Below are 230,686 nucleotides of genomic sequence, written 5' to 3'. Positions count from 1 at the left end.
CCAGCGGGATGTCCAGGTGCTCGCGCAGGGTCATCGCGGTGTGTGCGACGAGCCAGTCGTGGGCGTGGATGACGTCGTAGGAGCCGGCTTCGGTGGCGCGTAGCGCGGCGCGGGTGAGGGTGTGGTTGAACGCCATGGTCCAGGCCAGCAGGGAGGAGGTGGCCAGTGGGAAGGTGACCGGGTCTTCGGCGGCGCGGATGATGCGGACGCCGTCGGCGTACTCCTCCAGGGGTGCGCCGTCGGTGTGTCGGGTGACGACGGTGACCTCGTGCCCGGCGGCGGCCAGGGCCACCGACAGGGCGTGCACGTGCCGGCCGAGGCCGCCGACCAGGACCGGCGGGTACTCCCAGGAGAGCATGAGGATGCGGCGGGTCTGCGGGGGCGCGCCCGACCCGGCCTGCGTCGGGACGTGGGGCCGGGAGGTGAGGGTGGGCCGGTGGACCCGGCCCGGGTTGGTGGTGGGCTGCTCGTCGACCCGCAGGGTCGTCACATCAATCTCCGTCCATGCATGGTGGAACGCGCCGGCAGCGGTGGCGGCGAGACAGTGGTGGGGGTGGCCGAGGGGCCGAGGGGGAGACGCGCGTACGCGTCCCGCGAACAAGCAAAGGGCATCGAGCCCGATCCCGCATCTCGAAAAGGGCCAAGGTGACGGAGGACACCCGCAGGCCCAGTCCTTGTCGGTCGGGTGGATTCCGGGCAGCCGCCGAAGGGTGGACGGTCAGCCACCGAAGGGTGGACGGGGCTCCGAGCCGGTGCGGCGAGCGTTGCCGCGGGCGCCACCGACGACACCGGCCGCTGACCCCCGCACACGGGGGTCAGCGGCCGGTGTCGTCGGCCGGCTGGGTGCCGTCGTTGCACTCAGTGGTGGTTGTCCTCCTCGTGGGCGGTGTCCGGCAGGTTGCCGAGCACCTTGTTGATCACGTGGATCCGGGCGCCGGCGGCCCGGTAGTCCGCGCAGACCGTCTCGGCCCGGTCGCCCAGCCGGGCCCCCGGCTGGGCCGCAGTGACGGCGAGGGTGGTGCCCGCGAGGGTGGTGACGGAGCCGGCGGCCACCAGTTCGGCGGCCGAGCGCGCCCCGCCGGCCAGGTGCTCCTTCAGCAACCCGCGCAGCGTGTCGGTGTCCTTGAGCAGCAGGTGGTCCAGGTTGGCGGTGGAGAACTTGGCCCGGAAGGCGTCGTCGGTCGGGGCGAGGATGGTCAGCCCTCCGGCGGCGGACAGCTCCTCGGCCATCCCGGTGGCCCGGACCGCCGCCTCGAACGTGGTGAGCACGGGAATCCAGGTGAGGGCCTGGTCGGGGGACTGGCCCACCAGCGAGCCCGGACTACCCGGCTCGGCCCCCGAGGGCAGCACGTCGCACAGCGGTCCGGTGACGGCGACCGGTGTGGCGTCGCCGGTGCGGTCCGTCGCGCCGGGCCTCTCCTGCTGCGAGTTGGTGCATCCGGTCACCGCGACCAGGAGGGCCAGAGCCGCCCCGGCCACCGCCCGCCGGCGGCGGGCGACCCGGGACCGGGGTCCGGAGCATGGCCCCGGGGTGAGGGTGTCGGACACGGTCTTCTCCACTTCAGAACCGGTACGGGCGGTGCCGGCAGGTCGGCGGGAGGCCGACCTGCCGGCACCTCGTTCGGGCGGGGCTCAGCAGGTCACAGACGCGCGCACTGGCCGAAGTTCGGACCCCGTACGGAGTTGGCGACCTCCATGTTCATCGGCTCGGGGGAGTTGCCGGTGCAGGTCAGCGGACCGTTGACGGTGTTGCCGGCCACCAGCGGGGCCACGCCCTTGCTGCTGAGCACGCTGACCGGCCCGGTCACCTCGTTGCCGACCAGGACGACGGGGCCCTGGGTGCCGGTGGCGAGCACCGGACCCTTGACCGTGCTGTCGGTCATGATGACCCCGGCGGCGCCGGTGGCGTTCACCGGACCGTCGATCGAGCTGCCGGTGACGATCAGCGTGGCGCCGGGCTGCACCTGGATCGGGCCCCGGACGGTGGCCCCGTCCAGGCAGGCGACGCCGGAGACGACCAGCGGGCCCTTGCGGGTGCCGGTCAGGGTGGGGGCGACCCGCTCGCCGGCGACCAGGCCCTCGACGGCCCGCTCGTCCAGCAGCAGCGGGATCAGGCCCCGCTGCGGCTGGGACAGCGGAACCAGGTAGCCGTCGGCGACCTTGATCACCTTCCAGCCGTGGGCGGCGATGCGCTGGGCCGCCGTGGTGCGCTTGCCGTCGGGGCCGTCGGTACGCTCACCGTGGTACTGCTCCTCGGTCAGCCGGTACGCGCACGGCGGCTGCTCGAGGATCTGCTCCGGGGCGGGGGCGTCCACGGGCGGCGGGGCCTCACCCGGGTGCGGGGCGGGGTACGCCTCGATCTTCCGGGAGCCCCGGAACACGATCCGTCCCTCGTTGGCGGACTGGAACGTGATCGCCTCGGCGCGGGCCTTGGTGATGTCCTTGACGTTGGCGCCGTGGTACTTGAAGAACTCGGTGAACGTCCACAGCGCTGAGTACGTCTTGCGCCGGCGGTTGTTGGCGGTGTTGCTCTCGTCCGGCCGCGTCGGGCCACCGGAGCTGCGCAGCTCCAGCAGGGAGTTGACGACGTTCTTCAGGCCGAGCGTGTTGCGCAGGATGGTCTCCTCGCTCAGGCCCACCGTGGCGTTGGAGGTGCAGCCGTACGGGCAGGCCCACCAGCCGTCCTTGGCGCCCTGGCCGTACATGTGGCCTTCGATCATCTCCTGCGACTCGTCGAAGATCCCCTGCGCCACGTTCTGGTGCCGGGGCGGCAGCATCGGCAGGTCACCGGCGTTGGTGTTGCCGTACTCGTGGCCGTCATAGCCGGCGATCGGCCGGTAGTCGCGGACCATCTCGGCGAGGGAGCGGGTCTCCGGCTGGCGGATCAGCGAGTGGTCCCGGTTCAGGTCCTGACCGGTGGAGTTGCCCCGGGTGTTGGCTGCCCGCCCGTCGCCGTTGAGCGTCGGCACGATCAGCATGGTGGTCTTGGACAGCAGGTCGAGGGTCTTGCTGTCCTTGGTGAAGGCCAGCTGCCGGGCCATGATCAGGCAGGCCTCGCGGTCGCCCGGCTCGTTGCCGTGCACGTTGCAGTTGACCATCAGGGGGTTGGTCGCGGCCACGGCCTCCGGCGTCGCCGGCGGCTTGGGGTAGCCGATGACCAGCATGTTGATCGGCCGGTCCTGGACGGTGCGGCCGATCTCCACCACCCGGACGCGGTCGCTGGCCTGGTCGATCGCGGCGGTGTACGCATACTCGTTGACGTCGCTCGTGTACTGGGCGCCCAGGGTGTCCTCCCACTGGGTGCGAAGGCTCTCACCCGGGGTGGCCGGGTCGCCCCAGTGGGCCCTGGTGGTGCCGCTGACCGGCGCCGAGTAGGGCTGGGCCTCGGTGTCGAACCGGGCCCGGACCCGCCACTGGAAGCCGTTGCCCGGGGCGAAACCGGCGTCGGCGAAGGTCGGCTCGGTGTTGTTGACCTGGCGGTTCGGGCGCCAGACACCGACGATCACCGGCGTGCCGGGCGTGCCGTCCCTGGCCAGCGGGGTCCGCTCGATCTGGTAGTCGGTGGCCCCTTCTACCCGGGTCCACGCCAGCGTGGCGTACCCGTCACCCTGCACGACCGTGAGGCCCTGCACCTGGTTCGGCTCCGCCTGCTGCAGGGCCGCGCTCGGCTGCCCCTGCGCCTGCCCGGGCACCGCCGTCGCCACCAGGGTGGCGGCGAGCAGGGCGGAGAACACACCGGCCGTTGTCCGTCTGTATCTCAAAAGGGATCTCCAAACAGGAGGGATGGCTGGGGTGGGCCCAGCACACCCGCACTCGGCCCACCGTTGGCCCACAACCCGCGTTTCTTGAGGATCATCTGAGGTTTCCGACCTGGTCACCGGTGTCGGCGGCGGTCGTGGCCCTTCGTCGCTCACCGACCGTCGTCATCCCGCGCGCAGCCGGTAGCCGACGCCGCGGACCGTCTCGACCAGGCCGGCGTCATCGAGCTTGCCCCGCAGGGCCGCGACGTGGACGTCGAGGTTGTGCCGGGTCCCCCAGGTGGTCCGCCAGACGTCCAACTGCAACCGGTCCCGGGGCACCACCGCGCCGGCCTGCCGGGCCAGTGCCACCAGCAGGTCGAACTCCTTGCGGGCCAGGCTGACCTCCCGGTCGCCCACCCAGACCCGCCGGGCGTCGACGTCGATGCGCAGCGTGCCGACCCGCAACTGGCTCGTGGTCCGGGCGCTGCGGACGGTACGCCGCATCACCGCCTCGATGCGGGCCTGCAACTCCACCATCGAGAACGGCTTGATGACGTAGTCGTCGGCGCCGGCCCGCAGGCCGGCCACCCGGTCGTACTCCTCGGCGCGGGCGCTGACCGCGATGATGGCGACGCCCTCGTCGGTCTGACGAAGCCGCCGGCACACCTCCAGGCCGTCCCGGTCGGGCAGGTTGAGGTCCAGCAGGACCAGGTCGACCGGGTCGGCCCGGACCGCCTCGGCGGCCGTCAGCGCCGGCACCACCTCGTATCCCCGGCGGCGCAGGGCATTGGTGAGGGCAGACGCCACGCGTAGGTCGTCTTCTACCAGGAGTACCCGCACGCACATCCCCCTCGGACCTCGTCCCAGCCGGGTCCTGCGAGTCTGTCCGATGATCAACGCCCTGACCAGTGCGGATGCAAGATCGTAACCGCAGCGTGCGGCCCGTGCGGTGGTGTGCGCCGGCGCCTATCAGTCGGGTGGATTCCGGTCATCCGCCGATCGGGTGGACTCGCTCGGGCAGAAGCTGATCCAGTTCCCCATGCCCGGGGTGCCCGACACCTACCAGGGCACCGAGCTGTGGGAGAACTCCCTGGTCGACCCGGAAGACCGCCGGCCGGACGTGGCCGCCGACGGCGCGGCCAGGCTGCTGGTGGTCTCCCGCGCGCGGTGGCTGGCGCGACACGGTCCTGTCACTTCCCGGCAACGAGGTTGCCGACCTGTTCACCGGGCGGGTCTACAGTGGCGGTGCGGTGCTCCTCGCCGATCTGCTCGCCACCCTTCCCGTCGCACTGCTGGCTCCCGCCGAGTCCGTGGAGGCTTCATGACCGAGTTCGCGGTGTGGGCGCCCGGGGCCGCCCGGGTCCGGCTGCGCCTGCCCGCCGTCGGCGACCGGGAGATGCGCTCCGCCCCCGGCGGCTGGTGGCGGGCCGACGTGCCCGACGCCGGCCCCGGCACCGACTACGCGTTCGTGCTCGACTCCGACGACCGGGCGCTGCCCGACCCCCGCTCGGCCTGGCAGCCCGCCGGGGTGCACGGGCCGAGCCGGGTCTACGACCATGCCGCCCACTCCTGGGCCGACGCCGGATGGACCGGCCGGCAACTTCCCGGCAGCGTCCTGTACGAGCTGCACATCGGCACGTTCACCCCGCAGGGCACCTTCGACGCGGCGATCGGCCGCCTCGACCACCTGGTCGACCTGGGCGTCGACCTGGTGGAGCTGCTCCCCGTCAACGCCTTCAACGGCGAGCACAACTGGGGCTACGACGGGGTCTGCTGGTACGCCCCGCACGAGCCGTACGGCGGCCCGGACGGGCTGAAACGGTTCGTCGACGCCGCCCACGCCAGAGGGCTGGGGGTGATCCTCGACGTCGTCTACCACCATTTCGGGCCCTCCGGGGCCTACGCGCCGACGTTCGCGCCGTACCTGACCGAGCAGAGCAACACCTGGGGGCGGACCGTCAACCTGGACGGCCCACACTCCGACGAGGTGCGCCGCTACATCGTCGACAGCGTGCTGATGTGGCTGCGCGACTACCACGTCGACGGGCTGCGCCTGGACGCCGTGCACGCGATGCCGGACTCCCGCGCCACCCACCTGCTGGAGGAGATCGCGGTGGCGGTGGAGACGCTGTCGGCCCACCTGGGCCGGCCGCTGTCGCTGATCGCCGAGTCCGACCTCAACGACCCCCGGCTGATCACGCCCCGGGAGGCCGGCGGGTACGGCCTGCACGCCCAGTGGAACGACGATGCCCACCACGCCCTGCACACCCTGCTCACCGGGGAGCGGCAGGAACACTACGGCGACTTCGGCTTCCTGGAATGCCTCATCGACGTGCTCACCGGCGGCTTCTTCCACGTCGGCACCTGGTCCAGCTTCCGCAGCCGCCACCACGGGCGGCCCATGGACCGGCAGCGCACCCCCGGCCACCGGCTCGTCGCGTACCTCCAGAACCACGACCAGATCGGCAACCGGGCCACCGGCGACCGGCTCTCCGCCAGCCTCTCCCCGGGGCTGCTGCGGGTGGGGGCGACGCTGCTGTTCACCGCGCCGTTCACGCCGATGCTGTTCATGGGGGAGGAGTGGGCCGCCAGCACCCCGTGGCAGTTCTTCACCAGCCATCCGGAGCCGGAACTGGCCACCGCCGTGGCCACCGGCCGCAGGCGGGAGTTCGCGGCGCACGGCTGGCCCCCCGGTGACGTGCCGGACCCGCAGGACCCGCGGACCTTCGCCCGCTCCCGGCTCGACTGGGCGGAGCTGGACAAACCCGAACACCGCGAGATGTACGAGTTCCACCGCCGGCTGATCGCGCTGCGCAAGAGCCGCCCCGACCTGTCCGACCCGAGGCTGCACGCCATCGACGTACGGCACGGCGACCAGTTCCTGGTGATGCGCCGTGGCGAGTGCCTGGTGGCCGCCAACCTGGCCGCCAAGCCGCAGCGGATCACCCTGCCGGGGGTGGCGCGGCGGGTGCTGCTGGCCACGGGGGAGGGGGCGTCGGTGACCCGGGACCGGATCGAACTACCGGCGGAGACGGCGGCGGTGGTGGCGCTTCGAGGGGTCGCGGCATAGGCGTTCGCAGAAAGTTCGACAGCGTGGCGGCCGGGGCTTTCCTGATCAGTACTCCAGCAGGAGATCCGTTTTAGGGCTCTGTGAGTTTCTGTCGTTCGTAGTGGCTGGTCTTGGCGGCGGCTTGATGTCGCCGCCGGAAGATAGACCAGGCGATGACGTCGGCGATGCGTCGGGCGGGTTCGATGATCAGGGCGTGGAACAGTCGGCGTAGTTCGTTGACGGTGATCGTGATCAGGCCGCCTGGGCTGGGGGTGCTGGTCGCGGTCGCGGCGGCGAGGAACGCGTGGGCGGCGATGACCAGGGTGGTCCAGCGGTGCCACGCGTTCCAGCGGCGGTGTTGGTGCTGATCCAGGCCGAGGCCGGTCTTGGTGGCTTGGAAGGATTCCTCGATGCTCCACCGTCGTCCGGCCACGGTGACCAGGTGGTGCAGCGGGACGGGTTCGGGTGACCAGCATCGGTAGAAGGCCAGTTCACCGGTGGTGCGGTTGTGGCGTATCAGCAGCCAGTGATGACCTTGATGCTGGTCAGCGGCGTGGGGCAGGGTGATGAACGCCCAGTCGTAGTAGCGGTGCCCTTTCGCGGCTGCCCCGGCGGAGACGCGTTGCCACGCCTGCTTCGGTAGTCCGGCGGTGATCTGGGCGGTCCGCTGGATGCCGAGTCCGGTCGGACCCGGTGCGAGCGGGCGACCGCGAGGACGTAACCGAGCCGCTGCTGGCGTAGCGCCGTGGCCAGGTGTGGGTCACCGCCGTAGGCTTCGTCACCGGCGACCCACCGGCACGGCAGGCCGCCGGCCACAGCTGTCTCGATCAGGCGGCGTGCCAGCTGCGGTTTCGTGGCGAAGCCGATGGTGTCGGGCACTCCTGCTTCCGCCCGTCGTGCGGGGTCCTCGGTCCAGGATTTCGGCAGGTAGAAGGCGACGTCGAGCAGGGTGTGCCCGAGCGGTGAGGCATACGACAGGTGCACCGCGAGCTGGCAGTTCTCAATCTTCCCGGCGGTGCCGGAATACTGCCGTTGCACCCCGACCGTGTGCGTACCTTTCTTCAGATCACCGGTCTCATCGACCAGCAGCACCCCGTCCGGATGCCCCAGCCGAGCAGCAACGAAGCCACGCACGTCGGCACGCACCAACGCGTCATCCCAACTGGCCCGGCCGATCAAGTCCTGCATACCGCCCGGACCGGTGTCGCCCGCGTGTTCCGCGATCGTCCAGCAGTTCTTGACCGGCAACGGCGCCAGCAGCCCGGCCACGAAGTCCCGGACCCGGCGCCGTGGTTCCGGCCGGGCAAAGCGTGATCCGACCGTGTCCATCAGCCCGTCAAACAACGCGGCTCATCGCTGAACGTCTATGCCCTATCCGCTCATCACCACACCAGGCATGCCCGGTCAGGGCCGTTTAGTCAAGGTATTCCAGGGACTTGACGGGGGCCGTGGCTAGGCGGCCGCGTTGAGAAAGAACTTTTCGTGATCGCCACCCGGGGCGCCGAACTGGCAGTTGACTACCCCACCGCCACCGTTGGTGGAGGCCGTCACCCCGAAGCCGACCAGGCGCAGAAACGAATTCGGAAACAACGTCGACTCGAAGGAGAACGAGCCACCTGCCTGCGGGAGAAGCTTGAACGTCTCGTGGGTACCCACGTGGACCTGGCAGTTGACGGTCCCACCGCCCGGCCCCCCGGGGATCTGCGGCAATTCGGCGGCGTCCATGCGCAGATACACGTTCGAAAAGGTCGCCGACGCGAAGGCGAACGAGCCGTCGGCCTGCGGGAGAACCTTGAACTTCTCGTAGGGTCCCGCGCCAAATTGACAGTTGACGATCCCACTGCCAGACCCGTTCCAGGTTGTCACCCCGGTGCCGTCCATGCGCAGATACACGTTCGGAAAGGTCGTCGACAGGATCGTGATCGGTGTGTTTCCGGGCGCCGCGAGGTCCGCCACTGACAACGGCATGAGAGGTCCTCTCCTTCTTCGGGAATTCTCACTCACGATAGTCGGATCGTCACGGAGAGATAAACCCTGGCGTTTGACGAAGGGCGAACGTAACGACGATGGTGGACGGATGTGACAATACCGAAATGCAACACCATGCCGGGATTCTCCCGGGCGGCGAGGACTGGCGGTGCCGGTTGGCCAGAGCCGAGGGCGAGCGCGATCAGCGTCTCGTCTTTTCCACCAGTAGTTCTGGTCACGCCGAATCCGCCAACTAATTAGTGCGGTTGGCGCTGACGCTCGACCGCTGTTGACCTGTGGGCGAGTCGATGCCGAGCAATGATCGGCTGCAATAAATGGCAAACCCGCTCGGCCTGGGAACCGGACAGGGCTAATACTTCAGCAGGAGAACCGTTCTGACCTGCTGTGACGGTGTGGTTTTGTCCGTCGACAGTGAGCAGTCACCGTCGAGCCTGAGGTTGTGTGGACCAAACAGGATGCGGCGGTGGCTGCCGCCTACGGAGTAGACGTTCAGCGATGGGCCGCGTTGTTTGACGGGCTGATGGACACGGTCGGATCACGCTTTGCCCGGCCGGAACCACGGCGCCGGGTCCGGGACTTCGTGGCCGGGCTGCTGGTGCAGGCGTACCGGATCACGTCGTCGGTGCTGGTGAAGCTCGGCGAGGCCGATCTCGGCTGGCTGGCCGCCGACCGGGCGGCGGCCGTGGCCGGCGGTGATCCCGTACTGGCGGGGGCGGCGACCGTGTCGGTCGGTCAGGCGCTGCGGGCGCTGGGCAGCGACCGGTTGGCGCTGGTGGCGACGGTGGCCGCCGTACACCGCGTTGCGCCCGCGTCGGGGATGGTGCACGGAGCCCTGCTGCTCCAGGCCGCCCTCGCCGCCGCCGGCGGCGGCGACGCCCACCGGGCCGAGGAGTTGACCGACCGGGCCGCCGGCGTCGCCGCCCGGGTCGCCGGTGACGATCCGCACCGGACCGGCTTCGGGCCGGTCGCCGTCGAACTGGCCCGGGTGGTGGCGGCGGTCGAGCTGGGCGACGCCCGGGCCGCGGTGGGCAGGCACGAGCAGGCGGTACGGCGACAGGCGTGGCGGCGGCTGCCTGCCGAGTACCGGGCGGCGTACCTGGTGGACGCCGCGCGGGCGTACCTCCAGGCCGGTGACCTGGGTGGAGCCGGGCGCGCGCTGGTCGACGCGGACGGCGTCGCGCCGGCCGAGGTCCGGTGCCGGCCGGCGGCGCGTACGGTGATCGCCGAGATCGCCCGGGCGCACCCGGTGCCGGCCGGCGTGGCGCGACTGGCGACGGTGGTGGGCCTGACCCGCTGACCACGCCGGCACCGTCGCGCGGCGATGCGCCCTGGAAGATCGTCACGCGTCGGGATGCTGTCACCGCCGGCCGCTATCCTTCGCCGGTGCGTTGGGACCGGTCCTGGCGACGAACGCCGGTGGACGGGCTGCCGCACCGGGACTGGAGGGGCACGTGCCGGTCGGGGATGCAGGCGTCGAGGCGTTTCGGACCACCGTCCGGCAGGTGGCGGAGGCGACGGGCGAGCAGCGGGAGGCCGCCCTGCGGCGGCTGGCGGCGCTCGGCGCGGCCGACCCGGCGCTGCGCCAGGGCGCGGTCGACGCGATCTGCGCCTTCCTGCGGACACCCCCTGCCGAGCCTGCGGGCGCCAGCGCGGATGCCGGCGCGTGGCGGGAGGCCCTGCGGGCCCTCGGCGGGCTGCTACGCCCCTCCGCCTCCGCCTCCGCCTCCGCCTCCGCCTCCGCCTCCGGCGAGGGTGCGGGTGCGGGCGGGGCTGCGCCGGAGATCGTCGTGGACCTGTCCGGCGCGACCCTCGTGGATGCCGACTTCGGCGGCTGCGAGCTGGCCGAGGCCCGGTTCGCCGACGCCCGGTTCCTCGGGGCGGCGTCGTTCGCCGACGCCCGGTTCACCGGCGAGGCGGTCTTCGCCCGCGCGCTCTTCGCCGGCGAGGCCCGGTTCGACGGCGCCCGGTTCGCCTCCGACGCCGTGTTCGGGCGCGCCCGGTTCCGGGGCCCGGCCAGCTTCGAACGGGTCGGGTTCGACGGGATGGCCTGGTTCGGGCGGGGCGAGGAGGAGATCTGGGAGGACGACCCGACCTGGGAGATGGTCGAGGACGTCCACCCCGCCGCGTGGGACGAGCCGAACGAGGACGACCCGGACTGGCCCGTCGCGGTCCTGATGGGCGACTACCAGGGCTGGAGCGAGGGCGGGGACGGGGCCCGTTTCGTCGGTCCCGTGTCGTTCCGGCAGGCCCGCTTCGCCGGTCCCGCCTGGTTCTTCAAGGCGCGGTTCGGCGCGGACGCCGCGTTCACCGACGCCCGGTTCGGCGGGCCGGTGCACCTCGACCAGCCCGCCGTGGACCTCGCCGGCGCCCGGTGGGGCGGCGCGGCCGACGACGAGCCGGTGTGCTGGCCCCTCGGCTGGACGCCGGAGCCCGGGCCGGACGGCGCGGGCGCGCTCGTGCCGGACCGTTCCGTCGCGCCCTACGCGCGCCAGCTCGCCGATCCTGATCCCGACGTCCGCCGCGCGGGGCTGGCCATCCTCGGCGCTCTCGGTGACGCGAGACCGGAGCTGCGCCAGCGCGTGGTCGACACCGTGTGCGGGTACCTGCGCGGGCCGCTGCCGTTCCCGGTGACCGGCGACCTGAACCCCGGGCAGGCCGGGGAGGTGGAGCTGCGGCGCGGCGCGCAGCGGCTCCTCGCCGAGCGCCTGCGCCCGGTGGGCCCGACGCCGGACGGGGCGGAACCGGGCCTGCGGCACTGGGCGGGCATGAGTCTGTCGCTGTGCGGCGCCACCCTGATCGACTTCGACCTCAGCGGCTGCCACGTCGGCTACGCGGACTTCATGGCCGCCCAGTTCCACGGCGTCACCAGGTTCGACGCCAGCTCCTTCGAGGGCGCCGTGTTCGGGCTCGGTGGCCCGGATGGTCGGGCCTCGTTCCACGGCGACGTCACCTTTGCCGGGGCGCGACTCGACCGCTGGCGCGGGGCCCGGGACGTGCTCGGCGGCGTCGTGTTCCACGCTGGCGTCGTGCTCGACGACGCCGAAGCCGGCGACGGGACGCCGCCCGGGCAGGAGTGAACGACGCGGGCCGCGCGTCCGCCCAGCCACCCGGTCACGATCGGAATCCAGCCCCGCCACGGGCGGGAGCGGGATCTCGACAACCTGAACCGGGGCCGGGGCCGGTACGGTCACGCGGTGACCGACGAGATCCCCGACACCCGGCTGCTGGACCTCATCACCGACACCCCGTGGATCGCCGAGCTGCTGGCCCAGTTCGACTTCGACCTCGCCCGGGCGGCCAACGGTCCCGCGGAACCGGTGCGGCTGCCCGGCGGCGAGCCCCTGGAGATGATCGCCGGGGACGCCTCCGGTGGGGCGTTCATGCTGGTGGGAACCGGTGTCGAGCGTCCCGTGCTGTACGTCGGCTCGGAGGGCGAGGGCGGCCTGGTCGCCGCCGGCCTGCGCGACGCGCTCGCGCTCGTCGTCGGGATCTCCTGCATCCACGACGCGACGGCGGTGCCGTTCGGCGCCGACGGCGCACGGCTGCGGGACTGGCTGGCCCGCACCGACGAGGAGATCCGCGAGTACTGGCCGGAGCTGGACGCCGAGCGGCTGCGGCTGCGCCGGGCGCTCGACCTGCCGGAGGCGGACGGGCTGCTGGAGACGCTGCACCGACTGGCGGCCGACGAGGAGTACCGGCCGGTCAGCGACGCGGGCGACCGGTACGAGTCGATGGTCGCGCCCGGGGCGTGACGGGCACCCGTCAGATCATCCCGTAGCCGAGTTCCTCCGCGGCGACCGACCAGAAGGCGTTCTCGTCCGCGACCGCCACGGGGTCGATCTCGCGGAACCGGTCGGCGAGCCGCTCCCCGACGGCCTCGATCCCGTCGACGGCGAGCCGGGACAGCCCGGCGTCCTCGGCGAGGACGACCACCGCCGCCTCGGCGCGGGCGGCCGGGAGCCAGGAACCGGGATAGGGAGCTGCTCCCCGAGGGACCGGAGTCGGGTCAGGGCGGCGTCGATCGCCGCGCTGTCGGTCGGCACCGGCCCACCCTGGCCCGCTCCAGGCCCCAGGCGGTCAAGGGATCGGCCACTCGTGGACCGGGCGGTTGCTGTGCATCAGGTCCACGTAGTGCCGGACCACCTCGCGCAGCGCCGCCGGCCGGTCCAGGTGGTCCGCGGACTCCAGCCGGTGCAGGGTCTCCACCTGCCAGGTGGCCCCGTTGCGGCCGGTCAGGCAGCGCTGCTCGACGATCCCGAGCAGCCGGTCCCGCTCGACCGGGTCCAGCCCCCACCGGTCCAGCCCCTGATGGGCCATCGGCAGCAGCCGGCGCAGCACCAGCTCGGCGACCGGCAGGTAGCCCAGGCCGGGCCAGAACACCTGGGCGTCGATGCCGTGCCGGGCGCAACTGGTGAAGTTCTCCTCGGCGGCGCTGAACGACATCTGCGACCACAGCGGCCGGTCCGCCTCGGCGAGGGCCCGGACCAGTCCGAAGTAGAACGCGCCGTTGGCGACGGTGTCCAGCACCGTCGGGCCGGCGGGCAGCACCCGGTTCTCCACCCGCAGGTGCGGGCGGCCCTTGAACACGTCGTACACCGGGCGGTTCCAGCGGTAGACGGTGCCGTTGTGCAGCCGCAGTTCGGCGAGCTTCGGCACGTCGCCGCGGGCGAGGGCCTCGGCCGGGTCCTCGGGGTCGCAGACCGGCAGCAGCGCGGGGAAGTACCGGACGTTCTCCTCGAACAGGTCGAAGACCGAGGTGATCCAGCGCTCGCCGAACCACACCCGCGGGCGTACCCCCTGGGCCTTGATCTCCTCCGCCCGGGTGTCTGTGGCCTGCTGGAACAGTGGGATGCGGGTCTCGCGCCACAGCTCCCGGCCGAAGAACAGCGGCGAGTTCGCGCCGAGGGCCACCTGGATGCCGGCGATCGCCTGGGCGGCGTTCCAGTAGTCGGCGAACTGGGCCGGGCTGACCTGGAGGTGGAACTGGGTGCTGGTGCAGGCGGCCTCCGGGGTGATGGTGTCGGCGGTGACGGAGAGCCGCTCCACCCCGCTGATCGAGATCCGCAGGTCCTCGCCCCGGGCGGCGAAGATCTGCTCGTTGAGCAGCTCGTAGCGCGGGTTGGCCGACAGGCTCTCGGCGGTCAGGTGCTCGGGGCGCAGCGTCGGCAGGATGCCGATCATCACCATGTGCGCGCCGACGGCCCGGGCCTTCGTCTCGGCGGCGTTCAGGCTGGCCCGAACGTGCTCCTCGAACGCGGCGGTGCCCGCGTCGGCCAGCCGGCGCGGCGCCACGTTGATCTCGACGTTGAACTGCCCCAGCTCGGTCTGGAAGCTCGGGTCCGCGATGGCGGTCAGCACGTCGGCGTTGCGCATCGCCGGCATCGAGTCGTCGTCGACCAGGTTCAGCTCGATCTCCAGCCCGGTCATCGGCCGCTCGACGTCGAACCGGGACTCCCGGAGCATCTCGGCGAACACGTCCAGGCACCGCCGCACCTTCTCGCGATAGCGGGCCCGGTCCTCGCGGGTGAATGTCCGCACGCCGACGTCCTCGCCCATGGTCACCGCCCTGTCACCGTTGGTCCCCCAACCTTGCACGTGGCGGCCGGCCGGGGGAAGACCCGAAGGTCCCTATACGTACCCAGCAGGGGCCCGCGTGATCCCTGTCGCTCCGCCCGTCGCTGCGTGGATCGGCCGGCCGGACTGGTTAGCATGGCCGGCAACCGGTGGGGGAGTGACGATGCGTGAGAAGATCACCAAGCTGTTCGTGGCGGCGGCGATCGCCGAGGCCTGCTCCTGGCTGGCCCTGCTGGTCGGCATGGCCGTCAAGTACGGGCCGCCGGACAACGAGATCGGGGTGAAGATCTTCGGGCCGATCCACGGCGCGCTCTTCGTCGCGTACGGCCTGCTGGTCCTCGCCGTGGCCCGGCTGCACCGGTGGCGGCTGTGGCCCACCGTCGTGGCGCTGGCCTGCGCCGTCCCGCCGTTCGCGACCCTGTTCTTCGAGCGCTGGGCCGCCCGGCGGGGCATGCTGCGCACCGCGCCCGAGCCGGACCGCCCGCTGACCCCGGTCGGCTGACCGCCGCCGACGCCGGGACCACCAGCGAGGCCACCAATTCCGTGAATTGGCGCGACCTTGGCGCGGGGGTGTCAGGTCAGTACGGTGATGATGGCGATCGTGGCGATCAGCAGGGCCCCCAGCACGGCCTGGATCAGCAGCGGCGGGCCGAGGTGGCTCCACAGGGTGGCGGTGCGCGGCCGCAGTAGCTGCCCGGTGGTCAGGTTGACGATCCGCTCCACCCGGGGCGGCAGGTCCGGGTCCTGCGGCCGGAGGGTGATCTGCACCCAGTCGGCCGGGTGCAGGGCGCTCTGCGGCAGGTGCCCGTGCAGCTCCACCTCGCAGAGCTGGTCGGCGGAGTCGCGCAGCCGCAGCGGCGTGACCAGGAACTCCGGGCCCTTGCGCAGCTCCTTCCAGCTCCGCCGGCCCCCGCCGCCGCCGCTGGACAACAGCGAGCGCAACGCCAGCAGCAGCAGGCCCATCACGCTGGCCGCCGTCACCACCGCGACCAGCACCGGCTGGCCGATCCGCAGCTCGCGGGGATAACCGTCGAGCAGCCGGACGACCCGACCGGTGACGATCCGCTGCGTGGGGCGAGCGATCCGCCGGTATTCGAGGTCGCTGTCCATGTGCACCACCGTGAGTCGTTCACCACCGAGAGTCCGGTTCCCTGCACCGATCGTATCCGGTGGTCCGGCTGAACGACGTGAATGAACGCGAGTCACGTTCACGGTGGCCTCAGGTGACAAGGCGACCGACGCGGGTAAGCGGGGGGCCGAGCTGGAAAGGGGTCGAGCATGCAGCTGTCCTTCCTGCGCCCGCTCTACGACCGTCCCGGGCCCTGGTGCTCGGTCTATCTGGACGCCTCCCGGGACACCGAGGACGCCCGCCCGGCGCTCGACCTGCGCTGGCGGGCCCTCAAGGGTGAACTGATCGAGCAGGGCGCCGACGCGCCGACCGTGGACGCCGTCGAGCGGGTGGTCCGCGGCCACGACCCGATGCCGGGCGACTACGGCATCGCCGTGTTCGCCGCCCGGGGCCGGGCGGTGCTCACCGAGTACCTGTCCGCGCCGCCGCTGCGGGACCTCGCGGCGGTGTCGGAGCTGCCGCACGCCATGCCCCTGCTCGCCCAGCGCGGCGAGCAGGTCGCCTGGGTGCGGGTGCTTGCCGACCGGACCGGCGCGGACGCCGTGGCGGTCAGCGCCGGCGGAGTGCCCCGCCGCGCCCACGTCACCGGCCGGGAGGACTTCCAACTGCGCCGGGTCAACCCCGGCGGCTGGTCGCAGTCCCGGTACCAGCGGGCGGCCATGGAGGCCTGGCACCACAACGCCGGTGACGCGGCGGCGGCCACCGTGGAGCTGGCCGAGAAGGTCGGCGCGGAGGTGCTGGTGGTCGCCGGCGACGTGCGGGCCACCGGCATGATCGCCGCCCAGCTACCGGAGCGCTGGCAGGACCTGGTGGTCCGTACCGACGCCGGGTCGCGGCACGCCGGGGCGGACCCGGCGCTGATGGACGATCTCACCGTGCAGACCATCGCCGAGGTGGCCGACCAGCGGGTGACCGCCGCGCTGGACCGCTTCGGCATGCAGGAGGACGTCGGGGCGGGCCTCGACGCGGTGGTGTCGGCACTGCAACGCAAACAGGTCGACACCATGCTGATCGTGGACGACCCATCCTCCACGGAGGAGCTGTGGATCGGCCCGGAGCCGACCGACATCGCCACCGACGCGGGGCAGCTCGGCGCCATGTCGGTGCCCGACCCGCACCGGGCACGCGCCGACGCGGCCCTGGTCCGGGCGCTGGTCGGCACCGACGCGGAGCTGACCGTGCTGGCCCCGGACGAGGCGCCGGGACTGACCGACGGGGTGGGCGCGGTGCTGCGCTACGTCGACGCCGCCACCCCCGGGCGGGGCGATGGTTGATCGTACCGTCGCCGACCTGGTGGTGGAGCGGCTGCGGGCCTGGCGGGTGCCGCGCGCGTTCGGCTGTCCCGGCCCGGCCATCGCCCCGGTCGTCGCGGCCCTTGACCGTGCCGGCGGCGATCCGCAGTTCGTCCCCGCCCGGCACGAGGAGACCGCCTCCTTCATGGCCAGCGGGCACGCCAAGTTCACCGGCGAGCTCGGGGTCTGTTTGGCCACCCAGGGGCCCAGCGCGGTGCACCTGCTCAACGGCCTGTACGACGCCAAGCTGGACAGCAAGCCGGTGGTCGCCATCGTCGGCGAGGACATCACCGGCCCGCTCGGCGGCGCCCACGAGGAGATCGGGCTGAGCCGGCTCTTCGGCGACGTGTGCAACCAGTTCGTCCGCTACGGGCGCACGCCCGAGCAGGTGCCCGCCGTGCTGGACCAGGCGTTCCGGACCGCCGCCGCCACCCGCAGCCCCACCTGCGTGGTGCTGCCCCTGGCCGTGCAACTGGCGCTGGTGCCCGACCGGCTGCCGCAGGTCACCGGCGTGACGTCGGCGACCCCGGGGGAGCCGCTGGCCCGGGTGCTTCCGCACGACGCCGACCTGGCCGCCGCCGCGTCCCTGCTGGGCGCCGGCAACCGGGTGGCCATCCTGGTCGGCCAGGGCGGGCACGGTGCGGCGCGGGAGATCGTGGCGCTGGCCGACCGGCTCGGCGCCGGGGTGGCCACCAGCCTGCTCGGCAAGCCGGTGCTGGACGAGCGGCTGCCCTTCCACACCGGCGTGCTGGGCGAGGTGGGCACCAGCGCCGCCGCCCAGCTCATGGGCGGCTGCGACACCCTGCTGATGGTCGGCACCAACGACCCGTGGACCGACTACTACCCGGTACAGACCCGCACCATCCAGATCGACATCGACGGCCGCCGGATCGGCACCCGCTACCCGGTGGACGTGCCGTTGGTCGGCGACGCCGCCGAGACGCTGCGGGTGCTGCTCGACCGGGTGCCCGTCCGGCCCCGGCGGGACTGGCGCCGGACGGTGGAGAGGTCGGTGGACCGGTGGCGGGAGGAGGCGGCGGCCCGAACCGAGGAACCCGGCGAGCCGGTCAACCCGCAACTGGTGCTGCACCAGCTCTCCGTCCGGATGCCCCGCTCGGCAGCGGTCTCCGTCGACGTCGGCTCGGTCATCTACTGGTACGCCCGGCACCTGGAACTGCCGCCCGGGGTGACCGCCCAGCTCTGCGGCACCCTCGGCTCGACGGGCTGCGCCCTGCCGTACGCGGTGGCGGCGAAGCTGGCCCGCCCGGACCGGCCGGTGATCGCGCTGGCCGGGGACGGCGCGATGCAGCTCAACGGCCTGGCCGAGCTGATCACCGTCGCCCACCACTGGCGGGAGTGGGCCGACCCCCGGCTGGTGGTGCTGGTGCTCAACAACCGCGACCACTCGGGCACGGGCGGCGGCCAGGCACCCACCGGGGCGTCCGCCCGCCGGCCCGACGTGCCGTACGCCGGGTGGGCCCGGCTGCTCGGCCTGCACGGGGTGCGGGTGGACCGGCCCGAGTTGGTCGGCGCGGCGTGGGACGAGGCCCTCGCCGCGGACCGGCCCAGCGTGCTGGAGGCCGTGGTCGACCCCACCGTGCCGCTGCGCCCGCCGGAGCCGGCCCTGGCCGACCTGCGGGGCCTGGTCGCCGACGGCGACGCGGCCCGGCTGGTCCGGGAGCGGCTGCTCGCCAGGCGGGTGGCCGTCGAGGCCGACGGTCTCGGCTAGCCCGTCCGGCCACCAGGCTGCCGACCTCCGCCAGGCGCCGCTGCCGACCTCCGCCAGGGGTGGCGCCGTCCGCCGTCTCCCGTCGCCACCGCAGGGAGACCACCGGGCCCGTCGCCACGGTCCGGGCCTCTCCGAGCAGCCATGATCGACTTTAGGTCATTGACAAGGGGCCCTGCCGCGCCTTCGACACCGCGATGTCAACGATGTCGAGTTGACCATGTAGCCGGGTCACCCAGCCCCTGGCGCCCCAGTCCGGGCGCCCCAGCCCCGGCCGCCCCAGCCCGGGTCGGCCCAGTCCGGCCGGCCAACCCGGCCGGGGCGACCCATCCGGGGCGGCCCCGGACGCCACGCCCAGCCGGCACGGCGGGGACCGCAGGGGGCAAGCGCCCGTCCAACGGGGAATGCCCCCGCCGGGTGGCGGAGGCCCCGTTTAGACCCCATCGGGACGGGAAGCCGGGCCGCGTGGCGAACGAACGAAGCGGGCTGGGACCCGCGCATCCGGTGCGCGGGGGACTCACGGCGGACGGGGCCGGACTGGCCGGCGACCGGGTGGTGGCGGTGGGCAGCACCGGACGCGTCCTGGTCGCCGCCGCGGCCCGGGCCCTGCGCGGGGAGGACTGCGCCGACATGGGCCAGCCGGGCGTGTTGTCCCGGTTCACCGGCGCGCCCGAGCCGGTGCGCCGGGCAGCCGCCGCCCGGGCCGCCGGACGGGTCGCGCTCACCCCCGACCAGACCGCCGAGGTCGACGCCGCCCGGGTGGCGCGGTGGATCGTCGACCAGTACCCGCGCCGCCGCTACCCGGGCGTGGTGCTGGGCTCCCCGCACGGCGCGGCGGCGCACCTGGCGGTGGCCCTGGGCGTGCCCTGGCTGCCCGCCGCGTTCGAGACGACGGTGCACTGGACCCGAGGCGCGGTGGACAGCCCCGCAGCCGCCCTCGGCCACGGCGCGGCGCTCGCCGCCCGGCTGCTCGCCGGCAACCCCGACGTGCACGTGCGGCAGGTGCACTGCCCGGCCAGCCGGGGCGCGCTCGCCGGGGCGACGGTATCGCTCGGCGTGCGCTGGCAGCACCTGCCCGCGGCGTACGCCCGGTTCCTGACCGACCGGGTCGAGCCCGGAGCCCCGCTGCTGCTGCTGCGCGACGCCCGGACCTGGCCGGTGCACGACGTCGGGCTGGGGCACAGCTTCCAGGCCGGCTCCCCGGCCAGCGGGCTGGACCCGGTGGACTTCCACCCGGACTCGCACGCGCTGCGCCAGGTGCTCCGCTCCGCCGGTGGCGACGGTTCCCGCTGGGAGCCGCCGGAGGTCGGCGCCCCGCAGGGCTACGCCGAGCACGGCGTGGAGCCCGGTTTCGAGCTCGCCGTCCGGGCGTGGGCCGGGCGGCGCGGGCACCTGCTGCACCGGGTGCTGTTCCCCCGGGCGGAGTCGCTCAGCGCCGCGGTCGCCGACCTGTACCGGGCGTGGCTGCGGCGGGCCGGCAAGACCGGCGACCGGCTGGTCGTCGAGTGCGGGCGGCTGCTCGACCCGTGGCAGGTGCTGCGGGCCGGGCTGGTGCCGTACTGGTGCGAGAACGCCACCCGGCGGGCCGTCGACGCGGCGGAGTGGTGGCTGGCCGGCAGCGAGCCGTTCAGCTCGGTGGACGTGCTGCCGGAGTCGCCGGGGATGCGCTCGCCGGCCCTGGCCGGGCTGCCGCAGTGGCTGGCCGTGGCCGCCTTCGGCCGCCGCCGTCGGGCCCTGGACCGCACCGCGGCCCGGGGCTACCCGGTCACGGCGGTGCCGACCCGCCGCGCCACCGAGGTGCTGCGGGCCCAGCCGTACGACCTGCCGGTGCCGCCGCCGCTGCCCGTCGCGACCGCCGTCGAGGCCCTGCGCGACGGAGCCGGCGACCAGGGACTGGTGGTCTGCTGACCCGATCCGCCGCGCGCGGAGTGCCGCCCCGACCCGCCCGCCGCGCGCCGCGCCGAGGCCGGTCGCACCAGCCGGCCGAAACATCCTCGCGAACCCGGGCCGCCGTGATTGAGTACCTACGGAGCGGGAACACCGCTGGCTGCGACGGCCCGGCCACGCTGCGCAGCTCGCGGTCGACGCTCCTCGACGATTCACGTCAGGTGACCCACTTTCCGGCCCGGTGCGTGGCTCGACCACGCGCGCGACCGGCTTTCCCGATCAGGCGGGGACCTTCCTGAGGGAGGCGCGGATGTTCGGACAGACCACCACGACCACACCACCACCCACCGAACGGGGTCTGGAGGACCTTGACGCGGCGGCGCTGGCGTACGCGGCGCGGATCGAGGGCCTGCCCCCCGAGCGGCGGCAGGAGGCGCGTGACGACCTGGTCCGCTTCGCGCTGCCGTTCGCCGGCCGGCTCGCCCGCCGGTACCGGGGGCGGGGTGAGCCGTTGGAGGATCTGGAGCAGGTGGCCCGGCTCGGACTGGTCAACGCCGTCGACCGGTACGACCCGGAGCGGGGCTCGTTCACCGCGTACGCGGCGATCACCATCGTCGGCGAGATCAAGCGGCACTTCCGGGACCGGACCTGGGGCGTGCACGTGCCCCGCCGGCTGCGCGACCTGATCCTGGAGGTCGGGCAGGCGACCGCGGCGCTGACCAGCGAGCTGTCCCGGGCCCCGAGTGTGGCCGAACTCGCGCAGCGGCTGGAGACCCCGGAAGAGGAGATCCTCGCCGCCCTGGAGTCCGCCGCCGGGTACAGCCCGGCCTCGCTCAACGCGCCGGTCGGCGGGGAGAGCTCGGCCGAGTTCGGCGACCTGGTCGGCGAGAGCGACAACGCGCTGGAGTCGGTCGACGACCGGGTCACCGTCAGTGGGCTGCTGCACCGGCTGCCCTGGCGGGAGCGGCGCATCCTGGCGATGCGCTTCTACGGCAACCAGACCCAGGCCGAGATCGCCGCCCGGTTCGGCATCTCCCAGATGCACGTCTCCCGCCTGCTGTCGCGGGCGCTGACCTGGCTGCGGCAGGCGATGCTCGCCGACGCCCCGCCGCCGTGGCAGAACGGCGCGGCCGAGTCCGGGCCGGGCAAGGCGCGGATCTCGGTGCGGCACAACGGCGACCGGGTGGTCGTCGAGGTCGGCGGCGAGGTCGACCGGGACGGCGCGGACCGGCTGCGCAGGGCGATGCTGGCGGCGGTGACCGGGCAGCCCCGCGAGGTGGTGGTCGACCTGGTCGGCGCGGGCGGCTTCGACGCCGGCGGGATCGCCGCGCTGATGGCCGGCCGGGACGCCGCGGAGCGTACCGGGGTGCCGTTGCGGCTGACCCGGGTGCAGCCGGCGGTCCGCCGGTCGCTGACCGCCGCCGGCCTGCCTCCGCCCCGCGACTGAGCGGCGATCCGGCGCGCGGCGGGCGATCCGGCGCGCGACGAAAGGACCTCGGCGGGACGAAAGGACCCCGACGGGACGGACGGACCTCGACGGCGGTGGGACGGAGCTGTGCGGCGGGGCGGACGGGTTTACCCCGGTCCGCCCCGCCGCGCGTCACCCGCCGGGGTCAGCGCTCCGGGGTCTCGCCCCGGCCGTGCGGGTGGCGCCACCGCTCGTCCTCCGGCGGTCCCGGCTCCTCGCCCGGCGCGTCGGTGTGCTCGAAGCTGGGCCGACGGATCTCCTCCGGCTCCGGCACGTCCACCGGCCGCGCCCCCGACTGCGGCGCCGGCTGGTAGTCGGCGGCCCGGCGGGCGCCGTGCGCCCCCTCGGCCGCCGGCGACTCGGGCACGTGCCGCTCGTGGTGTAGCTCCTCGGCGAAGCTCTGCGGCGGCTTCGTGGCGCGCTGCGGCAGGTCCCGGCCGAGGTCGGCGACCAGGTGGCCGTACTTGAAGTCGAACGCCGGGCGCTCGGAACGGATTCGCGGCATCCGGTCGAAGTTGCGCAGCGGGGGCGGGCAGGTGGTCGCCCATTCGAGGGAGTTGCCGAAGCCCCAGGGGTCGTCCACCGTCACCATCGCCCCGTACCGCCAGGACTTCCACACGTTGTACATGAAGAACAGCGTGGACGCGCCGAGGACGAACGACCCCACCGTGGAGATCATGTTCAGCGTGGTGAAGCCGTCGCCGGGCAGGTAGTCGGCGTACCGGCGGGGCATGCCCTCGTTGCCCAGCCAGTGCTGCACCAGGAAGGTGGCGTGGAAGCCGAGGAACATGGTCCAGAAGTGGATCTTTCCGAGCCGCTCGTCGAGCAGCCGGCCGGTCATCTTCGGGAACCAGAAGTACACCCCGCCGAACGCGGCGAACACGATGGTGCCGAACAGCACGTAGTGGAAGTGCGCCACCACGAAGTAGGTGTCGGTGACGTGGAAGTCCGCCGGCGGGCTGGCCAGCAGCACCCCGGTGAGCCCGCCGAGCAGGAAGGTGACCAGGAAGCCGATGGCGAACAGCATCGGCGTCTCGAAGGTGAGCTGGCCCTTCCACATCGTGCCGATCCAGTTGAAGAACTTCACTCCGGTGGGCACCGCGATCAGGTAGCTGAGGATGCTGAAGAACGGCAGCAGCACCTGGCCGGTGCCGAACATGTGGTGCGCCCACACGGTCATCGACAGGACGGTGATCGCGATGGTGGCGAGCACGAGACCCGTGTAACCGAAGATCGGCTTGCGGGCGAACACCGGAATGATCTCGGTGATGATGCCGAAGAACGGCAGCGCCACGATGTAGACCTCGGGATGGCCGAAGAACCAGAACAGGTGCTGCCACAGCATCGGCCCGCTGGTGGCCGGGTCGAACACGTGCGCGTCGAGCAGCCGGTCGGCGGCGAGCGCGAGCAGCGCGGCGGCCAGCAGCGGGAAGACCAGGATCACCAGGACGCTGGTGAGCAGCAGGTTCCAGGTGAAGATCGGCATCCGGAACATGGTCATCCCGGGGGCGCGCAGGGTCAGCGTGGTGGTGATCAGGTTCACCGCGCCGAGGATCGTGCCCAGGCCGGAGAGGACCAGGCCGACGATCCACATGTTCCCGCCGACGCCGGGGCTGTGCTCCGCCCGGCTCAGCGGGGTGTACGCGGTCCACCCGAAGTCGGCGGCCCCGCCGGGGGTGGCGTAGCTGGCGACCACCAGCGTTCCACCGAACAGGTACAGCCAGTAGGCGAAGGCGTTGAGCCGGGGGAAGGCCACGTCCGGGGCACCGATCTGCAACGGCACGATGTAGTTGCCGAACGCGAACACCATCGGCGTCGCGAACAGCAGCAGCATGATCGTGCCGTGCATGGTGAACGCCTGGTTGTACTGCTCGGGGGACAGGAACTGCATCCTCGGCCGGGCCAGTTCGGCCCGGAGCAACAGCGCCAGCACCCCGCCGATGAGGAAGAAGCCGAACGAGGTGATCAGGTACAGCAGGCCGATCTGCTTGGCGTCGGTGGTGCCGAGCAGCTTGATCAGCTTGGCCCCGGGCAGCGCCGGCCGCAACGGACCGGGGTAGCCGCCGAAGCGGGCGGGCGCGAGGATCGCGGGGCCCCGATCTCGTCCGGGTTCCGTGGTTACCCGCTTGGGCATCGCTTCTCACCCCGTCGTCACGACAGAAAGGACGGGCGTGCCTACCCTGCCCTCCCACCATGTAACCAGGCGAGAGCGGTAATTTCGGTCAATTCGGGGTGAGAGGCCTCAGGTGGCGGGCATCATCGCCCAGACGACCTTGCCGTCCCCGACCGGCGAGCTGCCCCACCGTTGGGCCAGCTCGCGGACCAGCAGCAGCCCGCGCCGCCCTCGGCGCGCGGGTCCGTGCGCGCCGCCGGGCGCAGCGTCCGGTGGCTGCCGTCGGTAACGGCGACCTGTAGGTGCGACCGGCGCAGCGTGAGCGTCACCCGCATCGGAGTGCCGGCGTGCCGCACGACGTTGCCGACCAACTCGCTGAGCACCACCGAGGCGGGACCGACCAGCTCCGGCAGGTTCCACCGCCCGCAGGCGTCGGTGACCAGCTCCCGGGCCCGCCGGCAGGCCCCCGCGACCGGCTCCAGCCGGGCGCGCAGCCGGGGCGCGGTGGCGGCCCCGCCGCCCGGGTGGCCTCAACGCAGTCCCGCCGTTCGGTGCCGGGCGGAGACTCAGCCCTGCAGGATGTCGTACGTGATGCGCACGAGGCCGTCGGCCTCGACGTGCGAGCCGCGCACCACGAAGTCGGCGCGATCTCCGTCGCCGAAGAGCCGCTTGCCGCCGCCGATGACCGACGGGACGATCGAGACGGTCAGCTCGTCGAGCAGGCCCCGGCGCAGGAACTCCTGCACCGTGCGGCCGCCGTCGACGTAGACCTGCTCGGCCCCTTCGGCATCGAGCACCTCGATCGCCTCATCGGTCGATCGCACCACGCGCACGTTCGGCGCGTCCTCGGACAGGGTGGTGCTCAGCACGATCACGCGCTTGTCCGTGTACGGCCAGTCGCCGAAAGTCAGCACCTTATCGTAGGTCGCGCGCCCCATCAGCAGCGTGTCGATCTGCGGGTAGAAGGTCTCCCAGACGAGCGCCGGCACCGTGTCGGGTGTCGCAGCATGCTGCCCCTTGCCGGGTGCGGCCTCGAGGAACGAGAGGTCGTCGCCGGGACCGGCGATGTATCCGTCCAGGCTCATGCCGAGGAAGGCACGTCCGCGCCAGGTGCGTGCGTTGGTCATGTCCACAACTTCCAGAAGTAGTCGATGGTGTCATCAGGCGCGACGTCGGTACCGCTGGCGCCTGCCCCAAGGCGGAGCAAGCCGCCCTGCATCGTGTCGAGCAGGATGCGCGCGGCCCGCAGCGGGTCGCCCGCACGCTTCAGCTCGGCGTCTCGGATGAGCGCCGCGACGTAGCGCCCCTGCCGTTCGCCGCCGTCGCGCAGCAGCGCAGCCGAGGTCTCGTCGGCCAGGTCGGCGAACAGGTCGCCGAGACTCGCGAGTGCCGCGCTCCGGTGCTGCGCACCGAACGTCGCGCGAGCAAACTCGCGCAGCTCGTCCAGCGGCGGCAACGCACCGGAGGGTTCCTCGGGGATCGAATCCACCCAGTGCCGGCCGAGCGCGTGCAGCAGGCCCGAACGCGACCCGAACCGCTTCACCAACCCGGCTGGGCTGAGGCCTGCGGCAGGCGCGACCTCCGCGAGCGTCCACGTCGCGGTCGGCCAGTCGCGCTGCGCGAGATGCGCGGCGACGCGGTCGACGATCTCGTCGTCGGATGCGGTGCGGGGCCGGGCCACGCGGTTAGTGTACCGCCATTTACTAACTATCACGACAGTGGGATGGGATCGGCGACGGCGGCTCTGCGCGCGGCCTGCGGCGGCACCGGAGACGAGCTCCGCAGCTCCGTCAGGATCCGCTCGGTCACACCCCGACTGTTCAACCTCGTGAAGTGCGCGTACACGGTCTGCCAGGGCGGGAAGCCGATCGGCAGGTACCGCCACGCGCAGCCGGTACGCACCACGTACAAGATCGCGTCGATGACGGCCCGCCGGTCATGCTTCTCCGGTGATCCGGCTCGACATGCGCCGGTCCTCGCTTCCGTGTCCGGGTGGCCGCAGATACCCGGCACGGGGTGGGGCGAAACGGGGGCCGGATCCCGGCGCGGCCCCCGTCAGTGGCGGCTCGGGCGGCGGGTGGTGAGAACGCCCAGCGCGATCATCCCGACCCCGAGGAACAGGTGCAGCCAGTTGTCGGCGCCGTTGACGGGGATGAAGTTGGCCCCGCTGGAGTGGTCGACCACCAGGCCGTAGAGCCACAGCACGAGGTAGACGGCCCCGCCGCCGACGAGGAACGCGCGCGCCCCGGAGACCGTGCGCGACAGCGCCAGGCCCGCGACCCCGAACAGCAGGTGCACGATGTTGTGCAGGACCGACACCTGGAACAGCCCGAGCAGCTTCGCCTCGGAGTCGTGCCCGGCGAAGCGCAGGTCGCTGTAGTACGTGGTGATCCCCGGGATGAAGCCGAGCACCCCGACCACCAGGAACACCACGCCGACGGTGGCCGCGGCGCGGCGTACGGGGGCGCGGCCGTCGGCGGGGTTGCGTCGGGCCCGCGAGTGGGCCATCGGACCGGTCACCGCGATCTCCTCACCGTGTGCGGGAAGTCTCTCGCGGCGCGGCGTTCCCGCTGCCGCCCGTGACAAACCCGCCGCCCCGGTCAGGCGGGCAGCAGGTGGCGTGCGGTGGCGCCCTTGCGGACCCGCTCGTACAGCCCGACGTACCGCTGGGCCATCACCGCCGGGGTGAACCGCGTCGCGGCCTCCCGCCGGCACTCGTCCGGGTCCAGCACGCTCGCGGCCAGGACCAGGTCGGCCAGCTCCTCCTCGTCGGTGGTGAGCAGGCCGGTGCGGCCGTGCTCGATCAGCTCCGGCAGGCAGCCGCGGGCGGTCGCCACCACCGGCGTGCCCAGGGCCAGCGACTCCACCACCGCCGTGCCGCCGGGCTCCTCCCAGCGCAGCGGGAACAGCGAGGCGCGGGCGCCGGCCAGCAGGTCGTCGCGCTCCTGCCCGGCGACGGTGCCCACCCAGCGGACCAGGTCGCCGTCGACGTGCGGGGCCACCTCGTCGTAGAAGAACCGCACGTCCGGGTTCTGCCGGGCCTCGTCGCCCGCGGCGGCCAGGTCCTCCGGCCGGTGGTACGGCCCGACCGGGCCGGCCAGCACCAGCGGCACGCCCACCCGCTGGGCGAGCCGGGCGCCGAGGTCCTGGCCCTTGCCGGGGTTGATCCGGCCCAGGACGATCAGGTAGTCGCCCTTGTCCGGCCGGGGGCGCCGGCCCGCGTCGACCGCGAGCGGGGTGGACAGGTGCACGTGGCCGACCGAGTGCTCGCGCAGCGCCCGGGGGGCGCGGGCCAGCTGCGAGGCGGACACCCCGTTGACCCGGACCCGGTCGCCGCCGTCGAGGTTGCCGTAGAGGGCCGGGTGCTTGGCGAGGTCCCAGTGCAGGGTGTGCAGCACCGGCGGGGCGGCGGGGCCCATCGCGGCGAGCGTGGCCAGGCCGACCGCCTCCACGTGGTCGTGGACCAGGTCGATGTCGTCGCGGCTGCGCAGCGCCCGCGCCACCCCGCCGAGGTGCGCCTGGGAGATGCCGCAGACCTGGTTGTACGGCCGCTGGAGGGCGTGGAACTGGCCGTCGGGGAAGACGGAGATCTTCTCGTCCACCGGCAGGGTGCTGCTGTCGACGGAGGCGAGCACCACCCGCACACCGAGCCTGCGCAGCTCCGGCACCAGGGTGGCGATCACGTTCTCGATGCCGCCGTAGCCGGGCGGCGGCACGGACAGCCACGGCCCGGCGTTCATCAGGACGGTCAGGCTCATGTGGGGTTCCTTCCCTCGGCGACGGTCACGCCGCCACCCGGCGGCGCGGCAGCCGGTGACGCAGCTCCGCCAGTGGGGGACGCTCCTCGACCGAGACGTCGCTGACCACGATCTCGCGGTCCAGGTTGGGCAGCGCCTCGGAGCCGCCCCGCCGGAACTGGGTGAGCAGGGTCGCCGGCGCGGTGCCGGGACTGGCCCAGCCGCGCCGCTGCAACCGCGACCACGCGGTCAGCATGATCTGCGCCGACATCCGGCCCAGCGCCGCCGTGTCCTGGTGGCGGTGCTTGCGCTCACCGAGGTCCACCTGGGCCAGCGCGTCCAACCCGACCAGGTCCAGCAGGTCGATCAGCATCGCCGTCTCGACCCCGTACCCGGAGACGAACGGCACCCGCTCCAGCACGGCGCGCCGGCCGGCGTACTCGCCGGCGAGGGGCTGGACGAAGCCGGCCAGCTCCGGCCAGAACAGGTTCAGCAGCGGGCGGGCCATCAGCTCGGTGACCCGGCCCCCGCCGTCGGCCTCCACGCTGGTCGCGCCGACCAGCGGCCGGTGGTAGAAGCCCTTGACGAACTCCACCGACGGGTCGGTCAGCAGCGGGCCGAGCAGGCCCGTGACGAAGTGCGGGCGGAACTCGCGCAGGTCGGCGTCGACGAACGCGACCACGTCCCCCTCGGCCGCGGCCAGCCCCGCCCACAGCGCGTCGCCCTTCCCGGTCAGCGGGGGCAGCCCCCGGGTCATCTCGTCCTGGCCGACCACCTCCGCGCCCGCCGCCCGGGCCACCTGCGCGGTTCGGTCCGTGGACCGGGAGTCGACCACGATCAGCTCGTCGACCAGCGCCACCCGGTCCATCAGGTGCTCCCGGATGGTCGCCACGATCGCGCCGACCGTCGCCTCCTCGTTGCGCGCCGGCAGCACCACGCTGACCCGGCTGTCGCCCTTGGCGCGCACCAGCCGCCGCGGTGTCCAATCGGTCGCCGAGGTGGTCCGGTAGGTCGCCCACGCCTCCACCACGGGTGAGACGCTCGATTCGGTATCTCGCACAGACACACCCCCAGATCGCTGCGGAAACGCGGGGTGGTGTTTTCCCAGTACCGCCCACGCGTTAACCGAATCATCCCTAACAGCTTGATCACGGCCCGGGCACCGGGCCGTTCCTGCGAGGTGAACGTTTGATTGCGCCGTCCCGGGGGGAGTGCACTGCGCGGATACGTGAAACCGTGGCGAGAGGGTCTGTCGATGCGCGCGTGCCGGGTGGGACTGGTCGGGGCCGGCGGGGTGGCGCAGCGCCACGCCCGGGTGTTGGGCGGCTTCGAGGACGTGGAGATCCTCGGCGTGACCGACGTGACGCGCGGCGCGGCGGCCGTACTGGCCGACGCGCACGGGGCCGCGACGTTCGCCGACGTCGACGAGCTGCTCGCGGCGGGACCGGACGCGGTGTACGTCTGCGTGCCGCCGTTCGCGCACGGCCCGGTGGAGGAGGCGATCGTCGCCGCCGGGGTGCCGATGTTCGTGGAGAAGCCGGTCGCGGTGGACCTGGACACCGCCGAGCGGATCGCCGACCTGGTGGCCCGGCGTGGGCTGCTCACCGGGGTCGGCCACCACTGGCGGTACCTGCACGTGGTGGACGAGGCGCGCGAGCTGCTCGCCGGCCGGCCGGTGCGGATGGTCGGCGGGGCCTGGCTGGACAAGGTGCCCCCGGTGGCCTGGTGGGCCCGCCGGGACCACTCCGGCGGCCCGGTGGTCGAGCAGGCCGCGCACGTGCTGGACCTGATGCGCGCGCTGGTCGGCGAGGTGACCGAGGTGACCGCGTACGGCGACGGCGCCCCGCCGCCGGTCGAGGGCGCCGACATCGACTCGGTGACCACGGCCGCCCTGCGCTTCGCCGGCGGGGCGGTGGGCACCCTCGCCGCCGCCTGCGTGCTCGGCTGGAAGCACCGGGCCGGGCTGGAGATCCTCGCCGACGGGCTGGCGCTGTCGCTGGCCGAGGACGGGCTGACGATCCGCGACGCCGACGGCGAGCGGCACCTGCCCGCCGACCCCGACGGCGCGCGGACCGCCGTCGACCGGGCCTTCGTCGACGCGGTGCGTGGCGTCGGCGACGACGTCCGGGTCCCGTACGCCGAGGCGCTCGGCACCCAGCGGCTGGCCCTCGCGATCGCCGAGTCGGCGGCCACCGGCCGGCCGGTGGCGCTGCCCACCGGTCCGGCCGCGACGCCCCGGACCGCCGCCGCGGCGGCCCCGGCGGGGGTGGCCGTCGATGCGTGACCGGGTGGTGGTGGTCAGCGGCCCCGGCCGGGTCGAGCTGGTCGAGCAGGAGGCCGGCGAGCTGCGCGACGGCACGTTCCGGGTGGAGACGCTGTACAGCGGGGTGTCCGCCGGCACCGAGCTGAGCTTCGTCAAGGGCACCAACCCGTACCTCAACGTCCACTGGAACGCCGGCCTCGGGCTGTTCCAGCCGGGGGAGGCCAGCACCCCGTACCCGGTCACCCGGCTGGGCTACATGCAGGTGGGGCGGGTGGTGGCCAGCCGCACCCCGGCGGTCGCCGTGGGCGCCGTCGGCGCGATGACCTACGGCCACCGCAGCGGGTACGTCGCCGACCCGGTCGCCGAGCGGTTCGTCCCGCTGCCCGACGACCTCGACCCGCTGCTCGGCGTGTACGTCGCGCACATGGGCCCGATCTGCGCCAACGGGCTGCTGCACGCCGCCGCCGACCTGTGCGGCGCCGACGTCCGGTCGCTCGGCGACGGGGTGCGCGGGCGCCGGGTCGCGGTGGTCGGCGGCGGGGTGGTGGCCCTGCTCACCGCCCTGTTCGCCCGGCGGCACGGCGCGGCGTCGGTGGTGGTGCTCGACCCGACCCCGCAGCGCCGGGCGGTCGCCGGGGCGCTCGGCCTGGAGACCCTCGACCCGGACGCCGACGACCCGGCGGTGGTGCTCAAGACCCGGTGGAACCACGCCGCCGGGGACCGGGGCGCCGACGTGGTCTTCCAGTGCCGGGGGCAGGCGTGGGCGTTGCAGCTCGCGCTGCGCCTGCTGCGACCCCAGGGCACCGTGGTCGACCTGGCCTTCTACCAGGCCGGCGCCGACGCCGTCCGGTTCGGCGAGGAGTTCCACCACAACGGGCTGGCGCTGCGCTGCGCCCAGATCGGGCGGGTGCCGCGCGGGCTCGCCCCGACCTGGGACCGGGAGCGGCTCTCGGCCGAGACGATCGGGTTGCTGCGGACGTACGGCGACCAGATCCGCGAGCACCTGGTGTCGGCGGTGGTGCCGTTCGCGCAGGCCCCGGCGCTGCTCACCGACCTGGCACGAGGCCGTCGCCAGGAGCTCCAGGTGGTGCTGGCCGGCTGATCGAGGCGGGTCGTGGCGGACGCCTCGCCCCGTCGTGGCCCGACCGGGCCGCGAAAGTCGGCCCGGGTCGCGTACCGTTGCGGCTCATGGGTGTGTCGCAACGGTTGAAGAGCAGGTTCCGACGGTTCCTCCAGCGGCCCGGCAGCACGGTCGACCTGGGCCCGCTGGAGAAGCTGCTGCCGGCCATCGAGGCCCGCGAGGAGGAGCTGTCGGCGCTGACCGACGCCGAGCTCACCGAGGCCGCCGGCGCCGCCACCGGGTACGAGGAGATCTGCGCCGTCGGACGGGAGGCCGCCCGGCGCGGGCTGGACCAGCGGCCGTACGACGTGCAGCTGCTCGGCGCGATGGCCCTGCTGTCCGGCAAGGTCGCCGAGATGGCCACCGGTGAGGGCAAGACCCTGACCGCCACGATCGCCGCGTACGGGCACGTCCGGCTCGGTAACGGCCCGGTGCACGTGCTCACCGTCAACGACTACCTGGCCCGTCGCGACGCCCAGTGGATGGAGCCGGTCTACGCCCTGCTCGGGCTGACCGTCGGCTGGGTCAACGAGGCGTCCACCCCGCAGGAGCGGCGCGACGCGTACGCCTGCGACGTCACCTACGTCTCGGTCAGCGAGGCCGGCTTCGACTACCTGCGCGACCAGCTCGTCACCGACCTCGACGACCGGGTGCAGCCGCCGCTGGCCACGGCCATCGTCGACGAGGCCGACTCGATCCTGATCGACGAGGCCCGGGTGCCGATGGTCCTCGCCGGCGCGGTCGGCGGCGAGCAGGACCCGGTGCACGCCGCCGCGGCGCTGGTCCGGGGTCTGCGCAAGGGCAGGCACTACACGGTGGCCGAGGACGGCCGCAGCGTCGCCTTCACCTCCGCCGGCCTGGCCGCCGTCGAGGCCAAGCTGGGCGGCATCGACCTGTACGACGCCGAGCACGTCGGGCAGCTCTCCGCGGTCAACGTGGCGCTGCACGCGCACGCCCTGCTGCACCGCGACGTCGACTACATCGTCCGGGACGGCTCCGTGGAGCTGATCGACGAGATGCGGGGCCGGGTGGCCCAGCGCCGCCGCTGGCCCGACGGCCTCCAGGCGGCGGTCGAGGCCAAGGAGGGCCTCGACGCCACCGCCGAGGGCGAGGTGCTGGGCACCATCGCCGTGCAGGCGTACATCGCGCTCTACCCGAAGGTGTGCGGGATGACCGCGACGGCGGTGCTGGTCGGCGACCAGCTCCGCGAGTTCTTCGGCCTGGAGGTGGCGGTGGTCCCGCCGAACACCCCCTGCATCCGGGAGGACGAGCCGGACCGGATCTACGCCACCCGGGCCGAGAAGGAGGAGGCGCTGGTCGACGAGATCAAGCGCTGCCACGACAAGGGCCGGCCGGTGCTGGTCGGCACCCTCGACGTCAAGGAGTCCGAGCAGCTCGCCGCCGGGCTGAACGCCGCCGGGGTGCCCTGCGTGGTGCTCAACGCCAAGAACGACGACGAGGAGGCGGCGATCATCGCCGAGGCCGGCGCGTACGGCGCGGTCACCGTCTCCACCCAGATGGCCGGCCGGGGCGTCGACATCCGGCTCGGCGGCAGCGACCAGGCCGACCGGGACCGGGTGGCCGAGCTGGGCGGCCTCTACGTCATCGGCGGTGGCCGGCACGACAGCCGCCGCGTCGACGACCAGCTCCGCGGCCGGGCCGGCCGGCAGGGCGACCCGGGCGGGTCGGTGTTCTTCGTCAGCCTCGAAGACGACCTGGTGGTCCGGCACGCCGGCGACGCCGTTCCGCCGTCGCCCCGGATGAACGCCGACGGCCTGGTCACCGACCCGCAGGTCGACTACGCGGTGGAGCACGCCCAGCGGGTCGCCGAGGGCGTCAACCACGAGATCCACCGCAACACCTGGCGCTACAGCGTGGTGATCGAGCAGCAGCGCAAGGCGCTCGCCGAGCGGCGGGAGCGCCTGCTCACCAGCGACATCGCCGCGCTGATGCTGCTGGAGCGGGTGCCGGAGCAGGCCGAGGAGATGGACGAGGACCTGCTCGCCCGGGCGGCCCGGTCGATCGCCCTCTACCACCTCGACCGGTTGTGGGCCGAGCACCTGGCCGAGCTGTCGGAGGTGCGCGAGGGCGTGCACCTGCGCGCCCTGGGCCGGCTCGACCCGCTCGACGAGTTCCACCGGGCGGCGGTGCCGGCGTTCAACGCGCTGGTCCCGGAGATCGAGACCCGCACCATCGCCACCTTCACCGAGACCGAGTTCGACGACGACTGGGAGCCGGCCGAGTCGACTCTGGTCCGCCCCAGCGCCACCTGGACGTACCTCGTCCACGACAACCCGTTCGGCTCGGAGCTGGACCGGCTCATCGCCTCGGTCGGCCGGCGGCTCAGCGCCGCCCCGCGCTGACCGCCGTCGGGCGGTTCCCCGCGACGGGGGGAGCCGCCCGACTGCGGTGATCCGCCTCCATCTCCGGAGCCGACCAGGGGGATGAGGCCGCTTTTCAGCCGTTTCGACCCGGGTTGGCGAGGGTAGTAGCCCGGGTCGGATTGATCGGGAGAGAGCAGACCATGACACAGCCGAAGGTCGACGTGCGCCGCCGCCGGTCACCAGCCGTCCCCACGACGGGGGCGGGGCCACGGTGAACCTGGAGACGCAGGCGCCCGACACCGAGACCCTGAGCGTCCTGGAGACCGCGGCGCTGCTGCGGGAGCTGACCGCCGGCCTGATCGCCGTGACCGATTTCGACGAGGCGCTGACCCAGTTGGTCCGGATTGCCCGCGCCGCCGTCGCCGGGGTCACCTGGTGCGGCTTCACCGCCCTGCGGGCCGGCGAACCGGCGGGGGTGGCCGCCTCCGACCCGGCCCTGGCCGGCCTGGACGACCTCCGCCATGGCCCCGACTCGCCGGCGATGAGCGCCATCCACCGCCGCGAGATGATCCTCGCCGAGGACCTCACCCAGGAGTCCCGCTGGCCGGCCTGGACGACCCGGGCCCGCGACCTCGGGGTGCGCGGGGTGATCTCCGCGCCCGTCGACGTCGACGAGCAGGTCATCGGCGCGATCAACCTGTACGCCTCGGCGTCGGCGGCGCTGACCACCCGGCACCAGCTCACCGCGATGCTGCTCGCCGAGCACGCCGGGCTGCTGCTCGCGGCGGTGCGGGACCGCGAACGGCGGGCCGCCCAGGCCCACGAGCTGGACGCCGCGCAACTCGTCGACGGGGTGGTCGGGCAGGCGATCGGGGTGATCATGACCCAGCGGGGCTGCGCCGCCCCGGAGGCGCTCCAGGTGCTGCGCAGCGCCGCGCTGTCGCTGGACATCCCGGTGCGGGAGGTGGCCGAGCGCCTCGTGGTCACGGTCTCCCGCCCCCGGGAGAACTGACCCACCGCCGGTCCGCTCGACGGCGGCCAGCCGGCCCCGGCGGTGTCCGATGTGCGTCTCACGTCGGTCGGCCCGTCGTTTCCCTCCCGTCGTCCGGGGGTAGCACCCTGGACTGGTGAGCTGAGACGACCTGGGGAGGGCACGATGGAGAGCCGGCTGCGGGTGCACGGGCACCCGATCCAACCGATGTTGGTGACGTTCCCGTTCGGGCTCTTCGTCAGCGCCACGGTCTTCGACCTGGCCGACGTGGCGGGCGGCCCGGTGTTCCTCGGCGAGGTCGGCTACTGGACGGCGGTCGCCGCGCTGGTCGCCGCCGGGCTGTCCACCGTGGCCGGCCTGGTCGACCTGTGGGACGCCACCGGCGGCCGAACCCACCGCACCAAGATCACGTTCAATCTGGTCAACGTCGCGATGGCCGCGCTGTTCCTGCTGACCTGCCTGGTCCGGTCGCACTCGCCGCAGCGCGGTGCGACCGGCGCGATGTTCGCCACCGAGCTGGTCGCGCTGGGCGTGGGCGCGGTCGGCGTGTGGCTCGGCGCCCGGCTGATGCGTCAGTTCGAGTCCGCCCGCGTCGAGGCGGACACCCCGGACGCGCTGGGCGGCGTGGCCGGCTCGACCGTGGAGATCGTCCGTCCCCGCGCCTGAGCTCCCGCCGGCCGCCCGCGTCCCGGCGGCGTGATCGCGCGCCCCCGCCCGGGGAAAATCGCCTTGCCGACCGGTCGGCCAGCGGCCAGGCTGGCCGGATGAGCGGGAATCGGGCCTTCGAGGAGCTGCTGGCCGAGGGCGCGGCCGTGCCCGTGCGGGGCTGGGACTTCTCCTGGCTGCACGCCCGGGCCTCCGAGGAACGCCCACCCTGGGGCTACGCCCGGCTGGTCGCCGACCGGATGGCCCGGGCCGACACGGCGCTGGACGTGGACACCGGCGGCGGGGAGGTGCTCGCCGAGGTGCCAAACCCGCCCCGGGTGCTGCTGGCCACCGAGGCGTGGCCGCCCAACGTGCGGGTGGCCCGGCGCACGCTGCGCCCGCTCGGCGCGACCGTGCTGTGGGTGGCCGAGGGCGGCGACCTGCCGGTGCGGGACGCCACCCTGGACCTGGTGGTCAGTCGTCATCCCGTGAACACCCGCTGGGACGAGGTCGCCCGGGTGCTGCGGCCGGGCGGGACGTTCCTGTCCCAGCAGATCCGCGGCGGCACCGTACGGGAGCTGAGCGAGGCCCTGCTCGGCCCGCTGCCCCCGCCCGCGCGGCAGTTGCCCGAGCAGGCCGTGGCCGCCGCGGCGGCGGCCGGGCTGACGGTGGTCGACCTGCGCGAGGCGACCCTGCGCACCGAGTTCCACGACATCGCCGGGGTGGTCTACTTCCTGCGCAAGGTGGTCTGGACGGTGCCGGGGTTCACCGTCGAGCGGTACCGGCCGCAGCTCGCCCGCCTGCACGCCCGGATCGAGGCCCAGGGCGGCTTCGTGGCGCACGCCCGGCGGTTCCTGATCGAGGCCGTCCGGCCCGCCTGAATCATTCTCGCGATGGGCCCGAACCGGCGTCGTGGACCATCGAGCCAGCGTCGCGGCCCGTCCGGGTGGCCCGCGCCCGGTCCAGTTCAGCCGTGTGCCTCGGCGTGGTGCGCCGCGAGCACGTCCGCGCCGAAGTCGCTGGCCGGGCGGCGCAGCACGGTGTGCGCGTGGTTGCCGTCGTCGCTCGTGTTGTCGTACTCGATCAGCAGGTCGTCGCCCTGCACCCGGTAGTAGTGGCGCTGGCCGGGCCGGGTCGGGCCGGCCCAGGCGAAGTGCAGCGGGCCGCCGGCGAGCCGGCCGGCCTCCCGGACGGCGAGTTCCGGCGGCAGCCGGTCGAGGTACACGGCGACGAGCTGGTCGAGCATGGCCCGGCCGGTGGGGCCGAGCCGGTCGGCCGGCACCCCGAGCGGCGTGATCGACCCCGGTGCGTCCGGTCGGGTGGCGCTGATGATGTCGGCGGGCGCCTCGTCGGCGACGACCGTCGCCGCCCGCCCCGCCGGACCGATCGCGTCGAGCAGGGCGCGGGCCAGGTCCTCCTCGACACCGAGGGGTCGGGACACCGGATGCCCGGCGTGCCGGACGGTGGCCGGGTTCGCGCCGAGGAACACCGGGGCGGGGGAGACCTGGTCGTCGACCACGGTCATGCTCACCGACAGGTGGTGCCCCTCGAACCGCCACGCCCACCGGTCGTCGCGGGCCGGGTCGCCGAAGACCGCCACCCAGTAGTCGCCGCTGTGCCGCCCGCGTCGCCAGCCCTCGGCCCGGTCCAGCACCTCCTCCAGCGCGACGACGGCCATTGCCTGCGCGTACGCCGCCGGGCTGAGCGCGGTGGCCAGTAACCGGTGTGCGGCCTTGCGGCCGGCGCGGTCCAGGTCGGCCAGGCAGACCCCCGGTCGCGGTCGGGGCCGGTACTCCAGCCACCGCCGGGCGGCGTCGTCGAAGGGGCGGGCCGCGGCGGCCCGGGCCGCCGCGTCGAGCGCGCCGAGCAGCGCGGTGCCGGCCGTGCGCATCTGTTCGGGTACGGGATCCTCCACCGCCCCTGTATACCCCGGCCCGCTGCCGCCCGGGATCAGCGGGCGGTGAGCAGGTTGAGCATCTCCGGCAGGTCGAAGAAGCGTGCGGTGTCCAGCGCGGACGGGCCGCCGTGCTCGGGGTCGGCGCCGGCGGCCAGCAGCGCGCGGACCGTGTCGGGGTTCTTCCGGAACACCGCGGCGGCCAGCGCGGTCTGGCCCCGGTCGTTGACTCGGGCGTGGTCGGCGCCGCCGGCCAGCAGGGCGGCGACGGTTTCGGGGTGGTCGTGGTACGCGGCCAGGATCAGCAGCGTGTCGCCCTTGTCGTTGGTCATGTTGACCGGCAGCCCGGCGTCGACGGTCCCGCTCAGCTCCTCGGTGGCCCCACCGCGGGCGAGGTCGAACATGCGGTGGGCGAAGGCGAGGGTCTCCGCGTCCAGGTCGTCGCTCATCCGTCCAGGTTAGTCGGCGGGGGCGGCGGGCGGCCTGCTGGCCTGCCGAGCCGGTACCGCGCTGCTGGTGCCGGTCGGGGGCGGCCGGTTCCGGGTGGAGCCCGCCGGTCCGCCACTGACCGCCGCCGCGCGGACCTCGGCGGACCCGACGGGAAACCGGGTGTCCCAGCATGTGGTATTACCTACTAATCCTATAGGGTTTGCATTCTATGCTGTCGGGGCACGCGTCACCGATTCCCGTGAGGTCCCACCATGGTCACCAGCCGTCGTTCCGAGCCCGACCTGCTCGCCGTCGCCGCCCGGTACGCCGCCGACCCGGCCGGCTGGCCGGTCCCGCTGCGCTTCGACCCCGACGAGCGGTGGTACGCCCGGCTCGCCGTCGCCGCCGACCACGAGGTGTGGGCGCTGAGCTGGCTGCCCGGCCAGGGCACCGACCTGCACGACCACGGCGGCTCCTGCGGGGCGTTCCTGGTCGTCGAGGGCGTCCTCACCGAGGAGACGGTCGGTGGCGGCCGGCTGCGCCAGCACCGCCTCGCGGCCGGGTCCGGCCGCCGGTTCGGTGTCCGGCACGTGCACACGGTGACCAACCGCGACGACCGCCCGGCGGTCAGCGTGCACGTCTACCGGCCCGCGCTGACCCGGATGACCCGCTACCGGCTCGTCGACGGGCGGCTGCGGGTGGCGGAGGTCGCCGAGGCCGGCATCGCCTGGTGAGACCCTGAACGACTCCGACCGGGCGGACGACCGCCCGCCGTCCCTGGAAGGACCGAGAATGACGCACCACCACGCCCAGGACTGTCCCGCCCCCGTGCCGCCGCCGGGCTCCCGGGGCATCGACGACATCCTCGCCGAGGCCCGGTCCCGACTGCGCCGGCTCGACCCGGAGCAGGCCCACGTGGCGTACCGCGGGGGCGCGCTGCTGGTCGACATCCGGCCGGCCGCGCAGCGCGCCGCGCACGGCACCGTGCCCGGCTCCCTCGCGATCGAGCGCAACGTGCTGGAGTGGCGCTTCGACCCCCGCTGTCCGGCGCGGCTGCCCCAGGCCGTCGGCTACGACCTGCCGGTGGTGGTCCTCTGCCAGGAGGGCTACACCTCCTCGCTCGCCGCCGCCGCGCTCCAGGACATCGGGCTGCACCGCGCCACCGACGTGGTCGGCGGCTTCGCCGCCTGGCGGATCGCCGGTCTGCCCACCCTCGGCCCCACGCCCCCGCTCCGTTCCCCGTCCGTCGCGTCGCCGGTGACCGCCGGCCGAGCGCACCCCTGACCGCCGCGCCCCACCGGGCGCGGCGGACGGCACCGCCATCCCAGGAGGCACCATGTCCGTCGTCGCCATCTCCCCGCGTCCCCATCCGTCGGGGCGGGCCGACCGGGCCCCGCAGGGCCGTCCCGACCGCGCCCCGACGGGGCGCACCGACCGCCTTCCGCCGACCCACCTCCGGTCCACACCGACGCTGACCGTCACCGTCGAGCTGACCCCCGGGCAGTTGACACCCCGGCTCGCCCGGCTCGTCGAGCTGCTGCGCGAACTGGCCGAGTCGGGGGAGGGCACCCTGCTGGCCTGCCCGCCGGAGCACCGTAGGGCGGTGGCGGAGTCGTGGGCCCCGGCGGGGCGTGGCCACCCGGCGGAGGCCGGGCCGGCGCCCGCCGGCGGCCCCACCGCGGCGCGCCCCTTCGCCGTCCCCCCGCCGCCGGAGAACCCGGACGAGGTGCGCATCCTGGCCGCGTCCCGGGTGGTGCGGCAGGGCTCGCGGGTGATCCCGCTGACCCGCATCGAGTTCGACCTGCTGCACTTCCTGGCCGCGCACCCCCGCCGGGTCTTCACCCGCCTCCAGTTGCTCAGCAGCGTCTGGGGCTACGAGCACGCCGTGGCGCGCACCGTCGACGTGCACGTGCGCCGGCTGCGGGCCAAGCTCGGCGACGTCACGCCCCTGGTCACCACCGTCTACGGCGTCGGCTACCGGCTCGCCGACGAGGCCCGGGTCAGCGTCGACCCGCACCGCTGAGCCGGTCCGCCGCCCCGGTGGGCGCACGCGGCGTGCCCCGGCACGGGGTGCGCCGCGTCCGCGTGTCGGACGGCGGCGAGGTCCTGCCGGGCGTTCCCGCCGCCGAAGCCGCAGGGCAGACCCGGCGGGTACCCCCCGTATCCGGTCATGATGACGACTCTGCTGTAATCATCAAACCTCGTACTCAGAGCGAGCGTCCGGCTCCGATGTGTTCGCCAATTGTCACATTCATGCAACGTAGCTGCCCCTTGACCCTCACCCGGGCGCCGGGAAGCATCGATGCAGCGGCGTCCCGGGCCGTGGGGAGATACCCGGACCAGCCAAGGAGGACCATGTCGGTCAGCCCCGCCTCGTCGCGCGCCGGATGGCATACGTCCCAGCCCGCGGTCCCTGGTCGTCCCCCCGGTGGGCAGCGCCGCCCCGCGCACACCGCCGCGCCCGTGCTCACCGTGACCCTCAACATTCCGCTGGCCGCCGAGGAGTCGCTGACCCCGGCGGCCCGCCGCCTGCTCGACGCGGCCCGGGAGATGCTCGAACGGGGTGAGGCGGTCGTGTCCACCGGTCCCGCGCCGGAGCGCCGGCCCGACCAGGTGCCCGGCGGGCGGTCGCCGTCCCGCCCGCTGGCCTCGATCATCCCGGCGCTGCACATCCTGGCGTCGTCCCGGTCGGTGCTGCGCGACGGCGAGCCGCTGCCCCTGACCCGGCTGGAGTTCGACCTCCTGCTGCACCTGGTCGCCCACCCGCGCCGCGTGTTCACCCGGCTGCAACTGCTCAACGCCGTCTGGGGCTACGAGCATGCCGGGGTGCGTACCGTCGATGTGCACGTGCGCCGGCTGCGCGGCAAGGTCGGGGTCGACGTGCCGCTGGTCACCACCGTCTACGGCGTCGGGTACCGGCTCGCCGACGACGCCCGGGTCACCATCGACCGCAGCGCCTGACCCGCCCGCCCGGCCGCGCGCCACGCGACCGGGCACGATGGTCGGATGCGGGTACGACCCATCTCCCCCGAGCGCCTCGTCACCGAACTGACCGACCGGCTCGTCGCCGTCGAGGCGCCCGGCCGGCTCCGGGTCGCCGTGGACGGGGCCCCGGCGGCGGCCCCCGCCGCGTTGGCCGCCGCGCTGATCGACCCGCTACGCGCGCTCGGCCGGTCGGTGCTGCACGTGCGGGCCGAGGACTTCCTGCGGCCGGCGTCCGTCCGGCTGGAGTTCGGCCGGACCAACCCCGACGCGTACTACGAGGGCTGGGTCGACGAGCCCGGACTGCGCCGGGAGGTCCTCGACCCGGCCGGACCGGGCGGTTCCGGGCGGCTGCTGCCCACCCTCTGGGACGCCCACGCCGACCGGGCCAGCCGGGCCGGGTACGTCACGCTGCCGCCCGACGGGATCGTGTTGCTCAGCGGCGCGCTGCTGCTCGGCGGCGGGTTGCCCGTCGACCTCGCCGTGCACCTGGAACTCTCCCCGGCCGCCCTGGCCCGGCGCACCGAACCCGCGCTGCGCTGGACCCTGCCGGCCTTCGCCCGGTACGCCGAGGAGGTCGCCCCCGCCGGCTTCGCCGACGTGGTGGTCCGCGTCGACGACCCCCGTCACCCCGCCCTGGTGGAGCCCGCCCCGCCCGGCTGACGGCCGACCCGGGACCCGGGGGCCGCACACCGGCCGGCCCGGCCGGGGACAGGTACCCCCGGGGTCGGAGAAATCGCCGGTTTGCCGCGTCCGCCGACGGGGTAATCGCCCGGCTCACAGAGCGCGGGTGATCTCGCCCGCGCACGCACGCAAGCGGGGTCCGGGACACCCCCGGAGCACCAGGCCACACGAAAGGCAGGCAGCGATGCTCGTCCACGACACGGTAGCCACCGGCCGATCGCAGTCGGAAGCCGACCAGATCCGGGCGTCCCTGCGGGCGCGCTACGACGAGCTCTCCGCGGAGTACGAGCAGGCGGTGTTGCAGAGCCAGGTGCTGCGGCTGGTGGAGGTCGGCGACACCGCCGGCGACGACCAGGCCGACAGCGGCACCAAGACCGCCGAGCGGGACACCGCCCAGTCCCTGCTGCGCACCATCCTCGACCGCCGGGCCCAGTTCGAGCACGCGCTGAGCCGGCTCGACGAGGGCACGTACGGCTTCTGCGAGGGCTGCGCGGCGCCGATCCCGATGGAGCGGCTGGAGATCTTTCCGTCCGCCACCTCCTGCGTGGCGTGCAAGCAGAGCCGGGAGCGGCGGGCCGCCTGAGCGCGCCGCCTCCGGAAGCCGGTCGGATGTGGACGCGGTGAACCCCACCCGTGGGTAAGATCAAGGTGGGCACCGCGTCCTGGACCGACCGGACCCTGCTCGACTCCGGCTGGTACCCCCAGGCGGCGGACACCCCGCAGCGGCGGCTGTCGTACTACGCGCGGCAGTTCCCACTGGTCGAGGTGGACGCCACCTACTACTCGCCGCCGGCCGAGCGCACCGCCCGGCTGTGGGCCGAACGGACCCCGGCCGGCTTCACCTTCAACGTCAAGGCGTTCAGCCTGCTGACCGGCCACCCGACCCGGGTCTCCGCGCTCTACAAGGACCTGCGGCCGGACACCGACAAGTGCAACGTCTACCCCGACGACCTGCCCGGGCAGGCGTACGAGGAGGTCTGGACCCGGTTCCTGTCCGCGCTCGACCCGCTGGTCGAGGCGGGTCGGCTGGGCGCGCTGCTGTTCCAGTTCCCGCCCTGGTTCACCATCAAGCGGGACAACAAGCAGTACCTGCTGGAGGTGGCCCGCCGGTGCGCGCCGCTGCGACCCGTGTTCGAGTTCCGGCACGCGTCCTGGTTCGACGGGGCCAACCGGGAGGAGACCCTCGGCTTCCTGCGCGAGCACGCCATGGCGTACGTCTGCGTGGACATGCCGCAGGGGCACCGCTCGTCGGTACCGCCGGTGCTGGAGGCGACCGCCGACCTGGCGGTGGTCCGCTTCCACGGCCACAGTGACAAGTGGGCGAGCAAGGACATCCACGAGAAGTTCGGGTACGACTACTCCGACCGGGAGCTGAAGGACTGGGCCCCGAAGCTGCGCAAGCTTGCCGACCAGGCGGGCGAGACGCACGTGCTCATGAACAACTGCTACCGCGACAACGCCCAGCGCAACGGCCAGCGCCTCCAGTCCCTGCTGAACGCCTGACGGTGGGCTGCGTCAGTCCGCCTCGACGCCACCGGCGCGGAGGATCTGCCTGATCCGCTCGCGGGTGTAACCGGTGGCCCGGACGATGTCCACCTGACGCGTGCCGCTGCGGGCGGCTTCGACAATGGCCTCCGCCAGCCGGGACCGTGCGGTGGCGATTTCGTCCTTGGCCTCGGCCACGATGCGGTCCGCCTCAGCCTGCGCACCGGTCAGCGCTGCCCGCGCCTCTTCGTAGGCGCGGACCGCCGCCGTGAGATCGTCCGCCACGACGCAATCGTCCCACGATGGATCTTGGCCAAATTCGACCGCCGTAAAATAGGCCAAGCAAGTCTTGAGTTATTTGGCCAAATTGGGGAGGATGATTCCGCGGTGGCCTTGACGTCTGGCCACCCGTCCTCGGGAGGTCGTCCGTGATTGTTTTGCCGCTGTTACCCGGATGCGGGGAGCCGGCCACCGTCCGGATCGAGGTGTACGGGGGAGACAGCCTCGACGCCGCCGCGTACGCCTGCGCCGAGCACGTGACCGCGTTCGTCGCGACGATCGGGGCCGCCGGGTGGTCCGCCCATCCGGTGCCACGCGTGCCCGAACCGGGCCGACCCTGCGGGTACGTCTACCGGTACCCGACCGGAGGGTTGGCCGACCCGCCCGGCGACGCCCATCCCCGCTGGTGCGACCGGGACGGTTGCACCGCCCGGCGACGGCACCGCTCGGCGCGCCTCCCGCTGACCCCGCGGTCGCCCGAGTCGCCCGTCGGTCCGTTCGCCGGACAGGCCCGCGCCGACGTGGCGTTGGCACAGGCGCTCGTGTCCGGCGCGGAGCCGATGCTCGTGCTCGCCGTGGGTGGGGCCGAGCCCGGTGAGCTGATGCTCACCCTCAACCAGGGGCTGGTGCTGTCGTACCGGATTCGCCGCCTGCTCGGCCTCACCACCGCGACCCCCGCCCGCCGCCCCCACCCCGGCTCTCGCCCGCGCAACCGCCGCGGCTGCCCCTGACCGGGCGAGGTCAGCTCGTCTCGCCGGCCACGCTGAACGAGCGCAGCCGGTCGATCGCCAGCACGGTGAAGCCCACGCTGATCAGCGCGCTCATCACCGCCGCCACCGGAACCGAGACGTCGCCCTGCAACAGCCCTGTGGGGGCGAGCCGGTCGGCGAGGGCGATCACGTACTGCTGGATGGAGAGCACCTTCGTGCCGCTGACGACGCTGCCGAGCAGCCCCTCCCAGATCAGCACGTAGACCAGGCCGAGCAGCACCGGCCGGCGGGTGAGCAGACTGAGCGCCAGGAACAGCGCCGAGTACGCCAGCGCACCGACCGCCGACGCTGCGGCGAGCGACAGGCCGAGACGTACGGAGTCGGCCAGCACGCCCGCCACGAAGAGCGGCACGGCGACGGTGACCGCGGTGACGCCGGAGGCCACCGCCAGCTTGGGCAGCACGATCTGCCAGCGCGGCAGCGGCTTGGTCAGGATGTGCACGATGGTGCCGTCGTCGATCTCGGCGCCCAGCACGCCGGTGCCGACGATCAGGGCGACGACCGGGAGCACCACGGCCAGGCCGAGACCGACCAGCACCGGCGGGCCCCAGTCGCCCGGGTCCACCCCAAGCGACCGGGAGAGCGCCGCCAGCAGCACCAGCACCACGGGCAGCGGCAGCAGCAGGAGGAACCGGCGACGCCCCAACAGCCCGCGCAGGGTAATCCAGGAAACGGTAGACATGGGTTCAGGCCTCCACCAGGTAGGAGAAGACGCTCTCCAGGGACTCGTCCTGGGGCACCAGTTGTCGCACCCGGATGCCCTCCCTCAGAGCGATCTTCGGCAGGACGCGGGTGAACGCGCCGTAGTCGCCGGCGCGCACGGTCAACCCGGCGCGGTCCAGCTCGACACCCGTCACCGACGCCTCGGCCATCAGCGCCACGGCGAGCGCCCGGTCGTCGGTGGACTGCACGGTGAAGACGTGCGGCCGATTGGTCATCAGCCGGCGGATGGTGCGGAAGTCACCGGAGGCGGCCAGCCGGCCGGCGACCATCACCTGGACGGTGCCGGAAACCTGCTCGACCTCCTCCAGGATGTGTGAGCTGAACAGGATGGTGCGGCCGGCGTCGCCGAGGCGGTGCAGCAGCTCCATCATGTGCAGCCGCTGACGCGGGTCCATCCCGTTGAACGGCTCGTCGAGCAGCAGCACCTGCGGCTCGTGCACCAGCGCGGCGGCCACCCGGGCACGTTGCCGCATGCCCTTCGAATACGTGCCGATCCGGCGGTCCTGCGCGCCCGCCATCTCCACCTGGGCGATCGCCCGGCGGGCCGCCGCCGCCGGGTCCGGCAGCCGGTGCAGCTTCGCGCTGGCCAGCACGAACTCGTACGCGGTGAGGAAGGTGTGTACCGCCTCCCGCTCGCTGACCAGGCCGAGCTGGCGGTAGACCTCGGGGTTGCGCCAGGTGGGCCGGCCGTCCAGGGTCACCACCCCGCGCGACGGGGCCAGGAAGCCCGCCATCATGTGCAGCAGGGTGGTCTTGCCGGCGCCGTTCGGGCCGAGCAACCCGGTGACCCCGGGGCCGAGGCTCATACTGACGTCGTTGACCGCCACCACGTTGCCGTACCAGCGGGAGACGCCCGCGAGATCGAGGGTGCTGGTGACGGCGGTCGGTGTCCCCGCCGCCTGGTCGGCGCTGATCGTGGTCATCGCGCGGCCACCTTCCGGTATCGCAGCAGCAGCAGGGCGACGCAACCGGCCACGAGCAGCACGGCGGCGACCGCGTAGACGGGACCGAAGCCGCCGATCGGAACCGGGGCCTGGGGCCCCAGCAGGTCGCCGAGCGCCCACTCGCCCACGCCGCCCACCAGCGTCGACGGCGAGGCGAGGAAGGCCAGCTCGTTGACCGCCCGGGAGGGCATGATCGACAGGACGCCGACGATCGGCGTGGTCATCAGGAACACGGCCACGACGCCGCCGGCCGCGAACGCCCGCTTGCCGGTGGACGAGGCGACCAGCAGCCCGACCGAGGCGAAGACCGCCGCCCACAGCCCGGCGTAGAGCAGGCCCGGAAGCAGGTCGAGCAGCTCGTTCCAGACCCCGCGCATGCCTGCGCCGCTGGTGAAGGCGGCACCCAGGAACATCACGAGCTGCGGCCCGCCGAGCAGCAACCACAGCGCGGTCGCCAGCGCCAGCAGCTTGGCCAGCGGGTAGTCCGAGCGGGGCAGGGGCCGGGAGAAGTAGAGCGGCAGCACCCCGCTGCGCAAATCGCGGGAGACCAGCTCGGGCGCGACCACCGCGACGAAGAAGATGACCAGCCAGCTCATGTTGTCGGCGAACTGGGCGTACGTCATCACCACCTCGCCGATCTGGCTGCGCACCGCGGCAGCGGCGGCGGCGACCAGCGTGACGATGCCGACCACCAGCCAGGGGAAGATCTTGGCCTTCGCGCTGCGGCCCAGCCCGAACGCCGTCCGCAGGCCGTGCAGGTAGAGCGCGCCGAAAATGGCCCGGCGGCCCAGCCGGGGGCCGGTGTAACGCTGGTAGCCGATGTCGTGGATGACGCCGGTCGGCTCAGGCATGGCTGGGCTCCCTCGTGGCGAAGAGTTCGGCCACCCGGTGCCGGCGCTGGTCCAGCCGGTGCAGCGGCAGGTCCAGCTCGGCGACCGCGCCGAGGATCAGGTCGTAGGTGGCGTCGTCGACGAGCTCGACGAGCAGTAGCCGGCCGTCCCGGCGGACCGGCAGGTCGAGCACGGTCAGCCGCGCGGCCAACTCCTCCGTGCCCTCGCTGACCTCGACGGCGAGCACGTCGGTGGCGGAGGTCATGGCGGAGATGTGGTCGGCGCGCAGCAGCCGCCCGCCGTCGATGGCGACGAGGGTGTCGCAGATCCGTTCCACCTCGCCCAGCAGGTGCGAACAGACCAGCACGGAGATGCCGAACTCGGTGCCGATGCGGTGCACCAGCGCCAGCATGGCGTCCCGTCCGGCCGGGTCGAGGCCGTTGGTCGGCTCGTCGAGCAGCAGCAGGTCGGGGTCGTGCACGAGGGCCTGGGCGAGCTTGACCCGCTGCTTCATGCCCGTGGAGTAGCCGCCGACCGGGCGGTAGCGCTCCTCGTAGAGCCCGACGTGCCGCAGCGCCTCGGAGGCCCGCTCCCGGGCGACCGTACGCGGCAGGCCGCTGACCCGGCCGAGGTGGGTGACCAGCTCCGCGGCGGAGAGGTCCGGTGGCAGGGCGTCGTGCTCGGGCATGTAGCCGACCCGGGCGCGGACCTGGGCGGAGTCGGTGGTCGGGTCGAGGCCGAGCACCCGGGCCCGGCCGCTGGTCGGGGCGAGGAGGCCGAGCAGAATCTTGATCAGGGTCGACTTACCGGCGCCGTTCGCGCCGACCAGCCCGATGATCCCCGGCTCGACCGCGACGGTCAGGTCGGCCAACGCCGTGACCCCACCCCCGTACGTCTTGGTCAGCGACTCGGTCGCGATGAGTGTCACGTCGTACAGCGTAGGGAGCGGGGGTCACCCATGGGTGGCGACCCGCCCCCGGCAGGTCCCTGATCTTCCTGGCCGGGTTCCCCTAAGGTCCCGGGGCCGCGCCGGCCGTTGTCCACACCCGGATCGGCGCGCAGTTCGCAGACTGGGGCTCGATGCCGAGAGAACGTCCGCGGGGAAGTCACCCGGAGAGGGTGAGGCGGGGTCATCCTCGCCGGGCGCAGCATGGGCGTGTCCGTGTCCGTGTCCGGAGGGCGGGAGACGGGCGCGACGGCGCACACAGGTACGAAAGGTGCGGAGCATGACGGTTCGGGACACGGTGGATCGGCGGCGTGGCGGCGTGCTGCACGTGGTCGGGTCACCCGGTGGCCCCCGCCCCGTTGGGGCGTGGCCGGGCCGGGTGGGCCTCACCTCGCAGCGGCGGGGCCCGTCCGGGCCGCCGCGCCGCGACGACGACCGACGGTGGCATGACGACCTACGGGGGTGGGCAGATGGCTGAGCAGTTGATCTCCGCGTTCGAGAGTTCCCTGGACAAGACGAACCTGATCCTCAAGGACATCGAGGCGGCGTACGGCTGGCCGAAGGCGCAGCGCAACCAGTCGTACGCGGCGCTGCGCACAGTGCTGCACCTGCTGCGCGACCGGCTGCCGGTGCAGGAGAGCGCGGAGTTCGCCGCGCAGCTCCCGGTGCTGGTGCGGGGCATCTACTTCGACGGCTGGCGACCGGAGGACGTGCCGATCAAGCTGAACCGGGACGACTTCCTCTACGAGGTCCGCCAGGGCTTCCCGTACGACGTGGAGGGCGGCCCGGAACGGGTCGTCCAGGTGGTGCTGGACACCCTGCGCCGGCACGTGACCCAGGGGGAGTGGGAGGACGTCAAGTCCGCCATGCCCCGGGACCTGGGCCAGATGATTCCCTGACCGTCCGCGCCGGCCGGCCGACCCCTGGGTCGGCCGGCCCCGTCGTGCCTTGCGTGGATGTTCCCCGCTGCGAGGGTGCGTGGCGGTGGTGTCGGCCGGTTCGCTGGGGGTGCGTGCCGGGGTCGAGGCCGTGCAGCACCACGAGGGCGGCGAGCGGGAACAGCGCGGTGACGGCGAACCCCGGCCCGAAGCCCAGCGCCGCGACGGCCAGCCCGAACAGCGGTGGGGTCGCCGTGGCGGCCACGTTCTGCACCACGGTCTGGGTGCTCGTCGCCCGACCCGCCCAGCTCGGCGGTGCGGCGTCCGCGACGGCCGCGTACGCGACGCCGTGCCAACTCACGGTGGCCACCAGGGCGGCCAGCAGCAGCGGTGCGGCGGCGGGAGCCCGCAGGGACTCGGCGACCGCCAGGGCACCCAGCGCGGCGGCCGTGCCGACGGCGATGATCCGCAGCGGGCGGAGCCGGCTGGCGGACCGGTCGGACCAGCGGCCGGCGAGCACCCGGGCCGCCGCCGCGGCGAGCTGCGCCCCCGCGATCAACGGCCCGGCGGTACGCGCCGACCAGCCGCGCTCGGTGACGAGGAAGTCCAGGGCGAACGCGCCCACGACGAACTGCGCCACGACCAGCAGGGCGCTCGCGCCGTGCACCCGCCACAGCGTCGGCGACCGGTAGGGCGACGCCCGCACCGACCTGCCGCCACCCGGTCCACCCCCCGTCCCCGGCGACGCGGAGCCGGCGGCGGGCGGGGCGACCCGCGTGGTGGGGACGGCCGCCGATCGCCTGGCAGGGGTGCGGCCGGGGGCGTCGACCAGCAGCAGCGCGCCCAGGATCCCGGCCAGCGCGGAGACGCCGGCGGCGGTCAGCAGGGCCAGCCGGGGGCCGCCGGCCTGCGCCAGCACCGGCAGGAACGCCGACGCCGCCGCGACGCCGAGCGGCTGGGACGTCTGCCGGATGCCCATCGCCAGGCCGCGTTCGCCCGGCGGGAACCAGCCGGTCACCACCCGGCCGCTCGCGGCGTACACGGCTGATCCGGCCGCGCCGGCGAGGGTCAGCAGCACGAACAGCGCCGGCCCACCGGTGACGGCCGCGCCGGCCAGGAACGCCGCCCCGAGGGTCAGCCCCAGCCCGATGACGAGGCGCTCGCCCCGGCGGTCGGCCAGGCTGCCCCAGCCGATGAGGGCGAGCACCATGCCGAGGCTCGGGCAGGCGACCAGCAGGCCCAACTCCCACAGGTGCAGGCCGGTGGTCCGGCGCAGCGCGGGCAGCAGGAACGGCAGCCCGTACAGGTAGAGGGTGCCGGCGGTCTGCGCGGTGGTGCCGATGCCCAGCATGACCCACCGCCGGGAGACGGTCATGATCCCGAGGCTAGGTCGCGTCCCGCGATAAGAGACAACCTTCCTGGTATGTGGGAGAACGGTCGGGGCGTGGCGAGGGCGGGTGGCGGCCGGGTCGTCGCCCGTGCGAACCGGGCGAACCGGCCGTGTCGACGGGGCCCGGCGTCTACGGTGTGGTTAGAGAAGATCGCGCAGGGGTACCGGCTGTACGACGGACCCCGTCGCGCGGCGGGGCGGCACTTCCGAGGGAGCACCGAATGGCACTCAACGACGACGACATCCAGACGAGCGGCGGCGGCCTGGAGGGCCCGGCCGACGGCGGTGCCACCCCGGGGCAGCACGACGGTGGCGCGGACGGTGGCGCCGAGGGCCCGGCCGACGGTGGCGCGACCCCGGGGCAGCACGACGGTGGCGCGGACGGTGGCGCCGAGGGCCCGGCCGACGGCGGCGCCACCCCGGGGCAGCGGGACGGCGGCGCGGACGGTGGGGCGGAGGGGCCGGCCGACGGCGGCGCGACCCCGGGCAACCGGGACGGTGGCGCCGACGGCCGCGCGGCCTGACGGACCGTCGTGACGATCATCGACCCGCCGGGCGGCCACCGCCGCCCGGCGGTGTCGTCCGCCGCCGCCCGGGCGTTCGCCCGCTGCGCCGCCGTCGAGCCGGGCAAGTTCGCCGCCGCCCACTGGGGGCGCGCGCCGCTGCTCTCCCGCGCCGCCGAGCTGCCCAACCCCGACGGCTTCACCGACCTACTCAGCCCCGCCGACGCCGACGAGCTGCTCAGCCGGCGCGGCCTGCGTACCCCGTTCCTGCGGATCGCCAAGGACGGTCAGCTCGTGCCGGCGGCGCGCTACACCGGCGGCGGCGGCGCGGGCGCCGAGATCGGCGACCAGGTCCTCGACGAGCGGGTGCTGGAGCTGTACGCCTCCGGCGCCACCCTGGTGCTCCAGGGGCTGCACCGCACCTGGCCCGCCCTGGTCGACCTCGCCCGCGACCTCGGCGCCGCCCTCGCCCAGCCGTTGCAGGTCAACGCCTACCTGACCCCGGCCGGCAGCCAGGGCTTCGCCACCCACTACGACACCCATGACGTCTTCGTCCTCCAGGTCGACGGGCGCAAGCGCTGGCGGATTCACCCCCCGGTGCTGCCCGACCCGCTGGAGCGCCAGCCCTGGGGCGGCCGGGCCGACGAGGTCTCCGCCACCGCCGAGGGGCCCGCCGCGCTCGACGTGGTGCTCGAACCGGGCGACGCGCTCTACCTGCCACGCGGCTGGCTGCACAGTGCCCAGGCCCAGGAGTCCAGCTCCCTGCACCTGACCGTCGGCATCCGGGCGCTGACCCGGTACGCCATCGTCGAGGAACTGCTCGCCCTCGCCGCCACCGACGCCCGGCTGCGTGCCGGCCTGCCGTTCGGCACCGACGTGGCCGACCCGGACGCGATCGAGCCGGAGCTGACCGAGACCGTCGAGGCGCTGCGGGACTGGCTGCTGCGCGCCGACCCGGCCGCCGTCGCCGCGCGGCTGCGCGACCGGGCCTGGCCGGCGGCCCGGCCCGCGCCGATCCGGCCCCTGGCCCAGGCCGCCGCGCTGGCCGCCCTCGACACCGACACCCGGCTCGCCGTCCGCCCGGGGCTGCGCTGGCAGCTCGAACCGGCCGGGGACGACACGGTCGCGCTGCGGCTGTTCGACCGTACGCTCACCCTGCCCGACACCTGCGCGCCGGCGCTGCGCGCGTTGCTCACCGGCGCGGTGGACCGGGTCGGTGACCTGCCCGGCCTCGACGACGACGCCGACCGGGTGGTCCTCGCCCGACGCCTCCTGCGGGAGGCGGTGGCCATCCCCGCCGACCGGTAGGGGAAAGGCCACCTGCCCGGTGGTCCCGTTCAGCGGGTGAGCACCAGCAGCACGCCGGTGGTGACCAGGCCCGCCACCAGGACGACGGTGACCGGCCGGGGCGACAGGACCGCGTGCCGGCGGTCGGCGAGCCGCTTGGCCAGGGCCAGCCCGACCAGCGGGCCGAGCAGCGTCACCACCAGCGCCAACACCGGCAGCCCCACCGCCAGGTCGCCGCCGTTGCGGGCGCCGAGCGCGCGGGCGCCCGCGCCGAGGGCGAACATCAGCGCCGCCCCCAGCACGCCGCACAGCGCCAGCAGCGGGTTCGCCGACGCGGGCAGCTCACCGGGCTGCCGGGTCCGGTCCAGCAGGCCGCGCACCCCGTGCAGCAGCAGCAGCGGGTCGCCCGAGGCGTCCCGGGCCGGGCCGGGCGGGTCCCCGACCCGGCGGGCGCCGGAACCCAGCCTGGCCCGTAGCTGCTGCCACAGGTGGGCGGCCTCGGCGTCCACCCGCTCCACCAGCTCGCGCGCGGCGACCGCCTCCTGCTCGGCGTACCGGAGCTGCTCGGTGGCCTCGGCGACGGCCCGCTCGGCGGCGGCGCACTGCTGTTCGTGCCAGGTACGGGCCTCGGCGCGCTGGGTGCGCACCCGGTCGGTCAGCTCGGCCAGCCGACGCACCTGCGCCGCGTACGTCTCGCTGGTCACCGGTTCGTTCATGCCGACGGTCCGTAGGGGATGATGACCTGGCCGGTGCGGTGCGCCGCCCGGTCGAAGAAGAGCCCCCGCCACGGCCGGGGGTACCAGTCCGGCCCCCCGGTGCCCGGGTACAGCGACGAGCCCAGCTCGGCACCCTGCACGTCGAGGGCCACCCAGGCGCCGATCTGGTCGGTGCGGGCGGCCGGCCCGCCGAGGTCCACCCGCATCCGGGCCACGCCGCGCCACCAGGCCAGCACGTGGGTCCGCCGCTCCGGCCCGTCGTGCAGGATCCGGCGTAGCTGCTCCAGCCCGGTCCGCCCGCCGGCCCGCGCGGCCAGCCGGCCGGCCGCCGCGTCGACCGCGTACAGCAGCAGGTAGTGCGGATTGGCCGGGGTGCCCGGCCGGTCCAGGGCCGCGGCCGTCTCGGCCATCAGCTCCGGCACGGTCTCGTCGTCGTACCAGGCGGCGTCGTCGGCGAGGTCGGCGTACAGCTCCCGGGCGGCCGGGTCGGCGTCCGGGTCGAGGCAGGCGATGGAGAACCGGGCCGTGCCGGGACGGTGCTGGCGGGCCAGGGACCGGGCGGCGGCGTCCAGCACCGCGCACGCCTCGTCGACCCGGGTGCCCAGCACCGCCAGGTTGCGCCCGGGCGCCCGGGGCAGCCGCAGCACCGCCGAGCGGGCCTGCACGTCGATGATCTCCCCGAGCAGCGCGACCGGGCTGCGCGGCGGACCGTCGCCCTCGGGCGGGGTCAGCGCCCGGAAGTCCGGGGCGTCGCGCAGCCGGGGGATCGCGTCGCCGTCGAACAACCGGGCCGGCTTCGCGTCCTGCGGGCGCATCCGCCACAGCCGGTGCTGCAACTCGCTCCAGGCGTCCCAGTCACTGGCCGACGGGATGCGGGCCACCTCGTTGCCCTCCGCCAGCCCCGACTCGGCGTTGACCACGGCGTGGTGGCGGGGCAGCGACTGGGCGGCGTCGTTGCGCTCGGCCAGGATGCGCAGCGCCTTGGGCAGCGCGATACGCAGGGTGAACTGGGCGACCAGCGCCGGACGCCCCCACAGCGCCTCGATGCCCCGCACGTCCTGCGAGGCCAACACCAGGTGGATGCCCTGGGAGCGGCCCCGGCGGGCCAGGTCCTCCAGCAGGTCGGCGGCCTCCCGGGCCACCACGTCCCGGCCGGCCAGCAGCGCCTGGAACTCGTCGACCACGGCGACGATCCGGGGCCAGTGCCCGGTCGGGTCGACCGCCCGCAGCTCGGCGAGCTTGGTCACCTCGTGCTTCTTCGCCGCGTCGGCCCGCCGGCGCAGCTCCTCGGCGAGGAAGCGCAGCAGGGCCAGCCCGAACTCCCGGTCGGTGTTGACGTTGATCCCGACCAGCCGCATGTGCGGCAGCCAGCTCGGGTCCCGCCGGCCCTGGGCGAACCGGGCGAAGGACACCCCCTCCTTGAAGTCGAGCAGGTAGAACTCCAGCTCGGCGGGGGAGTACCGGGACGCCAGCGCGCCGATCCAGGCGAAGATCAGATTGGTCTTGCCGGTGCCCGAGGGGCCGCCGATCAGCGCGTGCGGCGGGTAGTCGCCGAGGTTGAGCAGCACCGGTCGGCCGTGCGGCCCCTCGCCGATCGGCGCGGTCAGCCCGGTGGACGAGTCCTCCCGCCACATCTGCTCGGGCGGCGGCAGCAGGTCGGTGAACGGGGCCGGCGGGGGACCGGCGTTGACCCGGGCGGCGACCTCCCGGCAGGTCTCGGTGACCAGCGTGGCCGGGGGCGGCGGGTCCAGGGTCACCGGCAGGCCGGGCGGCCCGCCGACCCGGGCGCCGTCCGGGCCCACCACGACCCGGGTGACCGTGGGGTCGGCGGGCACCGGCACGCCCCGCACCACCAGGTGCACCCCGCACGCCGCGCCGGTGCGGACCACCCGGTCGAGCTGGCCGCGCTCGTGCCGGGACAGCTCGTCGCCGCCGAGCAGCACCGCCACCCGCCACGGCTCCGGGCGGCGGCCGGTCGCGGCGGCCAGCTCGCGCACCGAGCGGTACTCGCCGGCCAGCACCGTCTCGTTGATCCGGCGGATCTGCTCCACCAGGTCGTCCAGCAGCCGGCCCAGCCCGCCGGGCCCGACGAAGGTGAGCAGCCCGGCGGTGCCCAGCGGGGCGAACCCGGCCAGCCCGCCGCCGAGGTGCTCCGGGTCGTACCCGAACAGCCGCACCGCGCCCGGGTCGGCCCGGCCCAGGCTGCGCAGCAGCAGCGCCGGCACCACGGCGGCCCCGCCGTCGGCCTCGGCCCCGGTCAGGTGCACGTGCCCGGCGTCGAGCAGCGGCACCAGCGCCGGCACCGGCTCCGCGCCGGGGATGCGGACGGCGCCGATCCGGACCGCGCCGGGCGGCTCGCCGCGCCCGGCCGGCGTGGCGGTCCACCGCGCCCAGTCGGCGGAGGCCGCGCCAGGGGCCTCCCGGTGGGCGGCGTCGACGGCCCGGCCGGCCAGCTCGGCGATCCGGGCGGCGTGCCGGGCGTCGATCTCGGCCAGCCGCCGGTCCCGCTGCGCCCCCACCCGTGCCGGCACCGCCGCGGCGGCGTGCTCGACCCGGGCCAGCCGGTCCCGGGCGGCGGCGAGTTCGGCATCGGCGGCGGCGAGCCGGCCCCGGGTGGCGCCCAGCGCCTCGGAGAGCATGCCGCGCACCCGGGTCACCAGCTGGGTGCGCCGGTCAGCCATCGGAGTCCCGGCGGGCGGCGCTCCCGGCGGGCGGCGCGGGCGGGCGGGCCCGGGCGGCCCGGTCCCGGGCGGCGCGCTCCTGCGCGGCGCGCTCCCGTGTCGCCTGGTCCCAGGCGTCCCGCTCGGTCTCGCGGCGCTTCTCCCGGGCGGGCTCGCCGGCCGGGTCAGGTTCGCGGTCGTCGCGGGGCAGATCCCTGCCGAGGCGGGCCAGCAGCACGGCGGTCGCCACGCCGGCGGTGACCGCCGGGTCGGCGGCGTGCGGCTGTTCCTCGCCGCTGCCGCGCTGCGGCGGGGGCATCCGGCAGATCCTGGTCAACAGCGTCTCCAACGCCGGCGGGGGCAGCCCGGGGAGCAGGTCGCGGACCCGGCCCTCCAGCTCCCGGCGCAGCCGGGTCAGGTCGTCGGCGCGGGGCGGATGGCCGAGCAGCTCGCCGGCCAGCTCGCGCAGCAGCGGCGGGGCGATCGCGGCCAGGCCGAGGCCGACGTCGGCGTGCACGCCGCGCAGCTCCCGGTGCAGCCGCTCCCGGTCGCCGGAACGGACCCCGTCGACCACCCGGCGCAGCAACTCACGGGAGTCGCCGACCTTCTCGTCCGGCGCGTCCGGCGCGCCCTCCCGGCCGCCGGTCAGCTCCGCCACCCGCACCGCCCACCAGCGGCGCAGCACCGGGTTGTCGTCCTGGGCGGGCGGCGGCTGCTCCCCGGCGGCGGGCGGCGCGCCGCGCGGCGCGTCGTGCACCTGCCGGTCGCCGGCCGGGCGGGCCGCGGGGGCGCCGTCGGGGGCCAGCCCGATCGCCGCCAGGTACGCCGACAACTGCTCCTGCGCCACCCGCAGCGCGTGCCCGGCCGACTCGGCGTGCTCGGTGGCGGCGGACAGCTCGGGCACCCCCATCGGGTTGGCCGACTCCTGCCGTACCCAGCGCAGCCGCTCGGTGGCCTGGCCGAACTTCTCCAGCGCCAGGGCGAGCTGCGCGATCGGGAGCTCCTCGGCGGCGGCCCGCACCTGCGCCCCGACGTCCTCGATGATGGACACGCCCGCCCCTACAGGGTCGAGACGTAGAGCTGCGCCTGCTCCACCGCGACGAGGGTCGCCGCGAGGCACTCCTCCAGCTCCTGGCTGGCCTGCGTCAGCGAGGCCTGCGCCGCCTCGACGGTCTCGTGCCCGCTGCCCTCCAGGGCCCCGGCCAGGGTCTGCTGCGCCTCGGCGAGCTTCTCGCCGGCCGCCTGCACGGCGCTCTGCCCGTCACCGATCTGTTGGAGGGCGACATCGATGGCTGCCTTCAGCTCGGCGACGCTCGCCACGTAGACCTCCTGGGGGCGGGGAGATCTCCATTACAACCCATCCCCGACAGGGAGAGAACATCCGCCCTGTCGGTGTTGCCGTATGCCTGTCCGCTCACCGTCCTGACGTGCGGGAAGTCCGCCCGGCGGCGCGGCGGTGGTCCCGTCCGTGGGTCGTTCGGTCCCGTCAATCGGACTGGCGGCGGGGCTGCCGCCGCAGTCGCGGCCCGCTAGGACCCGCCGCGCAGCCAGCGCGGGCCCCGCACCTCCGCCCCGAGGACGCCCACCCGGCCGCGCAGCTCCCGGTCGGCGGTGACCACCAGCCGTCGGCGGTTCGCGGTGGCGCCGACCAGCTCCACGATGGCGTCGTCGCCGGAGCCCGGCGCGGCCACCACCCGGACCCCGGGCACCGCCGGCACCCCCCGCGCCGCGCCCTCCACCACCAGCACCACCTCGGCGGGCCCGGGCAGCAGCGGCGGCAGCCCGCCGTCGGCCACCGGGGCCAGGGCGTCGCGCAGCCGGGCCGCGGCCCCGGCCCGGTCCCGCCACCAGCCGTCGGGGCGGGACCCCACGACGTTGGCGGCGTCCACGATCAGCAGCGGCCTCGCATCCATGGGTCCAGCCTGCCATCCGGGGGCGTTTGTCGCGCCGGTCGCCGGGTAGCCACCGCCGTCCGTGCCGGCGGAGACTGCACCGGCGAGCGTGCCCGACCGCGGGAGGCAAAGACATGATGGGACCCGGCGACTTCGGCTCCGACCCGTGGGACGAGTTCCTGGCCCGGTACTTCGGCCGGGGCGAGGGGGGACGCCGGCCGGCGCACCGGGTCGACATCACCCGGCTGATGACCGCCGACGCGCGGGAGATGCTCGCCGACGCGGCCCGCCGGGCGGCCCAGCGGCACAGCAACGACCTGGACACCGACCACCTGCTCTGGGCGGCGTTGCAGCGGGAGCCGCTGCGCGACCTGGTCCGGCGGGCCGGCGCCGACCCCGACGCCCTGGTCAACGCCCTGGGCGGGCGTGGCGACGGCGCACCCCGGGGCGAGGTGCCGCCGAACCTGTCGCTGACCCCGGCAGCCAAGCGGGCGCTGCTCGACGCCCACCAGCTCTCCCGCGCGATGGGCGCCAACTACATCGGCCCCGAGCACATCCTGATGGCGTTGCCGCTGAACCCGGAGTCGCCGGCCGGCCGGATGCTCGCCGCCGGCCGGATCCAGCCCGAGTCGCTCCAGGCGGCCAGCGCCGAGCGTGGCCCGATGACCGGTCCGAGACCCGACCGGGGCACCCCGACCCTCGACCAGTACGGCCAGGACCTCACCGAGCTGGCCCGCAACGACCAGATCGACCCGGTGATCGGGCGCTCCGACGAGATCGAACAGGCGGTGGAGATCCTTTCCCGGCGGACCAAGAACAACCCGGTGCTGATCGGCGAGGCGGGCGTCGGCAAGACCGCGATCGTGGAGGGGCTGGCCGAGCGGATCTGCGACGGCGACGTGCCGCAGACCCTGCTCGGCAAGCGGGTGGTGCAGCTCGACCTCGCCGGGCTGGTGGCCGGCACCCGATACCGCGGCGACTTCGAGGAGCGGCTGAAGAAGGTCATCGACGAGATCCGCGCCCACCGCGACGAGTTGATCATCTTCCTGGACGAGATCCACACCCTGGTCGGCGCCGGCGGGGCGGGCAGCGAGGGCGGCATGGACGCGTCCAACATGCTCAAGCCGGCGCTGGCCCGCGGCGAGCTGCGGGTGATCGGCGCGACCACGCTGGACGAGCACCGGCGCAGCATCGAGAAGGACGCCGCGCTGGCCCGCCGGTTCCAGCCCGTGCTGGTGCCCGAGCCCACCGTGGAGGACACCGTGGCCATCCTGCGCGGCCTGCGGGACCGCTACGAGGCCCACCACCAGGTCCGGTTCACCGACGAGGCGCTGGTCGCCGCCGCCGAGCTGTCCGACCGGTACGTCACCGACCGGTACCTGCCGGACAAGGCGATCGACCTGATCGACCAGGCCGGCGCCCGGGTCCGGCTGCGCACCCGGACCCCCGCCTCCGACGTGCGGGAGCTGGAGCAGCGGCTCGACGAGGTACGCCGGGACAAGGAGCAGGCGGTCGCCGACGAGCAGTACGAGCGGGCCTCCGCCCTGCGCGACCAGCTCGCCGACCTGGAGGCGCAGATCGGCCGGGCCAAGGGCGACGACGGCAGCGGCTCCCAGGTGCCGGCCGTCGGTCCGGAGGAGATCGCCGAGGTGGTCTCCCGGGCCACCGGCATCCCGATCGCCCAGCTCACCGAGGAGGAGCGGGACCGGCTGCTGCGGCTGGAGGGGCACCTGCACGAGAAGGTGGTCGGCCAGGACGACGCGGTCGGCGCGGTCGCCGAGGCGGTGCGCCGCTCGCGGACCGGGTTGGCCGACCCGAACCGGCCGATGGGCAGCTTCCTGTTCCTCGGCCCCACCGGCGTCGGCAAGACCGAGCTGGCCCGGGCCCTGGCCGAGGCGCTGTTCGGCGAGGCCGACCGGATGGTGCGGCTGGACATGAGCGAGTTCCAGGAGCGGCACACCGTCGCCCGGCTGGTCGGCGCGCCCCCCGGCTACGTCGGGTACGAGGAGGCCGGCCAGCTCACCGAGGCGGTGCGCCGCCGCCCGTACGCGGTGGTGCTGCTCGACGAGATCGAGAAGGCCCACCCCGACGTGTTCAACGTCCTGCTCCAGGTGCTCGACGACGGCCGGCTCACCGACAGCCAGGGCCGGACGGTCAACTTCAAGAACACCGTCCTGATCATGACCAGCAACCTGGGCTCGGAGCTGATCACCGGCAGCCAGCGCGCGGTCGGTTTCGGCGCCGGCGCTGCCGGCGCGGAGGGGGAGAACGAAGAACTGCGCGAGCGGCTGATGCGCCGGCTCCAGGAGAACTTCCGGCCGGAGTTCCTCAACCGGGTCGACGAGGTGATCATCTTCCGCCGGCTGGAGCAGCAGCAGCTACGCCAGATCACCGAGCTGCTGCTGGAGGATACCCGGCGCCGGCTGCACGCCCAGGACATCGGGGTGGACTTCACCGTCGCCGGGATCGACTGGATCGCCGAGCACGGCTACCAGCCGGAGTTCGGCGCCCGCCCGCTGCGGCGGGTGATCCAGCGCGAGGTGGACAACCGGCTGTCGCGGATGCTGCTGGAGCACGCGATCTCGCCGGGACAGCGGGTGACCGTGGACGTCCGCGACGACGCGCTCGCCTTCGAGGTGGCCGCCGGCGACCGGGACTACTCCGCGGCCACCACGTCCCACCCGCGGTGAGCCGGCGGGGTGCGGAGATGACCGAACCCGAGGAGAGCGGCGAGGAGAACCCACCCGACGCGGCCCGGACCGAACCGATCCTGGCCCCGCCGACGGCCAACCCCGCCCGGGTGCGGGTGCCGCCGGAGGGCCTGCATTCCCACACCGGCGAACCGGAACCGTCCGGGCCGCCGCCCGCAGAGGAGGCGTGATGGCACGCGAGGCGCGACTCGATCCCGAGGTCGAGGTGCTCTGGGAGGACTTCCACGCCGAGGTGAACGTCACCTCCGAGCAACTGCGTAGCTGGCTGCTGACCCGAGGCTCCGGCGAGGAGTCGTTCGGGCCGGACCCGGCCCTCGACCTGCCCGAGCCGGGCCGGCAGATCCTCGCCGTGCTGCGCAAGCGCAAGGTCGACCTGACCCCGGAGGACATCGAGGTGATGCGGGACGCCATCGACCGGATCCGGGCGCTGACGGCGGCCCGCCCGAAGGGCGGCAACAGCGACGACGAGTGGCGGCACTCGCTGCTCGACCTCGGCCACGACGTCCTCGTGGAACGCTGACGCCGCCGGCCGGGCCCGCGTCGGCCGCTCACCGACCTCCTGCGGCCCGCCCGCGCCGTTCGCCGGACCGGGCCCGTCGGTCAGCGGTCCCCGCGTGCGGGCCGCACCCGGGGACCGGGGTGGGCGACGGTCACTCCGACTCCATGCTGCCGATCTGCAACCCGGCGACGTCCGCGGCGGCCTGGCGCTCGCCGCGCGCCCGTTCCTCCCGGCTGAGCAGGGTGGCGTACTCGGTGATGTCGGCGGGGTCGGGGACCTGGGGCAGCCGGCGCAGGAACGCCTCCACGTCCCGGGAGGCGGCGGTGTGCGCGGCGGCGGCCTCCCGCAGCGTCTCCCGGTCGTCGGCGGTGGGGTAGAGATCGGTCATGCCGCCCAGTTACCCACCGTCAGGCGGTTCGCACCCCGGAACCCGTCCCGCCGGGCACCGGCCCGGCCGGGGCGGGTCGGCGCACCCCGAACTCCGGGTGCCGCAGCAGCCAGGCCAGGTAGTCCGGGTGCGCGGCGAGCGAGTCGGTGTACGCCGACACCGCCGCGTCCAGCACCTCGCCGGCGAAGCCCACCTCGGACGAGTCCGGGTGCCAGCCCAGCATGAGCCGCCAGCGCAGCGGCGTCCCGGCCAGCCGGCGGGTCACCAGCCCGGGAACGGCACGGAAGGTGGCCTGGCACAGCGCCACCGCCGCGCCGGTCTCCACCAGGTCGATGCAGCCGCGCACGTCGGCCTCGTACATCTTGCTGGGGGTGAAGCCGTCGCGGGCGCAGGCGGCGGCGAAGCAGTCGCCGAAGCAGCCGTCGCCGGGGGCCGCGACCCACTGCTCCCCGCGCAGGTCCACCAGGCGAACCTCGTCCCGCTCGGTTACCGGATGCCCCTCGGGCAGCAGCACCTGCACCGGCTCCATCGCCACCTCCCGCCAGGTCAGCCCGTTCCCGGCCGGCGGCAGCGAGTCGCCGCAGACCCCGACCAGGGCGTAGTCCAGCCGGCCACCGCCGACGAGCTGGGCCAGCTCGTCGGCGGACCAGGAGGCGTACGTGGTGATCTGGGCCTGGGGGTGCTCGGCGGCGAGCCGGTGCACCAGCCGGCCGAGGATCGGGCTGTTCACCCCGCCGAACCGGTACCGGGCGGGCGTCGGGCCGGCGCCGGCCAGCCGGGCCGCCTCGTCCTGTAGGCCCTGCATGGCCGGCAGCAGGACCCGGGCCCGGGACAGCACCAGCTCGCCGAGGGCGGTGGGCCGGGAGCCCCGCCGGTCCCGTTCGAACAGCGGGCCGCCGAGGGCCCGCTCGATGCGTTGGAGCTGGGCGGTGAGCGCCGGCTGGGCCAGGCCGAGCGTGGATGCCGCCTTGGTCACGCTCCCCGTCTCCGCGATGGCGCAGACCACCCGCAGGTGTCGCAGCTCCAGATTCATAGGGTGACGGTATGGCCACCCGGGGATCGACGGAAGGCCCTGGGTGCATCGGAGTTGACCGATATCCGGTCTGGCCCGCCCGGTAATCGGTCAGGCCGGCGGTCGCCGCGCCTCCGGCGCGGCCTCCGACCGGCCCGTCCCCGGCTCCAGATCCGCCGGGTACGTCGGCCTGCGGGTCACCGCGTCGCGGACCTTGTCCACCAGGCCCATCGCCGGTTCGACGATGCGGTTCCACGGCGGCGTCGCCGGGGTGCCCGGGTGCGGCCGGCTCGGCGCCGCCTCCTCGGCGATCTCCCACCGGTTGCCCAGTCGGATCAGCTCCGCGTCGGTGGCCACCTCGCGCAGCGGGGTGACCAGCTCGGTGACCCGGGCGGCGTGCCGGCGCACCCGCTCGGCCACGTCGGCCAGCGCGGGATCGGCCGAACCGGTCAGCGCCTTCAGGGCGGTCAGCAGCGCGCCGGCCGCCGCAAGCTCCCGGTCGACCTGCTCGCCGGCCTGCGGCAGGGCGGCCCGCACGGCGGGGAACAGGTACTGCTCCTCCGCCGACAGGTGCCGGGAGACCGCGGCGGTGAGCACCTGGACCAGGTCGCCGGGCGCCGAATCCGGGTCACCGACGCGGTCGGCCAGGTCCAGCAGCTGCCGGTGCTCCTGGTCGACGATGTCGACCAGGCTGCGTCCGCCGGGCCGGTATCCCTGCTGCTCGGGCACGGGCGGCAACGGGGGCAGGGGGACGGTCATGGTGCCCTCCTCGGTGGCGGGCGCGACCGCCGGCGGGGTGCGGCGGGCACGGCCCGGTGGGCGGTGCGGGACGCGACCGGCGGTACCCGGCGCGCGCCCGCGCGAAACGGGGTGCCGGCCGGGCGACCTGCCCGACGGTGGCGGCTGGTATGAAGAACCGATGACCAGCGACCCCGCTTCCGCCCGACCCGACCCCGCCGACGAGGTCGTCGGCCTCTGCCGCGACCTGCTGCGCATCGACACCACGAACACCGGGGACAACGCCACCAGCGTCGGGGAGCGCGCCGCGGCCGAGTACGTCGCGGAGAAGCTGGCCGAGGTCGGCGTCGACGCGGTGCTCCACGAGTCCGCCCCGGGCCGGGCCAACCTCGTCGCCCGCATCCCCGGCACCGACCCCGGCCGGGACGCGCTGCTCGTGCACGGCCACCTCGACGTCGTGCCCGCCGACCCCGACGAGTGGTCGGTGCACCCGTTCTCCGGGGAGGTCCGCGACGGCTACCTGTGGGGCCGGGGCGCGATCGACATGAAGGACTTCGACGCCATGGTGCTGACCGTGGTGCGGCACTGGCAGCGCACCGGCGTCCGGCCGGCCCGCGACATCGTGCTGGCGTTCACCGCCGACGAGGAGGCCGGCGGCGACTACGGCGCGCACTTCCTCACCCAGCACCACCGCGACCTCTTCGACGGCTGCACGGAGGCGATCGGCGAGGTCGGCGGCTTCTCGTACTCGGTCGACGAGTCCCAGCGGCTCTACCTGATCGAGACGGCCGAGAAGGGCATCGACTGGCTGCGGCTGCACGCCAAGGGCCGGCCCGGCCACGGCTCGATGGTGCACGACGACAACGCGGTCACCGCCCTCGCCGAGGCGGTGGCCCGCATCGGCCGGCACCGCTTCCCGGTGGTCGTCACCGACACCGTGCGGGCGTTCCTGGAGGAGGTCTCCGACCTGCTCGGCGTCGAGCTGGACCCGGAGGACCCGGAGGCCGCCATCGCCAAGCTCGGCCCGATCGCCAACATCATCGGCGCGACGATCCGCAACACCGCCAACCCGACCCGGCTCGCCGCCGGCTACAAGGACAACGTCATCCCCGGCCGGGCCACCGCCACCATCGACTGCCGCAGCCTGCCGGGCCAGTCCGAGCTGCTGGAGCAGCAGCTACGCGAGCTGGTCGGCCCGGACATCGCGATCGAGTACATCCAGCGCCAGCCCGCCCTGGAGACCACCTTCGACGGCGACCTGGTCGACGCCATGTCCGTGGCCCTGCGCGCGGAGGACCCGGGCGCCCGGCCGGTGCCGTACATGCTCTCCGGCGGCACCGACGCCAAGGCATTCTCCCAGCTCGGCATCCGCTGCTTCGGCTTCGCGCCGTTGCGGCTGCCCGCCGACCTCAACTTCTCCGCCCTGTTCCACGGCATCGACGAGCGGGTTCCGGTGGACGGACTACAGTTCGGCGTGCGGGTTCTCGACCGGTTCCTCCGGAGTTGCTGACCGTGTCCGTTGCCCTACCGTCCGGCGCGGAACATCCCCCATCGCGAAGGGAACGCACATGACCGACCAGCACGGTGAGCTGGACGCCGCCCTGGAGCGGGTGATCGACGCCGCCCGCGCGCACCTGGCCGCCGTCCGGTCCGCCCAGGGCCGCATCGACGACGACAACGTCTGGCAGGCGTACGTCGCGCTGAACAACGCCTCGTTCGCGTACGACGAGCAGTTGCTCGACGCGTTCGGCGAGGTCACCCCCTGGGACGTGGAGTCCATCGACCCCGACGAGGCCGACGAGCGTTTCGGTGCCGTCGAGGGGGTCGAGGCCACCGACCCGCACCCCCGGGTCATCTCGGTGCGCCAGCGCCGCGACTACCGGGTGCCCAGCGTCGCCGCGCTGATCCGGGTCGCCGAGGCGGCCCGCCGCGAGGGCACCCCCGAGGACGACGAGCCGGCACCCGTCGAGGGGGTCGGCGAGGCGGTGCTGGAGCTGCTCCAGAGCGGCGACGGCTCGCTCAGCGCGCTGGACGTCCCGGAACTGGAACCGCTCGACGGCGTGGTGATGGTCAGCGAGGTCGGCACCCCGGTCGACCTGGAGTCGTTCGACGACGACGACCCGGTGGGCCCGTTCCAGCCCGCCGCCGACGACCGTCTCGTGGGCCGCCTCGACGAGCACCCGTTCCTCGACCTCGACGACGAGGAGCACGACCACGCGGGGCACCGCCACTAGGCCGTGGCCGCCCCGGGGCCCGAGCTTCCGCTCGCGCCCCGGGGCGGCGCCGCCGCACCGTGTTTGCCCCAGGGCCCGAGCTTCCGCTCGCGCCCCGGGGCGGCGCCGCCGCACCGTGTTTGCCCCAGGGCCCGAGCACCCGCCCGCGCCCCGGGGCAGCGCCGCACCGCGGTCGCCCGGCGGCGACCCGGCGTTCAGTACGACAGGCCCGGCTGGGGCTGGTTGACCCGGCGGCGGCGCAGCACGACCTGCCGCGTGCCGTCCCGGTACAGCCGCACCCGGGCCAGCTCCCAGCCCGAGAACTCCGCCTGGATCGCCAGCTGCGCCGCGGCGGTCAACCGGTCGACGTTCGAGGGCAACCGTAGCGGCGCGTATTCGTAGTCCATGAGTACCATGCTGCCCAGCCCGCCGGCCGTTCGCCACCCTTCCCCAGGTGACCGCCGCCTCCGCCCCGACCTGCGCGGCGGTCGGGGTCAGCCGTCCCGCTCGGGGTAGCCCACCGGCACCGCCGACACGTCGTCGAGCGCGACCACGATCTCGTCGGGCAGGGCCATCCGCTCCACCTGGAGCGCGCCGAGGAGCTGCCCGACCGTCCGGGCGCCGAGGATCGGGGCCGTCACCCCGGGCCGGTCCCGGATCCAGGCCAGCGCCACCTCCAGCGGCGACACCCCCAGCCCGCCGGCCGCCGTGGCCACCGCCTCCACGATGCTGGAGCAGCGCGGCTCCAGGTAGGTCGCCACGAACGGCTCGAAGTGCGCCGACGCGGCCCGCGAGTCCGCCGGCCGGCCGTGCCGGTACTTGCCGGTGAGCACCCCCCGACCCAGCGGCGACCAGGGCAGCATCCCCAGGCCCAGCGCCGCGCAGGCCGGCAGCACCTCCCGCTCCACCCCCCGCTCCAGCAGCGAGTACTCCACCTGGGCGGCCACCACCGGGGCCCGCCCCGGCCAGGCCGCCTGCCACGCCGCCGCCCGCGCGGTCTGCCAACCGGAGAAGTTCGACACCCCGACGTAGCGGACCCGGCCGCTGGCCACCGCGTGGTCGAGTGCCGCCAGGGTCTCCTCCAGCGGGGTGTCCGGGTCGTACCCGTGCACCTGCCACAGGTCGACGTGGTCCGTGCCGAGCCGGCGCAGCGAGGCGTCCAGCGTGCGCAGCAGGTGGCCCCGGGAGTTGTCCCGGCGCCGGGCGCTGCCCGGCCGTAGCCCCGCCTTCGTCGCGATCAGCAGCTCGTCGCGGGGGACCAGGCCGCCCAGCAGCGACCCGATCACCGCCTCCGCGTCCCCGTCGCCGTACACGTCGGCGGTGTCCACCAGGTTGCCGCCCGCGTCGAGGAAGCTCTTCAGTTGGGCGGCCGCGTCGTCGGCGTCGGTGTCCCGGCCCCAGGTCATGGTGCCGAGCGCGAGCCGGGAAACCGCCAGCCCGCTTCGGCCGAGCGGTCGCTGTTGCATGGGTGAACCTTATTTCGAACCCGCCGCCACCGATATCCTCGCTCCCGTCAAGTTCCTGCCAGCCCCTTCGGTCGGCGGGATTCCCACCCCACCGGCCGGTTCGCCCCGGTTGAGACGTTCCGGGTGAGCCGGTGATCGGCTCCGCCGCCGGCATTGCGTAACCTGATGCGACCTGTGCTGCGGATGGGGGAGGACCAGTGCGACTCGGGCTCAGCCTCGGTTACCAGACGGCGTGGAGCACACCCGCCGACCACCTGGCGCTCGCCCAGGAGGCGGACCGGCTCGGCTACTCGGTGGTGTGGGCCGCAGAGGCATACGGCTCCGACTCGCCGAGCATGCTGGCCTGGATCGCCGGGCAGACGGAACGGATCGACGTGGGCAGCGCGGTGATGCAGATCCCCGCCCGCACCCCGGCGATGACCGCCATGACGGCGGCGACCATCGACGCGCTCTCCGGTGGCCGGTTCCGGCTCGGCCTGGGCGTCTCCGGGCCGCAGGTCTCCGAGGGCTGGCACGGCGTGCGCTTCGCCAAGCCCCTCGCCCGCACCCGGGAGTACGTCGACATCGTCAAGCTCGCCGTCGCCCGCAAGCCGGTCGCGTACGACGGCGAGTTCTACCCGCTGCCGCTGCCCGACGGCCCGGGCAAGGCGCTGCGGCTCGGCTTCCACCCGCCCCGCGAGCAGGTCCCGATCTACCTCGCCGCCGTCGGTCCGAAGAACCTGGAGCTGGCCGGCGAGATCGCCGACGGCTGGCTGGCCGTCTTCTACGCCCCCGAGTACGCCGAAGAGCAGCTCGCCGCCGTGCGGGCCGGCCGGGCGAAGGCCGGCAAGGAGCTGGCCGGCTTCGACGTCGTTCCCTCGGTCCCGGTGGTCATCGGCGACGACGTCGCCTCCTGCGCTGAGCTGGTCCGTTTCTACGCCGCCCTCTACGTCGGCGGCATGGGCAGCCGGCAGCAGAACTTCTACAACCAGCTCGCCACCCGGATGGGCTACGGCGACGCCGCCCGCGAGGTGCAGGACCTCTACCTGGCCAAGCGGCAGCGCGACGCCGCCGCCGCGGTGCCGACGGAGTTCATCGACCGCACCTCGCTGCTCGGGCCCAAGGAGCGCATCGCCGAGCGGCTGGGCGAGTACGCCGCCGCCGGCGTCACCACCCTGTCGGTGACCCTCTTCGTGGCCGACCGGGACAGCGGCGTGCAGACCCTGCGCACCGTCGCCGAGGCACTGGACCTTGCCGGAGTCGGCGAGTGACCTGGATCGAAGCCATCGTCCTGGGCGTCGTCCAGGGCCTGACCGAGTTCCTGCCGGTCAGCTCGTCGGGGCACCTGCGGATCACCTCGGCCATCTTCTTCGGCCGCGACGCCGGAGCCTCGTTCACCGCCGTCACCCAGCTCGGCACCGAGGCGGCCGTGCTGATCTACTTCGCCAAGGACATCTGGCGAATCACCCGGGTCTGGCTGGTCGGCATTGTCGACCGCTCGGTACGCAGCAGCCTCGACTACCGGATGGGCTGGTACGTGATCGTCGGCTCCGTCCCGATCGGGGCCTTCGGCTTCCTGTTCAAGGACCAGATCAAGACCGCCGGCCGGAACCTGTGGCTGGTCGCCACCACCCTGATCGTCTTCGCCTTCGTGCTCGCCTTCGCCGAGTACTGGGGCCGGCAGGCCCGCACCCTGGAGAACTTCCGGATGCGCGACGGCATCGTGATGGGCTTCGCCCAGGCGATGGCGCTGATCCCCGGGGTGTCCCGCTCCGGCGGCACGCTCACGGCCGGACTGCTGCTCAACCTCACCCGGGAGACGGCGGCGCGGTACTCGTTCCTGCTGGCCATCCCCGCCGTGGTGATGTCCGGGGTGTTCAGCCTCGGCGACGTGTTCGAACCGTCCGCGCCCGGCACCGCCGCGCCGAGCGGGGCGCAGTTGGTGGTCGCCACGCTGATCGCCTTCGCCATCGGTTACGCCGCCATCGCCTGGCTGTTGCGCTACGTCGCCCACCACACCCTGTACGTCTTCGTGCTGTACCGGGTCGCCCTGGGCACCCTGGTCCTCGCCCTCCTGATGACCGGCACCCTCTCCGCCACCTAGCACGTCCCCCCACCCCACCCCCGTCCTTTTGATCACCGCCGCCCGGGGGTGGGGCCGGTGGCCGTGGGGGAGCGCAACCTCGACATAGGCTGGGCGGTGTGGCGACTCTTCTCCTCCTGCGGCACGGCCGCACCACCGCCAACGCCGACGGCGGCCTCGCCGGCCGGCAGCCCGTCGAACTGGACGACACCGGACGGGCCCAGGCCACGGCGGTGGGCGAGCGGCTGCGCGGGCTGCCCCTCGCCGCGGTGGTGACCAGCCCGCTGATCCGCTGCCGGCAGACCCTGGAACTCGCGCTCCCGCAGGCCAGCCCGACCGTGGACGAGGGGCTGATCGAGTGCGGGTACGGCAGCTGGGAGGGGCAGCCGCTGAAGAAGCTGGCCAAGGAGCCGCTCTGGCCGGTGGTCCAGCAGCACCCGAGCGCCGCCATCTTCCCCGGGGGCGAGTCGATGGCCGCGATGGCGGCGCGGGCGGTCGCGGCGGTACGCACCTGGGACGCGCGGATCACCGCCGAGCACGGTCCCGAGGCGGTCTGGCTGGCATGCAGCCACGGCGATGTGATCAAGGCCATCGTGGCGGACGCGCTGGGCGTACACCTGGATCTCTTCCAGCGCATCGTCGCGGACCCGGCGTCGGTGACGGCGATCCGGTACACGCCGCTGCGGCCGTTCCTGGTGCGGCTCAACGACACCGGTGGTGACCTGGCCGCGCTGGTGCCGCCGCCGCGCAAGCGGCGGCGGGCGGCGAAGTCGACGGACTCCGACGCCGCCGTGGGCGGGGGAGCCGGGGCGGCGCGGTGAGGCGCCCGGCGGGCCCCGCCGGACCGGGGCGGACCTCACGGTACGCGCGCGGGTGCGCGCGGGCGCGTTTCACGGTCGGTGGGGTGCGCGACGCCGTGGCGGGCCGGATAGGGTCGTGGGTATGACCCACCAGGTGCACGCCTTCGAGCCGCCGGAGCGGTTCGTCGCCGGGACGGTCGGGGCGCCCGGGGAGCGCACGTTCTTCCTGCAGGCGCGCGGCGGTGGCCGGCTGGTCAGCGTCGCGCTGGAGAAGGTCCAGGTGTCGCTGCTCGCCGAGAAGCTGGAGGAGTTGCTGACCGAGGCGCAGCGCCGCTTCGGTGTGCAACTGCCCGAGCCGCCGGCCTCCGTGGGCGACAACGACCCGCTGGACACGCCGGTCGACGAGGAGTTCCGGGTCGGCACCCTCGGGCTGGCCTTCGACGTCGACACCGCCACCGTGGTGATCGAGGCGATCGCCGCCGGTGAGGGGGAGGCCGAGGTCGAGCTCGGCGGCCCCGAGGAAGACGACGAGGAGGAGGCCGACGACGAGGAGCCGGACGAGGACCTCGACCGGCTGCGCGTCCGGTTGACCCCGGAGGCGACCCGCGAGTTCATCGAGCGGGCCCGCCGGGTGGTCAACGCCGGTCGCCCGCCCTGTCCGCTCTGTGGGCAGCCGCTGGACCCCGCCGGGCACCTGTGCCCGCGGCACAACGGTTATCACCGGTGACGTCGTCCGAACTCCAACCCCGCCAGGACGGCGCGGCGACCCTGCGGTTGCTGCGAGACGGTGAACTGACCGTCGAGGGCCGGCTGGTCGACGCCTCGAACGCCACCCTGCTCGGCGCGCTCACCCTCGACGGGATGAGCGCGCGTTGCGTCTACAAGCCGGTGCGGGGCGAGCGGCCGTTGTGGGACTTCCCCGACGGCACCCTCGCCGGGCGGGAGGTCTCGGCGTACCTGGTCTCCCGGGCCACCGGCTGGGACCTGGTGCCGCCGACGGTGCTGCGGGACGGCCCGTTCGGCCCGGGCTCCTGTCAGCTGTGGATCGACGAGCCGTCCGACGCCGAGCCGCTGGTCGGGTTCGTGCCCGCCGGGACGGTGCCGCCGCGCTGGTTCCCGATCGCGGCGGCCCGGGACGACGACGGCACCCCGTACGCCCTGGCGCACGCCGACGACCCGCGCCTGGCCCGGCTGGCCGTGCTCGACGCGGTGATCAACAATGCCGACCGCAAGGGGGGCCACGTGCTGGTCGGCCCGGACGACCGGATCTACGGCGTCGACCACGGGGTGAGCTTCCACGTGGAGGAGAAGCTGCGCACCGTGCTGTGGGGCTGGGCCGGCCGGGGGCTGCCGCCGGACGCGCTGGAGATGCTCGCCGACCTCGCCGACCAGCTCGCCGGCGCCCTCGGCGAGGAACTCGGCGAGCACCTGACGATCCGCGAGATCGCGCAGGTCGCCGCCCGGGTGGGCCGGCTGCGCGACGCCGGCCACTTCCCGCAGCCGCCGGAGGACTGGCCGGCGATGCCCTGGCCACCCATGTGACGGTGGACCGGCGGCCGGGCCGAGGCGAGAGGCTGTCATGTTGATCACCCATGGGGCGGCTCCGGTGCGCCGGGTGGCTCGTTAGGCTGACGGTCATGGAGTCTTGGGTGGGGCATGAGGTGCCACGGCTGCCCGGCAGGGGCGGCCCCCTGATGTTGTTCGACTCGGCGCGGCGCGGTGTCCATCCCAGTCGACCCGACGGCACCGCCACCATGTACGTCTGCGGCATCACCCCGTACGACGCCACCCACCTGGGCCACGCCGCCACCATGATCACCTTCGATCTGGTGCAGCGGGTGTGGCGGGACTCCGGCCTGACGGTGCGGTACGTGCAGAACGTCACCGACATCGACGATCCGTTGCTGGAGCGGGCCGAGCGCGACGGCGAGGACTGGAAGGTCCTGGCGATGCGGGAGACCGCGTTGTTCCGGGAGGACATGGAGGCGCTGCGGATCATCCCGCCGGCGCACTACGTCGGCGCGGTGGAGTCGATCCCGGACATCGCCGACAAGGTCCTCCTCCTGCTCAAGGACGGCGCGGCGTACCGGCTCGACGACGGCACCGGCGACGTCTACTTCGACGTCACCGCCGTCCCGGCGTTCGGCTACGAGTCGAACCTGTCCCGGCCGGAGATGCTGGAGATCTTCCCCGAGCGCGGTGGCGATCCGGACCGGGCGGGCAAGCGGGACCCGCTGGACCCGCTGCTGTGGCGGGGGGCCCGCGAGGGCGAGCCGTCCTGGCCCGGCGGCGACCTCGGCCCGGGCCGCCCGGGCTGGCACATCGAGTGCGCGGTGATCGCGCTGAACCTGCTGGGCGAGACCATCGACGTGCAGGGCGGCGGGAACGACCTGATCTTCCCGCACCACGAGTGCTCCGCCGCGCACGCGGAGCGGCTGACCGGGCGGTCGCCGTTCGCCAACCACTACGTGCACGCCGGCATGATCGGCCTGGACGGCGAGAAGATGTCGAAGTCCAAGGGGAACCTGGTCTTCGTCTCCCGGCTGCGCGCCGACCGGGTGGACCCGGTGGCGGTCCGGCTCGGGCTGATGGCCGGGCACTACCGCGCCGACCGCACCTGGACCGACGAGCTGCTGGCCGCCGCGCACGAGCGCCTGGCCCGGTGGCGTCGGGCCGCCGCCGCCACCGCCGGCCCGTCCGGGGTCGAGCTGCTGGCCGCGGTACGCGCCCGGCTCGCCGACGACCTCGACACCCCCGGCGCGATCGCGGTCGCCGACGCCTGGGCCGAGCGGGCCCTCGCCGGCGAGGGCACGGACCGGGAGGCCCCGCCCCTGTTCGCCGCCACCCTGGACGCCCTCCTGGGCCTCCACCTCTAGCCCCACCCCCACCCCACCCGCCCACCCCACCCGCCGATCATGGAGGCGTGGTGCCCGGCGAAGGGCGCGAAGGGGGCGTTCCGGCCGCCACGGCTCCATGATCGACGGGGGCCGGCTCAGCCCAGGACGAGGCCGGGGTCCGGGTCGGGGTCCGGGGCCGGGGCGGGGACCTGGTACTCCTCGGTGAGCGTGGTCATCGGGCCTGGCCAGGTGGCCTGGGCCACCTCGATGGGCTTGCGCCGGTCGTCGTAGGCGACGTGCAGCAGGTGCAGCACCGGGGTGTCGGGGCGGATCTGGAGCGTCTCCGCCTCCTCCCGGCTGGGCTGGCGGGCGGTGATGGTGTCGGTGGCGGTGACGTACCGCCGGCCGGTGGCCTCCTCCGCCTCCTGGTAGAGGGGGCGGCCGAACGCCTCGCCCCGCTCCAGGGAGGTGCCGGCGGTGTCCGCCGGGAGGAACCAGGAGGCGCCCACCTCGACGGGGGAGTCCTCGGTGCGGACCAGGTGCCGGCGGCACAGCAACTCGGTGCCGTCGGCGACGCCGAACGCGTCGGCCACCTCGGGCGGGGCTGGGGCCCGGCCGACCGAGACGAGCTGCTGGCGGTATCGGGCGGCCAGGTCCGTGTGGTAGCCGCGGAAGCCGCCGTACCGGCCCCGGGCGAGGCGGTTGAGCCGGCGCCGGGTGCCCCGGACGTACGTACCGGAGCCGGGCTTGGTGATCAGGATGCCCTCGACCCGTAGCTGGTCGACGGCGCGCTGCGCGGTCTGCTTCGCGACGCCGAACATCTCGGCGATGGCCGGGATGGACGGCAGCCGCTCGCCGGGGCCCCAGTCGCCGCGGCGCACCTGGGCCTTGAGCTGCGCGGCGATCTGCCGGTGCGGGAACTCGGCCGCGCCGGGGTTGATCTGCATGCCCGCCTCCTCAAATGACAGCTAGGTTCCTAGGATGCCGTACGACGCGTGATCGCGCCACCCCGGACACGCGTGAGGCCCCGGATCGCGGCGATCCGGGGCCCTCGGCGAGCGGCGCGGGCGACTACCAGGAGCCGGCGGTGGGGCCGGCCGAGCCGCCGCGCCGGCGCAGGTACTTCTCGAACTCCTGGGCGATCTCGTCACCGGTCAGCGGGGTGATGCCCGCGTCGCCGACGCGTTCCTCCAGCTCGCGGACGTACTCGCCGAGTTCGGCGTCCTGCTCGGCGGCGCTGCGCACCCGCTGCTCCCACTCGGCGGCCTCCTCGGCCAGGTCGGCCATCGGCACCGGCAGGTCGAGCACCTCCTCGACCCGGTGTAGCAGGGCCAGGGTGGCCTTGGGGCAGGGCGGGTTGTTGGCGTAGTGCGGCACGTGCACCCAGAACGAGACCGCGTCGACCTCGGCCCGGGTGCAGGCGTCGTGCAGCACGCCGACGATCCCGGTCGGGCCGTCGTAGCGGGTGGGGGTGAGCTGGTAACGCCGGGCGGCCTCCGCGTCCGAGGCGCTGCCGCTGATCGGCAGCGGCCGGGTGTACGGCACGTCGGCCAGCAGCGCACCGAGCAGCACCACCCGTTCGACCTCCAGGCTGTGACAGATCTCCAGCACCTGCTCGCAGAACGTGCGCCAGCGCATGCTCGGCTCGATGCCCCGGATCAGCACCACGTCCCGTTCGGTGCCCTCGGGGCTGGCCACCATGAACCGGGTGGTGGGCCACTCGACCCGGCGGGTCTCGCCGTCGGCCATCGTGATCGTCGGCCGGCTGACCTGGAAGTCGTAGAAGTCCTCCGGGTCCAGTTCGGTGACCTGCCGCGCCTCCCAGACCTGCTCCAGGTGCTCGACCGCGGCGGTCGACGCGTCGGCGGCGTCGTTCCAGCCCTCGAAGGCGGCGATGGCCACGGGGGACCGCAGTACCGGCAGTCCGTCGAACTCGGTCATGCCGTCACCTCACCCTGTTCGTCGGGGGTGGCCGCGGGCGACGGCCCTGTCGCCCGCCCGCCGGGCACGGTGGCGTCCCTGTTGTCCTTCACGTCCGTCAGCCTACGTGTCGGCGCGTGATGCGGCCCGCCGGCCGCGCCGTCCGGCCCCGGCGTCGCGGCCGAGCCCGTCCGGCCCGTCCCCGCCGGAACGGCCGGACGGGACGAGGCGGTGCTCCCGGCCCCCGCCCAACGGGGTGATCCGGCCGACACAATGTGGGAGCGCGAGTGGGCGGTGACCCGGCCAGGGGTCCTCGCACTACCCTGAATCCGTGCGGACTTCGTTGCTGGATGTGTTGTCAGACCGGATCCTCGTCGCCGACGGCGCGATGGGGACGATGCTCCAGGCGGCCGACCTGACCCTGGACGACTTCGAGGGCCACGAGGGGTGCAACGAGATCCTCAACGTGACCCGCCCGGACGTGGTCCGGGGTGTGCACGAGGCGTACCTGGCCGCCGGGGCGGACTGCGTCGAGACGAACACCTTCGGCGCCAACCTGGCCAACCTGGGCGAGTACGACATCTCGCACCGGATCCGGGAGCTGGCGGAGGCCGGCGCGCGGATCGCCCGGGAGGCCGCCGACGCGTGGAGCACCCCGGACCGGCCCCGGTTCGTGCTCGGCTCGATCGGCCCCGGCACGAAGCTGCCCACCCTCGGGCACACCGCGTACGCGACGCTGCGCGACGCGTACCAGGAGAACGCGGCCGGCCTGATCGACGGCGGCGCGGACGCGCTGATCGTGGAGACCTGCCAGGATCTGCTCCAGGTGAAGGCGGCGGTGGTCGGGTCGCACCGGGCGATGGCGGCGGCGGGGCGGACGGTGCCGCTGATCTGCCACGTCACCGTGGAGACCACCGGCACGATGTTGCTCGGCAGCGAGATCGGCGCGGCGCTGACCGCACTGGAGCCGCTGGGCATCGACCTGATCGGGCTGAACTGCGCGACCGGGCCGGCGGAGATGAGCGAGCACCTGCGCTACTTGTCCCAGCACGCCCGGGTGCCGCTGTCGGTGATGCCGAACGCCGGCCTTCCGCAGCTCGCCGCCGACGGGGCGGTCTACCCGCTGACCCCGGTGGAGTTGGCCGACGCGCTGGAGCGGTTCGTCGTCGAGTACGGCGTCTCGCTGATCGGCGGCTGCTGCGGGACGACGCCGGAGCACATCCGGGTGGTCGCCGAGCGGCTGCACGGCGCGCGGCCGGGTCCGCGGCAGCCGCAGGCCGACGCCGGCGTCTCCTCGATCTACCACCACGTGCCGTTCGCGCAGGACGCGAGCGTGCTGATGGTGGGGGAGCGGACCAACGCCAACGGGTCGAAGGCGTTCCGGGAGGCGATGCTGGCCGGGGACTGGCAGGCGTGCGTGGAGATCGCCCGCAGCCAGGCCCGGGACGGTTCGCACCTGCTGGACCTGTGCGTGGACTACGTGGGCCGCGACGGCACGGTGGACATGCGGGAGCTGGCCGGCCGGTTCGCGACCGCGTCTACGCTGCCGATCATGCTCGACTCGACGGAGCCGCAGGTGGTCGAGGCCGGGCTGGAGATGCTCGGCGGCCGGTGCGTGGTCAACTCGGTCAACTTCGAGGACGGCGACGGGCCGGGCTCCCGCTACGCCCGGGTGATGCCGATCATCGCCGAGCACGGTGCGGCGGTGGTGGCGCTGCTCATCGACGAGGAGGGACAGGCCCGCACCGCCGAGTGGAAGGTGCGGGTCGCGCAGCGGCTGATCGAGGACCTGACCGGGCGGTGGGGGCTGCGCCGGGCCGACATCCTGATCGACGCGCTGACCTTCCCGATCGCCACCGGCCAGGAGGAGACCCGGCGCGACGGCATCGAGACCATCGAGGCGATCCGGGAGATCGCCCGCCGCTGGCCGGGGGTGAACTTCACCCTGGGCATCTCGAACGTGTCGTTCGGGCTGAATCCGGCGGCCCGGCAGGTGCTCAACTCGGTGTTCCTGCACGAGTGCGTGCAGGCCGGCCTGACCTCGGCGATCGTGCACGCCAGCAAGATCCTGCCGATGTCGAAGATTCCGGACGAGCAGCGCGAAATCGCGCTGGACCTGGTCTACGACCGGCGCCGTGAGGGCTTCGACCCGGTGCAGCGGTTCATCGAGGTCTTCGAGGGGGTGGACGCCTCCTCGGCGCGGGCCACCCGGGCGGAGGAGTTGGCGGCGCTGCCGCTGGAGGAGCGTCTCAAGCGGCGGATCATCGACGGCGAGCGCAACGGCCTGGAGGCCGACCTCGACACGGCGATGGCCGAGGGCCGGTCCGCGTTGTCGATCATCAACGACCTGCTGCTGGACGGGATGAAGGTGGTCGGCGAGCTGTTCGGCTCGGGCCAGATGCAGCTGCCGTTCGTGCTCCAGTCGGCCGAGGTGATGAAGACCGCGGTGGCGTACCTGGAGCCGCACATGGAGAAGGCCGACGACGGCGGCAAGGGTCGGATCGTGCTGGCCACGGTCAAGGGCGACGTGCACGACATCGGCAAGAACCTGGTCGACATCATCCTGTCCAACAACGGCTACGAGGTCGTCAACATCGGCATCAAGCAGCCGATCACCGCGATCCTCGACGCGGCGGAGCAGCACCGGGCCGACGCGATCGGGATGTCCGGGCTGCTGGTGAAGAGCACGGTGATCATGAAGGAGAACCTGGCCGAGATGGCCGAGCGCGGGGTGGCCGAGCGGTGGCCGGTGCTGCTCGGCGGGGCGGCGTTGACCCGGGCGTACGTGGAGGACGACCTGCGGGCGGTGTTCCCGGGCCAGGTGCACTACGCCCGGGACGCGTTCGAGGGGCTGTCCCTGATGGACCGGGTGATGACGGCGAAGCGGGGCGGGGCGCCGGTGGTGGACCCGGAGCGGGAGGCGGCCCTGGCGGCGCGTCGGGAGCGCCGGGAGCGGCAGCGGGCGATGGTGACCGAGGCGCTGCCGGAGCTGGACGACGCGTCGGTGCGTTCCGACGTGGCGCGCGACGTGGAGGTGCCGAGGCCGCCGTTCTTCGGCACCCGGGTGGTGAAGGGCCTGCCGCTGGCGGAGTACGCGGCGCTGCTGGACGAGCGGGCGACGTTCCTGGGGCAGTGGGGGCTGCGGGGCGCCCGGGGCGGCAAGGGCCCGTCGTACGAGGAGCTGGTGGAGACCGAGGGCCGGCCGCGGCTGCGGTACTGGCTGGACCGGCTGACCGCCGACAAGGTCCTCGAGGCGGCGGTGGTGTACGGGTACTTCCCGGCGTACTCGGAGGGCAACGACCTGGTGGTGCTGGACGAGAACGGGCATGCCGAGCGGGCCCGGTTCTCGTTCCCGAGGCAGCGCCAGGAGCGGCGGTTGTGCCTGGCGGACTTCTTCCGGCCCAAGGGCGACCAGCTCGACGTGGTGGCGTTGCAGTTGGTGACCGTGGGGCAGCCGATCAGCGAGTACACGGCGAAGATGTTCGCCGGCAACGAGTACCGCGACTACCTGGAGGTGCACGGCCTGTCGGTGCAGCTCACGGAGGCGCTGGCGGAGTACTGGCACCGGCGGGTCCGGGCCGAGCTGACGCTGCCGGGCGGTCGTACGGTGGCCGACGACGACCCGGGGGACCTGGCGGGCCTGCTGCGCACCGACTACCGGGGCTGCCGGTTCGCGTTCGGCTACCCGGCCTGTCCGGACCTGGAGGACCGGGCGAAGATCGTGGACCTGCTGGGCGCGGATCGGATCGGGGTGCAGCTCTCGGAGGAGTTCCAGCTGGTGCCGGAGCAGGCGACCGACGCGATCGTGGTGCACCACCCGGAGGCGAACTACTTCAACGCCAAGTGACGCCGTCACCCTGCCTGAGCTGCGCAAACGCTGCCCCGGCGGCTGTCTAGGCCGTCGCCAGGCCGTCGGGGTCGGTCAGGCCGTGCCCGAAGGCGGCGTCAATCGCCCGGCGGGTGCGGTCCTCACTGGTCGGCAGCAGGTGGGTGTAGACCCGCAGGGTGAAGCCCGGGTCCGCGTGGCCGAGGTACAGCGACAGGGCCTTGATGTTCTCGCCCGCGTCGAGCAGGACGGAGGCGTACGTGTGCCGAAGCACGTGCATGCCGTTCTGTCGGGTGTCCTCGACGCTGGCCGCCCGGATGGCCGGCTTCCAGACGTTGGCGTTGAACGACGGGCGGCTGAGCGGGTCGCCGTTGGCGGTGCTGAGGTAGACCGTGACCGTCCGGGGTTCGCCGGCGGGGGTGCCCCACGGCAGGGTGACCGGCACGGGGTCGATGTCCTTGGCGTGCTCGCGCAGGCGGGCCGCAACGGCGTCGGGTAGCGGGACCTCCCGCAGCTTGCCGCCCTTGGGCGGGGCGAACACCAGGTTTCCCCGCACGATCTTGATCTGGCGGACGACGTGGAGCAGTCGTCGAGAGGGGTCGACATCGTCCGGGCGGACGGCAGTCCGGGAGACCCGCGAGGAGACCGGCATCAGTGTCGAGGTGGCCGGGATGGTCGGCGTCTACTCCGACCCCGGTCACGTCATCGAGTACTCAGACGGCGAAATACGGCAACAGTTCTCGCTCTGCTTCCGCGCCGTACCGGTCAGCGGCATCCCGACCCCGAGCGACGAGTCACACGAGGTGCGGTGGGTTGCCCGCGACGAGCTGGCCGCGCTCGACATTCACCCGTCGACCCTGCTTCGCATCACCCACGGCTACGAGGAACGCCCCGAGCCCTACATCGGCTGACGAACACCGCCGGTGAGCTGTTCCTGAGTCCGCCGCACGGCAGCGACCATCTCCGGTTCCGCCCGACCGATGAACCGGGTCACCAGGTGCTCCGGCCCGTACCGCGACCGGATCTCCGCCAGCCGCTCTAACACCTCGAAGTCCTGGCCATCCGGCCCAGTCGTCATGTCCGAGAAGCAGAGCGCGTCAGTTACCGGCGTCTCTTCCCGAGGGAACTCGGCGGCCAGGACGTCACCGAGCCCACGTTCCTCCGCTTCCAGCCACGCGCAGGAGTGATGAGCCACCAGGGCCGCAATCCGCTCGTCGAACCGCTCACGGCGCAACCAACGCCCACCGTCGAGGGAGTGAAAGCCGGTGTCGACCAGATCGGGGCTGTAGCCCACATCACGCAGCCACGCCGAAGCCACGAGCACCGCCCGATCTCCGGCTGGGACCGCCGCGCTGATCCTGTCCGCCTTGGCGGCCACCGCCTGGACGTGACTCCATCGACGAGGCAACGGCGTCTCCAACAGATGTCGCGCAACTTCCCGAGCGGTATCGACGAGGTCGGCCATCCCGCCAGGGTACGGAGCGACCCGTCCCGCGCACCATCCCGTGTCCAGTCACCGACGACCGGGGCGGCCGGCTGCCGGCGATGTCGGGCTTTACTTGATGCGTGACGGATTGGTGTCAGATGTTGGGTGACACGTCCGGCTAGACGATTCAGCGGACGGCGATGCGAGTGTCGATGCGGATGCACTCATCGACTACGTGGGCAAGTTGCTTCACCCTCACGGTGAGGTGCTCCCGCCAGCCGTCGAACCTCGGCGAGTCGCAGGCGAAGGTCCCTGTCGACCATCGCCCGTGTATCTGCCGAAGACGCGTTGCGACGACGGGGTAGCTAGACGTGGGGTGGTCGCCATTGATGTAGTCCAGGTCGAAGAGCAGGCGCATCGGTGTCTCGACGGAGTCCCACGGTCGATAGCCGCCGAAGTCGTGCATCTGTGGCAGGTCGATGCCCTCCTCGGCGGCGAGGAAGTAGTGGAAGGCGGCGAGGGGACCCCAGCCGAACGCAGCCTCAGGGGCGGCGGTTTCGGACGGAACTCGGGGGGTGTACGTCCAAGCCACCGGAAGAACCTACATGGCATCCAGCGTATTGCTCGCCGAGTGTTACCCATCAAGTGAAGCCACCGTGTAGCGCATCAAGCGGAGTCGGGCAGCCGGCTGCCGGCGATGTGGTTCAAACTTTCTGTACGTCTTCAAGGCGGCCCTGACGGGCCGCACGCGCCGCCGCCTGGGCGCGCGTCCGTCGCTCCGCTGGCGCTCCGACTCCGGCCACGCAACACGCCCGGCGGCTGGCGCGGACAGCGGAAAGCCCGGAGGGGCCGCCGCAGACGGGGTAGCTCAGAGAGTGGTGGAGGCCCGTCGCCGGCAGCCGGCCGCGTCGCGCCCGAGCAGCGCGGCGCAGGAGGGGTGCGCGCCGGGTTCGCGCGGCAAGCCCCAAGCATGGGGGCGGTGGCCGCGCGAGGCGTGCCGGTCGTCCAGGAGCCGGCTCCGCAGCCGGTCAGGGTCAGGTCAACCGCTCACCTGGGAGGGGGAGGGGTGCCGCCGGTGGCCGGCTTCGAACCCGGGAGCCGGGTCCGTGCCGGGCGAGGTTGGGTCAACTGCGCCACTGTGGCGGTGTCCGCCGGGGGGCGCGGCCCGTGACACGAGAGCCGACACCGACTCAGGCTGTTCCGGCAGCGTCCGTCCGTGCGTCAAGGTCCGCTTGACGTGCCGGCCGGACGGATTCAGTTGAAGGGCAGGTCTGGCGAGAGGGATCGATACCAGAGGCAGGGAGCGCAGCACAGGAGAACAACGAGTGCCACGATGGCAACCAGCGCGATGCCGCTGAGGCTGCCGATCGCCAACAGGCTCTTGAACGCGTTCCGTGTGTCGCCCGCTTCATCTTTGGCTCTGGCCATGACACTCCCGTGATTGGCAGGACTGGTTGATCAATATTCTGCCGAAGGCGGCCTCGGCGGCGTGCGGGGGCCTAGCGCTCTGGCTTATCGAGCATCGCCGTGGGCGACCAACTGAGTGACTATCTGGGTGACGATCGCGACGGACGCCGGTGGACGAGGATGCACGGCGGGGGACCGCCACAGGAGATGGGAGCAAGTGAAGCAGCAGGTGGCGGGGCCGGGTTGGTTGCCTGGGGGTCAAGGAGTCAGGCCGTCGGCAGGCCGTGGAACGTCAACCAACGATGCCCAAAGGTGACGATCGATGCCTAGTGTTTGCGCAGCTCAGGCGGCCGATGGGCATCCTTTGCCCGGTTCGTCTGGCACCCGGTTACAGTTCAACGCCAAGTGACGCGGTGGTCGGCGGCGGTGGGGGCACGGTGGTGACGAACCTGCCGGCGGTGTCCGGGCGACGGTGGCTGGCCGGTTCGCCTCGCGGTGGGTCGGTGCTGACCGCGTCAGGGTGAGGGGAACGGGCCGTGCCGGAGGGCTGGGTCTGGGACGAGTCCCTGTTCGAGGGCGCCGCCGCGTACTACGAGCGGGGGCGGCTGCCGTACGCGGAGGGTTTCGCGGCGGTGCTGGCGGAGGCTCTTGACCTGGACGGGTCGGGCCGGTTGCTGGACGTGGGGTGCGGCCCGGGAACGGTGACGCTGCCGCTGGCCGGGTGGTTCGCGGAGGCGGTGGGGATCGACCCGGACCCCGGGATGCTGGCGTGGGCGCGGCGGCGGGCCGCCGCCGCGGGCGTGGGTGACGTCCGGTGGGTGCGGGCGCGGGCGGAGGATCTGCCGGCCGGGCTGGGTGTCTTCCGGGTGGCGGTGTTCGGGCAGTCCTTCCACTGGATGGAGCGGGACCGGGTCGCGGCGACGGTGCGCCGGATGTTGTTGCCGGGCGGGGCGTTCGTGCAGATCAGCGATGTCAAGGAGCGGTGTCGACGGCCGGGTTGCCCGCCCCGGCGCCCCCGTACGCGGCGGTGGCCGAACTGGTGCGCGGGTATCTGGGCCCGGTGCGGCGGGCCGGTCGGGGGTTCCTGCCGAACGGGACGCCGGGCGGCGAGGCCGCGGTGCTGGCCGCCGCGGGTTTTGTCGGCCCGCGGCGGCTGCGGGCGCCGTCCGGGGTGGTGCTGCGGCGCTCGGTCGACGACGTGGTGGCGTGGGTGCACTCGCGGTCGGACGCGGTGCCGCACCTGTTCGGGGCGCGGCTGGCGGAGTTCGACGACGACCTGCGGGGCCTGCTCGCCGTGGCGGCCCGGGACGGGTGGTTCGCCGAGCGGGTGCCGGACACGGAGCTGGTGGTCTGGCGGGTTCCCGGGGCCGGGTCGGGCGGCGGCGTCCCGCCGGTCGGGGAGGCGCGCTGACCGGGCCGAGGGTTCCTAGGATGAGCCGGTGGACAAGATGCAGTTGCGGCGGCTTCCGGTGACCTCCCCGCCCATCCCGCAGGGGGGCGGGCGGGTGCGGTCCGCGGCGGGCGAGCTGGCCAAGATCGTCGATGGTGGGAGCTACCGCTACCTGGCGTACCTGGAGTTCCTGCCGGAGGCGGGCAGGCCGCGGGGCAACCACTACCACGCGGCGCGGACGGAGACGCTCTATGTGATCTCGGGGCGGTTGCGGGGGGTCTTCCTGGATCTGGACTCGGGCGAGCGGGTCGAGGCGCTGCTGGAGGCGGGTGACCTGGTGACGCTGGCGCCCCGGTGTGCGCACGTCTTCCAGGCGCTGGAGCGGGCGCAGGCCGTCGAGTTGGCCGACCGGCCGTACGACCCGGCGGACACGTTTCCCTGTGCGGTGTCGGACGCCGCTTCCTGAGGCGGTCGCGCCGCCCGGGCGCGCGCCGGCCGGCAGTTCGCCGCCGCAGCCGAAGAGGTCGAGGCCGCAGGCGGCGAAGGTGGGGTGGCGGGCGTCCTGGAAGGACGGCAGGGCGCTGAACCGGCGGACGATCTCCTCGGGCACGTGGGTGCGGACCGCGGCCTCCAGGCCGGGGCGGGCGTGGACGGCCAGGTCCTCCTGGGAGTGGTAGCGCAGGCGCAGTCGTCCGGCGAACGCCGCGACGGTCTGCCGGGTGTCGTCGGTCGACCTGGGTCTTCCCGGTGCTCGGGCGGCACAACTTGGTAGCCGTCGGAAGGCCGGCATATCGCCGTGCGGGTTATTCATCTCTCTTTCCACAATGCGAGAAGCCGTGGGTTGCGGCGTCGCCGTGTGACGTCCCGGCATTGTCTGGCGTGATTGGGGGGTTCGCGATCGTCATCGCGGTCGGACCGGCTCCCACCTGCGCGGTTCCGTCGGGGCGCGGGATGCGGTTCAGGTGGGCGATGATCACGATTTCTGGCAGGGTTGACGGCATGCCCGCCCTCCTGCGTACCCGTGTCACCGACTGGACCGTCGTCGTCCCGCTGCTCGCCGTCGTGGTCCTGGCGGCGACCTGGGGCAGGGAACTGCCCCCGGTGGTCGTGGTGATCGTGGCGGTGTTCCTGGCCGGGGCGGTGCTGGCCGCCGTGCATCACGCGGAGGTGGTCGCCCACCGGGTGGGCGAGCCGTTCGGCTCGCTGGTGCTCGCCGTCGCGGTCACGGTCATCGAGGTGGCCCTCATCGTCACGCTGATGATCAGCGGCGGTGACAAGACGCAGGCGTTGGCCCGGGACACCGTCTTCGCCGCGGTCATGATCACTTGTAACGGCATACTCGGCCTGTCCCTGCTGCTCGGCGCGCTGCGCCGTCGGGTGGCGGTGTTCAACCCGGAGGGCACCGGTGGGGCATTGGCCACCGTGGCCACCCTGGCCACCCTGAGCCTGGTGGTGCCGACCTTCACCACGAGTCGTCCCGGCCCGGAGTTCTCCCCGGCCCAGCTCGCCTTCGCCGCCGTGGCCTCGCTGGCCCTGTACGGGCTGTTCGTGCTGGTGCAGACCGGCCGGCACCGCGACTACTTCCTGCCGGTGAGCGCCGACGGGACCGTGGTCGACGCCGACGGGGACGGGCACGCCGACCCGCCGTCGCCCCGGGCCGCTCTGGCCAGCCTCGCCCTGCTGGTGGTGGCGCTGATCGCCGTGGTGGGCCTGGCGAAGATGGTGTCACCGGCCATCGAGGCCGGGGTGTCCGCCGCCAACCTGCCGCAGGCGTTCGTCGGCGTGGTCATCGCGTTGCTGGTGCTGCTGCCGGAGACTCTGGCCGCGGCCCGCGCCGCCCGCCGCGACCGGGTGCAGATCAGCCTCAATCTGGCGCTCGGCTCGGCCATGGCCAGCATCGGCCTGACCATTCCGGCGATCGCCATCGCCTCGATCTGGCTCGACGGGCCGCTGCTGCTCGGGCTGGGCGGCACGCAGTTGGCGTTGCTGGCGTTGACCGTCGTCACGGGCGTGCTGACCGTGGTGCCGGGCCGGGCCACCCTGCTCCAGGGCGGCGTGCACCTGGTCCTGCTGGCCGCGTTCGTGTTCCTCGCCGCCAGCCCCTGACGGCTGCCCGGGCGCGCCTGTCCGGCCGGGACGTGGGCGACACCGGCCCTCGTCGGGCGGGCGGTGCCGACGCGGGCCGATCGGAGGGTCACCGGGAAGCCCCGCCGAGGGGCATGATCGAAGGGGAGCCCGGGTACCGCCCCGGTGAGGACGAACCGGGGAGGACGCTGTGACGGCACGCGCGGGACGTCGGCCGCGAGGGCCGCTGGCCGGTCTGCTGGCCGCGCTGGTGCTGGCCGGCGGCTGCATGGTCGGCGGGGTGGACGAGGGCGCGCCGCAGCAGCCCGGCCCGGAGCAGCCCCAACGGTCCGCGGCACCGGGTGCGGAGCGGACCCGGGCCGACGGCACCACCAGCGTCGCCGAGTTCAAGGAGGACTTCGCCGTCGCGGTGGACAAGGCCGAGGTGTACTGGGCCGCGCAGTTCCGGGAGTCGGGCCGGCGGTTCGAGCCGATCCGGCGGGTCGTGGCGTACCAGCGGGAGGGCGAGGTCTCCTGCGGCGGGCAGGCGCTGCCGCGCAACAACGCCGTGTACTGCTCGGCGGGCGACTTCATCGCCTACGACGTCAACTGGTCGGTGGCGGCGTTCCGGCAGGTCGGTGACGCGTTCCTGTACTACCTGCTCGGCCACGAGTACGCCCACGGCGTGCAGGTGCGCCTGGGCATCCGCTACGACTTCACCATCCAGCAGGAGTTGCAGGCCGACTGCATGGCCGGGGCGTACCTCGGCGGCTCGATCCAGGCCCAGCAGTTGGCGCTGGAGGACGGCGACCTGGAGGAGTTCCGGGAGGGGCTGCTCGCCGTCGGTGACGACCCCGACCAGCCGTGGTTCGCCGAGGGTGCGCACGGCACCGCCGAGCAGCGCACGGACTCCTTCTTCCGCGGCTACGAGTCCGGCCTGTCGGCCTGCGGCCTCGGCTGAGACGCGCACCGGGTCGCCGGCGCGGGAGGGTCGCCGAGGTCACCCCGGGCGGGTCCGGGCGGCGGCGGGCCCGGGCCGGCTGAGAGGATCGCGGCGACCGCGCGACCCTGGAGGACCCGCTGAGCAGCCACCATCCCGCCGCCGTGCTCTTCGACATGGACGGCACCCTGGTCGACAGTGAGAAGCTGTGGGACGTCGCCCTGCGCGAGCTGGCGGCCGAGTACGGGGGCACCCTGTCCGTCGCCGCCCGCCTGGCGATGATCGGCACCAGCATGGCCGACTCGATGCGCATCCTGCACGAGGACCTCGGACAGCCGCACCGCGACCCGCTGGTCAGCGGGGCGTGGATCGACGTGCGGATCCTGGAGCTGTTCCGCACCGGGCTGCGCTGGCGGCCCGGTGCGCTGGCGCTGCTGGGCGCGGTCCGCGCGGCGGGCGTCCCGACCGCCCTGGTCACCTCCAGCGTTCGGCCCCTGGTGGAGGTGGCGCTGGACACCCTGGGGCGGGACAGCTTCGACGCGGTGGTCTGCGGCGACGAGGTGGACGCGGCCAAGCCGCACCCGGAGCCGTACCTGACCGCCGCCCGGCTGCTCGGCGTGCCGATCGCCCGGTGCGTGGCGATCGAGGACTCCCCGACCGGGGTGGCCAGTGCCCTGGCCGCCGGCGCGGCGGTGCTGGCCGTGCCGGCGGAGGTGTCGATCGCGCCGGTCGACGGCGTACACCAGTTGGAGAGCCTGACCGGGGTGGACCTGGAGTTGCTCGCCGCCCTGCTCGGCGAGCGGCCGGCCTGACCTGCCGGCTGACCGGGGTCACCGGGCGACCGGGGCGTCAACCCACCGTCGACAAGGGCCCCCTGCCCCGTCGTAGGCGGTGGCAGGGGGCCCTTGCCCGCGACTCAGTCGTGGGCGATCGCGCCCAGGACGTTGATCCGGGCGGCCCGGATCGCTGGCAGTGCCGCCGCGACCACCCCGATCAGCGCGGCCAGGCCGAGGAAGATCCCGATCTGGGACCAGGGCAGCACCAGGTCGGTGATCCCCTCGTCCTTGAGCGCCCGGACCACCGCCGCGCCGAGGCCGGCGCCGACGACGACGCCGAGCAGCGCGCCGAAGACCGAGATCACCACGGCCTCCACGGTGATCATCCGCATGGTCTGGGCCCGGCGCAGCCCGATCGCCCGCAGCAGGCCCAGCTCCCGGGTCCGTTCCAGTACCGACAGGGCCAGGGTGTTGATGATGCCCAGCACGGCGATCACGATGGCCAGCGCCAGCAGGATCTGGATCATCGTGAGCAGCGTGTCGAAGCCGCTGGTCTGCTGCTCGATGAAGGTGGCCCGGTCGGCCACCGACACCTCTGGGCTGTCCGCCACCAGGGCCTCCAGCTGCGGCTGCACCTGCGACACCGTCGTGCCCGGGGTGAGCTGCACCAGCGCCGTGAACGGCTGCGGGCTGGTGAACTCCGCGCCCGCCTGTTTCGGCAGGATGATCGACCCGATGGCCCGGTCGTCGGGCAGCACCGCCGTCACCGTGTACGTGCGTGGGCCCTCGCCCCGGGCGAACTGGGCGGTCAACCGGTCACCCACCGACTTGCCCAGCTCCTTCGCGCCGGAGACGCTCAGCGCCACCTGGTCCGGCCGCAGCGTGGCGATCGTGCCCGACTGCGCGGTGGTGTGGTAGATCTGCCCCATCGCGGCCAGGTCGGTCAGCGCCACCACGTACGCCCGGTCGCCGTCGACGATCGCGTTGTCGTTGTAGACGCCCACCACCGCGTTCACCCCGGGCACCGCGGCGGCCCGGTCGACCACCGCCGGGTCGAACACCGGCGGCCGGGGCCCGGTCTGTGCCCCGGAGATCACCAGCTGCGCGTCGACGGTGCTCGCCGCCCTGCCGGCGATGCTGGACTTGGCCGAGTCGAGGATCACCGTAACCCCGGTGACCAGGGCGATGCCGACCATCAGGGCGGCGGCGGTGATGGCCGTGCGGCGCGGGTTGCGCCCCGAGTTGAGCCGGCCCAGCCGGCCCGGCACCGACCAGGCGAACAGCCCGCCGAGCAGGGACACCACCGGGCGGCTGAACAGCGGGGTCAACAGCGCCACCCCGATGAACGTGAACAGCACCCCGCCCAGGATCACCGACAGCGTGGCGTCGCCGGCGTTGCCGGTCAGCCCCACCGCCAGCAGCGCGCCACCGACGGCGGTGACCACCGCGCCGGCGACGGTGAGCCGGGTCAGCGGCCGGTCCGGGGTGGCCACGTCCTGCATCGCCGCGATCGGCGGGATGCGGGCGGCCCGCAGCGCCGGCAGCAGCGCCGCCACCACGGTGATCAGCATGCCGACCGCGAAGGCGCTGACCACGGCGGCCGGCGGCACGCCCAGCCCGGCCAGGGTCAGCCCGCCGGCGAACGTGCCGAACGCCCAGGCCAGCAGCGCGCCCACCCCGATGCCCGCGCCGAGGCCGAGGACCGAGGCGATCAGCCCGACCGCGAGGGCCTCCAGCACCACGGAGCCGATGATCTGCCGCCCGCTGGCCCCGATGGCCCGCATCAGGGCCAGCTCCCGGGTCCGCTGCGCCACGATGATCGAGAACGTGTTGAGGATCAGGAACGTGCCGACCAGCAGCGCCACCGCGGCGAAGCCGAGCAGCACCTTGTTGAAGAAGGCCAGGCCCTCCTTGAGGCCGGCCGCGGCGTCGGTGGAGAGCTGCTCGCCGGTCTTGACCTCGTAGCCGGGGCCGAGTGCCCGGGTCAGGTCGTCGCGCAGCGCCTCCGGGGTCACCCCGGCGGCGGCCCGCACCGTCACGCTGTTGAACGTGTCGGGCTTGCCGAGCATCAGCCGCTGTGCGGCCGGGGTGGTGAACGCGATCTCGTTCACCCCGCCGACGGAGTCCCGGCCGCCGCTGTAGCCGAAGGTGCCGACCAGGGTGAAGTCGCGGCGCTTGGACTCGAACGCGGTCAGCGCACCGACCCGGTCACCCACCTTGACCTTGGCGGCCGTCGCGAGGGCGGCGTTGACCACGATCTCGTCGTCGGCCTGCGGCGCGCGGCCCTCCCGCAGCTTCACCAGGTCGCTCTCGCCGGTCCAGTTCTCCCCGAGCTGGGGCGGGCCGAACGAGGTGACCACCTTGCCGTTGCTGCCGATCAACCGCGCGCCGTCGGCGTTGACCACGCCGGTGGCCTCGGCCACGCCGGGCACCGCCCGGACCCGGCCCACCACGTCGGCCGGGAACGCGGGGGCGACCTGCTCGCCCTCCGCCTCGTCCACGGCGATCTTCGGCTTCGCGGCGACGTTGACGTCGATGCCGGCGTACGCGTCGGCGAAGACCGCGTCGAAGGACCGGCCGAGGGTGTCGGTGAGCACGAACGCGCCGGAGACGAACATGACGCCGAGCACCACGGCCAGGCCGGAGAGGATCAGGCGCACCTTGCGCGCCAGCAGGCTCTTGAGGGTGGCCCGGAACATCAGTTCCCCACCTCGGTGATGACCGGGGTGTCGAGCTTCTTCATGGTGTCCAGCACCGTGTCGGCGGTCGGCTCGATCAGTTCCGAGACGATCTGCCCGTCGGCGAGGAACACCACCCGGTCGGCGTACGCGGCGGCGGTCGGGTCGTGGGTCACCATGACGATGGTCTGGCCGTGCTCGCGTACCGAGTTGCGCAGGAAGTTCAGCACCTCCGCGCCGGAGCGGGAGTCGAGGTTGCCGGTCGGCTCGTCGGCGAAGATCACCTCAGGGCGGGCGACCAGCGCCCGGGCGCACGCCACCCGCTGCTGCTGACCGCCGGAGAGCTGCGCCGGGCGGTGGTCGAGCCGGTCGCGCAGCCCGACCGTGTCGATCACGGTGTCGTACCAGGCCGGGTCCGGCCGGCGGCCGGCGATCGACATCGGCAGCAGGATGTTCTCCTTCGCCGTCAGCGTGGGCAGCAGGTTGAACTGCTGGAAGATGAAGCCCACCTTGTCCCGGCGCAGGTTCGTCAGCCCGGCGTCACCGAGCCCGGTCACCGTGGTCTCGCCGATCGACACCGTGCCCCGGGTGACCGAGTCCAGGCCGGCCAGGCAGTGCATCAGCGTCGACTTGCCCGACCCGGACGGGCCCATGATCGCGGTGAACTGGCCCCGCTCGAACTCGGCGCTCACCCCCCGCAGCGCGACGACCTGCGCCTCGCCGCTGCCGTACACCTTCCACACGTCGCTTGCGCGGGCCGCGGCCTGCGCGTGGCGGCCTATCGTCGCGGTCACGTCATCTACCTCTTCCGTCTGGGCTGCTCTGGCCGCACCGCCCCCGCTGGTCGGTGCGGCATGTCCTCATCCTCGGTGCCGGCCGGCACCGATCCGTCCGTCTTCGGAGGGAGCGATGGCGGATTTCCCGGTGCGGGTCGGCCCGGAGGCCGGCTCAGGGTTGCCCCTGACCGATTCCGACCACGGCGCGCCACGTCGCCCATCGCGCACGGTAGGACCTCGCGCCACGTCAGGGTCAAACCGCGACCACCCGCCTGTGGTCACGGTAGGTGACGACCACAACACTTTCGTCGCCCGGGTGGTGACCCCGCCGGTACGCGGGGCGGCGGGCCCGAGGCCGCCACGGCTACGCCCGGGGACGCACCAGGCCCGACTCGTACGCCAGCACCACGGCCTGCACCCGGTCGCGCAGCCCCAGCTTGGTCAGCACGTGCCCGACGTGGGTCTTGATGGTGGTCTCGCTGACCGACAGTGCCCGGGCGATCTCCGCGTTGGACAGCCCCCGGGCCACCTGCACGAGCACCTCCCGCTCGCGGTCGGTGAGCGTGTTGAGCGCCTTCGGCGGGGCGGCAGCCGGGTCGGGCAGCACGTCGGCGAAGCGGTCCAGCAGCCGCTTGAGGATCCGCGGGGCCACCACCGCCTCCCCGGCGGCGACCGTGCGGATCGCCGTGACCAGGTCCTCCGCCGGCACGTCCTTGGCCAGGAAGCCGCTGGCCCCGGCGCGCAGCGCCCCCACCACGTACTCGTCGAGGTCGAACGTGGTCAGGATCAGCACCCGCACCGGCAGCCGGGCGTCGACGATGGCCCGGGTCGCGGCGACCCCGTCCATCCGGGGCATCCGGATGTCCATCAGCACCACGTCGGGCAGCAGCCGGCGGGACAGCTCCACCGCCTCCAGGCCGTCGCCGGCCTCGGCCACGATGTCCAGGTCCTCCTCTGAGCCCAGCACCATCCGGAAGCCGGTGCGCAGCAGTGGCTGGTCGTCGGCGAGCAGGATCCGCACCGGCCGCGCCGTCGTCGCGCCGTCGCTCATCGCCTGTCCCCCCGTCGTGTCGGGCCCGCCGCGGGCCCCCTGGTCGTGGCGCGGTCCCCGGTCACGCCGGCACCGCCCCGAACTGCTCCACCGGAATCCTCGCGTACACCCGGTAGCCGCCGCCCGGGCGGGCCCCGGTGCGCAGCGTTCCGCCGTAGAGGCCGACCCGCTCCCGCATGCCCACCAGGCCGTGTCCGATCCGGTCCGGAACCGGCCCCGGACCCCGGCCGGTGTCGGTCACCTCGACGGCCAGGAACGCCGCGCCGAAGGTCAGCCGGACCACGGCGGTGGCGTCCCCGGCGTGCTTGAGCGCGTTGGTCAGCGCCTCCTGCACGATCCGGTAGACGGTCAGCGCGACCCCCTCCTCCAGCGGCCCGGGCGTGCCCTCGGTGCGCAGCGTGACCGGCAGGCCGGCCTCGCGCACCTGCTCCACCAGGATCTCGATGCCGGCCAGGCCGGGCTGCGGGGCCAGGTCGGCGGCCGGTTCGGCGTCGGTGCGCAGCACGTCGAGCAGCCGGCGCATCTCCCGCAGGGTGGCCCGGCTGGTGTCCTCGATCGTGGCGATCGCCTCGTCGGCGGCGTCCGGGTCCCGGCGCAGCACCCGCCGGGCGCCGGTGGCGAGGACCCCCATCACGCTCACGTGGTGGGCCACCACGTCGTGTAGCTCCCGGGCGATGCGGCGCCGCTCGTCGGCGACGGCCTGCTCGGCCAGGGACCGCTGGTTCTGCTCGGCGGAGCGGGCCCGCTCCCGCAGCGCCTCCGTGGAGGCGCGCCGGGCGTGCACCGCCCGCCCCACCGCGTACGCCACCACGGCGGTGAGCAGGTTGTTGAGCACCAGGTACGCCGGGCCGACCTCGAGCACCGCATCGTCGACGGGGGCGAGGACGTTGACCGCCGCCACCGGCAGCCACAGCACGACCGTGGCCGCCGCGGCGGTCCGCACCGGCCGGTGCGCCGCCATCGTGTAGGTGAGCACCACGAAGGTGAGGCTCTGCGTGGTGGGGGCGGGCCCGAGCAGCGCCGGCAGGGCGAGGGTGGCCACGGCGGCGGCCACCGCCGGCCACGGGGCGACCCGGCGCAGCGCCACCGGGGCGGCGCACAGCACGCTCCAGCCGACCGCGCCGGGCACCGGGCCGGGCTGGAACTCCTGCGGGGTGAGCAGGACGAGCACGGTGTCCAGCAGCACCAGGGCGACGGCGGACAGCGCGTCGGCGGCGAGCGGGTGGCGGCGCAGCAACGCCCTCGGCCCTGCGGTCATACCGGAACGCTAGCCGCCGCCACGCGCGATCGATCGTCGCCAGCGGTGAACCCGGTCTCCTCCTCAGGGAGGATGCCTACTCGTCCGCGCCGGGCGGCGCGGGCCGGGACCGGGCGTCGACCAGCGGGTCCGCGGCGCCGGCGGCCGGGAACGGCGGCGGGGTGCCGCCGAAGCTCGGGCACAGCGCCTGGTGGTTGCACCAGTCGCAGAGCCGGCTCGGGCGGGGCCGGAAGTCCTGCCGGGCGGTGGCCGTCTCGATCGCCTGCCACAGCGCCACCACCGTCCGCTCGAAGCGCAGCAGCTCGTCGGCGTCGGGGGCGTAGTCGCAGACCTCGGCGTCCTTGAGGTAGAGCAGCCGCAAAACCCGGGGCACCACGCCACGGGTGCGCCACAGCACCAGCGCGTAGAACTTAAGCTGGAACAGCGCCCGGGCCTCGAACGCCTCCCGGGGCGCACCGCCGGTCTTGTAGTCGACCACCCGCAGCGCCCCGTCCGGGGCCACGTCCAGCCGGTCGAGGTAGCCCCGGATCAGCAGCTCGTCGTCGACCACGGCGGAGATCAGCGTCTCCCGCTCGGCCGGCTCCAGCCGGCGCGGGTCCTCCACCGCGAAGTAGCCCTCCAGCAGCCCGGCCGCCGCGCGCAGGAACTCGGCCGTGCCGACCGGGTCGCCGGCGTCGAACAGGCCGGCCAGCTCCGGCTGCTCGGTGACCAGCCGGTCCCACTGCGGGCCCACCAGGTCGCCGGCCGCCTCCGGGGTGCGCCCGGCCGCCGGCAGGTCGAACAGCCGCTCCAACACCGCGTGCACCAGCGTGCCCCGGGCCTGCTCCACGCTGGGCCGCTCGGGCAGCCGGTCGATGCTGCGGAACCGGTAGAGCAGCGGGCAGGTCTTGAAGTCGGCCGCCCGCGACGGCGACAGCGACGCCCGGACCGTGGCCGGCACCTCCGCCGTGGCCCGCGCCTGCTGCTGGTCGATCACCGGTTCCGCCGTCATGCCCGGAAGGTTAGGCCACCGGTCCGACAACCCCGGCCCCGCCGCTCCGAGCGGTGGGTGCCGGCGGCGGGTACGTAGCATCGGGGCGATGGAGCAGCAGACGACCCGGCCGCCACGGCGGCCCCAGCGGTCCGCCGGAATCACCGTCGGCCGGGTGTTCGGGGTCCCCCTGCACCTCAACGGGTCGATGGTGCTGCTGACCCTGCTGGTCACCGTCCTGTACGCCGAGTTCGCCCGCCGCCAGCTCGACCTGTCCCAGCTCGGCGGTTACCTGATCGGCTTCGGGTTCGTGGTGTCGCTGCTCGGCTCGGTGCTGCTGCACGAGCTGGGCCACGCCCTGACCGCCCGCCGCTTCGGCATCGGTGTGCGGGGGATCACCCTGGAGCTGCTCGGCGGGTACACCGAGATGGACCGCGACGCCCCCAGCCCCCGGATCGACCTGCTGGTGTCGCTGGCCGGACCGGCGGTCTCCGCGGCGCTCGGCGCCGCCGCCGTGGTCGCCACCCTGGCCCTGCCCGACCGCACCCTGGTCAACCAGCTCGCCTTCCAGCTCGCGGTGAGCAACGTCATCGTCGCGGTGTTCAACCTGCTGCCCGGGCTGCCGCTGGACGGCGGCCGGGCGCTGCGTGCCGCCGTGTGGGCGCTGACCCGGGACCGGCACACCGGCACCGAGGTCGCCGGCTGGGTCGGCCGGGCCGTCGCCGTCGGCACCGCCGCGCTGGTCGTCGTGCTGACGGTCAACCGGCTGCTGGTGCCGCTGGCGCTGCCGCTGATGCTGCTGGTCGCGTTCACCCTGTGGCGCGGTGCCGGGCAGTCCGTGCGCCTGGCCCGGATCAGCCGCCGGTTCCCGCTGATCGACCTGCGCCGGCTGGCCCGCCCGGTCCTCCCGGTGCCCACCGGCACCCCGCTGGCCGAGGCGCAGCGCCGCCGCGCAGAGGGCCCCCGGCCCGACGCGGCCCTCGTCGTCACCGACGGCTCCGGCCGGCCGGTGGCCCTGCTCGACCCGGTCGCCGCCGCCGCGGTGCCGCCGCAACGGCGGGCGTGGATCGCCGTCGACGCGGTGTCCCGCTCCCTGGCCGCCCTGCCCGGCCTGCCGGTCGGCCTGGACGGCGAAGCGGTGATGGAGGCCGTGCAGACCCACCCGGGCGCGCAGTACGTCGTGACGGCAGGCGAAGATGTCGTCGGCGTTCTGCACATCGCGGATCTGGCGCAGCTCCTGGAACCCAAACGGAAGATGAACACGTGACCGCACATCCCTCCGCCCTGCCGGCCGACCCTGGCACACCGGTGCCTGCCGACACCCCGGCGCCGCCGCCCGTGCCGCCGCCTCCGGGTCCCGGCGCGGCGTCAGACGCGCCGGGCCGGAGCCATCGCAGGGGGCCGTTCCGCACCGGCGACCGGGTGCAGCTGACCGACCCGAAGGGTCGGATGCACACGGTCACCCTGGAGCCCGGCAAGGCGTTCCACACCCACCGGGGCATCCTGGAGCACGACGCGCTGATCGGGCTGCCCGACGGCAGCGTCGTGACCACCTCCGGCGGCGGGACCGCGTTCCTCGCGCTGCGTCCGCTGCTGTCGGACTACGTGCTGTCCATGCCCCGTGGCGCCCAGGTGATCTACCCGAAGGACTCGGCGCAGATCGTCGCCATGGGCGACATCTTCCCCGGCGCGAAGGTGCTGGAGGCCGGCGCCGGCTCCGGGGCGCTGAGCTGCTCGCTGCTGCGGGCCGTCGGCGCCACCGGCGAGCTGCACTCCTACGAGGTGCGCGACGACTTCGCCCAGATCGCCCGGCGCAACGTCGAGGCGTTCTTCGACGGCCCGCACCCGGCCTGGAACCTGCACGTCGGTGACGTGGCCGGGTGCGCCGAGACGGGCTTCGACCGGATCATCCTGGACATGCTGACGCCGTGGGAGACCCTCGACATGGTCGAACGGGCACTGCTGCCCGGCGGGGTGTTCATCGGGTACGTGGCCACCACCCCGCAACTGTCCGAGCTGGTGGAGGCGCTGCGTGAGCGCGGCGGTTGGACCGAGCCGCGCGCCTGGGAGTCGCTGGTGCGGGACTGGCACGCCGAGGGCCTGGCCGTGCGCCCCGACCACCGGATGATCGCGCACACCGCGTTCCTGGTCTCCGCCCGCAGGCTCGCCCCGGGGGTGACCGCGCCGCCGCGGCGGCGCAAACCCAGCAAGGGCGCCGAGGCGTACGCCGAGCGGCGGCAGGCGCTGCGGGAGGCCGAAGCGGCCCGGCAGGCCGTCGCGGCCACGGCCGCCGGGGCGCTGCCCGAGGCCACGGAGGAGCGGGACACGCCGTGACCAGCCAGCGGGACGGTCGGGCGTGAGCGGTCGGGCGACCGGGTCGGGCGGGACGCGGCCCGGCGGGCCGGCGGGAGGTGGCGTGGGCGAGCGGACGGCCCGGACCGGCGCAGCCCGGACCGGTGACGGCGGCGGGTGGGGGGCGGCATCGTGAGTCAGCCCGGCTTCGGCGGTCAGGACGTTCCGGCGGTCTTCCCCGACTGGTCGCCCTACACCGACCTGGAATCGGCGGCCCGGGCCTACCTGCGGGACCCGGACGTCGCCCTGGAGGCCCTCGGCGGGGTGCTGCGCGGCGCGTCCGTGCTCGGCTTCACCCTGGAACGCTTCGTCAACGAGGTCAACGGGGTGTGGCAGGAGGTGGTGGTCTGCGACGGCAGCCGCCTCGTGCTGTGGCACGGCGAGGACGTGCCGCCGGGGGAGGGGCCGCCCGGGTCGATGACCTCGTCGCTGCGGGTGGTGCCGGTGTCCAGCGTCACCGAGGTGGGCTGCCGGCGGCGGCTCACCCGGGGCGACGACGGCGGGATCCGGGTCGACAGCATCGACGTGTACCTGCTGCTCACCTCGCTGGACGAGGCGCCGCCGGGCGACGAGGCCGGCGGGGCGCCCCGGCACGACGCGCTGCGCTTCGGCAAGACCCTCGACGACGGCGGGGCGGGGCAGATCGGCCGGTTGGAGGAGTTCGCCCGGTTGGTCGCCTCGGTGGTCGGCCGTCCGGTGCTGTGAGACACCCTGGCCGCCCCGTCAGGGGCGGCCGGGGGCGGTCAGTCGTCCTCGGCCTCCGGGCCGGCGACCTCGACGCCGTCGCTGCCGCGCACCACGTGGATGCACTCGCCCGGGCACTCCTTGGCCGAGTCGATCACCTCCAGGCGCAGGTGGGCGGGCACGTCCACCCGGCTGCCCGGGGCGAGCCGGAGCTCGCCGTCGGGGCCCTTGACGTACGCCAGGCCGTCGACGTCGAACTCGAAGACCTCCGGCGCGTACTGCACGCACAGGCCGTCGCCCGTGCAGAGGTCCTGATCCACCCAGACCTGCAACGTGTCGGTCGCGACCTCGGCCATCGGCGCACCCCCCATGTTCTCCCGTCCCACGCCACGACGGTACCCGAACGCCCGGACCCGCCCCTGCGGCCACCCTTGGCGATCAAGGTTCGGTGACGAGGGCGTTGCGTGGGACCGAATCGGCCTCATAGCGGCTAGTGTTAGGGCAGAACGTTCAAGCCCCCCGGGGAGGTGGGACGTGGCACGCAGCGACGACGCGGACTCGCGCGCCGCACGGTGGGAGAAGGAGGCCCACGATCTCTCCACGCAGGTCGCGTTCCTTCAAGAGGAACTCGCTCTGGTGCGGCGCAAGTTGACCGAAAGCCCCCGACACGTCCGGCAGCTCGAAGAGCGGCTGGCGGCCACCCAGGCACAGTTGGCGCGGCTGACCGAGAACAACGAACGGCTCGTCGGCACTCTCAAGGAGGCCCGGGCGCAGATCGTGACGCTCAAGGAGGAGATCGACCGCCTCGCGCAACCGCCGAGTGGCTACGGTGTCTTCCTGGCGGCGCACGAGGACGGCACGGTGGACGTGTTCACCGGGGGGCGCAAGCTCCGGGTCGCCGTCTCACCCTCGCTGGACGTCGCGGAACTGCGGCGCGGCCAGGAGGTCCTGCTCAACGACGCGCTCAACATCGTCGACGCGTTCGGCTTCGAGCGGGTCGGCGAGGTGGTGATGCTCAAGGAGATCCTCGCGGGCCCCGACGGCGCACCGGGCGACCGGGCGCTGGTCGTGTCCCACTCCGACGAGGAGCGGATCGTGCACCTCGCCGAGACCCTGATCGGTTCGCCGATCCGGGCCGGTGACTCGCTCATGATCGAGCCCCGCTCGGCGTACGCGTACGAGCGGATCCCGAAGAGCGAGGTCGAGGAGCTGGTCCTGGAGGAGGTGCCCGACGTCGACTACACCGACATCGGCGGCCTCCAGTCGCAGATCGAGCAGATCCGCGACGCGGTGGAGCTGCCCTTCCTGCACGCCGACCTGTTCCGCGAGCACCAGCTCCGCCCGCCCAAGGGAATCCTGCTCTACGGGCCGCCCGGCTGCGGCAAGACGCTCATCGCCAAGGCGGTGGCGAACTCCCTGGCCAAGAAGATCGCCGAGCGGCTGGGCAAGGAGAGGCACACCAGCTTCTTCCTCAACATCAAGGGCCCGGAGCTGCTCAACAAGTACGTCGGCGAGACCGAGCGGCACATCCGGCTGATCTTCCAGCGGGCCCGGGAGAAGGCGGGCGAGGGCACCCCGGTCATCGTGTTCTTCGACGAGATGGACTCGATCTTCCGGACCCGTGGCTCCGGCGTCTCCTCGGACGTGGAGAACACCATCGTCCCCCAGCTGCTCAGCGAGATCGACGGCGTGGAGGGCCTGGAGAACGTCATCGTCATCGGCGCCTCCAACCGGGAGGACATGATCGACCCGGCCATCCTGCGACCCGGCCGGCTCGACGTGAAGATCAAGATCGAGCGGCCGGACGCCGAGGCCGCCAAGGACATCTTCTCGAAGTACATCCTCACGGGCCTGCCGCTGCACGGCGACGACCTGACCGAGCACGGCGGCGATCCCCAGGCCACCGTCGCGGCGATGATCGACGCGGTCGTGCTGCGGATGTACTCCGAGACCGAGGAGAACCGCTTCCTCGAGGTGACCTACGCCAACGGTGACAAGGAAGTCCTCTACTTCAAGGACTTCAACTCCGGCGCGATGATCCAGAACATCGTCGACCGGGGCAAGAAGATGGCCATCAAGGAGTTCCTCACCTCCGGTCGCAAGGGTCTGCGCCTGCAGCATCTCCTCGACGCCTGCGTCGACGAGTTCCGGGAGAACGAGGACCTGCCCAACACGACCAACCCGGACGACTGGGCCCGGATCTCCGGCAAGAAGGGCGAGCGGATCGTCTACATCCGTACGCTCGTCTCCGGCGGCAAGGGCACGGAGGCCGGCCGGTCGATCGAGACCGCCAGCAACACCGGTCAGTACCTGTAGACCGACAGCGCGCTGCGGGGCCCGCGACAGCACTGTCGCGGGCCCCGTCGCGTCCCGGCACCCGGGACCGTCCTCGGGCGACACCCGGCGCGGCCCGCCCGCCGCGCCCCCGCACGGCGCGGCGCGGACTACGCTCGACGTGACGGGGGACCGGGTCGGCGAGTGGAGCGGGTAGGTCGATGAGCGTAAGACGGATCATGGGCACCGAGGTCGAGTACGGCATCTCCGTGCCCGGCCAGGCGGGCGCCAACCCGATGGTCACCTCGTCCCAGGTGGTCAACGCCTACGGGGCGCGCCCCGAACTCAACCGGGGCGGCCGGGCCCGCTGGGACTACGAGGAGGAGTCGCCGCTGCGCGACGCCCGGGGCTTCACCTACTCCGGCGCCGCGTACGACCCCGCCGAGGCCCTCGCCGACGAGGATCTGGGACTGGCCAACGTCATACTCACCAACGGCGCCCGGCTCTACGTCGACCACGCCCACCCGGAGTACTCCACCCCGGAGGTGACCAACCCCCTGGACGTGGTGCGGTGGGACAAGGCCGGCGAACGGGTGATGGCCGAGGCGTCCCGCCGGGCGGCCACCATCCCGGGCACCCAGCCCATCCACCTGTACAAGAACAACACCGACAACAAGGGCGCCAGCTACGGTGCCCACGAGAACTACCTGATGCGCCGGCAGACGCCGTTCGCCGACATCGTGGCGTACCTGACGCCGTTCTTCGTGACCCGGCAGATCGTCTGCGGCGCGGGCCGGGTCGGCATCGGCCAGGACGGCGGCCAGAGCGGCTTCCAGATCTCCCAGCGTGCCGACTTCTTCGAGGTCGAGGTCGGGCTGGAGACCACCCTGAAGCGGCCGATCATCAACACCCGGGACGAGCCGCACGCCGACGCCGACAAGTACCGCCGGCTGCACGTCATCATCGGCGACGCGAACCTGTCGGAGATCTCCACGTACCTGAAGGTCGGCACCACGGCGCTGATCCTCACCATGATCGAGGAGAAGGCGCTCGGCTCCGACCTGGGCATCGCCGATCCGGTCTCGGAGCTGCGCGCGGTCAGCCACGACCCGTCGCTGAAGCACCTGATGCGGCTGCGTGACGGGCGTCGGCTGACCGCCCTGGACCTGCAGTGGGCGTACTTCGAGCGGGTGCGGTCCTTCGTGGACGACCGGTACGGCACGGACGCCGACGCGCAGACCAACGACGTGCTGGACCGCTGGGAGAGCGTGCTGGACCGGCTCGGCCGTGACGCGTTCCTGTGCGCCGACGAGCTGGACTGGGTGGCGAAGCTGCGGCTGCTGGAGGGCTACCGGGAGCGGGAGAAGCTCGGCTGGGGCTCGCACAAGCTCCAGTTGGTCGACCTGCAGTACTCCGACGTTCGGCCGGAGAAGGGGCTCTACCACCGGCTGGTGCAGCGCGGCTCGATGAAGACGCTGCTGACCGACGAGCAGACCCGCACCGCGATGACCGAGCCGCCGGAGGACACCCGGGCCTACTTCCGGGGCCGCTGCCTGGCCCAGTACGCCTCGGAGGTGGTGGCCGCGAGCTGGGACTCGGTCATCTTCGACGTGGGCCGGGAGTCGCTGGTGCGGGTGCCGATGATGGAGCCGGAGCGGGGCACCCGCAAGCACGTGGGGGCGCTGTTCGACCGGTGCGTCAGCGCCAAGGACCTGCTGGAGACGCTGACCGGCGGCTGACCGCCGGGGACGAAAGCCCGTCGCGCTCCGGAGAAGCCGGCGCGCGACGGGCTTTTCGTCATCTCCGCGAGGTAAGTTCATCGGAGACGATCGTGGAGGAGGCGGCAATGGCCACTCATGACAGCGGCGGGCAGTCGCAGTCGGGCAAGGCCCGGCAGGGCGAGGAGATCGAGGACGTCACCACCGAGGCCAACCCGGAGGTCGCCGAGCGGCACGCCGAGATCACCGAGGACGTCGACGACCTGCTCGACGAGATCGACTCCGTCCTGGAGGAGAACGCCGAGGAGTTCGTGAGGGGTTACGTCCAGAAGGGCGGAGAATAGGCGTAATGTCCGCTCTGCCTGAGGGTGGCTCACCTCGCGTGACGGCCGTGGGCGCCGACAGTTGACCGCGCGCCGGGCGTCCCGGCCGCGGTCGGCAGCGCCGCGCGCGGGTACCCACGCGAGCGGTCGATGACCGGCGGCGGCCGTGCCCCTGCGTGGCGATCCCGATACGGAACATCTGGACCACGATCATCGCGCGGGATCATCGCGCGGGATACTCTGCTTCAACTGCAACGGTGGTCTTGGCCAGTTCCGTGACAGTCCCACGAGGCTGGCCAGGGCGATCACGTACCTGAGAGGAACCACGTGGCAGCGGGCTTTGATCCATCCGGGCGTCTACCAGATGTGTTCACCAACGCGGGGACGTCCTCCTTCACCACATTCCTGAGCAGGGTCGCTCCCGAGATGCTGCCCGGCCGCCGGCCGCTGCCCCCGGGCATGGCCGCCGACCTGGCGCCGCACGCGACCACCATCGTGGCCATCTCGGCCGCCGGTGGCGTGGTGCTGGCCGGCGACCGCCGGGCCACCATGGGCAACCTGATCGCCCAGCGCGACATCGAGAAGGTGCACCCGGCCGACGCCTACTCGCTGGTCGGCATCGCGGGCACCGCGGGCATCGGCATCGAGCTGATGCGACTGTTCCAGGTGGAGCTGGAGCACTACGAGAAGATCGAGGGCGCGATGCTCTCGCTCGACGGCAAGGCCAACCGGCTCGCCTCGATGATCCGCGGCAACCTGGGCGCGGCCATGCAGGGCCTCGCGGTCATCCCGCTGTTCGCCGGCTTCGACCTGGCCGCCAGCGACCCGGCGCGGGCCGGCCGGATCTTCAGCTTCGACGTCACCGGCGGCCCCTACGAGGAGACCGGCTACGACGCGATCGGCTCCGGCTCGATCTTCGCCCGGTCCGCGCTGAAGAAGCGCTTCCGCGCCGGCCTGTCGATCGACGACGCGGTGCGGCTCGCGGTCGAGGCGCTCTACGACGCGGCCGACGACGACACGGCGACCGGCGGGCCGGACCTGACCCGTCGGATCTACCCGGTGGTGATGACCGCGACGGCGGAGGGCACCCACCGGCTCACCGACGCCGAGACGGCCGCCGTCGCCGAGGCCGTGGTCGCCGGCCGGATGGAGAACCCGGGCGGCTGAGCCAGCCCGCCTAGTCAGCAGTCGTCAGCACAGCGCCCAGAAGGAGAACCGCCGCCGTGGCCATGCAGTTCTACGCCTCGCCCGAGCAGATCATGCGCGACCGCTCCGAGCTGGCCCGAAAGGGCATCGCCCGGGGCCGCAGCGCGGTCGTGCTGAGCTACGAGGGCGGGGTGCTCTTCGTCGCGGAGAACCTCTCCAGCACCCTGCACAAGGTCAGCGAGATCTACGACCGGATCGGCTTCGCCGCCGTCGGCCGGTACAACGAGTTCGAGAACCTGCGCCGCGCCGGGGTCCGGATGGCCGACCTCAACGGCCTGAGCTACGACCGGCGGGACGTCACCGGCCTGGCGCTGGCCAACGCGTACGCGCAGACGCTCGGCGCCATCTTCACCGAGCAGTCCAAGCCGTTCGAGGTGGAGATCTGCGTGGCCGAGGTGGGCGCGACGCCGCAGGACGACGCGCTCTACCGGCTGACCTACGACGGTTCGGTCAACGACGAGCCGGGCCGGATGGCGATGGGCGGGCAGTCCGACGCGATCTCCGGCTCGCTCAAGTCGCAGCACCGTCCGGACATGTCGCTCGGCGAGGCGGTCCGGCTGGCCCTGTCTGCGCTGAGCAGCGTCGGCGGCGAGGGCGGCGCGGCCCGCACGATCGCGGCCAACCAGCTCGAGGTGGCGGTCCTGGACCGGCGCCGGGTGGGCCGGACGTTCCGGCGGATCACCGGGGCGGCCCTGACCGCCCTGCTGGACGCCGACGCGGACGCCGCGAACGGCTCGGCGCCGACCGAGGAGCGCCCGGAGCCCCCGACCACGCCGACCGAGGAGGCGAAGAAGCCGACCACCTCGGCCGGCTCCGCGGACCTGGAGGGGCAGCGGGCGGACGACACGCCCGAGGCATAACGCGGCCGTCCCGGCCGACGTGACCGTCGCGCGACCGGCCGCCACCACGAGGGGGCGGCCGGTCGCGTGTGTCCGGACGCCACCCAGCGGCCCGGACCCGTCGGCGAAGACCCGGCCGGCCCACCGGGCCCGGTGGGCGGGCCGCCCGGCGGGAGCGCGCCGGCCGGTCGTGGCATCGGGGCGGTCAGCCCTGCCCATTCGGGGCCGGAGGGGGCTAATGTCACATCATGGAGCGGCGAATCTTCGGCCTCGAGACCGAGTACGGCGTCACCTGTACCTACCGTGGGCAGCGGCGGCTGTCCCCTGACGAGGTCGCGCGATACCTGTTCCGTCGGGTGGTGTCGTGGGGCAGATCGAGCAACGTGTTCCTGCGCAACGGCGCCCGGCTCTACCTGGACGTCGGTTCCCACCCGGAGTACGCGACCCCGGAGTGCGACTCGGTGGTGGACCTGGTGGCCCACGACCGGGCGGGGGAGCGGATCCTGGAGGGGCTGCTCATCGACGCGGAGAAGCGGCTGCACGACGAGGGAATCGCCGGCGAGATCTACCTGTTCAAGAACAACACCGACTCGGCCGGGAACTCCTACGGCTGCCACGAGAACTACCTGGTCTCCCGGCACGGCGAGTTCGGCCGGCTGGCGGACGTGCTGATCCCGTTCCTGGTCACCCGGCAGTTGATCTGCGGCGCGGGCAAGGTGCTGCAGACGCCCCGCGGCGCGGTGTACTGCCTGTCCCAGCGCGCCGAGCACATCTGGGAGGGCGTGTCGTCGGCGACCACCCGGAGCCGGCCGATCATCAACACCCGCGACGAGCCGCACGCGGACGCGGAACGGTACCGGCGGCTGCACGTCATCGTCGGCGACTCGAACATGAACGAGGTCACCACGCTGCTGAAGGTCGGTTCCGCGGACATCGTGCTGCGGATGATCGAGGCGGGGGTGGTGATGCGGGACCTGACGCTGGAGAACCCGATCCGGGCGATCCGCGAGGTGTCGCACGACATCACCGGCCGGCGCAAGGTGCGGCTGGCCTCCGGCAAGGAGGTCAGCGCCCTGGAGATCCAGCAGGAGTACCTGGCGAAGGCGACCGAGTTCGTGGAGCGGCGCGGCGGGGACCAGACGGCCAAGCGGGTGGTGGAGCTGTGGGGCCGGGTGCTGCGGGCGGTGGAGACCGGTGACCTGGAGCCGGTGTCCCGGGAGATCGACTGGGTGTCGAAGCTGCGGCTGATCGAGCGGTACCAGCGCAAGCACGACCTGCCGCTGTCGCACCCCCGGGTGGCGCAGATGGACCTGGCGTACCACGACCTGCGGCGCGGGCGGGGCCTGTACGGGCTGCTGGAGCGGCGCGGGGAGGTGGACCGGGTGGCCACGGATCCGGAGATCTTCGAGGCCAAGGAGACGCCCCCGCAGACCACCCGGGCCCGGTTGCGGGGCGAGTTCATCCGGCACGCGCAGGAGAAGCGGCGGGACTTCACCGTCGACTGGGTGCACCTGAAGCTCAACGACCAGGCGCAGCGCACCGTGCTGTGCAAGGACCCGTTCCGGGCGTACGACGAGCGGGTGGAACGCCTGATCGCCAGCATGTGACCGGCCGGGTCCCCGTCCGCGGCGCTGGTCGCGGCGGGCGGGGACCCGCCGGGTAGGCTGGCCCTGCCATGACGACGTCTGAACCTCCCGAGCGCGACCGCGGCGCCGAGAAGCTGAACTGGGTCGAGCGCCGGCGCGAGAAGATCCGGGCCGAGGTCGAGCGCAACCGGCGCGGCGAGTACACGGTGCCGACCTGGGTGCTGGCGGTCGCGCTGGTGGTGATCGTCGGCGGCTGGCTGGCGTTGATCTTCCTGGCCTGACGGGCCGCCGCCCTACCGCCTACCGCACCGCCCTACCGCCTACCGCACCGCCCTACCGCCGCGAGCGTGGCGGCGTGCCGGCCGGCGGCGGCGGCGGCCAGGAAGTAGGCGTGGTCGGCGTCCAGGCCGCGCCCCATGGTGGACAGCGGCACGGCGCTGGCGCGCAGCGCGGCGTCGAGCCCGTCGGTGGGCACCCGGACGATCCGGTGCCGCCGGGCGAGCGGGGCCAGCGCGGCGTCCACGTCCCGGGCCAGGCCCGGGCCGAGGCCGTCGGGCACCACCAGGTCCGCCGGGGTGAGCGCCACCCGGCCGTACGCGGTGAGGCTGTGGTGGGACACCCCGCGGTGCCGGGGCCGGGGATCGGCGTCGGAGATCCGCAGCGAGCCGACCGGTCGCCCGCCGAGGGCGGCGATCGCGTTGACCGCCTCGCCGACGGCCACCCCCGAGTACCCCCACCGGGTGCCGGTGCCGAGGTTGCCGGGGCCCTGGGCGAGGACCACCACGTCGGCGGCGAGCACGTGCCGGGCGGCGAGCAGACCGCTGTGCACGGTGCTGGCCTCCAGGTCGCCGCCGAACGCCTGCCCCACGCTGACCGTGCCGACGAGCTGGTCGCGCAGCCCGTCGAGGGTGCGGGAGAACCATGCCGGCAGCGCCCCACCGTCGGTGAGCACATACGCCACCCGGGCGTCGGGGGCGTCGGCGTGGACCCCGGCGAGGATCGCCGGGAGGGCCGAGTGCAGGTCGGCGGTGACCACCGGCAGCCCGGCGACGTCCTCGGCGGCCTCCAGCGCCGCCCGGTGCGGGCTGGCCTCCTCGTCGACGCCGAGCAGGATCGGTTGCAGCGGGGTGTAGCGCGCCTTGACCAGGTGCCCGGCATCGCGGGTGTGGCCCGCCTCTGGCGGGTCCGCCGGCAGCCGGTCGGGCAGCGCCACGACCAGCGCGTACCCGCCGGTGCCGAGGCCCATCAGCAGCGCGCCGGCGTTGAGCAGCACCCGGTCGCCGGGTACGGGCCGACCGACCAGCTCCGGGTAGGCCAGGGCCCGCATGGTGGCGCCGTCGGTCAGCTCGACGTCCAGTTCCACCGCGCCGGTCCACTCCCGCCGCAGCGCCGTCACGGTCCCCGCCCGCCATCGCACCATGCCCGGCACGCTAGCGACCCCCGGGTGCGCGCCGCCACGGCGGGGTCAGCGGGGCGGGTCCTCCTGGGTGTGCCGGGCGCGGCGGTTGCGGGCCTCGGGGCGGGAGGGGGTGGGGTCGAGGAAGACGTAGCCGATCTCCGGGTAGCGGTCGATGAGGCGCCGCTCGGCCTCCTCGGCGGCGGCCTCGATGTCGGCGCCGGTGGCCTCGTCCCGGAAGTCGACCTTGGCGGCGACCAGCATGTCGTCCGGGCCGAGCTGCATGGTGAGCAGGGTGTCGATGCGCTCGACGGAGGGCAGCCCGTTGAGTTCCTGCTCGATCTCCAGGCGCAGCCGCTCGGGGATGGCCCGGCCGACCAGCAGGGAGGTGTTGGCCTTGGCGAGGGTGATGGCCACGACCAGCAGGAGCACGCCGATGGCGATGGAGGCGAGGCCGTCGTAGAGCTCGTCGCCGGTCCAGTGCGACAGGGTCACGCCGGCCGCGGCCAGCAGCAGGCCCACGAGGGCCGCGCTGTCCTCCAGGAAGACGGCCTTGACGGTGGTGTCGGCGGTGAGCCGCAGGAATCGCCGGGGGGTGGTGCGCCAGCGCCGCGACTCGCCGCGGATCTGCCGCGCCGCCCGGGCCAGGGAGACCGACTCGACGGCGAACGAGACCGCCAGCACGACGTACGAGACGAGGAAGTCGCCGGTGTGCTCGTGCACCAGGATGGTGGTGACGCCGTGGGTGATGGCGAAGCCGGCGCCGGCGACGAAGGTGAACAGCGCGGCGAGGAAGGCCCAGACGTAGCTCTCCTTGCCGTACCCGAAGGGGTGCCGGACGTCGGCGGGGCGCGCCCCCCGGCGCAGCGCCAGGTACAGCAGCGCCTCGGTGGTGGTGTCGGCCACCGAGTGGGCGGCCTCGGAGAGCATGGCCGCGGAGCCGGAGATCAGGCCGGCCACCAGCTTCGCCACGGCGATGGCGAGGTTCGCCGCGCCCGCCACCAGCACGGTGCCGACGCTCTCGGCCTTGACGTCAGCTTCCGACATGGGGTCACCATATGACCGTCCGCCGGGGGCCGCCCGGCGAGCGGCGGTGACCCGCGCCGCGGCGGTCGTCCGGGGCCGGCGGGCCGGGTCGCCGTCATCGCCTGGCGACGGAGAGTCACCGTCTGAGGTGTTGGTGCGACGCGCCCGCGTGGGTGCGCGGGCCCGCTGCGCGGGCTGCTAGCGTTCACACGTGTCGCGGACCCGCACCGAACGCCTGGTCAACCTGGTGATCTGCCTGTTGTCGACGCGACGGTTCCTGACCGCCGCGCAGATCGCCGCGACCGTGCCCGGCTACGAGCACGATCCGGACGACGTGAAGGATCACGAAGCGTTCCAGCGCAAGTTCGAGCGGGACAAGGCCGAGCTGCGGGAACTCGGGGTGCCGCTGGAGACCGGCACGGCGAGCGTCTTCGACGCCGAGCCCGGCTACCGGATCGCCCACCGGGAGTACGCGCTGCCGGACATTCCCCTGGAGCCCGACGAGGCCGCCGCGGTGGGCATCGCCGCGCGGCTGTGGCAGCACGCCGGGCTGGCCGCCGCGGCGTCGTCCGGGCTGGCGAAGCTGCGCGCCGCCGGGGTGGACGTGGACCCGCAGGCCACCCTGGGCCTGGAGCCGATGGTCACGGTCGACCCGGGGTTCGCGCCGCTGACCGCCGCCGCCCGGGACCGCCGCGAGGTGAGCTTCGACTACCGGGTGCCCGACCGGGACGCCCCTACCCGCCGCCGGGTGCAGCCGTGGGGGGTGGTCTGCTGGCGCGGCCGGTGGTACGTGGTGGGTCACGACCTGGACCGGGCGGCGACCCGCTGCTTCCGGCTCTCCCGGGTCGTCGGCGCCGTCCGGGTGACCGGCGCGCCGGGCGGCTACCAGCCGCCGACGGGGGTGGACCTGATCAGCCACGTGGCCCGCTGGTCGGGGCCGGTGGAGCGCACCGGACGGGCGACCGTGCTGGTCGCCCCGGGGCGCGCGGCCGGGCTGCGCCGCTGGGCGGTGGAGGCCGCGTCCGGGCCGACCGGCGATCGGCTGGTCCTGCCGTACGCCGACCCGGAGTCCCTGGCCGGCCAGCTGGTGGGATACGGCCCGGACGTGCGGGTGGTGGACCCGCCGGAGGTGCGCGAGGCGGTCATCCAGCGGCTCAAGGAGATCGCCACCCGACACGAGGAGCTGACCGCCACCGGAGGTGCCCGATGACCCGCCCGGCGACCCGTCCCGCCGCCCGCTCGTCCGCTGCGCGCCCGGCCGGCAACCGGGCCTCGGCGGACCGGCTGGCCCGGCTGCTGAACCTGGTGCCGTACCTGCTGGCCCGCCCGGGGATCGAGATCGCCGAGGCGGCCGGGGACCTGGGGGTCACGGAGCGGCAGTTGCGGGAGGACCTGGAGCTGCTGTGGGTGTGCGGGCTGCCCGGGTACGGCCCGGGCGACCTGATCGACATGGCCTTCGACGGCGACCGGGTGACCATCACCTACGACGCCGGGATCGACCGGCCGCTGCGGCTGACCCCGGACGAGGCCCTCGCGCTGGTGGTGGCGCTGCGGATGCTGGCGGAGACCCCGGGGGTGACCAACCGGGAGGCCGTGGAGCGGGCCCTCGCCAAGATCGAGGACGCCGCCGGTGACCTGGTCGCCGCCCCGGTCGAGGTGCGCATCCCCGTCGACAGCCGGCGGGTCGAGGAACTGCGCGCCGCGGTGGAACGGGGCCGGGCGCTGCGGATCACCTACTACGCGGCGGCCCGGGACGAGACCACCGAGCGGGTGATCGACCCGCTGCGCATGCTGATGGTGGGCGGCCGGGCGTACGCGGAGGCGTGGTGCCGCCGCGCGGAGGCGGTGCGGCTGTTCCGGGTCGACCGGATCGACGCGGTGACCGAGCTGGACGAGCCCGCGGCGGCGCCGCCGCAGGCCCGCCCGTACGACCTCTCCGAGGGGGCGTTCCGGCCCTCGCCGGACCTGCCGCTGATCACCCTGCGGATCGGCCGGGGCGAGCGGTGGATCACCGAGTACTACCCGTGCGAGCGGGTCGAGGCCGGCGACGGCGACCAGTGGCTGGTGTCGCTGCGGGTGACCGACCTCGGCTGGGCCCGGCGGTTCGTGCTGGGGTTGGGCCCGGACGTCGCGGTGGTGGCCCCGGGGGAGCTGGCCGAGCAGGTCCGCGCCCAGGCGGTCGCCGCCCTGGAGGCGTACGCCACCCCCGACGCCGCGCCGTCGGCCACCCCGGCGGGGTCCGTGCGGCCCCGGTAGGCTGGCGGCCGTGGTGAAGTGGATCGTGGTGGCGGTGGTGCTGTTCGCGCTCGTGGTGCTGGCGTTGGCCGTGCGGCCGGTGGTGGCACGGCTGCCCCGGCTGCGGCGGGCCGCGGTGGCGTTGCAGGATCGGCAGGCCGAGGCGGAGGCGCTGCGGGTCAGCGCGGAGGCGCTCCAGGAGCGCGCGGAGGCCCTCCAGGGGCACGTGACCGTCACCCAGCAGCGGCTTGAGGTGATCAAGGCCAAGCGCGGCCACTGATCGATGATGGTCGGTCCCGTGCGCGGTTGCTGCGCGCTCGGGCCCGAAAGCGCGCAGGAACGGCCCGCCGCCGATGGTTGACGGGACGCGCGGGGTTGGTCAAGACTTCACCGACCGGCCGTAACCACCAGCGGCCCGGCGGGTGGCAAAGGTCCCTCACGCACGTACGATGGGCTCCGGTACACCCCTCAAGACGACACAGAGCGACTGGAGCTTCCCATGGGTGCCCTCAAGCCGTGGCACATCGCCGTTCTCGTGGTCGTGCTGATCCTGCTGTTCGGCGCGAAGCGGCTCCCGGACGCGGCCCGCTCGCTGGGCCGCTCGCTGCGGATCATCAAGGCCGAGACGAAGAGCCTGCACGACGACGACCGCGATCTGGCGGAGAAGGCCGACGCCCAGGCCGGCTACCAGCCGCTGCCGCCGCAGGCCGCCGGGCAGCAGTCCCAGCAGCCGTACGCGCAGCAGCCCTACGTCCAGCAGCAGCCGTACGCCCCGCCGCAGGCTCCGCAGCAGCCGGTCATCGACCCGGTGCAGCGCGTCCGCGACAACTGACCGAAGGGCCCCCACCGTGGCCTTCGCTCTGCTCAAGCGCGGTCCGACCAACTTCGAACGGGCCTCCGACGGCTCGATGACGCTCATGGAGCACATCCGCGAGCTGCGCAACCGGCTGTTCCGGGCGTCCCTGGCGATCCTGGTCGGCTTCGGCTTCGGCATCTGGCTGGCGGAGCCGGTGCGGAAACTGCTGTCGAAGCCGTACTGCGACCTGCCGGCGTCGATCGACCCGGACACGGGCAAGTGCCTCTTCGTGCAGCTCGGCGTCGCCGACGTCTTCCTGCTCAACCTGAAGATCGGTCTCTGGGTCGGGTTGATCATCGCCGCCCCGGTCTGGCTCTACCAGCTGTGGGCGTTCATCGCCCCGGGCCTGCACCGGCACGAGCGGCGCTACGCGTATGTCTTCACGGCGCTGGCGGCGCCGCTGTTCGCCGCCGGCGCGGTGCTGGCCTTCTTCGTCACCACGAAGGGGCTGGAGTTCCTGCTCAACATCTCCGGCGACGACATCGCGACGACCCTTGAGGTCACCCGGTACATCTCGTTCGTCACCAACCTGATCCTGCTCTTCGGGGTGGCGTTCGAGTTCCCGCTCATCGTGCTGATGCTCAACTTCGTCGGGCTGGCCAGCGCGAAGCGGCTGCTCAGCTGGTGGCGGGTCGCGGTCTTCGTGTTCTTCGCCTTCTCCGCCGTGGTCACCCCCACGCCGGACCCGTTCGGCATGACGGCTCTGGCCATCTGCCTGTCCGCGCTGTACTTCGGCGCGGTCGGGGTCGCGTTCCTCAACGACCGGCGGCGCGGGCGGGGCAAGGAGGTCTACGCCGGGATCGACGACGACGAGGTGTCGCCGCTGGAGCTCGACGACGAACCGGTGGCCCCCGGCCAGCGGGTCGAGGCCGCCGACCCGATCGGCGCGCCGGAACCGGTCGCCGCCCCGACGCCGATCGAACGCCGCTACGACGACATGACCTGACGGGCGTACGCCCGCCCGGACCCACGACGACGGGTCGCCCCACCCGGGGCGGCCCGTCGTCGCGTCGGTCGGTCCGGTTAGGGTGCGATGCCATGAGGCCGATGACGATCCTGCCGCCGCCCGTCCGCTAGCGGGCGGCACCACCTGACGCACTCCACACCGGACGGCCCGCCCGCCCGGTCGATGGACGCCGCCCGCGTACCCGCGGACCTTCTCTTCCCGGCTTCCATTACGGAGTTGTCTTGACCACACGTTCCGTCGTGCCGTACCGGCGCGACCTCGTCCTCATCTCGTCCGCCGCCGTCGCCTGGGGCGCGGGCGGCGCCGCGGCGGCGGTGCTGTTCCGGACCACCGGGCTGGGCCCGCTGGCCGTGTCCTTCTGGCGGGTCACCGTCGCCGCGCTCGTGCTCGCGCTGGCCTGCGCCTGCCGCCCGGGCACACCCCGGTCCACCACACCCCGCCGCACGGCGGTGCTGCTCGGGATCGGCCTGGCCGGCTACCAGGGCGCCTACTTCGCCGCCGTGGACCACGCCGGGCTGGCGCTCGGCACTCTGGTCACGCTCGGGGCCGGGCCGGTGTTCGTCACCGTCGGTGCCCGGGTGCTGTTCGGCGAGCGGACCGGCCGGCGCGGCGTGCTCGTGCTCGTCGTCGCCCTCGCGGGGCTGGCCCTGCTTGTCGGTGGACCGGTGTCGGCCGGGCCGGGGCAGGCGTGGGGCATCGGCGCGGCGCTGCTGTCCGCGCTCGGCTACAGCGGGGTCACCCTGTACACCCGGGCCGTCGGCGGTGGGCAGGCCGACGCCGTCTCGTTCGCCGCCGGTCTGCTGGTCCTGCTGCCGCTGGCCCTGGCCGAGGGCGTCTGGCCGCGTACCGGCGCGGCGCTGCCGGTGCTCGGCTGGCTGGTGTTCCTCGGCGTGGTGCCCACCCTGCTGGCGTACCGGTGGTACTTCGCCGGCCTGGCCACCGTCCCGGCCGGGACCGCCGCGGTGGTCGTGCTGCTGGAGCCGCTGACCGCCGCCGTCCTGGCGGTCGCGCTGCTCGGTGAGCGGCTCACGGTGAACCTGGTCGTCGGCTCGGCCGTGCTGCTCACCGCCGTGGCGCTGCTGCCGCGCGAGAGCGGCCCGACGGGGGCGGCCGACCGCTGACCGTCGAGGGCGCCCGCGCCGGGCCCCGGCGCGGACGCCCGCCCGGCGCGTCCTGTTCGGAACCGGTCGGCGGGGGAGGTGACCGGGGCCACCATGCGCTGCTGAGCCTGCGTTCGGGACTCGCGATATGGTGACTGCGCCCCCTGATCGGCACCGACCGTCCCTTCGGCAGGAGAAGCCCTGATGGCAGAAACGCCCCTTACCGTTACCGTCACCGGCGCAGCCGGCCAGATCGGCTACGCGCTGCTGTTCCGGATCGCGTCCGGGCAACTGCTCGGTGGCGGGAGGCGGGTGAAGCTCCGGCTGCTGGAGATCCCGGCCGCGGTGCGCGCGGCCGAGGGCACCGCCCTGGAGTTGGACGACTGCGCGTTCCCGCTGCTGGCCGGTGTGGACGTCTTCGACGACCCGAAGCAGGCGTTCGAGGGCGCCAACGTGGCGCTGCTGGTCGGCGCGCGGCCCCGTACCAAGGGGATGGAGCGCGGGGACCTGCTGGAGGCCAACGGCGGCATCTTCAAGCCCCAGGGCCAGGCGATCAACGCCGGCGCCGCGCCGGACATCAAGGTGCTCGTGGTGGGCAACCCGGCCAACACCAACGCCCTCATCGCCCAGGCGCACGCCCCCGACGTGCCCGCGGACCGCTTCACCGCGATGACCCGGCTGGACCACAACCGGGCGATCGCGCAGCTCGCGCGCAAGCTCCAGGTCACCGTCGGGCAGGTGAAGAAGCTGACGATCTGGGGCAACCACTCGGCCACCCAGTACCCGGACGTCTTCCACGCCGAGGTCGACGGCCGCCCGGCGGCCGAGCTGATCGGCGACCGGTCCTGGCTGGCCGACGAGTTCATCCCCCGGGTCGCCAAGCGCGGCGCCGAGATCATCGAGGTACGGGGGGCGTCGTCGGCCGCGTCGGCCGCGTCCGCCGCGATCGACCACGTGCACGACTGGATCAACGGCACGCCGGAGGGCGACTGGACCTCGGCCGCGATCGTCTCCGACGGCTCCTACGGGGTGCCGGAGGGCCTGATCTCTTCGTTCCCGGTGGTCGCCCGGGACGGCCGGTTCGAGATCGTGCAGGGCCTGGCCGTCGACGAGTTCTCCCGGCAGCGCATCGACGCGTCCGTGGCCGAGCTCCAGGAGGAGCGCGCGGCCGTGCAGGGGCTCGGCCTGCTCTGACCCGGGCGGCACCGACCGTGACGGTGGCCCGCGGAGCGATCTGCTCCGCGGGCCGCTTCCGTCCCGCCCGGAGCCGGACGGATGACCCCGGGCCCGGTCAGGCCAGCACGCTGCGGTGGGCGCGGATCAGCTCGGCGTACCGGCGCCCGCTGGTCTTGACGGTCCGCCGCTGGGTGGCGTAGTCGACGTGGACCAGGCCGAACCGCTTGTCGTAGCCGTACGCCCACTCGAAGTTGTCCAGCAGCGACCAGGCGAAGTAGCCGGCCACGTCCACGCCCCGCCGGGCCGCCGCGGCACACGCCGCGAGGTGCTCCTCCAGGTACCGGGTGCGCTCCGGGTCGTCGACCGTGCCGTCCGGGGCCACCCGGTCCGACCAGGCGGAGCCGTTCTCCGTGACGTGCACCGGGCCGGCCCCGTACTCCTCGGCGACGCGCACCAGCAACTGTTCCAGGCCCGCCGCGTGGGTCTCCCAGCCCATCGCCGTCTCGACGGCCCCGGGCACCGGCACCTGGCGGGCGTACGGCGGGGGACCGTCCGGGTCGGCGACGACCCGCTGCCGGAAGTAGTAGTTGAGCCCGAAGAGGTCCAGCGGGGTGGCGATCGTCTCCAGGTCGCCGGGGCGGACCGGCGGTGCGGTGCGGTAGACCTCCAGCATGTCGGCGGGGTATCCGCGGCCGAAGATCGGGTCCAGCCACCACCGGTTGACGTGCCCGTCGGCGCGGGCGGCGGCGGCGACGTCCTCGGGGCGGTCGGTGGCCGGCTCGATCGGGCTGAGGTTGCACACCACGCCGACGGCGGCGGGCGCGGTGGCGTGGGCGCGGATCGCGGCGGTGGCCAGTCCGTGGCCGAGCAGCAGGTGGTGGGCGGCGGGGACGGCCAGCGCCAGGTCGGTGTCCCCGGGCGCCATCCGGCCCTCCAGGTGGCCGATCCAGGCCGAGCAGAGCGGCTCGTTGACCGTCGTCCAGTCGCGGACCCGGTCGCCGAGCGCGCCGGCGACCACGGCCGCGTAGTCGGCCAGGGCGTACGCGGTGTCCCGGGCCGGCCAGCCGCCCCGGTCCTGTAGGGCCTGCGGCAGGTCCCAGTGGTAGAGCGTGACGAACGGCCGGATGCCGGCCTCCAGCAGGGCGTCGACCAGCCGGTCGTAGAAGGCCAGCCCGGCGGGGTTGACCCGGCCGGTGCCCTCGGGCAGCACCCGGGGCCAGGCCACCGAGAACCGGTACGTGTCGACGCCGAGCCCGCGCATGAGGGCGAGGTCCTCGGGCCAGCGCCGGTAGTGGTCGCAGGCGACGTCGCCGGTGTCGCCGTTGGCGATCGCGCCGGGCACCCGGCAGAAGGTGTCCCAGATGGAGGGTGCGCGGCCGTCGGCGTCGACGGCGCCCTCGATCTGGTACGCGGAGGTCGCCACGCCCCAGCGGAAGTGGGCGGGTAGGGCGGTCAGGTCGGCCACGGGCGTACTCCTTGGGTTCCGGTGGGGTGGCGCGGGACGGCAGGAGGTGGGTGGGACAGGGGTCACGGCGGCGCGCGCCGGCCGGGCTGCCGCGCCGGGGCGCCGGCCGGGCAGGGCCGGCGCCCCGGCCGGTCCGCAGCATACTTCAAAGCTTAGTTCATAGCATTAATTGTGGTGTTGATGCATGCTGGTGGGGGTGCCCGGTCGGCGGCGCCCCGGGGGAGGACGCGGACCGATGGACGCCAGACGCACCACCGTGCGGGACATGCGTCGCGCCAACCGCGCGGTGCTGCTCACCCGGATCTGGCTGGACGGGCCGTTGAGCCGGCACGAGCTGGGGCAGGCCACCGCGCTGAGCCTGGCCAGCGTGAGCAACCTGGTCGGCGAGATGATCGACGAGGGGTTGGTCGAGGAGGCCGGCTCGGTCGAGTCCGACGGCGGCCGACCGAGGGTGCTGCTGCGGGTGGCCCCCGGCTACGGCTACCTGGTCGGCGCCGACGTCGGGGAGACCCGGATCCAGGTCGAGCTGTTCGACCTGACGATGACCGCCCTGGCCAAGGCGGAGTACCCGATCGCCGCCGCCGAGCCCGACCCCGGCGCGGTGGTGGCCCACCTGCTGCACGGGCTGACCGCCGTGACCGAGCAGGCCGGCGTCGACCCCGACGCGGTGCTCGGGCTCGGGGTGGCGGTCTCCGGGACGGTGGAGCGCACCGCCGACGCTGTCGTGCACGCCCAGACCCTCGGCTGGGAGGGGGTGCCGCTGGGCGCCATGCTCCGCGCCGGCACCGACATCCCGGTGCACGTCGACAACGGGGCGAAGACGCTCGGCCAGGCCGAGATGTGGTTCGGGGCCGGCCGGGGCGCCCGGCACGCCGTCGTCGCGCTGGTCGGCTCCGGAGTGGGCGCCGCCGTGATCACCGACGGGGTCAGCTACCGGGGCGCGCACAGCAGCGCCGGCGAGTGGGGGCACACCACCATCGCGTACGGCGGTCGCCAGTGCCGCTGCGGCAACCTGGGCTGCCTGGAGGCGTACGTCGGTGCGGAGGGCATCCTCGACCGGTACCGGCTGGCCAACCGGGGCCGGCCGGCGGCCGGCGGCGACGAGGAGAGCGCGCTGGGCGAGCTGCTGCGCTCCTCCACGGGGACGGCCGCCACGGTGCTGGACGACACGGTCGGCTACCTCGGGGCCGGGGTGGCGACCCTGATCAACCTGTTCAACCCCGAGCGGGTGGTGCTCGGCGGGTGGGCCGGGCTGGCCCTCGGCGAGCGGTTCCTGCCCCGGATCCGGGAGGCCACCGCCCGGCACGCACTGCGCCAGCCGTACGCCCAGGCCTCGATCGAGCTGTGCCAGCTCGGGCCCGACGCGGTCGCGATGGGCGCGGCCACGCTGCCGATGGTCCGGCTGCTGCGCGACGGCGGGGTGTCCCGCTCGGCCGGCGCCGCCCGCATCGAGGCGACGCCGCGCCCGGGCCGCCGCCCGCGCACCCGCTGATTCGGCACACCCTTACCCGGTGCCTGGTCAGCCACTGCGGCGATGGCGAAGAACTTGCCCAGCTCGGCCCGAGCCTGCTCGGTGGTCGGTCGCTCGATCACCGGCGTGGTGCTTGCTGCTCACGGCAGCCTCCTCCGCGTCCCACCGCATCGGGTATGCGCAGGCCAGGTCCAACGATCGCCGGGCCGAACGCCGGCAGGAGACCGACCGCGAGGCTCTGCTCCCCAAGCGTGTAGGCGCCGAAGGCGGCCCTGAGCAGCGCTTCGGTCCCCGACTCGGCCGCGTCCGGAAGCGCCCGCTAGCATCGGGTCCCCCGGCCCGCCTCGCGAAATCCCCACCGCGACGGACGCTCGGCCGACTTGCGAGGGGAGCCCGCGTGCCAACGATCGACCCCAGACGTCTCCTCGTTCTGCGTGCTTTCGTGCTGTCCGACTCGGTCACCGCGACTGCGGCGGCGCTGCACCTGACGCCGTCCGCGGTGTCGCAGCAGCTCGCGGCGCTTGAGCGCGAGGTCGGCCACGCGCTCGTCGTACGCACGGGGCGCAAGCTGGCGCTCACGCCGGCCGGGCGCATCCTCGCCGGGCACGCCGAGGAGATCAGCTCCCGGCTGAAGATCGCCGAGGCCGACCTGGCCGCGCACGCGGGCGGTGTCCTCGGGCAGCTCCGGATCGGCGCCTTTCCCACGGCGATCAGCTGGTTGGTGGCGCCCGCCATCGTCGAGCTGCGCCGTCAGGCGCCGGGCGTCGACGTCACGGTCGTCGACGCGGAGGCGCACATGAGCCACCGGATGCTGATGCGCGGCGACATCGACGTGACCGTCAGCCTGGAGTACGAGTCCGACCCCGAACGCGACTCCCCCGACATCGTGAAGTTCCCGCTCTACATCGAGCGGTTCAAGGCCGCCCTCCCCCACGGCCACCCGCTGGCCGGCGAGGAGGGCATCGGGCTCGCCCAGCTCACCGAGGAAGGCTGGATCATGCCCTCGCCCGGTAACCCGTGCCGCATGATGGTGCTACAGGCGTGCGCCGAGCTCGGCTTCCACCCGCCGATCACACACGTCTCGGACGACTACCGCGCCGCGCTGGCGCTGGTCGCCGCCGAGGCCGGGATCTGCCTGGTGCCGGAGTCCGCGCTCTCCGCGCGTGACGCCGACTGGGTTACGATCCTGCCGACGCGCGGCGTCGCACCGCTGCGCAAGGTGATCATGACGACGCGGCGCGACAACCAGGGCCACCCCGTCGTACGCGCGGGGCTGAAGGCGATGCGGGCCGCAGTCGCCGATCCGGGCTCGGAGATCTACGGCCCGCTCGCGCGGTCCGACACCTTCAGCGTCGAGTGACGGCTCCGGCCAACGGCGTTCTCGCGGAGGAAGGCGTCGACGTGCCGGTGGTACTCGTCCGGCTTGTCACGGCGCACGCAGTGGTGGCCGCCCTCAATCACGACGACGTCGAAGCCGGGCGCGACGGCCGTGAGGCGCTCACGGGAGTGCTTGTCGACGATGACGTCGCCGGTGCCGGTGACGAGCAGCGCCGGTACGGCGGTCGGGCCGACCGTAATCTGCCGCGCGGTCGGCGTCCAGATCCGGCGCTTCTCGTGGACCCGCTGCTTCATGTAGTCGATGTCGACGGCCTTCATCGCCTCGGCGAGCGGGCGCAGCTCCTGCTCCGCCCAGTGGGGCTTGAGTTCACGCTGCATGTCCATGAGCTCCTCGACCGACGCCGTGTCGGCGTAGTCGAAGGGATCGATGGTGGTCTGCTCGACGCTGAGCCACGGGTTGGGACCGGCCTCCGGCACCCACCACGGCGGGTCCTCGAGCACGACGCCGGCCACGAGGTGCGGGGCGTCGGCGGCGACGAAGGCGGCGATCCGCGCGCCCATGGAATGCCCGACGACGAGCGTCTTGCGCCCGGTCTCGTCGAGCATGTCCTTGAGGATGTCGATCGCGTCCTGCACCATCACGTCGGTGGACGGCACGCCCTCGTGCTCGGGCCGGCGGCTGGGCGACTCCCCATGGCCCCGGGCGTCCGGCGCCACGATGTGGTAGTCGCCGCACCAGCGGTCGACGGCGTCGCCGTAGCACGCGCCGGACTCCACAGCGCCATGCAGGATGAGGATGGCGGGCGCATCTGCTGCGTCCCGCCCGTACTTTCGGACGAACAGGTCGGTTCCCACGTGTCCTCTTTCAGTACTCTGTCGCGTCGGCCTCCGGCCGACTCACGCCGGGATGGTCGTTCGGTTAGTCATGGTCATGATCGTGGCAGGCCTGGTCGGCATCGCGCAGCGCTCCCGCAGGTCAGGCCGGCAGCTCCGCCTCCGGTGTCGCCTCGACCAGCGCGCGCGTGCAGGAGTGCTGCGGGGAGCGGAAGATCTCGTCGGACGGGCCGGTCTCGACGATGCGGCCGCGCTGCATGACGGCGACGCGGTCGCTGTAGAGCCGGATCACCGCCAGGTCGTGGCTGACGTGGAGGAACGAGATCCCCTGGTCGCGCTGCAGGTCGGCCAGCAGGTTGAGGATCTGGGCACGCACCGACACGTCGAGCGCCGAAGTCGGCTCGTCCGCGATGATCAGGTCCGGCTTGAGGGCGAGTGCGCGCGCCACGGCGACGCGCTGGAGCTGCCCGCCGGATGCCTCGTGCGGGTAGCGCCCCAGGTAGTCGGCGTCGAGGCCGACCGACTCCAGCAGCGCGACCAGCTCGGCGGTTGACGTCGCCTCGCCGTGCGCATGGAAGACGTTCGCCAGCGTCTGCCGCACGGTCTGCCGCGGGTTCAGCGACGCCAGCGGGTCCTGGAAGACCATGGCGACGTTGCGCCGCAGCCGCCGCAGTCCACGCCGACTGAGGCAGGCGACGTCCTGCCCGTCCGTACGGACGGTGCCGGACGTCGGCACCACCAGGCCGTTGGCCATCCGCGCCAGCGTGGACTTGCCCGAGCCGGACTCGCCGACCAGGCCGAGCGCTTCGCCCCGCCCGATGCGCAGCGAGACGCCGTCGACGGCGAGGAAGCCCTTGCGCCTGCGGCCGAAGCCACCGGCGGTGCGGTAGCGCTTGCTGACGTTGGTCATCTCCAGGATCGGCTCACTCACCGGGCGACCTCCTGAAGTGCGGGTAGACGATCGAGGTGGCAGGCCGCAAGATGCAGGCCGCCGTCCTCGTTGGTCGGCCGGACGGTGGGCAGCGGTACCTCGACGACACAACGCTCGCCGACCTGGTCCGCGAGGCCGCAGCGCGGCGCGAAGGCGCAACCCGGTCCGGCGTCGCGCAGCGACGTGGGCGCGCCGGGGATGGCGCGGAGCCGGGTCCGCTTCCCTCCAGAGTCGAGCCGAGCGTCCAGCCGCGGCGTGGCAGCACGAAGACCGGTGGTGTACGGGTGGGCGGGCTGCTCGAAGATGTCGCGGAGGCTGCCGTACTCGGCCTGGCGCCCGGCGTACAGCACGAGGACGTCGTCCGCCGCGCTCGCCACCACCCCGAAGTCGTGACTGATCAGCAGCATCGCCATGCCGTACTCCTGCTGGAGCTCGCGGAGCAGGGCCAGGATCTGCGCCTGCACCGTCACGTCGAGCGCGGTGGTCGGCTCGTCGGCGATGAGGAGCGCCGGCCGGTTCACCAGGGCCATCGCGATCACCGCGCGTTGCCGCATGCCGCCAGAGAACTCGTGCGGGAAGCGGCGTACGGCGTCCGCGGGCTCGGGGATGCCGACCCGGTCGAGCATCTCGACCGCACGGGCCCGCGCAGCGCGTCGGGTGACCGATGGGTCGTGCAGGCGGACCGCCTGGGCGATGTGCGCGCCGATGTCGAGGTACGGGCTGAGCGCGGACATCGAGTCCTGGAACACCATGGCCACGTCGGAGCCGCGGGCCCGGCGCAGCTCGCGCTCGTCGGCGGAGAGCATCTCCCTGCCAGCGGCGACGATCCGGCCCCGGGCGCTCGCCCCGCGCGGCAGCAGCCGCATGATCGCCCGGCCGGTGATCGTCTTACCCGACCCCGACTCGCCGACCACGGCGAGCGTGCGGCCGCCGTCCAGCCTCATGGACAGGTCCCGGACGACATCGGTGGTGACGCCGCCGCTGGTGAACGAGACAGACAGGTCCTCGACCTGGAGCACGGGGTCACGCACGGCGGATCCTCGGATCGAGAAGCGGCATCAGCAGGTCGACGATCAGGTTGCCGACGATGATGAGGAAGGCGGAGAAGAGCGTCACCCCGACGACGATGCTCAGGTCGGACTCGTTCACGCCGGACAGCAGCAGGTCGCCGAGCCCGTGCAGGCTGAACACCCTCTCCGCGATCACCGACCCGCCCAGGAGAGCGGTGACGTCGAGCGCGAACATCGCCACGACCGGCACCATCACACCGCGGACGGCGTGCCGGTTCACCTGCCGGGTCGACGCGCCGCGCGCGGTCATCGCGACAAGGTGGTCGGCCGAGAGCTCGTTGAGGAGTTGGGTGCGGGCGACCCGGATGTAGCTGGCGGCGAGGATGAACGACAGTACCATCCACGGGCCGATCAGGTGCCAGGCCCAGTCCGTCGGTGACTCCGAGAACGACACGAAGCCGGAGTACGGCAGCGCGTTGAGCATGAAGCCGAAGACCTGCACGACGAGTAGACCGACGAGGAAGGTCGGCACCGACAGCCCGAACATCGCGAAGCCGGTCGAGAACCGGTCGACGATCCCGCCCTTGCGTATCGCCGACAACGCCCCGAGGCCGATGCCCACGACGAGGCACAGGACGGCCGCACCGAACGCGAGCGACAACGTGACGGGCAGCCGCTCGGCGATGAGCGTCGTGACGTCGCTGCGGTTCGGGAAGGAGTAGCCGAAGCACGGTGCGTGGCAGTGCACCTGCCGGGCGCCCTCGCCGTAGGTACGGCCGACGAAGAGGCCCTTCACGAACTCGGTGTACTGCCACACCACGCTCTGGTCGGTCTGCATGTAGGCGCTGACCTTGGCCCGGGTCTCGGGCGGGCACGGCTTGCCGCACATGGCACGGGCCGGGTCCTTCGAGGCCCCGAAGAAGAGGGTGATCGTCACAAAGGCGATCGCGAGGAGCATGAACACTGCGGTGACCATGCGGCGGGCGATGTAGGCGATCATGCGGCATCCTCCGTGCGCACGTCGAGGACGTCGCGGAGCGCGTCTCCGGCGAGCGTGGCGCCGAATACGATCAGGAACACCACGGCGCCCGGGAAGAGCATGTACCAGACGTCCGCACCGCTGTAGATCCACGGCAGCGAGTCCGAGAGCAGCTTGCCGAGGTCGGGGACGTCGCCACGCAGGCCGACGCCGAGGAACGAGAGTCCTGCGACGACGCTGACGTTGGCGGGCAGCGACATCGCGAACAGGACGACGACCAGGCCGAAGAGGTGCGGCAGCATCTCGCGGCGGATGATCTGCCAGGGCGGAGCCCCGGTCGCGCGCGCCGCCTCGACGAAGGCGCGGGCGTTGATGGCGCCGGCCTGGGCGCCGATGATCCGGGCCGGGACGGTCCAGCCGAAGAAGGCCAGCACCAGCACGAGGACCAGGCCCCGCGGCATCTCCGGCGGCACGATCGCCATGATCGCGATGACGAACATCAGGCCCGGGAAGCCGAACATGAAGTCGATCACCCGCCCCGCAACGGCGTTGAGCCAGCCGCCGAAGTACCCAATCGCCGTACCGAGGACGGCGGCGAAGGCGATCGACAGGATGCTCGCCCCGAACGCGATGAACAGGGACGAGCGGATGCCGTAGACGATCTGGGCGAACAGGTCGACGCCCGTCACCGGGACGACGCCGAGCCAGTGGTCGGCGCTGACGCCACCGATGGCGCCCAGCGGACGGCCGCCGTCCGGGTCGAGCAGGTTCGTGTGCAAGGTGCTCGGGTCCTGTCCCTCGAGACGCGCGAGCAGCGGGGCGCAGAGCCCTGCGACGAGCGGCACGACCAGCATGACCAGGCCGGCGACGCCGGACGGCTTCCGAAGGAAGCGGCGGAGGAGCGGCGTACGCCGGCCCTCCGCCTGCTGGATCTCAATGATCGACACCGACGACCAGCTCGTTCGCGAACGGCGGGTAGGCGGGGATGAAGTAGTTCAGGATTTTCGAACCGGCCAGGGCCTGCGTGTGCTGCACGAGGATCGGCACCACGGGGGCGTCCTCCATGATCTGCTTGTCGATCGCGGCCCACATCTTCGCGGCCTTGTCGAGGTCCGGCTCCGAGATCGCGGCGTCGATCGCGGCGTCCACCTTGGGGTTGGAGTATTGCGAGGCGTTGCCGCCACCGTTGCCGATCTCGCTGGACGCGAACAGCGGCTGGATGGTGCTCGTGCCGCTCGGGAAGTCCGCTCCCCAGCCGTTCGTCGTCATGTCGTAGTTGCCGTCGGCGGACGAGACGAGCTCGTGCCAGGTGTCGCCATCGAGGCCCTTGAGCTCGACCTTGATGCCGACCCGCGCCAGCGAGTTCTTGATGCTCTGGGCTTCCTTCTCCTCGATCGCGCTCACGTCGGTCGGGTAGGTCAGCGTGAGCGTCAGGTTGGAGACGTCGGCGCCGGCGAGCAGTTCCTTCGCCTTGTCGACGTTGCCGGTGTCACCACCGTCGTACAGGTTGTACTCGGTGTAGCCGGGGATGCCAGGCGTCATGATGGTCGAGGTGATCTGGCCGCCGAACTTCGGGCCGCCGTACACGCTCTGCAGCTCGGCCTTGTTGATCGCGTAGTTGATCGCCTGCCGCACGCGGACATCGGAGAGGCCCGGGCGCTTGACGTTCATGGCGAGGTAACGGAAGTAGCCTGACGGGCTGTTGGCCATGCGGCGGGAGATCGACGGGTCGGACTCGATCCGCTGGAACTGCGACGGCGAGATGAGCGCGTTGCTGATCGCGGTCTGATCCTCGCCCTTGTCATCGATGAGGCGCTGCACGATCGTGTCGTTGTTCAGGCCCATGTCGAGGACGATCTTGTCCGGGCCGGCGAACCGTGCCTGGTCAGTGTCGGCCTTCCAGTTCGGGTTGCGTTCCAGCACCGCCTGCGAGCCCTTGCGGAAGCTCGTCACCTTGTACGGGCCGCTGGCGACCGGGTGCTCGCCGTACGTCTCCGGCTCGGTGTCGGCTGCGGCCGGCACCGGCGCGAAGGCCGGCATGCTGACGATCCACGGCCAGTTGCCGAATGGCCTCGTCAGGTGGAAGACGATCTTGTGGTCGTTGACGACCTCGATGGAGTCGAGCTCCTTGCCGTCGTAGGGGCCGTCGTAGTCGGTGCCGCCGACCAACAGCGTCTTGTGGTAGCCGAGGCCACCCTGGAACATCGGCGCGAACGACCGCTCGATGCCGTACTTCACGTCCTGCGCGGTGATCGGGCTGCCGTCGGAGAACTTCAGGCCCTCCTGCAGCGTGAAGGTCCACGTCTTGCCGCCGTCGTCCGTCGAACCGGTGTTGGTGGCGAGGTCCGGCACGAGGATCGTGTCCTTGTCCGGGAACGTCTGCCACGACGTCAGCCCGCGGTGCACCCACCGCAGCCGACTGGTCGGCACCATCTGCGCGTTGGCGGTCTCAAAGGACTCAGTCCTGCGCCGCGAGAGGTAGTGCAGGGTCCCGCCCTGGGGCACGGACTCGAGCGCCGTGTTCTTGTCCTTCGTCGGCTCGGTGGACTGCGAGTTCGCGTTGCAGCCCGCCATCACGAGGGCTAGGACGAGCGCGAGCCCTGCGGGCACCACTCTCCGGGATCGATTCGCCATAGATCGCGCTTCCTATGAGGCGGTCCCGATCGGTCCGGTCCGCAGCTTGGATCTCAGGAAGGCAGTCTGTTGGCGGGCGAGAGAGCGCGTCCATCGAGGAGTTCTGCAGGCGACCTTTCAGAAAATCTTAAAGGTCGCGTAGATCCTCGCGGAATCTGTCAAGATTTTTGCGGGCGAAGGCGGCGGCGAGGACCTCCGCGCGGCCTGCGGGGATCTTCTCGGTGGTTGCGAAGTGGCTGGATGCGGGGTGTGCAGACCGAGCCCGGAGTGGTAGCGCTCGTGGTGGTAGTAGTCGACGAACTGCTTGCAGAACGCGCGGGTGTGGGCGGGGAAGGCGGGATCTTGAACGCCACCTCGCTGTAGGGGTTGTCGTTGCTCACGTGGGGCCGGGAACGGCTGCGGACCACGTCCAGGTCGATGAGTAGTTGGGCGACGGATTTGCTGGTCATGGACGTGCCTCGAACGGTGTGCACCACCCGCGAATTGCCATAGGTCCGTATCATATCGTCGATGGACTCGGTGGCCAATTGAACGGTCTCGGTCTCGGTCTCGGCGGGCATCCATCCGACACCGTCGCCCCAGCCTCGCGAAGCGCACGGAACCGGCGCAACTCCACCGCTGCGGGTCGAGCACCATCCCGCCCAGGATGGTGCGACGGTCAAGATCTTCTACGAGGGGCGCACCACGAAGGCGGGTATCCGCGACGCCGACGACATCGACGAGTTCATCGACCTTTGGGCTCTTCACAATGCAAAGTGTCTTCGGTGACGCTGATGGCGTCTGCGATGCTGTGGGCGTGGAGTACGTGTCCAGAGCGCCGCGACCGCCGCTGGACGGGCTGATCGACGACCTTTACTACCTGGAGGGTGCGCCGCCGTACGCCCGGCTGACGCTGCCGCCGATGCCGTCGGCGTTGCTCATCGTCAACCTCGGGGCGCCGTTCCGCATCCGCGCCGGCACCGACATCGAGACGACCGAGTACGCCGACGGCTGCGTGGTCACCATGCCCACCCGCGCGTTGGAGTTCGGCTACCCACGCCGGACCCGGTCCGTCGGCGTGCACTTCAAGCCGTGGGGGCTGGCGCCGTTCCTGCCGATGCCTGCGGCCGAGCTGTGTGACCGGCCGGTGACGGTAGAGCAGGTTTGGGGCCGGCCCGCCATTGCTGAGCTGCGAGACCGGCTGGCCACGGCGGACGGACCGCACGAGATGCTGACGCTGCTCGAGGAGGAGCTGATGCGACGGCTGTGCGAGACCGCCGGCCTGGGGCTGGTCCGCCATACGAGCAGCGTCATCGCGGCGACCAGCGGGGCGGTGGCGATTGGCGACCTGAGCGTGGCAGCCGGTGTCAGCAGCACTCATCTGGCACAGCGGTTCAAGGAGCACATCGGCGTCACGCCGAAGCGGCTCGCCCGCACCTACCGCTTCGCCGCCACCGTGTTCGCGATCAACCCCGCCGGGCCGATCGACTGGGGCGACCTCGCCGGTGGCGCAGGCTACTTCGACCAGGCCCACTTCGGCCACGAGTTCCGGGCGTTCACCGGGCTCACGCCGACCCGGTACGTCGAAGTCCGGCGGCGGTTCCTGCGCGAACATCCCGGCCACGTGCTGGACAGTTGGCCGCTGCCGGCCGATTGATTTCTTACAAGAGCGACAGCTCACGACACGCTAATTTGGGGGCATCCCAAGGCAGAGGAGAGCCCCGTGGGCAAGGTGGTCATGTACAGCTCGGTGTCGGTGGATGGCTTCGTCGCGGACGAGAATGACCAGCCCGGACCTCTGTTCGACTGGTTGTCCAACGGTGACGTCCCGTTGGACGAGAGCGGCGAGGTGAAGGTGTCGCAGACGTCCTACGATTACACCCGGCCGTACTGGGACCAGATCGGGGTGACAGTCGTCGGCCGCCACGTCTTCGACCTGACGGACGGCTGGGACGGGAAGCCGCCGGGCGGGATCGACCACGTGGTCGTCGTGACGCACCGGCCGGAGCCCGAGGGCTGGGACCCCGAGGCGCCGTTTCACTTCGTCGACGGCGTCGAGGCAGCCGTGGCCAAGGCGCAGGAGCTTGCGGGTGACCGCATGGTCGAGGTCGCCGCTGGCGACGTCGGTGGCCAGGTGCTTGCCGCGGGTCTGGTCGACGAGGTGCGCATGGACGTCGTACCCGTGGTGTTCGGGTCCGGCAAGCGCTACTTCGGGTCGGTCCACGCGCAGCACCTGCTGGAGGATCCTGACGTGGTGATTCACGGCAACCGGGTGCTTCACCTGCGCTATCGGGTGCGCCGTTGACCGATCTGAGCGGGTACGCGAAGAAGTCCCCTGCGAACGGTGCCACAAGATCGGGCCTCCGGCTGCGTTTGCGCATCGCTGTCCCTGGTCGGGCAGCCGACGTCGATCCGCCCCGGCACCTCACCTGCGGCAAGTTCAACTCAAGATCACTGGTTGCCGGTTTCCGTCGTATCTTGACCGACCCCCAGGAAGAGCGGATCTTCACCAATGCAGGGTGTAGTCGGGTCTGAATCCGCCTGTCTCGAGTAGGATCGGGCAATGTAGTTGGTGAGGTTGCGGAAGCCGAGGGCGGAGCCGCACAGGTGCTTCAGGCGGCCGTTGATTGTAAGAGCCACGTGACGAGTGGATCAGCCTCGGGGTATTCGCCCAAGACCAATCTGCGTGGGCTCTAAGAGTCCGCTGGCCGACACCCGGAGTGGGTCGTGCCAGGGCTTCCCGTCCCGCGCTGCCCGGTGCGGCCGGCGGCATCCTGCCCCGGGTGCCGCCGGCCCTCGGCCGTCAGGCCGGCAGGGTCCACTTCTGGTTGGCGCCGCCGGTGCACGACCAGATCTGCGTCTTCGTGCCGTCGGCGGAGGCGTTGCCGATGACGTCGAGGCACTTGTTCGCCTGCGGGTTCACCAGGTCCCGCCCCGAGGTCCACGTCCACTGCTGGGCGGCGCTGCCGTTGCAGGTCCACAACTGCACCCTCGTGCCGTCGGCGGTGCCGCCGCCGGAGACGTCGAGGCACTTGCCGAGCGCCCGCAGCGTGCCGTCGGAGGCGCGGGTCCAGGTCTGGTTCGCGGCGCCGAAGCAGCTCCAGACCTGCGCCGCGGCGCCGTCGGTGCTGCTGTTGTCGGTGACGTCCAGGCACTTGCCGCCGAGGCCGGTGATCGGCCCGGTGGGCGTCCCGCCGCCACCGCCGGACTGGGTGCCCGACCAGGTGAAGGTGGCGGTGGTCCGGGCCGGCAGGGTGTAGGTGAACGACTGCCCGCCCCAGACCACCTTCACCGACTGGGCGGACGTGCCGCCGTTGTGGGCCAGCAGCGCCTTGGTGCCGTCGGAGTTGCGGTACGCGACGTTCTGCACCGTGCCGTTGGCGGTGGAGGCGATCCGCTGCGCCCCGGGGCGGACGAACTTGGTCAGGTGCCCGGTGGTGTAGTACTCGATCGTGTAGTCGACCTGGCCGGCGCGGGAGCCGCCCTCCTGCACGGTGATCAGGCCGGTGCAGGTGCCGCAGCCGCCGTTGTGCGGGCCCATGTTCTGGTTGAGCGCCAGGCTCCACTTGACGATGCTCCGGCTCCAGTTCCGGGCGTAGTTGACGATGTCGGCCATGTCCTCGTTGTGCTGGTTGGAGATCCAGGTGCCGCCGGAGTGCTCGGTGCTGAACTGCGGCACCGACGGGTACTGGCCCTGCACCTGGCTGCCGACCGCCGGGTCGCCGAAGTAGCCGTGCCAGGCGATCCCGCCGAAGAGCGGGTCGTTGCGCACCGCGGCGTCGCCGAGCACCCCGGAGCCCATGGTGGCGTAGTCGCCGTAGTTCCAGTCGTGCACCAGCACCTTGGTGGTGATGCCGGCGGCCCGGAACGCCGGGTAGACGAAGTTCTTGGTCAGCTCGGCCAGGCCGGAGGAGTTCCAGCTCATCCCGGGGTAGTCCATCGCCGTCGGGTTGCCCGACTGGCAGCAGTTCGGCTCGTTCTGCACCGAGAGGTAGTCCACCTTCACGCCGCGCGCCGCGTACGCCTGGATGGTCTTGACGAAGTACTGGGCGTAGGTGCCGTAGTACTGGGACTTCAGCCAGCCCATCTGGTCCATCCGGCCGTTGTCCTTCATCCAGCCGGGCGCGCTCCACGGCACGACCTTGACCCGCAGGGCGGGGTTGAGCTGCCGGGCCTGGGCGGTCAGCAGCTCGACGTTGGTGTCGTAGCCGTTGCTGCCGAAGTCGCCCAGGTCGCAGCAGGTGTCGTCGAGGGAGACGTGGCCCGGGCGGGACAGGTCGGAGGCCCCGATCGGGTTGCGGACGAAAGACAGCCCGATGCCGTCGGTGGGGCTGAACAGCTTGCGCATCACCTCGTCGCGGGTGGCCGCGCTGACCGGGCCGCCGCGCAGCAGGTACGCGGTGGTGTCCGTGATGGACGCGCCGGCGCCCTCGAACGGCTGGTAGCGGCTGTTCTCGTCGACGGTGATGGTGTGCGTGGCCCCGCCGCTGGATGCCGCGAAGCTCACCGCGGCTTGCTGTTGCAGCCCGCGGGTGACGGTGCGACCGCCGCCGTCGGAGGTGGTGGTGAGCCAGACGTTCACGCTCTCCCCGGCGGCCTGGGCGGCCGGGGGTGCGAGGGTCAGGACGCTGGCGGTCAGGCAGAGCGCGAGGGCGCCGGCCCGCGCCGCGCGGGCCGGTGAGCGGCGGGGGGTGGGTGGGGTGGGGGACACGAAGTGCTCCCTTCGGCGGGCGTGGTGCCCGGCGGTGCACCCGAGGGGGGCGTGGACGGTCCGCCGGCACCGGGGACGGGGCAAGCGGCGCGCGGCCAGCGGGCCGCGACCGTTGCCGGGGTTGCCGTCGCCCGGCCCTGCCCGGCAAGGAATCGACGGTTGTGACTGAGCAAACACTGTCGCAACACTTAAGTCAAGCAATGAAAAAAGACCTGGGGCGGATCGTGGCCGTGCGGGGGCGAGCCGGGGCCGGAGCGCACGCCGGCATCCCGGTGCGCCGGCGGCCCGATGCCGGCCCGTCGGCGGCTACCAGCGGTTGCGGGCCTCCTCGGCCCAGCCGACCAGGCCGTCGAGGTCGACCCGCTCGCCGTCGGCGGTGGCCGCCCAGCCGGTGAAGTGCCCGAAACACTGGTGCGTCTCGTTGGCCAGCACCGCGAGGTTGGTCCGGGCGACCCGCTCGTGGAACGGGTGGAACGCCACGTCGACCCGTTCGCCGGTGATCTGCCACGGCCGCAGCCAGTCGGACCGGTCGTAGTCCCAGCGCAGCTCGTCGCCGATCTTGTGCAGCCGACCGTCGACGAACAGGCCGTTCTCGGTGCTACCGGTGCCGTCGGTCCACTTCCCGCCGAGCTGGATCGACCGGCCGGGGCCGCTGCCCGCCGCCCAGTTCCAGGTGATCGAGTACGGCCACCGGCCGCGCCCGTGGTCGAGCACGGCGAACGAGTCCCCGGCCCGCACGTCGTGCCACGCGTCGCCGACCCGGAGCCGGCCGTGCACCGGCCGGCCGACGTCCTTGACGGTGTACTGGAAGCGGCGGGTGCCCCACGGCACGACCACGCCGAGGGACTCGTGGCCGGCGGGCAACGGCACGGTCAGGTCGACCTCGACGTCCCCGGCGGCGGCCCGCAGCGTGGTGCCGTCGGGGCCCTGGTCGATCGCGACGGTCAGCCCTCCGCCCCGGGCGGCGACCCGGCCCGCGCCGCTGCGCTCGGGCAGCACGGCGCCGCGGGCCAGCGGCACCACCGCCTCCGTGTCGTGTTCGACGCCGCTGGCGCGGTCGAGCACGTAGAGGCTGTGCACCCCGGCGTAGTCCAGCGACGACACGACGATCCCGACGATGTGGGCGGGGGTGACGACACCCCAGTACTCCCAGCGCTTGGTCCGGCCCCAGCCCCGCAGGTTCGCCCGGTGCAGGGGCCGGCGGGTCCAGCCGACGGCCGCCGGGTTGAGCCGACCGTCGGGCAGGCAGAGATCGACGGGGGAGGTGATCTCGCGCTCGTGCGTCATGGCGGGCAGGCTACCGGCCGGCGCAGGCGGCCCCTCGGGCCGGCCGCCCGGGCGCTCAGCCCCGCCCGCGCACCCGCCGGACGGTGTCGCGGAACCACAGCGCGCTGCGCTTCGGGACGCGTTCCTGGGTGTCGTAGTCGACCCGGACGATGCCGAACCGCTTGTCGTAGCCGTACGCCCACTCGAAGTTGTCGAGCAGCGACCAGGCGAAGTAGCCGCGCACGTCCGCGCCGGCCTGCCGGGCCCGGGCCACCGCGCGCAGGTGCTCGGCGAGGTAGTCCACCCGGTCGTCGTCGGCGACGAAGCCGCGCGCGTCCGGGCGGTCGTCGAACGCCGCGCCGTTCTCGGTGATGACCATCGGCAGCCCGGGGTAGTCGCGGCTGATCCGCAGCAGCAGGTCGGTGAAGCACTCCGGGACGATCTCCCAGTCCATCGCCGTGCGCGGCCGGCCCCGGGGGACCGCCCGGCGCACCGGCCGGCCGGCGGCGTCCCGGTCCCGGCCGGCGGCGTCCACCCCGGAGAAGAGCTGCCCGAAGTAGTAGTTGACCCCGAGCACGTCGAGCGGGGCGGCAATCACCGTCAGGTCGTCGTCGCGCACCGGAACCGTCACCCCGTCGGCCGCCAGGTCGGCCAGCACGTCGGCCGGGTACCGGCCGTGCACGAGCGGGTCCAGGTAGAGCCGCGCGCCCAGCCCGTCGGCGGCCCGGGCGGCGTCGTGGTCGGCGGCGCTGTCGGTCGCCGGGTCGGCGGTGCCCAGGTTCAGCGTGATGCCCACCTCGACCGGCCCAGTGGCCGCCGCCCGGATCCGCCGGGTCGCCAGCCCGTGGCCGAGCAGCAGGTGGTGCGCCGCCGCGATGGCGTCGCCGAGGTCGCGGCGGCCCGGGGCGTGCTCGCCGTACGCGTAGCCGAGCATCGCCGAGCACCACGGCTCGTTGAGCGTGGTCCACGTCCGCACCCGGTCGTTGAGGGCGTCGAAGACCAGCATCGCGTAGTCGGCGAACCGGTAGGCGGTGTCCCGCTCCGGCCAGCCGCCGGCGTCCTCCAGTTCCTGCGGCAGGTCCCAGTGGTAGAGCGTGACCCACGGGTCGACGCCCCGGCCGAGCAGTTCGTCGACCAGCCGGTCGTAGAAGGCCAGGCCCGCCGGGTTGGCCGGGCCGCGCCCGCCCGGCTGCACCCGGGGCCAGGCCACCGAGAACCGGTACGTGTCCACGCCGAGGTCCGCGATCAGGGCCACGTCCTGCGGCATCCGGTGGTAGTGGTCGCAGGCCACGTCGCCGTTGTCGCCGCCGGCCACCGCGCCGGGCACCCGGCAGAAGGTGTCCCAGATGGACGGGGTGCGGCCGTCCTCGGCGACCGCGCCCTCGATCTGGTACGACGAGGTGGCCACCCCCCAGCGGAACACCGGCGGGAGGGTGTCGATCGGGTCGGCCGTCGTCGATGGGCGGGCGGTGGGCTCCATGCTGCTCCTCGGGTGGGCGGGGTCGACGTGGCGGATGCCGCCGCGGTGCGGGGCGGTGCGGGCCGGCGGTGCGGGCCGGCGGTGCGGGCCGGCGGTGCGGGCCGGCGGTGCGGGCCGGCGGGTGGTCAGCGGGTCGCCGCCTCGGGCGCCGGGTGCAGCCAGCAGGCGACCGCCCGGTCGGGGGCGTCGGCCGGCGGGCCGAGCCGCGGCAGCCGGCTGTCGCAGGGGGCGAACGCCCGGGGGCAGCGCGGGTGGAACGCGCAGCCGTCGGGCATCGCGCGCAGGTCCGGCGGGGCGCCGGGAATGCCGGTCAGCTCCCGGCGCGGCCCGCGCAGGGCGGGGAAGGAGTGCAGCAGCCCGTCGGTGTACGGGTGCAGCGCCGCGCCGTACAACTGCGCGGCCGGGGCCTGCTCGACGATCCGGCCGCCGTACATGATGGCGATGCGGTCGGAGAACTCCACCAGCAGCGACAGGTCGTGGGTGATGAACAGCACCGCGAAGCCGAGCCGTTCGCGCAGCTCGGCGAGCTGGCTGAGGATCTGCCGCTGCATCACCACGTCCAGGGCGGTGGTCGGCTCGTCCATGATGACGACCTGCGGCTCCAGCGCCAGCGCCATACCGATCATCACCCGCTGCCGCATGCCGCCGGAGAGCTGGTGCGGGTAGCTGTCCAGCCGGTCGGCGGAGATGCCGACCAGCCGCAGCAGTTCCCGGGCCCGGGCCAGCCGGGCCGGGCGGCCCAGCCCCGGCTGGTGCGCCCTGATCACGTCCATGAGCTGCGTGGAGACCTTGTGCACCGGGTTGAGGGAGTTCATCGCGCCCTGGAACACGATCGACGTCTCCGCCCAGCGGAACGCCCGTAGCTGCGTGGGGGACAGGGTGAGCACGTCGACCGGCGGGCCGTCGACCGGGTGGTAGACCACCTCGCCGCCGCTGATCACCCCGGGCGGCGGGAGCAGCCGGGTCAGCCCGTACGCCAGGGTGGACTTGCCGCTGCCGCTCTCCCCGGCCAGGCCGAGCACCTCGCCCCGGTGCAGGGTGAGGTCGACGTCGCGGACGGCACGCACGGCCGAGTCGCCGAGGCCGTAGTCGACGCTGAGCCGACGGATCTCCAGCACCGGTTCGCTCATCGCCCGGCCTCCTCTCGCTGTCCGGACCCGGCCGGCGACGCCGGCCGGGGTGCCAGCACCGGGGTGAAGCCCACCCGCATCCGCACGGTGCGCCCGTCGGCGGTGCGGGCCCGGGACCGCCCGGCGCTGCGCAGGCGGGGGCTGACGAACTCGTCGATGCCGAAGTTGATCAGTGCCAGGGCGGTGCCGAGCAGCGCGATGGCCAGCCCGGCCGGCACGAACCACCACCAGGCGCCCTGCGCGAGGGCCTGCTGGCTCTGCGCCCAGAACAGGATGGTGCCCCAGTTCCACGACGAGACCGACGAGATGCCGATGAAGGCCAGGGTGATCTCCGACATGACCGCGAAGATCACCGTGCCGACGAAGCCGGAGGCGATGATCGCGGTGAGGTTCGGCAGGATCTCGAAGCCGATGATCCGCCAGGTGCGCTCGCCGGTGGCCCGCGCGGCCTCCACGTAGTCGCGCCGGCGCAGCGACAGCGTCTGGGCGCGTAGCACCCGGGCCCCCCAGGCCCACGACGTCAGCCCGATGACCAGGGCGACGACCAGGTCGCCGGCCCCCGCGACCGTGGACGTGACGATGATGATCAGCGGCAGCGCCGGGATCACCAGGAACACGTTGGACAGCGCGGACAGGCCGTCGTCGGCGAGCCCGCCGAGGTAGCCGGCGGTCACCCCGACCAGGACGGACAGCGCGGTGGCCACCACGCCCGCGGTCAGGCCGACCAGCATCACCCCGCGGGTGCCGACCAGGATCTGGCTGAACACGTCCTGGCCGAGATGGGTGGTGCCGAACCAGTGCGCCGCCGACGGCGGCTGGAGCAGGTCGGCGCTGCGGGCGTCCGGGTCGTACGGTGCGATCCACGGGCCGATCACCGCGAGCAGCACGTACCCGGCGACCACGGCCAGCCCGGTGGCGGCCTTGCCGCCGCTGACGAACCGCAACCGACGGCGGCGGCTCGGCCGGACGCTGGGCTGGGCCATCGCGCCCTGCTCCGGGATGACCTGCTCCACGCTGGAGGTGGGAATGCTCACGGCTCAGCCCTCCTTGCGGGTACGCGGGTCGAGGAACAGGTACGCCACGTCGGCGAGCAGGTTGGCCACCAGCACGGAGAGCGTGATGACCAGGAAGATGCCCTGCATCAGCGGGTAGTCCTTGGCGCTGACGGCCCGGAAGAGCAGGAACCCGAGCCCGGGGTAGGAGAAGACGATCTCCACGAGCAGGGTGCCGCCGACGATCAGCCCGAGCGACAGGGCGAATCCGGCGACGTTGGGCAGCAGCGCGTTGCGTGCCGCGTAGCTCACCGCGACCCGCCGCTCGGGCAGGCCCTTGGCGTGCGCCACCGTGATGTAGTCCTCGGCGGCGACGGTGACCATCATGTTGCGCATGCTGAGGATCCAGCCGCTCATCGAGGAGATCAGGATGGTGGCGGCGGGCAGCAGGCTGTGCTGCACCGCGCTGCCCAGGAAGATGGTGTCCAGGGCGGGGACCAGGCCCGGCTCGTAGCCGCCGGAGGACGGGAAGAAGCTGCCCGGGCCGGCCAGCACCGCGATGGCCACCAGGCCCAACCAGAAGTACGGCACCGAGGACAGGAACGTGGTGACCGGCAGCAGCCCGTCCACCCAGGAGCCGCGCCGCCAGCCGGCCAGCACCCCGAGGCCGGTGCCGAGGAGGAAGCTGACCGCGGTGGTGACGCCGACCAGGGCGAGGGTCCAGGGCAGCGCGTCGCCGATGACCTCCGACACCGGCGACGGGAACGCCGTGAACGACAGCCCCAGGTCGCCGTGCGCGAGTTGCCGCCAGTAGTCGACGTACTGGTCCCACAGGCTGTCGTCGGAGTCGAGGCCGAACAGCACGTACAGCGAGTGGAGGGCGTCGGTGCTGAGCTGCCCCTGGAAGCGGGAGATCAGCGACTTCACCGGATCGCCGGGGATCATCCGGGGGATGAAGAAGTTGATGGTCAGCGCCGCCCAGGCGGTGAACACGTAGAAGGCGAGACGCCGCAGCAGGAAGGTCACCGGCCGGCCTCCCCGCCCACCGGGGCAGCCGCCGCGCCGGCCCCGGTGACGTCGGGGTGGTAGAGCCAGCAGGCCGTCCAGTGCCCGTCGTGGTCGCCGACGGTCAGCCTCGGGGGCAGTTCCTCGGCGCAGCGCGGCATGGCCACCGGGCAGCGCGGGTGGAACCGGCAGCCGGCGGGCGGCCGGATCAGGCTGGGCGGCTCGCCGTCGCCGCGCTCGGCCACGTCCGTTCCGCCGTCGCCGGTGATCCGGTCCGGGTCGGGCGCCGAGCCGATCAGCAGCCGGGTGTACGGGTGCGCCGGGCGCTGGGTGACCGTCTCGCTGTCCCCGCCCTCGACCAGGCGGCCGGCGTACATCACCAGCGTCTCGTCGGCGAAGTAGCGGGCCGAGGCGATGTCGTGGGTGATGTAGAGGATCGCCAGGTCGAACCGCTCCTTGAGCTCGCGCAGCAGGTTGAGCACGCCGAGCCGGATCGACACGTCGAGCATGGACACCGGCTCGTCGGCGAGCAGCACCTCCGGGTCGGCGCCGAGCGCGCGGGCGATGGCTATCCGCTGCCGCTGCCCGCCGGACAACTCGTGCGGGAAGGCGTCCAGGTAGCGCTCGGCCGGGGTGAGCCGGACCCGTTCGAGCAGCCGCCGCAGCGCCGCGTCGAGGTCGGCGTCGGTGCGGCCGGCGTTGCCGTGCACGCGCAGTGCCCGGGTCAGGTGGTAGCGCACGGTGTGCACCGGGTTCAGCGACGCGAACGGGTCCTGGAAGATCAGCTGGACCCGCCGGGCGTACGCCCGGAACGGCCGCCCGCCGCGCACGGTGACCGGCTCGCCGTGCAGCGCGATGGTGCCCGCCGTACGCGGATAGAGCTGCGCGAGCAGCCGGGCGACGGTCGACTTGCCGGAGCCCGACTCGCCGACCAGGGCGGTGACCCGGCCACGGTGCAGGGTCAGCCGCACGTCGTCGACCGCGTGCACGGCCGTTCGGGTACGGGAGAACAGGCCGCGCAGCCGCCTGCGGACGGGGAAGTGCTTGGTCAGGCCGATCGCCTCCAGCACCTCCGCGCCGGCGGCCGGGGCCGACGGGGTGGGCGTCGTCATGCCGGGTTCCTGTCTGCTCAGGGGTGGTCGCGGCGTGGCCGCCGGTGGTCCGGGCGGGGGTGGACCGCCCGGACCACCGGCGCCCGGCTCAGGATCCGGCGGGCCGCAGGTGCTGCACGACGTCCGCCGCGTTGGGCTGGGTCGGCTGCCCCGCGCCGTAGGCGTTGGCGTCGTCCGGCCAGCCGGTCCAGTTCTTCGTGCTGTACGCGGCCCCGACGTTGTCCGCGCCGACCGGGATCATCGGGGCCTGCTCGACGAAGACCTTCTGGAGCGTGGCCAGGGCCGCGGTGCGGGCGGCGTCGTCGGTGGCGTTGGCGTACGCCGCGAGCGCGGCGGTGGCCTGCGGGTTGTCGAAGCGGCCGAAGTTGCCGGCGGGGGAGGCCTTGCCGACCGGCTTGAGCAGCCGGCCGTCCATCACCGTCTGGTAGATGTCGTACGGGGTCGCGCCGCCGTTGGTCCACCGGAAGGTCGCGTCGAACCGGCCCTCCTCGACGTTGCGGAACCAGGCGTCCTGGTTGGCCTTGTCCACCGTGGCGGTGATGCCGATGGTGGACAGGTTGTCCTTCACGATCTCCAGGCTCGTCTGGTAGTCCGACCAGCCGGATGGGTCGGTCAGGGTGAGGGTGACCGGCTTGCCGCTCGGGTCGACCAGCTTGTCGCCGGCGTACCGGAAGCCCGCCTCGGTGAGCACCTTCTTTGCGCCGTCGACGTCGACCCGCTGCTGCTGGCCCTTGAACTCCGGGGCGACGTAGGCGTCGCCGGCCGGGCTCGGCAGCCCGGTCACGCTGGTCACCACCGGGTGGAAGTACCCGGCCGAGGCCTGCTGGAAGATGTCCTCCCGGTTGACCACCATGTTCATCGCCCGGCGCAGGGCGGGGTTGTCGAACGGCTTGCGGGCGGTGTTGATGTACAGGCCGTGGATGCCGAGCACCGCCGGCGCCCACACCTTGTGGTTGGCCGGGTCCTTGCCGACGAACACCGTCTTGACGTTGGGGATGAAGACGAAGCTCCACTCCGACTCGCCGTTGGCCAGCGCGGTGGTCTGCGCGTTGTTGTCGGTGAACGAGGTGTAGCGCAGCTCCTTGACCTTAGGCAGCTCCTGCCAGTAGCCGCTGGTGCGCACGGCCAGGGTGGTGGTCTGCGGGGTGAACGACGTGAGGGTGTAGGCGCCGCTGCCCACCGGGTTCTTGTTGACGTTGGTGCCCGGGTCCTTGATCGCCGACCAGATGTGCTGCGGCACGATCGGCACCTGGGCGATGATCTTTTGCTGGTTGACGAACTGCGGCGAGGCGAAGCCGAGGGTCACCTGGTTGCCGGCGGTGGTGACCGAGGTGTACGGGGTGGCCGCGATGTTGAGCGCCTCGTTGGCCTTGAGCAGGTTGTAGGTGAACGCCACGTCGGCGGCGGTGACCGGCTTTCCGTCGGACCAGGTGGCGTTGTCCCGGACGGTGACGGTGACCGAGCGGTAGTCCGCCGTCCACTCGGCCTTCGTGGCCAGCCACGGCTTGAACGGCTCGGCGGGCTTGACCGGGTTCCACATCATCAGCGGCTCGTAGATCTGCCACCGGTAGCCCAGCGACGCCGCCGACGAGGTGGTCAGGAACGGGTTGTGGTTCTCCGTCTGCGGGCCGTTCGGCATGCCGACGTTGAGCACGGTCGCGCCGCTGCCGCCCTTGTCCCGGGCCCGGGTGTTCGCGGTCTCGCTGCACGCGGTGCCGGTGGCGGCGATCGCGCCGGCCAGCGCGACGGCGACGAACTGGCGTCTTCTCATGATGGTCTCCCTCGGTGCTCCCGGCGGGGAAGCGGGGTCGGTGGTGGGGACGGGTGTGCGCTGTCGCGCCCGGTCGGTTCGAAGCCCCGACAGGTGGCGTGGAGGGTGTTTTCTCTGGGGTTGCGGGTGGTGCGGCCGGCTCAGGTCCCGGTGGTCGAGCCGCGGACGGTGAACGTCGTGGGTATGACGGTCGGTGCGTCGGGCAGCGGGGTGCCGTCGAAGTGGGCGATGAGGGCGTGGGCGGCGGCCTCGCCCATCTGGCGCAACGGCTGGTGCACGGAGGTCAGTGGCGGGTGGGTGTGCGCCGCCAGGGGCAGGTCGTCGAAGCCGACGACCGCCACGTCCTCGGGAACGTGGCGGCCGGCGGCGCGCAGCGCCTGGAGTGCCCCGGCGGCGGACAGGTCGTTGTGGGCGAAGACGGCGTCGAAGGGCGTCCCGGCCGCCAGCAGCCGCTGCGCCGCCGCCCGCCCGCAGTCGAGGGTGAAGTCGCCCTCGACCACCAGTCGCGGGTCCAGCGGCAGGCCGGCCTGGGCGTAGCCCTCGGCGAAGCCGGCCAGTCGCTCGCTGGTGCAGCCGAACCGGTGCAGGCCGGTGACGACCAGGGGGCGGTGCCGGCCGAGGGCGAGCAGGTGCTCGGCCGCGGCCCGGGCGCCGGCCCGGTTCGTGGTCCGGACGGAGGGGAACTGCGGCTGGTGCCCCCGGTCGTCGATCAGGATCACCGGCAGCCCTCGGTCGTGCAGCGCGGTGATGTAGTCCAGGGTGCCCTCCGGCTCGACCACCAGCAGGCCGTCGAAGGACTTCGCGGAGACCTGGGAGGCGAACCGCCGCATCGACTCGTCCCCCCGGTTGCAGGTGAACAGCAGCAGGCCGTAGCCCTCGCTCTCCACCACGTCGACGGCACCCTGGAGCACCTCGCCCATCCACGGCCAGGTGAGCGAGGGGACCAGCATGCCGACCACCCGGGCCCGGCCCCGGGCCAGGCCGACGGCGCGGGCGCTGGGCACGTAGCCCATCTCCTTGATCACGGCGCGGACCCGGGCCGCCGTGGCCTGGCCGAGTTCGCCCTTGCCGTTGAGGACCCGGGAGACGGTCGTCTTGCTCACCCCCGCCCGGGTCGCGACGTCGGCGATGGTGATCGGCACGTGACGCTCCCGGGTCGCAGGGATTGAGGGAGTGTTGCGGAACCGGTTGCGGAAGCGGTTCCGGTCGAAGTCAACCGGAGTGACGCGGGCCACGTCAATAACGGCCAGGTAACGAAACATGGCTAATTTCAAGTGATTAAAGAAGCGTTCGGTCGATGTCCGCCCGCCCCTTCCGATCGGATGTCCCCGCTGTCGCCGGCGCCCGTCCCGGCCTACTTCCCGGGGCGGGCGCCCTGCGCTCGGGCCCCCGCCGCCGTCAAATGAGGTGGCGGACGCCGGGCACTGTCGTCACCCCTGGTCGCCGCCGGCTGCGTCGCCGGGACCGAGCTGCCCCTGTTCCCCGTGCTCCGGGGCCGCCAGCACCAGCCTGGCCAGCACCGCGTCGGCGACTGCCTCTGCCCGCTCCCGCTCCAGGCCCTGCCGCACGCCCACCTCGATCACCTGTTGGTGCACACTGGCGAGCTGCGCCTGGGTCAGCGCGGGGACGACCGCGGCCGGGGACCGGCGGCGGAACAGCCTGCGCCAGAGGGCACGCACGCCGGTGCCCGCCCGGTCCGCCACGGAGCCCGCCGCCTGCTGTGCGACCTGGTCCAGCACCAGCCACACCACCGCGGTCACCAGCGGCACGATCTCGCCCAGACCGAACCCCAGCGGCTCACGCCGCCGGGACCGCCGGCCCAGCCGCCGCACCACCACGGCGTCGTCGAAGGTCGCCAACCCCGCCACGACCGGCAACTCGGACGGGGCGACCTCCGTGACGACGTCGCGAACCACGTCCCGAACCCTGACGCCCGCCGTGTCGTCCCCTACGCGGTCGTCGCGTTCCAGCCACACCATGCTTCTATACTGGTCGATCCGGGCAATGGGAACCGCGACGGGTTCCCGACACACCACCGTCCACCACGCGCGCGGCGGGCCCCGCCCGGACGGCCGTGCGGCACCGCGGGGTCGCCACGGAGATCGAGTTGGCCGGCGCGACTGCCACCGCGTCCACCGCGCGCCTCGTCCGTTAAGCCCTCCGTGCGGCAACGCTCGCCGACAGGTGTCCGACACTGCCCCCGTCCGGATCCGGGGCGGGCGGACCGCCGGCCGGCCCGGTAGCGGGCTGCCGACGGTGCCGGCCGCAGCAGTGCGGAACGGAGGAACGGCCATAGCTGGCAGCAATCCGGCCTCGCTCCCGGACGATGGCGCGGGCGGGCCGCCCGGCAGCGACCCGCCGGGTACGTCGCCCGGGACGGGCGGCACTCCGTCGGCGTTCCCGCGTCGGCTGTGGCGCGTCCTGGACCGGCACCCGCCACCCGGGATCGCCGGGCTCGACCGTCGGTGGCGCAGCCCGCTGCGCGGCCCCTGGCTGACGTCGGTGTACGGGCTGGCGCTGCTGGTCAGCCTGCCCCTGGTGATCGTCACCGGCCTGCTCGACTACGCCGCCTACGGCCCCCAGTTCGGTCAGGCCCTGCCCAGCGACGTCGGCTGGCTCCGGCTGCCGCCCTTCGACTGGCCGACCCGGCCCGCCTGGTTGTTCCGACTCACCCAGGGGCTGCACGTGACGCTCGGCATCGTCCTGGTGCCGGTCGTGCTGGCCAAGCTGTGGTCGGTGACCCCGAAACTGTTCGACTGGCCGCCGGCGCGCTCCCTGGCTCAGGTGCTCGAACGGCTGTCCCTGCTGCTGCTGGTCGGCGGAATCCTGTTCCAGATCGCCACCGGGCTGCTCAACATCCAGTACGCGTACCTGTTCGGCTTCGACTTCTACACCGCGCACTACTTCGGGGCGTGGGTGTTCACCGCCGCGTTCGTCGTCCACGTCGTGCTGAAGCTGCCCCGGCTGGTGTCCGCGCTGCGTTCCCGGTCCCCCCGGGGCGAGCTGCGGGCCGCCCGCGCCGCGACCCGGGCCGAGCCGGCCGACCCCGACGGCCTGGTCGCCGCCCGCCCCGGGCCCGCTACGGAGACCCGGCGGGGTGCGCTGGCCCTGGTCGGCGGGTTGTCCCTGCTGCTGGGCGCGTTGACGGTGGGCCAGAGCCTGGATCCGCTGCGCCGCACCGCGCTGCTGCTGCCCCGCGGCCGAGCGCCGGGCGGCGGACCGAACGGCTTTCCCGTGAACCGGGCTGCGGCGGCAGCGGGCGTCGGCGAAGCCGACACCGGCCGGCAGTGGCGGCTGGCGTTACGCGGCGGCCAACGCACCGCCACCCTGGACCGGGACCAACTGCTCAGCCTTCCGCAGCACACCGCGGAGCTGCCCATCGCCTGCGTCGAGGGCTGGTCGACCCGGCAGACCTGGACCGGCGTGCGGCTGCGCGACCTCGCCGCCCTCGCGGGCGTGCCCGCCCCCGTCTCGGCGACGGTCCGTTCCCTGGAGCGGGCCGGCCTGTTCAACCAGGCCGTGCTGGCGTCCCACCAGATCCTGGATCCCGACGCGCTGCTGGCCCTGCGGGTGAACGGCGCGGACCTCTCCCTCGACCACGGCTACCCGGCCCGGGTCATCGTGCCCGCCCTGCCCGGCGTGCACTGCACCAAGTGGGTGAACTCCATCGAGTTCCGGGCCCGGAATGCGTGAGTCGACCGGCGGGTTCCGGGCCTGGTACGGCACCGGGCTGCGGCATCTGGTCCTCATGGTGGCCTGCTTCGCGGTGACCGGATGGATCGTGCTGCGGCTCGTCGGGGAACCCCGAGCCGAGCGGATGCTGCTCTGGTTCGTCGGCGCGGCCGTCGTCCACGACCTGCTCCTCTTCCCGGTCTACGCCACGGCCGACGCGGCCCTGCGCCGGCTGCTGGGCGTCGACGCGCACCCCGGATCGGGGGCGCGGGTGTCGGCGCTGAACCACATCCGACTTCCCGCCCTCGCCGGGGGGCTGTTGTTCCTGGTGTATCTGCCCGGCATTCTCGGGCAGGGCGGATCCACGTACCTCGCCGCCACCGGCCAGCATCGGCAGCCTTATCTCAGCCGTTGGCTCGCCATCACCGCCGCCCTGTTCCTGGTCAGCGCCGTCTGGTACGCCATCCGGATCAGCAGGCGCCCGTGCCGGTCGCCCTAGACCGCATCCCGCCGGGGTGCTCAGCGGGCCGGGACGGGTAGCCGCAGGCGGCCGTCGTCCACCTGGGCGACCTGTTCCACGGCGGCGAGGTGGGTGCGGTCGTGGGTGACCAGGACGGTGGCGGTGGCCTGCTGGTGGGTGAGGCGGGTGATCAGCTCGATGACGGCCGCGCCGCGTTCGTGGTCGAGCGCGCTGGTGGGTTCGTCGACCAGCAGGACGGTGGGGTCGTTCATCAGGGCGCGGGCGATGTTGACGCGCTGGCGCTGACCGCCGGAGAGCTGGTGGGGGCGCCGGTCGGCCTGGGCGGCCAGGCCGACGGCGTCGAGCAGTGCCATGGCGCGACCGCGCGCCCTGCCGGGGGAACGGCCGGCGAGGTGGGCGATGACCTGGAGTTGCTCGGCGGCGGTGAGGGAGGGCAGCAGGTTGGGCTGCTGGAAGACGATGCCGATCTTGTGGCGGCGCAGGTCGGTGAGTTCGCCGCGGGTCATGCCGGTGGTGGTGGTGCCGTCGACGGTGACGGTGCCGGAGTCGGGGGTGATCAGGGTGGCGGCGACGGCGAGCAGGCTGGACTTCCCGGAGCCGGAGGGGCCGATGACGGCGGTCAGCGTGCCCTTGGGGACGTCCAGGCTGACGTGGTCGAGGGCCGTCAGGCGGCCGTCCCCGTCCGGGTAGGTGAGCGTGATGTCGGTCAGAGCGAGGCTCATCGGGCACTCCCCAGGGCGGTCAGCGGGTCGACGGAGGTGATCCGGCGGATGGACAGGGCGGCCCCGAGCGCGCCGAGGAGGATCATCACGGCGGCGGGGACGAGGACGGTGGCGGGGGTGAGCAGGAACGGTACGGCGGTGCCGGCGAGGAGGGCACCCAGCGCGACGGCGACGACCGTGCCGACGAGCGTGCCGCCGACGAGCAGGACGACGGCCTGGCCGAGCGCGTCGCGTAGCAGGTTGGCGGTGGAGGCGCCCAGGGCCTTGAGGACGGCGACGTCGGCGCTGCGCTGGATCGTCCACACGGTGAAGAAGGCTCCGATGACCAGGGCGGAGATGGCGAACAGGAAGCCCCGCATCAGTTGCAGGGAGCCGTTCTCGGAGGTGTAGGAGCCGATCGCGGACAGCGAGTCGTCCGTGGCGACCGTCCTGGTGCCCGTGGCCTCGTCGGTGGCCGGGACGTCGACGCCGGAGGTGGTGGCCAGGGCGATGACGGTGGCGCTGGGGCCGTGGCCGGCGCCGGTGGTGGGCGTGATCTCCTGCCAGGCGTCGAGGCTGATCCAGATCACCGGGGTGTGGCTGAAGGAGGCGTCACCGCTCACGGCCGCGACGGTCAGCGGGTGGCCGGCGACGGTGAGGACGTCGCCGGGCCCGAGCCCGAGTTCGTCGGCGGCGTCGCGGGACAGCACCGCCGAGTCGCCGTCGATCCGGTCGCTGTCCGGGGCCAGCGGGGCCCCGGGGCGGACGCCGAAGGCGGACACGCCGATGCTGCTGTCCCCGGCGGTGGCCTTGGTCGTGGTGATCCCGAGCGGCTCGGCGCTCGTGACGCCGGGGGCTCTGGCCCACTGCTGCCACTGCTCCTCGGTGACCGTGGAGTTGGCGTAGGACAGGTCCTGCCCGCCGTTCGGCGCCCCGAAGGCGATCCTGTCCACGGGCAGGCCGGTGATCGCGGAGACGTTCTGCCGGCCCAGCCCGGCGGTCAGCCCGGACAGCAGCCCGACCAGCAGGGTGATCAGCACGATGACGGCCCCGACGAGGGCGAACCGCCCCTTGGCGAACCTGAGGTCCCTCCAGCCGACAAACATGTCATTACCTGCGCTTTCATGCGGTGGAAGCGGTACTGGTCCACCGTCGCAGCCGGCCCCCGGTCGGGACATCTGGCGCAGGGGGCCAGTTCCCGGATCGGAAGGTGGTGGCCGGGCTCTAACTTTTGATCGACGCGCGGGCGGGTCGGCGTCTCCTAGGCTGGAGGGACCGTGAACACGACCGCTCCCGCGCCGACCCCCACCACCCGCACGCTCGAGTGGTGTCTGCACCTGCTGATCGTCGGCCTGCTCGTCCTGGCCGCGGCCCGGTCCGTGGCCGACGGGGCGCCGCGGTCCACAGCCGTCGTCGCGACGGCCGCCGCGACGACGGTGGTGTACGCGGCCGGCCGGCTGCTGCCGCGCGTGCGCGCCGACCGCCGCGCCGCAGCGGTGTGGCTGGCCGCCGTCGGCGCGGTGTGGCTGGTACTGCTGGCCCTGTCTCCCGACGGGGTCTGGGTCGCCTTCCCGCTGTACTTCCTCCAGCTCCACCTGCTGCCGCGCCGCGCCGGCCTGGTCGCGGTCATCGCCACCACCGCGGCGGCCGTCGCGGCCTTTGCCGCCCACACCGGCGCGTTCACCCTGGCCACGGCGGTCGGCCCGGCGCTGGGGGCGGCCGTGGCCGTGGCGGTGGTCTGGGGGTACCAGGCCCTGTACCGGGAGAGCGAGCAGCGCCGCAAGCTGATCGAGGAGCTGACCACCACCCGCGCCGATCTGGCCGAGGCCCAGCACACCGCCGGCGTGCTGGCCGAACGTGAACGGCTGGCCCGCGAGATCCACGACACCCTCGCCCAGGGGCTGTCCAGCATCCAGCTACTGCTGCGCGCCGCCGAACGCGCCCTGCCCGGCCGACCCGACACCGCCGCCCGCCACGTGGACCAGGCCCGTCAGGCAGCCGTGGACAACCTCGCCGAGGCCCGCCGTTTCGTCGCGGCGCTCACCCCGCCGACCCTGGAGGGCGCCACCCTGGCCGGCGCCCTGGAACGCCTGTGCGCCACCACCTCCACCCGCCACCAGCTCACCGCCCGCTTCCACCTCACCGGCGATCCCGTGCCCCTGCCCACCGCGCACGAGGTCGCCCTGCTGCGCATCGCCCAGTCCGCCCTGTCCAACACCGTCCGGCACGCCCACGCTGCCCACGCCGAGGTCACCCTCAGCTATCTCGGCGACCGCGTCGCCGTCGACGTCGTCGACGACGGAGTGGGCTTCGCCCACGACCGGCCACCCGCCGCCGGCCCGCCCCACGGCGGGTTCGGTCTGGCCGCCATGCGCGCCCGCGTGCGCGCCCTGGGTGGCTCCCTCACCATCGAGTCCGCGGCCGGCCACGGCACCGCCCTGGCCGCCCAGCTCCCGCTCACCGCCGCCGGGACCGCCGGTGACTGAGACCGAGGCGCTCATCCGGCTGCTCCTGGCCGACGACCACCCGGTGGTGCGGGCCGGGCTGCGGGCCGTGCTGGAGACCGAGCCCGGCTTGACCATCGTGGCCGAGGCGGCCACTGCCGAGGCCGCCGTCACCCGCGCCGCCGAGGGCGACATCGACGTCGTCCTGATGGACCTGCAGTTCGGCAAGGGGATGAACGGGGCCGAGGCCACCGCCGTGATCACCGCCCGGCCCGGGGCCCCCCGGGTCCTGATCGTCACCACCTACGGCACGGACGCCGACGTCGTGCCCGCCATCGAGGCCGGCGCCACCGGCTATCTCCTCAAGGACGCCCCGCCCGAGGACCTGGCCGCCGCCGTGCGCACCGCCGCCGCCGGCCGCAGCACCCTGGCGCCCACCGTCGCCGACCGGCTCATGAACCGGCTGCGCGCCCCCAGGGCTGCCCTGACCAGGCGCGAGACCGAGGTTCTCGCCCTGGTCGCCGAGGGACTGTCCAACCAGGCCGTCGGCCGGCGGCTGCACCTCACCGAGGGCACCGTCAAGTCCCACCTCGCCCATGTCTACGCCAAACTCGGCGTCGACTCCCGTACCGCGGCCGTCGCCGCGGCGACCGATCTCGGCCTCATCCGCCGCTGAGCCGGTGGGGCCCGAGCCCCTGACCGTGCTCCCTGCCGGTCTCGGGGCGGTGGGCCGCGGGCCTGGCCCGGTGGGGGCCGGCCGGTAGGCTTCATCCTTCAGCGCGCGTACTGTCGGCGGGTGGGCACGCGCCGGTGGGCCGGTCGCCGGTCGTCGCCCGGCCGGTCCGGTCGGTCCCGGGAGACCCGGCGGTGACGCCGGGCGCGGTGGGTCGTGACGCGGGCGGACGAGCCGGGGTGGGAGTGGTCGTGACAGTGGACTGGCAGGCAGCCGGTGCCGGTGCCGGCGGGTCGGGGCTGGCGCTGGTGGCCCTGCAGGGCCGGCTGAGCCTGCGCGAGGAGGTGGCCCAGGCGCTCCGCGCCGCGATCGTGGCCGGCCAGATCCGGCCGGGCATCATCTACTCGGCGCCGACCCTGGCGACCCAGTTCGGCGTCTCCCCGACGCCGGTGCGGGAGGCGATCCTCGATCTGGCCAAGGAGGGCCTGATCACGATCGTCAAGAACAAGGGCTTCCGGATCAAGTCCCTCTCCGACCGGGAGCTCGACGAGATCACCGAGATCCGCGAGCTGCTGGAGATCCCGGTGGTGGCCGACCAGGTGGGCCGGCTCGGCGAGGAGCAACTCCGGGAACTGCGGACCCTGGCGGAGGCCGTGGTGACCGCCGCGAGCCGGAGCGACATCGTCGCATACATCGAGGCGGACAGCGCGTTCCACCTGACCCTGCTGCGCGCCGGTGGCAACCTGCGGCTGGTGGAGACCGTGGCCGACCTGCGTAACCGCACCCGGCTGTACGGGCTGGACGGGCTGGTCAAGAACGGCCAGTTGGTCGGCTCGGCGGACGAGCACGTCCAGCTCGTGGATCTGCTGGAGGCGAAGGACCGGCCGGCGGTCGTCGAGCTGATGCGCCGGCACCTGCAACACGTACGGGGGATCTGGGCCGCCCGGCCCGAGCAGTAGCGGCGCGGCGGCCCTCCGCGCCGCCCTCGTCCCGACCGCCGCCACCCACCCCGCGAACCGGGGCGCGGGTGCCTGCGCCTGGCGGGAGACATTCATGGCTATTGGTCGGTCTGGTCGACCGTGATACGGTGCCATGTAACATACTACTGGAGGTTCGGTGGAACAGATTCCGTGGCGGGGCGTCCTGGTGGCGACCGCACTGCCGTTCCGGCTCTCCGACCTGGGCGTCGACCACGAGGCCTACGCCGCGCACGTGCGGTGGCTCGCCGACAACGGCTGCCAGGGCGTCGTGCCGAACGGCTCGCTCGGCGAGTATCAGGCGCTCACCGCAGCCGAACGCGCGGAGGTGGTACGCACCGCGGTCGCGGCGGCCCCGCCCGGCTTCTCGGTGGTTCCCGGCGTGTCGGCCTACGGCGCGGACGAGGCACGGCGCTGGGCCGACCAGGCCGCCGAGGCGGGCTGCCCGGCCGTCATGCTGCTGCCCCCCACCGCCTACCGGGCGGACGACGCCGCCGTGGTGGCGCACTACCGCGAGGTGGCCAAGGCGGGCCTGCCGGTGGTGGCCTACAACAACCCGCTGGACACCCGGGTCGACCTCGGCCCCGTCCTGCTGCGCCGGCTGTACGACGAGGGCCTGATCGTCGCGGTCAAGGAGTTCAGCGGCGACGTGCGGCGGGCGTACGAGCTGGCCGAGCTCGCCCCCGGCCTCGACCTGCTGGCCGGCGCCGACGACGTGTCCCTCGAACTCCTGCTCGGCGGGGCGGTCGGCTGGATCGGCGGCTACCAGAACGTCGTCCCGGCCAGTTGTGTCCGCCTCTACCGGGCCGCCGTCGCCGGTGACCTGGCGACCGCACTGCCGCTGTACCGCACGCTGCACCCGTTGCTGCGCTGGGACTCCCGGCCCGACTTCGTCCAGGCGATCAAGCTCGCCATGGACGTGGCCGGCCGCCCGGGAGGGCCCGTCCGTCAGCCCCGCCAGCCGCTGTCGCCGACGGTCGCGACGGTCGTCCGGGAGACCACCGAACGGCTGCTCGCGGCGGGTCACCGCTGATGCGCAGCAGCCGGGTGATCCACGTGGTCGACTCGCACACGGAGGGGATGCCCACCCGGGTGGTGACCGGCGGCGTCCCGGTGATCCCCGGCTCCACCATGGCCCAGCGCCGGGAACACGTGATCGCGCACCTCGACCACCTGCGGACCTTCCTGATGTACGAACCCCGGGGCCACTCGGCGATGTCGGGCGCGATCCTGCAACCCCCGACCCGGCCGGACGCCGACGTCGGCGTGGTCTACATCGAGGTGTCCGGCTGCCTGCCGATGTGCGGCCACGGCACCATCGGGGTGGCGACCGTGCTGGTCGAGACCGGAATGGTCGAGGTCACCGAGCCGGTCACCACGGTACGGCTGGACACCCCGTCCGGGCTGGTGGTGGCGTCGGTGGCCGTGACCGGCGGTCGCGCCACCGCGGTGACCATCCGCAACGTGCCGTCCTTCGTGATGGCGCTGGACGCCTCGGTGCAGGTGCCCGGCCTGGGTCGGGTCCGCTACGACCTGGCCTACGGTGGCAACTTCTACGCCATCGTGGACCTCGCCGAGGTGGGACTGCGGCTGGACCGGGGCGACCGGCAGCGGCTGCTCGACGCGGGCCTGGCCATCATGGCGGCGATCAACGCCGCCGACCGGCCGGTGCACCCCGAGCAGCCGGAGATCTCCGGCTGCCACCACGTGTACCTGGCCGGGGAGGGATCCGACGCGCAGCACTCCCGGCACGCCATGGTGATCCATCCGGGCTGGTTCGACCGGTCGCCCTGCGGCACCGGCACCTCGGCCCGGATGGCGCAGTTGCACGCCCGGGGGCAACTCCCGCTGGAGCGGGACTTCACCAACGAGTCGCTGCTCGGCACCCGGTTCGTCGGCCGGCTGGTCGACACCACCACGGTCGCGGGCGCTGCGGCGGTGGTGCCGACGGTGACCGGCCGGGCCTGGCTGACCGGCACGGCACAGTTCTTCCTCGACCCCGACGATCCCTTCCCGGCAGGATTCCAGCTGTGAGCGAACTGATCCGTAGCTGCTCCCCGCAGCGCCCCACCGAGCTGGTCGCCGAGCGGGCGGCGGTCGCCCCGGACCAGGTCCGGGCGCTGGCCGCGCGGGCCCGGACCGCGCAGGCCGGCTGGTGCCGGGAGCCGGCGGCCGGCCGCGTCGCCGCCCTGCGCGCCGCCGCCGACCGGCTGCGGGAGCGGGCCGACGTGCTCGCCGACCTGATCGTCCGCGAGGTGGGCAAGCCGATCGGCGAGGCCCGCGCCGAGGTGGCCCGGGGCGCGGCGATCCTGGACTACTACGCGCAGGCGTGCCTCGCCGCCACCGGCGAGCTGCTGCCACCGTCCATGCCGGCGGACCAGCCCGGCCTGCTCTACACCGAACGCCGGCCGCGTGGCGTCGCCGGGCTGCTCACCCCGTGGAACTTCCCCCTGGCCATCCCGCTGTGGAAGGCCGCCCCGGCCCTCGCCACCGGCAACGCGGTGCTGCTCAAGCCCTCCCCGGACGCGGTGGCCTGCGGCGAGGCCGTGCAGCGGCTGTTCGACGGGCTGCTGCCGGACGGGCTGCTGGAGGTCGTGCCGGGTGGGCCGGCGACCGGGCGCGCGGTCGTCGAGGCGAGCGACGTCGTCTCGTTCACCGGCTCCGCCTCGGTCGGCGCGCAGGTCGCGGTCGCCGCCGCCCGTGCCGGCCGGCCGGTGCAGGCGGAGATGGGCGGCCAGAACGCCGCCGTGGTGCTGCCCGACGCCGACCCCGGCCCGACCGCCGCGCTGCTGGCCGGCGCCGCCATGGGGTACGCCGGGCAGAAGTGCACCGCGACCCGGCGGATCGTGGTGGTGGGTGATCCCGCGGAGTTCACCGAGGCGCTGGTGGCGGCGGTCGAGGCAGTCCGGGTCGGTGATCCCGCCGACCCGGCGGTCGCCGCCGGTCCGGTGATCAGCGCCGCCGCCCGGACCCGGATGCGCGACGCCGTCACGGCGGCGCGGGAGGCCGGGGCGCGGGTGCTCACCGGGGGCGGACCCGGGACCGGGGACGGCTTCTTCGTCACACCGGTGCTGCTGGACCGCGTCGACCCGACCCACCCGGTGGCCCAGGAGGAGACCTTCGGCCCGCTGGCGACCGTGCTGTCCGCGCCGGACCTGGCCCGCGCCGTCGAGCTGGCCAACGGCGTGCGCTACGGCCTGGTCACCTCGGTGCACGGCCGGGACGTCGGGGCGCTGCTGCACGCCGTACGTGGCCTCGACACCGGCCTGGTCCGGGTCAACGCGCCGACCACCGGGGTGGACTTCCACGCGCCGTTCGGCGGCGAGAAGGCGTCCAGCTACGGCCCGCGCGAGCAGGGCACCGCCGCCCTGGACTTCTACACCGCCACCCGCACCGTCACCTTCGCCGCACCGCCGCAGCCCTGACCGGGCCACCGGCCCCGGCCGACCGCCCCACCCCGTCCCGTGAAGGAGCCGCTGTGACCCGTACCGACCTGCGTACCGGCAGCCACGACCTGCCGGTCAGCTCCGCGCTCGAGGAGTTCATGCTGACCGGCTGGGCGGACACCGAGCACCGTGACCTGCCGGTCGACGAGGTGGCCGACTGGGCCGCCGCGCGCCGCGCCCGGCTGCACCGGATGTTCCCCGGTGAGCGGCTGCTGGTGCCGGCCGGTGGCTACCAGCGGCGCGCCAACGACCAGAACCACCGGTTCCGGCCGCACTCGGCCTACGCCTGGCTGACCGGTGACCAGTCCTCCGACGGGGTGCTGGTAATCGATCCGGACGGGGAGGTGACGCTCTTCCTGCGTCCCCGCTCCGGCCGCACCGACGGCGAGTTCTTCCGGGACCGGGTCTACGGCGAGCTGTGGGCCGGTCGGCGCCCGACGCTGGGGGAGAGCAGCCGGCGGCTGGGGCTGCCGACCCGGCACGTCGCCGAGCTGGCCGGGGCGCTGGCCGTGGCCGCGCCGACCCGGGTGCTGCGCGGCGTCGACGGGCACGTCGACACCCTGCTGCCAGGCCGCGCCGGGGGCGTCGACGCGGAGTTCGCCTCCGTGCTGGCCGAACTCCGCCTGGTCAAGGACGACTGGGAGATCGCCCAGTTGGAGGAGGCGGTGGCGATCACGACCCGGGGCTTCGAGGACGTGGTCCGGGCGCTGCCGACGGCGATGCGCACCTCCGAGCGCCACCTGGAGGGGGTGTTCTGGCAGCGGGCCCGGCTGGAGGGCAACGACGTCGGCTACCACTCGATCGTGGCGGCGGGCGCGCACGCGGCGACCCTGCACTGGACCGACAACGACGGGCCGGTCCGCGACGGGGACCTGCTGCTGCTCGACGCCGGGGTGGAGACGCGGTCGCTCTACACCGCCGACATCACCCGGGTGCTGCCGGTCTCCGGCCGGTTCAGCCCCCTGCAACGGGACCTGTACGAGCTGTGCCGGCGGGCGAACGACGCCGCGCTGGACTGCCTGCGGCCGGGTGCGGAGTTCCGGGCGTTCCACCGGGCGGCGATGACGGTGCTGGCGCACGGGCTGGCGGACCTCGGGGTGCTGCCCTGCCCGCCGGAGCAGGCGCTGGCGGAGGAGTCCGGCCTGTACCGGCGGTGGACCCTGTGCGGGTCGGGCCACATGCTCGGTCTGGACGTGCACGACTGCGCCGCCGCCCGGGCCGACGCCTACCTGGACGGTCGGCTCGCGGCCGGGCAGGTGCTCACCGTGGAACCGGGGCTGTACTTCCAGCCGGACGACGAGCTGATCCCGGGCGAACTGCGCGGACTGGGCTTCCGCATCGAGGAGGACATCCTGGTCACCGACGACGGCTACCGGGTGCTCTCCGACGGCCTCCCCCGTCGGGCCGACGACATCGAGGCGTGGATGCACCGGATCGGGTCATGAGCGCCACCGGCGCGGACGTCGTCGTCATCGGGGCGGGAATGGTCGGCGCGGCCTGCGCCTACTACGCGGCAAGGGCCGGGCTGGCGGTGACCGTGGTCGACCGGGCCGGGGTGGCCGGCGGCACCACCGGCGCGGGTGAGGGCAACATCCTGCTCTCGGACAAGCCGCCCGGGCCGGAGCTGGCGCTGGCCCGGCACTCCGGGCGGCTCTGGCACGAGCTGGGCGACGCCCTGGGCGGCGAGCGGATCGAGCTGGAACGCAAGGGCGGGCTGGTGGTGGCCGCCTCGGCGGCGGAACACGCCGCGCTGCGGGCGTTCGCCGCCGGCCAGCGCGCCGCCGGGGTGGAGGTGGTGCCGGTGCCCGCCGAGGCGCTGCCCGAGCACGAACCGCACCTGGCCCGGGACCTCGCCGGCGGCGCGTACTACCCGCAGGACATGCAGGTCCAGCCGATGCTGGCCGCCGCCCACCTGCTGCGCGCGGCCGGGGTGCCGGTGCTGACCGGGACCACGGTGACCGGCCTGCGGCGCGACGCGGCCGGCGCGATCCGGGGCGTGGTCACCGACCGGGGAGCGCTGCCCACCCCGGCGGTGGTCAACGCCGCCGGGGTGTGGGCGGCCGGGATCGCCGGCCTGGCCGGGGTGGGGCTGCCGGTCCTGCCCCGGCGCGGGTTCGTCCTGGTCACCGAGGCGCTGCCGCCGCTGATCCGGCACAAGGTGTACGCGGCCGGCTACGTCGCCGGCGTCGGGCGCAGCTCCGAGGGACTGGAGGTGTCCCCGGTGGTGGAGGGAACCCGGGCGGGCACCCTCCTGATCGGCTCCACCCGGGAGCGGGTGGGCTTCGACCGGACCGTCCCGCTGTCGGCCCTGCGCCAGCTCGCGGCCGGGGCGGTGCGTCTGTTCCCGGTCCTCGCCTCGGTGTCGGTGATCCGCGCGTACCGGGGGTTCCGGCCGTACAGCCCCGACCACCTGCCGATGATCGGGGCCGACCCCCGGGTGCCGGGCCTGTTCCACGCCTGTGGCCACGAGGGCGCCGGGATCGGTCTCGCCCCGGCGACGGGGCACGCCGTCGCGGCCCTGCTGACCGGGCGTGCCCCGCAGGTCGACCTCCGACCGTTCGCCCCGGAGCGCCACGATGTTCACATTTGACGGCCGGCCGGTGCCCACCGACGGGGAGCGGAGCATCGCCGCCGCGCTGCTGGCCGCGGGCGTCCGCTCCTGGCGGCGCAGCCGGGTCGACGGCCGCCCCCGGGGCATCTTCTGCGGCATCGGGGTCTGCTTCGACTGCCTGGTGCGGGTCAACGGGGTGCCGGCGCAGCGGGCCTGCCTGGTGGTGGCCCGCCCGGGCGACGTGGTCGACAGCCAGGACGAGGGCGAGGAGCGGGAATGACCGGGTACGACGTGGTGGTGGTCGGCGCCGGCCCGGCCGGGCTGGCCGCGGCGGCCGGCGCGGCGCGGGCCGGCTGCCGGGTGGTGGTGCTGGACGCCGCGGCCCGGCCCGGCGGGCAGTTCTGGCGGCACCGGTCCGGGGCCGACGGCCGCGAGCACCACGACTGGGAGGCGTTCACCCGGCTGCGCGACCAGCTCGGCCGGGCCGCCTACCGGGCCGACGCCGCCGTCTGGTTCGTCGAGGCCGGCACCACCGCCGGGGCGCCGGGCTTCACCGTGCACACCCGCGCCGGGACGGTGCACGGGCGGCGGCTGGTCGTCGCCACCGGCGCTTACGACCGGGTGGTGCCCTTCCCGGGCTGGGACCTGCCCGGGGTGGTCACGGCCGGCGGCGCCCAGGCCCTGCTCAAGGGGCAGGGAGTGGGCTTCGCGCGGCGGGTCGTGGTGGCCGGCACCGGCCCGTTCCTGCTGCCCGTCGCGACGGGCCTGGCCGCCGCCGGCAGCGTCGTGGTCGGCGTCTGCGAGGCGAACGACCCGCTCGGGTACGCCCGCCAGCTCCGTCCGGTCGCCGGCGCGGCGAGCAAGCTCGCCGAGGCGGGGCGGTACGGCTGGCGGATGCTGCGGCACCGGGTGCCCTACCGGCGCCGGACCGTGGTGCTGGCCGCGCACGGCGCCGAGCAGCTCACCGGGGTCACGGTCGCCTCGGTCGACGCCGGCGGCGCGGTGCTGGCCGGCACCGAGACCGAGCTGGAGTGCGACGGGCTCGCGGTGGGCTTCGGCTTCACCCCGCAGGTGGAGCTGGGCCTCGCCCTGGGCTGCGCGACCCAACTCGACGGCGACGGGAGCCTGGTGTTGGCCGTCGACGCGGCGCAGGCGACCTCGGTGCCCGGGGTGTACGCCGCCGGTGAGGTGACCGGGGTGGGCGGGGCCGGGCTCGCGCTGGTCGAGGGAGAGCTGGCCGGCGCAGCCGCGGCGCTGTCGCTGGGCCGCCCGCTGCCCTGGTCGGGCCGGCGGCACGGCCGGCTGCTGCGGGCCCGGCGCCGGCTGCGCCGGTTCGCCTCGGCGCTGCACGCGGTGCACCCGGTGCCGGCCGGCTGGCCGGACCGGTGCGCCGACGACACGCTGGTCTGCCGCTGCGAGGACGTGCCGGTCGGGGCGGTACGGCAGGCGGTGCGGGAGTTGTCCGCCGCCGACGCGCGGGGCGCGAAGCTGCTGACCCGGGTCGGCATGGGCTGGTGCCAGGGGCGGATCTGCGGGTACGCCACCGCCTGCCTGACCGCGCGGGCGGCCGGCCGGGCCCTCACCGCGGCGGACCTGGCCGGGTTCGCCACCCGTCCGGTCGCGCAGCCGGTCACCCTCGGCCACCTCGCCACCGGCGACTGACCGCCGTGGCCGCCTCGGCGCGGGCGGAGGAGCCGCACGGCCGCACGGGCCGCGCCGCCCCCGCCGAGGCGGCGGCCCCGCCGGGGCGGGAGTCCACCGGCTCCGGAGAGGACGGCGCGGTGCTGCTGCGGCATGCTCAGTACTCCGAGGTCACCGTGACCCCGGTGAACGCCTGCCTGGCGTGCAGGCTCACGTAGTGGTAACCGGCCGCCGGGTTGCTGACCGTGATCGTCTCGCCGTTGCCGGTGTCGACCGACCGGCGGGTGTAGCTGGTCGTGGTGGCCCAGCCGGTGGAGCTGTAGTACAGGTCCGCGTCGCCGGTGCCCCCGGACGACGTGATCTTCAGGCTGGTGGTGCCGGCCGGGACGTAGAGGTAGAGGTGGTAGAGGTTGCCGGCGGTGGCCTGGAGGTTGCCGCGCTGGCAGTTCCTGCCCAGCGTCCGGATGTCGCTCCCGGTGCACTCCGGCAGCGGCGTGGCGCCGCCGGTGACGGTGACGTTGCGTGAGGTGGTGCCGGTCGCGCCCTTGTTGTCGGTGACCGTCAGCGTGACCGGGTAGGTGCCGGCGGCGCGGTACGTCTTGGTGGGATTGGCCGCCGTCGACGTGGTGCCGTCGCCGAAGGTCCAGGCCCGGGAGGCGATGCTGCCGTCGCCGTCCGTCGACTGGTCGGTGAAGGTGGCGGTCAGGCCGCTGGTGGCCGCCGTGAACGCGGCGACCGGGGCCTGGTTGGCGGGCGGGTTGGTGCCGCCGGCGCAGTCGCCGGCCGCGCAGGTGGCCAGCCAGGCGTACCAGTCGGTGTCGTAGCGGCTGCCGATGGTGCTGGTCAGCAGCGTCCGGGCGGCGGCCCAGTTGCCGGCGCGGTAGTGGCCGAGCAGCGTGGTCATGTCGGCGCGGTGCGACTGGAGCATGTACCGCACGGCCAGGTAGCCCCAGCGGTAGACCCGGGTGGTGTCGTGGTCGTAGGTGGTGTCGAAGAGGGTGCGCAGGGCGTACGTCTTCTTCCCGGCCTCGGTGACCGCGGCCTGGTAGGTCTGCTTCCGGTACGAGTACGACACGTACTCGGCGAAGCCCTCGATCCACCAGATCGTCGGGGTGGAGATGTTCGCGGTGAAGTCGCCGTACATGTCGAAGCGGCCGTCGAGGTAGTGGGTGTACTCGTGGTTGAGGTTCCAGATCTCGAAGGTGGGGCGCAGCCACTCCGCCTCGTAGGCGATGAAGCGTGGCTGGTTGCCGGTGGCGGCCGGGTCGCCCTCGAGGTACATGCCGCCGTTGTTGGTGTCGATGCCGAACATCGGCCCGCCGTACGTCTGGTAGTCGGTGCTGGAGTCGAAGACCACCACTTCGAGGGTGGTGTTGCGGTCGTTGGCCACCGGTCCGGGGTCCGCCACCACCGAGTGGAAGTACGCGTCCTGGTCGCGCATGCTCGCGCAGGCCCGGTCCAGCTCCGCGGAGGTCATCTGCTGGGCGCGCAGGCGGATGCTGGTGCCGCAGGTGTAGGTGATCGGCAGCACCGCGGCGGCCAGCCGTGCCTGGAGGTCGCACGTGCCGTAGTAGGCGCAGTTGGCCCGGTCGTAGTAGTCGGTCATCTCGGCGACGCCGACCCAGAGGGCGGCGGTGGGGCCGGTGATCGCGCTCAGGTCGAGCAGCCCCCGGGCCAGTGGCCGGGCCTTGGCCTGCAACGCGGTGTGCTGGAGGAAGCGGCCCAGTTCCCGCCCGGCGTTGGAGACCAGGTAGCCCTGGTCGGTGCCGAGCAGGGACCGGTGCCCGGAGGCGAAGGCGTACAGCGTGTCCAGCACGCTCGGGTCCGCCGTGACGGTGGTGACGAAGTCGGGCACCTGGTGGCCCCGGAACAGCACGAGGTAGCCGTTGTTGACCGCGTTCAACATCCACCAGGACGAGTTGTAGGAGCTGTCGTAGCTGTTCAGCAGCCGCTTCACCACGTACAGGTAGCGGGCGTTCTCCTCGGCGCTGTCGATGAGGGTGACCGCCTCGGCCAGCACCTCGCCGTTGGCGTCGCTGACGTCGCCGGAGCGGCTGTTGGCGAAGAAGGCGTCCAGGCCGGCGCGGATCGCGGTGCGCAGGCCGCTGCCGTACGTGCCGACCGTGGACGGGTAGTACCAGTGCACGTAGTAGCCGGCCCGCAGGTAGAGCACGAGCTGGGCGGTGCCGGTGCGGTTGGTGCCGTCGTAGGTGGCGGCGTCGTCCCGCAGGGCGTACGCGACGCTGGTCATCTGCGCCTCGCGGAACGCCTGGTAGGCGTCGTTCCCGGTCAGGTTGAACAGGGTGTTGACGCAGTCGGTGCTGGACGCCTTGATCTGCTGCACCAGGGCGCTTCCGGTACGGCTGGTGAAGTCGCTGGTCACGCAGGCGGCCATGGCGGCCCGGCCGCGCGTCGACGGGGCGGTGCCCCGCTGCCCGCCGTCGGGCTCGTCGTAGTCGCGGCGCAGCTCGTCGCGGACGGCGGGCAGCGGGGCGCGTTCGTCGAGCGGCAGCGGGTTCCGCTGAACGTGCCGGTCGCCGGTGCCGGCGTCGGCCGGAGCGGTGCCCTGGGCGGGCTTCGCCGCCGGTGCCGCGGCCGCGGCGGCGGGGGTAGCCAGCGGGCTCATGCCCAGCGCCAGCGCCAGTGCCAAGGGCACGGCAGCCAGTCGGGCACGTCGCTCTCGTAACAGTCTGATCGTCACGGGTCGCCTCCTTGGCGGGATGTCGGCCAAGCTCGGGGCCGGCCGGCGGGGAGTGGGGGTTGGGGTCGGCGGGGACCGGACATCGCCGGGCGCGGGGGAGTTTCTGCGGACCTCCGCGCAGGTCAGCGGGCGTTGGTAGGGCGGTTCCTCCGCTCCGGAGGGTGTCGTTCGCATTCGACGTTCGTCGATATGAATCGGCGTCGCGCCGGGCGTGGCCAGTACAATGGCACACATCACACACCATGTAAAGAATTGTTGATGATCGATCTTCGGGGCCGCTGGTGGGCCCCGCGTGGCCCGGACCTTCGACCGCACGGGCGGGCCAGGAGCCCGCCGTGGTCCGGGTAGGACAGTCGGCGCCGCATCGTTGACACGTGTTCGGCCGGTCGCCTAGGGTCGCGGGCAGCATCGCCCACAACTGCACAGACACCGTTCGAACCCGCGCGGGAGAGCCCCCGGCCATTCGTCGGGGCGCCGAAGGAGCAAACTCCCAAGAAACTCTCAGGCCCCGTTACCGCGCGGGCGAGGTGAACTCTGGAAAGCAGACGATCCGTCGTCTCACCCACGGTGCAAACCGCCGCCCGGCGGTGAAGCTCTCAGGTCCATGACAGAGCGGGAGGCAACCGACCGTACGACGCGACCGCGTCGGGACGAAGGAGTGCCTCCATGTATCAGAGTCCGACGACCCTGACCCGCCCACCCCTGCACGCCGTGCACGTCGAGCTGGGCGCCCGGTTCACCGGGTTCGCCGGTTGGTCCATGCCGCTGCGCTACCAAATGCGGGCTAGTGCGCAAAAACGCAGTGTCTGCCAGTACGAACGTCACCAGATTCAGCCATAGACCAATGGCAGACTGTAGCTGTGCAGCTTCGGTACAACTTCCGCGTGTACCCGACGCCTGCCCAGCAGGATTCGCTGGCTCGGGCGTTCGGGTGCGCGCGGGTGGTGTTCAACGACGGGCTGCGTCTGCGTCAGCAGGCACGGGAGGCGGGCGAGAAGTACGTCTCGGATGGGGAGCTGTCCCGCAGGCTGATCACCGAGGCCAGGGCGATGCCGGAGCGGGCGTGGCTGGCCGAAGTGTCCTCGGTGGTGTTGCAGCAGGCACTCGCGGACCTGAACACGGCGTACCGCAACTTTTTCGCCTCCCTGTCCGGGAAGCGGAAAGGCTGCAAGGCGGCACCGCCCCGGTTCCGGTCCCGCAAGGACAACCGGCAAGCTATCCGCTTCACGAAGAACGCCCGATTCAAGGTCCTCGACAATGGCTGCCTCAGGTTGCCGAAGGTCGGCGATCTGGAGGTCCGGTGGTCGCGGACACTTCCGTCCGAGCCGTCGAGTGTGACGATCATCCGGGATGCGGCCGGACGGTACTTCGCGTCGTTCGTCGTGACTACCAGGACGGACGAGACGTTGCCGCCGATCGCCTCGGAGGTGGGCATCGACCTGGGCCTAACCCACTTTGCGGTCATGTCCGACGGCACGAAGATCGCCGCACCGAAGTTCCTGCGCCGGGCCACCCGCAAGCTCAAACGGTTGCAGCAGGATCTGTCTCGGAAGGCCAAGGGATCGAACAACCGGAAGAAGGCCGTCGTGAGGGTCGCCCGTGCCCATGCGCGGGTGGCCGACACCCGGCGAGACTGGCAGCACAAACTGTCCACGACGTTGATCCGCGACAATCAAGCGGTGTACGTCGAGGACCTGTGCGTGACCGGCCTGGGCCGTACGAAGCTCGCGAAGTCCGTGCACGACGCCGGGTGGGCCAGCTTCACCGGCATGTTGGAGTACAAGGCCGCCCGGTACGGGCGCACGTTCGCCCGGGCGGACAGGTTCTTCCCGTCCACCCGCATGTGCTCCGACTGCGCTCGGATCAACGACAAGATGGCGTTGGACGTCCGAGCGTGGGACTGCCCCTGCGGCAGCCACCACGACCGGGACGTCAACGCCGCCCGCAACATCAGGGCCGCCGGACGGGCGGACCTCAACGACCGTGGAGCGCAGGTAAGACCGGGACTTGTCCCGGCACCGCGCAGGGAAGGGGTAACCCGCCGGGAGCTTGTCCCCTCGGGGGTGTAGCAGACCGGAATCTTCGCCCTTCAGGGCGGAGAGGACGTCAAGGCAGCGAGACCGCCGAGCACCACCGGCCGTACGAGAACGGGCCGGCCTGTTCGACCTCAGCCACATGGGACAGATCGAGGTCTACGGACCGTTGGCCCCGGCTGTGCTCGACCACGCGCTGGTCGGTCACCTCTCGGCCACGCCCGCCACGCTGCCCTTCTACCGCCGTCCGCGCTGACGCGCATCCCTGCCGGAAGAGGAAGAGATAGTGGAAATGGATGTTCCCGCGCGCCTGCGCTACAGCGCCAACCACGAGTGGGTCGACGACAGCGTCGAGCCGGCGTCGGTCGGCATCACCGCCTTCGCCGCCTCGGCGCTCGGCGACGTGGTCTACGTCGAACTGCCCGACCCGGGCACCCACCTGGTAGCCGGGGAGGTCTGCGGCGAGGTCGAGTCCACCAAGTCGGTGGCCGAGCTGTACATGCCGGTGACCGGCCGGATCCTCGCGACCAACGAGGCGGTCGTCGCCGACCCGAGCCTGATCGGCAGCGACCCCTACGGGGACGGCTGGCTGTTCCGGCTGCGGGTGACCGACCCGCCGGAGCTGATGACGGCCGACGAGTACCGCACCTACCTCACCGAACCCCACTGACGGAGGCCACCGTGGCTGTACTCGACGACGACCTGCGCGACGCCGACCCGGAGATCGCCACGGCGGTCACCGCCGAGCTGCGGCGCCAGCAGCGGACCCTCGGCATGATCGCCTCGGAGAACCTCGCGCCCCGGGCCGTCCTGCAGGCGCAGGGCTCGGTGCTCACCAACAAGTACGCCGAGGGCTACCCGGGCCGGCGGTACTACGGCGGCTGCGAGCATGTCGACGCCATCGAGCGGCTGGCGATCGAACGGGCCCGGCTGCTGTTCGGGGCGGCCTACGCCAACGTGCAGCCGCACTCCGGCTCCCAGGCCAACGCGGCGGTGATGACGGCCCTGCTCGCGCCGGGCGACGCCATCCTCGGCCTGGACCTGGCGCACGGCGGTCACCTGACGCACGGGATGCGGGTCAACTTCTCGGGCCGGCTGTACCGGGCGGTGGGCTACCGGGTGGACGCCGAGACCTTCCTGATCGACATGGACGAGGTCGAACGGCTCGCGCGTGAACACCGGCCGAAGCTGATCGTGGCGGGCTGGTCGGCGTACCCGAGAGTGCTGGACGTCGCGCGGTTCCGGCGGATCGCCGACGCCGTCGGCGCGTACCTGCTCGTCGACATGGCGCACTTCGCCGGGCTGGTCGCCGCAGGGTTGCATCCCAACCCCGTACCGCACGCGCACGTGGTGACCCTGACCACGCACAAGACGCTCGGCGGCCCCCGCGGTGGCGCCATCCTCAGCGCGGACACCGAACTCGCCCGCCGGCTGGACTCGGCGGTGTTCCCCGGCCAACAGGGTGGCCCGCTGGAACACGCGATCGCGGCCAAGGCGGTGGCCTTCCGGATCGCTGCCGGGGAAGAGTTCCGCGACCAGCAGCGGCGGGCGCTGCGGGGAGCCCGGATCGTCGCCGAACGCCTTGCCGCGACCGACGTGGGCGACGCCGGGATCCGGGTGGTCAGCGGGGGCACCGACGTGCATCTGGTCTTGGTCGACCTGAGGCAGGCCGAGTTGGACGGCGCCCAGGCCGAACGGCTGCTCCAGGAGGTCGGGATCACCGTCAACCGCAACGCGGTGCCGTTCGACCCCCGCCCGCCGATGGTCACCTCGGGGCTGCGGATCGGCACCTCGGGGCTGGCCACCCGGGGCTTCGACGAGCACGACTTCGTCGAGGTGGCCGACGTCATCGCCACCGCGCTGACCGAGCCGGAGGTCGGTGAGGCGCTGCGGGCGCGGGTCGACCAGCTCGCCGACCGGCGTCCGGTCTACGGAGGACAACTCGGATGACCGACCACCCACCGGCCGCCGTCGTCAGCGTCTTCGACCTGTTCCGGGTGGGCATCGGCCCGTCCAGCTCGCACACCGTCGGCCCGATGCGGGCCGCTCGTACCTTCGCCGTCGAGTTGCGCGACCTGGGCCTGCTGGCGCGGGTCGCCCAGGTGCGGGTCGAGCTGTTCGGCTCGCTGGGCAGCACCGGCATCGGGCACGGCACGGACCTCGCCGTGATCCTCGGCCTGGAGGGGGAGTCACCCGACGAGGTCGACCCCGACGCGGTGCCGACCCGGATCGCGACGGTCCGGACCACCGGTGTGCTCCGCCTGCTCGGCACGCATCCCATCGCCTTCCGCGAGGCAGAGCACGTGCGGCTGCACCGGCGTGAGTCGCTGCCGATGCACCCCAACGGGATGCGGCTGCGGGCGTTCGACCGCCACGGCGGGGAGCTGTGCGGCCGGGACTACTACTCGGTCGGGGGCGGCTCGGTCGCCGACCACACCGGCCGCATCCGTCAGCAGGAGGCAGCCGACGCCCGGTACCCGTACCGCACCGCCACCGAACTGCTTGCCCACTGCGCGGAGACCGGCCTGCCGATCAGCGAGATCAGCCTGGCCAACGAGCTGGCGCTGCGGACCGAGCAGGAGGTTCGCGACGGACTGCTGCGCGTCTGGACCGCGATGCAGGACTGCGTCGTGCGTGGGTTGACCCGGGACGGGGCGCTGCCCGGTCCGCTGCGGGTGCCCCGCCGCGCACGGCACCTGCACGAGCGGTTGCTGCGCGAGGAGGACCCGGCCGATCCGCTGCGGGCGATGGAGTGGGTCAACCTCTTCGCCCTCGCGGTCAACGAGGAGAACGCCGCCGGCGGCAGGGTGGTGACCGCGCCGACCAACGGCGCCGCCGGGATAGTCCCGGCCGTCCTGTCCTACTACCTGCGGTTCGTGCCGGGCGGCGACGACGCCGGGGTGGTCCGGTTCCTGCTGGTCGCCGGTGCGATCGGTGCGATCTACAAGCAGACCGCCTCGATCTCCGGCGCCGAGGTGGGCTGCCAGGGGGAGGTCGGCACCGCCTGCTCGATGGCCGCCGCCGGGCTGACCGAGGTGCTCGGCGGCACGCCGCAGCAGGTGGAGTGTGCCGCCGAGGTCGCCATGGAGCACAACCTCGGTCTCACCTGCGACCCGGTCGGCGGCCTGGTGCAGATTCCGTGCATCGAACGCAACGCCATCGGCGCGGTCAAGGCGATCAACGCGGCCCGGATGGCGCTGCGCCGGGAGAGCCGGCCGCTGGTCTCGCTGGACGTGGTGATCAAGACCATGCGGGACACCGGTGCCGACATGAAGACGAAGTACAAGGAGACCGCACAGGGGGGACTCGCGGTCAACGTCATCGAGTGCTGACCCCGGGACACCACGACTGGGGCTGGCAGTCGGGCCCGTTGTCCGACTTTCGTCGACGGCCGGCCCCAGACCCCCTGGAGGGAGTACCGCGGCGACCGGCAAGGTCCGGTCGACGGGCGGCTGACCGGCGGCCCCGCCGCCGGGCGACGCGGTGGACCGACGGCTGCGGTGGGAGCGGTACCGTATCCGGCGAGAGGGGTGGAAGAGCCGGCGGCCCACCGCTCGGCGGCCCGCCCGTCGCGGTCAGACGGCTTCCGGTGCGATCCCGGCGTACCGCCGGCGCAGCAAACCGATGATCGGGTGACCGGTCGCGAACGTGGTCCCGTCGACGGCGGCGATCGGCCGGATCGCGCCGGCCGCGTTGGTGGCGAAGGCGGTCGCCATGCCGGCCAGCCGGGACAGCTCGACCGGCTCGGTGCGCTGCGGGCCGTCGTGAGCCGCGGCGAGCAGCCGCATGGTCACGCCGGGCAGCACGTCGGCCAGCGGCCAGACCACGGTGCCGCCGTCGACGAAGCCGACGTTCCAGGTCGGCCCCTCGGTGACCCGTCCGCCGCCGTCGGTGAACAGCGCGTCGTCGTAGCCGTCGAGCTGGGCGCGGCGGCGTTCGAACAGCGGGCCGAACAGGCCGGCGTGCTTGACCGCGGGCACATCGCGTACGTAGGCGGTGGTGCGCACCCGCATCGGCGGCTGCGCCTGCGGCGTGGCGGCGCGCGTGGTGACCAGCACGTGCGGCTCGGCCGGGGCGGCGGGGTGGCTGAGCCGCAGGCCGGGGTCGGCCACGGTGACCCGGACCGTCAGCGGGCCGTCGGCTTCGGCGATCGCCTCGCGGATCCGCTCCCGGACGTACCCGCGGGACAGCTCGGCCCCGAACACCGTGGCGCAGTCGGTGACCAGCCGGTCGAGGTGCAGGCCGAGGCCGCGGACCGCGCCGTCCTGCACCCGCATCGTGGTGAAGTGCCCGTAGTTGGTCAGCGCCAGGTTGTCGATCGCCGTCATGGCGGCCAGTCTGGCACCGCACGGCCCCCATCCTGCCGAGCCTGACACCACAGCTCGTGGGCAGTGGTGTCGTCCGGCTCGGGCGGGCCCTGTCGCGTATGCCCGCGCCACAGCCCCGGCCGGCCTGCCTTCCACGTCGTCACCTGCTGTCTCACCTGTTCGGCCCTGTTCGGCCCTGTTCGGCCCTGTTCGGGACAATCCCGGACGGGGCTCGCCTTGGCCATCCCGCGTGCCACTGGGCAGATTTGAATTCCCGATCATTACGAGGAGGAATACGTATGCTCGGTCGTTCGGATGCACCCGCCGGGTCCCCGGGAGGGAGCACGGGGCCGGCGGACGAGGGCCCACTGGCCGGGGACTTCCGGGTGCTCGGGCCGGTGGAGGTGGGCCGGCGCAGACGGGTGGTCCGGATCGGCGGCGTCAAGCCCCGGGTGTTCCTGCTGGCGATGCTCCTGAACGTCAACCGGCAGGTGTCCCTGGACTGGCTGACCGATGCGCTCTGGGATGGGCGGCCGCCCACCTCCGCTGTGGCCAATCTGCGGACGTACGCCATGTGCGTACGCCGATGGCTGGCCGGCTCGCCGGAGGTGGAGATGGTCTGCCGCAGCGGCGCGTACGAACTGGCCTTGTCTCCGCGACGGGTCGACGTGCACAGGTTCGAGAGCCTGGTCGCGGACGGGCGGTCGGCGCTCGGCCGGGGGGACCGTCTCGACGCGGCGGCCCGGCTGACGGCGGCGTTGCGCCTGTGGCGGGGACCGGCCGGTGGCGGCGTGCCCTGCGGTCGGCCGTTGGCGGCGAGGTTGGCGGCGCTGGAGGAGCAGCGGTTGGCCGTGGCGGAGGAACGCGCGGAGATCCTGCTGGCACTCGATCGCACCATCGAGGTGATCGCCGACATGCGCGTCCTGCTCGGCGACGACCCGCTGCGGGAACACGCCTGGACGCTGCTGATCCGCGCACTGCACGCGTCCGGCGACGCCTCCGGCGCGCTGACCGCCTATGGCGAGGCCCGCGCCGTCCTCGCCGAGCAGTTGGGTCTCGAACCCGGTCCCAATCTGCTGGCGGCGCAACGGGCCGTACTGCACCGTGATCCGGTGCCGAGCGGCTGGGGTCGTACCGAGGTGGTCGCCGTAGCTCCGCCGGCGGCAGACCAGGAGGTGCCACGACAGCTTCCCCGACCGGCCCTGTTCGTCGGTCGGGACCGCGAGTGTGCGCGGCTGGCCGAGCTGGTGCTCGCCGATCCCGGGCAGGCCCGAGTAGTCGCGGTCGACGGCCCACCCGGGACCGGCAAGTCCGCGCTGGCGTTGCGGGTGGCCGGGATGGTGACCGACCGGTTCCCCGACGGCCAGCTCTACGCGGACCTTGGTGGGCCGGACAAGGCGGATCCTGCGGTGATCATCCAAGCCCTTCTGCGTGCCCTCGGTGATCCTCTCGGTGGCGTCGCCGGAAGCCTCGCCGAGGCGTCGGCCCGGTACCGGTCGTTGACCGTCGGGCGTCGGCTCCTGGTGGTCATCGACAACGCCGACGACACCGCGTCGGTCGACGAACTGCTGCCCACCGGTGCCGGCTGCACGGCCCTGGTGACCGGCCGTCGCACCCCCATGCTCGACCACGCCGACCGGCTGACCGTCGGCGCGCTGCGGCCAGCAGAGGCCGAGACCCTGATCGCAGCACTGGCGGGCGCCGAACGCGTCGCCAGGGCACCGACGGCCACCGCCGAGATCGCCCGGCGCTGCCAGCACCTGCCCCTGGTCCTCCGAGCGGTCGGGGCCCTGTTGGCGGACCGGCCGCACTGGTCGCTGCCGGATTTCCTGGACACGCTGATCGACGGCCGCTGCCAACTCTCCGAGCTGCGGCATCGTGACGGGCGGCTGGCCGACGTGCTGTGCGGGATAGGCCGCGAGCTGCACCCTTCCGATCCCGCCGCCGCGAGGCTACTGGGGGTGATCCGGCGGCACGGCCCGCCGGAGCTGACTCCGTCGGGCGCCGCCACCCTGCTGACGGTGCCGGTCGGCACGGCGGAGGCGGCGTTGGACCGGCTGGTCGACGAGCATCTGCTGCACCGGGTAGGGCCCGACCGCTACGCCCCGGTCGGGCTGACCTGCCTGCGCTGATCCGCCTGCGCCGACTCTGCCCGCGAAACCACCGAGGAGGTATTCGTGACTGCTTATCCGATCGCCGTCGGACTGACCGTAACCGCCGTAGCCGGCGGGCTGCTCTGGATTCGGTACCGCTGTCTGGTGGTCACCGTCCGGGGGGCGAGTATGGAGCCCACCTACCAGCACGGTGACCGGTTGCTGGTCCGCCGTCTCCCCGTCCGGCGGCTACGGCTCTCGGACGTGGTCGTCCTGCTCGACCCGGTCGCCCCGCCCGAAGTGGCATCCGGGTCGTCCGGCCCGGCGACCGTGGCCCACCGACGACGCGGTGTGGGGTCGGACGACGGGAGCGGCGGTCCCGCGACGCCGATCGGCGGGCGCAACGGCCCGTTCGTGATCAAACGGGTACGCGCACTTCCCGGTGATCCGGTACCCGGCCCCGACGTGCCGGCCCTGAGTGCCGTACCCGAGTCGGTCGTGCCGTCGGGGCGCCTCGTGCTGCTCGGCGACAACGCCACCGCCAGCCACGACTCCCGGGCGCGCGGCTACTACTCCGCCGACCGTCTGGTGGGCAGGGTGGTACGCCGGATGACCCGGCAACCCGGCACGCCCGAGCCGGCGTCCTGACCACGGGTTGTATGCCGCGCGTATCCCGGCCTGTATGAGGTTCTCCTAGCGTCGGGACGGTCCACCACGGAGAGTTGGGAGCCACCTGTGTGGTACGTCGTCATCGGCTTCGCCGGCATGATCGCCACCGTCTTCGTCGCCGCGGTGGCCGGCAAGGTGCGCAGCCGCTCGTCCTTCGAGTCGTTCACCGAGTCGGTGCTGATGACCGGGGTCGTGCCGGTCCGGTGGGGGCTTCCGGCGTCGGTGCTGGCCGTGGCCGCCGAGGCGGGCGTGTCACTGCTGCTCGCCGCCGCACCGGCCCTCGTACTCGCGGGTGCCGGCGCGGCGGCCGGCCGGCTGGCGGTGATCGCCGGCCTGGCCCTCGCACTGCTGCTGCTGGCCACCCTCACCGCGGTCGTCGCGGTCACGCTGCGCCGTGGCGTCCGGGTGCCCTGCCGCTGTTTCGGCTCCGGCGACAAGCCGCTGCGAGGTGTTCACATCGTCCGTAACCTGCTGCTGCTGTCGGTTGCCGGCACCGGCCTGGTCACCGCGTCGGTCGCCGGGCCGACCGGTGCCCCCGCCCCGGCCGGCGCCGTCCTGGCGGCGCTGGGGGGCGCGCTGCTGGCCGGCGGGTTCGTCATCTTCGACGACCTCGTCGACCTGTTCGCCCCGGCGCCGCTCACCGTGGTCGGTCCTTCCCGCCGTCCCCCCGTCGAGTCCTGAGAGAGCGAGGTTGCCCCGTGCCGTACATCGTCGCAGCAGTGAGCCTCCTTGGCGTCGTCTGCCTGTCGAACCTGGTCCTCACCGTGGGAGTGATCCGACGGTTACGTGAACATGACGCCCGGTTGCCGACCGGCCAGCCCGAGGTGGCTGTCCGGCCGCGCCCGATGGCCGCCGAGATGGCGCCGTTCACCGCGGTCACCACCACCGGCGAGCACCTCTCCTCCTCGCTCCTGCCGACTCCGACCGTGGTGGCCTTCTTCAGCCCCGGGTGCCGTCCGTGCGAGGTGGCGGCACCCAGATTCCTCCGGTACGCCGCCGATCTGCCCGGCGGCCGGGAGCAGGTCCTCGTCATCGTCAGCGGTGGCGCGGACGCGCCCGCGTACGCCGAACAGTTCCGCCCGGTGGCCCGGGTGGTCGTGGAGGAACCCACCGGTCCGGTGCAGACCGCCTTCGGCGTCGAGGGCTCTCCGGCCTTCGGCGTGGTCGACCAGGGTGGCGTCATCGGCACCGCCACCCGCAGGGTGGCCGACCTGCCCACCGCTGTGTCGGTATGACCGTCACCACGAAGGCAGCCACCACCCCGTCGGCCCGGGCGGCCGGGGCGGACGTCGACGCGCCGCCCGGGCCGCTCGGCCGGATGGTCGCCGGACCGGCCGCCATGGTGCTGGCCTTCCGGGCAGCCCCGGGCATGGCAGCGCTACTCGCCGTGGTCAGCGTCTGCGCCGGCGCGGGACCGGTCGCCTCGGCCTGGCTGACCAAGCTGCTGCTTGACCGGATCGCCGAGCGAACGGGCAGCGGCCTGGCCGAACTGGTCCGGCTGGCGGTCGCCCTGGCCGTGGTGGGTGTGCTACTCGCCTTCCTTCCGCAACTGGTCAACTACGCGTCCGCCGAGCTGGGACGGCGGGTGCGGCTGGCCGCCCGGGACCGGATCTTCACCACGGTGGGTAACCTGCCGGGCCTGGTCCGGCTGGAGGATCCCCCGTTCTACGACCGGCTGATGCTCGCTCACCAGGCCGGCGCGGACAGTCCCGGCCAAGTCCTCGGCGGGCTGCTGGGGCTGCTCCAGGCGATCCTGACGATGGGCGGCTTCCTGGTCACGATGGCGCTGCTCAGCCCGGTGATGACGGTGGCCCTGCTACTGGCGGCGATCCCCGCGCTCGTCGCGGAGCTGATGCTGAACCGGCGGCGGGCCCGGCTGGCCTGGCGGCTCGGTCCTACCGAGCGGCGCGAGATCTTCTACGCCGACCTGCTGCGCAATCTCCAGGCGGCCAAGGAGGTGCGGCTGTTCGGCACGGCCGGTTTCTTCCGGGACCGGATGCTGGTCGAGCTGCGCACGATCAACGGTCAGCGCCGCCGGTTGGACCGCCGGGTGCTGGGCACCCAGGGCGGCCTGTCGCTGCTCTCCGCGACGCTGGCCGGTGCCGGACTGGTCTGGGCGGCCACCGCAGCGCTCTCCGGACGGCTGAGCATCGGAGACGTGGCGATCTTCGTCGCCGCGGTGGCGGGCACCCAGGGCTCGCTGGCCGGCGCGGTCCGGAACCTGTCCGTCGTCCACGAGGCACTGCTGATGTTCGGGCACTACCACGCGGTGATCGCGACACCGCCGGACCTGCCGGTGCCGGCCGATCCCCGGCCGGTGCCGCCACTGCGCCAGGGCATCGAGTTCCAGGACGTGTGGTTCCGCTACGGCGACGACCAGCCGTGGATCCTGCGCGGCGTCGACCTGACCATCGGGTTCGGCACGGCCGCGGCGCTGGTCGGCGAGAACGGGGCGGGAAAGTCCACCATGGTCAAGCTGCTCTGCCGACTCTACGACCCGACCCGGGGCAGGGTGCTCTGGGACGGTGTCGACCTCCGCGAGTTCGACCCGGCGAGCCTGCGCGAACGGATGAGCACAGTCTTCCAGGACTACACCTGCTATGACCTGTCCGCCCGGGAGAACATCGCGCTCGGCGACCTCTCGGCCATCGACGACCAGACCCGGCTGACCGCAGCGGCCCGCCGGGCGGGCGCGCACGACGCCATCAGCCGACTGCCCAAGGGGTACGACACGCTACTCAGTCGGATGTTCCGGGATCCGGACGTCGACGACCCGAAGGGCGGGGTGCTGCTCTCCGGTGGCCAGTGGCAGCGCCTGGCGCTGGCCCGGGCGTTCCTCAGGGACCAGCGTGACCTGCTGATCCTCGACGAGCCCAGCTCGGGTCTGGACGCGGAGGCCGAATACGAGATCCACGCCCGACTGCGGGCCCACCGGGAGGGCCAGACCAGCCTGCTGATCTCCCACCGGCTGGGCACCCTGCGCGACGCCAGCCAGATCGCGGTACTCGACGGGGGACGCATCACCGAGTTGGGCGGCCACCAGGAACTGCTGGCTGTCGGGGGCACGTACGCCCGGTTGTTCGCCCTGCAGTCCACCGGTTACCGGGGCGCCGACTGAACGCTGCCGGTCGGGACGGTGCTCCTTGTCCGGCACATTGCACGGGTCCTTCATTCGCAAATATCCGTGGCACCCGGACCGGCCCCGCCGCAGTATCGCGACGGGGCCGGTCCGGGTGCCACGCCGAATCCGCTGGCGAGTCCGGATATCGCATACCGCCATTCCGGAGTCGCCGGGCTACCTCACTCGATCAGTCCGCGCAGGTGCCGCAGTCGGCGTACCAGGTGTACTGGTAGATACCGTTGCAGATGCGGTCGTACGCGAGCCGATTCCGCGAAAATGAACAGCCGGTCGCGCAGTGCGAGTACTCGTCGCGGCAGACGGGGGCCGCGTCGGCGGTCACCGACGGTGCGGCGAACCGGGTGATCCGGTCCGCCAGGGATCCGATGAGCTTGACCATTGTCGTTCCTTTCTCGATTGGATGCCCATGACGTTACTGAGCTGATATCCAGACGAAGTACAGGATCTATACACGGGCAGTTCGTCGAGAATCACGGATGACGGATATCGAATCGAGGATGCAACGGATCGTTGCCGGCCGGACTGATGGGGCCGGCCGGACGCAGATACCCATTTCCTCAGTGGGCCACGGGCGCCGGTACGGGCAGCACAAGCTGGACGGTGGTACCGGGGCGGGCGTGCTCGGGATTCGCCCGCGCGATGGTGAGCGCGGCCCCGATGCCCTCCGCGCGTTCTCGCATCGACGCGGTGCCGACGCCGGCGACCAGCGGGGCGGGGATGCCCACCCCCTCGTCCGTGACGCACACGACCAGGCGGCCGGACCCCACCGAGACGTCGATGGCGCAGCGGTCCACACCGGCGTGCCGGCGCACGTTGCGCACGGCCTCGCCCACGATGCCGTACACCGCGGTCGCCACGGTTTCGGGCAGTGCCACCTCGGACGCCCGCACCAGCACCGTCAACCCGGCATCGGCGTACCGCTCCCGCAGGCGGTACAGCGCCGGCCGCAGCCCGCCGCCCTCCAGCAGTGGCGGCACGAGGTCCCGGGCGATCTCCCGGATTCCCGTCGCCTGGCGGTCCATCTCGGCGACGAGCTGTCCGAGCAGGTCGTCGGCTGCCGTGATCTCCGGCAGGCAGCGGTGCGGGCGCAGCATGTTGCGTCCCGCGGTGAGCGCGAGCGCGACTCCGCTGATCGCCGGCCCCAGGTCGTCGTGCAGGTCGCGACGCAGCTTGCGGCGCTCCTCGTCCCTGCTCTGCGCCAGCCGTACCCGGGAGCGGTCCAGGTCGCGCTGGGCGAGGGCGAGTTCGGCGAGCGCGGTGACGACCGGCGCCAGGTCGTGCAGCAGGGCGGCGGTCCGCCCGTCCAGCCGCTCACCGGGGCGGGGCCAGGCCCACAGCTCTCCCACCGGCCGGTTCCCGCTGGCCAGGCACACCACCAGGGCCGGCCCGCCCGCCGCCGGACCGTCCCAGGCCGGGGGCCGGCGCGGCGGCACCGGCGGGGCCCCGGTGAGGGTGACGGCGACCGCGGCCAGCCGTAACGAGTCGGCGATGCCGTCCGCCACCGCGTCGAGCATCCGGGTGCTGCGCTCCGCCGCGCGCAGCCGGTCGGCGACCTGCCGGATCAGGCGCTGCCCGTCGTCGCCGTGCACCAGCCGGTCCACCCTGCGTTGCACCCAGGCGCGGGCGGGTTGGAAGCCGGCGGCGAGCAGTGCGGTCACCACGGCCTCGGGCACCGCCGAGGTCGCCGGCGTGACCGCACCGAGCAGCAGCACGCCCACGACGTACGCGCTGATCACCAGCCCGGTCATCAACGCCCAGACCAGGGTCCGGCGGATGGTCAGCTCCAGGCCCCACAGCCGCTGACGCAGCACCACGACCAGCACGGAGGCGGGGAAGAACGCCTGGGCGCCGAGCATGAGCAGCGGGGCGAACGGCACCGGGACGGCGACCTGGAAGGCCGGGTTCAGCGCGAGCGGCAGGAAGGCCGCCGCCAGCAGCAGGGTGCCGATGGCGAGCCAACCGAGACCGTGCCGCTGCTGCCGGGGCAGGGTACGGCGACGGGCCAGCACGCCGACGGCGGCGGCGACGCCGAGCACGACGAGCGCGGGCTCCAGCCATGGGTCGACCGCCGCGCGGGCCGCGAGCAGGGTGGCGTCGGTGAGCGGGATCGCGTGCAGGCCACCGGGCAGGGTGAGGGCGCACGCCTGTGCGACCACGATGAGTACGGCGCCGACGCCGACGGCGACCCGGGTGCTCCGGTCGAGCGGCCGTACCGGCAGGAGCCAGGGCAGCACCACGACGAGGGCGTAGAAGCCGGGCACCCAGGCCCAGTACGCGACGCCGGCGAGCTGCCCGGTCATCCACAGGTCGGGCCAGCGGTACGCCACCATGCCCCAGCAGGCCGCCGCCGCCGACAGCGACCCGCCGACGCCCGCCGCGGCCATGATCCAGGCGGCCAGGTGGGTCCGGCGCAGCAGGGTCAGCCAGGCGACCACCCCGTAGACCGCGCCGACCACCAGGTCCACCAGCGTGTAGAGCATCCACGGGTGCCAGGGCGGGGCCGCCGCGCACCAGGCCACCACGGAGGCGGTGGTCAGCCCGCTGGTACTGGTCAGCACCGCCCAGGCCGCGATCCGCCACCGGTGCCCGGTCCCGGCGGCCGGTCCAGCCGCGGCCGGGTCCGGCGCGATCGCCGGGACCACCTCGCCGTCCACCTGACCGGAACCGGTCAGGCCGAGCCGGCGAGCGTCTGGCACACGTTGTCCTGGTTGCCGAGGGCGACCGCCATCCGGCGGGTTCCGTCACCGTCGAACGTGATGACGTGCAGCCCGTCGAGCAGGTAGTAGCCCTGCGGGTAGCGGTCCCCGGGCCGGAACCCGAAGCCCGCGGGACCGACGATGGTGTACCGCAGCCACCCGCCGTCCGGGCGATACTCGGCCACGCCGGACCCGCCCGCGTCCTGGCGCGTCGTCCGTCCCGTGGTGTCGTCGACGAAGTCGACCACGAGCGGGCCGGCGAACTCCTCCCGCCGGACGGCCCCGTCGGGATACCGGTCGACCACCCGGACCCGGACGTCCTGCGAGACGACGTGGACCCGTAGCGGAAACGCGCAGTACCGGCCGGCCGGAGCGACCCACTCCTCCTGTATCCAGGGCCGCCAGGGCTCGGGCTGGCGCGACCGATCGGCGGAACGGTCGGTGCCGGCCGTCGCGGCGGGCGCGGGGGTCACCGCCGCCGTCACCGCGGCGAGCATCAGCACGACCCGTAGGGCCGGGGACATGACCTTGGACAGCAACATGCCTCACCTAACCAGTCTCATAGGGCTAACCGGTGTGTAGAGAGTGTCTGGTTAGTGGAGGGTCGGTCAAGGCATACTGGTGTCGTGCATTGGACCGATGTCGACGGCCTCCGGATGCCAGTGCTGCTCGCCGGCCATCCGGGGCTGGAGCTCTGCAACACCTGGGCCGGCTGGGACGAACCCCCGGGCCCGCACCGGGAATGGCTGCGCGGCTACGACCACCTCGCCACCTGGGCCGGGCACGCCTCGCTGCTCGACGGGCCCACCGTGCGGCGGCTGCGCACCACCGCGCGCCGGGAACCTGAAGCGGCCGAGCGGAGCCTGGCCGCGACGCGGTCCTTCCGGGCCCGCCTGCGTACCCTCCTCCTCGACCCGGGCGACGCCGTGGCGTTCGGCGCCGTCGCCGCCCAGGCCCGGCGGGCCGCCGCCGCCGCACGCCTGACGGCGGGCCCGGACGGCGTCGCCTCCTGGACCCTCGCCCCGGACAACCCACTCGACCTGCCGCTGCTCGCGTGCGCGCGGGCCGCCGCGGATTTGCTCTGCACGCCGGCGAGGGCCCACGTCCGGGCCTGCCCCGGCACCGACTGCGGGTGGCTGTTCCTCGATCCCCGGGGCCGGCGGCGCTGGTGCACCATGGCCATCTGCGGCAACCGGGCCAAGGTCCGGGCGTACGCCAACCGCCACTGACCAGCGGGCCCGCCGGCGGGGCCCGGCGTCGCCGGGCGGGGCGGGGAATCCCGGCTGCCGATCGCCTGCTCCGGGCTCCGTAGGGCCGCAGCGCAGTCGCCGCCGACTCGTCCGGCATCGGGTGGTGGTGGCCGGGCGCTCCGGCCTCCGGCCGCGCCGATCCCGACCACCTGTCGGAGCCACCGCCCGAGTCGGCGCGGGGTGGTCGTCGTCGGTCCGGCCCCGTCGGACGGCGAACAGGTACGACCGCGGTCGCCGCTGCTCGCGGTGGCACCGCAGGCCGGCCCGCCTACGCCAGCCCGAACTCCACCAGGTCGAGGTCGTCGCCCTCGCCCCAGTTCTCGACCTTCCAGTCACGCCCCTGCTTCACCAGCAGGAAGACGTAGTCGGTGCCGGAGCCCGCCCGGTCGACGATCCGGATCACGAACTTGCCGAGCCTGCCGGACCCGCGCGGCCGGGACCGGTCCCGAACGATCTGGGCCCGCCGAACCTCGCAGTTGACCACGTGCCCGGGAAAATGGCTGGCGAGTGACTCCGGCGGCACGATCTGGTGCTGCTCCGGGGGCATCTGCCGCACGACGGCCTGGTGGTCGCCCCGGTTGGCCGCGTCGACGAGGTCGGCCACCACGGACCGGGCCGCCGCCGTCTCGCGGCGGACGGCGAGTCCGGCTGCGAGGCGGCCCGCGACCAGGGCCAGCACGACCAACCCGACGGCCGCCAGGGCCGAGACCGTCCCGGTCAGCGCACCGATCGACCCGCCGGCGCAGGCAGCCACGGCGACGGCCCCCGAAACGATGACACCGGCGGCGGCGAACTGCCCGCCGCCGCGTCCAGACACCAGGTCAGCGATTACCCGGACCCCCATCCTGGTTCCGGCGGATGTCCTCGACCAGTTCCGCCACCAACGCCGCCCGATCCGGCATGGCGGCGACGACGACGTACTCGCCCTCGGAGTGCGCGCCGTCCCCCACCGCGCCGAGACCGTCGAGTGTGGGACAACCCGCCGCCGCGGTGAAGTTGCCGTCCGACCCGCCACCGACGCCGGTGCCCCGCAACGGGCCGAGGCCCAGCGCCGGCGCGAGGGCCGCGGCGCGCGCGAACAGGGCCGCGGTGGAGGACGCCGGCAGCGGCGGCCGGCTCGCCCCACCGGCGAGGGAGACGAACACGTCGGGCAGGATGGGCTTGAGGGAGCGCAGTTCCTCGTCCACCCGCTTCGCCTCGTCCTCGACGGCGACCCGGACGTCGACCCCCAGCCAGGCGTGCGCGGGCACCACGTTGCCGGCGGTGCCGCCACCGGCCAGGGTCGGCGTGACGGTCGTGCCGAGGTCGGGCCGGGTGAGTTCCCCGACGTCGAGCAGCAGGCGACCCAGCACGGTCAGCGCGTTGCGGCCGAGCTCCGGGTCCAGCCCGGCGTGGGCCGCGCGTCCGTGCACGTCGAAGCGGTACCGGCCGATCCCCTTGCGACTCGTCTTCACCGCTCCGTCGACGGAGGGTTCGAGGATGAGAGCGGCGTCGCAGCGGCGGGCCGTCTCCTGCACGAGCTTGTGGCTGGTGGGGGACCCGATCTCCTCGTCGCCGGTCAGCAGGATCTCCAGGCCGGCGCGGTCCGGCAGCGCCGCCACGGCGTGGAAGAGCTGCACGATCCCGGCCTTCATGTCGAAGCAGCCGGGGCCGGTCGCGGTCCCGGCTGCCTCGTCGATGGTGAACGGCCAGCGGTCCAGGGTGCCCAACGGCCAGACGGTGTCGTAGTGGCCGATCAGGGCGGCGGTCGGCTGGCCCGGCGCGGCTGGCCAGCGCCACCGCAGGTGGATCCGGCCGTCGATCTCGACGGGTTCCGGGGGCCCGCCGACGATCTCCTCGCCGAGGGCGGACACCGCCTCCGCCCCGGCCCGGCAGGCCGACAGGTCATCGGAGGGCGTCTCGACCGAGACCAGGCGGCCGAGTTGCCCCACCATCTCGGCCGTGCGCGTCCGTAGGGCGCGGAGGCGGGCAGGGGACACACTCGTAGCCATGCATGGATCATTCCCCGGCTGAAGCGCGACGGCAAACCCCGAATCGATCGAAGTCGGTCGCGGAACTCGTCGACGCGCGGTGGCGGTACCGGGATCCGCAGGTCGGGCACTCGACGGGCACGCGAGCGAATCGAGGGTTGTGATCGTCATCAGGTGGACCTCTCAGCCGAGCGGACGGAGTCCAGCGCGCCGAGACCGCCGTCGGCGGGCGAAAGACCCCACTCGTCCCTGCGACGGTTGGTCTTCGGGCTCCCGAACCCCTCCTCACCCGTCGACAGGCCGGTGCGGTCGGGACCCACCGGAATCATGATCGTCGGGCCCGGGCTGGATCGAGGCCATCTGTAGCAGCAACACCACGGCCACGACCATGAAGGGCGCGGACACGAACCACAGCAGCAGCTTCGTGCCGGGGCTGGCCCCGAGCGCGACCGGAAGCTGCGAGACGAGGGCGGCCACGCCGGTGGCGCCGAGCAGCAGGCTCACCTGGCGGACCGAAGGCCGGACGCCGCGGGCTGACCCAGCAGTTGCCCGGGTTGAGCAGCTCCCCGGCCCTGGCCGGGGCCAGTGCGTACCAGTCCCGGTAGTACGACCGCACGCCCTGGCGGAACCGGCGGTAGCTGCTGGTCGAGCCGTGGGTCTCGATCTAGCGGTGCTCGTCCGGGGACACCGCCTGCGAGGTGAGCTGCCCCCCGATCCACGTGCACGGTTCGACGACCACCACCCGGGCGCCGCCCTCGCAGGCGGCCAGCGCGGCGGCGACGCGGCCCACCCCGCCCACCCCGCCGCCGACGACCAGCACGTCGGTGTGTCCTTCGTTGGTCCTTCCGGTGCGGCTCATCAGCCGCTCTCCCCTCGTCGTGCGGTCAGCGAGAAGTGGTACCGATCGCCGCGGTAGAGCGAGACCGCCCGTTCCACCGTCCGGCCGCGACCGTCGAAGCCGATCCGCCGTACTTCGAGCAGTGCCGAGGTGGGTGGGATCTCCAGTAGCTCGCACTGCCGCTGGTTGGGCACGACGGCGGCGATCATCTGCTGGGCCACGGTCACCTGGATCTGGTACCGCTCCCGCATGGTCTCGTAGAGCGCCCCGTCGAGGTTCTCGACCAGCAGGCCGGGGAAGAGTTCGGCGGGCAGGTGCACCTCCTCCAGGCACATCGGCGCGCCGTCGGCCATCCGCAGCCGCTCCAACCGGTAGAGCAGGGACCCCTCGGGCAGGCCGAGTTCGCTGGCCAGGGCCTCCCTGGCGACCACCGCGTCCGTCTCGATGGTCTTGCTGCTCGGAGTCAGTCCCCGGGTCAGCATGTCCTCGGTGAATCCACTGAGGCTGGTGCCCTTGGCGATCCGGGTGTCGGAGACGAAGGTGCCCTGGCCCCGAATGGTGTAGATCAGCCCGTCGTCGAGCAGTTCGCGCAGGGCCTGACGCAGCGTCGTCCGGCTGACGCCCAGTTCCTCGGCGAGGTCCCGCTCCCGGGGCAGGGCCGCGTGGGCCGTCAGCTCGGCGACCCGGCGGCGCAGTTCGGTGCGAGTCCGGCTCAGTTTGGTGGTCATCACGACTCCACGGGAGAATGTGGGCAGGCGTACGCGAACCGGCGGGTGGTGTTGACCGGGTCGGAGATCGCGGTTCCGACGACGACGGCCCAGGCGCCCTCATCGAAGGCCGCCGCGACCTGGGCAGGGGTACGGTACCGCCCCTCCGCGATGACCGGAACGGGACAGCGCCGGCTGATCGCGCCGACCAGCGCGATGTCCGGCTCGTCCGGTACGGCCGTGCCGGTGGTGTAGCCGGCCAGCGTCGTACCGACCAGGTCGGCTCCGGCGTCGACCGCGGCGAGAGCGGCGTCCAGACCGTCCACGTCGGCCATGAACAGCGCGCCGCCGGCGTGGGCCGCCGTGATGAGGTCGGCCAGTTTCTCCCCGCCCGGGCGGGGCCGTCCGGTCGCGTCGGCGGCCACGATCCGGGCACCGGCCCCGGTCAGCGCCGTCACGTCGGCCTCGGTCGGGGTGATGTAGACCGGGCTGCCGGGGGTGCTCCGCTTGATCAGTCCGATCACCGGTACCCCGAGCTCGGACATGCCCCGCACGTGGGCCACCCCCTGACCGCGCAGTCCGGCGGCGCCACCCAGCACGGCCGCGCTCGCCATCGCCATCATGTGTGGGACGTCCAGGAACGGGCTGGGTTCCTGGGCCTGGCACGAGACGACCAACCGTCCACGGATGGCCTCGGCCACGTTCATCGGTGTTCTGCCCTTTCCTCGATGTCGACATGAGTGGTCAGTCCGGTCAGAGCCGGCGGACCGGTGGCGGGTCCGGCCAGGGCCAGCGCCCCGGCGAGTGGATCGCCGGTGGCCGGGACCGGCCGCGCGGTGGGTGCCCCGGCTCGCAGCACCCGGGTGAAGGAGGGCAGCAGCAGGTCGGTGGCCTGGAAGAGGCCACCGGTGCCGGAGACCGGCACCTCGGCGTCGGCGAGCCCGGCCCGGCGCAGCGCGCCGACCGCCGACTCGGCGAGCAGCCGGCCGGCCGTCCGCCAGATCAGCCGGGCGGCGGGGTCCCCGGCCCGGGCCAGCTCCGCGACCGTGACGGAGAAGCCGGCGACCCGTTCCGGGGTCGGTGGGCTCTCCCGCCAGCGGGCCGGCAGGGTCGCTACCGGCCCCCAGGCGGCGCTCACCGCGTCGCCCAACGGCCCGGGCGTGCCCCGGTCGAGGTCGCGCAGGGCCCGGCGGACGGCGGCCCGGCCGATCCAGTGGCCAGATCCCCGGTCGCCGAGTGCGGCGCCCCAGCCGTCGGCGCGGGCGGCGCCGCCGTCGGCCCCGACTGCCAGCACCACCACCCCGGTGCCGGCGGCGACCACCGCGCCGGGAACCGGGCCGAGGGCGCCGAGGTAGGCGGTGACGCTGTCGTCGGCGATCCGCAGGGTGCCGCGCAGGCCGGCCGCCCGCAGCCGGCGCCGAAGCGGTGCGGTGGGCGGCGACTGGCCGTTGAGACCGGTCATGCCGACCCCGACCCGCACCAGCGAGCCCCGGGTCGGCCCCAGGTCGGCCAGCGCGGCGGTCACCGCGTCGGTGACCAGGACGTCCGGGTCGGCGCCCCAGAATCCCTGGGTACGGGCGTGGCCGGTGTGGGGGCCCTGGCACGCGACCGCGCGGCAGCCGCCCTGGCCGAGATCGACGCCGACGCGGACGGCGTCGGTGCCGCCGGTCACCGGGCCGCCCCCGTGGCGGCCGGCGCCCGGCCGGCTTGGCTCTCCTCGGCGTAGTGGCAGGCCACCTCGCGGCCGGCGACGACGCGCAGTTCGGGTGTCCGCTGCGCGCAGCGGGGCTGGGCGAGCGGACACCGGGTGAGGAACCGGCAGCCCGACGGGGGCGCGGCCGGTGAGGGCACCTCGCCGGTGAGCACGATGCGTTCGCGCGGTGGCGCCGTCCAGGGCCGGGGCACCGGCGCCGCCGAGATCAGCGCTCGGGTGTAGGGGTGGGCCGGCTCGTCGTAGACCCGCGCCGCCGGGCCGAGCGCGGTCAGTGAGTCCTGGAAGACCATGGCCAGTTCGGTGCTGGACAGCTCCCGGGTGCGGCGTGCCGGCTGCGCGGAGAGGTCCTCCCCGTCGTAGCGGATGGTGCCACGTTCGATCTGCGCGCTGTGCCGGGGCAGCAGCGCCATCACCGCCCGCATGGTGACCGACTTGCCGGACCCGGATTCGCCGAGGATGGCCAGCGTCTCGCCGGCGTCGACGTGGAACGAGCCGCCGTTGAGCGCACGGTAGGCGCCGAGCGGGCCGCGGAACGAGACGACGAGGTCGTCGACCGCCAGCAGCGGTTGCCGGGCGTGCGGTGGTGCCGCCATCGCAGGGTCCTCCGGGTCCGGTTCGTGGTGAGCGATGTGGTGGGCGGGAGAGCCCGTCAGTCGAGCGAGACGTCGGCGAAGTCGGGCAGGTCGTTGGCGGTGGGGGTGAATCCCAGATGCTCACCGCGTCGACCTCGTCGAGCAGCGCCTCGATCTCCGGGACGGCCCGGACCCCCAGGTTGCTCTCGCCCAGCCGCGGTTCTGCGGTGAGACGTCGGCCACGGCCACCAACTCCGCCTGCCGCACGTCGCGCAGCGCGCGGACGTGCAGCTGACCCTGGACACCGATACCGACCACACCAATTCTGAGGCGGTCCACGCCAAACCTCCCACTGGTGCATGCCGGTAGCTAACTAGGTATGCACCTAGCTGCATGTAGTTGTACACCTCACCCGGAGCCGTGGCAAGGCCCTTCCCGCTCCGCAATCGGGCGCTGAGCTGCGACATCGCAGCGATCGGTGGCGGACGGGGCCGGTCCCGGGGCGGGACCACCGCGCAAGCCCGGACGGCGGGCGGCGGGTTCGGCACGGCGTGGCATGATGGCGCGGCCCTCGGTCCGCGCCGGGGCGATCCGACGCACGGACGGTGAGACGAATGCTGCACTCCGGCCTGAGGCTCGGCGGCCGTTACCGGCTGGACACCCGGATCGGCGCGGGCGGCATGGGCGAGGTGTGGCGGGCGGTCGACGAGGTGCTCGGCCGGGTCGTCGCGGTGAAGGCCATGCTCCCGGAGGTGGCCGACGAGCCGGACTTCGCCCGCCGCTTCCTGGCGGAGGCTAAGGCCATGGCCAGCGTGAACCACCCCGCCGTGGCGTCGATCCACGACTACGGACGCGGCGACGGCGTCACCTTCCTGGTGATGGAGTTCGTCGACGGCGAGTCCCTCGCCGGGTTGCTGCGTCGCACCGGGCGGCTGGCGCCGGAGGACGCCATGCGCCTGATCGCCCAGGCGGCCGACGGCCTACAGGCCGTGCACGACTGCGGGATCGTGCACCGGGACGTCAAACCGGCCAACCTGCTGATCCGCCGGAACGGATCGGTGCTGATCACCGACTTCGGGATCTCGCGTACCTGGGACGGCACCCATCTCACCGTCTCCGGCGCGGTCCTGGGCACTCCCTCCTACCTCTCGCCGGAGCAGGTGCTCGGGCAGCCAGCCACCGCTCTCAGCGACGTCTACGCCCTCGGGCTCACCGCCTACGAGTGCCTCGCCGGGCATCGCCCGTTCGCCGGGGACAGTCCGTACGCGATGGCCCTGCAGCGGGTGCGGACCGTACCGCGCCCCCTCGGCGGCGACCTGCCCCACCCGGTGCTCGCCGTCGTCGACCGTGCCCTGGCCACCGATCCGGCCGGCCGCTGGCCCTGCGCCGCCGCGCTGGCCGACGCCGCCCGGGCTGCCGCCGACGGACGGTCCGGCCCGGGTGGGCGGCGACCGCCACCGGCGGCCCCGCCGGGTGTCGCCGTCCCGTCTCCTGCGGGACCGGCCCGGCCCGGGGCGGCACCGGTCCCCGCCGTCGGCCCACGGACGGCGCGCCGGCGGTGGCCGCTGCTCGCCGCGCTGCCGGTGATCGCGCTGGTCGGCGGGGTCGCGCTCTGGCAGGCCACCGGCCCCGGCCGGCACGACGGGCCAGCGTCCGGCGCCGGGCCGCGGCAGCCGAGCACCGCGCCGACGGACGACGCCGCCCGGCAGGCCGGATTCACCTCCTGCGGCGCGGCGTTCTGCCCCACCCGACCGCTCTGCTGGCGAGGTTTGACCTCGATCAGTGGCAACGCCATGCCACCCCGCCGGGTCGACTGCACGACCGACCACGCCTGGGAGACCTTCTCGGCGACGTACCTGCCCGCCGACGCGGTCGACATCCCCCAGGACGAGCTGCTGGCCCGCGCCGACATCGGCGCCGCCTGCTCGGCGTCGGTGATGGCCGCGCGCACCGCCGGCCGGCCCACCACGGGCTGGGTACGCGAGGCGTGGCCGATCCAGCTCACCGGTACCGACGTCTGGCTCGTGCACTGCCTGGCCCGGCCGCAGACCGGTGACCCGTCCGGATCCGCCTTCTCGACCCGCTGACCACGCCCGGTTCGCCGGCCGTGCGGGCCCCCGCCTCGGCCACCGGCGAGCGGGGCGGCGGCGGTGGGCGGTCAACCCCGAGGGCGCCCGCGTCCCGACCGACCCGGTGTGCGGACCGGTACCTGGTGCACCACCACGCTCAGCGGAAGATCGCTTCCCCCATGCCGGGCACGTCCTGCCCGAGCGACACCAGCCGTCGGATCGCCGTGAGGTACCCGTCCCGGTCCCGGCGCCCGATGGCGAGGTCGCAGTCGCCGCCCGCCCGCTCCGCGCGGGTCAGCAGGGCGTTCCAGGCAGCCTGGCCCTGGGGGTCGGGATGGCGGAAGTACCGGCGGGCGCCGGCGACCCGTTCGGAGATGGCGGCACAGCGGGGCCGCACCTCGGCGTCGATCAGTGTCCAGTCGGAGAGCACCCGGTCCGACCCGTCGGCGGCGAGCTGGTCGAGCCGGTGGAGCAGGCCCAGCACGACGGTCAGGACCTGGCCGCCCCGCTCGTCCCCGCCGAGCGCCCGCCAGGCCTCCACCTGCGCCGTCCGCACCCCGGGTGAGGTGGCCTGCGCACCCAACACCGGATCCAGCGCGGCGGAGGCGGCGGGCGTCCGGGTGGCTGACCGGAGGTCGGCCACGGTCACGGCGATGGTCGTCGCCGTCATCAGCAGGCACGGCACCACCACGGCAGCCCGGCGCAGCGCCAGCCGTCCGAGGTGGGCCGGGACGGGGGAGTCGTCCCCGGCCAGTGGGGTGGACCCGGCACGGGCGCGGATCCGGCGCAGCGAGCGTCCTGCCAGCGTGCCGAGGGCGGCGACCGCGACGGCGAGGAACCCGCCCAGGCCCAGCGTCGTCGGAGTCAGCAAGGTCACCAGCGACCAGCCGCCCAGGGGATCGGGCTGGCACGACGACGCCAGGATCGTGAGTGGACGGACGCAGCCGTCCACCGAGGCCAGCGCGGCCAGGGTGAGCAGTCCGGCCAGCCCGGTGGCACCCGCCACGACCAGGGCCTGGACCAGCGGGTAGCGCTCCGCCAGCGCGGCGGTGACCCCGGCCGCCAGCCACATGACACCGATGACGACGACCATGAGCCACATCGTGTAGCTGACGAGGTGGGCCTGTTCCCGACCGGCGACCACCGGCGACCACGCCCGCACACCGGCGGTCGCCGCCACCACCGCCACCGCCGAGCAGAGCGCGCCGGTGCCGGCGGCGGGCAGAACCGGCCGTGGCCGGGTGGCGCCGGCCGAGCGGGGGAGCCAGGCCAGGAGCGGAAGGACCCAGAGTGCCCCGGACGCCCAGAGCAGCTCCGGGCGCTTGCTCAGGGCCAGCAGCACCGGCAGACCGGGAGCCAGGGCCAGCAGGGGTCCCTCGTACCCCTGGCCGTCGGTCAGGCTCTGCTCGTGTGCGCCGACGAGATCGCCGTTGAACGACAGAAAGCCGCCCGCGAGGATGGCGCCCTGGGCCTCCCACCAGTGCCACCACAGAGCCAGCACGAGACAGCTCACACCGAGCCCCACCAGCAGTGGCCACCGCCGTCGCACGCCCGCCGGCCGGGTGGCCGAGACCTGGGCGTACTCCGTCGTCCACCAGACGGCCGCGAGTCCCGCGAGCACGGGCGGGACCAGGAAGGCGGCCTGCTCGGGGAGCAGGTCCCAGACGCTGCCGGAGCGACCCACCGCCAGCTCGCCCACGATCAGGCCACCCCCCAGCCAGCAGCCGGCCCGTAGCCCGGACGGCGCCGGGCCGTGGGTGAGCGCCGCGTGGGTCACGGCGGGCCACAGCAGCAGCCCCGTGATCGTGCTGACCAGGACCGCGACGACCACCGCCACGACCCAGTTCTCCCAGTGGCTGGCGATCCCCAGCAGGGACAGCAGCGCCGGCATCCGGGTGGCGGCGATCGCCGCCGTCGCGCCGGTCAGGAAGAAGGGCAGCGCCTGCGGCGCGAACACCGTCCCCGGATCGGCCAACGACCTGAGCCGTCGCTCCCAGCTCGGATGGGTGTGCCAGAGGGACGCCCAGGACGCCATCAGCCGCCCTGCGGCGATCCGGTTGGACGGGGCCCGTCCCGTCGCGTCCCGGCCGGCGGCGGTCTCCCAGAGCCGTACGTCCGCGCCCCAACGCCGAGCCGTCAGGTCGGCGTGGAACTCACGGGTGCGCAGGATGTCCGCGCGCGCCAGGTAGACCAGGACGACCGTGACGGCCAGCATCGCCACGTGGTGCGCCACCCGGGACTGTTCCCGCGTCGCCATGGACGAGCCGGCGGTGCTTGGCAGGCTCACGGCCGCGATGTACGCCAGATCGAGGGGGACGACCACCCACAGCAGGATCCGCCACAGCGCGACGGTCGCGTACGTGATGTCGACGTCTCGGTTGCGCAGGTGCGCCAGTTCGTGCAGCACCACCGCCCGGAAGCCCTCGGGCGCACGGTGCCGCCGGGCGACCAGGCCACCGTCCAGGCAGACGGTGTAGCGGCGCAGCCGGCCGAAGACCACCGCCCCGCTGGTCGGTACGGCGGGAGCGATGACGAAGCGGGGCGGGCGACGCAGCCCGGCCACGGTGACCAGTTCGGCCAGGGTGCTCACCAGGTCGGCGTGGCCGTCGACCTGCTCGACCGGCACGACCCGGCTCCGCCGCCCCTTCCACCTCGGCAGCGCCCAGTACAGTGCCGCCGCGCAGACCGACACCAGCAGCAGCGCCGCCGGCTTCCACCACCACGGCTGGGCCGGCACGAAACGGTCCACGCAGTCCTCGAACGCGGACTGCTGGTCGACGATCCGGAACCGCACGTCGAGGTCGCTCAGGCCCGGGTCGCCCCCGGCGGCGAGCCCACAGCCGACCCGTGCGCCGTTCGGGTCGGTGTGCGCCTCGACGAGGCTGGCCGTGATGACCGCGGCGATCCCCACGAAGAGGACGATCAGCAGGACGAAGCGTGGGAGGGTGCCGGCGTTCGACAGCCTCTGGTGCGCGGGCGGCGGCTGCGCCGCCAGCACGCTGTCCGGGGGCGCCGACATCGTGGGGCTACCGCCCGCCGGCCTGGTCGACCGGACCCGCCGGCGACGGGTCGTCGTCGCCGGCGGGGGCCGGCCGCGCTACCGCCCGCTCGTTCTCGCGTCGCGCCACCGGCTCCATTGCCGACTCCCCGTGATGTCGCCGTCGCTCACCGCTGACGATTCTATTGACTGGCGTCAAGTGCGGTGACCATGCCGATCGCTACGGAGAGTTCCGCCGCGGTGAGCGAACGACGCACCGGGCGGGTGTGGCGTGACCCGTCCTGTAACGAGGGCCACCAACGGGATGATCGGCGAGAATGGCCGGGTGATCGGTGGTAAGGATGGCCCTATGACGAAGATCGGCTCGGGTGATCCGGTCGCCTGGCACGCCGTCCCGGCGGATGACGTCGCCACCGCGCTCGTCGTGCAGCGGTCGTGCGGCTTGAGCTCGTCGGAGGCCGAGCGACGGCGGAGCCGGTACGGGCCCAACCGCCTCGCCGAGGTGCCTCGGGAGCCGCGGTGGCGGGCGTTCCTCCGGCAGTTCCAGGACCTGCTCATCGTGATCCTGCTGGTGGCGGCCGTGGTGAGCCTGCTCGTCAGCAGGGAGTGGGAGACACCGGTCGCGATCGCCATCGTGGTGTTGCTCAACGCGACGATCGGATTTGTGCAGGAGTCCCGGGCGGAGGCGTCGCTGGATGCCCTCCGGCGGTTGATCGTGGCAGCGGCGACCGTGCGTCGGGACGATCGACTGCTTCGGATCAACGCCGAAGACCTGGTGCCGGGTGACGTGATCGTGGTCGAGGCGGGCGACCGGGTGCCGGCCGACGCCCGACTGCTGGAGGCGAGTTCGCTGGAGGTGCAGGAGTCGTCCCTGACCGGTGAAGCGCAACCGGTGACGAAGAGGGCAGGTGCCGACGTACGGGCCGACGCCGCGTTGGGTGATCGCCTCACGATGCTGTTCATGAACACGATGGCGACGCGTGGCCGCGGCGAGGCGGTCGTCACCGCCACCGGTATGGGCACGGAGATCGGCCGGATCGCCGGGCTGCTGCACGAGGCCCGGTCCGGCCTGACCCCGCTGCAACGGCAGATCAACGCCCTCGGCCGAACGCTGGCGGTGACCGCCGGCATCGTCATCGCGGTCGTGTTCGGCCTCGGTCTGGCGCGGGGCCAGCAGTTCCACGAGCTTTTCGTCACCGCGGTCTCGCTCGCGGTGGCGACCATCCCCGAGGGCCTGCCGGCGGTCGTGGCGTTCACCCTGGCGATGGGAGCCGGCCGCCTGGCCCGACGCGGAGCGATCGTCAAGCGGTTGGCATCGGTGGAGACGCTGGGCAGCACGTCGCAGATCTGCACCGACAAGACCGGCACGTTGACGTTGAACGAGATGACGGCGCGGGAGCTGGCACTGGCCGGGCGGCGGTTCACCATCTCCGGTGAGGGATACCGCACCGACGGGCGGATCCGCACCACCGATGGAGCGGCCCTGCCGGGCAAGCTGGAGGACGCGCTCACCGCGATGGCGTTGTGCAGTGACGCCGTGCTACGGGACGAGGAGTTGGTGGGTGACCCCACGGAGGGCGCCCTGGTGGTGCTCGCGGAGAAGGGCGGCGTCGATGTCGCGAGCCTGCGCACGCGGCGTCCCCGACTGGCCGAGGTGCCGTTCGACCCCGAGTACAAGTACATGGTCACCTTCCACCCCTGGATCGGCGAGAACGGAACAGAGGTCGTCCGGGCCTTCATCAAGGGTGCGCCGGACGTGCTCGCCGAACGCGCCGACCGGCACCTCGAAGGCGAGAACGTCGTCGCCTTCGACGACGCCGCGCGAGCCCGGTACAACGAGACCAACTCGGACCTGGCCCGGCGGGGACTGCGGGTACTCGCGGTCGGCGTGCAGGACTTCCCGGCGGCGCAGTTCGACGTGGGAGCGGACCCGCGGAAACTGCTCGATCGCGTCGTGCTGCTGGCGCTGGTGGGTATCGTCGACCCGCCACGTCCGGAGGCCCGCCAGGCGATCGCCGCCTGCCGCGACGCCGGCGTCCGGGTCCGGATGATCACCGGCGACCACGCCGTCACCGCGGCGGCCATCGCCGAGGACCTGGGCATCCAGGGGAGAGCCATCACCGGCAGTGACCTGGACCGCATCGATGACGGCGACCTCGCCGAGTACCTGGCCGACGTCGGCGTCGTCGCCCGCGTGTCCCCGACCCACAAGATTCGGATCGTGCAGGCACTACAGGGCACCGGCAGCGTGGTCGCGATGACCGGCGACGGAGTCAACGACGCCCCCGCGCTACGAGCCGCCGACATCGGCGTGGCGATGGGCGTCACCGGCACGGAGGTGGCCAAGGAAGCCTCCACCATGATCCTCACCGACGACAACTTCGCGACGATCGTCCGCGCCGTCCGTGGCGGGCGGGGCATCTACGACAACATCGTCAACTTCACCCGCTTCCAGGTGTCCACCGCGTTCGCGTTCGTGATCACCTTCCTCGTCGCGTCAGTGACCGGCATCGCTGGCGGGGCACCCTTCACCGCTCTCCAAATCCTGTTCGTCAACCTCGTCATGGACGGTCCTCCCGCCATGTCGTTGGGCGTCGACCCGGTCAGCCCGGACGCGATGAACAGGCCGCCCCGGCCCGCCGGGGAACACATCCTCACCCGACAGCGAATGGGTCGGATCGTGCTGGCCGCGGCGGTGATGGCCGCAGGTACGGTCGCGGTGCTGCACTGGGCGCCAGGGCCTGCGCCGGCCCCGGCGCAGGCCACCGTCGCCGGCACCATGGCGTTCGTGACGTTCGTCTTCTTCCAGGTGTTCAACCTGCTCAACGTCCGTAGTTTCACCCGCAGCGTGTTCGCACGGGAAACGCTGCGCAACCGGTCCGCCTTCGTCGCCACGGGCCTGGTCCTGGCCCTACTCATCCTGGTCGTGGAGTTCGACGCGCTGAACCGACTCTTCACCACGGCCGACCTCAGCGCAGGGCAGTGGCTGACCTGCGCCGCTGTCGGCTCCACCATCCTGATCGCCGGCGAAGCCGTCAAAGCGCTGACGCGCGCTCACCGACGCCGTCTGAGGATGGCCGCCACCGGCCTGTCGTGACGGGCCGGTGGCGGACGTGCCGCGTCCTACTCGGCCTCGATGGAAGGGGTCTGCGGAACCACCATGACGGGCCGGTGAGCGCTGTGCAGCGTGGCCATGGCGACGCTGCCGAGCAGGATCTTCCGCACGGCGGAACGTCCGCGCGAGCCGACCACGAGCAGGCCGGCCTCGCGGTCCACCGCCACCGCAGCCAGCGCGTCGGCCACCGCCCGCCCGGGCGTGCCGAGCCCGGCCCGCACGCGCACCGTGGTCGTGGACGGCTCACCGGCCGCCGCCACCGCTGGCGCCTCCTCGGTGCCGCCGCCGTCGCTGTCGACAGCGACCAGAACGAGATCACGTTCAGGGAGGAGCCGCTGGGCGGTGGTGAGCGCGGCCTCGGCTCCGGCCGAGGAGTCCCAGCCGACCAGGACCGGCCCCCCGGCAAGCGCCGCATGCTCGTCGGTCAACAGCGGATGTGGTACCACCAGCACAGGACGCGGGCTGTAGTGCACGGCCATGTCCGACACGCTGCCGAGCACCGCCCTGGCGCCGCCCAACCCCCGAGAGCCGACCAGCAGCACATCGGCCTGCTTCTCGTCGGCCAGCTCGGCGAGCTGCAGCCCTTCCCCGCCGTAGCTGCGCCGGACCAGCGGCTCGGCATCCCAACCCGCGGCCCGGGCCAGCATCACTCCCATCGACACCAAGCGATCGGCCTCACGGCCGCCTTCCCTCTCCACCGCCTCCACGAACACGTTGATGTTGCGATTACCCGTCCACAGCCGCCGCCGCAACTCCTCACTGGCGAACGGAGGCGTCCACAAATGCGCGATCCACGCACGCGCACCGGGAAACAGCAGCGCGCCGGCTTCAATTGCGGCGCTCGCGGCCGGAGAACCGTCGTAACCCACCACCACTTGCCTGACGTCCACGCCGTTCACCGCACAACCCCCTTCAACACCATGACCCATGAACGTCGCGCCTTGGAAGAGAGCGCGCGCCGCATGTCGGTTGCCTGCGGCGGCCAGTCGACCGGCCCGTCGACTGGACAAGCTCGGCAGCCAGGCACAACCTGATCATACCCGCGGTGCAGGTCGCCGGCTGGTGACCGCACCCTCCGCCCAGCGGGCGAGGCATCACCGGGGTACCGGCGCGACGCCCAGGCGACCGGCTCGGGTCTGCCTATCCGATCGCCCGTTCATGGACGAGAATTCCCGGCTGCGTGGCACCGCCACCGGCGCCCGACGGCGAAATCGAGTGGGCCGTTTCCGGGGCGGATCAACCGGACGGCAGAACGACTGGCCCAGCACCATCGAATTCCGAAAGCAACCCGAGCAGCGTTTCATCGATTTGCTCGGTGTTTTCCCGGCGGTTCGGGAAGCGCTCGTTATCGCCGGTCGGGGCGATGCGCCCGGCGCTGTCCGTACCGTCGCGGTGACGGCGGCTTCGGCTGTCGCAGACCGGCCCCCTGTCCGTCTTCGGTCATCCCGGTCGCTCCGGCCGGCGTACCTGGCCCGGGCCGGTCGCCGTGTCCCGCGGTCCGAACTCGTCGTTCCAGGTCGATACCGTGCCCGCAGCAGGCGGCCGGAGCGGGACGAACGCCCCGGTGGGGCCGGTGCGGCGGCCTCTCGCGCCGAGGGTTCGAAGTGGACGCCGCGGCCACTTTCGTTCACATCGATAAAAGTCCCGGCTCTGCTGCCGAAAGATGTGGACACTTCGATGGTAAGTCCGTTAGGGTCATGCCACGAGATGTTTCGAAGAGGTAACCGGCGGCGCGGTTATCTCGCGGGACCTGGCAGGTGGGCGAGCCTCACGCCCCCGGCCACGGTTGCTCCGCCGGAGTGGTACCTCCGCGGAGAGACGTAGTCACATCCGACCCGGCGCGACGGCGCGCGCCACGTCCCTGGACCTGCCACCCCTGTCCGCCTGACCAGCGCGGCGAAGCCCAGCCCGGAGACCCACCCACCCCGCCTGCCGTACACCACCCGCCTGAGCCCCCGTCGGGTTCAGCCAGTTCGCCGCACATCCCGTCGGCTTCACCCCGGGCAAGCCTGCCCAGCTACCGATGCCGGGTGGCTATCCAGCCATCCGGTGACGGACCTGGGCAGGTGAGGCTGCCGCGCGCCCATCACCCCCACCACCACCCGGCATCCCCGGTGAAACCAGCCATCGGCCTGCCCGACAAGTCTGACAAGGACCTTGATGAAAGGTATGCGGGACATGCCATTCCGCTCGCTCTGGCGCGGCACATCGAGTCGCCGCCCCCGTCCTCCGACAGAACCCGCCGGCCGGTACCGGCGACCGCTCGCCGCACTCACCCTGGCCGTCACCCTGCTGCTCGTTTCCGCGCTGAACGCCATGCCGGTGGGCGCCCAGGAGAACGGCAACAGCCAACAGCAGGAGCAGATCCTGACCTGGACGGCGGGCAACGACGTCACCGCCTACCGGTCCGTGCCCGCCACCGCCGTGGCCGGGCCGGCGACGCTGGTCTTCGAGAACAGCGCCGCGACCGGCAACACCAGCGGCATGCAGCACACGCTCACGTTCGAGACCGGGGACCCGAGGTACAACCAGGACGTCGCCGTCAACATCCTGGCCGACCCGTTGGACGCCAACGGCGGCCGGTGGTCGGTGGACGTGGTGCTCACCCCGGGCACGTACCGCTACTTCTGCGCGATTCCCGGGCACGGCATGATGAACGGCCTGCTGGTCGTCACCGGCGGCGGGGGCGAGGACACCACCCCGCCGACGGTGAGCGCCTCGGTCGCCGGGCAGCAGGACAACACCGGCGCCTTCGTCGGCGCGGCCACCGTCACCCTCACCGCGGCCGACGCCCAGTCCGGTGTGAAGTCGGTCGAGTACTCCCTCGACGGTGCGTCGTACGCCACCTACTCGGGACCGTTGACCGTCAACGCGCCGGGTGAGCACAGGGTCGACTACCGGGCCACCGACGTCGCCGGGAACACCTCGGGGACGCGGTCGGTGGACTTCACCGTGGTGGCCCCTCCGGACCCGGACACCACGGCGCCGACCGTGACGGCGGCCCTCAGCGGCGAGCGGGACGGTGACGGCGCGTACGTCGGGGCGGCCACCGTCACGATCACCGCCACCGACACCGAGTCCGGCGTGGCCACCATCGAGTACTCGCTCGACAGCCAGCCGTTCACCGCCTACTCCGGAGCCTTCGCGGTCAACCGGCCGGGCCAGCACACCGTCAGCTACCGGGCCACCGACAACGCCGGCAACACCTCGACTGCGGGGTCGGTCACCTTCACGGTGGTCATGGGCGGCACCGACCCGGACTGCCCGGTGCTGGACACCCGTGCCACGGTCTGGCTCGGCACGGTGAACAGCGGGCTGCCCAACCGGGCGGTGGGGACCGGCTGCACGATCAACAACCTGATCCAGAGCGAGCGGATCTGGCTCAACCACGCCGAGTTCATGACCCACGTCCGGGCGACCACCCAGCACCTGATGCACCTCGGGGTGATCAACCGGGACGAGCGCCAGGTCCTGGTGGACGCGGCCTCCTCCTCGAACGTCGGCAAGTCCGACGAGCAGACCGGCTACCGGTCGCTGCTCAGCCGCTCGGGTGCCTCGTTCGACCAGTGGGAGCACGTCGGGGCGGGCGGCTTCAGCCGCAACTCCGACGGTTCGATCACCAGCAAGCCGGTCAACGGCCTGGGCATGCTCTGGTTCCCGATCCGCACCTACGGTGACTTCTCGTTGAAGCTGCAGTGGCGCGACGACGCGCCCGGCGACGGTCGGGCCAACAGCGGCGTCTTCGTCCGGTTCCCCGGGGTGCACCAGCACCCGCAGGAGTCCCGGCCGGAGTGGGTGGCGATCAAGTACGGCCACGAGATCCAGATTCTCGACCGCGCCGACGGTGACCAGTACAAGACCGGTTCGGTCTACGGCTTCGACCAGGTCGACCTGGACGCCGCCGGGGTCACCCCGAAGGGCACCTGGAACGACTACGAGATCCGGGTGGTCGGGCAGCACTACTCGATCTTCCGCAACGGCCTGCTGATCAACGAGTACGTCAACGACCCCGGCGCGGTCTTCACCCCGCCCAGGTCGGACGACCCCGGTGGGGCCGGCCGGCAGAACACGCACGGCTACATCGGCCTGCAGGTGCACGGCGCCGCCGACATCGTCAGCTTCCGCAACATCCGGGTCGCCCCGCTGACGCCGTGATCCCGACGGGCGTCCACCGCCCGTGACACCCGTTCCCACCACCTCGTCAGCCGTGGCCGGCAGGGCCGCCGGCCACGGCTGACCGACCCGATTGGAACAGCCGTGGAGCAGAACGACGTGATCGAGATCCGACCCGAACCCAAGAGACCGCCCCGAACAAGCGGCCTGCGGACCCTGCTGGCGCTGGCCGTGGCGACGATCACCCTGGGCAGCGCGGGTACGGCCCTCGCGGTCCAGTCCGGGTTCTTCGCCGATAAGCCGGAGGGGTGCGTGGCACCGGACCGCAGCCTCCAGATGTACGCGGTGGAGCTGCCCAAGGACCCGTCGACCAACCAGATCCGGCTCGGCTACGGGCTGACCCCGCAGACCGCGTCGTACCCGGGGCCGACGATGGAGATGATCGAGGGCGAGTGCCTGGAGATCACCCTGCACAACCAGGTGCCGGAGGCGACCCTGGCGCAGTTGCGGACCGACCCGAACCATCCGCTCGGCGTCTCGTTGCACGTGCACGGCGTCAAGTACACCCAGACCTCCGACGGTACGGTGCACAGCGGCTCGTACGTGGCCTCGGGCCAGTCCCGCAAGTACACCTGGTACGCCAAGCCGCGCAACAGCAAGACCGGGTCGCCGGGCACCGCCGGCTACTGGTGGTACCACGACCACGTGGTCGGCGGCGCTCACGGTACCCAGGGCCTCAGCTCTGGGCTCTTCGGTGGTCTCGTGGTACGCCGCCAGGGCGACCCCCGGCCGGACCGCACCTACGTGAGCGTCTTCGGCGACCGGCAGTCGATCAACCTGCGGCGCGGCGCGGAGGCCGACACCTGCGACGCGGTGAACCCGCAGCCCGGGCCGACCTGCCTGGTCGCGAAGGTCGGCGAGCGGGTGGAGTTCATCGTGGTCGGCATCGGCAACGACATGCACACCTTCCACCTGCACGGCCACGCCTGGGCGGACACCCGGACCGGCCTGGTGGCCGGGGACAACAAGGCGTTGATCGACTCGATCCCGGTCATCGACAACAAGACCCTGGGACCGGGTGACTCCTTCGGTTTCCAGATCGTGGCCGGTGACGCGGTGGGTCCGGGGCACTGGATGCTGCACTGCCACATGCAGTTCCACTCCGACCTGGGCATGGCGACCACGCTGCACATCCTCGACGAGTCGGGGCAGATGCCGCCACACACCGCGCACGGCCCGGCGCAGGTCAACGGCCCGGCCGCCGGCTCCGGCGCGACCTCGGCACCGCCGGCCGGCGGATCCACCGCCGCCGGGGCACCCGCGCACGCCGGGCACCAGCCCGCCGGCTCCTGACCGTCCCGCCACCCCCACCCCCACAGAAGGAGCAGAAATGGCCCAAAAACGCCATTTCCGACCAAGCCCACTGGCCTTGTCCGCCCGACGCGCGCTCGCCGTGACCTCCGCCGCCGTGCTCACCGCCGGCCTGCTCACCGTGGCACCGGCCGCGACCGAGCCCGCCAACGCGGCAGCCCCGACCTGGGGCGGCCAGGCGGTCAACGTGCTGGTCTTCCACGGACCGGCGGCCAACCAGGAGGACCCGGTCAACCGGGCCACCAACATCATCCGCAAGCTCGGCAGCGACCACGGCTTCTACGTCCACTCGTCCGACGACCCGGGTGTCTTCACCGCGGACAACCTGGCCAAGTACCGCAGCGTCGTCTTCCTCTCCGCCAACGGGGTGACGCTCGACGACAACCAGGAGGCGGCGTTCCAGGCGTACGTCAAGGGCGGCGGCGGCTTCGTCGGCGTCCACGACGCCGCGTACGCCCAGCCGGGCTCGGAGTGGTTCACCGGCCTGATCGGCACCCGGCCGGCGCCCAGCCTGCCCGCCGCCGAGAAGGTGGTGGCGGCGACCGCCAACGGCAGTAACCCGCCGAACGAGACCGAGCGGCACGCCTTCGACGGCACGACCAGAACGAAGTGGCTGACCCGGACGCCTACCGGATGGCTGGCCGGCAAGCTCGCCGAGCCGACCGTGGTCAACCGGTACGCCCTCTCCTCGGCCGACGACTCCGCGGGCCGGGACCCGAAGGACTGGACCCTGCAGGGCTCCGCCGACGGGCAGACCTGGACCGACCTGGACCGGCGTACCGGGCAGAGCTTCCCGCAGCGCTTCCAGACCAAGCAGTACACGGTCGACAACACCCAGGCGTACCTGCACTACCGGCTGAACATCACCGCCAACAACGGTGATCCGCTCACCCAACTGGCCGAACTCTGGCTGATCGGCGCCGACGCCGCCCCGGCCCCGGAGACGAAGGCGCAGGCGGCGAAGGTGGCCCTCACGGACCGCCAGCACCCGGCCAACAAGGGCATGCCGCTCACCTGGACCCGCTCCGACCAGTGGATCAACTGGGACCCGAGCCCGGTGGGCCGGGTGCACACCGTCGCGCAGGTGGACGAGACCAGCTACGACGCCGGACTCGCCGGCAACGGTCCGTTCCACCCGATCTCCTGGTGCCGCGACTACGACGGCGGCCGGTCCTTCTACACCGGCATGGGCCGCACCGAGGAGAGCTGGACGAAGGACACCCAGTTCCGCAACCACCTGCTCGGCGCGATCCAGTGGACCGCCGGCACGGTCCGCGCCGACTGTCAGGCGACCATCGCGGCCAACTACCGGGTCGAGCGGCTCACCACCGCAAACCAGTCCGGGCAGCTCGACCAGATCGGCGAGCCGCACGGCCTGACCGTCGCCGGGGACGGCTCGGTCTTCTACGTCGGCAAGGCGGCCTGCCCGTCCGGCCCGATCGCCGACTGGAACAACCCGAAGGTCGGTCTGGGCTGCGGCACGATCCACCGCTGGGACCCGACGACCAAGCGGGTCAAACTGCTCACCACCCTTGAGGTGATGGGCAACCGGGGCAGCGGCAGCGAACTCGTGAAGAACGAGGAGGGCCTGCTCGGCCTCACCCTCGACCCGGACTTCGCCGACAACGGCTGGGTGTACGCGTACTGGATGCCGCACTCCTCGATCGACCGGGAGAAGCGGATCGGCAAGCGGACCGTCTCCCGGTTCACCTACGACAAGCAGGCCGACTCGATCGACCAGAACACCCGCAAGGACCTGCTGAGCTGGGACACCCAGATCCACAGCTGCTGCCACGCGGGCGGCGGGATGACCTTCGACAACGAGGGCAACCTCTACATCGGCAGCGGCGACAGCAACTCCTCCCAGGGCTCCGACGGCTACTCCGGCAACAACTGGACCCAGGAGTACGCCGGCACCTCCTTCCAGGACGCCCGCCGCACCTCGGGCAACACGAACGACCTCAACGGCAAGATCCTGCGGATCCGTCCGAAGGACGACGGCACCTACACCGTCCCGGAGGGGAACCTCTTCACCGGCCAGGAGGAGGGCGGCGGCAAGACCCGCCCGGAGATCTACGTGATGGGCGTACGGAACATCGCCCGGCTCAACTGGGACCCGGTCAACAACTGGCTGACCGCCGCCTGGGTCGGACCGGACGCCGCCGCGCCGAGCCCGGAACTGGGCCCGGCGAAGTACGAGACGGCCACCATCATCACCTCGGCCGGGAACCAGGGCTGGCCGTACTGCATGGGTGACAAGCAGCCCTACCGTGACCGGAGCAGCACCGACGCGAGCGTGCTGACCGGCTGGTACGACTGCGACAACCTGAAGAACACCTCGCCGCGCAACACGGGTCTGGTGAACATCCCGCCGGCCCGGGACAACATGATCTGGTACTCGCCGCAGGGCGGTGGCCCGGTCTACCCGACCCGGACCGACGGCAGCGGACTGCCCTCGTACGTGCTCGGGGAGGAGACCTTCACCCGGCCGTACCTGCGTGGTGGCGGGCAGGCCGTGATGGACGGTCCGACCTACCACCGGTCCAAGGTCGACACCGACAGCGGCGTGGCCTGGCCGGCGTACTGGAACAACAAGTGGTTCATCGGTGACCAGTCGAACTCCAACAACCGGATCGCGGTCACCGTCGACCCGGGCAAGGTGCCCGAGCAGGGCGCCCCGGCCTTCGCCGAGGACCTGCGGGCGATCATCCCGGGCGGCAGCGGGGGCACCCAGCTCCAGTCCTGGATGGACGCCAAGTTCGGCCCGGACGGCGCGCTCTACATGCTCGACTACGCCGGCGGCTTCTTCAGCCTGCACGGCAACCAGAAGCTGATCCGGATCACCTACCAGGGCGGGGAGCCCACCCCGGGTCCGAGCCGCGCCGCCGTGCAGGTGACCGGCACCGACAACTACCGGACGGTCTCCTTCTCCAGCGCCCGGGTCGGCGGCATCGCCTGGGAGTGGGACTTCGGTGACGGCACGAAGAGCTCCACCCAGCCGCACCCGACACACACCTACCGCACGCACGGCTCGTACCAGGCCACGGTGAAGGTCACCTACGCCGACGGTACGACCGCCACCAGCACCGTCGGCGTCAGCACCGGCTGCGTCGCGCCGGACAGCCGCAGCACGGTCTGGCTGCTCGACACCGACACCGGCCTGACCAACCGGAAGGCCAACGGCAACTGCACCGTCAACGACCTCGTCGACGACGAGCGGAGCTGGCCCAACCAGGGGTCGTTCCTCAGCCACCTGGACGAGGTGATCGACCACCTGATCAAGACCCGCGTGATCAACAACGAGGAGGCCACCGCGCTGCGGGCCGCCGGGGCCGCGTCCCCGATCGGACGTACCCCCGGCTACCAACCCATCTTCGACGGGACGGCGTACTCGCTCGCGGACTGGCGGCAGGCGCCCGGCGGGTCGTTCGCGCTGAACCCCGACGGCACCATCCGCAGCGTCGGGGGACTGGGCATGCTCTGGTACGCCGGCCAGGAGTTCGCCGACTACTCGATCAAACTGAAGTTCCGGGACTCCTCGCCCGGCACGGTACGGGCCAACAGCGGCGTCTTCGTCCGGTTCCCGGACCCCCGGACCCCGCTGGACCAACGCCCGCCGGACAGTTGCGCCACCACGGGCTCGGCCCGCACCTCCCAGGCCTGGGTGGCGATCTACTGCGGCCACGAGATCCAGCTCTACGACGGGGAGACCGGCGAGACGCAGAAGACCGGTTCGGTGTACAACTTCCAGCCGTTGACGCTGGACCAGTCTGGGGCGACCCCGAAGGGCCAGTGGAACGACTACGAGATCCGGGTGGTCGGGCAGCGCTACACGATCATCCGGAACGGGGTCACGCTGAACGTGTTCGACAACGTGCCGGGCAAGAAGTCGTCCCGGGCCGGTGACCCCTCGACCGACCTGCGCCAGTTCACCAGCGGGTTCATCGGGTTGCAGAACCACGGCACCAACGACGTGATGGACGTGCGGGACATCCGGGTCCGACCGCTCTGACCGATCGAGCGCCGGGTACGGGAGTCCGCTCGCGTACCCGGCGCACCGGGGAAACCGGGGCCGGCCCGCCTGGCGCGTGGCCGGCCACTCGACCCGGTTGGCACCGGATCCGTGGCCCGTGGGCGCGGGCCGTTAATCGCTTGTCGGCCGCCTTGCGCGCGCCGATGATTGCGGCCGTCCGCTGCCTGTGATCGCTGCGTACGGGCCCGTGCCCGGCTGCGGGGACAGCCCTCAGGCGCTGGGTGAATGTGCCAGCGGTCCCTGCCATCACGACCGGATCGGGAAACCACCATGGATGTCACCAATCGTCGTGAGCTTGCCCGCAGGGCGCTCGACGGGTACGTGAGCGGCCCTGCCGCCCCGACCCTGGCGACGGCCCGCGGCCTGGCGAAGGTCGACAACGCTGAGGCGGTGGTGCTGGTCGAGGGCATCAGTGACCAGATCGCGCTGGAGACGGCCGCGGTGGGTCGCGGCCGGGATCTCGATGCGGAGCGGGTCGTGATCGTGCCGATCGGCGGGGCGCACGCGATCGGCCGTTTCCTGACGAGGCTGGGCCCGCTGGGCACCGGGGTGCGACTTGCCGGTCTGTGCGACCTGCACGAGGAGGAGATATTCCGGCGCGGACTGGTCGCGACCCAGGTCGGCGCGCCCCGCACGCGCACCGACATGGAGCACCTCGGGTTCTACGTCTGCGCCGACGATCTGGAGGACGAGCTGATCCGCGCCGTGGGCACCGCTGGGGTCGAAGCACTCTTCGACTCGCAGGGCGACCTCGGGTCGTTCCGCTCGTTCCAGAGCCAGCCCGCCTGGCGCGGCCGGGAGCCCGAAGCGCAGATGCGGCGGTTCCTGGGCAGCGGCTCGCGCCGCAAGCTGCGCTACGCGCGGCTGCTCGTCGCGGCGGCAGTCGGCCGGGATGCCCTGCCTCGGCCGCTCGACGCGCTGCTCGCCGCCGTTCGACCCACCGAAGGTCAGGCCCTCGACCAGCGGCACGACAGGCAGCCCGTCGCGCAGTCCACCCAGGCCGGGCCCGCCGCCCGGGAACGCACATGATCTGCCGCAGATTCTGCGGATCCGGCTGGTCGTCGTCGTCGCTGTCCTCGGCGGCGGGCAGTGCAGCCGGGTCGTGACGTAGGTTCAGCGTCCCGCCGCACCGCCATGACCGGCGCCAGTTCCGGGTGTGGGCGTCACCGGGCTCGGTACCCCTCTTCCGCCCCGGTGTCCTGCTCGTGGGACCCGCGGCCGATCTTGCCTTGGCGCCTCTTTCCGCCGGGAGTCGACCGGGCGTGGCGCGGGTGAACAACGACTCACTCGTCTTCCGCCTCCTTTGATCTTGGTGGTAGCTTTTGCCAAGTCTTTGCAAGAGCCAGGATGAGGCATCTGGGGGAGTGGCGATGGCGACCGCCCTGCTGAAGGGCCAGCAGGACCTGCTCGGCGTCGCGGCTCAGCGACGCCGGACCGGGCTCTGGCTGCTCGCGCTGACGGTCGGGCTGGTCCTGACCGGGGTGGTCGCGGTGGGGTCCGGCGCGATCGGGATCGCCCCGACGACCGTGGCCCGGATCATCGGTCATCAGCTCGTCGGGGTGCCCGGCGAGGCGACCTGGACCCTGCCGCAGGAGGCCATCGTCTGGCAGGTCCGGCTGCCCCGGGTGCTGCTCGGCATGCTCGTCGGTGCCGGACTGGCGGTGTGCGGGGTGGCGTTGCAGGCCATGGTGCGTAACGTGCTGGCCGACCCGTACCTGCTGGGCATCAACTCCGGGGCCTCCAGCGGCGCCGCCGCCGCGATCCTGTTCGGGGCCGGCGCCGGCTTCGGGCAGTACGCCCTGTCCGCCAGTGCCTTCCTCGGCGCGCTCGCGGCGTCGCTGCTGGTCTTCCTGATCGCGCGTAGCGGCGGCCGGGTGACCTCGATCCGGCTGCTCCTGGCCGGCGTCGCGGTCGGGTACGCCCTGTACGCCACCACCAGCTTCCTGATCTTCGCCTCCGGATCCGCCGAGGGCTCCCGCTCGGTGATGTTCTGGCTCCTCGGGTCCCTCGGACTGGCCCGCTGGAACGCCCTGCTCGTGGTGGCCGCGGTCGTGCTGGGCGGCGCGATCCTCTACCTGACCGTCGCCGGGCGGCGACTCGACGTGCTGGCGATCGGCGACGAGACCGCACAGACCCTGGGAGTGTCGCCCGACCGGTTTCGGATGCGGCTGCTCGTGGTGGTCTCGCTGAGCGTCGGCGTGCTGGTCTCCGCAGCCGGCAGCATCGGCTTCGTCGGGCTCGTCGTCCCCCACCTGGCCCGACGCATCGTCGGGGCCCCGCACGTGCGGGTGGTGCCGGTTGCCGCGCTGCTCGGGGCCATCCTCCTGGTCTGGGCCGACGTGCTCGCCCGGATCCTGCTGGCCCCGCAGGAAATCCCGATCGGCATCATCACCTCCCTGCTCGGCGCGCCGTTCCTGGTGATCCTGATCCGTCGTCTGCACGCCACCGGCGCCTGAGCGCCCGACCCGTCGAGGAGAAACATGAAGGCGATCCGCCTGGCCGTCGCCGCCGCCGCGTCCGCCACCGTGCTGCTCGTCGCCGCCTGCGGCGGCGCCGGTGACGCGCCGACGGCCGCGGACGAGGGCTACCCGTTCACCGTCACCAACTGCGGCGTGGACGTGACCTTCGACGCCGCGCCGCAGCGGGTCGTCCTGCTCAAGAGCGCGGCCGTGCCGTACCTGCACGCCCTGGGGCTGATGGATCGGGTCACCGCCCGGGCCGGGCAGTACCCGAAGGAGTACTACGACGCGGCGACCCGCACCGAACTGGATCGGATCCCGCTGCTGACCGACCGGACTGACACCAGCGGCCACCTGCAGATCTCCAAGGAGGTGGTGATCAGCCAACAGCCGGACCTGGTGCTCGGCGAGGTGGACAACCTGTCCCGCGACACCCTCTCGGCAGTGAACATCCCCCTGCTGGAGGAGCCCGCGATGTGCCCGGCCAGCGCGGCCGTGCCGAACTTCGACGACATCTACTCCCAACTGCGGACCTACGGCAGAGTGTTCGGCCGCGAAGCCGAGGCCGCCACCGCGGTCACCGCTCTGCGGGAGCGGATGACCAAGATCCAGGCCCAGGCGGATCCGGCGTCCGGGCGCACGGCGGCGGTGCTGTATCCGACGGTCGGTGGCGGCGTCACGTACGCCTACGGGGCGGCCAGCATGGCGCACCCCCAGTTGGAGGCTGCCGGCTTCCGCAACGTCTTCGGCGACGTCAAGGAACGGGTCTTCGAGGTCACCGTGGAGGAACTGCTCGGCCGCAACCCCGACGTGCTGATCCTGCTCCACGGCGACGGCGACCCCAAGGCCGTCGAGCAGGGGCTGACCGGCCTCCCCGGGGCGGAGAACCTCGACGCCGTCCGCAACGGCGACGTCATGACCCAGCTGTTCAACTTCACCGAGCCGCCGACCCCGCTGTCGATCGACGGCCTTGAGCGGATCGTGCGACGCTTCAAGGCCGGCGCGTGATCCAGGCGACCGGGGTCACCTGGCGCTACGGGGCGAACCTCGTGATCGACGGGGTCGACGTCACCGCACGGCCGGGCCGGGTCCTCGGGTTGATCGGCCCGAACGGCAGCGGCAAGACCACCCTGCTGCGGCTGCTCTACGGCGCCCTGCGCGGCGGCACCGGACAGGTCGTCGTGGACGGCGACGAACTGTCCGCCCTGCCGGCGCGGGATGCCGCGCGGCGGCTGGCCGTGGTGGTGCAGGAGAGCGGCGGGGAGACCGCCCTGTCCGTGGCGGAGCTGGTGCTGCTGGGCCGGGGACCGCACCTGTCGACCTTCCAGCGCGCGGGGCGGGCCGACCACGAGATCGCAGCCCGGTGCCTGACCCGGGTCGGCGCCGCCCACCTGGGCGCGCGGCCCTTCGCCCACCTCTCCGGCGGGGAACGCCAGCGGGTACTGATCGCCCGCGCCCTTGCCCAGCAGGCCACCCACCTGTTGCTCGACGAGCCCACCAACCACCTGGACATCCGATACCAGCACGAGATCCTCCAGCTCGTACGCGACCTGGGCACCTGCTCCATCGTCGTGCTGCACGACCTCAACCTCGCCGCCCGCTACTGCGATGACCTGGTGCTGCTGGGGCGGGGCGGGGTCGTCGCCGCCGGCCCCACCGGCGAGGTGCTGGACCCGACGGTCCTCATGCCCGTCTACGGCATCGGGATCCGACGCCTGGATCTCGACGGCGCCATCCACCTGCTGTTCCAACCGATCGACCAGACCACCGACGAGAGGACCGCCGCATGACGGTGCAGCACCGCATCAACGCGTACTGGACCGGCCGCGCGCCGAGCTACGACGAGTACGTCCAGCGTCCCGACCGTTTCGCCGCCGACCAGCAGGCCTGGTCCGCAGTCTGGGCGCAGGCGCTGTCGGCGGGCCCGCTGGACGTGCTCGACGTCGGCACCGGCACCGGGCAGGCCGCGGTGCTCCTGGCCGGCCTCGGCCACCGCGTCACCGGCATCGACCTCGCCGAGGGGATGCTGGAGCGGGCCCGGCAACACGCTGCGGCCATGGCGAACGGTCCGGTCATCCAGCACGGCGACGCCGTTCACCCCGACTTTCCGGCCGGCAGCTTCGACGCGGTCACCAGCCGGTACCTGATGTGGACCCTGCGCGAACCCGAGATCGCCGTGGCGAACTGGGTCCGCCTGCTGCGTCCGGGCGGCACGGTCGCCGTCGTGGACAGCACCTGGTTCCCCAACGGCCTCGACAACGCCGCCGAGAACTTCGCCGACCACTACGACCACCAGGTGCAGGCCGTGCTGCCCCTGGCCACCGCGCAGTCCATCGACCAGACCGTGGCGGTCCTGGAAGGTGCGGGTCTGGCGCAGGTCACGGTCACCCCCCTGGCGTCGATCTTCGAGCTGGACCGGCGCTTCGGGGTGGCCCCGAACCACGAGCACCAGATGCAGTTCCTCGTCACCGGCCAGCGGTAGGGCCGCGCCGCAGGTCCGCTCGCCTCGCTGTCGGTCGTCCGCTGCACTCGGGTAGCCAGCCCGGCGCCACCGCGTCAGCCTTCGCGCCACCGGGCTGAAGCTGTTGGGCTCAGAACCCGGTCAGTTGACCGGAACCGCCGAGCTGCCGCTCCCGTGGGCGGGGTTGTGGGCGGGGGCGTTGATCTCGACCGGCGGCGGGAAGCGCGTCACGAAGTCGCAGAGCGTGATGTGGGTCGGGACGATCGTGACCACCACCATGTCCGTCGTGTGGGCACGCTTCTGGCTCTCCCACCCCGGCGCCAGGCTCTTGTCCGCGAACATCCGCCAGGACGCCTGGACGTGCTCGTCCGGGACCCCCGGCCGAAGCTCGATCGACGCGGTGCCGCGCACCAGCATGACAACCGGCGTGTAGTCGGCGACCGGATCCGCCCCCAGCTTCGCCGCCACCTTCCTGCGCACCTCGGCCGAGTACGTGTCGACGCTGAAGGACACCTGCGGGTGCGCCGCGATCGCCCTGACCTTGTAGGCGGTCGTCGGACTGGCGAAGACGAACGCCTTGCCGTTCCACAGGTAGGCGACGGGTACGGTGCGCGGGTGGCCGTCCAGTCCCACATACCCGAGCCGCATCGCGACCGGCGACTCCAACAGCGTCTGTGCCACCGGGTCGGTGTTCACCAGATGCACGATCTCCGCGTAGTCCACAGCTGCCCCTTCCCAGAAGCGGATGCTGGCACCCGCTCCGTCATGGTGCTCACCCGCGACGACGGCCGCGATCTCCCGCGTCACCGGGTGTAGCCCGATCACTACCTGGCAAGTATCGGCACCGTGCGGGTTCCACGTCTATATTGCTGATTGCCATTGCGGTATTGCCCTCGGTCATTCCGCAAGGACGGACGTCGTGTCGGTCGGTGGACAGGAAAGTGCCCGCCGAACTGGAATGGTGGGCACTCCCGGGCGATCTCCCGGGCCGACGGGGTGAGGTGCCGGTGCGGGCTGACCACGACGACAGGAGTGCGGTGGACCAGAAACCACGCCGGACCCGGGAACTCGGCATCGCCGTCGGTACGTTGCCGACCGGACCGCTCAACGCCATCACCGACGTGGCCGATGTCCTGGTCGGTCACACCACCATCGATGACGGTGCCGACCTGCATACCGGCGTCACCGCCGTCGTACCTCGTCAGCTCGGCGTCGGGTGCCGGGTGCTTCCGGCCGCCGTGTACGTCGGCAACGGGTACGGCAAGCTCGTCGGCTCGACGCAGGTGGCCGAACTCGGCGTCCTGGAGTCACCGATCGTGCTGACCGCGACCCTGTCGGTCTTCCGCGCCGCGGACGCCCTGCTCACCTATCTGATGGACCGGGATCCGGCCGGGGTGTCGTTCAACCCGCTGGTGGGGGAGACCAACGATGCCCACCTGTCCGACATCCGCCGTCGCCCGGTGACCGAGGAGCACGTGCTCGACGCCGTCCGGCACGCCTCGGCCGGTCTGCCGGCGGAGGGATGCGTCGGTGCGGGCACCGGCACGGCGGCGCTGGGTTTCAAGGCCGGCATCGGCACCTCGTCGCGGCGGGTCGGCGTCGAGGGCTCCTCCTGTACCGTCGGGGCTCTCGTCCAGTCGAACTTCAGTGGCGTCCTCACCGTGCTGGGAGTCTCGATGCCCGCCGCCGAGCTGCTGCCGCGGTGCGACCGGGGGGAGCCGCCCGGCAACTCGTGCATGATCATCGTGGCTACCGACGCGCCGGTGGACGCCCGCCAGCTCGGCCGGCTCGCCCGCCGGGCCGTGTTCGCCATGTCCCGGGTGGGCGCGGCGTACAGCAACGGCAGCGGCGACTACGCGATCGCCTTCACCACGACACCGCGACCGCAGCAGCCGCTACCCGACCGGATGCTCGATCCGATCTTCGCCGCCGTCATGGACTCGGTCGAGGAAGCCCTGCTCAACTCGATGTTCACGGCCGTGACCACCACCGGTGTCCGGGGCAGGGTGCGGCATGCCGTCCCGCACCAGCAGGTGCTCCGGCGGCTCGTCACCGCCGGTCGGCTGCCCACCGGCGCGGGACCGGGCCTGCGACCCGGTGCGTGCTGGGGCGGGTGACACCAGAGGCCGGTCCCTCGTGCCACCGTTCGGGGTCGCCGGGGCAACGAGCACGGTCCGACTATCCTCGCCGCCGTGAACGCAGTGGAGATCGAAGCACCCGTCGTCGGTGTCACCGTCTATCCGGACCGTGCCCGGGTCACCCGTCGGGGCAGTACCCGGTTGGCCGCCGGTGAGCACCGGGTACGTATCGCACCGTTGCCGCTGGGCCTGCGGCGGGACTCGCTGCGGGTCGGCGGCGGGGGCGCGGCCACCGTGCTCGGTGTGGAGGTGACGACGTGGCGGCAGGCCCGCAGCACCGACGGACAGGTCCGCGAACTGGAGCGGCGGGGCCGGGAGCTGGCCGACGAGCTGGCCGGGGTCGACGACACGTACGAGATCGAGGCACAGCGGGGGCAGTTCCTCGCCCGGCTGGCCGAGCGGGCCGGCGGCACGTACGCCCGAGCGCTGGCCTCCGGTGACGCCGGCCCGGCCGACGTGGCCACCTTCGCCGACTCGGTGGCCGGCCAGCTTGCCGACTCCCACGGCCGCCGGCGCGGGTTGGCCCGGCAGCGCACCGATCTGACCGAGGAACTGGCGGCTGTCGAGCGGGAGCTGGGCGCCGCGAACGGCAAGCGGGAACCGGACCGGCTGGCCGCCGAGGTGACCGTGTCGGTGGACGTCGACGACGCCGAACTGGACCTGGAGCTGACCTACCTGGTCGACGGGGCCCGCTGGCAGCCCTCCTACGACCTGCGGCTGGTCGACGACACCATGACCGTCACCTGGTTCGGCCTGGTCAGCCAGGACACCGGCGAGGACTGGCCGGAGTGCGTGCTCCAGCTCTCGACCGCCCGACCGGCGGCCGCGGCGGGCGTACCCGAACTGTCGCCCTGGTATCTCGACCGGATCCGGCCGGCACCGCGGCCGGCCATGCCGGCGGCGAGTTTCGGCGCGGTGCCGGCACCCCCGGCGCCCGGGGCGGCACCGGCCGGCGCGGGCGACGCGGTGGCCCGGTCCGCCCCGCCGCGCCCCAGAATGCGGGAGAGCGTGGCCGTCGTCGAGCAGGGGGTCACCGCGGCCACCTACCGGCCGGCCCGCCCGGTCGCGGTCCCGGCGGACGGCAGCGCGTACCGGGCCACCATCGCCGTGCTGGACCTGCCGGCCCGGCTGGACCATGTGACCGTGCCGGTCCGCGCGGCCGAGGCGCACCTGCGCGCGACGGTCCGCAACACCTCGGCACACACCCTGCTCCCCGGCCCGGCGGCGGTCTTCCACGGTGCCGACTTCGTCGCGGCCACCCGGCTGCCGACGTGGGCCCCCGGTGAGGAGACCGAACTGGCGCTCGGGGTGGACGACCGGGTACGGGTGGAACGGAAACTCAGCCGGCGCGCCGACACCCGGGCCGCGCTCGGCTCGACCCGGCGGCGGGACGTGGAGTACCGGATCAGCGTGGCCAACCACACGCCCCGGCCGGCGACCGTGGAGGTACGCGACCAGCTTCCGGTGTCCCGCGACGAGGCGGTGGTGGTACGGGAACCCAGCCTCGCCCCGCCGCCGGCCGAGCGTACCGAGCTGGGCGAGCTGACCTGGCGGCTGCGGCTCGGGCCGGGGGAGAGCGACGAGATCACCATGGGCTTCCGGGTCGAACTCGCCAAGGGAGTCGAGCTGGCCGGCTGGCGGGAGTGACCGGGTAGGGAGTGTTGGGCCACTGGACCGACACCGTCATCGCCCACTACCGCCCGGGGTCTGTCGTACCGCCGGCGGCTGGCTGCCCGTGCGGGCCGGCGAGCGTCGTCCGCGAGTGACGCACATCAAATTCGTGCTGCGGGTTTGTCGGGGCCAGGACGGGCTAAACAGGCCCGGCCCGAGGATGACAGCGCAGGGAGAGTGGGTGCCCGTGGGGGTGGACCCGGGTTGTGAGTTGTGCGCCGGGGACCTGCCCGACGGCTGGATGCTGACCTACCTCGACGGCGACCCAGCGGGTGAGGCGACGCGGGAGACGATGCTGACCCTGGGCAACGGGTACCTGACGACCCGGGGGGCGCCGCCGGAGGCAACGTCCGACGGCGTCCACTACCCGGGCACCTACCTGGCCGGCTTCCATAATCGGCTGTCCGACCCAGGCCGGGCAGACGGCGAGGACAGCATCGTCAACCTGCCGAACTGGCTGCCCCTGACGTACCGCCCGGCCGGCGGCGACTGGTTCGCCCCTGGCCAGGGGCGGCGGGTGCACGAGCACCGTGTGCTGGATCTACGCAACGGGATCTACCTGCGGGAACTGCTGGCGGTCGACCGCCAGCAACGGCGGACCAGGATTCGGCAGCGGCGCCTCGTGTCAATGGCGAACCCGCATCTGGCGATGTTGGAGACGATCCTCATCCCCGAGAACTGGTCGGGCCGGTTGGAGATCAGGTCAGCCGTCGACGGCGGGGTGGTCAACTCGAACGCGGCAGCGGAGGCCGGAACCTGCGGTCGACATCTCACCGAGGTCGCCAGCGGGAAGGACGATCCGGAGACGGTGTGGCTGACCGCGGTGACGACCAGCTCACGGCAGCGCGTGGCGGTCGTCGCCCGTACCCGGGTCGACGTTGCCGGTGCCCCCGCGGCACACACCTCCCGGGTAACGGCTCCCGGGCCGGACGCCGTCGGTCACGTCTTCGGCATCGACGTGGCGCCGGAAGGACGGGTGTCGGTGGAGAAGACGGTGGCTGTCTTCTCCAGCCGGGATCGGGCGGTCGACGCGCCGCTGACCGCCGCCCGGGAGGAACTGCGGTACGCGGGTACGTGTGACGTGTTGCTGGCCGAGCACGCCGGAGCCTGGCACCGGTTGTGGGAGCGATTCCGGCTCGATGTCGGCGAGTCGCACCGGTGGCAGGCCCCGATCCGGGTGCACACCTTCCACCTGCTGCAGACCCTGTCGCCGCACACGATCGCCCTGGACGCGGGCGTGCCCGCACGGGGGCTGCACGGCGAGGGCTACCACGGGCACATCTTCTGGGACGAGCTGTTCGTCTATCCGTACCTGAACCTGCGGCTGCCGGAGCTGACCCGGGCACTGCTGGAGTACCGGCACCGGAGGTTGACGGCGGCGCGGCGTGCGGCGGAGTCCGCCGGGATGGTGGGTGCCCTGTTTCCCTGGCAGAGCGGCAGCAGCGGTCGGGACGAGAGTCCCAGCCGGTCACCCTCCCCGGTCAGCGGCAGGTGGCTGGACGACTACACGGGCCGGCAGCAGCACGTCAACCTGGCGGTGGCCTACTGCGTGTGGCGGTACTGGGAGACGACTGCCGACCTGTCGTTCCTCGCGGGGTGCGGCGTCAAGTTGCTGATCGAGACGGCGCGGTTCTGGGCCGGTCTGGCCACCTATGACCCGTCCGACGACCGCTACGACATCAGGGGCGTGCTGGGACCCGACGAGTACCACGACGGCTACCCGGGTCGCCCCGGCCTGGGGTTGGACAACTGTGCGTACATCAACGTGATGGTCGCGTGGGCGCTGGCGCGCGCCGAGGAGGCGTACGCGATCACCCGCGGGCAGCCGGGTGCGGTGCCGTGGCGGGAGGTCGCCGTCGATGACGACGAACGTCGTCGGTGGGCGCACATCAGCCACCGGTTGCGGCTGGTCTTCCTCGACCACGGGATCCTCGCCCAGTTCGAACGGTACGGCGACCTGGCGGAGCTGGACTGGGACCGGTACCGGCGGCGGTACGGCGACCTGCGGCTGCTGGGGTCACTGCTCCAGGCCGAGGGCGACGACCCGAACCGCTACAAGATCTCCAAGCAGGCCGACGTGCTGATGCTGCTGTACCTCTTCAGTGCCGACGAGCTCACCGGGCTGGTACGCCGCCTCGGCTACGACTTCGACCCGGCCCGGATCCCCGCCACCGTCGAGCACTACCTGTCCCGCACAACTCACGGATCCACCCTGAGCCGGATCGCGCACGCCTGGGTGCTCGCCCGCACCGACCGCCGCCGGTCCGTCGAGATGCTGCAGACCGCGCTCGGCACCGACCTCGCCGACCCGGCGCACAGCTCGACGCGGGAGGGCATCCACCTCGGCGCCACCGCCGGCACGCTGGACATCCTGCAACGCTGCTACACCGGCCTGGAGGTCCGCGACAACGTGCTCCGGCTCGATCCGCTGCTGCCTGAGGAACTCGACCACCTCGGTTGCGTCATCCGGTACCGCAATCTGCTGATCACTCTGCGCGTCGAGCGCGACCGGGTGCAGATCTCCGCCGCCGCCGGGGCGGACCAGCCCGTACCGCTGACCGTTCGAGAACGGACTGTCATGCTCGCCCCCGGCGACACCATCACCGTCGCGCTGCACCGCGGCATCGGGCGATGATCACCTTTTCCCCTGGAACCGATCGGTTTTCCCCGGCCGGCCGCCACCGCGCCGGAGCCGGCGCTCACCGTCGGACCGGCGCTGTCCCGGGGCCGAGCTGGGTCAGGGGGCTCCTGGGCCGTTCGGCCCGCGCCGTCAGGCGGCCACGTTCACCGCGCGCCGGACGAGCCGGTCATCGGTGAGGGCTGACAGCATGGCGGCGGCCAGGTCGCCCCGGCGCAGCGTCCAGGCCCGGGGCAGCGGCGCCTCGACGGCGGCGCGGCAGGTGCCAGTGGTCGGGCCGTCGCGCAGGTACGGCGGACGGAAGACCGTCCAGTCGCGGTCGCTGGCGGCCAGGATCAGCTCCATCCGCCGCATGTCCTGGTAGGCGCCCCCGAAGAACCGGTGCAGGACGGGATCGACCAACCGGCGGTGCAGCGTGTCCTGCTGGGTGGCGGGGGCGATCGGCAGTGCGGTGACGGCCACCACCCGCCGGATGTCGAGGTCCCGCATCGTCGCCAGGATCGCGCTGGCGCCCGCCGAGTACACCCGGGTGGGTCGGCTGGCCCTCGCGGAGCCCAGCGCGGAGAGCACGGCGTCGGCGTCGTCCAGCACGGACCGCAGCGATCCAGGGTCGAGGACGTCCGCGACGGCGACCCGCAGGTCCGGATGGGTCGGACCGGGCCAGCCCCGGCGCGCGACCGCGGTCACCTGGTGACCGGCGGCCAGGGCCTGCTCCACGAGGAGCGCGCCGGTTCCTCCGGTCGCGCCGAACACGGTCAGTCGCATGGGGATCCTCCTGGCGGCAGTGTCCCGATGCGGCGGCGTCGCATCCGGGCCGGTCAGGTCGTGGTGGGCTTGCGAGCGGGCACCTGTCCCAGAAGATACCGGACACCGGTTGCTCAGCAGGGGCGACGAAATGGCGGGGCGGGCACGGGCCGACCAGCTTCCGGGGGCGGGCGTGCCGGGCGCTCGAAGGCCGGTCGCCGTAGGAGGTGTGTTATGTGACCGACGTCACCGTCCTTGGGGTTTGGTAGGCCCGGCAGGCGTCTCTGTCCAATTTATACACCTAAATACCCCTCGGTCTATGTCACGTATCGCGCTTTCGGTTGAATCCGGACATTCCGAAGAGTGTTCAGGTGATTACCGGTTCGGTTGACGAACGGGTCGATCGGTTTTCTTATGGGAGTTGCCGAGTGTTGTCGGCCCGTCCCGGACGGCTCCGTCGGCCGGGCGACCGAGGTACGCGGCTCGGGGGAGATGGCTGCCAGGCGGCCAGTGACAAGCGTTCCGCGCCGACCGTCGGCCGCGGTCGAGGAGCGCAGCGGCTCGTCGCCCCGGAGCGTCAGTGCCCCGGTTCCACGGGACCGGTCCGACCGCCGGTATGCCGTCTCGTAGATCCGGGAGATCCGAATGCACGTTCTTGCGGTTGAGCACGACGGTTTCGCGGCGGAGCGGCTGGTCGGCTGCGTACGCCGACTCGGCTATCGCGTCACCTCCGTGCCCACGGGCAGGGAGGCGCTCTCGTCGTTCGACGGCAGTGACCTCGTCTTGCTCGATCTCGACCTGCCCGACATCGATGGGCTCGACGTCTGCCGGAACATCCGCGCCGCGGGCGACACGCCCGTCATCGCCTTCACCAGTGGCGGCGGTGAGGCTGATCGGGTGCTCGGTCTGCAGGCCGGGGCGGACGACTGCATGGGCAAGCCGTACGGCCTGCGTGAACTGTCCGCCCGGATGGAGGCGCTGCTGCGGCGCGCCAGCCCGGCGCGGGACACCGGCGCACTACAGCGCGGCGCCCTGCGGATCGACCCGGCCATCCGGCAGGTCAGCGTGGGCCGGTGCCTGGTCCCGCTCACCCGCAAGGAGTTCGACCTGCTCTATCTGCTCGCCTCCGACCCCGACCGGGTCTTCACCAGGGAGGAGTTGATGGCGCGGGTCTGGCAGGACGGCGGCGCCGTCGCCCGGTCCTCGCGGGCCAGTCGGACGCTGGACACCCACGTCGGCACGTTGCGCCAGAAGATCGGGTCGGGTGGCTGGATCGTCACCGTCCGCGGCGTCGGATTCCGGCTCGGCCTCGGCGAGTCGCACGCCCTCGTGTCCTGAGCGGTCACCGGTCCCCGGCGGGCTGACGAGTGGGGGAGGCGTGTGCGTCGTGTGCTGCCCCGGGCGCCCACCGGCCGGGCGGCCCCGCACCTCCGACCGGCGAGCATCCGCGCCACCCGGCACGCTTGGTCGCCGGTCCGTAGGTCGTGGGCCCGGCCGACGTCTGGTACCAGGCTGCCCGTCAATTCTCCGGTCATTCTGCCCCGTTTCCCGAGCTGCCTCCGGCCTCGTCCTTGACACTTATCTTTCACAATGCCCGCACACTTTTTGCATGCCGTTACCTGTTGTCCGCAGGCGCGACCGCCTATCGTGTGATTTTCAGGCATGAATGAGCTTCCCTCCATCGGATCAATTGTCGACACGCTGTCGGTCGCCGGGCTGGGCGAGAGCAATCGACAAAGGGCGGTGCGCATGGACGCCGAGGTCATTGGCGGTCGGAGCAGTCCCGGCAGGTCCGATGCTGGCCGGTGAGCCGCCGTGCGGTGGAACACGATGTCGCCGCGCCGGCCGAGCAGGTGTACCGGCTCGTCGCCGAGGCCCGCCGAGTTCGTCCGTGACGCGCTGAGCACCAACAGTCGCGCCGCACTCGGGCAGGTCGGGCAGCACGCCGAGGCCCGACGTCGACCGCCCGGCGGTGCCCGCCGCCGGAGGAGAGGACAGGGACATGCGTACCGAGGTGATCGTCGTCGGCGGGGGCCCGGTCGGCCTGCTGCTCGCCGGAGAACTGCGGCTCGGCGGCGTCGGAGTGACGGTGCTGGAGCGACGTACCGGGGCGAGCACCGAGTCCCGGGCGTCGACCCTGCACGCCCGCACCATGGAGCTGTTCGACCAGCGTGGCCTGCTGGAGCGGCTCGGCACGCCGCCCAACGACTCCCGGGGCCACTTCGCCGGCCTGCCGCTGGACCTCGGGGGGACCGACTCCCCGTACCCCGGTCAGTGGAAGGTGCCGCAGGCCCGCACCGAGGAACTGCTGCGGGAGTGGGCCTGCGGTCTGGGCGCCGAGGTGCTGCCCGGCCGGGAGGTGACCGACCTCGCCGACCTCGGCGACCAGGTGACGGTGACCGTCCGGGGCCCGGCCGGCCCCGCGCGACTGCGGGCCCGCTACCTCGTCGGCTGCGACGGTGAGCAGAGCATGGTACGGGCCCTGGCCGGATTCGAGCTGGCCGGCACCGACGCCCGCCGGGAGATCCTGCGGGCGGACGTCACCGGGGTACAGATCGGTCCCCGCCGGTTCCAACGGCTCCCGGGCGGCCTCGCGGTCGCCGCCCGCCTGCCCAGCGGGGTGACCCGGGTGATGGTGCACGAGTTCGGTCGGTCGCCGACGTCCCGGGCCGGTGCCCCGGACTTCGCCGAGGTGCGCGCGGCGTGGAGCCGGGTGACCGGGGAGGGGCTCGACGGGGCGCGGCCGGTCTGGGTCAACGCCTTCGACGACACCTGTCGGCAGGCGACCGCGTACCGGCGGGGCCGGGTCCTGCTGGCGGGGGACGCCGCCCACCGGCAGCTCCCGGTGGGCGGCCAGGCGCTCAACCTCGGCCTGCAGGACGCCGCGAACCTGGGATGGAAGCTGGCCGCGCAGGTGCGTGGCTGGGGCCCGGACGAGCTGCTCGACACCTACCACGCGGAGCGGCACGCGGTAGGTGCCCGGGCGCTGACCAACATCGCCGCGCAGGCGCTGCTGCTCTTCGGCGGCCCCGAGGTGGAGCCGGTCAGGGCGGTCGTCGGTGAACTGCTCGGCCATCCGGTGGTGCGGGCGCACCTCGCTGCGATGGTGAGCGGGCTCGACGTGCGCTACCCCGCCGGCACGGAGCACCCGCTGGCCGGGGCGCGGATGCCGCCCTGCACGGTGCACACCGGCGCGGGTCCGCGCACCCTCGCGGAGGCGCTGCGCCCGGGGCGCTTCGTCCTGCTCGACCTGACCGGTGGGCCCGGTCCCGACCTGGGCTCACGCGTACGGGTGCTGCCGGCCACCGTGACCGACAGCGCGCTGGAGGGGATGCGGCACGTGCTGGTGCGTCCGGACGGCCACATCGCCGCCGCCGGGCCGGAACGCCGCCCACCGCTGGCGGAGCTGCGCCGCTGGATCGCCGCGCCGCGGTGAGAACCCACCCGGCTCGCGCGCGACGACGGTCCCCGTCGGCCTCTCGCGACTCTCTCCTGAACGGTAGATCCGCCGTCATTCGTACCGCCCCCACGGGCGATTAACCTGCTGATTTGTCGTCGATTTTGAAGACCCCTCACAGAGACCTGGCATGGGAACTCTTGACGTCGCGTTTTGGTCAGAGAAAGCTGTTGTAAGCGATTCGTCGCCTCGTGGCGGCTCAGTCCACGTCTTTCTGGATGAAATTCTGTGTCGAGCGCCGCTCCAGGGAAGGTAGGAACGAAATGAAGCTCGGACTCCTCTTCGATCTGCGTAATCCGGCGCAATGGGAGAGGCCGTGGGCCGACCACTATGCGCGTACGCTGGAGTTCTGTGAGGAAGCCGATCGGCTCGGCATCGGGGGCCTGTGGTTCACCGAGCATCATCGCTTCGAGGACGGCTACCTCCCGCAGCCGCTCACGTTCGCGGCGGCGGCTGCGGCGCGCACGAAGCACGCGCGCATCGGCACCTCGGTGGTCATACCGGCGCTGCGCAAGCCCGCACAACTGGCCGAGGAAGCCGCGATCGTCGACCTGATCAGCGGTGGCCGCCTGGAGCTCGGAATCGGCGCCGGATACCGGATTCCGGAGTTCGAGCTTTTCGACGTCTCGTACGAGCGCCAGGTCACGCGTGCCGGGGAGGCCGTCACGGAGGTGCGCCGGCTCTGGAGCGAACAGGTCGTGACCCCGCTGCCGATTCAGAATCCCGTACCGATATGGGGAGGGTTCTACCGCCCCCGCGGCGCGCGGATGGCGGGCCGGCTCGGAATGGGATACCTCGACGTGTCCCTTCCGATGTTCGAGCACTACCTGGCCGGACTCGAGGAAGCCGGACACGACGCGAGCCAAGCGCGGGTGGCGGGCCTCTTGCCAATTGTGCTGGCGGATGACCCCGAGGCCGCCTGGGCGCGGATCGTGCCGCATCTGGCGCATCAGAAGAACACCTATCGGCAGGGCTGGTCGGAGGGCACCGACCGGCCGAAGCTGCCGTGGCTGGAGCCGGATCCCACCTCCGAGGAGCTACGTAAGATGCTCGAGGTCCTCACCCCGGACCAGGCCGCAGAGCGGATCAGGGCGCTCACGAAGGACCTGCCCGTGGAGCACCTCATCTTCTGGGCGAGCATCGGCGGGATGCCGGACGACCTGGTGGTCCGCAATATCGAGCTTTTCACCGAGAAACTCGGTCCACTGCTCGCCTGACAGGGCCCACATATCGCCGATACCCGAGGAGTGGAGGTCCCTGTGGTTGCCTATTTCGATGCCGTCAACGACGCGCTGGAGCGCCTGGACGACATGGGGTACGAGCGCGGCGAGCGCAACGAACTCGTCAATCACGGCCCGATGGCGACCGAAACGCTGGCCACCCTCGGCCACGGTGACCAGATCGGCGCCTGGGTCCAGGTCTACCGCGCCAAACCCCACCACGACAGGCCCGCTCCCCACTTGCCGATCGATGCCTCGGACGAGGGCTCCTGGCGTCCCGCGCTGGGCGATTTCGGCCGGGCCGGGGACTGGGAGCAGCTATTCGTCCGGGAACTGGCCGACGCTCCCTGGCGCGACGTGGTCGTCCGATGGTGGCCGCGACTCATCTCCGGCCTCCTGGCGGGCATCACGCACGGCGCGATCCGAACGGCGCACGCTGTGCGCAGCCTGGCCGGCACCCCGAAGCCGAGTCGGGCGCAGCTTACCGAGCTGGCGCGCGGGCTTGCCTACTGGGCGGCCCGTCACCGCAGCCTTCCAGGGCAGGCGGGCTTTCGGGGGAGGGCCAGCCTGGCACAGGCTGTGGCGGCGCTTCCTCGCGAGCAACTGGAGGATTCCCTGCTCCCGCCGCGGGCGAGGGTGATTTCAAGGGAGCGGCTTCGCCGCATCGATGAGCTCTCCGGATATGACGAAGCGTTGCAGGCGGTAGCTCCGGAGGGACCCCAGCTCCTGCTGAGCGAGATGACAGCCGAGTTCGCCGGCATCTATCTCGCCCACACCGACATCTACCCCATCCCACTGCTCCACGGTGTGACACTTCCGGCCGCCGTCCGGATCGTCCTGCCGCACCTTCCGGTAGAGATGCACCTGCCCACGGTGGCCGCCGTCTGGCAGCTCCATGTAGCGCTCCTGCTCGCCTTCACCGGCGATCGCCGTGGCGAGGACACGGCGCGCGAGGTCGCGCTGCAAGCCGACGTCCCACCCTTCGACGAACTGGTGGCCCGCGCCGTGGAGCACAAGGACGAGCACGTCATCAAGTTCACCGAGGCGTGCCTACGCGAGAACGGCCTGCGCCCCGACCCCCGCTACGCCGCCGCCGTCCAGACCGCCCAGGAGCGCATTCCGGTCCCCGAACTCGGCCTCATTCCGTGACGTCCTGCGAGCCGTACGGCCTGCGGAGTCGCTGCTGTGCGGCTGCGGAGTGCTGATCCAACGCTGGTCCTTGGGCGGTACCGCCGGCCGGCGCCCGGCCGGGGCGACCGGTTAGGGTTCCGATGTGTTCCGCGCCGTCGTGATGATCGCTGCTGTGGTGCTCGTGTCTGACCAGGTGACGAAGTACTGGGCCCAGTCCTCGCTGTCCGCCGGGCAGACCGTCCCCGTCGTCGGTGAGCTGCTGCAACTGCGGCTGGTCCACAACCCCGGCGCCGCCTTCTCCATCGGCTCCGGGCACACCTGGATCTTCACGATCGTCGCGGCTGCGGCGGTGGTCGTGCTGGCAGTCGTGGCGCGGCGGGTCGCTTCGCGTCCCTGGGCGGTGGCGTTGGGGATGGTGCTCGGCGGTGCGGCGACGCATCTGCTGGACCGCCTGTTCCGTGAGCCAGGATTCCCCCGCGGACACGTCGTGGACTTCATCGACTATGCCGGGTTCTTTGTCGGCAACGTCGCTGATATCGCCCTGGTCGTCGGCGTCGGCCTCGCCATGCTGCTCAGCGCGCGCGGCATTCCGCTGGGCAGGCAGCCCGCTTCCGCCGAGGTCCGCACTGACAACTCCTGATACTCCGGTCGGAGGCGACGTCCCACTGCTGGACAGGACGATCGCGTACGACGGGCGAGTCCTCCGGCGGCAGCGACGGGCCGGTGTCCCCTGCGACGGTGGCGGGTGGTCAGCGGGTGGGCGGGACGAACTCGGGCTGGTCGAGCATGCGTAGCCAGCGCGTCGAAACACCCGCCCTGCTCGTCCTGATCCGGAGTTGCTTTTCCGACAGATCGGGTCCGGTGCCGTTCCCCGCGACATAGGTTGTTGTCCTGGTCCGACTACGGGGGAGGCGCCAGTTCATGGCCGCAGTGCGGGATTCCCAGTTGAGCCCAGGGCCTCGCCGATCTGCCGCCGGGCCCGCCGCCGGGCCGGAGGGAACCAACTGGCGGGGATTCCTCCGACTGGCCCGACTACGTTTCCTGCTGTACAACCTTTTGCCGGTGGGCCTCGCCGTAGCGGTGTCGGTACACCAGGGCTACCCGCTCGACCTCCCGTGGTACGTCGTCGCGCAACTGTTCGCGTGGACGGTCCACGTCATGACGCACTACTGCAACGAGTACTTCGACCTGGAGGCGGACCGGGCGAACGTCTACTTCACCCCGTGGACGGGTGGCAGCCGGGCGCTGGTGGACGGGTCGGTCGCCCCCGTGGTGTCGCTCGGCGCCGGGTTCATCCTGTTCAGCGCGTCGATCCTGATGGTGGCTGTGATGCCGTCCTGGCAGGCGCGCGTGCTCGCCACCGCGGCCGTGGTGCTGGCCTGGTTCTACACGGCGCCGCCGGTGCGGCTGAACTACCGAGGCGCGGGGGAGCTGACCGTCGCCGCGATCCTCAACGGCCTGTGGCCCGCCGTCGCGGTGGTGCTCCAGGCCGGCACCGTGCCGGTGCTGCTGCTGGCCGTGCTGGCGCCCACCGCGGTGCTCCAGGTGGCCCGGATGATGGTGATGAACCTGGGCGACCGCCGGTCGGATGCGATGGTCGGCAAGCGCACGCTGCCTGTCATCATCGGTTACCAGCCGGCGGTGCACCTGATCGTCGGCGCGCAGTTGGTCGCGTACGTGACGCTCACTGTCTTCGCGCTGCTCGACTGGGTGCCGTGGCTGGTCTGGGCCGCGATGGCCGGCACCGCGCCACTGTCGGCCTGGCTCGTCAGGCAGCTCCGTGGCGGCGCGATGCGTGACCTCGAACCCGGGCGCATGACACCGGTGGTGTTCTGGGCCTCGAACCACGTGTCCCTGATCGTCGCGGCGGCGATGCTGGGCGTGCTGCTGGACGCGGCGCGCCGTTCCGCCGACACCGGTGCGCTGGCGGTGCTCGGCGCGGTCCTCGCCGGCTACGGGGTGCTGTTCGCCCACCGCCTGTGGTTGGCCCGCCGCGCGGAACCCCGACACCTTCTGGAGCCTGGCCGCGACGGCGAGCGGCGGGCGGGTCCGGTGGCGTGATCGGGTGGGCCGGGGCACGTCGGTGGCGTGGGGCATCCCGACGGTGGTGGCCGGTCCGGGCGTGGGCGCAGGTGCTTGGCACGACGGCGCGGTTGACCGGGTTCTACTGGTGACCACTGTGGAGCGACAGTGGTCGTACGGACCGATGTGTATGGAGACTTTACGGAGAGAGACCGTTGGTTGAACTCCACTAGCATCGCCAGTTACCGATGCCACCGGCAGCGGCGATGTCCGGTGCGGGGGAGGAAGCGGTGCAGGGAACTGGCAAGTACACCTTTCCGGCGTCCTCGGCCCAAGAATGGATCTGGCTGGCCAGCCAGGTCGACACGGAGGCCGCCGCCTACAACCTGCGGGGCTACGCCCGGCTCCCGGCGCGGGTGGACGCCGGCATCGTGCACGCCGCGCTGGCCGAACTGGTCCGGCGGCACGAGCCGCTGCGTACCGCGCTGCGGCTGCGCGACGGCGCGCTGACCCAGGTCGTGCACGCCGAGGTCCCCGTCGAACTGGCCCACCTGGACGTCGCCGACCTGTCCCCGCAGGAGCGGGCCCGCCGGCTGGCCGAGACGGAGGCGGCGGACCTGGCGGAGCCGTTCCCGCTCGACCGGGCCCCGCTGTGGCGGGCCCGGCTGATCCGGTTGCCGGAACACAGCGGGCTGCTGCTCGTCGCCCACCACTCGATCTTCGACGGCAACTCGGTACCCGTGTTCGACACCGAGCTGCGGGAGCTGTGCCAGGCGGCCCTGGAGGGCCGGCCGGCCCGGCTGCCCGAGCTGGAGATCCAGTACGCCGACTACGCCGCCTGGCAGAGCGAACAGCTCCGCACCGGCGCGGGCGACGCCGACCTCGCCTACTGGCGGGACCGACTGGCCGGGGCGCCGCTCGTGCACGCGGTGCCCACCGACCACCCGCGTACCGCCGGGCCCGGCCGCCCGGGCGCGGAGATCGTCTTCGCGGTCCCCGAGGAGCTGCGTACGGCGCTCGGCGGGCTCGGCCGCCAGCACGCGGCGAGCCCGGCGATGGTCCTGCTCGCCGGCTACGCGGCGTTGCTGCACCGGCTCTCCGGCGACCCGGCCGTGCTCGTCGGGCTGCCCGTGGCCGGCCGGGACCGCCCGGAACTCGTGCCGATCATCGGCATGTTCGTCAACACCCTGGTGCTGCGGATCGACGTGTCCGGCGACCCGAGTTTCGGCCGGCTCGTCGAGCGGGTCCGGGACACCATGCTGGCCGCCTGGGAGCACCAGGGACTGCCCCTGCCCCGGCTGGTCGAGGCGCTCTCACCGCCCCGCACGCCCGGGGTGCAGCCGCTCTACCAGCTTGGGTTCAACTACCTGGGCAAGGTGGACCTGGACACCAGCAACGGCACGGCGCACGAGGAACTGCTGCTGGAGGTCAACGAGACCAGGGGGCGGCTGGAGTACCGCTCGGACCTGTTCGACGCCGGCACCGCCGAGCGTCTGGTGCGCCGCTACCTGTGCCTGCTGCGCGGCGCCCTGGCCGGGCCCGACACCGCGCTGTCCGCGCTGCCGCTGCTGGACGAGGCGGAACGGCTGCTGCTGGCCGGCTGGAGCGCGGCCGGCCCGGCGGCCCGGCCCGACAGCGGCCCGACCGTCGTCGACCTGGTCCGGGCCCAGGCCGTCCGGTGCCCGGCGGCGGTCGCCCTGCGCGACGGCGCCACCTCGCTCAGCTACGCGGAGCTGGACCGGCGGACCGCCCGGCTGGCGGCCCGGCTGCGCCGCGCCGGGGTCGGCCCGGAACACCTGGTCGGCGTCGCCCTGCCCCGGTCCGCCGACGTGGTGGTGGCCATGCTGGCCGTGCTCCGCTCCGGCGCGGCCTACGTACCGCTGGACCCGGCCTACCCGCCGCAGCGGCTGGCCTACCTGGTGGCCGACTCGGCCGCGTCCGTGGTCGTCACCGCGACCGGCCTGCGGGAGACCCTGCCGCCGGGGCCGTACACCACGATCTGCGTGGACGACCCCGACGCCGACGCCGCGGACCAGCGGCCGGACGACGCCGGCACGGTCGCACCCGCGCCGGGCGACCTGGCGTACGTCATCCACACCTCCGGCTCGACCGGCCGGCCCAAGGGGGCGATGATCGAGCACCGGTCGCTCGCCGCGCACGCCACCTGGTTCGTCCAGCGGCTCGGCATCACCCCGGCGGACCGCCTGCTGGTCCTCGCCTCGCCCAGCTTCGACGTGTTCGGGCAGGAGGTCTTCCCGGCGCTCGTCGCCGGCGCGACCCTGGTGATCGCGCCGCCCGACGGCGCGCTGGACGCCCCCGCCCTGCTGGACGCCGTGCGCCGGGAGCAGGTCACCCTCCTGTCCTGCGTGCCCACCGTGCTGCAGCACCTGGTCGCCGAGCCGGGCCTGGCCGCCTGCCGGCACCTGCGCCAGGTCACCTGCATCGGCGAGCAGCTCACCGGTGACCTGGCCGCCGACCTCGCCGCCGTCCTCCCGGTGCCGCTGCACAACCTGTACGGCCCCACCGAGACCACCATCGCCGTCTCCGCCCACACCGTGCCGCCCGGCGACCGCGTCACCGGCCCGGTGCCGATCGGCGTCCCCATGGACGGCGCCGCGCTGCACGTGCTCGACGAGCGCGGCGAGCCCACCCCGGTCGGGGTGCCCGGACACCTGCACATCGCGGGCGTCCCGCTCGGCAGGGGCTACCTGCGTCGCCCGGCCGAGACGGCGGCGGCCTTCGTCCCGGACCCGTTCGGCCCGCCCGGCTCCCGCCTCTACCGCACCGGCGACCGCTGCCGCTGGCGCACCGACGGCACCCTGGAGTTCCTGGAACGCCTCGACCGCCAGGTGAAGGTCAACGGCGCCCGGGTGGAACTCGGCGAGATCGAGACCGCGCTGCGGGCCCAGCCGGGGGTGCGGGAGGCCGCCGTCGTGGTGCGTACCGACCCGCGCGGCGGGCAACGCCTCGTCGGGTACGTCGTGGGCGACGTCGAACCGGACGCCCTGCGGCCGGCCCTGCGCGCGACCCTGCCCGGCCACCTCGTCCCGACCGTCCTGATCGGCCTGCCCGCGCTGCCGATGATGCCCAGCGGGAAGCTGGACGCCGCCGCCCTGCCCGCGCCCGCCGACCAGGCGTCTGCGCAGGCCGCGCCCACACCGCCGCGCACCGGCGCGGAGGAGATGGTCGCCGCCGTCTGGGCGGAGGTGCTCGGCACCGGCTCCGGCGACGTGCACGCCAACTTCTTCGACCAGGGCGGACACTCCCTGCTGGCCGGCCGGGTCACGGCCCGGCTGGCCGACGCGCTCGACCTGGACCTGCCGATCCACGTCCTGTTCGCCCATCCCACCGTGGCCGGGCTCGCCGCCGAGGTCGAGCGGCGGCTCGTCGCCCGGCTCGACCAGCTCACCGACGACGAGGCCGCCGAGTTGCTCACCGCCCGCGAGAGGTAACCACGCATGTCCCTTGCACCGGACTCGGCCACCCGGGACGTCCGGCTCTCCGCGACCAAGCAGGCCCTGCTGGAACGGATGCTGCGCCCCCGCGCGGACTCCGGCCCCCGGGTCACGGCCCGGCCGCCGGACGAACCCCGCGTGCTGTCGTACGCGCAGGAACGGCTCTGGTTCGTCGAGCAGCTCGGCGCCGGCGCCACCGCGTACCACGTCTCGGTGGGGGTGTGGCTGGACGGCGAGCTGGACCCGGAGACCCTGCGGGCCGCCCTGGACGACGTGGCCGCCCGGCACGAGAGCCTGCGGATGAGCTTCCCGCCGGTCGCGGACGGCGAGCCGTCCGTCGCCGTCGCCGCCACGCTCGCCGTGCCGCTCCAGCTCGCCGAGGTGACCGCCGAGGACCCCGCCGACGCCCGCCAGCAGGCCCTGGACCTCGCCCGTGCCGACGCGGCCAGCCCCTTCGACCTGGCCGCCGGGCCGCTGGTCCGGGCCCGGCTGATCCGGTACGGCGCGCAGGCCCACCTGCTGTCCCTGGAGACCCACCACATCGTCAGCGACGGGTGGTCCATCGACGTGCTGGTCGGCGACCTGCTGACCGCGTACCGGGCCCGCCGGGCCGGGACCGCCCCGACCTGGCCGCCGCTGCCCGTGCAGTACGGCGACTACGCCCACTGGCAGCGCCACCACGACGGGGCCGGGCGGGGGCTGGACCACTGGACCGGGCACCTCGCCGGCGTACCCGCCCTGGAGCTGCCCACCGACCGGTCCCGGCCGCCGACCCAGCGCTTCGACGGCGCGACGCACCGGTTCGAGGTCGACGCGGAGCTGACCGGTGCCCTCACGGAGCTGGCCCGCCGACGCGACGCGACGCTCTACATGACCCTGCTGGCGGCCTACCAGCTGCTCCTGGCCCGCTACAGCGAGCAGGACGACTTCGCCGTCGGCTCCCCGGTCGCCGGGCGCAACCACCCGGAGCTGGAGGGCCTGGTCGGCATGTTCGTCAACATGCTGCCGATGCGGGCCCGGCTGGACGACGCCGAGTCGTTCGGCGGCCTGCTCACCCGGACCCGGCAGGCGGTCCTCGACGGGCTCACCCACCAGGAGGTGCAGTTCGAGCAGATCGTCGCGGAGCTGGGCGTGCCCCGGGACGTCAGCCGCTCCCCGCTGTTCCAGGTCACCTTCGCCCTGCAGAACTACCAGATGCGCGACCACGCCGCCGGGGCCGGCCGGGACGGCCCGGCCGCCCGGTGGGAGGTCCTCGACCTGTCGGCCACCCGGTTCGACCTGGAACTGCTCGCCGTGCAGACCGGCGACGGCCGGCTGTGGTGCGAGTTCACCTACAACGTGGCGCTGTTCGACGCCGCCACGGTCGAGGGGATGAGCCGGCACCTGACGCAGCTGCTGCGCGCGGTGACCGCCCGCCCGGACGCCCCGCTGCGGGACCTGGACCTGCTCACCGACGACGAGCGGACGCTCGTCGTCGGCGAGTGGTCGGCGGGCGCCGCGCGCCACCCGGTCGAGCACACCCTGCACGGGCTGTTCGAGGCGCAGGCGACCCGCCGGCCGGACGCCGTCGCGCTGGTCTGCGACTCGACCCGGGTCACCTACGGCGAACTCGACCGGCGGGCCGACCGGCTGGCGCACCGGCTGCGCGGCCTCGGGGTGGGTCCGGACACCCTGGTCGCCCTGCACCTGCAACCCAGCGTGGCGACCGTCGAGGCGATCCTCGGCGTGCTCAAGGCCGGCGGCGCCTACGTACCGCTGAACCTCGCCTACCCCCGGGAACGCCTGGAGTTCATCCTCGCCGACACCGGCGCGTCGATCCTGATCACCGAACGCGAGCTGCGCGACCGGCTGCCGGGCCACGGGGCGCGGGTGATCTGCCTGGACGACGACGAGCCGCCCGCCGAAACGGCCACCGGGGGACCGGCCGACGACCCGGCGCCGGCGGCCGGCCCCGGCCACCTCGCGTACGTCATCTACACCTCCGGCTCCACCGGCACCCCGAAGGGGGTGCTGGTCGAACACCGCCAGGTGGTACGGCTGCTCACCGCCACCGAGGAGCACTTCGACTTCGACGACACCGACGTCTGGGCGATGCTGCACTCGTACGCCTTCGACTTCTCCGTCTGGGAGATGTGGGGCGCGCTGGCCTACGGCGGCCGGCTGGTCGTCGTCCCCGCCGACGCCGTACGCGACCAGGAGCGGCTGCTGGACGTCCTGGCCGAGCAGCGGGTGACCGTGCTCAACCAGACCCCGGCCGCGTTCCGGGGGCTGCGCGCCACCCTCACCGAGACCGACCGGTCCTTCGCCGACCTCGACGTGCGCACCATCGTCTTCGGCGGCGACGCGCTGCACGTGCGCGAGCTGCGGCACTGGCTCAACCAGTACGGCGACGACCGGCCGGCGTTGGTCAACATGTACGGCATCACCGAGACGACCGTGCACGTCACCGCCCAGCGCCTGCGCCGCGCCGACGTCCGCCGCAAGGTCTCCTCGCCGATCGGCCGCACCCTCGACGACCTGCGCGGCTACGTGTTGGACCGGCACCTCAACCCGGTGCCGGCCGGGGTCCCCGGCGAGCTGTACGTCGCCGGCGCCGGCCTGGCCCGCGGCTACCTCAACCGGGCGGGGCTGACCGCCGAGCGGTTCCTGCCCGAGCCGTTCAGCGGGACGCCCGGCGCCCGGATGTACCGCACCGGGGACCGGGTGCGCTGGCTGGCCGACGGGACGCTGGAGTACCTGGGCCGGGTCGACCGGCAGGTCAAGATCCGCGGGTACCGGATCGAACTCGGCGAGATCGAGGCGGCCCTGCGCAGCCACCCGGCCGTGGGCACGGCGGCGGTGCTGGTCGACGAGGACGGCGGCGGCGACCGGCGGCTGGTCGCCTACGTCGTGCCGGCCGCCGACGGCGACCGGCCGACCGCCGCCGGGCTGCGTGACCACATCGGGCACAGCCTCGCCGACTACATGGTGCCGGCGGCGTTCGTGCTGCTCGACGCGTTGCCGCTCACCCCGAACGGTAAGCTGGACCACCGCGCGCTGCCGGACCCGGACGCGGGTTGGCAGGCGGAGCACGAGTTCGCCGAGCCGCGCACCCCGCACGAGCGGCTGATCGCCGGGATCTGGGCCGAGCTGCTGACCGTCGAGCGGGTCGGCATCGACGACGACTTCTTCCTGATCGGCGGGCACTCGCTGCTGGCCACCCAGGCCGTCACCCGGATCCGGCGCGGCGTCGAGGCCGACGGCGGCAGCGGCGCGATCTCCCTGATGGACCTGTTCCGCTGCCGGACGGTCCGCGAACTCGCCCGGCTGCTCGACGAGCCGGCCGGCGAGGCCGCGCCGGCCCGGCTGCTGCACGAGCTGACCCGGCCGATACCGGCCGGTGACCTGGTGTCGTCGCTGGTCTGCGTCCCGTACGGCGGCGGCAGCGCGGCGGTCTACCAGGCGCTGTCCGAGGCGATGCCGGCCGGCCACCGGCTGTACTCGGTGGCCATCCACGGGCAGGAGGCCGGCGGGTCGCAGGACACGACCGAGTTCGCCGACCTGGTCGACGGCTGCGTCGCCGAGATCCTCCGCGACGTGACGGGGCCGCTGGTCCTCTACGGGCACTGCGGCATCGGCAGCGCGCTCGTGGTCGAGGTGGCCCGCCGGCTGGAGGCCGCCGGCCGGGTGATCGACGCCGTGTACGTCGGCGGCATCTTCCCGTTCGCCCGCCCCCGGGGACTCCTGGAACGGATGTCCCGGCTGGCCGAGATGGAGGCGCTGCGCAGCAACCGCACCTTCATCAACCGGCTCGTCGGCCGGGGCGTCGACATCGAGGAACTCGGCCTCGACGAGGTCAACCGGATCATCCGCAACATGCGGCACGACACGCGCAGCGCGGAGGACTACTACAGCGGGCTGCTGGACCGGCGCATCACCAAGATCAACGCTCCGGTGATCTCGGTCGCCGGCGAGCAGGACCCGGCGACCGACTACTACGAGGAGCGCTTCCGCGAGTGGGACTTCCTGTCCGACACGTGCGCGCTGGTGCTCCTCGACGAGGGCGGCCACTACTTCAACCGGTACCGGGCCGCCGAGCTGGCCGAGATCGTCACCGCCACCCACCCGGCCCTCGCCGAGGACGACGGCGCGGCGCTGACCCTGGCCCGCCGGGGCCCGGACAGCGACTGGTGGCTGCACGGCGTGCACCGCGCCGACCGCGTCGCCCCCGCGGACCCCGCCGACCCGGCGGGCCGGGCCCCCGCGCCGGCCGCGGCCCGGCGCCGGCCGGCCGAGCCGAGCATGCGCCGGTTCCTCGGCGTGGCCAGTGGCCAGTTGGTCTCCCTGATCGGCTCGGCGTTCACCGCCTGGGCCATCCCGATCTGGATCTACCTCAACACCGGGTCGGTCGCCCAGCTCGCCCTCTTCGTCACGCTGGGCCTGGTGCCGGGCCTGGTGGTCGCGCCGCTGGCCGGCGCGGTCGTGGACCGGTCCCACCGCCGCGCGGTGCTGCTCGGCGGCGACATCGCGGCCTGGGCCCTCCAGCTCGCGCTCGGCGTCCTGCTGTGGACCGACACGCTCCAGACCTGGCACCTCTACAGCCTGATGGTCGGGCTGTCGGTGGCGACCGCGTTCCAGCGCCTGGCCTACGTCGCGTCCGTGCCGCAACTCGTGCCGAAGCGGTTCCTGCGGCACGCCATCGGCGTGGTCGAGATGGTCAACGGCTTCGGCACCCTGTTCGTACCGCTGCTCGCGGCCGGGATGCTGGCCACCATCGGCCTGGACGGCATCCTGGTGCTCGACATCGTCAGCTACACCTTCGCCATCGCGGTCACCGCGCTGATCCGCTGGCCGGCGATGCTGGGCTGGCACCGGCGCGAGCCGCTGCTCGCCGAGATCGCCAACGGCTTCCGGTTCTCCTGGGGCCACCGGCACCTGCGCGCGATGCTGATCTTCTTCCTGGTGCTGAACGTCTTCCTGGCCCCGCCGCTGATCCTGACCAGCCCGCTGGTGTTGTCCTTCGGCACGCTGGGCGACGTGGCCCGGGTGTCGTTCGTCTCCGGGCTCGGCGCCACCGTGGCCGGCCTGGTGGTGGCCGTCTGGGGCGGGCCCGCCCGCCGGCCGATGCGGGGCGTGCTGCTGTCCATGCTCGTCATGGCGCTGTCCTGCATCCTGGTCGGCCTGCGCCCGGACCTGCTGCTGGTGGCGGCCGGCGCCTGCGGGATCGCCGCCGGGCTGACCCTGACCACCGGCATCTACCGGGCGATCGTGCAGGTGAAGATCCCGCAGCGGTACCACGGCCGGGCCGCCGCCCTCAACCAGATGATCTCCTGGTCGACGCTGCCGCTCGGCTTCGCCGTGCTGGCCCCGGCCGCGACGGCGTTCTTCGGGCCGAGGCTGATGCCCGGCGGGGCGCTCGCCTCGACCGCCGGTGCCGTGGTCGGGGTGGGCGAGGGACGGGGCATTGCGCTGGTCTACGTGCTGGCCGGGCTCGCCATCGTCGTGCTCGTCCTGGTGGCGTCCCGGATCGACGCGATCGCCCGGTTCGACACCGAGGCGCCCGACGCCATCCCCGACGACCTCGTCGGCGTGCAGTCGCTGCACGACCGGCGCAGCCCCGCGCCGGCCGGGCCGGTGCTCCCGTCCCGGCCGAGGGCGTCGAGCGGCAGTGCCGGGGAACGACCGTGACCGCCACCGACGCGGCGGCCGGGCCGGTCGAGGTGGAGGTGATCGTCGCCTCGGCAGACCGGGCGCGGATCCTCGGCCGGCGCGCCGGCGCCGGTCCCGCCCTGCCCCGGCTGCGGCTGGCCTCCTCCTGGCCGCCGCCGAGCAGCCAGCTCCCGGCGGCGGTGGCCGCCGCCACCGGGGTCGCGGTGGCCCTGCTCGACCCGCTCGACGCGACGGTGTTCGTGGCCGAGCCGCTGGGCGGGGAGCCGACCGGCGGGTACGCCTGGTTCGACGCCCGCGCGTTCGGCGCCGGCACCGTGCGGGATTGGCTCGACCGGCCCGCGCCCGGGACGCGACCGCCGTGGTTCCGGCCGGGCTGGTACGCCGGCGCGGTCGACTGGATCGACGCCGTCCTGGCGCAGCGGGGGGAACGGCGGACGGGGCCGGTCGCCCAGATCCGGCACTGGACGACGTCGTGCGTGCTCTGTGCCCCGACCTCCGCCGGCCGGGTGTTCCTCAAGGCGGGACTGCCGCACCTGGCGCACGAGCCGCAGCTCGTCGGCCACCTGGCCCGGTCCTGGCCCGACGCCGTCCCCGAGGTGCTGGCCCACTCGCCCGACCACGGCTGGTGGCTCAGCGCGGACTTCGGCGCCCAGCCGCCGGTGCGCGACGCCGCCGGTGCCCTGCGGATGCTGGCCCGCATCCAGGTCGGCACGGTCGATCGGACCGGGCCGCTGCGCGAGCTGGGCTGTCCGACGGTCACGCTCGACGACCTGGCCGGCCGGGTGCCGGCGCTGCTGCGGCGCGCGGAGCTGTGGCAGCCGTCCGGGGCGCCGGACCGGGGCCAGCTCACCCGCGTCGGGATGTGGTTGCAGGACCGGTGCGCCGAACTGGACGACGTCGACCTGCCGCTGAGCCTGGTGCACGGGGACTTCCACCAGCACAACGCGGCCAGCCGGCCGGCCGGCCCGCTGCTGTTCGACTGGAGCTTCGCCGCCGTGTCCCACCCGCTGCTCGACCTCGGCGGCTGGCTGCACGCCGTTGGCGAGGCCGACGCCCGCAGGCACGTCGCGGCCTATCTGGAGGGCTGGCGGCGGTTCGCGCCCCCGGGCGTGCTGCTGGAGGCGTGGCGGGTGGCCCGGCCGGTCGCCGCCCTGTTCGAGCTGGTCAAGTTCGCCGACCTGGCCGAGCGGATGGGGCCGGCGTACGAGTTCGACTACCTGCCGATGGCCTTCCTCTGGGCTCGCCGGGTCCGGGACGCGTTCGCGGGCCGGGATGGGCAGCTCACCGGCTGGCCGGGCCCGCAGTGACCGGTGGGTCGGCGGTGGCGTAGGCAGTGACTGTCGTTGATTCGACAGTTGCCCGGTATCGACCCGAGAGCCGACTTTTGGCAGACTTCGCACCATAGGTGATGTTCGATCGGTCAGTGTCAGCGTGATCGTTTGAATCCGATCATTCACCAGCCTGGCCGGAGTGGGTCTCCGGTCAGCGTCGCTGATCCTCCACAGGCAGGCTCGACATCGCCTTGTCCGTCCGCGAGCTTCGCCTCAGCCGGCAAGCGCAACGAAGGGATCAGGTCTTGCGTCACGTCCGCAGGGTTTTCGCACTCCTACTGGCCATGGTGACCATGAGCGGCGTATTCGTCGTCACCACGTCGTCACCCTCGCAGGCCGCCGTCTCGTGCTCCGGGACCGTCAGCTACAGCGAGACCTACGGCCCAGGCGAGTTGACGATCTTCTACAACACCTCCAACGGCGGCACGAACAGCGCGTGCTTCTACCACAAGGGGGCCGCGTACGGCGTTGCCGCGCCGACCTACGTACGCGCGTACCGATGCACGGAACAGTCCGGCGAGGGGCAGCCGTGCACCGTGGCGGCCAGTTCCAGCGAGGACCTCGGCAACTACGCCTACTACGCGGGACCGCGAGGTGTCACCAACACCGCGAACCACTGCGTCGCCGCGGTCGGCTACATCGACTGGCAGGGCTCCCGGTACCTGATCAGCAGCGGACGACAGGGCTGCTGACCCGGGCTCGGTCCCGCTGACGGGCCTACGCCGCTCCGGCCGATCGGCGCCGATGCGGAAGGCCCTGCTTCGAGCCGCGGATCGGGCGAAGGCAAGCCACGGCACGGCAGACCTGCGGGACGGCTGGTGTATCTGGGCCAGGGCCGCGCGCAGGTCTGCCGGCGCCGGGGCTCACTCGTTCCGGGCCGCCTCCGGACCGGTGATCCGGCGCAGCAGCGGCAGCGTCGAGGCGATGATGCCCAGCGACACCGTCAGCCCGCCGGCGACCATGAGGTAGAACGACGGGCGCGGCGGCAGCAACGTGTAGCCCAGTTGCGCCCGCAGGAAAAGATGCGCGGCCAGGAACCCCATCCCGGTCGCCACCGCCGCGACGACGAGCAGCGGTACGACGGTCTCCAGGGCAACCACTCGGCGCAGTGTGCGTAGCTGCACCCCGGTGAGCCGCAGCATGCCGAACGGCCGTTTCCGATCGGTGAGTCCGCCGGCCACGCTCACCGCCAGGCTGCAACCCGCGATCGGCAGGCTGGCCAGCATGACCACGTTGGCCAACTGCTGGAACTGCGTAAGCTGCCGCGCGGAGTCGGCCTCCCACTCGCCGACGCTGGCCGGGAAACGTCCCAGCGGAAGCGCGTCGATCAGCATCGTGCGGGCCTGTTCGAACGCGGAAGGGCTGGTCGTGTCGACGACCACCGACAGGATCGGCTGCCGGTCCACCTCGGTCGGCGCGGCGCTGGCGGCGTCCCAGACGTACTCGTCGCCGGTCAGGCCGAACGCGCGCCTGCCGATGAGATCAGCCGGCACGGCCGCGACCTGCGCGCCGGTGGGGCAACTGCCGAACACCGCCAGGCGGGCGAGTTCGGCGCAGGTGATCACGCCATGCCACCCGTCCCGGTCGGGGTTGAGGTGCACGAGGGTCACGCTACGCACCCCAGGGATCGCCGACAGCCCGGCCGGGATCTGCTCGACGGCCGGGGCCGGTCCGTCCTGCGGCCAGAAGACCTTCGACAGCGACGTCGCGGCCACGGAATCGGCGCGCGGTTCGCCGTGGTTGGCGACGAACGTGGTGATCGCCCCGGTCGCCACGCTGGTCACGAACAACGCCACGATCAGCCCGCTGACGGACCGGAACCCCGCCTGCGGGTTGTCGGCCAGCCGCCGGCCGGCGATGAGCGTGGCGGGCCGGCTCCCCCGGTCGGCCAGCACCCGCGCACCGACCATGGTCAGCCACGGCCCCGCCAGCAGCAGCCCGATCAGGATCAGCACGAATCCGGAGAGATACGCGGTGAGCTGGCCATTGGTGCTGTCGGGCCGCCGGCCGATGAAGTAGGTCAGCTCGGCGAGCCCGGCGATCAGCGGGATCAGCCGCCACGCGCGCGGCGGGCGAGGCGTCACGCGCCGGCTCACGCCGAGCGGTGAGATCTGTACCCTGCGCAGCGCCAGCCAGGAGGCCAGCACCGCACCGGCCGGGATGCCGAACGCGACCAGCAGCACGTCGACGACACCGAGCGACAGGTCGGCGGCGTAGAACGGCTCGCCGGTGAACGGGATGGCGGCGAGCCCGGGCCGGAACGCGAAGAACAGGGCAAACCCGGCAGCGGTCCCGGCGGCGGCGGCGAGCGCCGCCTCGACCGCCGAGATCACCGAGATCTGCCGCGGCGTCGCACCGATCAGCCGCATCGCGGCGAAGCGCTGCTCCCGGCGGGTGGCGGCGAGGCGGGTCGCGGTGCCGATGAAGATGAGCACCGGGAAGAGCAGCGAGGCCGCCACGACGGAAAGGACGAGCGTCATGGCAGCCGCGTTGAGCCCGACGTAGCAGCCGTTGCTGCAGTCGCTCGGGGAGGTGGTCATGATCTCCGTGACCTGCTGGGCTCCCAGTTGCTCCAGCTCGGCCGGGGTTCGCCCGATGACGACAAGCAGGGACTCGGGGGAGGGCAGCCCCGCCCGGCCGATGACGCCGATCTCGCGGCCGGGGAGGCGGTCGCTGAGTTCCGCGGCCGGGGTGGTCCGCAGTAGCTCGCCGAGGGCGGGTGAGACGTAGTACTCGCCCGGCCCGGGCAACTGCGGGATGCCCGGCGGGACGGGCGAGTGCGGGCCGAGCGCCGCGACCTCGACCCGGCCGATGGACTGGCCGTGGTAGTAGTCCTCCCGGATCAGCCACCACATCGGGTCGACGGACGCGTCGGAGGAGGCCCCGGCGACGGAGGTATTGAGCCAGGCGTACCGCTGGTTCTGCGTGCCGACCGCGTTCATTCCGGCGAGTGTCGTCAGGAGCATGCCGACGCCGAGCGCCACCGCGGTGGCGATGACGACGAGCCGGGTGGCGGCCTCCCGGCCCCCGGACAGGGACAGCCGCAGACCGAACCGGATCATGACCGCACCAGCGCGTTCACCTTGCCGTCGCGCACGATGACCTGGCGGTCGGCGTACGCGGCCACGCGGGCGTCGTGGGTGACGAGGACGACGGTCGTTCCTTGCTCGCGGGCCGAGACGACCAAGAGGTCCATGACCTGTTCGCCGGTCAGCGAGTCGAGCGCCCCGGTCGGCTCGTCGGCGAACAGCGCCCCGGGCCGGGCGACCAGGCCGCGGGCCAGGGCGACGCGTTGCGCCTGCCCGCCGGACAGCTCACCGGACCGGCGCCGCTCCAGCCCGGCGAGGCCGAGCCGCTCGAACCAGGGCCGCGCCTGCTTGAGCGCCGCCGTCCTCTTGACACCGCCGAGCAGCAGCGGCAGCGCGACGTTCTCCTCCGCGGTCAGCTCCGGCACGAGCTGTCCGAACTGGAACACGAACCCGAAGCAGTCCCGGCGCAGGGCGCTGCGCTGGTTCTCGTCCAGGGTGTCGATCCGGCGGCCGTCGAAGTGGATCTCGCCGGCGTTCGGCACCAGGATCCCGGCCAGGCAGTGCAGCAGGGTGGACTTCCCGGAGCCGCTCGGCCCCATGATGGCGACGATCTCGCCCGGGGCCACCGAGACGCTGGCGCCCCGCAGTGCCGGGGTCTCGCCGAAGGACAGGACGACGTCTCGTGCCTCGATCGCCTTCACCCCCGCACCACCTTTCCGAGGGCGTCCAGCCGGGCGACCGTCGTGTCGATCCAGTGCAGGTCGGCTTCCAGATGGAACAGGCCATGGTCGGCCAGCATGACGTCGACCAGGTTGCCGCTGCGTTTGATCTCGGTGAGCTCCTGCATCCGCCGCAGGTGCGCGGTGCGCTGGATGTCGAGGTACTCCTCGGCGGGGCGGCCGAGCATGAGCGCCAGCACGACCTTGGTGAACAGCACCGTCTGCAGGTTGGGCTCGGCCCTGACCGGCTCGGTCAGCCACGACTCGACGTCGGTCGCGCCCCGTTCGGTGATGACGTAGCGCTTGCGCTCGGGGCCTACGCCCGGCTCGACCTCGGTCATCACGATCTTGCCGTCGCGGGCGAGGCGGCCGAGGGTCGAGTAGACCTGGCCGAACGGCAGCGGCTTGCCCCGGCTGAAGAAGTTGTCGTAGTCGCGCTTGAGGTCGTAGCCGTGGCTGGGCTCGCGTTCGAGCAAGCCGAGAAGGGTCAGGGGAACACTCATGCCGGGACCATACACCGGGTGTATACCCCGCGTGTGTACCCGGGGTGTGTGCGGCTGCTCCGTGGGACGTTGCTGGCGGGACGCCCGACCGGGTCACGGCCGGCGATCGGGCCACGGCCGCGAGGCATGGGTGTGGGCGTCGGGCCGGCCGGAGGCCGGGTTCAACCGTCCGTCGAGGTCGGACGGACTCCGCCGCTGTTGGCCGACTTCTCCGGATGGAACTGGGCGGCCGACAGCACGCCGCGCGGGTCGGCCGACCGGGCGCGGAACAGCTCGGCGACCTGGACGACCGGTGGCCGGCCAGGTCGAACGAGTGGCCCCGGTCGCCGGGCTGTCCGCCCACGACGCGACCAGGCGTGCCCGGTCAGCGATCCGGGGCATCCTCCGCGAGGTACATCTCGAGCTGGATGTTGTCCGGGTCACGGAACGCGATCAGCGTGAAGCCCGTCGCCGGGGTGACCGTGATCCCGGAGTGCGCGACGCCGGCATCGGTCAGCCGGGAGGCCCACGTCTCCAACTCGGCCCGGGTCGGCACGGCGAACGCCAGGTGGTCGAGCCCCGTGCGGCGTTCGTTGAACCCCGTGCCCGCATCCGCGTGCTTGTGCGTCGTCAACCCGATGACGACCCCGCTCGGGTGACGCATGAGCCGCCGGTCAAAGCTGTCGGTGTCCCAGGGAAACAGCAGCGAGAAGCCCAGGACATCGCCGTACCAGCGCACCGAGGCGTCGAGGTCGCACACGTTGAGCGCGATGTGGTGAATCCCTGAGAAGCCAGCTACCACCACGTCTCACACCTTTCGTAACCGTCGTGCCCGCCGAGCTGTAAGGGTGGATGGTACGGGGCGGGAGAGCGTTCCGGCCAGGCGGTCGCGGTGCCGAGGTCGCCGGTGCCGTGGTGGGTCAGCAGATCGCGGGCTGCGGGCTCGTCGGCGGTGAGACGGGCGGGGGCGGGCAGGGTCAGGACCGTCGGACGGCGGGTGCCGGAGCGCTGTCGCGGATGCGCTGGATCAGCACGACGCAGGCCAGCACCACCAGCGCCGCCCCGATCGAGGCGGGGGTGACAGTCTCGCCGAGCAGCAGCACCGACCAGACGAGGGTGAGCACCGGCTGGGCGAGCTGGATCTGGCCGACCTGCGCGATACCGCCCCGGGCCAGGCCCGCGTACCAGGCGAAGAAGCCCAGGAACATGGAGACCGCGGTGAGGTAGCCGAAGGCCAACCAGGCGGCGGGATCGGCGTGTGGGGGACGGGTCGCGGCGGACAGCACAGTGCTGGGCACGGTGACGGGCAGCGACAGCAGCAACGCCCAACAGATGGTGCGGGCACCGCCCAACTCGCGGGCGAGCGCGCCGCCCTCGGCGTACCCCAGGCCGCACAGCACGACCGCCGCGAGCAGGAACAGATCGGCGGCCGACAGCGCGCCGCGCACCGCACCGCTGGTGACCAGGAAGGCGAGTACGGCCAGTACCCCGCCGGTGCTCGCGACCCAGAACAGCAGCGGCGGGCGCTCGCCGGCCCGCAGCACCGCGAACACGGCGGTCATCGCGGGCAGCGCGGTGATGACGACCGCGCCGTGTGCCGAGGTCTGGGTGATAAGCGCCAGCGAGGTGAACAGCGGGAAGCCGGCGACGACGCCGAGGGCGACGATCGACAGCCGCCGCCACTGGCTCCGGGTGGGCAGCGGCGCTCCGGTG

The 230,686-nt window shown here is 73.1% G+C and carries 203 protein-coding genes, 1 pseudogene and 1 riboswitch (2 of these 205 cut by a window edge); of the genes and pseudogenes, 113 read left to right on the top strand and 91 right to left on the bottom strand.

The window, feature by feature from the left end; translation table 11 throughout:
• The 4 genes from C5N14_RS09785 to C5N14_RS09770 all read right to left on the bottom strand — a co-directional run.
• On the bottom strand, positions 1-490 hold the 5' portion of the coding sequence (locus tag C5N14_RS09785) for a glycosyltransferase family 4 protein (RefSeq protein WP_117667656.1). 914 nt of this gene lie to the left of the window's left edge; the window shows 490 of its 1,404 coding nt (coding positions 1-490); it begins with the start codon at positions 488-490; the stop codon falls past the left edge of the window.
• A gap of 368 nt (positions 491-858) precedes the next feature.
• On the bottom strand, positions 859-1,560 hold the full coding sequence (locus C5N14_RS09780) for a fasciclin domain-containing protein (protein WP_117667654.1): 702 nt from the start codon (positions 1,558-1,560) through the stop codon (positions 859-861).
• An 80-nt stretch (positions 1,561-1,640) separates the two neighbouring features.
• Positions 1,641-3,761, bottom strand: a complete 2,121-nt coding sequence (locus C5N14_RS09775; RefSeq protein ID WP_243639365.1) for a M14 family metallocarboxypeptidase — start codon at positions 3,759-3,761, stop codon at positions 1,641-1,643.
• 162 nt (positions 3,762-3,923) lie between these two features.
• Positions 3,924-4,586, bottom strand: coding sequence for a response regulator transcription factor (locus tag C5N14_RS09770; protein ID WP_207892672.1), 663 nt, complete (start codon positions 4,584-4,586; stop codon positions 3,924-3,926).
• Between the two features lie 475 nt (positions 4,587-5,061).
• Here C5N14_RS09770 and treZ point away from each other — a divergent pair, with 475 nt between their 5' ends.
• Positions 5,062-6,810, top strand: a complete 1,749-nt coding sequence (gene treZ, locus C5N14_RS09760; RefSeq protein WP_117667652.1) for a malto-oligosyltrehalose trehalohydrolase — start codon at positions 5,062-5,064, stop codon at positions 6,808-6,810.
• Positions 6,811-6,880: 70 nt separating this feature from the next.
• On the opposite strand, the gene C5N14_RS32995 is transcribed toward treZ, so the two are convergent.
• The 3 genes from C5N14_RS32995 to C5N14_RS09750 all read right to left on the bottom strand — a co-directional run bounded on the left by C5N14_RS32995 (position 6,881) and on the right by C5N14_RS09750 (position 8,757).
• The gene (locus C5N14_RS32995) at positions 6,881-7,222 is read right to left on the bottom strand and encodes a hypothetical protein (protein ID WP_243639363.1); all 342 of its coding nucleotides are present in this window, start codon (positions 7,220-7,222) and stop codon (positions 6,881-6,883) included.
• A gap of 83 nt (positions 7,223-7,305) precedes the next feature.
• On the bottom strand, positions 7,306-8,133 hold the full coding sequence (locus C5N14_RS09755) for an IS701 family transposase (protein WP_243639361.1): 828 nt from the start codon (positions 8,131-8,133) through the stop codon (positions 7,306-7,308).
• A gap of 108 nt (positions 8,134-8,241) precedes the next feature.
• Positions 8,242-8,757, bottom strand: a complete 516-nt coding sequence (locus C5N14_RS09750; protein ID WP_117667650.1) for a hypothetical protein — start codon at positions 8,755-8,757, stop codon at positions 8,242-8,244.
• Positions 8,758-9,358: 601 nt separating this feature from the next.
• Here C5N14_RS09750 and C5N14_RS09745 point away from each other — a divergent pair.
• The 3 genes from C5N14_RS09745 to C5N14_RS09735 all read left to right on the top strand — a co-directional run bounded on the left by C5N14_RS09745 (position 9,359) and on the right by C5N14_RS09735 (position 12,530).
• On the top strand, positions 9,359-10,075 hold the full coding sequence (locus C5N14_RS09745) for a hypothetical protein (RefSeq protein WP_243639359.1): 717 nt from the start codon (positions 9,359-9,361) through the stop codon (positions 10,073-10,075).
• Between the two features lie 205 nt (positions 10,076-10,280).
• Positions 10,281-11,855 carry a pentapeptide repeat-containing protein gene (locus C5N14_RS09740; RefSeq protein ID WP_128763544.1) on the top strand — a complete coding sequence of 525 codons (1,575 nt, stop codon included), beginning with the start codon at positions 10,281-10,283 and terminating at the stop codon, positions 11,853-11,855.
• A 117-nt stretch (positions 11,856-11,972) separates the two neighbouring features.
• Complete coding sequence (locus tag C5N14_RS09735) at positions 11,973-12,530, top strand: hypothetical protein (protein WP_117667646.1); 558 nt, start codon at positions 11,973-11,975, stop codon at positions 12,528-12,530.
• Between the two features lie 10 nt (positions 12,531-12,540).
• On the opposite strand, the gene C5N14_RS09730 is transcribed toward C5N14_RS09735, so the two are convergent.
• Together C5N14_RS09730 and C5N14_RS09725 are read right to left on the bottom strand one after the other, a co-directional pair.
• Positions 12,541-12,711: an SUKH-4 family immunity protein gene (locus C5N14_RS09730; RefSeq protein ID WP_117667644.1), complete on the bottom strand. Its 171-nt coding sequence runs from the start codon at positions 12,709-12,711 to the stop codon at positions 12,541-12,543.
• A 144-nt stretch (positions 12,712-12,855) separates the two neighbouring features.
• Positions 12,856-14,334 (bottom strand): glutamate--cysteine ligase, encoded by a 1,479-nt coding sequence (locus C5N14_RS09725; protein WP_117667785.1) that lies wholly within the window; start codon positions 14,332-14,334, stop codon positions 12,856-12,858.
• Between the two features lie 181 nt (positions 14,335-14,515).
• On the opposite strand from C5N14_RS09725, the gene C5N14_RS09720 reads away from it, so the two are divergent.
• Positions 14,516-14,854 (top strand): DUF3817 domain-containing protein, encoded by a 339-nt coding sequence (locus C5N14_RS09720; RefSeq protein WP_117667783.1) that lies wholly within the window; start codon positions 14,516-14,518, stop codon positions 14,852-14,854.
• Positions 14,855-14,925: 71 nt separating this feature from the next.
• On the opposite strand, the gene C5N14_RS09715 is transcribed toward C5N14_RS09720, so the two are convergent.
• Entirely contained in the window at positions 14,926-15,471 is a 546-nt protein-coding gene (locus tag C5N14_RS09715) for a hypothetical protein (RefSeq protein ID WP_207892671.1), read from the bottom strand.
• A gap of 159 nt (positions 15,472-15,630) precedes the next feature.
• On the opposite strand from C5N14_RS09715, the gene C5N14_RS09710 reads away from it, so the two are divergent.
• The 4 genes from C5N14_RS09710 to C5N14_RS09695 all read left to right on the top strand — a co-directional run bounded on the left by C5N14_RS09710 (position 15,631) and on the right by C5N14_RS09695 (position 21,833).
• Entirely contained in the window at positions 15,631-16,755 is a 1,125-nt protein-coding gene (locus C5N14_RS09710; RefSeq protein ID WP_117667640.1) for a Vms1/Ankzf1 family peptidyl-tRNA hydrolase, read from the top strand.
• Positions 16,748-18,502, top strand: coding sequence for a thiamine pyrophosphate-binding protein (locus tag C5N14_RS09705; protein WP_117667638.1), 1,755 nt, complete (start codon positions 16,748-16,750; stop codon positions 18,500-18,502). The genes C5N14_RS09710 and C5N14_RS09705 overlap by 8 nt, the downstream gene beginning before the upstream one ends.
• Positions 18,503-19,003: 501 nt before the next feature.
• Positions 19,004-20,407 carry a hypothetical protein gene (locus C5N14_RS09700; RefSeq protein WP_117667636.1) on the top strand — a complete coding sequence of 468 codons (1,404 nt, stop codon included), beginning with the start codon at positions 19,004-19,006 and terminating at the stop codon, positions 20,405-20,407.
• A gap of 289 nt (positions 20,408-20,696) precedes the next feature.
• Complete coding sequence (locus C5N14_RS09695; protein ID WP_117667634.1) at positions 20,697-21,833, top strand: SigB/SigF/SigG family RNA polymerase sigma factor; 1,137 nt, start codon at positions 20,697-20,699, stop codon at positions 21,831-21,833.
• Positions 21,834-21,999: 166 nt separating this feature from the next.
• Here C5N14_RS09695 and ctaD read toward each other — a convergent pair whose 3' ends face one another.
• The 8 genes from ctaD to C5N14_RS09655 form a co-directional block, all read right to left on the bottom strand.
• Positions 22,000-23,988, bottom strand: coding sequence for a cytochrome c oxidase subunit I (ctaD, locus tag C5N14_RS09690; RefSeq protein WP_117667632.1), 1,989 nt, complete (start codon positions 23,986-23,988; stop codon positions 22,000-22,002).
• Positions 23,989-24,110: 122 nt separating this feature from the next.
• Positions 24,111-24,371 (bottom strand): ATP-binding protein, encoded by a 261-nt coding sequence (locus C5N14_RS34140; RefSeq protein WP_371685824.1) that lies wholly within the window; start codon positions 24,369-24,371, stop codon positions 24,111-24,113.
• A gap of 162 nt (positions 24,372-24,533) precedes the next feature.
• Positions 24,534-25,094: a dihydrofolate reductase family protein gene (locus C5N14_RS09680; protein ID WP_117667781.1), complete on the bottom strand. Its 561-nt coding sequence runs from the start codon at positions 25,092-25,094 to the stop codon at positions 24,534-24,536.
• Positions 25,091-25,648, bottom strand: a complete 558-nt coding sequence (locus tag C5N14_RS09675; protein WP_117667631.1) for a TetR/AcrR family transcriptional regulator — start codon at positions 25,646-25,648, stop codon at positions 25,091-25,093. Before C5N14_RS09675 ends, C5N14_RS09680 begins: the two co-directional genes overlap by 4 nt.
• A gap of 29 nt (positions 25,649-25,677) precedes the next feature.
• Entirely contained in the window at positions 25,678-25,980 is a 303-nt protein-coding gene (locus C5N14_RS34135; protein WP_117667629.1) for a transposase, read from the bottom strand.
• Positions 25,981-26,022: 42 nt separating this feature from the next.
• A complete protein-coding gene (locus tag C5N14_RS09665) occupies positions 26,023-26,475 on the bottom strand; it encodes a DUF4383 domain-containing protein (RefSeq protein WP_117667778.1) in 453 nt (150 codons plus the stop codon).
• 92 nt (positions 26,476-26,567) lie between these two features.
• Positions 26,568-27,725 (bottom strand): glycosyltransferase, encoded by a 1,158-nt coding sequence (locus C5N14_RS09660; protein ID WP_117667627.1) that lies wholly within the window; start codon positions 27,723-27,725, stop codon positions 26,568-26,570.
• Positions 27,726-27,750: 25 nt separating this feature from the next.
• On the bottom strand, positions 27,751-28,731 hold the full coding sequence (locus C5N14_RS09655; RefSeq protein ID WP_243639383.1) for a glucosyl-3-phosphoglycerate synthase: 981 nt from the start codon (positions 28,729-28,731) through the stop codon (positions 27,751-27,753).
• 228 nt (positions 28,732-28,959) lie between these two features.
• Here C5N14_RS09655 and C5N14_RS09650 point away from each other — a divergent pair, with 228 nt between their 5' ends.
• The 6 genes from C5N14_RS09650 to C5N14_RS09625 all read left to right on the top strand — a co-directional run bounded on the left by C5N14_RS09650 (position 28,960) and on the right by C5N14_RS09625 (position 35,928).
• Positions 28,960-29,988, top strand: coding sequence for a Gfo/Idh/MocA family protein (locus tag C5N14_RS09650; RefSeq protein WP_117667623.1), 1,029 nt, complete (start codon positions 28,960-28,962; stop codon positions 29,986-29,988).
• Positions 29,981-31,069: a zinc-binding dehydrogenase gene (locus tag C5N14_RS09645; RefSeq protein WP_117667621.1), complete on the top strand. Its 1,089-nt coding sequence runs from the start codon at positions 29,981-29,983 to the stop codon at positions 31,067-31,069. Before C5N14_RS09650 ends, C5N14_RS09645 begins: the two co-directional genes overlap by 8 nt.
• Positions 31,070-31,155: 86 nt before the next feature.
• The gene (secA2, locus tag C5N14_RS09640; RefSeq protein WP_117667619.1) at positions 31,156-33,450 is read left to right on the top strand and encodes an accessory Sec system translocase SecA2; all 2,295 of its coding nucleotides are present in this window, start codon (positions 31,156-31,158) and stop codon (positions 33,448-33,450) included.
• Positions 33,451-33,682: 232 nt separating this feature from the next.
• Positions 33,683-34,423: a GAF and ANTAR domain-containing protein gene (locus C5N14_RS09635; protein WP_117667617.1), complete on the top strand. Its 741-nt coding sequence runs from the start codon at positions 33,683-33,685 to the stop codon at positions 34,421-34,423.
• 144 nt (positions 34,424-34,567) lie between these two features.
• Complete coding sequence (locus C5N14_RS09630) at positions 34,568-35,068, top strand: DUF2231 domain-containing protein (RefSeq protein ID WP_117667615.1); 501 nt, start codon at positions 34,568-34,570, stop codon at positions 35,066-35,068.
• Positions 35,069-35,166: 98 nt separating this feature from the next.
• Positions 35,167-35,928 carry a class I SAM-dependent methyltransferase gene (locus C5N14_RS09625; RefSeq protein WP_117667613.1) on the top strand — a complete coding sequence of 254 codons (762 nt, stop codon included), beginning with the start codon at positions 35,167-35,169 and terminating at the stop codon, positions 35,926-35,928.
• Positions 35,929-36,014: 86 nt separating this feature from the next.
• On the opposite strand, the gene C5N14_RS09620 is transcribed toward C5N14_RS09625, so the two are convergent.
• Entirely contained in the window at positions 36,015-36,938 is a 924-nt protein-coding gene (locus C5N14_RS09620; protein ID WP_117667611.1) for a DUF3500 domain-containing protein, read from the bottom strand.
• Positions 36,939-36,997: 59 nt separating this feature from the next.
• On the bottom strand, positions 36,998-37,390 hold the full coding sequence (locus C5N14_RS09615; RefSeq protein ID WP_117667608.1) for an ankyrin repeat domain-containing protein: 393 nt from the start codon (positions 37,388-37,390) through the stop codon (positions 36,998-37,000).
• A gap of 252 nt (positions 37,391-37,642) precedes the next feature.
• Here C5N14_RS09615 and C5N14_RS09610 point away from each other — a divergent pair, with 252 nt between their 5' ends.
• The 7 genes from C5N14_RS09610 to C5N14_RS09580 all read left to right on the top strand — a co-directional run bounded on the left by C5N14_RS09610 (position 37,643) and on the right by C5N14_RS09580 (position 42,539).
• Positions 37,643-38,104: a cysteine dioxygenase family protein gene (locus C5N14_RS09610; protein ID WP_117667606.1), complete on the top strand. Its 462-nt coding sequence runs from the start codon at positions 37,643-37,645 to the stop codon at positions 38,102-38,104.
• A gap of 58 nt (positions 38,105-38,162) precedes the next feature.
• Positions 38,163-38,654 carry a rhodanese-like domain-containing protein gene (locus tag C5N14_RS09605; protein WP_117667604.1) on the top strand — a complete coding sequence of 164 codons (492 nt, stop codon included), beginning with the start codon at positions 38,163-38,165 and terminating at the stop codon, positions 38,652-38,654.
• Positions 38,655-38,706: 52 nt separating this feature from the next.
• Positions 38,707-39,393: a winged helix-turn-helix domain-containing protein gene (locus C5N14_RS09600; protein ID WP_117667602.1), complete on the top strand. Its 687-nt coding sequence runs from the start codon at positions 38,707-38,709 to the stop codon at positions 39,391-39,393.
• A 332-nt stretch (positions 39,394-39,725) separates the two neighbouring features.
• Entirely contained in the window at positions 39,726-40,331 is a 606-nt protein-coding gene (locus tag C5N14_RS09595; protein ID WP_117667600.1) for a winged helix-turn-helix domain-containing protein, read from the top strand.
• Positions 40,332-40,376: 45 nt separating this feature from the next.
• Positions 40,377-41,015, top strand: a complete 639-nt coding sequence (locus C5N14_RS09590) for a uridine kinase (protein ID WP_117667598.1) — start codon at positions 40,377-40,379, stop codon at positions 41,013-41,015.
• 205 nt (positions 41,016-41,220) lie between these two features.
• Positions 41,221-41,619 carry a TraR/DksA C4-type zinc finger protein gene (locus tag C5N14_RS09585; RefSeq protein ID WP_117667596.1) on the top strand — a complete coding sequence of 133 codons (399 nt, stop codon included), beginning with the start codon at positions 41,221-41,223 and terminating at the stop codon, positions 41,617-41,619.
• A gap of 50 nt (positions 41,620-41,669) precedes the next feature.
• Positions 41,670-42,539, top strand: a complete 870-nt coding sequence (locus C5N14_RS09580) for a DUF72 domain-containing protein (protein WP_117667594.1) — start codon at positions 41,670-41,672, stop codon at positions 42,537-42,539.
• Between the two features lie 12 nt (positions 42,540-42,551).
• Here C5N14_RS09580 and C5N14_RS09575 read toward each other — a convergent pair whose 3' ends face one another.
• Positions 42,552-42,806 carry a hypothetical protein gene (locus tag C5N14_RS09575; protein ID WP_117667592.1) on the bottom strand — a complete coding sequence of 85 codons (255 nt, stop codon included), beginning with the start codon at positions 42,804-42,806 and terminating at the stop codon, positions 42,552-42,554.
• A 143-nt stretch (positions 42,807-42,949) separates the two neighbouring features.
• Here C5N14_RS09575 and C5N14_RS09570 point away from each other — a divergent pair, with 143 nt between their 5' ends.
• Entirely contained in the window at positions 42,950-43,531 is a 582-nt protein-coding gene (locus C5N14_RS09570; protein WP_128763543.1) for a hypothetical protein, read from the top strand.
• Positions 43,532-43,541: 10 nt separating this feature from the next.
• Here the strand turns inward: C5N14_RS09570 and C5N14_RS09565 are convergent, their stop codons facing one another.
• The 4 genes from C5N14_RS09565 to C5N14_RS09550 are packed head-to-tail and all read right to left on the bottom strand — an operon-like array spanning position 43,542 to position 46,995.
• Positions 43,542-44,252, bottom strand: a complete 711-nt coding sequence (locus tag C5N14_RS09565; RefSeq protein ID WP_117667588.1) for an ABC transporter permease subunit — start codon at positions 44,250-44,252, stop codon at positions 43,542-43,544.
• 4 nt (positions 44,253-44,256) lie between these two features.
• Positions 44,257-45,216, bottom strand: coding sequence for an ABC transporter ATP-binding protein (locus tag C5N14_RS09560; protein ID WP_117667586.1), 960 nt, complete (start codon positions 45,214-45,216; stop codon positions 44,257-44,259).
• On the bottom strand, positions 45,213-46,088 hold the full coding sequence (locus C5N14_RS09555) for an ABC transporter permease (protein ID WP_117667584.1): 876 nt from the start codon (positions 46,086-46,088) through the stop codon (positions 45,213-45,215). The genes C5N14_RS09560 and C5N14_RS09555 overlap by 4 nt, the downstream gene beginning before the upstream one ends.
• Positions 46,081-46,995, bottom strand: a complete 915-nt coding sequence (locus C5N14_RS09550) for an ABC transporter ATP-binding protein (protein WP_117667582.1) — start codon at positions 46,993-46,995, stop codon at positions 46,081-46,083. The genes C5N14_RS09555 and C5N14_RS09550 overlap by 8 nt, the downstream gene beginning before the upstream one ends.
• 488 nt (positions 46,996-47,483) lie before the next feature.
• Between C5N14_RS09550 and C5N14_RS09540 the strand changes: the two genes are divergently transcribed.
• Positions 47,484-47,912 carry a DUF2267 domain-containing protein gene (locus C5N14_RS09540; protein ID WP_117667579.1) on the top strand — a complete coding sequence of 143 codons (429 nt, stop codon included), beginning with the start codon at positions 47,484-47,486 and terminating at the stop codon, positions 47,910-47,912.
• Here the strand turns inward: C5N14_RS09540 and C5N14_RS09535 are convergent.
• On the bottom strand, positions 47,869-49,266 hold the full coding sequence (locus C5N14_RS09535) for an MFS transporter (RefSeq protein WP_117667577.1): 1,398 nt from the start codon (positions 49,264-49,266) through the stop codon (positions 47,869-47,871). The two genes, C5N14_RS09540 and C5N14_RS09535, sit on opposite strands and share 44 nt — an antisense overlap.
• 236 nt (positions 49,267-49,502) lie before the next feature.
• On the opposite strand from C5N14_RS09535, the gene C5N14_RS09530 reads away from it, so the two are divergent.
• Positions 49,503-49,805 carry a hypothetical protein gene (locus C5N14_RS09530; protein ID WP_117667575.1) on the top strand — a complete coding sequence of 101 codons (303 nt, stop codon included), beginning with the start codon at positions 49,503-49,505 and terminating at the stop codon, positions 49,803-49,805.
• A 9-nt stretch (positions 49,806-49,814) separates the two neighbouring features.
• Positions 49,815-51,092: a cupin domain-containing protein gene (locus C5N14_RS09525; RefSeq protein ID WP_117667573.1), complete on the top strand. Its 1,278-nt coding sequence runs from the start codon at positions 49,815-49,817 to the stop codon at positions 51,090-51,092.
• A 29-nt stretch (positions 51,093-51,121) separates the two neighbouring features.
• Here C5N14_RS09525 and C5N14_RS09520 read toward each other — a convergent pair whose 3' ends face one another.
• From C5N14_RS09520 to C5N14_RS09500, 5 genes are all read right to left on the bottom strand, one after another.
• Positions 51,122-51,787, bottom strand: coding sequence for a hypothetical protein (locus C5N14_RS09520; protein WP_117667572.1), 666 nt, complete (start codon positions 51,785-51,787; stop codon positions 51,122-51,124).
• Positions 51,784-54,468 carry an FtsK/SpoIIIE domain-containing protein gene (locus tag C5N14_RS09515; protein WP_117667570.1) on the bottom strand — a complete coding sequence of 895 codons (2,685 nt, stop codon included), beginning with the start codon at positions 54,466-54,468 and terminating at the stop codon, positions 51,784-51,786. The genes C5N14_RS09520 and C5N14_RS09515 overlap by 4 nt, the downstream gene beginning before the upstream one ends.
• Positions 54,461-55,498: a hypothetical protein gene (locus C5N14_RS09510; protein ID WP_243639356.1), complete on the bottom strand. Its 1,038-nt coding sequence runs from the start codon at positions 55,496-55,498 to the stop codon at positions 54,461-54,463. Before C5N14_RS09510 ends, C5N14_RS09515 begins: the two co-directional genes overlap by 8 nt.
• An 8-nt stretch (positions 55,499-55,506) precedes the next feature.
• Positions 55,507-55,767 carry a hypothetical protein gene (locus tag C5N14_RS09505; protein ID WP_074473389.1) on the bottom strand — a complete coding sequence of 87 codons (261 nt, stop codon included), beginning with the start codon at positions 55,765-55,767 and terminating at the stop codon, positions 55,507-55,509.
• Between the two features lie 209 nt (positions 55,768-55,976).
• Complete coding sequence (locus tag C5N14_RS09500) at positions 55,977-56,360, bottom strand: hypothetical protein (protein WP_117667568.1); 384 nt, start codon at positions 56,358-56,360, stop codon at positions 55,977-55,979.
• A 113-nt stretch (positions 56,361-56,473) separates the two neighbouring features.
• Between C5N14_RS09500 and C5N14_RS09495 the strand changes: the two genes are divergently transcribed.
• From C5N14_RS09495 to C5N14_RS09485, 3 genes are read left to right on the top strand one after another with little or no spacing between them, the layout of a single operon-like run.
• Entirely contained in the window at positions 56,474-59,029 is a 2,556-nt protein-coding gene (locus C5N14_RS09495; protein ID WP_117667566.1) for an ATP-dependent Clp protease ATP-binding subunit, read from the top strand.
• A gap of 17 nt (positions 59,030-59,046) precedes the next feature.
• A complete protein-coding gene (locus C5N14_RS32055; protein ID WP_165878062.1) occupies positions 59,047-59,220 on the top strand; it encodes a hypothetical protein in 174 nt (57 codons plus the stop codon).
• Positions 59,220-59,570: a DUF3140 domain-containing protein gene (locus C5N14_RS09485; RefSeq protein WP_117667562.1), complete on the top strand. Its 351-nt coding sequence runs from the start codon at positions 59,220-59,222 to the stop codon at positions 59,568-59,570. Before C5N14_RS32055 ends, C5N14_RS09485 begins: the two co-directional genes overlap by 1 nt.
• Positions 59,571-59,700: 130 nt before the next feature.
• Here C5N14_RS09485 and C5N14_RS09480 read toward each other — a convergent pair whose 3' ends face one another.
• From C5N14_RS09480 to C5N14_RS09470, 3 genes are all read right to left on the bottom strand, one after another.
• Positions 59,701-59,937 (bottom strand): hypothetical protein, encoded by a 237-nt coding sequence (locus C5N14_RS09480; RefSeq protein WP_117667560.1) that lies wholly within the window; start codon positions 59,935-59,937, stop codon positions 59,701-59,703.
• Between the two features lie 19 nt (positions 59,938-59,956).
• The gene (locus tag C5N14_RS09475; protein WP_117667558.1) at positions 59,957-60,970 is read right to left on the bottom strand and encodes a LysR family transcriptional regulator; all 1,014 of its coding nucleotides are present in this window, start codon (positions 60,968-60,970) and stop codon (positions 59,957-59,959) included.
• Between the two features lie 90 nt (positions 60,971-61,060).
• Positions 61,061-61,708, bottom strand: coding sequence for a hemerythrin domain-containing protein (locus C5N14_RS09470; protein ID WP_117667557.1), 648 nt, complete (start codon positions 61,706-61,708; stop codon positions 61,061-61,063).
• A gap of 160 nt (positions 61,709-61,868) precedes the next feature.
• Between C5N14_RS09470 and C5N14_RS09465 the strand changes: the two genes are divergently transcribed.
• Positions 61,869-63,197, top strand: coding sequence for a M20/M25/M40 family metallo-hydrolase (locus C5N14_RS09465; protein WP_117667556.1), 1,329 nt, complete (start codon positions 61,869-61,871; stop codon positions 63,195-63,197).
• 58 nt (positions 63,198-63,255) lie between these two features.
• A complete protein-coding gene (locus C5N14_RS09460; RefSeq protein WP_117667555.1) occupies positions 63,256-63,921 on the top strand; it encodes a hypothetical protein in 666 nt (221 codons plus the stop codon).
• Positions 63,922-64,115: 194 nt separating this feature from the next.
• Here the strand turns inward: C5N14_RS09460 and C5N14_RS09455 are convergent, their stop codons facing one another.
• Entirely contained in the window at positions 64,116-64,307 is a 192-nt protein-coding gene (locus C5N14_RS09455; RefSeq protein WP_036378156.1) for a DUF5703 family protein, read from the bottom strand.
• 87 nt (positions 64,308-64,394) lie between these two features.
• Entirely contained in the window at positions 64,395-65,366 is a 972-nt protein-coding gene (locus C5N14_RS09450; protein WP_117667554.1) for an aldo/keto reductase, read from the bottom strand.
• Positions 65,367-65,563: 197 nt separating this feature from the next.
• Between C5N14_RS09450 and C5N14_RS09445 the strand changes: the two genes are divergently transcribed.
• The 6 genes from C5N14_RS09445 to mshC all read left to right on the top strand — a co-directional run bounded on the left by C5N14_RS09445 (position 65,564) and on the right by mshC (position 71,104).
• Positions 65,564-66,616 carry an LLM class F420-dependent oxidoreductase gene (locus C5N14_RS09445; RefSeq protein WP_117667553.1) on the top strand — a complete coding sequence of 351 codons (1,053 nt, stop codon included), beginning with the start codon at positions 65,564-65,566 and terminating at the stop codon, positions 66,614-66,616.
• Positions 66,613-67,449, top strand: coding sequence for an undecaprenyl-diphosphate phosphatase (locus C5N14_RS09440; RefSeq protein ID WP_117667552.1), 837 nt, complete (start codon positions 66,613-66,615; stop codon positions 67,447-67,449). The genes C5N14_RS09445 and C5N14_RS09440 overlap by 4 nt, the downstream gene beginning before the upstream one ends.
• An 89-nt stretch (positions 67,450-67,538) precedes the next feature.
• A complete protein-coding gene (locus C5N14_RS09435; protein WP_117667551.1) occupies positions 67,539-68,249 on the top strand; it encodes a histidine phosphatase family protein in 711 nt (236 codons plus the stop codon).
• Between the two features lie 121 nt (positions 68,250-68,370).
• Positions 68,371-68,955, top strand: coding sequence for a DUF3090 domain-containing protein (locus C5N14_RS09430; RefSeq protein ID WP_117667550.1), 585 nt, complete (start codon positions 68,371-68,373; stop codon positions 68,953-68,955).
• Complete coding sequence (locus C5N14_RS09425; protein WP_117667549.1) at positions 68,952-69,770, top strand: SCO1664 family protein; 819 nt, start codon at positions 68,952-68,954, stop codon at positions 69,768-69,770. The genes C5N14_RS09430 and C5N14_RS09425 overlap by 4 nt, the downstream gene beginning before the upstream one ends.
• 95 nt (positions 69,771-69,865) lie before the next feature.
• Complete coding sequence (mshC, locus tag C5N14_RS09420; RefSeq protein WP_117667548.1) at positions 69,866-71,104, top strand: cysteine--1-D-myo-inosityl 2-amino-2-deoxy-alpha-D-glucopyranoside ligase; 1,239 nt, start codon at positions 69,866-69,868, stop codon at positions 71,102-71,104.
• A 116-nt stretch (positions 71,105-71,220) separates the two neighbouring features.
• On the opposite strand, the gene C5N14_RS09415 is transcribed toward mshC, so the two are convergent.
• Both C5N14_RS09415 and C5N14_RS09410 read right to left on the bottom strand, forming a co-directional pair.
• Positions 71,221-72,012, bottom strand: coding sequence for a GntR family transcriptional regulator (locus tag C5N14_RS09415; RefSeq protein WP_117667547.1), 792 nt, complete (start codon positions 72,010-72,012; stop codon positions 71,221-71,223).
• 124 nt (positions 72,013-72,136) lie between these two features.
• Entirely contained in the window at positions 72,137-73,006 is an 870-nt protein-coding gene (locus C5N14_RS09410) for a PAC2 family protein (protein ID WP_117667546.1), read from the bottom strand.
• 310 nt (positions 73,007-73,316) lie between these two features.
• Here C5N14_RS09410 and metH point away from each other — a divergent pair, with 310 nt between their 5' ends.
• Positions 73,317-76,832, top strand: a complete 3,516-nt coding sequence (metH, locus tag C5N14_RS09405; protein WP_207892669.1) for a methionine synthase — start codon at positions 73,317-73,319, stop codon at positions 76,830-76,832.
• A 46-nt stretch (positions 76,833-76,878) separates the two neighbouring features.
• On the opposite strand, the gene C5N14_RS09400 is transcribed toward metH, so the two are convergent.
• The gene (locus tag C5N14_RS09400; RefSeq protein WP_117667543.1) at positions 76,879-77,463 is read right to left on the bottom strand and encodes a tyrosine-type recombinase/integrase; all 585 of its coding nucleotides are present in this window, start codon (positions 77,461-77,463) and stop codon (positions 76,879-76,881) included.
• Here C5N14_RS09400 and C5N14_RS32985 point away from each other — a divergent pair.
• Positions 77,372-77,722 (top strand): NUDIX hydrolase, encoded by a 351-nt coding sequence (locus C5N14_RS32985; RefSeq protein WP_371685819.1) that lies wholly within the window; start codon positions 77,372-77,374, stop codon positions 77,720-77,722. The two genes, C5N14_RS09400 and C5N14_RS32985, sit on opposite strands and share 92 nt — an antisense overlap.
• On the opposite strand, the gene C5N14_RS09390 is transcribed toward C5N14_RS32985, so the two are convergent.
• The 3 genes from C5N14_RS09390 to C5N14_RS32050 form a co-directional block, all read right to left on the bottom strand.
• Entirely contained in the window at positions 77,710-78,276 is a 567-nt protein-coding gene (locus C5N14_RS09390; RefSeq protein WP_117667541.1) for a phosphohydrolase, read from the bottom strand. The two genes, C5N14_RS32985 and C5N14_RS09390, sit on opposite strands and share 13 nt — an antisense overlap.
• 148 nt (positions 78,277-78,424) lie before the next feature.
• Positions 78,425-78,829 (bottom strand): hypothetical protein, encoded by a 405-nt coding sequence (locus C5N14_RS09385; RefSeq protein ID WP_117667539.1) that lies wholly within the window; start codon positions 78,827-78,829, stop codon positions 78,425-78,427.
• A 662-nt stretch (positions 78,830-79,491) separates the two neighbouring features.
• Positions 79,492-79,665 carry a hypothetical protein gene (locus C5N14_RS32050; protein ID WP_165878060.1) on the bottom strand — a complete coding sequence of 58 codons (174 nt, stop codon included), beginning with the start codon at positions 79,663-79,665 and terminating at the stop codon, positions 79,492-79,494.
• A 515-nt stretch (positions 79,666-80,180) separates the two neighbouring features.
• Here C5N14_RS32050 and C5N14_RS32980 point away from each other — a divergent pair.
• From C5N14_RS32980 to C5N14_RS09360, 6 genes and pseudogenes are all read left to right on the top strand, one after another.
• Positions 80,181-80,618, top strand: a pseudogene (locus tag C5N14_RS32980) (class I SAM-dependent methyltransferase); the annotation flags it as partial.
• An 8-nt stretch (positions 80,619-80,626) separates the two neighbouring features.
• Positions 80,627-81,055 carry a hypothetical protein gene (locus C5N14_RS32975; RefSeq protein WP_243639386.1) on the top strand — a complete coding sequence of 143 codons (429 nt, stop codon included), beginning with the start codon at positions 80,627-80,629 and terminating at the stop codon, positions 81,053-81,055.
• A gap of 37 nt (positions 81,056-81,092) precedes the next feature.
• Positions 81,093-81,500 (top strand): cupin domain-containing protein, encoded by a 408-nt coding sequence (locus C5N14_RS09375; protein ID WP_243639381.1) that lies wholly within the window; start codon positions 81,093-81,095, stop codon positions 81,498-81,500.
• A 533-nt stretch (positions 81,501-82,033) separates the two neighbouring features.
• On the top strand, positions 82,034-83,140 hold the full coding sequence (locus C5N14_RS09370; RefSeq protein WP_117667535.1) for a calcium:proton antiporter: 1,107 nt from the start codon (positions 82,034-82,036) through the stop codon (positions 83,138-83,140).
• A gap of 169 nt (positions 83,141-83,309) precedes the next feature.
• A complete protein-coding gene (locus C5N14_RS09365; RefSeq protein ID WP_117667533.1) occupies positions 83,310-84,059 on the top strand; it encodes a neutral zinc metallopeptidase in 750 nt (249 codons plus the stop codon).
• 143 nt (positions 84,060-84,202) lie between these two features.
• Entirely contained in the window at positions 84,203-84,850 is a 648-nt protein-coding gene (locus C5N14_RS09360; RefSeq protein ID WP_117667532.1) for an HAD family phosphatase, read from the top strand.
• Positions 84,851-84,954: 104 nt separating this feature from the next.
• Here C5N14_RS09360 and C5N14_RS09355 read toward each other — a convergent pair whose 3' ends face one another.
• From C5N14_RS09355 to C5N14_RS09335, 5 genes are all read right to left on the bottom strand, one after another.
• Positions 84,955-87,513 carry an ABC transporter permease gene (locus C5N14_RS09355; RefSeq protein ID WP_117667530.1) on the bottom strand — a complete coding sequence of 853 codons (2,559 nt, stop codon included), beginning with the start codon at positions 87,511-87,513 and terminating at the stop codon, positions 84,955-84,957.
• A complete protein-coding gene (locus C5N14_RS09350) occupies positions 87,513-88,286 on the bottom strand; it encodes an ABC transporter ATP-binding protein (RefSeq protein WP_117667528.1) in 774 nt (257 codons plus the stop codon). The genes C5N14_RS09355 and C5N14_RS09350 overlap by 1 nt, the downstream gene beginning before the upstream one ends.
• Before the next feature lie 346 nt (positions 88,287-88,632).
• Positions 88,633-89,319, bottom strand: a complete 687-nt coding sequence (locus tag C5N14_RS09345; protein WP_117667526.1) for a response regulator transcription factor — start codon at positions 89,317-89,319, stop codon at positions 88,633-88,635.
• A 61-nt stretch (positions 89,320-89,380) separates the two neighbouring features.
• Entirely contained in the window at positions 89,381-90,577 is a 1,197-nt protein-coding gene (locus C5N14_RS09340) for a sensor histidine kinase (RefSeq protein ID WP_117667525.1), read from the bottom strand.
• Between the two features lie 76 nt (positions 90,578-90,653).
• Positions 90,654-91,568, bottom strand: a complete 915-nt coding sequence (locus C5N14_RS09335) for a PD-(D/E)XK nuclease family protein (RefSeq protein WP_117667523.1) — start codon at positions 91,566-91,568, stop codon at positions 90,654-90,656.
• A 154-nt stretch (positions 91,569-91,722) separates the two neighbouring features.
• On the opposite strand from C5N14_RS09335, the gene C5N14_RS09330 reads away from it, so the two are divergent.
• The 3 genes from C5N14_RS09330 to C5N14_RS09320 all read left to right on the top strand — a co-directional run bounded on the left by C5N14_RS09330 (position 91,723) and on the right by C5N14_RS09320 (position 94,604).
• A complete protein-coding gene (locus tag C5N14_RS09330) occupies positions 91,723-92,814 on the top strand; it encodes a M50 family metallopeptidase (protein WP_371685823.1) in 1,092 nt (363 codons plus the stop codon).
• Complete coding sequence (locus C5N14_RS09325; protein ID WP_371685818.1) at positions 92,811-93,881, top strand: tRNA (adenine-N1)-methyltransferase; 1,071 nt, start codon at positions 92,811-92,813, stop codon at positions 93,879-93,881. The genes C5N14_RS09330 and C5N14_RS09325 overlap by 4 nt, the downstream gene beginning before the upstream one ends.
• Positions 93,882-94,031: 150 nt before the next feature.
• Positions 94,032-94,604, top strand: a complete 573-nt coding sequence (locus tag C5N14_RS09320; protein WP_117667774.1) for a hypothetical protein — start codon at positions 94,032-94,034, stop codon at positions 94,602-94,604.
• 38 nt (positions 94,605-94,642) lie between these two features.
• On the opposite strand, the gene C5N14_RS09315 is transcribed toward C5N14_RS09320, so the two are convergent.
• Positions 94,643-94,939: a ferredoxin gene (locus C5N14_RS09315; protein WP_117667519.1), complete on the bottom strand. Its 297-nt coding sequence runs from the start codon at positions 94,937-94,939 to the stop codon at positions 94,643-94,645.
• Positions 94,940-95,117: 178 nt separating this feature from the next.
• Between C5N14_RS09315 and arc the strand changes: the two genes are divergently transcribed.
• From arc to C5N14_RS09275, 8 genes are all read left to right on the top strand, one after another.
• Complete coding sequence (arc, locus tag C5N14_RS09310; protein ID WP_117667516.1) at positions 95,118-96,899, top strand: proteasome ATPase; 1,782 nt, start codon at positions 95,118-95,120, stop codon at positions 96,897-96,899.
• A 179-nt stretch (positions 96,900-97,078) separates the two neighbouring features.
• A complete protein-coding gene (gene dop / locus C5N14_RS09305; RefSeq protein ID WP_117667514.1) occupies positions 97,079-98,596 on the top strand; it encodes a depupylase/deamidase Dop in 1,518 nt (505 codons plus the stop codon).
• 107 nt (positions 98,597-98,703) lie between these two features.
• Positions 98,704-98,919 carry a ubiquitin-like protein Pup gene (locus tag C5N14_RS09300; protein WP_117667512.1) on the top strand — a complete coding sequence of 72 codons (216 nt, stop codon included), beginning with the start codon at positions 98,704-98,706 and terminating at the stop codon, positions 98,917-98,919.
• Positions 98,920-99,064: 145 nt separating this feature from the next.
• Entirely contained in the window at positions 99,065-99,307 is a 243-nt protein-coding gene (locus C5N14_RS09295; RefSeq protein WP_243639353.1) for an endonuclease domain-containing protein, read from the top strand.
• Positions 99,226-100,065, top strand: a complete 840-nt coding sequence (gene prcB, locus C5N14_RS09290) for a proteasome subunit beta (protein WP_207892668.1) — start codon at positions 99,226-99,228, stop codon at positions 100,063-100,065. Before C5N14_RS09295 ends, prcB begins: the two co-directional genes overlap by 82 nt.
• Positions 100,066-100,121: 56 nt before the next feature.
• Positions 100,122-100,964, top strand: a complete 843-nt coding sequence (gene prcA, locus C5N14_RS09285; RefSeq protein WP_117667508.1) for a proteasome subunit alpha — start codon at positions 100,122-100,124, stop codon at positions 100,962-100,964.
• Between the two features lie 227 nt (positions 100,965-101,191).
• A complete protein-coding gene (pafA, locus tag C5N14_RS09280; protein ID WP_117667506.1) occupies positions 101,192-102,550 on the top strand; it encodes a Pup--protein ligase in 1,359 nt (452 codons plus the stop codon).
• 68 nt (positions 102,551-102,618) lie between these two features.
• Positions 102,619-102,810, top strand: coding sequence for a hypothetical protein (locus C5N14_RS09275; RefSeq protein ID WP_117667504.1), 192 nt, complete (start codon positions 102,619-102,621; stop codon positions 102,808-102,810).
• Between the two features lie 32 nt (positions 102,811-102,842).
• Here C5N14_RS09275 and C5N14_RS09270 read toward each other — a convergent pair whose 3' ends face one another.
• On the bottom strand, positions 102,843-103,949 hold the full coding sequence (locus C5N14_RS09270) for a DUF3866 family protein (protein WP_117667770.1): 1,107 nt from the start codon (positions 103,947-103,949) through the stop codon (positions 102,843-102,845).
• A gap of 45 nt (positions 103,950-103,994) precedes the next feature.
• Positions 103,995-104,972 (bottom strand): cation diffusion facilitator family transporter, encoded by a 978-nt coding sequence (locus C5N14_RS09265; RefSeq protein WP_117667502.1) that lies wholly within the window; start codon positions 104,970-104,972, stop codon positions 103,995-103,997.
• Between the two features lie 190 nt (positions 104,973-105,162).
• On the opposite strand from C5N14_RS09265, the gene C5N14_RS09260 reads away from it, so the two are divergent.
• The 7 genes from C5N14_RS09260 to C5N14_RS09230 all read left to right on the top strand — a co-directional run bounded on the left by C5N14_RS09260 (position 105,163) and on the right by C5N14_RS09230 (position 111,303).
• Complete coding sequence (locus tag C5N14_RS09260; RefSeq protein WP_117667500.1) at positions 105,163-106,161, top strand: YafY family protein; 999 nt, start codon at positions 105,163-105,165, stop codon at positions 106,159-106,161.
• The gene (locus C5N14_RS09255; RefSeq protein ID WP_117667498.1) at positions 106,158-107,207 is read left to right on the top strand and encodes a YafY family protein; all 1,050 of its coding nucleotides are present in this window, start codon (positions 106,158-106,160) and stop codon (positions 107,205-107,207) included. Before C5N14_RS09260 ends, C5N14_RS09255 begins: the two co-directional genes overlap by 4 nt.
• 10 nt (positions 107,208-107,217) lie before the next feature.
• A complete protein-coding gene (locus C5N14_RS09250; protein ID WP_117667496.1) occupies positions 107,218-107,466 on the top strand; it encodes a hypothetical protein in 249 nt (82 codons plus the stop codon).
• 219 nt (positions 107,467-107,685) lie between these two features.
• Positions 107,686-108,018 carry a Sec-independent protein translocase subunit TatA gene (gene tatA, locus C5N14_RS09245; protein WP_117667494.1) on the top strand — a complete coding sequence of 111 codons (333 nt, stop codon included), beginning with the start codon at positions 107,686-107,688 and terminating at the stop codon, positions 108,016-108,018.
• Between the two features lie 16 nt (positions 108,019-108,034).
• Entirely contained in the window at positions 108,035-108,988 is a 954-nt protein-coding gene (gene tatC / locus C5N14_RS09240; RefSeq protein WP_117667492.1) for a twin-arginine translocase subunit TatC, read from the top strand.
• Between the two features lie 242 nt (positions 108,989-109,230).
• Positions 109,231-110,130 carry a DMT family transporter gene (locus C5N14_RS09235; protein WP_117667490.1) on the top strand — a complete coding sequence of 300 codons (900 nt, stop codon included), beginning with the start codon at positions 109,231-109,233 and terminating at the stop codon, positions 110,128-110,130.
• A gap of 183 nt (positions 110,131-110,313) precedes the next feature.
• Positions 110,314-111,303 carry a malate dehydrogenase gene (locus tag C5N14_RS09230; RefSeq protein ID WP_117667488.1) on the top strand — a complete coding sequence of 330 codons (990 nt, stop codon included), beginning with the start codon at positions 110,314-110,316 and terminating at the stop codon, positions 111,301-111,303.
• Positions 111,304-111,400: 97 nt separating this feature from the next.
• Here the strand turns inward: C5N14_RS09230 and C5N14_RS09225 are convergent, their stop codons facing one another.
• Positions 111,401-112,750 carry a GH1 family beta-glucosidase gene (locus C5N14_RS09225; RefSeq protein ID WP_117667486.1) on the bottom strand — a complete coding sequence of 450 codons (1,350 nt, stop codon included), beginning with the start codon at positions 112,748-112,750 and terminating at the stop codon, positions 111,401-111,403.
• 235 nt (positions 112,751-112,985) lie between these two features.
• Here C5N14_RS09225 and C5N14_RS09220 point away from each other — a divergent pair, with 235 nt between their 5' ends.
• Entirely contained in the window at positions 112,986-114,242 is a 1,257-nt protein-coding gene (locus tag C5N14_RS09220) for an ROK family transcriptional regulator (protein WP_117667484.1), read from the top strand.
• A 376-nt stretch (positions 114,243-114,618) separates the two neighbouring features.
• On the top strand, positions 114,619-115,581 hold the full coding sequence (locus C5N14_RS09215; protein ID WP_165878059.1) for a LysR family transcriptional regulator: 963 nt from the start codon (positions 114,619-114,621) through the stop codon (positions 115,579-115,581).
• On the opposite strand, the gene C5N14_RS09210 is transcribed toward C5N14_RS09215, so the two are convergent.
• From C5N14_RS09210 to C5N14_RS09185, 6 genes are all read right to left on the bottom strand, one after another.
• Complete coding sequence (locus tag C5N14_RS09210; protein WP_117667480.1) at positions 115,539-116,414, bottom strand: alpha/beta fold hydrolase; 876 nt, start codon at positions 116,412-116,414, stop codon at positions 115,539-115,541. The two genes, C5N14_RS09215 and C5N14_RS09210, sit on opposite strands and share 43 nt — an antisense overlap.
• Positions 116,415-116,535: 121 nt before the next feature.
• Positions 116,536-117,324, bottom strand: a complete 789-nt coding sequence (locus C5N14_RS09205; protein ID WP_243639351.1) for an ATP-binding cassette domain-containing protein — start codon at positions 117,322-117,324, stop codon at positions 116,536-116,538.
• Entirely contained in the window at positions 117,321-118,355 is a 1,035-nt protein-coding gene (locus tag C5N14_RS09200; protein ID WP_207892667.1) for an ABC transporter ATP-binding protein, read from the bottom strand. Before C5N14_RS09200 ends, C5N14_RS09205 begins: the two co-directional genes overlap by 4 nt.
• Positions 118,348-119,334: an ABC transporter permease gene (locus C5N14_RS09195; protein ID WP_117667478.1), complete on the bottom strand. Its 987-nt coding sequence runs from the start codon at positions 119,332-119,334 to the stop codon at positions 118,348-118,350. Before C5N14_RS09195 ends, C5N14_RS09200 begins: the two co-directional genes overlap by 8 nt.
• Positions 119,331-120,260, bottom strand: a complete 930-nt coding sequence (locus C5N14_RS09190) for an ABC transporter permease (protein WP_117667476.1) — start codon at positions 120,258-120,260, stop codon at positions 119,331-119,333. Before C5N14_RS09190 ends, C5N14_RS09195 begins: the two co-directional genes overlap by 4 nt.
• Positions 120,247-121,947, bottom strand: coding sequence for an ABC transporter substrate-binding protein (locus C5N14_RS09185; RefSeq protein ID WP_117667474.1), 1,701 nt, complete (start codon positions 121,945-121,947; stop codon positions 120,247-120,249). Before C5N14_RS09185 ends, C5N14_RS09190 begins: the two co-directional genes overlap by 14 nt.
• A gap of 796 nt (positions 121,948-122,743) precedes the next feature.
• On the opposite strand from C5N14_RS09185, the gene C5N14_RS09180 reads away from it, so the two are divergent.
• Both C5N14_RS09180 and C5N14_RS09175 read left to right on the top strand, forming a co-directional pair.
• Positions 122,744-123,583 (top strand): helix-turn-helix domain-containing protein, encoded by an 840-nt coding sequence (locus tag C5N14_RS09180; RefSeq protein WP_243639349.1) that lies wholly within the window; start codon positions 122,744-122,746, stop codon positions 123,581-123,583.
• 66 nt (positions 123,584-123,649) lie between these two features.
• Positions 123,650-124,231 (top strand): dihydrofolate reductase family protein, encoded by a 582-nt coding sequence (locus C5N14_RS09175; RefSeq protein ID WP_117667470.1) that lies wholly within the window; start codon positions 123,650-123,652, stop codon positions 124,229-124,231.
• Between the two features lie 498 nt (positions 124,232-124,729).
• Here C5N14_RS09175 and C5N14_RS09165 read toward each other — a convergent pair whose 3' ends face one another.
• The 10 genes from C5N14_RS09165 to C5N14_RS09120 all read right to left on the bottom strand — a co-directional run bounded on the left by C5N14_RS09165 (position 124,730) and on the right by C5N14_RS09120 (position 137,309).
• Positions 124,730-126,637: a ricin-type beta-trefoil lectin domain protein gene (locus tag C5N14_RS09165; RefSeq protein WP_117667468.1), complete on the bottom strand. Its 1,908-nt coding sequence runs from the start codon at positions 126,635-126,637 to the stop codon at positions 124,730-124,732.
• Between the two features lie 306 nt (positions 126,638-126,943).
• Positions 126,944-127,924, bottom strand: a complete 981-nt coding sequence (locus C5N14_RS09160; RefSeq protein WP_117667465.1) for a DUF2804 domain-containing protein — start codon at positions 127,922-127,924, stop codon at positions 126,944-126,946.
• Positions 127,925-127,979: 55 nt separating this feature from the next.
• Positions 127,980-129,383, bottom strand: coding sequence for a GH1 family beta-glucosidase (locus C5N14_RS09155; protein ID WP_117667462.1), 1,404 nt, complete (start codon positions 129,381-129,383; stop codon positions 127,980-127,982).
• A gap of 125 nt (positions 129,384-129,508) precedes the next feature.
• A complete protein-coding gene (locus C5N14_RS09150; protein ID WP_117667460.1) occupies positions 129,509-130,513 on the bottom strand; it encodes an ABC transporter ATP-binding protein in 1,005 nt (334 codons plus the stop codon).
• Positions 130,510-131,547 (bottom strand): ABC transporter permease, encoded by a 1,038-nt coding sequence (locus tag C5N14_RS09145; protein ID WP_207892665.1) that lies wholly within the window; start codon positions 131,545-131,547, stop codon positions 130,510-130,512. The genes C5N14_RS09150 and C5N14_RS09145 overlap by 4 nt, the downstream gene beginning before the upstream one ends.
• Positions 131,548-131,550: 3 nt before the next feature.
• Entirely contained in the window at positions 131,551-132,531 is a 981-nt protein-coding gene (locus tag C5N14_RS09140; protein WP_117667458.1) for an ABC transporter permease, read from the bottom strand.
• The gene (locus C5N14_RS09135; RefSeq protein ID WP_117667456.1) at positions 132,528-133,622 is read right to left on the bottom strand and encodes an ABC transporter ATP-binding protein; all 1,095 of its coding nucleotides are present in this window, start codon (positions 133,620-133,622) and stop codon (positions 132,528-132,530) included. The genes C5N14_RS09140 and C5N14_RS09135 overlap by 4 nt, the downstream gene beginning before the upstream one ends.
• Before the next feature lie 88 nt (positions 133,623-133,710).
• Complete coding sequence (locus C5N14_RS09130) at positions 133,711-135,393, bottom strand: ABC transporter substrate-binding protein (RefSeq protein WP_117667454.1); 1,683 nt, start codon at positions 135,391-135,393, stop codon at positions 133,711-133,713.
• A gap of 140 nt (positions 135,394-135,533) precedes the next feature.
• On the bottom strand, positions 135,534-136,535 hold the full coding sequence (locus tag C5N14_RS09125) for a LacI family DNA-binding transcriptional regulator (RefSeq protein WP_117667761.1): 1,002 nt from the start codon (positions 136,533-136,535) through the stop codon (positions 135,534-135,536).
• Positions 136,536-136,823: 288 nt separating this feature from the next.
• Complete coding sequence (locus C5N14_RS09120) at positions 136,824-137,309, bottom strand: hypothetical protein (RefSeq protein WP_207892664.1); 486 nt, start codon at positions 137,307-137,309, stop codon at positions 136,824-136,826.
• A gap of 493 nt (positions 137,310-137,802) precedes the next feature.
• On the opposite strand from C5N14_RS09120, the gene C5N14_RS09115 reads away from it, so the two are divergent.
• Positions 137,803-139,086, top strand: a complete 1,284-nt coding sequence (locus tag C5N14_RS09115) for a molybdopterin-dependent oxidoreductase (protein ID WP_243639379.1) — start codon at positions 137,803-137,805, stop codon at positions 139,084-139,086.
• Positions 139,079-139,564: a hypothetical protein gene (locus C5N14_RS09110; protein ID WP_117667448.1), complete on the top strand. Its 486-nt coding sequence runs from the start codon at positions 139,079-139,081 to the stop codon at positions 139,562-139,564. Before C5N14_RS09115 ends, C5N14_RS09110 begins: the two co-directional genes overlap by 8 nt.
• 20 nt (positions 139,565-139,584) lie before the next feature.
• Here C5N14_RS09110 and C5N14_RS09105 read toward each other — a convergent pair whose 3' ends face one another.
• Together C5N14_RS09105 and C5N14_RS09100 are read right to left on the bottom strand one after the other, a co-directional pair.
• On the bottom strand, positions 139,585-140,268 hold the full coding sequence (locus C5N14_RS09105) for an ABC transporter ATP-binding protein (protein WP_117667446.1): 684 nt from the start codon (positions 140,266-140,268) through the stop codon (positions 139,585-139,587).
• Positions 140,265-141,353: an ABC transporter permease gene (locus C5N14_RS09100; protein WP_117667443.1), complete on the bottom strand. Its 1,089-nt coding sequence runs from the start codon at positions 141,351-141,353 to the stop codon at positions 140,265-140,267. Before C5N14_RS09100 ends, C5N14_RS09105 begins: the two co-directional genes overlap by 4 nt.
• A gap of 171 nt (positions 141,354-141,524) precedes the next feature.
• Here C5N14_RS09100 and C5N14_RS09095 point away from each other — a divergent pair, with 171 nt between their 5' ends.
• From C5N14_RS09095 to C5N14_RS33945, 10 genes are all read left to right on the top strand, one after another.
• Positions 141,525-142,733, top strand: coding sequence for a sensor histidine kinase (locus tag C5N14_RS09095; RefSeq protein WP_117667441.1), 1,209 nt, complete (start codon positions 141,525-141,527; stop codon positions 142,731-142,733).
• Entirely contained in the window at positions 142,726-143,367 is a 642-nt protein-coding gene (locus tag C5N14_RS09090) for a response regulator transcription factor (RefSeq protein ID WP_117667439.1), read from the top strand. The genes C5N14_RS09095 and C5N14_RS09090 overlap by 8 nt, the downstream gene beginning before the upstream one ends.
• A 248-nt stretch (positions 143,368-143,615) precedes the next feature.
• Positions 143,616-144,323 (top strand): GntR family transcriptional regulator, encoded by a 708-nt coding sequence (locus C5N14_RS09085; protein WP_243639347.1) that lies wholly within the window; start codon positions 143,616-143,618, stop codon positions 144,321-144,323.
• Positions 144,324-144,480: 157 nt separating this feature from the next.
• On the top strand, positions 144,481-145,374 hold the full coding sequence (locus tag C5N14_RS09080; RefSeq protein WP_117667437.1) for a dihydrodipicolinate synthase family protein: 894 nt from the start codon (positions 144,481-144,483) through the stop codon (positions 145,372-145,374).
• On the top strand, positions 145,374-146,375 hold the full coding sequence (locus C5N14_RS09075) for a proline racemase family protein (RefSeq protein ID WP_117667435.1): 1,002 nt from the start codon (positions 145,374-145,376) through the stop codon (positions 146,373-146,375). Before C5N14_RS09080 ends, C5N14_RS09075 begins: the two co-directional genes overlap by 1 nt.
• On the top strand, positions 146,372-147,766 hold the full coding sequence (locus tag C5N14_RS09070; protein WP_243639346.1) for an aldehyde dehydrogenase: 1,395 nt from the start codon (positions 146,372-146,374) through the stop codon (positions 147,764-147,766). Before C5N14_RS09075 ends, C5N14_RS09070 begins: the two co-directional genes overlap by 4 nt.
• A gap of 53 nt (positions 147,767-147,819) precedes the next feature.
• A complete protein-coding gene (locus C5N14_RS09065; RefSeq protein ID WP_117667433.1) occupies positions 147,820-149,232 on the top strand; it encodes an aminopeptidase P family protein in 1,413 nt (470 codons plus the stop codon).
• A complete protein-coding gene (locus tag C5N14_RS09060; RefSeq protein ID WP_117667431.1) occupies positions 149,229-150,377 on the top strand; it encodes an FAD-binding oxidoreductase in 1,149 nt (382 codons plus the stop codon). The genes C5N14_RS09065 and C5N14_RS09060 overlap by 4 nt, the downstream gene beginning before the upstream one ends.
• The gene (locus tag C5N14_RS09055) at positions 150,364-150,618 is read left to right on the top strand and encodes a (2Fe-2S)-binding protein (RefSeq protein WP_117667429.1); all 255 of its coding nucleotides are present in this window, start codon (positions 150,364-150,366) and stop codon (positions 150,616-150,618) included. The genes C5N14_RS09060 and C5N14_RS09055 overlap by 14 nt, the downstream gene beginning before the upstream one ends.
• A complete protein-coding gene (locus C5N14_RS33945) occupies positions 150,615-152,000 on the top strand; it encodes an FAD/NAD(P)-binding oxidoreductase (RefSeq protein ID WP_117667427.1) in 1,386 nt (461 codons plus the stop codon). Before C5N14_RS09055 ends, C5N14_RS33945 begins: the two co-directional genes overlap by 4 nt.
• A 136-nt stretch (positions 152,001-152,136) precedes the next feature.
• On the opposite strand, the gene C5N14_RS09040 is transcribed toward C5N14_RS33945, so the two are convergent.
• The gene (locus C5N14_RS09040) at positions 152,137-154,680 is read right to left on the bottom strand and encodes a collagenase (protein ID WP_371685816.1); all 2,544 of its coding nucleotides are present in this window, start codon (positions 154,678-154,680) and stop codon (positions 152,137-152,139) included.
• Between the two features lie 434 nt (positions 154,681-155,114).
• A riboswitch (glycine riboswitch) is annotated at positions 155,115-155,207 on the top strand.
• A 333-nt stretch (positions 155,208-155,540) separates the two neighbouring features.
• On the opposite strand from C5N14_RS09040, the gene C5N14_RS09030 reads away from it, so the two are divergent.
• The 5 genes from C5N14_RS09030 (at position 155,541) to C5N14_RS09010 (ending at position 160,045) form a co-directional block, all read left to right on the top strand.
• Positions 155,541-156,749 carry an RNA-guided endonuclease TnpB family protein gene (locus C5N14_RS09030; RefSeq protein WP_117667423.1) on the top strand — a complete coding sequence of 403 codons (1,209 nt, stop codon included), beginning with the start codon at positions 155,541-155,543 and terminating at the stop codon, positions 156,747-156,749.
• Between the two features lie 106 nt (positions 156,750-156,855).
• Complete coding sequence (locus C5N14_RS34130) at positions 156,856-156,969, top strand: hypothetical protein (protein ID WP_371685815.1); 114 nt, start codon at positions 156,856-156,858, stop codon at positions 156,967-156,969.
• A gap of 36 nt (positions 156,970-157,005) precedes the next feature.
• Positions 157,006-157,383, top strand: coding sequence for a glycine cleavage system protein GcvH (gcvH, locus tag C5N14_RS09020; RefSeq protein ID WP_117667419.1), 378 nt, complete (start codon positions 157,006-157,008; stop codon positions 157,381-157,383).
• 11 nt (positions 157,384-157,394) lie between these two features.
• Positions 157,395-158,663, top strand: a complete 1,269-nt coding sequence (glyA, locus tag C5N14_RS09015) for a serine hydroxymethyltransferase (protein WP_117667417.1) — start codon at positions 157,395-157,397, stop codon at positions 158,661-158,663.
• On the top strand, positions 158,660-160,045 hold the full coding sequence (locus C5N14_RS09010; RefSeq protein ID WP_117667415.1) for an L-serine ammonia-lyase: 1,386 nt from the start codon (positions 158,660-158,662) through the stop codon (positions 160,043-160,045). Before glyA ends, C5N14_RS09010 begins: the two co-directional genes overlap by 4 nt.
• Positions 160,046-160,288: 243 nt before the next feature.
• Here the strand turns inward: C5N14_RS09010 and C5N14_RS09005 are convergent, their stop codons facing one another.
• Entirely contained in the window at positions 160,289-161,041 is a 753-nt protein-coding gene (locus C5N14_RS09005) for an aminotransferase class IV (protein ID WP_117667413.1), read from the bottom strand.
• Positions 161,042-161,319: 278 nt separating this feature from the next.
• On the opposite strand from C5N14_RS09005, the gene C5N14_RS09000 reads away from it, so the two are divergent.
• The 5 genes from C5N14_RS09000 (at position 161,320) to C5N14_RS08980 (ending at position 166,900) form a co-directional block, all read left to right on the top strand.
• Positions 161,320-163,152, top strand: a complete 1,833-nt coding sequence (locus tag C5N14_RS09000; protein WP_165878058.1) for a BTAD domain-containing putative transcriptional regulator — start codon at positions 161,320-161,322, stop codon at positions 163,150-163,152.
• A gap of 45 nt (positions 163,153-163,197) precedes the next feature.
• Positions 163,198-163,761 (top strand): S26 family signal peptidase, encoded by a 564-nt coding sequence (locus C5N14_RS08995; RefSeq protein ID WP_243639343.1) that lies wholly within the window; start codon positions 163,198-163,200, stop codon positions 163,759-163,761.
• An 87-nt stretch (positions 163,762-163,848) separates the two neighbouring features.
• A complete protein-coding gene (locus tag C5N14_RS08990) occupies positions 163,849-164,463 on the top strand; it encodes a MauE/DoxX family redox-associated membrane protein (protein WP_117667407.1) in 615 nt (204 codons plus the stop codon).
• Positions 164,464-164,501: 38 nt separating this feature from the next.
• On the top strand, positions 164,502-165,017 hold the full coding sequence (locus C5N14_RS08985) for a peroxiredoxin (RefSeq protein WP_128763542.1): 516 nt from the start codon (positions 164,502-164,504) through the stop codon (positions 165,015-165,017).
• Positions 165,014-166,900 carry an ABC transporter ATP-binding protein gene (locus C5N14_RS08980; RefSeq protein WP_243639342.1) on the top strand — a complete coding sequence of 629 codons (1,887 nt, stop codon included), beginning with the start codon at positions 165,014-165,016 and terminating at the stop codon, positions 166,898-166,900. Before C5N14_RS08985 ends, C5N14_RS08980 begins: the two co-directional genes overlap by 4 nt.
• Before the next feature lie 190 nt (positions 166,901-167,090).
• Here C5N14_RS08980 and C5N14_RS08975 read toward each other — a convergent pair whose 3' ends face one another.
• From C5N14_RS08975 to C5N14_RS08965, 3 genes are all read right to left on the bottom strand, one after another.
• The gene (locus C5N14_RS08975; protein ID WP_117667403.1) at positions 167,091-167,300 is read right to left on the bottom strand and encodes a hypothetical protein; all 210 of its coding nucleotides are present in this window, start codon (positions 167,298-167,300) and stop codon (positions 167,091-167,093) included.
• 178 nt (positions 167,301-167,478) lie between these two features.
• Positions 167,479-169,617, bottom strand: a complete 2,139-nt coding sequence (locus C5N14_RS08970) for an ATP-binding protein (RefSeq protein ID WP_117667401.1) — start codon at positions 169,615-169,617, stop codon at positions 167,479-167,481.
• Positions 169,590-170,159: a hypothetical protein gene (locus tag C5N14_RS08965; RefSeq protein WP_117667399.1), complete on the bottom strand. Its 570-nt coding sequence runs from the start codon at positions 170,157-170,159 to the stop codon at positions 169,590-169,592. The genes C5N14_RS08970 and C5N14_RS08965 overlap by 28 nt, the downstream gene beginning before the upstream one ends.
• An 84-nt stretch (positions 170,160-170,243) precedes the next feature.
• On the opposite strand from C5N14_RS08965, the gene C5N14_RS32950 reads away from it, so the two are divergent.
• Positions 170,244-170,846, top strand: coding sequence for a CGNR zinc finger domain-containing protein (locus C5N14_RS32950; protein ID WP_128763541.1), 603 nt, complete (start codon positions 170,244-170,246; stop codon positions 170,844-170,846).
• Positions 170,847-171,135: 289 nt separating this feature from the next.
• On the opposite strand, the gene C5N14_RS08955 is transcribed toward C5N14_RS32950, so the two are convergent.
• From C5N14_RS08955 to C5N14_RS08925, 8 genes are all read right to left on the bottom strand, one after another.
• Positions 171,136-171,684, bottom strand: coding sequence for a hypothetical protein (locus C5N14_RS08955; protein ID WP_117667396.1), 549 nt, complete (start codon positions 171,682-171,684; stop codon positions 171,136-171,138).
• A gap of 4 nt (positions 171,685-171,688) precedes the next feature.
• A complete protein-coding gene (locus tag C5N14_RS08950; RefSeq protein WP_117667394.1) occupies positions 171,689-172,858 on the bottom strand; it encodes a M20/M25/M40 family metallo-hydrolase in 1,170 nt (389 codons plus the stop codon).
• Positions 172,859-173,122: 264 nt separating this feature from the next.
• The gene (locus tag C5N14_RS32945; RefSeq protein WP_243639340.1) at positions 173,123-173,341 is read right to left on the bottom strand and encodes a hypothetical protein; all 219 of its coding nucleotides are present in this window, start codon (positions 173,339-173,341) and stop codon (positions 173,123-173,125) included.
• Between the two features lie 160 nt (positions 173,342-173,501).
• Positions 173,502-173,696 carry an FAD-dependent oxidoreductase gene (locus C5N14_RS32940; protein ID WP_243639338.1) on the bottom strand — a complete coding sequence of 65 codons (195 nt, stop codon included), beginning with the start codon at positions 173,694-173,696 and terminating at the stop codon, positions 173,502-173,504.
• Positions 173,696-174,403 carry a GntR family transcriptional regulator gene (locus C5N14_RS08940; protein WP_117667392.1) on the bottom strand — a complete coding sequence of 236 codons (708 nt, stop codon included), beginning with the start codon at positions 174,401-174,403 and terminating at the stop codon, positions 173,696-173,698. Before C5N14_RS08940 ends, C5N14_RS32940 begins: the two co-directional genes overlap by 1 nt.
• Positions 174,403-175,089: an N-acetylmannosamine-6-phosphate 2-epimerase gene (locus C5N14_RS08935; protein ID WP_117667390.1), complete on the bottom strand. Its 687-nt coding sequence runs from the start codon at positions 175,087-175,089 to the stop codon at positions 174,403-174,405. The genes C5N14_RS08940 and C5N14_RS08935 overlap by 1 nt, the downstream gene beginning before the upstream one ends.
• Positions 175,086-176,054: a BadF/BadG/BcrA/BcrD ATPase family protein gene (locus tag C5N14_RS08930; RefSeq protein WP_207892663.1), complete on the bottom strand. Its 969-nt coding sequence runs from the start codon at positions 176,052-176,054 to the stop codon at positions 175,086-175,088. The genes C5N14_RS08935 and C5N14_RS08930 overlap by 4 nt, the downstream gene beginning before the upstream one ends.
• On the bottom strand, positions 176,051-176,689 hold the full coding sequence (locus C5N14_RS08925; protein ID WP_117667386.1) for an oligopeptide/dipeptide ABC transporter ATP-binding protein: 639 nt from the start codon (positions 176,687-176,689) through the stop codon (positions 176,051-176,053). Before C5N14_RS08925 ends, C5N14_RS08930 begins: the two co-directional genes overlap by 4 nt.
• A 593-nt stretch (positions 176,690-177,282) precedes the next feature.
• Here C5N14_RS08925 and C5N14_RS08920 point away from each other — a divergent pair.
• Positions 177,283-178,755, top strand: a complete 1,473-nt coding sequence (locus C5N14_RS08920) for a serine/threonine-protein kinase (RefSeq protein ID WP_117667384.1) — start codon at positions 177,283-177,285, stop codon at positions 178,753-178,755.
• Positions 178,756-178,894: 139 nt separating this feature from the next.
• Here the strand turns inward: C5N14_RS08920 and C5N14_RS08915 are convergent, their stop codons facing one another.
• A complete protein-coding gene (locus C5N14_RS08915) occupies positions 178,895-181,756 on the bottom strand; it encodes a M48 family metalloprotease (protein ID WP_117667382.1) in 2,862 nt (953 codons plus the stop codon).
• A gap of 328 nt (positions 181,757-182,084) precedes the next feature.
• Between C5N14_RS08915 and C5N14_RS08910 the strand changes: the two genes are divergently transcribed.
• Positions 182,085-184,832 (top strand): cation-translocating P-type ATPase, encoded by a 2,748-nt coding sequence (locus tag C5N14_RS08910; protein WP_117667380.1) that lies wholly within the window; start codon positions 182,085-182,087, stop codon positions 184,830-184,832.
• A 26-nt stretch (positions 184,833-184,858) separates the two neighbouring features.
• Here the strand turns inward: C5N14_RS08910 and C5N14_RS08905 are convergent, their stop codons facing one another.
• Positions 184,859-185,749 (bottom strand): universal stress protein, encoded by an 891-nt coding sequence (locus C5N14_RS08905; RefSeq protein ID WP_207892662.1) that lies wholly within the window; start codon positions 185,747-185,749, stop codon positions 184,859-184,861.
• A gap of 1,279 nt (positions 185,750-187,028) precedes the next feature.
• Between C5N14_RS08905 and C5N14_RS08900 the strand changes: the two genes are divergently transcribed.
• From C5N14_RS08900 to C5N14_RS08865, 8 genes are all read left to right on the top strand, one after another.
• On the top strand, positions 187,029-189,005 hold the full coding sequence (locus tag C5N14_RS08900; RefSeq protein ID WP_117667752.1) for an OmpL47-type beta-barrel domain-containing protein: 1,977 nt from the start codon (positions 187,029-187,031) through the stop codon (positions 189,003-189,005).
• A 102-nt stretch (positions 189,006-189,107) separates the two neighbouring features.
• Positions 189,108-190,316 (top strand): multicopper oxidase domain-containing protein, encoded by a 1,209-nt coding sequence (locus tag C5N14_RS08895; RefSeq protein ID WP_117667376.1) that lies wholly within the window; start codon positions 189,108-189,110, stop codon positions 190,314-190,316.
• Positions 190,317-190,392: 76 nt separating this feature from the next.
• A complete protein-coding gene (locus tag C5N14_RS08890) occupies positions 190,393-194,346 on the top strand; it encodes a ThuA domain-containing protein (protein WP_243639336.1) in 3,954 nt (1,317 codons plus the stop codon).
• Positions 194,347-194,637: 291 nt separating this feature from the next.
• On the top strand, positions 194,638-195,396 hold the full coding sequence (locus tag C5N14_RS08885; RefSeq protein ID WP_243639334.1) for a TOPRIM nucleotidyl transferase/hydrolase domain-containing protein: 759 nt from the start codon (positions 194,638-194,640) through the stop codon (positions 195,394-195,396).
• Between the two features lie 341 nt (positions 195,397-195,737).
• Positions 195,738-196,823, top strand: coding sequence for an iron ABC transporter permease (locus tag C5N14_RS08880; RefSeq protein ID WP_117667748.1), 1,086 nt, complete (start codon positions 195,738-195,740; stop codon positions 196,821-196,823).
• A 24-nt stretch (positions 196,824-196,847) separates the two neighbouring features.
• The gene (locus tag C5N14_RS08875; protein ID WP_117667372.1) at positions 196,848-197,834 is read left to right on the top strand and encodes an ABC transporter substrate-binding protein; all 987 of its coding nucleotides are present in this window, start codon (positions 196,848-196,850) and stop codon (positions 197,832-197,834) included.
• Positions 197,831-198,616, top strand: a complete 786-nt coding sequence (locus C5N14_RS08870) for an ABC transporter ATP-binding protein (protein ID WP_117667370.1) — start codon at positions 197,831-197,833, stop codon at positions 198,614-198,616. Before C5N14_RS08875 ends, C5N14_RS08870 begins: the two co-directional genes overlap by 4 nt.
• On the top strand, positions 198,613-199,308 hold the full coding sequence (locus tag C5N14_RS08865) for a class I SAM-dependent methyltransferase (RefSeq protein WP_117667368.1): 696 nt from the start codon (positions 198,613-198,615) through the stop codon (positions 199,306-199,308). The genes C5N14_RS08870 and C5N14_RS08865 overlap by 4 nt, the downstream gene beginning before the upstream one ends.
• Positions 199,309-199,428: 120 nt before the next feature.
• Here the strand turns inward: C5N14_RS08865 and C5N14_RS08860 are convergent, their stop codons facing one another.
• A complete protein-coding gene (locus tag C5N14_RS08860) occupies positions 199,429-200,010 on the bottom strand; it encodes a pyridoxamine 5'-phosphate oxidase family protein (RefSeq protein ID WP_117667746.1) in 582 nt (193 codons plus the stop codon).
• A 314-nt stretch (positions 200,011-200,324) separates the two neighbouring features.
• Here C5N14_RS08860 and C5N14_RS08855 point away from each other — a divergent pair, with 314 nt between their 5' ends.
• The 3 genes from C5N14_RS08855 to C5N14_RS08845 all read left to right on the top strand — a co-directional run bounded on the left by C5N14_RS08855 (position 200,325) and on the right by C5N14_RS08845 (position 205,731).
• Positions 200,325-201,404: a P1 family peptidase gene (locus tag C5N14_RS08855; RefSeq protein WP_117667366.1), complete on the top strand. Its 1,080-nt coding sequence runs from the start codon at positions 200,325-200,327 to the stop codon at positions 201,402-201,404.
• A gap of 84 nt (positions 201,405-201,488) precedes the next feature.
• Complete coding sequence (locus C5N14_RS08850; protein WP_371685822.1) at positions 201,489-203,072, top strand: mucoidy inhibitor MuiA family protein; 1,584 nt, start codon at positions 201,489-201,491, stop codon at positions 203,070-203,072.
• 205 nt (positions 203,073-203,277) lie between these two features.
• Positions 203,278-205,731 carry a glycoside hydrolase family 65 protein gene (locus tag C5N14_RS08845; protein WP_207892661.1) on the top strand — a complete coding sequence of 818 codons (2,454 nt, stop codon included), beginning with the start codon at positions 203,278-203,280 and terminating at the stop codon, positions 205,729-205,731.
• A gap of 135 nt (positions 205,732-205,866) precedes the next feature.
• On the opposite strand, the gene C5N14_RS08840 is transcribed toward C5N14_RS08845, so the two are convergent.
• The gene (locus C5N14_RS08840) at positions 205,867-206,499 is read right to left on the bottom strand and encodes an NAD(P)-dependent oxidoreductase (protein WP_117667362.1); all 633 of its coding nucleotides are present in this window, start codon (positions 206,497-206,499) and stop codon (positions 205,867-205,869) included.
• Positions 206,500-207,123: 624 nt separating this feature from the next.
• On the opposite strand from C5N14_RS08840, the gene C5N14_RS08835 reads away from it, so the two are divergent.
• The 10 genes from C5N14_RS08835 (at position 207,124) to C5N14_RS08790 (ending at position 225,435) form a co-directional block, all read left to right on the top strand.
• Positions 207,124-207,816: a response regulator transcription factor gene (locus C5N14_RS08835; protein ID WP_117667360.1), complete on the top strand. Its 693-nt coding sequence runs from the start codon at positions 207,124-207,126 to the stop codon at positions 207,814-207,816.
• 664 nt (positions 207,817-208,480) lie between these two features.
• On the top strand, positions 208,481-209,914 hold the full coding sequence (locus C5N14_RS08830) for an FAD-dependent monooxygenase (protein WP_117667358.1): 1,434 nt from the start codon (positions 208,481-208,483) through the stop codon (positions 209,912-209,914).
• A gap of 284 nt (positions 209,915-210,198) precedes the next feature.
• Positions 210,199-211,152 carry an LLM class flavin-dependent oxidoreductase gene (locus C5N14_RS08825; protein WP_117667356.1) on the top strand — a complete coding sequence of 318 codons (954 nt, stop codon included), beginning with the start codon at positions 210,199-210,201 and terminating at the stop codon, positions 211,150-211,152.
• Between the two features lie 42 nt (positions 211,153-211,194).
• Positions 211,195-212,304, top strand: a complete 1,110-nt coding sequence (locus C5N14_RS08820; RefSeq protein ID WP_207892660.1) for a questin oxidase family protein — start codon at positions 211,195-211,197, stop codon at positions 212,302-212,304.
• Between the two features lie 124 nt (positions 212,305-212,428).
• Positions 212,429-212,926 carry a signal peptidase II gene (gene lspA / locus C5N14_RS08815; RefSeq protein ID WP_243639332.1) on the top strand — a complete coding sequence of 166 codons (498 nt, stop codon included), beginning with the start codon at positions 212,429-212,431 and terminating at the stop codon, positions 212,924-212,926.
• Between the two features lie 422 nt (positions 212,927-213,348).
• Positions 213,349-214,347 carry a prenyltransferase gene (locus C5N14_RS08810; RefSeq protein WP_165878057.1) on the top strand — a complete coding sequence of 333 codons (999 nt, stop codon included), beginning with the start codon at positions 213,349-213,351 and terminating at the stop codon, positions 214,345-214,347.
• 251 nt (positions 214,348-214,598) lie between these two features.
• The gene (locus tag C5N14_RS08805) at positions 214,599-217,760 is read left to right on the top strand and encodes a non-ribosomal peptide synthetase (protein WP_165878056.1); all 3,162 of its coding nucleotides are present in this window, start codon (positions 214,599-214,601) and stop codon (positions 217,758-217,760) included.
• A gap of 6 nt (positions 217,761-217,766) precedes the next feature.
• Entirely contained in the window at positions 217,767-223,430 is a 5,664-nt protein-coding gene (locus tag C5N14_RS08800) for a non-ribosomal peptide synthetase/MFS transporter (RefSeq protein ID WP_117667350.1), read from the top strand.
• Positions 223,427-224,719 (top strand): phosphotransferase, encoded by a 1,293-nt coding sequence (locus tag C5N14_RS08795; RefSeq protein ID WP_117667348.1) that lies wholly within the window; start codon positions 223,427-223,429, stop codon positions 224,717-224,719. Before C5N14_RS08800 ends, C5N14_RS08795 begins: the two co-directional genes overlap by 4 nt.
• Positions 224,720-225,036: 317 nt before the next feature.
• The gene (locus tag C5N14_RS08790; protein ID WP_243639330.1) at positions 225,037-225,435 is read left to right on the top strand and encodes a hypothetical protein; all 399 of its coding nucleotides are present in this window, start codon (positions 225,037-225,039) and stop codon (positions 225,433-225,435) included.
• Between the two features lie 171 nt (positions 225,436-225,606).
• Here C5N14_RS08790 and C5N14_RS08785 read toward each other — a convergent pair whose 3' ends face one another.
• The 5 genes from C5N14_RS08785 to C5N14_RS08765 form a co-directional block, all read right to left on the bottom strand.
• Positions 225,607-227,805 carry an FtsX-like permease family protein gene (locus tag C5N14_RS08785; RefSeq protein WP_117667344.1) on the bottom strand — a complete coding sequence of 733 codons (2,199 nt, stop codon included), beginning with the start codon at positions 227,803-227,805 and terminating at the stop codon, positions 225,607-225,609.
• On the bottom strand, positions 227,802-228,473 hold the full coding sequence (locus C5N14_RS08780; RefSeq protein ID WP_117667342.1) for an ABC transporter ATP-binding protein: 672 nt from the start codon (positions 228,471-228,473) through the stop codon (positions 227,802-227,804). The genes C5N14_RS08785 and C5N14_RS08780 overlap by 4 nt, the downstream gene beginning before the upstream one ends.
• Positions 228,470-228,994: a PadR family transcriptional regulator gene (locus tag C5N14_RS08775; protein WP_117667340.1), complete on the bottom strand. Its 525-nt coding sequence runs from the start codon at positions 228,992-228,994 to the stop codon at positions 228,470-228,472. The genes C5N14_RS08780 and C5N14_RS08775 overlap by 4 nt, the downstream gene beginning before the upstream one ends.
• 364 nt (positions 228,995-229,358) lie before the next feature.
• A complete protein-coding gene (locus C5N14_RS08770) occupies positions 229,359-229,778 on the bottom strand; it encodes a VOC family protein (protein WP_117667338.1) in 420 nt (139 codons plus the stop codon).
• A 172-nt stretch (positions 229,779-229,950) separates the two neighbouring features.
• On the bottom strand, positions 229,951-230,686 hold the 3' portion of the coding sequence (locus C5N14_RS08765; protein ID WP_117667336.1) for a DMT family transporter. Its footprint extends 203 nt past the window's final position; only the last 736 of its 939 coding nucleotides appear in the window; its start codon lies off the right edge, out of view — the gene reads right to left on this strand; its stop codon occupies positions 229,951-229,953.

It is taken from the genome of Micromonospora sp. MW-13, assembly GCF_003434305.1.
GTDB lineage: Bacteria > Actinomycetota > Actinomycetes > Mycobacteriales > Micromonosporaceae > Micromonospora.
Note: the sequence above shows the minus strand (reverse complement) of the source record. Positions and strands in the feature narration are given on the sequence as shown.

Excerpts from the sequence above, each read along its gene's own strand:
- C5N14_RS33945 (WP_117667427.1), top strand. The coding sequence starts at position 150,615 with ATGACCGGGTACGACGTGGTGGTGGTCGGCGCCGGCCCGGCCGGGCTG.
- C5N14_RS08900 (WP_117667752.1), top strand. The coding sequence starts at position 187,029 with ATGCCATTCCGCTCGCTCTGGCGCGGCACATCGAGTCGCCGCCCCCGT.
- C5N14_RS09615 (WP_117667608.1), bottom strand. The coding sequence starts at position 37,390 with ATGAGCGACGACCTGGACGCGGAGACCCTCGCCTTCGCCCACCGCATG.
- C5N14_RS09255 (WP_117667498.1), top strand. The coding sequence starts at position 106,158 with ATGACCCGCCCGGCGACCCGTCCCGCCGCCCGCTCGTCCGCTGCGCGC.
- C5N14_RS08925 (WP_117667386.1), bottom strand. The coding sequence starts at position 176,689 with ATGGCGGCACCACCGCACGCCCGGCAACCGCTGCTGGCGGTCGACGAC.
- C5N14_RS09460 (WP_117667555.1), top strand. The coding sequence starts at position 63,256 with ATGACCGACCAGCACGGTGAGCTGGACGCCGCCCTGGAGCGGGTGATC.
- C5N14_RS09600 (WP_117667602.1), top strand. The coding sequence starts at position 38,707 with ATGTCCGTCGTCGCCATCTCCCCGCGTCCCCATCCGTCGGGGCGGGCC.
- C5N14_RS08885 (WP_243639334.1), top strand. The coding sequence starts at position 194,638 with ATGGATGTCACCAATCGTCGTGAGCTTGCCCGCAGGGCGCTCGACGGG.
- C5N14_RS09390 (WP_117667541.1), bottom strand. The coding sequence starts at position 78,276 with ATGGCCGACCTCGTCGATACCGCTCGGGAAGTTGCGCGACATCTGTTG.
- C5N14_RS09610 (WP_117667606.1), top strand. The coding sequence starts at position 37,643 with ATGGTCACCAGCCGTCGTTCCGAGCCCGACCTGCTCGCCGTCGCCGCC.
- C5N14_RS09270 (WP_117667770.1), bottom strand. The coding sequence starts at position 103,949 with ATGGTGCGATGGCGGGCGGGGACCGTGACGGCGCTGCGGCGGGAGTGG.
- C5N14_RS09055 (WP_117667429.1), top strand. The coding sequence starts at position 150,364 with ATGTTCACATTTGACGGCCGGCCGGTGCCCACCGACGGGGAGCGGAGC.
- C5N14_RS09345 (WP_117667526.1), bottom strand. The coding sequence starts at position 89,319 with ATGAGCGACGGCGCGACGACGGCGCGGCCGGTGCGGATCCTGCTCGCC.
- C5N14_RS09590 (WP_117667598.1), top strand. The coding sequence starts at position 40,377 with ATGCGGGTACGACCCATCTCCCCCGAGCGCCTCGTCACCGAACTGACC.
- C5N14_RS09555 (WP_117667584.1), bottom strand. The coding sequence starts at position 46,088 with ATGCCTGAGCCGACCGGCGTCATCCACGACATCGGCTACCAGCGTTAC.
- C5N14_RS32055 (WP_165878062.1), top strand. The coding sequence starts at position 59,047 with ATGACCGAACCCGAGGAGAGCGGCGAGGAGAACCCACCCGACGCGGCC.
- C5N14_RS08975 (WP_117667403.1), bottom strand. The coding sequence starts at position 167,300 with ATGGTCAAGCTCATCGGATCCCTGGCGGACCGGATCACCCGGTTCGCC.
- C5N14_RS09560 (WP_117667586.1), bottom strand. The coding sequence starts at position 45,216 with ATGACCACGATCAGCGCCGACCAGGCGGCGGGGACACCGACCGCCGTC.
- C5N14_RS09470 (WP_117667557.1), bottom strand. The coding sequence starts at position 61,708 with ATGACCGTCCCCCTGCCCCCGTTGCCGCCCGTGCCCGAGCAGCAGGGA.
- treZ (WP_117667652.1), top strand. The coding sequence starts at position 5,062 with ATGACCGAGTTCGCGGTGTGGGCGCCCGGGGCCGCCCGGGTCCGGCTG.
- C5N14_RS09605 (WP_117667604.1), top strand. The coding sequence starts at position 38,163 with ATGACGCACCACCACGCCCAGGACTGTCCCGCCCCCGTGCCGCCGCCG.
- C5N14_RS09110 (WP_117667448.1), top strand. The coding sequence starts at position 139,079 with ATGCGTGAGTCGACCGGCGGGTTCCGGGCCTGGTACGGCACCGGGCTG.
- C5N14_RS09475 (WP_117667558.1), bottom strand. The coding sequence starts at position 60,970 with ATGAATCTGGAGCTGCGACACCTGCGGGTGGTCTGCGCCATCGCGGAG.
- C5N14_RS08880 (WP_117667748.1), top strand. The coding sequence starts at position 195,738 with ATGGCGACCGCCCTGCTGAAGGGCCAGCAGGACCTGCTCGGCGTCGCG.
- C5N14_RS09530 (WP_117667575.1), top strand. The coding sequence starts at position 49,503 with ATGGCACTCAACGACGACGACATCCAGACGAGCGGCGGCGGCCTGGAG.
- C5N14_RS09620 (WP_117667611.1), bottom strand. The coding sequence starts at position 36,938 with ATGCGCACGGCCGGCACCGCGCTGCTCGGCGCGCTCGACGCGGCGGCC.
- C5N14_RS09060 (WP_117667431.1), top strand. The coding sequence starts at position 149,229 with ATGAGCGCCACCGGCGCGGACGTCGTCGTCATCGGGGCGGGAATGGTC.
- C5N14_RS09660 (WP_117667627.1), bottom strand. The coding sequence starts at position 27,725 with ATGAGCCTGACCGTCCTGATGAACGCCGGGCCGTGGCTGTCCGTGCCG.
- C5N14_RS09500 (WP_117667568.1), bottom strand. The coding sequence starts at position 56,360 with ATGGATGCGAGGCCGCTGCTGATCGTGGACGCCGCCAACGTCGTGGGG.
- C5N14_RS09335 (WP_117667523.1), bottom strand. The coding sequence starts at position 91,568 with ATGACGGCGGAACCGGTGATCGACCAGCAGCAGGCGCGGGCCACGGCG.
- C5N14_RS09410 (WP_117667546.1), bottom strand. The coding sequence starts at position 73,006 with ATGACCGAGTTCGACGGACTGCCGGTACTGCGGTCCCCCGTGGCCATC.
- C5N14_RS09630 (WP_117667615.1), top strand. The coding sequence starts at position 34,568 with ATGGAGAGCCGGCTGCGGGTGCACGGGCACCCGATCCAACCGATGTTG.
- C5N14_RS32940 (WP_243639338.1), bottom strand. The coding sequence starts at position 173,696 with ATGAGCCGCACCGGAAGGACCAACGAAGGACACACCGACGTGCTGGTC.
- C5N14_RS09650 (WP_117667623.1), top strand. The coding sequence starts at position 28,960 with ATGCGCGCGTGCCGGGTGGGACTGGTCGGGGCCGGCGGGGTGGCGCAG.
- C5N14_RS08940 (WP_117667392.1), bottom strand. The coding sequence starts at position 174,403 with ATGACCACCAAACTGAGCCGGACTCGCACCGAACTGCGCCGCCGGGTC.
- C5N14_RS09150 (WP_117667460.1), bottom strand. The coding sequence starts at position 130,513 with ATGAGCGAACCGGTGCTGGAGATCCGTCGGCTCAGCGTCGACTACGGC.
- C5N14_RS09195 (WP_117667478.1), bottom strand. The coding sequence starts at position 119,334 with ATGATCGCCTACATCGCCCGCCGCATGGTCACCGCAGTGTTCATGCTC.
- C5N14_RS09595 (WP_117667600.1), top strand. The coding sequence starts at position 39,726 with ATGTCGGTCAGCCCCGCCTCGTCGCGCGCCGGATGGCATACGTCCCAG.
- C5N14_RS09725 (WP_117667785.1), bottom strand. The coding sequence starts at position 14,334 with ATGGGCGAGGACGTCGGCGTGCGGACATTCACCCGCGAGGACCGGGCC.
- C5N14_RS09010 (WP_117667415.1), top strand. The coding sequence starts at position 158,660 with ATGACCGACCACCCACCGGCCGCCGTCGTCAGCGTCTTCGACCTGTTC.
- C5N14_RS09135 (WP_117667456.1), bottom strand. The coding sequence starts at position 133,622 with ATGACGACGCCCACCCCGTCGGCCCCGGCCGCCGGCGCGGAGGTGCTG.
- C5N14_RS08785 (WP_117667344.1), bottom strand. The coding sequence starts at position 227,805 with ATGATCCGGTTCGGTCTGCGGCTGTCCCTGTCCGGGGGCCGGGAGGCC.
- C5N14_RS09515 (WP_117667570.1), bottom strand. The coding sequence starts at position 54,468 with ATGGCTGACCGGCGCACCCAGCTGGTGACCCGGGTGCGCGGCATGCTC.
- C5N14_RS09450 (WP_117667554.1), bottom strand. The coding sequence starts at position 65,366 with ATGCAACAGCGACCGCTCGGCCGAAGCGGGCTGGCGGTTTCCCGGCTC.
- C5N14_RS09355 (WP_117667530.1), bottom strand. The coding sequence starts at position 87,513 with ATGTTCCGGGCCACCCTCAAGAGCCTGCTGGCGCGCAAGGTGCGCCTG.
- tatA (WP_117667494.1), top strand. The coding sequence starts at position 107,686 with ATGGGTGCCCTCAAGCCGTGGCACATCGCCGTTCTCGTGGTCGTGCTG.
- C5N14_RS09130 (WP_117667454.1), bottom strand. The coding sequence starts at position 135,393 with ATGAGAAGACGCCAGTTCGTCGCCGTCGCGCTGGCCGGCGCGATCGCC.
- C5N14_RS09300 (WP_117667512.1), top strand. The coding sequence starts at position 98,704 with ATGGCCACTCATGACAGCGGCGGGCAGTCGCAGTCGGGCAAGGCCCGG.
- C5N14_RS09430 (WP_117667550.1), top strand. The coding sequence starts at position 68,371 with ATGACCCACCAGGTGCACGCCTTCGAGCCGCCGGAGCGGTTCGTCGCC.
- C5N14_RS08865 (WP_117667368.1), top strand. The coding sequence starts at position 198,613 with ATGACGGTGCAGCACCGCATCAACGCGTACTGGACCGGCCGCGCGCCG.
- C5N14_RS08875 (WP_117667372.1), top strand. The coding sequence starts at position 196,848 with ATGAAGGCGATCCGCCTGGCCGTCGCCGCCGCCGCGTCCGCCACCGTG.
- C5N14_RS09400 (WP_117667543.1), bottom strand. The coding sequence starts at position 77,463 with ATGCCGGTCTCCTCGCGGGTCTCCCGGACTGCCGTCCGCCCGGACGAT.
- C5N14_RS09770 (WP_207892672.1), bottom strand. The coding sequence starts at position 4,586 with ATGTGCGTGCGGGTACTCCTGGTAGAAGACGACCTACGCGTGGCGTCT.
- C5N14_RS08775 (WP_117667340.1), bottom strand. The coding sequence starts at position 228,994 with ATGAGTGTTCCCCTGACCCTTCTCGGCTTGCTCGAACGCGAGCCCAGC.
- C5N14_RS09100 (WP_117667443.1), bottom strand. The coding sequence starts at position 141,353 with ATGTTTGTCGGCTGGAGGGACCTCAGGTTCGCCAAGGGGCGGTTCGCC.
- dop (WP_117667514.1), top strand. The coding sequence starts at position 97,079 with ATGAGCGTAAGACGGATCATGGGCACCGAGGTCGAGTACGGCATCTCC.
- pafA (WP_117667506.1), top strand. The coding sequence starts at position 101,192 with ATGGAGCGGCGAATCTTCGGCCTCGAGACCGAGTACGGCGTCACCTGT.
- C5N14_RS08835 (WP_117667360.1), top strand. The coding sequence starts at position 207,124 with ATGCACGTTCTTGCGGTTGAGCACGACGGTTTCGCGGCGGAGCGGCTG.
- C5N14_RS09540 (WP_117667579.1), top strand. The coding sequence starts at position 47,484 with ATGGCTGAGCAGTTGATCTCCGCGTTCGAGAGTTCCCTGGACAAGACG.
- C5N14_RS09075 (WP_117667435.1), top strand. The coding sequence starts at position 145,374 with ATGCGCAGCAGCCGGGTGATCCACGTGGTCGACTCGCACACGGAGGGG.
- C5N14_RS09535 (WP_117667577.1), bottom strand. The coding sequence starts at position 49,266 with ATGACCGTCTCCCGGCGGTGGGTCATGCTGGGCATCGGCACCACCGCG.
- C5N14_RS09230 (WP_117667488.1), top strand. The coding sequence starts at position 110,314 with ATGGCAGAAACGCCCCTTACCGTTACCGTCACCGGCGCAGCCGGCCAG.
- C5N14_RS09625 (WP_117667613.1), top strand. The coding sequence starts at position 35,167 with ATGAGCGGGAATCGGGCCTTCGAGGAGCTGCTGGCCGAGGGCGCGGCC.
- C5N14_RS08840 (WP_117667362.1), bottom strand. The coding sequence starts at position 206,499 with ATGCGACTGACCGTGTTCGGCGCGACCGGAGGAACCGGCGCGCTCCTC.
- C5N14_RS09495 (WP_117667566.1), top strand. The coding sequence starts at position 56,474 with ATGATGGGACCCGGCGACTTCGGCTCCGACCCGTGGGACGAGTTCCTG.
- C5N14_RS09665 (WP_117667778.1), bottom strand. The coding sequence starts at position 26,475 with ATGGCCCACTCGCGGGCCCGACGCAACCCCGCCGACGGCCGCGCCCCC.
- C5N14_RS09520 (WP_117667572.1), bottom strand. The coding sequence starts at position 51,787 with ATGAACGAACCGGTGACCAGCGAGACGTACGCGGCGCAGGTGCGTCGG.
- C5N14_RS09720 (WP_117667783.1), top strand. The coding sequence starts at position 14,516 with ATGCGTGAGAAGATCACCAAGCTGTTCGTGGCGGCGGCGATCGCCGAG.
- C5N14_RS09480 (WP_117667560.1), bottom strand. The coding sequence starts at position 59,937 with ATGACCGATCTCTACCCCACCGCCGACGACCGGGAGACGCTGCGGGAG.
- C5N14_RS09695 (WP_117667634.1), top strand. The coding sequence starts at position 20,697 with ATGTTCGGACAGACCACCACGACCACACCACCACCCACCGAACGGGGT.
- C5N14_RS09565 (WP_117667588.1), bottom strand. The coding sequence starts at position 44,252 with ATGTCTACCGTTTCCTGGATTACCCTGCGCGGGCTGTTGGGGCGTCGC.
- C5N14_RS08980 (WP_243639342.1), top strand. The coding sequence starts at position 165,014 with ATGACCGTCACCACGAAGGCAGCCACCACCCCGTCGGCCCGGGCGGCC.
- C5N14_RS09370 (WP_117667535.1), top strand. The coding sequence starts at position 82,034 with ATGCCCGCCCTCCTGCGTACCCGTGTCACCGACTGGACCGTCGTCGTC.
- C5N14_RS09455 (WP_036378156.1), bottom strand. The coding sequence starts at position 64,307 with ATGGACTACGAATACGCGCCGCTACGGTTGCCCTCGAACGTCGACCGG.
- C5N14_RS09105 (WP_117667446.1), bottom strand. The coding sequence starts at position 140,268 with ATGAGCCTCGCTCTGACCGACATCACGCTCACCTACCCGGACGGGGAC.
- C5N14_RS08965 (WP_117667399.1), bottom strand. The coding sequence starts at position 170,159 with ATGTTGCTGTCCAAGGTCATGTCCCCGGCCCTACGGGTCGTGCTGATG.
- C5N14_RS08915 (WP_117667382.1), bottom strand. The coding sequence starts at position 181,756 with ATGTCGGCGCCCCCGGACAGCGTGCTGGCGGCGCAGCCGCCGCCCGCG.
- ctaD (WP_117667632.1), bottom strand. The coding sequence starts at position 23,988 with ATGCCCAAGCGGGTAACCACGGAACCCGGACGAGATCGGGGCCCCGCG.
- C5N14_RS32050 (WP_165878060.1), bottom strand. The coding sequence starts at position 79,665 with ATGGCCAGAGCCAAAGATGAAGCGGGCGACACACGGAACGCGTTCAAG.
- C5N14_RS09005 (WP_117667413.1), bottom strand. The coding sequence starts at position 161,041 with ATGACGGCGATCGACAACCTGGCGCTGACCAACTACGGGCACTTCACC.
- C5N14_RS08790 (WP_243639330.1), top strand. The coding sequence starts at position 225,037 with ATGAGCGGCGTATTCGTCGTCACCACGTCGTCACCCTCGCAGGCCGCC.
- C5N14_RS34130 (WP_371685815.1), top strand. The coding sequence starts at position 156,856 with ATGGGACAGATCGAGGTCTACGGACCGTTGGCCCCGGCTGTGCTCGAC.
- C5N14_RS09415 (WP_117667547.1), bottom strand. The coding sequence starts at position 72,012 with ATGCAGATCAACCCCGGCGCGGCCGAGTTCCCGCACCGGCAGATCGCC.
- C5N14_RS09375 (WP_243639381.1), top strand. The coding sequence starts at position 81,093 with ATGCAGTTGCGGCGGCTTCCGGTGACCTCCCCGCCCATCCCGCAGGGG.
- C5N14_RS09705 (WP_117667638.1), top strand. The coding sequence starts at position 16,748 with ATGGTTGATCGTACCGTCGCCGACCTGGTGGTGGAGCGGCTGCGGGCC.
- C5N14_RS09340 (WP_117667525.1), bottom strand. The coding sequence starts at position 90,577 with ATGACCGCAGGGCCGAGGGCGTTGCTGCGCCGCCACCCGCTCGCCGCC.
- C5N14_RS09315 (WP_117667519.1), bottom strand. The coding sequence starts at position 94,939 with ATGGCCGAGGTCGCGACCGACACGTTGCAGGTCTGGGTGGATCAGGAC.
- C5N14_RS08935 (WP_117667390.1), bottom strand. The coding sequence starts at position 175,089 with ATGAACGTGGCCGAGGCCATCCGTGGACGGTTGGTCGTCTCGTGCCAG.
- C5N14_RS09465 (WP_117667556.1), top strand. The coding sequence starts at position 61,869 with ATGACCAGCGACCCCGCTTCCGCCCGACCCGACCCCGCCGACGAGGTC.
- C5N14_RS09265 (WP_117667502.1), bottom strand. The coding sequence starts at position 104,972 with ATGTCGGAAGCTGACGTCAAGGCCGAGAGCGTCGGCACCGTGCTGGTG.
- C5N14_RS09710 (WP_117667640.1), top strand. The coding sequence starts at position 15,631 with ATGCAGCTGTCCTTCCTGCGCCCGCTCTACGACCGTCCCGGGCCCTGG.
- C5N14_RS09645 (WP_117667621.1), top strand. The coding sequence starts at position 29,981 with ATGCGTGACCGGGTGGTGGTGGTCAGCGGCCCCGGCCGGGTCGAGCTG.
- C5N14_RS09680 (WP_117667781.1), bottom strand. The coding sequence starts at position 25,094 with ATGACCAACGCACGCACCTGGCGCGGACGTGCCTTCCTCGGCATGAGC.
- C5N14_RS09750 (WP_117667650.1), bottom strand. The coding sequence starts at position 8,757 with ATGCCGTTGTCAGTGGCGGACCTCGCGGCGCCCGGAAACACACCGATC.
- C5N14_RS08830 (WP_117667358.1), top strand. The coding sequence starts at position 208,481 with ATGCGTACCGAGGTGATCGTCGTCGGCGGGGGCCCGGTCGGCCTGCTG.
- C5N14_RS08910 (WP_117667380.1), top strand. The coding sequence starts at position 182,085 with ATGACGAAGATCGGCTCGGGTGATCCGGTCGCCTGGCACGCCGTCCCG.
- C5N14_RS08950 (WP_117667394.1), bottom strand. The coding sequence starts at position 172,858 with ATGGCTACGAGTGTGTCCCCTGCCCGCCTCCGCGCCCTACGGACGCGC.
- C5N14_RS09185 (WP_117667474.1), bottom strand. The coding sequence starts at position 121,947 with ATGGCGAATCGATCCCGGAGAGTGGTGCCCGCAGGGCTCGCGCTCGTC.
- C5N14_RS09155 (WP_117667462.1), bottom strand. The coding sequence starts at position 129,383 with ATGGAGCCCACCGCCCGCCCATCGACGACGGCCGACCCGATCGACACC.
- C5N14_RS09000 (WP_165878058.1), top strand. The coding sequence starts at position 161,320 with ATGCTCGGTCGTTCGGATGCACCCGCCGGGTCCCCGGGAGGGAGCACG.
- C5N14_RS09585 (WP_117667596.1), top strand. The coding sequence starts at position 41,221 with ATGCTCGTCCACGACACGGTAGCCACCGGCCGATCGCAGTCGGAAGCC.
- gcvH (WP_117667419.1), top strand. The coding sequence starts at position 157,006 with ATGGATGTTCCCGCGCGCCTGCGCTACAGCGCCAACCACGAGTGGGTC.
- C5N14_RS08800 (WP_117667350.1), top strand. The coding sequence starts at position 217,767 with ATGTCCCTTGCACCGGACTCGGCCACCCGGGACGTCCGGCTCTCCGCG.
- C5N14_RS09275 (WP_117667504.1), top strand. The coding sequence starts at position 102,619 with ATGACGACGTCTGAACCTCCCGAGCGCGACCGCGGCGCCGAGAAGCTG.
- C5N14_RS09485 (WP_117667562.1), top strand. The coding sequence starts at position 59,220 with ATGGCACGCGAGGCGCGACTCGATCCCGAGGTCGAGGTGCTCTGGGAG.
- C5N14_RS09160 (WP_117667465.1), bottom strand. The coding sequence starts at position 127,924 with ATGACGCACGAGCGCGAGATCACCTCCCCCGTCGATCTCTGCCTGCCC.
- C5N14_RS09220 (WP_117667484.1), top strand. The coding sequence starts at position 112,986 with ATGGACGCCAGACGCACCACCGTGCGGGACATGCGTCGCGCCAACCGC.
- secA2 (WP_117667619.1), top strand. The coding sequence starts at position 31,156 with ATGGGTGTGTCGCAACGGTTGAAGAGCAGGTTCCGACGGTTCCTCCAG.
- mshC (WP_117667548.1), top strand. The coding sequence starts at position 69,866 with ATGGAGTCTTGGGTGGGGCATGAGGTGCCACGGCTGCCCGGCAGGGGC.
- C5N14_RS08825 (WP_117667356.1), top strand. The coding sequence starts at position 210,199 with ATGAAGCTCGGACTCCTCTTCGATCTGCGTAATCCGGCGCAATGGGAG.
- C5N14_RS08920 (WP_117667384.1), top strand. The coding sequence starts at position 177,283 with ATGCTGCACTCCGGCCTGAGGCTCGGCGGCCGTTACCGGCTGGACACC.